Origin of the sequence: Nitratireductor sp. L15S-10, from assembly GCF_045011005.1 — a bacterium.
Lineage (GTDB): Bacteria > Pseudomonadota > Alphaproteobacteria > Rhizobiales > Rhizobiaceae > Nitratireductor.
The window spans coordinates 2,357,137-2,582,948 of record NZ_CP120674.1 but is presented as its reverse complement, the minus strand read 5'-3'; the positions used below and the strand labels follow the sequence as shown (position 1 = coordinate 2,582,948).

Genomic DNA, 225,812 nt, shown 5'->3' with positions numbered 1-225,812 from the left:
CGATAAATGTTCTGCACGTTCACATCGAAATTCAGCTCGCCGCCAGCAACGGCTTCATCCGGCGTGTAGGAATAATCGAAGCTGGGCAAAACCCAGGGCTGCTTGTCGTTCCGCGCATTGATCGAGCCGTCGAGAACGTTTTCCTGAACGTCGAAATGAAAGGCTCTCAGATCGAAGAAGTTCCGGTCGTCGAGACCAGTCAGATAAAGTTGCGATGTCTGCACCGTGTCTGAGAAGCCATCGATGCCATAGGTGCGCGAAAAATTCTTGTCGGTCTGCGCCAGCACATCCCAGCCGAAGGTCCAGCGAGGATTGATACGGAACTGGCCCTTCGAACCGATCATGCCACGACCGGTTTCACTCCTGTTGACCGTGCTCGCATCCCAGGCTTCCGGATCCTGTTGTTTGATGCCGGCGATCTTGATGCTGTATTGGCCATTGTCGAAACGCTGGCGCCATTCGGCCTCACCGAGAAAACCCTGCTTGGTATAGTAGGTGCCTGTTACGGTCAGGTCGTAGGTCGGTGAAAATGCGAAGTAATAGGGGACGCTGATGCCAACCCCCATCTCTTCCTTGTAGGAGGCGCCGGGAATGAGAAAGCCGGACTTTCTCTTCACGGTCGGATCGGCGACCTCGAAGAAGGGCAGGTAGGCGATCGGCATGCCGAAGAACTCGAATCGGGAGCCTTCGAATCGAACCGTTTTCGTTTCTCCGTTCCAGATGATCTTCTGAGCCTTGATCTGCCAGATCGGGGGCTTGCCGGGCTTCTCCCGGCATGGCTCACAAGCGGTGTAGACACCATTGTTAAACGTCGTCAGTTGTCCGCCGGAACGCTCCGCGCTTTCAGCGGCGAAATAGGTCTTGTCGACGGTCTCGATCCGCAAAGCGTTGACAAAGCCGTCACGGAAGTCGTCGGTGACATCGATCTCGTCGGCAAAGATGCGGTTGCCGTCTTCTTCGATGATCTGCACGCGTCCGCGGGCCACAACGCGCGATGTCCTGCGATCATAGATGACGCGGTCCGCGACTAGGCTGTTGCCGGCATACTCGATCTGCACACCGCCCGCAGCCGTGATTGTGTTGAGATCGTTGTCGTAAATCAGGTTGTCCGCCGTCAGGAGCATCTGCGCACCCTGCGGCAAGTCGGAAACGTCCAGGCCGCCCGTCTGCGCAAGGGCAGGGGCCTGTGGAAGCAATGTATAGGTGCACAAGGTTGCCAACGCGGTTGCGCCCATCAAATGCGCTAACCGTGTGGACATGCCGGCTCTCTTTGCCGCAACCCCCACTAACCGTCCTCCTTGTACAATAGGAAAGTCACCCCGTAGAACATCGCCACGACCACAGGCGTCCATGCAGCCACAACCGGAGGAACGACTCCAGCACTGCCGAACGCCTTGACCAGGACCGAAACCACATAAAGCAGAAACCCGGCGAGGATTCCACCCAGAATTACCGTTGCTGACTGTCCCATTCTGGTAAATCTCATCGATACCGTAGCGGCAATCAGAGTCATGGCGACCAGCAGCAGGGGCAACACCACAAGTGAATGAAAATGCGTAGCAAACGCGTTTGCTTTAAGCCCGAAGGAACGAGCAACTTCAATCTTTCCGGGCAGTGCATAGATTGACGTTGCTTCAGGGCGGGCGAGCTGCTCGCCAACGAACTCAGGCTGAAGATTGGTTTCGATCTGGATGTTTTCGATTTTCTCTGCCGCAGCAGTGCCGCGTCGACGTGCCACGCCCTGCAGGTCCCAGTAGCCGTCGCGGAGGAACGCTCGCGCGGCATCGAGACGTTCGAAGATACGGCCTTCGGCATCGATTCGGAAAAATGTCGGACGCACCAGAACCTGACCGCCGTTCAAAACGGCACTCGAACCGATGATGGTTTCCTCGCCGCCCGAGCGCTGCTTGATCCATTGCTCGGCCTCCGAATTGGTGCTGCTCTTGGCGCCGCGTACCTGGGCTTCTACGCTCTGCGCCTGGGCGAATCCATTGGCAGCAAGAGGATTGAGCGCAGCCACCGCAACCACTCCGAACAGGAACGAGCCGAACGCGATCGGTATCAGAAACTGCCACGCCGAGACACCGGCTGCGCGGGCCACGACGAGTTCATATTTGCGGTTCAGGCTGATCAGCGTCGCCATCGCGGCGATGAGCCCGATAAACGGAATAGCCTGCAACAGGATGATTGGTGTCTGCAGAGCGGCAAGCGAGAAGGCCCATTGCGCCGTGTAGCCAGGCAATCCGGCCGAGCGGCTCGACACCTCCGCGAACGTCACGATGAAGATCAGCAGGCCGATGCCGAAGAAGTTCCATGCAGCAATCGAGGCGTAACGGCGGAAAAAATACCCGCCCAGCGTCAGGCCGATCATCCGCGCCTCCCGGCTGGTGTCCGCCTGTTTGCGAGCCTGACGCGCCAATGCGTCATGCTCTCGGTCAGTCGTTGCATGCGTGCGTTCAGCTTTTCAACCCAGTGCGTTGGCAATTCCATCACGCGATTGGTGAGGATGAACACCGCACATAGTCCAATCATCAAAAGAGGAGCGGCATAAAGAACGAAGGAGAAGAATGGTGAGCTTTCGGCTTCCGTACCCGAATAAAACCCGACCCATCGTATGATCAGCGAGATCGCCATTGTGGTGACGATGGGGTGGAGACGTGCTTCACGAAAAGACCGCGCATCGCCTGCAACGGCAAGTGCGACCATTGCGAAAACAAGCGGATATAGCCATTCGGAAAGGCGCATATGCAGCTCGGCACGGATGATCTGGGGCGATTTTTTGTAGAAGGTGTCGTTTACATCCGGGTTCAAAAGAAATGCGAGTGACCGATCCTTCGGATGCAGTGTCGGTTCTCCTCCGCCTCCGCTGGTGAACTGCGAAAGGTCGAACGCATATGAATCGAAGCGGATCGTCGAGACGTCGCCGTTCACCGATTGTCGCTGCACCATCCCGTCTTGCATTACCAGGATTGAGCCACCTTCGCGCTCCACTGCCGCGCCGGTTCGCGCGTGATAGACGAGCTTGGTGTTCTCATCGCGCGAATCGGCCACGAAAATGCCGCCCAGAAGCCCGTTGGGGAGACGCTCTGAGACCTGTACGAAAAGCCCGTCATCCACCTTCTGGAAGGATCCCTCCTGAAGCACGGTCGTTATCAGATCCGCGCGGGCGTTGGCCAACACGGACCGGAAAGCCTGGCGCGAGGCAGGTTCCAGCGTGTTGTTGATCAGGAAGGAAGCAATGCTGGCGCCTATGGCGATGATCAGAACCGGGCGGATGATGGTGGCGCGGGGGGCACCCGAGGCATTGATGACCACAAGCTCGGAATCCGAGTTCATCGTCGCCAGCGTCTGAGCGACAGCGATGCCGAGCGCAAAGGGGATCACGATGGGGATGACGGACGGCAGAACGAGGGCCGCCACGAAGAAGAAAGTACCAGCGGATTGCCCGCTATCGGTCACGAGGTCGATCCGGTTGAGGACCTGCGTCGTCCACACCAGTGCGAGCACCCACAGCAACGCCGCCGCGAAAAGCGCGAAGGTGCGACGCATGATGTAAAGTTCGATCACCCGCATGGATATCGACAATCCGTTTCGTTGGAACAGCCCTTTAAAGGCGCGCGCGAACCTAACGGTCCTGACACGCGCGCACAATGCGCAACTGCCGGCTTTGAAGGGCGGCCCACCATTTCTTGTCCCATGGGTGACTTTGGGTGGGATTGGTTAGAAAATGCGAAACAAACGCGGTTAACAGCTTGCTTACGGGTTGATAACTGACCCGCGCAGGTTGCACGCATCGGTGAAAAATCGGAACGCCCCTGCGTGCGGGCCTTGCCAATTTGCATAAAACCTCCAAGATCGCCGGCGCCTTCTATCGACCAATCACGGAAATCTGGGAAATATCATGACCGACAGACCGAGCGTCTCCTTCGCCAAATTTGCAATGCCCGGGAAGGGTACCGTCATCGTTCTGGCGAACGAAGGTGGCGGTCTGGGAGAAAAAGCAAAGGCCTGTGACCCCGAGGGTGTGCTTGCCCGAGCCTTTGAGGTTTCGGGATTTTCGGGAAAACTGGCGAAGAGCGTTGAGGTACTGGCACCCGCCGGGTCGCAGCTCGATCGGCTCACGGCCATCGGTGTCGGCAAACCCGAAGAGCTTGCCGAGGAAGCGCTTCTTAAAATCGGCGGCGCGGCTTTGGCCGCCGGGAAATCCGCTTCAGAGATTACCCTCGTGGCGGAGGTCGATGGCGCCGAAATCGATGCGGCGGCGGTCGCCAGTCTGGCGCTTGGCATGCTGCTGCGCGCCTACAGTTTCGACAAGTATAAGACCACGAGCCGCGACAATGGAAACGATAAACCCGCCAAGAAGCTGAAGATTGTCATCCAGTGCGCCGATCCGTCCGCAGCGAAAAAGGCTTTTGTGCGCGCCGAGGCTGTCGCCAATGGCGTTGTGCTCGCCCGTGACCTTGTGAATGAACCGGCCAATGTTCTCGGACCGGTCGAGTTTGCCGCAAAGGCGAAGGAGCTGGAAAAGCTTGGCGCCAAGGTCGAGATTCTGACCGAGAAGGAAATGAAGAAGCTTGGCATGGGCGCGCTGCTCGGCGTTGCACAGGGGTCTGTCCGGCCGCCACGCCTGGCAATCATTGCATGGAATGGCGGCAAGGCGAAGGAGAAGCCTGTCGCTTTCGTCGGCAAGGGCGTGGTGTTCGACACAGGCGGCATCTCCATAAAGCCGGCCGGAGGAATGGAAGACATGAAGGGCGACATGGGCGGTGCCGCTGCCGTCATGGGCGTCATGCATGCGCTCGCTGCCCGCAAGGCCAGGGTCAATGCTGTCGGCCTGATCGGTCTCGTCGAGAACATGCCTGACGGCAATGCCCAGCGCCCGGGCGACATCGTCACATCCATGTCCGGCCAGACCATTGAGGTCATCAACACCGATGCGGAAGGGCGGCTCGTGCTGGCCGATGTGCTCTGGTATTGCAACGATCGCTTCAAGCCGCAGTTCATGGTCGATCTCGCGACGCTTACCGGTGCGGTCATGGTGGCGCTGGGCCATCATCGGGCGGGCCTGTTTTCCAACGACGACACGCTGGCCGGGCGGTTGTTTTCGGCGGGCGAGGCCACCGGAGAGAAGGTCTGGCGCCTTCCCCTTGGCGAAGATTATGACAAGCAGATCGATTCGAAGAATGCGGACATGAAAAACTCCGCTGGCCGCATGGCTGGGTCCATCACTGCAGCACAGTTCCTTAAGCGTTTCGTCAAGGAGGGAGCCTGGGCGCATCTCGATGTTGCAGGCACAGCGATGGGCGCGCCCCTCGACGAGATCAACCGGTCCTGGGGTTCGGGTTTCGGTGTGCGTCTGCTCGACCGCCTTGTAGCGGATCACTATGAATAGGCCGATGGACGTTCTTTTCTACCACTTGACAGAATCGACCCTGGAGGAAGCGTTGCCGTCCCTGGTCGAGAAAAGCCTCGAACGGGGCTGGAAAGTGGTGATCCAGACGGGCACCCGCGAGCGTTGCGACGCACTCGACAACTGGTTGTGGACGTGGCGCGAGGAGGCCTTCCTCGCCCACGGCACCGATCGGGACGCGCATGCAGAGCACCAACCGGTGCTCTTGACCGATGCAGAAATCAATCCGAATGGCGCTCAGATCCGCTTTTTCGTGGATGGAGCCGATCCGACCGGGGTGAAAGGATATGAGCGCGCTGTCGTGATGTTCGACGGTCACGACGCCGCTCAGCTCGACGCTGCGCGCGGATACTGGAAAGCCCTCAAATCTGCCGGCCATGCCGTCACCTATTGGCAGCAGGGTCCGGATAGACGCTGGCAGAAGAAGGCCTAGACGGCCGATTCGCTTTCGGCCCGTAAAGCACCTTGCCTTGCAGGAGCCCTCATCCTGATCTCGTCGAAGGGCGATTGCGCCTGGCGCCGTCAGAGCGCCGAAAACGCTAGCCGATTTCCGCCAGAACCGCTTCGATTTCACCCAGATGCGTGATTTTGCGGAAACGCGGTTCAGTGTGCGGTTCATCCGCATGTTCGTGCGCCCAGGTCAGATCATGCGGCACGAACACGCCCCAGGCCCCAGCCTCGATTGCCGGGATCACGTCGGACTTGAGCGAATTTCCGATCATAGCAGCATGCTCAGGCCCATCCCCGTGTGTCGCGAATATGCGCTGATAGGTGGCCTGTGATTTGTCGCTGACAATTTCGACGGCATCGAAGTAATCACCAAGGCCCGATGCTGCCAGCTTGCGTTCCTGGTCGAACAGGTCACCCTTGGTAATCAGCACCAGCCGATGACGCCCGGCAAGCGTCTCCAGGGCCTCGCGCGCGTAGGGCAGGGTTTCCACCGGATGGTCCAGCATCTCCCGGCCTGCATCGAGAATGTCACGGATCGTCGCCGCTGGCACTTGTCCGTCCGTCACCTCGATGGCGGTCTCGATCATGGAAAGGGTGAAGCCCTTGATGCCGAACCCGTATTTTCCCAGATTCCGTTTCTCGGCCTGCAGAAGGCGCTCTGTCAGGTGCCCGGCCTCTGCAAAATCCGCAAGAAACTCCGCAAAGCGCGTCTCCGTCAGGCGATAGAAGCGTTCATTGTGCCAAAGCGTGTCATCGGCGTCGAAGCCAATGGTGAGGGGCCGTTTCACGAAGCCATCCCTTCCTCATAATCGCTGGAAAGCGTGAGCCAGCGGTCTTCGTGCTTTGCCAGCATGGCGGCAAGATCGGAACGTTCCTTGGCTAGTTCCGAGACCTTTTTCGGCTCCTTGTCGTAGAGGCTCGCATCGGCGAGCCGCGCCTCGATGGCGTCGATCCGTTTGCGGGTTCTGTCAATCAGCCCTTCGGTGGCCTTGATTTCCTTGGCAAGTGGTTCGAGAGCTGCGCGCTTGCGCGCCGCCTCCCTGCGCTTGTCCGCCTTGGAAGCCTTGTCTGTTTCCCGCTTTTCCCGGTTGCGGCTTGCCCCGCCCGTCATGCGGGCGCGGTAATCGTCCATATCACCGTCATAGGAGGAAACGGTCCCATCGCCGACAATCCACAGGCGGTCTGCCGTCGCCTCGATCAGGTGTCGATCATGGCTGATGAGGATCACCGCTCCGTCGAACATGTTGAGCGCCTCGACAAGCGCTTCTCGGCTATCGATGTCGAGATGGTTGGTGGGCTCATCGAGGATAAGCAGGTGCGGAGCCTCGAACGTGGCAAGGCCCATCAGAAGCCGCGCCTTCTCGCCGCCCGACAGGTCGCGGGCGGGTGTCGACATTTTTTCGGTGGTCAGGCCGAACTGCGCCACCCGTGCCCGCACTTTCGCCTCCGGAGCATCGGGCATCAGCCGCCGCAAATGCTGATAGGCGTCTTCGTCGGGCCGCAGATCATCAAGCTGATGCTGGGCAAAAATGGACACCTTCAGACCGGGTGCGACCGTCTTGGTGCCCTTTTCCAGCGTCAGCCTGTCGGCGATCAGTTTCGCGAAAGTCGACTTGCCGTTGCCGTTCGCGCCAAGAAGCGCGATGCGGTCGTCATTGTCGATGCGCAATGTCAGTCCGCGCAGAACGGGTTTGCCCGGCGTGTATCCGACAGCGCCGCCATCAAGCGCGATGATGGGGGAGGCGACCGCTTTTTCAGGATTGGGAAAGCGGAACGGCAAAACCGTCTCGTTCACGACTGCGGCCATGGGCGACATGCGTTCCAGCGCTTTCAGCCGCGATTGCGCCTGGCGCGCCTTTGAAGCCTTGTAACGAAAGCGGTCGACGAAGGACTGCATGTGCTTGCGCTGGGCTTCCTGCTTGACGCGCATCTTTTCCTGAAGCTCGGCCTTTTCGGCATATTGACGGGCAAACTGGTCATAGCCCCCGCGCCAGAAGGTCAGTTTCTTGCGCTCAAGATGCACGATTGACGATACGGCCCGGTTCAGAAGGTCGCGGTCATGGCTGATGAGAAGAACCGTGTGCGGGTAGCGAGACAGGTAGTTTTCAAGCCAGAGCGTGCCTTCGAGATCCAGATAGTTCGTCGGTTCGTCAAGCAGCAGCAGATCGGGCTGGGTGAAGAGCACCGACGCAAGCGCCACGCGCATGCGCCAGCCACCGGAAAACGACGATGCGGGACGCTTCTGCGCATCCGCGTCGAAACCAAGGCCGGACAGGATTGATGCCGCGCGTGCCTCCGCAGAGTGTGCATCGATATCGGTCAGTCGCGTCTGGATTTCGGCGATGCGATGCGCGTCGGTGGCCGTGTTGGCCTCCGTGAGGAGTGCTTCGCGCTCCGTGTCCGCCCTCAAAACGATATCGATCAACGGCTCGTCCGTGCCAGGCGCTTCCTGTGCAACCTGACCGATCCTGGTCCCTTTGGGCACGCTTACCGTCCCACTTTCGGATACAAGATCTCCGGTGATCGCGCGAAAGAGGGTTGTCTTGCCGGTGCCGTTCCGGCCAACAAGGCCTGCCTTCGTTCCGGCTGGAAGGGTAAGCGAAGCCTGGTCGATGAGGAGCCGGCCTGCAATGCGCAGCGATAAGTTTGAAATGGTCAACATGACGGCGTTTTGACGGGTCGTCGTCAGCCTTGCAAGCCACGACTGTCGAACCAGAAGCCGCGGGCTGACAGAAAATGGCGGGTGTTGCCAAAAGCAGACAGGTGTGGCCCAGACAAAGTGGGCCACACCCGGTTCATGAAACGGCGTTCAACGTGCGGCCGCTTGGCGCAGAAGTTTGCACAGCTGCACGAGATCGTATTCCCATGCGTTTGGATTGCGCAGGATGTTGACGCAGCGTTTGCGGTAAATTGCGATCTGCTGATCGCTCATGCCGCTGATAGCCCGGTGCCCCAGGCTGCCGCCGCCACCGATACCCCCACCGCCATTGCCAGGTCCCCCAACGCCGGGACCACCAGTGCCGGGACCGCCGGTTCCTGGGCTGTCATCTGCGCCCAGCCGGAGCCTCAGACGGGTCCCGAGACCGCCGTTACCGACATTCGCGTTGACGCCTGCGTTTAAACCGCTGTCGCCGCCGATGGACGCCGTGGTGTTGGAACCGAAGAGGCTCCCGCCGCCGCCTCCAACCGTTGTGTTGCTCCGTGCGCCAACCGCTCCACCGACATTCGCGTCTGCATTGATGCCGGCAACGCTGCCGCCTCCGACCGAAGCACCCACATTGGCGGATGTTGATCCCAGACCTGCATTGACGTCGGCCGATACGCCGTTGCTGGTGCCGACCGACGCGGAAACGCCGCCCACACTGGCACTGACACCGCCGCGGTCATTTCCGCCGATGCTGACGCCGCCAAGGTCGATTGCCGCTGCGGGCATTGACATGCTGAGCACAACAACCCCACACGCCAGGTTGGCGAGTACTGTTCTATACTTCCTGCTCATCATCGTCCTCCTTAGTTGGGTCGAAGTAAGTTTCGACAATAAGGAGGGTAGGGCAGCTATGGATTATTAAATACCCGCATTTACGATAGAGTTTATTCAAGTAAATAAAAATAAAAAAATTGTAATAAAATTCAATTTACATGATTTATTGTTGGTTGAAATATGTATATATCAATTCAACCAAAACGTGATCCTTGTTTTGTTCTCTGGAAGTATATCAGATCGATAGAAGGTGCGTCTATCCCGAGGATCGACAGAGCCGCGTGGGCGTGCCCGCGATGGTGTGTTTGATGGTTGAAGAAGTGACTCAGTGCGGGCGCAAGGCGTTGTGAAACCGTTCGCACGTCGGTGACGGTGACATAGGTGAAGCGGCCGGAGAAAGCTTCTTCATCGAGATTCTCTATCCAGTTTAAAATACGCTTGTCCTCGTTTTCTCGTGCGATGCGCAGAGCCGGAAGTGCCGGATGCAGGATCGTGTCCAGCCGGGCTGGGGCCGCGCCTTCTCCCGTAAATCGCTTCATCCAGATGAGATCGGCCACAAGAATGTGATTGAGTGTGCCCATCAGCGATTCGAAGAAGATGCCCACGTTCCGGTTGAGCGCGTCCGCATCGAGGACCTGTGCAGCCTCATAAATTTTCGCATTGGCCCACGAGTTGTAGGAGGCGAACATCTCAAAATGCTGTTTCATCGTCTTTGTCCGAGGTCTGGAGCAGAAAATCCTGCGTTTGGAACATTGTTTTGAACAGTGGATATGCAATCGTGAGCAATCTCTCAGGTCTCATCCGGAATAGAAAGGACCAGGCGTGACGATTGTATTGTACGATCTCGTGGGCGCGGATGAAGCCCGCCCTTTCAGTCCGCATTGCTGGAAAGTTGCCTTTGCGCTCGCCCACAAGGGGCTTGAGTTTAAGTCGATGCCGGTTCGCTTTACGGATATCGGAGAGATTGAGGCTGGTAGCTTCAAGACCGTTCCGGTCATTCGGGACCGCGGCAGAACATGTGCCGATTCTTTCCAGATCGCACTTTACCTGGAAGAAACCTATTCCGACCGCTCCTCGCTCTTCGAAGGCGAGGGGGGCAAGGCTCTCTCGCGTTTCATCGAGAAATGGGCGCAGGCCACTCTCATAGGCTATATCGGCCCTTCTTTGCTTCTTGAAATCCACGCTGCACTCGACCTTGCCGACCAGGTGTATTTCCGCAGCAGCCGCGAACAACGGTTCGGGCGCACGCTGGAGGAGGCGGCAAGGGGGCGGGAAGATCGTCTTGAGGGATTTCGTGCGAGCCTGCTGCCACTACGTCTAATGCTTTCCGAGCAGCCGTTCATCGGCGGGCAAAGGCCTCTTTTTGCCGACTATATCGTGGCGGGCATTTTCCAGTGGGCGCGCGTTATTTCTCCGTTCCCGCTTCTGGCCGTGGATGACCCGGTAACCACTTGGTTCGAGCGCTGCCTGGACCTTCACGACGGGATTGCTCGGCGCATCCCGGCGGCCTCCTGAAGGGAAGGGCCTTCCCATGTGCCTTCGAGACCGCTATAGAGCGCGCCATCTCCAAGAATGAGCCGACGCTCAAACTCCAGACAATCGAAGGACCGACCATGGCGATCGAACGCACATTTTCCATGATCAAGCCGGATGCCACCAAGCGCAATCTGACCGGCGCCATCACCAAGAAGCTCGAAGATGCCGGCCTGCGTGTCGTGGCTTCGAAACGCGTGTGGATGAGCCGCCGTCAGGCCGAGGGTTTTTATGCGGTCCACAAGGAGCGGCCGTTCTTCGACGAACTGTGTGAGTTCATGTCCTCCGGCCCGACCGTCGTTCAGGTTCTCGAGGGTGAGAACGCCATCCTGAAGAACCGTGAGATTATGGGCGCAACCAATCCGGCCGAAGCCGCCGAGGGCACGATCCGCAAGGAATTCGCCACGTCGATCGGTGAGAACTCTGTTCACGGTTCCGATGCGCCTGAAACCGCAGCCGAAGAGATCCGCTACTGGTTCTCCGACACCGAAATCGTCGGCTGACTGACGAGCGTTCATCAAGCGCTGTTCTTTGAAACCGGGGTTCAGCCCCGGTTTTTTTATGCGCCCTGGCGCGAGTTCGGAAATTTGAGGATGGAAGCGGGATTGCGCTCCAGCACATAGTTGGCGAAGTCGCCTCCCGTCATGGCGCGGCCATAGAGCCAGCCCTGGAAATACATGCAGCCTGATGATTTCAGCAGAACTTCCTGCTGCTGGGTCTGCACGTGTTCTGCGACGGCAGAAAGACCAAGCGTGGAGGCCATGTCCAGCATGGTTTGGACCAGCGCACGATTGCTTTCGCTGCTCTCGATATCGGTAATGAAGCTTCCATCGATCTTCAGTTCGTCAAAAGGCAGTTTTTTCAGATAGGCTATGGAGGAATAACCCGTTCCGAAATCGTCGAGCGAAAGCCGCACACCCAGCGCCTTTAGCTCATGCATGCGCCGGGTGATCTGCATCTGATCGCTGGTCAGAACACGTTCTGTCATCTCCAGTGTCAGACGCTGGGGATCGAGGCCGTGCGTATTGAGCCTGTCGTGCAGGAAGTCGAGAAAATCCGGATCGCGCAGCGATTTGAGGCTGATGTTCACGGCCATCCGCAATCCCGCAAGGCGCGGGTTGTCTTTCCATTGGGCAAGGGTGCGCACGCTGGTGTCGATCACACCGCGCCCCAGGAGTTCCGCAAGCCCGTGCTGTTCGGCCAGCCCCACGAAGTCGCTTGGCGAAAGCGCGCCGTGCTCCGCGTGGTTCCACCGCAGCAGCGCCTCTGCTCCCACCACATGGCCGGCGGCATTCACCTGGGGTTGGTAGTGCAGCTCCAGATTGTTATCCACCAGCGCGCTACGCATATCGTTGAGCAGTCGAAAACGCTTGCGCTCCTTCCGCAGCACTTTCGGATCGAACAGGGCGACGTTATTCCGGCCCAGGCTCTTCGCCTGATACATCGCCATGTCGGCATTCTTCATCAGCACTTCAGGGCCCTTCTCGCTGCCGTCGAACACGAGAACGCCGACGCTTGCCGACGTGTGATGGATCATGTGCCCCAGAACGAATTCCTGCCGCAGGGCAGCAAGAACCCGGTTGGCGGCCACGATTGCGTTGCGCGTAGCCGTCGCAGCCGTGGTGTCATTCAGGGAAAGAACGATCACAAACTCGTCACCGCCGATCCTGCCCACCGCGTCCTGCGGCCCAACGGCAGCCTGAAGGCGATCGGCCACCTGCTTGAGAAAGACGTCACCGACATCATGGCCCATTGTGTCATTAAGGGTCTTGAAGTTGTCGAGATCGATGAAGAGAATCGCCCCGCGATGCCCGCTTCGTTTGCATAACGCCATTTGACGGCCCACCTGATCGAAGAGCCGCCGGCGGTTGGGAAGCCGGGTCAATGGATCGTAGAACGCCAGGCGTTCGATCTCCATTTCATTCTTCTTGCGCGGGGAAATATCGGAAAGGTAGCCGTGCCAGACAATACCCTCTTTTGTGGTTTCAGGCATTGCCGCGACACGCAGCCATTTCTCCGCTCCATCCACCGCATGAATGCGAAATTCACATTCCCAGGGTTGAAGCTTGAGGCCTGAATCCCTCAGCGTTTCAAGGTAGTTTGCGCGGTCATCATTGTGGACCATGTGGAGAACGGTGTTCGGGTTCTCCGGCACTGTGCGGTCGTCATAGCCGAGCAAATGGCGGAAGCCTTTTGAGACGTAGAGAACGGAGAACTCGCCATTGTCACGCCGCAGTAACTGGAAAAGCCCTCCGGGCAGTTGCGATGTCAGCTTCTCGAACATGTCCTGAAGTTTCAGGCGCTTCATCGTTTCGGTGATTTCGCGAACAGAGCCTTCATAATAGAGCGGCTTGCCGGTTCGGCGGTCGCGCACCAGGCGTGCCGATTCGCTGATCCAGATACGTTCCCGCGTCTTGTGACGATGTACTTCCGAGATGAAATTCTCGACCTTGCCGTTGGCCTCTAGCTCCGCTCGGAACGCATCGCGTCGGGTGGGGTCCACATACCATTCCTTGGCAATGTCCTTGACCCCCGCAAGGAGTGCTGCCTCGCTCTCGTAACCGTTAAGACGCACAAGTGCAGGATTTGCGCTCAACTGCCGTCCGTCGGGCGAAGACCGGTAGATGCCTTCGGAAAGGTTGTCGATGAGTTCTTGATGGTTTTTCTGATCGTCCCGCGCGTCGCGATAGCGCCGGCTGACACGGGCCAGTTGATATCCAAGCCCCAGGCACCCCGCAAGGCCTGCAGCTGCGATCAACCATGCGGGGCTCGTTCCCGCAATCAGCATCGTCTGGAAAGATTCCGACATTGCGCTCCCCGGCGTTACCTGGAGGAAGCTATAACCCTGAATGGTTTGTCGAAACGTCTAGTCTTGAGAGAAATGAACGCTATCGTTAGCAAGGCGTAAAGGCATCTGGTTTCAACGCTCCCAGCGTTTCATATCGTCCAGGTCTGCATCCTTCGCTTCCACCCAGCCTGCCCCGGTGCCTCCTCTGACATGCTCTTTCTTCCAGAAGGGCGCACGGGACTTGAGAAAATCCATGAGGAAGTCGGCGGCTTCGAACGCTGCACGCCTGTGGGACGAGGCAGCCACCACGAGCACGATATTATCGCCGGGCACGATCTTTCCGAAACGGTGGATAACCGTCAGACCCGTAAGTGGCCAGCGCCCCGCTGCCTCACTGGCAATCCGGGCGATCTCCGCCTCTGCCATGCCGGGGTAATGTTCGAGTTCAAGTGCCTCAAGCATCCCGTTCTCGTCTCTGCAGAGACCCGTGAAGCTCACGACAGCACCAACATCGCGTCGCCCGGCGGTGAGCCGCCGGGCTTCTGTGGCGAGGTCGAAATCATCTGCCTGTACACGTACCAGGGGTTCACACGTTGGCACCATTTTCACCCTCCGGTCATCGGCGGGAACAGCGCAATCTCACCATTGGCGGGCAGGGGCGCGGAATGGTCCGCATGCTCCTGGTTGATGGCGACACGGATGATGTCCTGCCGTTCCAGGGCGGCCCCGTAGTTTTCTCCCCGCCCTTTCAGCCAGTTGAGCAGGTCCGCAACCGTGTTCACGTCCGCAGGCAGGTCCACCGTCTCGTCAGGCAGACCGATGCGCTCGCGCACCCATGCAAAATAAACCAGCTTCATCGTCACTCCTCCACGATGTGCTTCAGCCCGGCGCGGAAATAGTCATAGCCCGTATAAAGGGTCACGATGGCAGAAATCCAAAGGAGCGCGATGCCGAGTTGGGTCGTGTAGGGCAGAACCTTGTCCCCGGCGGGACCGGCGAGCAAAAACCCGATGGCAACCATCTGGATCGTGGTTTTCCATTTGGCCAGTTGCGTGACAGGAACGCTGACTTTCAGGGCTGCCAGATACTCCCGAAGGCCAGAAACCAGAATTTCTCGGCAGAGGATGATGATCGCTGCCCACAGGGTCCACCCGGCGATGGTGCGGTCGGTGTCGGCTGCAAGAAGCAGAAGGCACGTGGAAACGAGCAGCTTGTCGGCAATGGGATCGAGCATTTTGCCGATGTTGGAGGTCTGCTTCCAGATACGGGCAAGATAGCCGTCCAGGTAATCTGTGATGCTTGCCGCGATGAAAAGCGCGAGCGCTGACCAACGGGCGAAATCACTCGACTGGAGTCTGCCCTCCAGAAAAAAACACAGGACAATCGCTGGCACCGCGAGAATTCTGCCGTAAGTCAGAAGGTTGGGGATGTTGAATGCCGGTGTGCTACGTCTGGCCATGAAGCGCAATCCTGCTCCGGTCTGCCGCGGGGCCTCTGGGCGCCCCAGTCTGTTGAAGTCGGCCCACCCGTCTGTACGCGCCGGGGGCCAATCACCTCCTGTCAAATCAGAACGAGGCGCATACGGCAAGCGCCAACCTCATGGGGCGCGACGAAACAACGCCGGTTCAGCCGTTTTCGTGAAAATGATTGTAGATTAGTCGGGCGATGGCCTCGGAGATGCCATCCACTGCCGTCAGATCTTCGATGGCGGCGCGGCTCACGGCTTTCGCGGTCCCGAAATGATGCAGGAGCGCGCGCTTGCGGCCGGGGCCTATGCCGCCAATCTCGTCCAGCGGATTTTTGACCATTTCCTTCTTTCGCCGCGCGCGGTGCGAGCCGATGGCGAACCGGTGGGCTTCATCACGCAGCCGCTGGATGAAATAGAGGACCGGGTCGCGAACCGGTAGGCTGAAAGGGTTCCTGCCTGCCATGAAGAACCGCTCCCGCCCGGCGTCGCGGTCGACGCCCTTGGCCACGCCGATGGCGGTAACCAGGCCCGCGATCCCGAGTTCCTCCAGCACTTGCGTGACCGCCGCCAACTGGCCCTGACCGCCGTCAATAAGAAGAACATCGGGCCAGGCGGGCAACTCGCCTGCCTCTTCTTGGTCGGTGTCGGGATCAGACGGCGCTGCCGACCCTGGTAGCCCGTTCTCCTTGATCAACCGAGAAAACCGCCGTTGCATCACCTCGCGCATCATGCCGTAATCATCGCCCGGCGTGATATCCGTCGAGCGGATGTTGAACTTCCTATACTGGTTTTTTGCAAAGCCTTCGGCGCCGGCAACGATCATGCCGCCCACCGCGTTAGTGCCCATGATATGTGAATTGTCATAAACCTCGATGCGCCGTGGTGCGCTTTCAAGGCCGAACGTCTCTGCAAAGCCTTCCATGAGCCGCGCCTGCGACGATGTCTCGGCCAGCCGCCGCCCTAGCGCTTCGCGGGCGTTCTGCAACGCGTGGTCGGTCAGGTCCTTCTTTTCACCCCTTTGCGGGCACGAAACCTGCACCTTCCTGCCTGCGCGTGTCGAAAGCGCATCGGCCAGAAGTTCCTGGTCCTCGATCTCGCGCGACAGGAGAACCATGCGGGGGCAGGGTTTGTCGTCGTAGAATTGAGCGAGGAATGCGCCGAGCACTTCTTCTGCCTCAAGGCTCGCGTCGGCCTTCGGGAAATAGGCGCGGTTGCCCCAGTTCTGACCGGTGCGGAAGAAGAAAACCTGAATGCAGTTTTGCCCGCCCTCCTGGTGAATGGCGAACACGTCCGCTTCTTCCACACCTTGCGGATTAATGCCCTGATGGCTCTGTACATGGCTCAGGGCAGAAAGCCTGTCGCGGTAGATTGCCGCGCGCTCGAAATCGAGCGCCTCGGACGCCTCCTGCATGGACTGGGCGATTTCCGCTTTCACCTTGCTGGAGCGGCCCGAAAGAAAAGCCTTCGCTTCTGAGACGAGCTCTGCGTAGCCCTCTTCGCTGATCTCGCCTGTGCAAGGTCCCGAGCAACGTTTGATCTGGAACAGAAGGCAGGGGCGGGTGCGGCTCTCAAAGACCGAATCGGTGCAGGTACGCAAAAGAAATGCGCGCTGCAGGGAATTGATCGTGCGCCCGACGGCCCCCGCCGAGGCGAACGGACCGAAATAATCGCCCTTCTTTGATCGCGCTCCACGATGCTTGAAAATCCCTGGTGCCGGATGGTCGCCGGTCAGGAGAATATAGGGAAACGACTTGTCATCGCGCAAAAGCACGTTGAAGCGCGGCCGCAACCGCTTGATGAGGTTGGCTTCAAGAAGCAGCGCTTCGGTTTCCGTCCGCGTGACCACGAATTCCATGGACGCGGTCTCTCTGACCATGCGACCGATACGGTTCGTGTGGCCGCGGCCCTGCGCGTAATTGGTGACGCGCTTCTTGAGGCTGCGCGCCTTGCCGACATAGAGCACGTCACCCCCGGTGTTCATCATGCGATAGACGCCCGGGGCGTTGGGCAGACGTTTCACGGCTGACTGGATGACCTCGATCCCGACAACACCGTCAGTCGTTTCACCGCTGTCCCACTCGAGCGCCAGGTTCGCCGGCTCTTTTAACGTGACTATGGTGCTCACTCGGGGATCCCCGCAACGTCGGGGGTCTCCCACGCAAGATGCTGCCCCCCGTCAAGCGCGATCATCTGGCCGGTTATCGAGCGTGTCTCCCAAAGATATCGGATGGTGCGCCCAAAATCAGCGAGGTCGGGGCCGCGCTCGAGAATAAGCGCGTCCGTCTGACGGTCGAAATCCGCCTGCTGCTGGCGCTGGTTGGGTAGGGTGGGGCCAGGTCCTATGGCGTTGACGCGTATGTTCGGGCCGAGCGCCTGCGCCATGGTTCGTGTGGCGGTCCAGAGTGCTGATTTTGAGAGCGTATAGCTGAAGAAACGTGGATTGAGACGCCACACACGTTGATCGATCATGTTGACGATCAACGCTTCCTGATCGTCCTTGAGCGCTCCTGCAAGGGCTTGCGCGAGCAGAGCCGGCGCTTTCACATGCAGGTCGAAGTGCGCATCCCAGCTTTCATCTGTAAAGTCGGTAATTCCGTCATCTTCAAACACCGAGGCGTTGTTGACGAGAATGGTTGGCACGCCCAGCGCTCGACGCGTCTGGCCGATCAGGTCGCGGGTGGCCGCGCCATCCTGCAGGTCAGCCTGCACCACATGGGCTTCCCCGCCTGTCCTGACGATCTCATCGGCCAGGTTCTCGGCTGCTTCGCGGGACTGGCTGCAGTGAATGGCAACGGCAAATCCGTGCCCAGCAAGGTCGCGCGCAATGGCTGCGCCGATGCGTTTCGCACCTCCGGTGATCAGTACCGTTGCCCTCGATTGAGCCATGTCTTTCCCGTAATTTCTCACCCCGGAACGCCTTCGTTTGCCCGGGAACGTTTCTCACCAGTCCATGTAAGCTGAAAATCGATCGGGTCCAACCCTTTCACATTCGCTGCGAAAACGCTCCTGACGCATCTTGAGAAAAAATCTATTGCGTATCCATATTGTTTAGAAGAATAGGTTTATAGATTTTCCAAATTTCACAATTTTGACAAATAAATCTGAGGAACTATATTTGTATTATTTGATATAGGTGAGTAATGTTATATAAAAAATCTATCTTGACTTCCTTTTCTGTATTGCTGGCAACTGGCGGAGCTTTTGCAGCGGACCCAACCTTGAATGATGTCTCTCGCAGCGCACCGGTCTTGGCACCCGCGCCAATGAAAGATTGGGGAGGGGGCTATCTCGGAGCAATGGTCGGACGCGGGTTTTCTGGGAAAGCCAAGGATGGCGAGAAAGCCCTGACGCCAAGCGGCTTCATTGGATCAGGGTTTGCCGGCTACAACTTTCAGAATGGTTCAATGGTCTACGGCGGTGAAACCGACATTGGCTTCAATGGTATGAAAGCTGAGAACTATGGGGTCACCCTTAAAGCTGGCGCCGAGGGATCTCTGAGAGCGCGCCTCGGCTATGCCATCACGGATAATCTCTTGCTCTACACTACTGCAGGTGCGGCAGTCGCTCGTGTGCAGCTTTCGCAAGGTAGCAAGAAAGATACTCAGACCCTCGTCGGATGGACCGCGGGAGTTGGTGCTGACGCGATGCTGACCGATACGGTATTTGCGCGTACGGAGTATCGCTACACCCAGTTTGGAAAGAAAGACTTCGAACTGGAGAGTGGAACTGGACCAATGAGCTGGGGCTCCCATCGCATAGGCCTGGGTGTCGGCGTCAAATTCTGATATCGAATAGCCTGGGTTGCCAATAGCGGGGCCGGCCAGTTCGGCCCCGCTTGTGCGATTAGAAAACCGTGACGATGTAACCGGCAAACCCCGCCAGCATTGCGCTGCCCATGAGCTTGCCTGACGCGATGCGCAGGAAGCCGAGAAGTGCCAGCACACAGGCAGCGGCGAGCATTACCCACATATCGATCGACACGATGCGCGGATCTACAGCGATCGGCGTAATGAGCGCCGTCAGGCCCATGATGCAGGCGATGTTGAAGATGTTCGATCCCACGATATTGCCCAGCGCAACGGTGGAGTGACGTTTCAGTGCAGCCGCCAGGCTCGTGGCAAGCTCGGGAAGCGAGGTGCCTATGGCGACGATCGTCAGGCCGATCACGGCGTCGCTCACGCCAAAACTTTCAGCGATCCTCACAGCGCCGGCTACTGTCAATTGGGCCGCTATGGGCAGACCGATTACACCAGCCACCAGATAGGCGGTCACCCGTTTGCGATCGTGCGGCGCCTCGCCGATCTCGTCGTGAAAGTCGTGGTCTGCAGATGCTTTGCCGTTCACAGCATCGCGCGCCTGCCAGGCGATGAAGGCGCAAAGGCCTGCGAAAAGCAGTGCACCTTCAAGACGCGAGATGACACCGCCCGTGAGCATCCACATGAAAATGACGGTGGTCAGTAGCATCGCCACCAGGTTGCGCCTCAGGCCCTTCCCGTCTGAGACGATGGGATAAATGATCGCGGGAAGGCCGAGCACCAGAAGAATGTTGGCAATGTTGGAGCCGACCACATTGCCCACCGCGAGGCCCGGCGCATCCGAGAGTGCTGCCTGTATGGAGGTGAAGAGTTCTGGTGCAGAAGTGCCGAAGGCGACCACGGTCAAGCCGATGACTAGAGGAGATATGCCAAGATTCTCAGCCAGCCCCACAGCGCCTTTGACGAATATGTCGCCGGCCAGCATCAGAAGAACGACACCGGCCGCAAGTAGAAGCAGGCTGAAGAGCATGAGGAACCTCGTGAGAATCAGAACAGCCGTCGGAATATAGGAACTAGCGCGCAGGACCCCAAGGTGCAGTTCAGGGGATGTTGCCCATTTGCAACGTCAATTTTCCGCCTTATTGGCGCCGCTGAAAGACCCATTTTTCGGGCACGTTCAGCCTCATTTCGCGCCCAGATAGGGCTCATGCGAGATCGGCCCGCTTCCTCCCAGGATAACCGGTCTCGCCAGCGTGGAGCGTTTGAAGGGCATGATGCCAAGAGGGGCGCCCACAGCTATGAAAATGCTAGTGGCTTAAGGAGTATGGACCATGAAAGCCCATAAGAACGTAATTCTTTCCGCGGCCGCAGCCGTTGGTTTTGTTGCAGCGGCTGGTGCCGCACAGGCTGCGGATGCAGTCATGGAGCAGCCGCCTGCACCGCCTGCCGCGCCGGTGATCTCCACCCCGATCAATGATTGGGAAGGTGGCTATGCCGGTATCGCGCTTGGCTATGGTTTCTCCGGTGAGACCGCAGCCAATCAGCCGGTTGCCGGCAACGACATCGACACTGACGGCTTTGTCGGAAACGGCTTCGCCGGCTGGAACTTCCAGTCCGGCAGCTTCGTCTACGGTGTTGAAGGCGATGTGGGCTACAACGGCATGGAAGGCACCAATGCCGGTGTCGAATCCAAGCATGGCGTCGACGGCACGCTGCGCGCTCGTCTGGGTGTCGCCGCGACCGACAACATCCTGATCTACGGTACGGCCGGTGGCGCTGCACAGCGTCTGAAGATCACGGATGCAGCCGGGTCCGACACCAACACCATGCTCGGCTGGACGGCTGGTGCCGGCGTCGATGCGAAGCTGACCGACAAGGTCTTCGGCCGCGTCGAATACCGTTACACCAAGTTCGGTGACGAAGCGTTCAACACCGGCAGTGGTGCGCAGGAAGTCAGCGACAGCTCCAACAAGGTCATGTTCGGCCTTGGTATGCAGTTCTGATCCAAGCGACAGACTGAAATGGAAAAGCCGGGCCCCGTGTCCGGCTTTTTCTTTATCCGCCCCGCGCCGGTGGCATCAGAACCCGCTCGCGCCGGCAGTCCTTTCGGTCCACGGCTTCACAGGACCGGAACTCCAGGTCCCTGGTCATGCAGATGCGCACTTCGCGCAGATAGCGCTTGTCGCAGGTGACGGCGATGGCGTCTTTCTTCAGGCCGGGATTGGCTTCAAGGAAGGCCTCTTCCACACGTTTTGGCGAAACCATCTCCGGTTTTGCAAGCCGGCGGAACTCGGGGGGTGTTTCCACACGCTCCCGCGCTTTGCGGGAGAGGGCGAAATAGTCCTCCTGCGCAAACCCCGTACACATGCCGTGCTTGCGCCATTGATGGCCCATCAGGCCTGCCGACGGCATGATGTCTCGATACTGATCAACCAGCGCATTCGGAACACGCTGCGGGCGCTTGGATTGGCAATATTCCGGGTAGCTTCTCTCATATTGCGGCCAGAGCCCGTGGACCACAAAGGCATAGGGCCGCTCGCGTCCGCATTGCTGCCGGTTGGCCTCCGCGCCCTCGGCGGCGCAGTAGCTGGGCGACCAGCTTAGCGACAGCACATAGAAATCGAACGCACCCGCCGGCGCACCGCGCTCGCCGGCAATCGCCGGGGCAGGGAATGTCACAAGACATGCCAGAAGGGCGGCGGAAAGCCGCTTTGCGATACGCATGGTCCGCCCCGCAATCGCGTCGTCTATCGCAGCACGCGGCAGTGGCCGTCATAGACGTTCCAGCGGTCGAAGCCGGAAACGCAGAACTCGACATTGTTGCCGACACCGGCAAAGCCCTGGCCATATTCGATCAGATACCAGATCGTCCGGTCGCGCCCATCGGAGAGGCGCGCCGTGGCGCGGCAATAACGCCGCTCGATCGGGCTGTCATAGGAGGACGGGCTGTAGCGTGTCTGGTAGGAACCGTAGAAATCGACGATGTCGACGTCCGGCAGGTTCGGCACATGGGTAACCTGATAGCGGAAGCGCTTCTGAATAGTCGAGTGAACACGCGTATCCGCGCAGACATCGCCTGCCGCGCCGTATACGCCGACCGGATCGGCTGCTTTCGCCTGCATCGGCACAAATGCTGCTGCGATGGTTGCGGCGAGGCCGGCTGCGAGAGCCCTTAAGCGCGCCATAGGTCTGTCTCCCGGATTGTTGCGGTGCGGTCGGTTGAAGTTTTGCGCCAGTGCGCGGTTTGGGTCAAGCATGGTCGCGCTATTCTGTCGTAAGCCTTTCGAGTGCCCAGCGGCCCTTGCCCTCTTCGCCCAGAATGTCTGCAAGCGCCGGAAGCAGCGTCTCCATCTCCTCACGCAGCACGAAAGGTGGATTGATCACGATCATGCCGGTCCCGTCGAGGCGCGGTTCATCGGAGGGCGGGCGCAACTCGAGACGGATGTCGATCACATCGGCAATACCGCTTTCGGTAAGGCGTATGCGGAAAGCCTGAACCGCGTCATGGTTCTTGATGGGGTACCAGACCGCATAGATGCCGCCCGGCCAGCGCCGGTGTGCCTTTTCGAGTTTCGTGACAATTCGCCCGAACTCGTCCTCCTCCTCGAAGGGCGGGTCGATCAGCACCATTCCACGCTTTTCTTTCGGCGGCAGATGCGCGCCCAGCGCCAGCCAGCCATCAAGTTCGATCACCCGTGTCTGGAAATCGCCGGCAAAAACGTCCTTCAGCCGCGCAGCATCCTGTGGGTGCAGTTCGATGGCGGTCAGACGATCCTGTTTGCGCAGAAGATGGCGCACGAGGCGCGGCGAGCCGGGATAGTGCAGGATACCCGCACCCTGATTCTCCTTATGAACCGCTTCCAGCAAGGGATTCAAAAGCTTCGATGTTTTCTCATTGAGGGAAGCCTCGACCAGTCGGCCGATCCCGTCGCGCCATTCGCCGGTTTTCTGCGCCTCTTCCGAACTCAGGTCGTAGAGGCCGATACCCGCATGCGTGTCGATGACACGGAAAGCCTTGTCCTTGCGCTTCAGATATTCGACGATGCGGGCCAGGATGGCGTGCTTGACCACATCGGCGAAGTTTCCGGCATGATAGGCGTGGCGATAGTTCATGTTTCCAACTTCAGTGAGGCCTGCGCGTGATTTTCTGTTCATTGGCTCTACGCGTCCGTACAGAAAATCGCTAGTGTTCCTGCCATGAACACACACGCAAACATCCATATCGGCCATTCGGCCTGTCCGCATGACTGCCCGTCGACCTGTGCGCTTGATGTCGAGGTGAAGGACGGGCGCATTGGCCGCGTCCATGGAGCCAGGGACAACAGTTACACCGCCGGCGTGATCTGCGCCAAGGTTGCCCGCTATGCCGAACGCATTCACCATCCCGACCGTCTGCTGAAGCCGCTGGTCCGTTCCGGCGCGAAAGGTGAGGGGCAGTGGAAGGAGGCGAGCTGGGAGGCCGCGCTCGACCGTGTTGCCGAAGCTTTCCTGAAGGCGGAGGAAAAACACGGGAGCGAGACGGTCTGGCCCTATTACTATGCTGGCACGATGGGACTTGTGCAGCGCGATTCCATAGACCGCCTGCGGCACGCCAAACGCTATTCCGGCTTTTTCGGCACGGTCTGCACCAATGCTGCCTGGACCGGCTTTGTCATGGGAACCGGCGATCTGCGCGGGCCCGACCCACGTGAGATGGCGAAGTCCGACTGCGTGGTGATCTGGGGCACCAACGCAGTTGCGACCCAGGTCAATGTGATGACGCATGCGATCAAGGCGCGCAAGGAGCGCGGTGCGAAGATCATTGTCATCGACGTCTACGACAATGCTACCATGAAACAGGCCGATCTCGGCCTTGTCTTGAAGCCGGGCACGGATGCTGCCCTTGCCTGCGCGGTCATGCATGTTCTTTTCCGCGATGGTTTGGCTGACTGGGCATTTCTTGACAAATACACCGACGATCCCAGGGGGCTCGAAGCGCATCTGAAGACGCGCACGCCCGAATGGGCCTCTTCCATCACGGGGCTTTCGGTCGACGAAATCGAGACATTTGCAAAGCTGGTCGGTGAGACCAAGCGCACTTTCTTCCGGCTGGGCTACGGATTTACGCGCAATCGCAATGGCGTCGTGAACATGCATGCCGCCCTTTCCATCGCTGCAGTCACCGGCTGCTGGCAATATGAGGGTGGAGGTGCGTTTCATTCCAATTCCGGTATCTTCCGCCTCGACAAGTCGCAGATCGAGGGCAGTGCGCTGCGCGATCCTTCGATCCGATCGCTCGATCAGGCCCAGATCGGGCGCATACTGACCAATGATGCTGAGGCACTGCATGGGGGGGCACCCGTCACCGCACTTTTGATCCAGAACACCAATCCGGCCAACATCGCTCCGGAACAGCGGCTGGTGAAAAAGGGCTTTCTGCGCGAGGACCTTTTCACCTGCGTGCACGAGCAGTTCATGACCGACACGGCGAAGCTTGCCGATGTGGTTCTGCCGGCGACGATGTTCCTCGAGCATGACGATATTTATCGCGGCGGCGGTCACCAGCACATCATTCTCGGCCCCAAGCTCGTGGATGCGCCCGGGGAGGCACGCGAAAACCTGTTCGTGATCGAGGAGCTTGCGAAACGTCTTGGTGTCGCTGACCAGCCGGGCTTCGGGCTTACGGCCCGCGAGCATGTCGAGTTCATGCTGGAGAAGCGCGGGCTCGGCACGTTCGAAAGCTTCAGGGCCGATCGCTGGGCCGATGTGCAGCCGGATTTCGACACCGCTCATTTCGTCAAGGGATTCGGTCATCCCGACGGCAAATACCGGTTCCGGCCAGACTGGACCGGAACGCCAGCGCCAAACCGTCCGCCGCCCTCCATCGGCTTGCAGGGACCGCACACACGCATGCCGGAGTTCCCCGACCACATGGACTTCATCGAGGTTGCGGATCCGGACCATCCGTATCGGCTGGCGACCTCGCCGGCACGCACCTTCCTGAATTCGAGTTTCACCGAAACACCTGGGTCGGTGAAGCGGGAAGGGCGGCCCGAACTGTTGCTGCATCCCGACGATGCGGCAGAGCTGGGACTTCAAAACGGCGATCGCGTTGAAATCGGCAATCAGCGTGGCGAGGTGATCCTGCACGTAAAGCTCTTCGACGGTGTGCGACGAGGCGTGGTGATTGCCGAGGGCATCTGGCCGAACAGCGCGCATGAGCGCGGCGAGGGCATCAATGTATTGACTGGCGCCGATTCCATCGCGCCATATGGCGGCGCGGCGTTCCACGATACGAAGGTGTGGGTGCGGGCTGTGTGAGGACCAGGCCGTGCGCTCGCGCATTCTGCTAATGGGTTCCGAATAGCCTGCGGCTTCCGGGATGACGGGGCATTGCAAGACAGGCTCCTTCGTTGCCGCGCGGGGTTTTCCGCCGGGGTTTGCCATCAGTTCGGGAAACGGGGCGCGTTTTTCGTGCCTCTCTGTTTGGAAATAAGTGGCGCGAAAAGCGCGCCCCGCCGGCCGCTGTCCCGTCTGCCGACCGGTCACTCGGGCGATCTGTGCCCTAGCGGCTTTTCCGCAACCGGTCTGAAACCGGCCGCCGGCCTTTCGCGGGCCCTCACAGGCCTCGGGTCACCGAACCCGAGGGGGAGGCTGCCGTCACCCCTCCTGATCCCCGGCTCCGGACCCGGTTCCCGACAGGGGCGATGGGTGGGAGTGTAGTGGAGGTTTTGGGGTGGGGGAGAAAAGAGCGAATAGGGAGTGGCGAATAGCGAGTAGGGAACGCGCTTCGTCGACGTCGTCATCCCATGGCCTGACCATGGGATCCATGCCGTTGCGGTGGTGACGGGGTGCGGGTGAGAAAAATAGCGTGTCGCCTTGAAGGGCCGAAGTTTATCCCCGGCGTCCCGGCATGGGTCCTCGGATCAGGTCCGAGGATGACGAAGGTGTGGAGAAGGGGGCTCTTTCCCTCAACCGCGTCGTTCGCCGGGAGAAACAATCGCGATGTCCCGGTGTTCGTCCTCGACGCCGGAGAATACGGCAACACCATCGGACATGCGTACGCGACCTTCCGCGAGAAGGCGGAGCGCCAGGGGGTAGAGCCGATGCTCGACCTTGAGAACCCGCTCGCCAAGCGTCTCTTCCGTATCGTCGGTGAGAACGGGAACGGCGGCCTGGGCGATGATCGGGCCCTCATCCATCTCAGGCGTGACGAAATGAACCGTGCATCCGTGGACGCGCACGCCGGTTGCAAGTGCGCGGGCATGCGTATCAAGCCCGCGAAAGCTGGGCAGGAGGGCAGGGTGGATGTTGATCATACGCCCCTTCCATTTCTGCACGAAATCCGGGGTCAGAAGGCGCATGTATCCAGCCAGGCAAACGATTTCCGCCTTGAACTCGGTCAGAGCCTTGTGGATGGCGGCGTCATGCGCCTCGCGCCCATCATAATCGCGCGATGACACCACTCTTGTGGGGATGCTGTGCGTGGCGGCAATCTCGAGACCGCGGGCGTCGGCGCGGTTGGAGACCACACCGACTATCTCGGCTGGAAACGACGGGTCGATGGCGGCCGCGATGAGGGCCGCCATGTTGGACCCGCGGCCGGAAATAAGGACCGCTACCCTTTTGCGTGTCCGGCGCGTCATAGGGCGAGAGAACCGCGATAGGTGACGCCGGCGGCCTGGCGCGGGACGATCTGGCCAAGCATGGTGACATGCTCGCCCGCCTGCTGGAGGAGTGCCGCGATCTGTGCCGCCTCATCGGCGGCAACCGCCACAACCATGCCGATGCCGCAATTGAAGGTAGAGAGCATTTCGCTCTCGGCAACACCGCCGGTTCTGGCAAGCCAGGAAAAGACCGCCGGCACATCGATTGCGTCGAGGTCGATCTCGGCGGCCAGATGATCGGGCAGCACGCGCGGCAGGTTTTCGGGAAAGCCGCCGCCGGTGATGTGGGCGAGCGCCTTGATGCCCCAGGCGGCCTTGAGCGTTTCAAGGATCGGTTTGACGTAGATGCGGGTGGGCTCAAGCAGCGCTTCGCCCATCGTCTTGCCCGGCGCGAAAGGAGCCTTGTCGTCCCAGCCCAAACCGGCATCGGAAACGATGCGGCGCACCAGCGAAAAACCGTTGGAATGAACACCGGAGGAGGCGAGGCCCAGAAGAACGTCGCCCTCGTCAACGTCGCCTGTGGGCAGAAGACGTTCACGCTCTGCCGCGCCCACGGCGAAGCCCGCCAGGTCGTAATCCTCGCCGTGATACATGCCCGGCATTTCCGCCGTCTCGCCGCCGATCAGCGCGCATCCGGCCTGCCGGCAGCCCTCGGCAATGCCCGAAACGATGGCCGCACCCTGGTCGGGATCGAGCCTGCCGGTGGCAAAATAGTCGAGGAAGAAGAGCGGCTCGGCACCCTGAACGACAAGATCGTTGACGCACATGGCAACGAGGTCGATGCCGACCGTGTCGTGTCGGTTCGCGTCGATGGCGATCTTGAGCTTGGTGCCGACGCCATCATTGGCGGCCACGAGGATGGGGTCGGTGAAGCCTGCCGCCTTCAGGTCGAACAGGCCGCCGAAGCCGCCGATCTCGCTGTCGGCGCCGGGCCGGCGCGTGGCGCGCACCATGGGCTTGATTTTTTCCACCATCCGGCTGCCGGCATCGATGTCGACGCCCGCATCGGCATAGGTGAGGCCATTTTTGCTGTCCTGAGCCATTTCGTTCTCGCCGCCGCGTTTTTTTCGGCTTCTGACATGAAGGGGGCGCTTCTGCAAGGCGGGAGATATTAATAGGCTGGCCTATTGAAAGCGTGTCCTTACCCTACAATGTGTGAAAGCCTGCGATAAGTGTGACCCGAAACTGCCTTTGATCGCAACGAAAAGGGCCAGGCAGCGGGCGGCGAGGGTGGAGATTTTTCATTGACGGTACCCAACATCATCACGTTGATGCGCTTCTTTCTTGTTCCGGGCGTGGTGTTCGCTCTCCTTAAGGGGGAATATGGCTGGGCGTTTGCCGGTTTTCTGGCGGCAGGCATCTCTGACGGGGTGGATGGTTTTATCGCGCGGCATTTCGACCAGCGTACCGAGCTTGGTGCCTATCTGGACCCGATCGCCGACAAGCTGCTCCTTGTCAGTGTTTTCGTTGTGTTCGGCTATATGATGGAGTTGCCGCTCTGGCTGGTGATTGCTGTCGTTTCGCGCGATGCGTTGATCGTCGGTGGCGTGCTGCTCGCCAATGTCATGGGGCACCCGGTGGCAATGAAACCGCTGTTCGTTTCAAAGGCGAACACGCTGGCGCAGATATTGCTGGCGCTGCTGGTTCTGGCGGAGCTCGCATTCGGATACAGTTCGGGCGCGGTGAGGATCGCGCTCATCGTGGCAACCGGGCTCTTGACCGTAGCTTCCGGAGCGGCCTATCTCGTCGCCTGGATCAAGCATATGGGTGGTTATGCGGAAAGTGACGCCGAAGGACGCTGAAAACGGGGCCGGGCCGGTGATCGCCCGCCCGACGCTGGCGCGCCATGTCGCCTTCTGGGGGCTGGCGGGGCTGGGGCTCGTCCTGTTTCTTTATGTTTTCAGTTCCATCCTGCTGCCGTTCCTCGCGGGCATGGTGCTCGCGTATTTTCTTGACCCAGTCGCCGACCGGCTGGAGGCGATGGGGCTGTCGCGTATCGCTGCGACGGTGCTTATCCTGATTGCATTTGTGGTGGCGCTCGTGCTCGGCCTGATGATCGTGCTGCCGGTGCTGGGCACTCAGCTGGCCGATTTCGCAAGCCGCTTGCCCGAATATCTGACGCGGTTGCAGGAACTGGCGAACCAGCTCGAGCCGGCATGGCTCGACAATTTCATCAATGGTGAGACCGACGCGGTGCGCGAGAATCTGAGCTCGATTCTTGCGCAGGGCTCGAGTTTTCTGGGCACGCTCTTCAAATCGGTCTGGAGTTCGGGCGTGGCGATCGTCAACGTGGCGAGCCTTTTCGTCGTCACGCCGGTGGTCGCGTTTTACATGCTCCTCGACTGGGACCACATGGTCGAGAAGGTGGACAGCTGGGTGCCGCGCGACCATGTGGAGACGGTGCGCCAGATCGCGCGCGACATCAATGTCGCAACGGCGGGCTTCGTGCGCGGGCAGGGCACGCTGTGTCTCATTCTCGGCATTTTCTATGCCGTTGGCCTGTCGCTGGTGGGGCTCAATTTCGGACTGTTGATCGGGCTTTTTGCGGGGCTGATCAGCTTTGTTCCGTATGTGGGTTCGCTGATCGGCTTCGGCCTGTCGATCGGCATCGCGCTGGTGCAGTTCTGGCCCGAATGGTGGTGGGTTCTGGCGGTGGGGGCGATCTTCTTCTCCGGTCAGTTTCTCGAAGGCAACATTCTGCAGCCGAAACTCGTCGGCAAGAGCGTGGGCCTTCATCCGGTGTGGCTGATGTTCGCGCTGTTCGCGTTCGGCTATCTGTTCGGCTTTGCAGGCCTTCTCATCGCGGTGCCGGCAGCGGCGGCCGTTGCCGTTCTGGTGCGTTTCGCCATCAACCAGTATCTCGCTTCGCCGCTCTACAGCGGACACGAAGACGCGCCGGCCAAAACGCCGAAATCCCGGGGCTGAAGCCATGTCATCGCGCCAGCTGCCCTTTGATCTGGCTCCCTCGGAAGCGTTGAGTCGCGACGATCTGGTGGTGACGCCCGCCAACGCGCGTGCGGCCGCCCTGATCGAGAACTGGCCTTCATGGCCGGCACCGGTGGTGATCCTCGCCGGCCCCGCAGGCAGCGGCAAAACGCACCTCGCGGCCATCTGGCGGGAAGAAACGGATGCCGTGACGGTGCCGCGCGAAGGGATCGACGCCGAGGCCATGGAGCAGGCGGGTTTGCGCCCGGTCCTGATCGACAATGTGGATGGCGGCCCGGTGGACGAGAACGGCCTTTTCCATCTGATCAATGCGGCGCGCTCGGGGGGGCAGGCGATGCTTCTCACCGCGCGCAGCTTCCCGAGCGCCTGGGGTGTGAAACTTCCCGATCTCCTGTCGCGGCTCAAGGCTGCCGCGATGGTGGAAATCGATGAGCCAGACGACATGCTCCTTGCCGGCGTGATCACGAAACTTTTCGCCGACCGGCAGGTCGATGTCGAACCGCATGTGGTGCAGTTTCTGGTGCGCCGCATCGAACGCTCTCTTTCAAGCGCCATCCGGGCAGTGGACGCCATCGACCGCGCGGCCCTCGAACGAAAGACCAGAATCACCCGCCCGCTCGCCGCCGAGATGGTGGCTGCTTTGGAAGCGGGTGAGAGGATGTTCGAAGGCTAGACCCTTGTTCGAAACGCCAAGGCGGTGTGCGCCTTGGGGGAACCATTTTCGCCGATCAAAGTTTTGCTCTCCACAGATCAGACAAGTGACAAAGGAGTGCATGATGACTGATGAGCGCAAGGATCGCACCACGGTGGTGACCTCAGGTGGCGGCGGGGGTGCCGGCTGGTTCATAGCCGGCGGGCTCGTCGTTGCTCTCGCTCTGGGAGGGTTCCTGCTTTTCGGCGGTGCACTGGGCGGCGGCGACGGTGGTGTGAACATCGATGTTCCGGAAAAAGTCACCATCGAAACACCCAAGCCATCCGAATAACCACTTTCATCGCCCGGCTTTGCCGGGCGATGTTGTACTTGTTGCCGCACTTCATGCGGAAATCATCGATTTGGGCTTGCGCGGAAAATTCTGAGACTATAGGGGTTCATTCGCTCGGAGCGTAGCGCAGCCTGGTAGCGCATCTGGTTTGGGACCAGAGGGTCGCAGGTTCGAATCCTGCCGCTCCGACCACCTTTTCGCATTTGTGCGGATGTCAGGTGGTGCCACCTGACTGAAAAATGCTCTGGAACGAGGTTTACGACGTGTCTGCGCGCATTTTCAGCCCGGCCAAGACGGCCATGCAGTCCGGCAAGGCCAAGACCGGCCTTTGGGTGCTGGAGTTCGATCCCGAAATACCGCGCAAGATCGATCCTCTCATGGGATACACCACGTCTTCCGACATGAAGAGCCAGGTTCGCCTGACTTTTGAGAGCAGGCAAGAGGCTATCGCCTACGCCGAACGGAACGGAATTCCCTTCCGTGTGGAAGAACCTCACAAGCCCAAGCGGCGTCAGGTTTCCTATGCGGACAATTTCCGCTATGACCGCAAGACCCCGTGGACACACTGAATGAGCTCCACACGTCGGTCCCGTAGCTCAGTTGGATAGAGCACCGGCCTTCTAAGCCGATGGTCGCAGGTTCGAATCCTGCCGGGATCGCCAACGATTTCAGGGTCCATTCTTGTCACATGGTTTACATTTGATACCGGAGAGATGGTTTACACTTTCTCCGGAGCGAATGGGTTTGATGCTGGTTCGACACGATCCTCCTTATTGTCGAAGAAACCCAGATCATAGTCGAGGAATGAGACGAGCCAAATTCCGTCATCGACTTCGCGCAGTCCCAGGATTTGGCCTGCGAAGACCTGGCTGAGATTGATTTTTCGTTTTCCGATGCAGATTCTGCCGCATCGTGTGACACGCACGGTGCGGTCATGGAGCGGGTAGTCCGGTTCGTCGTAGCCTCGAAGTTGCTCGCTTCCCGACATTATCCGTGGATTGGTGCGGCTCAGATCTTAGCCGCTTCGTCTGAAACCTGACGCTTGATCCATTGCCGGAAAACCCTGAAGGCCGGGCGGTTCTTGTTGTCGGCCCAGCACAGGTAATAGTGTCGCATGGCTCGAGTGCTCGACCGTTTCTCGCTGAACAGTTTCACAAGACGCCCTGAAGCCAGATAAGGCGCGGCATAAACATGTGGCAGCCACGCCACGCCATAACCGTCGAGTGCCGCTACGAGCGTGAGGGCGCTCGGCAGGCGCGTAACGCGTGTGTGAGTTTCGTATGCTACGCCATGATCACTGAACCAGCGGGCCATTTCCGTGTCCCTGTCCTCATCCAGCATCCAGGGCAGTCGCGTGAGGTCTGCGGGCGAATCGATGGCAACGTTCTCGACAACCGAAGGCGCCGCCACGACCACGTCCCAGCCCTCCAGCAGTTTCTCGCTGTTAATCCCCGGCCAGTTTCCGTCGCCATGCCGCACGGCAGCATCAAAATCACCCGCTACAAGATCGTGTACGGCGGCGTCGGTGTTGATACGCAAGTCGATTTCCGGGTGGCGCTGGAGGAAGGCTCCAAGCCGAGGGAGCAACCAATGTTGCGCGAAATGCGGCGTTACCGTGATGTTCAAGATGTTGTCGTCACGCCGAAAACGCTCGACATCACCGGCAATGTTTCGAAAGTTTTGAAGTAGGGTTTCGGCCAATCCGGTGGCCTCCGGCAACATCATCAGCCGATGTCCGGAACGGGCAAACAATTTCCGCTGCAGGCGGTCTTCCAGGTTACGCAGATGCTGACTGACGGCCCCATGAGTCACGTTCAGCGCACGTGCTGCGCCTCCGACGGAACCTGAGTTGTGAAACGCCGCCAAGACCCTCAAGGAGTTCAATGGCAGCCAGCCAATATCGATCTCTCTCATAATGTTAGAAAAACTAACATTCAGGAAGATTTTCTGACAAGGAAAAATTCCAATTATATAATACTTTAGCGCCATCGCACAGCAATGAGGATAGAGTGATGGCTGACCATTTTTCTAACATGAGAGGCAATAGAGAGTCGTTACGCCCGGCGAGATCCTCCGGCATCGATGATGAGATGCTTCATCAGATCCGGCAGCAAGGTCGGATCGAAAGGGCAAGGATCGTACGCCAATGGTTTTCTGCGTTCCGGCGTATATTTGCGTCGGTTCGTTCTGCGGGATGCCGCTTGTCGATCGGCAGATGATCCCCGTCTGTTCTGGCCGCTCACTCCATTTGGGAAATCCGCGCCTTCGGATCAGAGCAACGTCTGGCCCTGTTTGGTATCATTCTAGCTCGATCAGAACCTTGATCAGCTCTGCCTGACGTGTGACACCGGTTTTCCCAAAAATGCTTGTCAGGTGTGTCCGCGCGGTGTTGATGGATATCCCACACCGCCTGGCAGCGGCGGCGCGGCCATCTCCCTTGCGCATCTCCAGCGCAAGCCTGGCCTCGGCGGGAGTAAGACCGAAGCGCTTCTGAAGCACCACCAGGCACTGATCGCGGTCCAGTTCCGGATTGCTGATTTGGATGAGAGCCGAGGGCACTGGCGCGCCGGGAGCCGTGCTGGCGATGCGAATGGGGCGGATCTCCACTGAATACGGCATCGCATCCGGTTTTGGCATCACCGCGATCCGCCGGGCATGAGGTGCGGAAACGCTGGTTGCAGAACAGGTGGATAGGGCGGCTTGCAGGGCAGCATGGGAGCGTTCTTCGGCGAAGCGCAGTCGGCCCTTGATGACGGAAATCCCTCTGCCCTCTGAAAACAGGCGCTCTGCCCCCGAATCTGCAAAAAGCACGCGCCGCTCACGATCTATGATAGCCGTGCTGGTCGCGGAGGGACCGTGTTTGCCGGTATTCAGAAGCGAGGTTTCAAAGGCAGCCCTCTGTAGGTTTCGTGCAAGGCCGACGGCACGCACCAGGTGCGGAATGAAGTATGAGAAGCGTTTGACCGTGTCGGCTCCGATGCGATCCCGTCGGGCCGGTGCCTGCAGGACGATACTGGAAAAGCCTCCCCGGTCGGTCGATAGATTGGTCGCCAGCCGCTCGGCACCAAGACCGGAATGGCGCCAGTAGTCATTGTAAAACCGGCTGCAGAAGAATTTTTCACGACCGGTGTCCGCAAGGCTCGTGATCCGTCCCACCGGCATGGATGCTGTCGTTGCCGCGGTTGGATCATGCGCCCACCATTTTTCCGCGTATTGCGAAACCACATAAGGATCGGCGCGCGGTGTGATCACCGATGAAAAGTGGATGCTCGGGTCTGTCACGACCAGCGCGGCGTTCTCAACCCCGCAATAGTCTGCGAGGCTGCACAAAAGCTGCGGCCAGATCCCTGTGTCGAAGACAGCATCATATATCTGCCCGACAAGGTTGGATGCCTTGTCCATTGTGGTCGCTCCTGCATCAGCATGCAGCGGACGTCACGCTGCCCTGCTGGCTGACCGTTCCGCTCTGCCCGTGAATACGATGAAAACAAATAGACCCATGGCCAGAATGGTGACCAGAGACCCGGCGATGGCCAGCCCCTCTGTGACGCCTTTGAGCGCAAGCACGATGCCAGGCACAATCATCCACAGGCCGAGCGAGGCCATCGCGAAATGGAGCCCTGCGAGCCTGCCTTCGGCCGCCTGAGGAACGTTGTGATAATAAAGCCCGCTCATGCCCAGCGTCACCCAGCCGATGAGGTTCAGATGAGCATGGGCGGAAGCCAGTGAATGATCCTGCGAAGAAGCCATATGTATGCCGAATGCCATGCCGGCCAGCGCATAGAGGCTGGCGCTCAGGAAAAAAAGAAAAGCTATACCGCGCATCATGTTATCTCCCATTGATGTGTTTGCGCTGCGGAAAGGCGGGCGGCGTTGGTTGTCGAGGCCGTCTCATGCGAGCCCCAGGTCCCGATCGCTTGCTGCCTGCTCATATTTGCTGGCCGGCGGCCAGGGCCGGTCTCGCCAGTGCGGATGAGCCGTGAAACTGGAGATGGATCGGCCGGGAGGCAGGGCGCCATTGCCCAGCCCGAGCGCATAATCGTAGTAGAGCTTGATGATCTCCTCGCGGCTTACCTGCTGCGCGGCGGGATGAGCGAGACAGGCGTCGCGCCAGCGTGAGACGCGGGCAAAGCCAGGTTCATCCGGCAATGCGAAGTCCTCGTAGTAGTCCAGAAACCAGAAACGCGCGAAGATCGGGGTGAACACCACTTCGGCCAGACCGAACTTGTCGAACAGAAACCCGTCAGCCTGATCCGCCTCAGATCCGTACGCGAGCAGGAAGTCGTTGAGATCCCTATAGAGATCGAGCAGCTGTTTGTGCTTGCCATCACGCGCGTCGCGATCCTGGTTCATAACCAGCCTGTAGCCCGCCGTGATAAAGGGGCCTTCCTTCGCGATCAGCATGCGTTCGATGGCATGCTCGAAAGGATCGATACGCCGCACTGGCGGCCCCGCGGTAATCTCTTCGAGATAATCGAGGATCACCAGACTTTCCTTGAGAATGCCTCCCTGTGGCGTTTCAAGAACCGGTAGTGCGGTGGTGCCGCGTGTTTTCTCAAGTAACTCCGGATCGCGCGGCCGGGTGATATCGACGACCTGGAACTCGACAGCCTCGATCTGTCCCTTCAGGGCCAGCAGGATTTCCAGCCGCTGCGAGAAAGGGCAGGCCGGGATGTGGTAGACAATCGGTCTTTCATTCTGTCGGGATGACATGAGCTACTCCACACCGAGAGGCGGGCCGGTGAACCGCATGTTGTGGCGCAACGCCGCTTCATTGATCCGCTCCATGTCGTCGGGAATGCGGAACTGTTCCCTTACCATCTCGACAAAGAAGTTCTCGAACCCGCCGGGGGTGAAGATCACCAGATGGCGGCTCGGTTCGCCGGCCGAGGCGCGAAAGGTATGTTCGCGGCCACGCGGAATAAAGACACTTTCCCCGGGCTCGCAGGTGAAGCTCTTCCCCTCGAGCCAGAAATCGCATGAACCCTCGATGAGCACGAAGGTCTCGTCCTCCGCCTCGTGCACATGGCGGGGTGGGCCGAACCCGGCCGGAGACCAGCTGTCGACGATCGACATGGCACCGCCCGTCTCGGTCGGGGAGAGTATGGTCTTGTAGCGAACCCCGTTCCACGTGAAGACGCCGGGGCCGGTCAGTGCATCAGGCATCGTTTCCTCCATGAACCCAGGTCAAGGAAACGAAAGCGCTCTCGTCATTGCATTGTGTAGCAGGGTGGAATTAATCTGAAAAATCGTTTGATTGGATAGAGTCTATCGACAAAATGAATTTTGCGACATTCGACCTCAATCTTCTGCGTGTTCTCGACGCCTTGTTGAGAGAAGGCTCCACGGTGAAGGCAGGGGAGAGGCTGGGTATGTCGCAATCAGCGGTGTCGGGCGCGCTTGGCCGGCTCCGCCATGCGCTGAATGACCAGCTGTTCGTGCGCCATGGCCAGGGTTTGCGGCCCACCGATTATGCGGTCTCCCTGTCTCTGCCGCTCAATGCGGAGCTTGCCCGTCTGGAAGCGCTATTGGCACCGCCGGCATTCGATCCGGCCGCCAGCACGATGAGTTTCAAGCTGGCTGGGGCAGATTTTTTTGCCGAGATGCTGATGCCCGAGCTTGCCCAGAAGCTACGGGTCGCAGCACCCCGGATGCGCATGCAGCTGATTGACCTGGTGCCGAACAGCTACCTGGATTCGCTGGAGCGCTATGAGGCCGACATGGCGCTCATGCCGGATCTGGATTTTCCCGAATGGACGGATCGTCGTCCGCTCTTCCACTCCAGCTATACGGTCATCGCAGCGGCTGACAACCCGGTACTGGCCCGGGCAGGCGTGCAGCCTGGAGAAGTGCTCGACATGGACTTGTTTTGCGAACTGGGACACCTTCTGTTTTCGCCCGAAGGCAAACACGCGGCCGCGGGCGATGCGGCACTGGCGCGTGTGGGACGCAGCCGCAGAGTTGTCATGACCATGCCGGTCTTCTCGGGCATTTGCCGTGTGGTGGGCGAAAGCGAGTTGATCTCGCTGATCCCGCACCGGCTGGCCGAAAGGCTTGCCCCATCGCAGAATCTGACGCTCTACAAACCGCCAATGCCCATCGACCCAGTCCTGATTGTGGGCGTGTGGCACAAGCGGACGACGGACAATCCGGCTCATCGCTGGATGCGAGGGCTGATCGCAGACATTCTGACGCCGCTTAATGAGGGCGAGCGCCCGGTGCCTGTTTGAACGGGCGCCCATCTGATGTGGCGCCTCACACAAACGTCGCATGACCGGATGGTTTCCCCGGCCTAAGATCCTTTGCAGATGAAGTAATGAGCTTGAAAGACGGTGTTTGTGCACCGCGGTTGGGGAGCGATGGATCTTTTCACCAAATTTGAGGGACGCATTTCGCGCCGGCGTTTCTGGCTTGGATTTGTCGGCATTGCGGCGATGGCGATGATCGCCGGTCTTGGTATTATGTTTCTTCTGCCCGAAGGGACTGTTCTGGTTCTGGGGCAGGTGCTGTTGTCAGGCGCCATCGTCTACATGTGGTCGGCAGTGGTGGTGAAGCGGCTGCATGATCGCGGAAAGCCCGCTTTGCCATGGGTCGTCATCTTCATGGCCCCCGGCGTGATCATGCAGGTGATGAGCATTCTCAAGATCGGCTATTCTGCGGTGGAACTGGGGGGCACCAGCGTCATGGTACCGGGAGTTGCGGCCATGGCTGTGATGTGGGCCGCCATGGCGGTTGCGCTTTGGATGATCGTCGAACTGGGGTTTCTCAAGGGGACGCAGGGGGGCAATACCTATGGTCCTGACCCGCTCCGCACAATGCACGAAGCTCAGGCGACCTGAGCCGGGAAAGCGCTTTGACGCACTAGAGGCATCACCCAATGATACACACCGCCCTGATCCGGTTGAACATGACGCAGCTCTATCTGCTGCGAACCGGACCGGACGGAAAGCGTGAAGCGTCGTGGCGGGTCTGGGTTCTCATCTTTCTGGCTCCTGTGCTGTTTCTGGGAGCTGCCGCCTCGATCGCATGGGAAACCCGCAGCTTTCTGCACAGTGCGGAACGCACCATGGGGGAGGTCGTTCATGTCTATGCCTGGGACGGTTGGAATCCTTGGGATGGCGTGACGACGGACTACAGCCCGGTTTTTCGATACCGCTTTACAGATGGTGAGATGACTCAGGCCAGCACCGGTCAATCTTCCCCCAACTGGAATTTTCCAGTTGGTTCGCGGCACGAAATATTCTTTACACCGGACCGCAAGCGGGATGTGCGTCAGAACAATTTCGAACAGCTTTGGGCTGTGCCTGCGGTGATTGCGGCTATGGGACTTGTGCTGCTGGTGCCGGCGTTCATTGCGACGTTCCTTGTCCTGCGATGGTTGAGAGCGCCCCCGAGGGTGGCTCATGGTTGAGGCGACGCCCCCGGAACGAAACGGCTCGGCTGTCGGACCATGGCGGCGTCTTGCCGAAACCGCCGTTCTGCTGGCTCCCTTTGCTGCTGCGTTGCTTTACGGGTTCTGGAGCTTCACGTCGTCCGACCGCCACTATGGCGCGCTCGACAGGTCCGGTGTCGAGACAATGGCCACCATCCTTGACAAGCGCGTGGTGCGCCACGGTACGGATCGCCCGAGATATCGCTATGAGATGACGATCGGTTTCACCGTGGGCGAAACCATGCGCCGGGGTACTGTTCAGGTTTCCTCCGGCTTTTACGAGCGCCATGAACCCCCTCAGCGCGTCCCGATCCGATATCTGCCAACAGACCCGCAGATCCGGTCGATTGACCCGGCCATGCACGGCAAGTCCATGCGGAATGCTATGACCATAGTTTTGCTGCTTCTGTTCATCGGCCTTGTTAACCTGGGCATGGCACGCAAGGCCAGGTACGGTCGAACGTCTGTGAAGAGGGCAGGGCGATGACGATTTATGGCGTCCCAATTGCTGATGTCGCATGGACAACCTGGTGGATGCTGGGCTCTGCGGCGATCACATTCATCGGATTTATCGGCTGGAAGATCAGCTCTTTCTTCACCGGAGCGAAGGCCATGATAGAGCAGGATGCGGCAGGTCCCCGATACAGCTGGCTGCGTGCAAGGATATTGCCCGGCTATCTCGCCAATCAGCCTTTCAAGAGCAGCGTTTTATCGCGCCAGTTGCAGGGCGGGGTGAGCAGGTTCTTCTTTTACCTCCTCCTTGCCGGACTGGCCGGTCAGGTTGGTTTCTGGCTCTTCGCCATCAGTTTCATGCAGCAATAGGAGCTTCGTCATGCGCCGCATCCTCATCGGCCTTCTTGTGATTTTTCCGCTCGCCACCCCGGTGCAGGCCGGCTGCAAAGAAGATATCCAGGCCATGCTCGCTGCCGGTGAGAAATGGGAGAATTACCGCATTGAAACCCGGACTCTCATGGGCGGTGTGACCGTACAGCACACGCAGCAATGGTTTCGAGATTACAGTCATTTTCATCAGGCTGTACGCGAGACCGGCGTCCATTGGCTGGTGCTGGGGTCTGAGGAATACACCTCCCGCGACGGCGAGACGTGGCAACGCTCTCAGATGCGCAAGGAAAACTGGCTTGAGGAAACGCTGGCGCGCAATGCAATCCTCCGGGAAACCATCCGTGAGACTTCCTGCGACACGGAGACGATCGACGGCATCTCCCTTGTGCGATTTTCGCACACGCAGGAGACGATGGAACCTGTGAGGTCCGTTTCGCATGTGACCACCCTGCTTGATCCCAAAACCATGCGCCCGGTCGAGCGGCACATGAAAACCATGACGCCGGCGCAATCCATCCAGCAAGGGGACACGCGTGCCGAGATCATGGAATCCCGGATCGAGATGATGGTCGATTACTTCTGGGACGAACCCATCACCCTGCCAGCCCCCTGATGCCCGCAAAGGGTGGCGATAATCTACCCGCGATCGCACAAACGTCGCATGCCGCCTCAAGCCTCCACGCGTAAAAACGTCAGACTCGCGACAGTTGATTTCAAAACTGTTTCGGGCAGCGCGAGGTTTTTTCAAGGGGAATGCGACGTGCAGGAAATGTCCAACCACGGTGAGTTGAGAGAGCGCAGACAGGTTCGCCGAACTGTACAAGCTTCGTTCATGGCGCTGATGACGTCGACCACGCTACCCGTGTCGGCACTGGCGCAGGCGGTTATCGACGGAGGAGCCACGGAAACTGTTTTCGGAACGGGCGGGGGAACCCAGCCAAACACATGGAACATCGGCGATACACTGACCGTGGGAAATCTCGGTCTCGGAACCCTGATCATCTCCGACGGAGGTGTTGTCAGCAACACGCTGGGGATACTCGGCGCAACGCCGACGGGGAACGGCAAAACCGTCATCACGGGCGCCACCTCGCAATGGCTGAACAGCTCGACGCTTTATGTGGGTTCGCAAGGGGTGGGCACACTCAACATAACGGATGCGACGGTAGAGGCCGCCGCCATTCTGATCGCGCAGGGCAACGACACGCAGGGTACGGTCAGCCTGATCGGTCCTACAGCCCAACTGAACGCCAACAGTGCCAACATGATTGTCGGCTTTTCCGGCCTAGGCACTCTTGAAGCCAGTACCGGCGCCTCTGTCTTTGCCGGCGCTGATCTCCTGATAGGCTATTCGGCCGGCGGCGGGGGCAGCTTCGCCACTTTCGATAATGCCACGTTGACGGTGACCGACGATACGAGAGTGGGGCGCATTGAATCCGGTGCGCTCAATATCCAGAATGGTGCGACATTTCTCTCCAACGGATTTGTCACGATTGGTGAAGGGGGTGGATCGGGAACTTTGACTGTCTCGGGAGCCAGCTCGAACTGGACTTTGGGTGCAGACACCTATGTCGGCACGGGCGGTATCGGCCAGATCACTCTCTCAGACGGTGCGGCGGTTCTTGGAAACCATAGCAATCTGTATCTCGGGTCTCACGATAGTTTGGGGCTGGGCACCCTGATAATCGACAATGCAGGCTGGACAGACGCGGGCGAGATCACTCTGGGGGCAGATGTCGGTGCCAGCGGTACACTCACCCTGTCGTCAGGAGGCACGCTCTCGTCTTCCGATTATCTGTTTATCGGCGATCTGGGTGATGGCACCACGCTTGTCACCGGTGCCGGCTCGCAGCTCACGACAGATCTCGGCGTTTATCTGGGCAATTCCGATGGGGGCACCGGCCTGCTGACCATCGCCGATGGCGGCGAGGTGAGCACCACCGATGTCAAGGTTGGCGCGCGACAGGACACGGTCGGAACAGTGAGTGTTTCTGGCCCGGATTCGGAGCTGAATGCCGATGGCGAATTGATCGTTGGGGATGAAGGCAGAGGCGCACTTGCCATCACCGGCGGAAAAGTCTCGGCCACCTCAACCATCACGCTTGGCTATGCGCCCATGGGCGAGGGGGCGGTTCTGGTCAGCGGTCCGGATGCCGGTTTGGCTGGCGACCACCTTTTCGTCGCGGAAGAGGGCGCCGGCACGCTGACAATCGCGGCAGACGGAACGGTGACCGTCGCCAACAGAGCCTATCTGGGCTTCAACGCGACCTCTGAGGGAACTCTCAATATAGGCGCTGCCGCCGGGGAGGCTGCAGTTGCACCCGGTAATCTTGATGCCCCGGAATTGTGGTTCGGTGACCACGAGGATGCGAAACTGTTCTTCAATCACACTGGGAGCGCCCACGAATTTGCAGTCGACATGATCGGTGAAGGCCGGCTCTACCAGCTTGCAGGAGAAACCGTGTTGACGGGAGATTCTTCGGGCTTTACCGGCGTTTCGCAGGTCTCCGGAGGCGCGCTTTTGGTCAATGGGAGCCTTGGCGGCAACGTGGTTTCTCTCAATGGAGGCATCGTCGGCGGGACAGGGACATTGACGGGGCTCGCTATAACGGCATCGGGCGGACGGCTAGCGCCGGGCAACTCGATCGGGACCTTGAGTGCGGCCAGTGTCCTCTTCGATCCAGGTTCGGTCTATGAGGTCGAGCTTGCGGACGGCGGTTTCACTGCCGGTACGCACAACGACCATTTGGACGCCGCCGGCTCGGTCACGATCAATGGAGGTATGGTGCATGTCACACCGGAGAACGGGATCGATGACGGGTCGACCTATACGCCCGGAACCTACACCATAATCTCGGCTGGCAGCTTGAGCGGTTCATTCGATACGTCCCGCCCAACCGATGACTATGTGTTTCTTGATTTCACGCTCGAGTACGACGCAACCAATGTCTATCTGCATTCAGAGCAGGCTGTGTTTTTCTCCGATATCGCCAGCACACCCAATCAGCTGGCTGTAGCAGGACCTCTCGAGGCTCTGGGCCGGGGCAATGCCCTCTACGATGCGTTGCTCGGTAATTCCGGCAGTGAGGACGATGCCCGGGCAGCATTCGACGATCTCACAGGCGAGATCCACAGCTCCATGAAAACAGCGCTTCTGGAAGACAGCCGTTTCCCGCGAGAAGGGGCGATGAACCGGCTTCGGGACACGCTGGGAGGGATTGGTGCCGATGGAAATGCCGGTGCGGCTGCCGAAGCAGACTATTCGATGTTTGAAAGCCCGGGTCTGTGGGCGCGTGGCTTCGGCGCCTGGGGACAATGGGATGGCGACGGGAATGCCGCCACGCTGGACCGCAGCATTGGCGGTTTGTTGGTGGGGGGTGATGCAGCGTTCCTGGACGCTTATCTGCTTGGTGTCTTCGGTGGCGTTTCCCGTTCTCGCTACGGAGTTGACATGCGCTCGTCATCCAGCACCGCTGACGGCTATACACTTGGCATTTATGGTGGCGGACACTGGGGCGGGTTCAGTCTGCAAGGGGGCGTTTCTCATGGCTGGCACAGGCTGGAAACCAGCCGCGCGGTGGCGTTCACCGGCTTCTCGGATCAGGTGTCGGCCAGCTACAATGCACGGACGCTGCAAGCCTGGGGTGAAGCAGCCTATCACGTTGACGCTGGTGGCGCCCGGCTGGAACCCTTCGCCAACCTTGCTCATGTGCGACACTCCACCGATGGTTTCTCCGAGAGGGGAGGCTCTGCCGCTTTGAGCGTGACAGCTGGTTCGGACACGGCCACCTTGACGACGCTTGGTCTGCGCGCTGAAACTGACATTGGATGGGGCGGCAGATGGGGCGGCATGAATGCTTCCCTAAGCGGAGCGGTCGCCTGGCGACACGCCTTCGGTGAGACGCCGACCTCTCAGGTCTCGTTCGCCGCCGGCGGGGAGGGCGTTCCGATAGCCGGAGTGCCACTGGCGCGCGACGTGCTGGTTCTGGATGCCGGCCTGGAGATGACGCTTGGCAGCGCCGCCACGCTGGACTTTTCGTATGGCGGGCTGTTTGGTTCCGGAGTGGATGATCACTCAGGCACCGTCACATTGAACGTCCGGTTCTGAGGTGGCGATAAATCCGATCCGGCGATTAGAGCGGTTCACCGTTTCACGGAAACGCTGTTCGGCACTACCTATCAGTTTTTCCGCATTTGTGCTGACGTCAGGTGTTTCCACCTGATTGCAAAACGCTCTAGCGAGTGCCCTTCAGCCCTGCGTAGGTAGTGATCCGGACATGGCACCCGGTGCGAAGAACGCGCATCTGGCGAGAAATCCCAGACACCCGTTGTTGCCGCCAGTGCACGCGATTGCGAATGAAGCAGTGATCGAGCTTTCAAGCCAGCGTCAAAAGGCGATTCTGTACTTCAGACCGGCACCGTATTTTTCGTAGTCTCCCGAGCCCAGACCGTCATAGTCGAAGTCGAGCGCCAGTTTCCCGCCATTCTCGAACAGATAATCAACGCCGATCCTGAAGCCCAGTCGTGCGCCATCCGTTGCGGAGGTTACCGATGCTGCTTCCCCGCTGCCCGATGTGCTGGCAAATGTGAGGGGTACGCCACCCCGCAATGTCAACGCGCCGAAGGGAACGTCGATCGGCATCGAGGCGTCAAGGCTCAATTCGAGCGAGTTCATGGTGATCGACTGGTCGGGAATGACGTTGCCCAGACTGTCCGTATAGGAGCGCTGCCGGTCAAAAAGATGAACGGCGTCAAGGCTGGGTGTCAAGGTGATCAGACCGAGCGATATGTCGCCTGCCACCGTGACGCGGAAGAGTCCACGCTGCGTTCTGACGGTATCCGTATAGGTCCCGAAAGGTGCGTGACTGTTCCGGCTCTGGCCGAGCAATGCCTGCGCACTGAAATAGAGCGGATGCCCGGGCAATCGGCCAACCAGATAGGGACCGGCCAGCCAGCCCGTGCCGGAAATGGAAGTATCCTCGTTTTCATGCGCCAGATGATCGACCTGAACCATAGCGCCGGCCGCAAGATGTGGCGTCAGCTCGAAATGGGTCCCGGTGCTCAGATGCACATACCGGTTCGTGGTACCTGAATTCTTCGACCAGGACGCCGACAATTCAGCCCAAATAGGATCTGTTGGTCGCGTGGCGAAGGTGAGGTTTCCGTCTTCGGATGTCGCCTGAGCACTAAGAGAGCCACTGCCATTCCCGCGATAAAGCGCGATGAGGTCCGGCTGACCGCTGATCAGTTGTGTGGCGCGCGCCTGCATGAAACGCGCCATCTGCTGCTGCGTTTCCCGCACAGTGGCATTAGAAACCACAACCGTTCCCGAAGCCAGGTTTGTGTTCCCGGCGGCATCGCTTGCAACGCCCGACGGCACCGACACCGACAGATCCCCTTGTCCCGAAGCGACTATGGTTGCGTGATACAGGGTGGCTGCTCCGCTCAGCGAACGGACGTGCCCGTTCAACACCGCGATGTCTGCACTGGAAAACCCGAAAACCGGCTCGGAGAAGAGGATTTCCACGACGACACTCTCGCCCGCCACGACTTGCGTGTCCGGTCCGGTCACGGAAACGCTGGGGCGCGTTGTATCGCCATTTGCAGCAACGGTTATCTCGACCTGATCCGTTGCCGAAGCAAAGCCGTCATTCACCTCCAGATCGAAGGTCAGAACGACATCGGGGGCACCGGTAGCGAGCGTTGGAGCGTTGAATGTGGGGGAGACGCTGGCCGCGCCGGTAAGCGTTACCGCGGGCCCACCCGTCTGTGTCCATGCATAGCTGAGAGGTTGTCCCGCATCATTGGATGAGGACCCTGATCCGTCCAGTGTGACGGACGCTGCCGAGACAACCGCCTGGTCAGCGCCTGCATCAGCCGTCGGAGGCGTATTGCCCGGCGCAGTAACGGTAATTCCCACACTGTCTGTCGCGGTCGCGAAGCCATCGTCAACTTCAAGTTCGAAGACCAGAACTTCGTCCGCATCGCCAATGGAAAGGGCGGGGGCCGTGAAGGATGGCGAAACACTCGTCGCGTCTGTCAGCGCGACCGGCGGGCCGCTGGTCTGTACCCAGCTGTAGGTCAGCGGCTGCCCCACGTCATTCGCAGAAGACGATGTGCCGTCCAGTATAACGGACGCCCCGGAAGCAACTGTCTCGTCAGAACCGGCATTCGCGGTCGGCGGTGTGTTGCCGGGTGCCGAAACCGTGATCGTAACCGAATCAACTGCTCCCGAAAAACCGTCATTCACAGTGAGATCAAACACCAGAACTTCATCAGCAGCGCCAATGGCAAGGTTCGGAGCCAGGAAGGATGGTGATGCAGTTGTCGCCCCCGTCAACGTCACCGATTGACCGCTGGTCTGGGTCCAGGAATAGGTCAATGCCTGCCCGCCATCATTGGCGGAGGAACCCGATCCGTCCAGTGAGACAGACGCGCCAGAAGCAACTGTCTGGTCGCTACCGGCATCGGCCGTGGCGGGGGTGTTGGGTGGTGCGGTCACGGTGATGGTCACGTAATCAGTGTCCAATGAAAAACCGTCATCGACCAAAAGCTCGAAAACGAGAACCGCGTTGGCATCACCGATCGTCAGCGTTGGGGCCGTGAACGTCGGCGTGGCTGTGCTGGCCCCGGTCAAGGTCACCGATGGGCCGCTGGTCTGAGTCCAGGAATAGGTCAGTGTCTGCCCGCTATCATTGGCTGAGGATCCTGAGCCGTCGAGTGTAACCGGATTGCTGGAGCCAACCGTCTGGCTCGCCCCTGCATCTGCAGTGGCAGGAGTATTGCCGGGGGCACGAACCGTCACGGACACTGAATCCGACGCATTCGCGATGCTGTCATCAACGGTAAGCTGAAAGACGAGAACCTCGTCGGCATCGCCAATCGCCAGCGTGGGGGCCGTGAAGGACGGGGTGGCAGTCGATGCGCCTGTCAGGGTGACAGTCGGGCCACTCGTCTGGGTCCAGGCGTAGGTCAGGCTTTGCCCACTGTCCGGGTCGGAGGAACCCGTTCCGTCCAGTGAGACCGACGCACCGGAGGCTACGGCCTGATCCGTGCCGGCATCTGCCGTTGGCGTTGTGTTGCCGGGAGCCGTCACCGTGACGGTGATTGAATCCGTAGCTCCTGCCACGCCGTCATTCACGGTGAGGTCGAAGGTCAGAACTTCATTCGCAGCGCCGATAGCGAGCGTCGGGGCGGTGAAGGAAGGCGTGGCTGTCGAGCCACCGCTCAAAGTCACCGATTGACCGCTGGTCTGCGTCCAGGAGTAGGTAAGTGTTTGACCGCTGTCATTGGCTGATGAGCCGGTCCCGTCCAGCGAGACTGGCGCACCGGAGGCAACGGTCTGATCCGAGCCTGCGTCCGCCGTCGGCGGCGTGTTTGGCGGAGCTTCGACAGTGATGGAAACGGAATCTGTCGCCGTCTCCATGCCGTCATTCACCTCAAGTTCAAAGACGAGCACGGCGTCCGGCGCCCCGGGGGTGAGTGCCGGCGCGGTGAACGACGGGGTAGCGGTTGTCGCGTTCGTCAGCGTCACTGCCGGCCCGCTCGTCTGGCTCCATGCGTAAGTCAGGGTCTGGCCGCCATCATTGGCGGACGATGCCGAACCATTGAGCGAAACCCCATCCGCGGAGGTGACTGTCTGGTCAGGCCCGGCATTCGCGGTCGGTGGGGTGTTGGGAGGCGGTGTAACGGTAATGGTCACAGTATCCGATGCCGCTTCCATGCCATCATTGACCGTCAGCTGGAAGATCAGGATCGCATTCGCTGCACCTGGCGCAAGTGTTGGAGAGGTGAAGGACGGTGTCGCCGTCGAGGCCCCCGACAGGGCGACTGCAGGTCCGCTGGTCTGGTTCCATGCGTAGGTCAGGGTCTGGCCGCCATCATTTGCTGACGAGGCGGATCCGTTGAGCGAAACCGCACCCCCGGAGGTGACCGTCTGGTCAGACCCTGCATTCGCGGTTGGCGGGGTGTTGGGAGGCGGTGCAACGGTAACGGTCACGGTATCGGTGGCCGTTTGCGACCCATCATTGACGGTAAGCTGGAATACCAGCGTCGCATTCGACGCTCCCGGAGAGAGCGTCGGAGCGGTGAAAGACGGAGTGGCGGTGGATGCCCCTGACAGGGTCACAGCAGGACCGCTGACCCTGCTCCACGAATAGGACAATGTCTGCCCGCTATCATTGGTAGAAGATGCCGCGCCATTCAGTGCGACTGCCGCACCGGAGTTTACCGTCTGATTGGAGCCCGCATTGGCGGTAGGCGCTGTGTTGGTCGTGTCTCCGGAAATGGTGAAAGTGAAGGGGTCTTCATCTGCATCATTGTTTCGAAGCGTCATTGTGGCAACTCTCGAACCCGGTGCTCCCACCGGAGAGAAGCGAACGGTGAAGGTGCCCGAACCGCCAGGCGCGATCGATGATGGAGGAGGGGATGTGATGGTGAATTGCGAGGCATTTGCCCCGGAGAGGCTGGCGCTGGATACGGTCAAGGTGCCCGTGCCGACATTCCGGATGCCGAAAACCCGGTTGATCGGATAAGAGCTTGCGGAAATGGTTGAGCCAAAATGGGTCCAGTTTGCCGTGTCGGTGGACGTTGTGCCATCCGTAATCGGTTGTGCATTGCCGGTGATCTCGATCTCGGGCTTGGCTACGCAATCAGGATCGCTCGCCATGTCGATGAAGGTATAGCCGCGGGTTCCGCTGGCTGGACCGACCCGATCAGCTGCATTGACTGGGCTGCGCGCGTCAGACCAGACGGACCCGTCATCCCAGTTATCCCGCAGTCCCAGATAGACATTGCTGGTTCCTGTAATGAGAAATTGATCAAGGACCTCGACGATGTCGCGCTGCGTGGGCAACTGTCCAGTAGGCGCATTCCCATAGGCTGGAACGGTGGAGCGGGTATTACTGGAGGCCTCATCCCACACAATAAGCTGGAGGTATCTGCCAGGTGTGGCATCGGTATTGTAGGCCGTCCAGTCGACGACAATTTCTGTGGTCGTGGCATTGGCGTAGGGCCCTGCAATACATTTTCCATCCTGCCCGTTGAAAGAGAGCGACACTGACGGGTTGGTCCAATTGGCGTTGGCATGTTGGATGCCGGACATGAGTGCCGCGCCTGTCAGAGCGGCGGCCGCAACGCCGCGAGCCACTCTGGGGAGCGTGTCGCTACACGTTCCGAAAATCTTCCTGAACGCCCCTTTGAAAAACGGATCTCTCGACAACGGCATTTCCCCCACGCAACACCTGACCGCCCGAGACCTTGCTCACCCTGCTGGTGGGCCCTGATGAAGAACATCGATTTTCGGGCATGATCACATCAGATACGAAGAGTCCTGCCAGTGATTCCAGCTACCAATTCTGACCAATTCTGACCAATTCTTGCGGCGGGCGATTCCGTTAATAAAACCCCCACAAAAAACTTCCTTAAGGGCGGTGTTGTTCTGAAAGAATCTTGCGATAGCCGGCAAAATGGGCCAACACGTCTGCATGCTGGATTTGAAGACGCTATTGCTGCTCGAAGTCTGCACGACTGCCTTGCAGGCCTTTGCATGGCTTCTGGTATGGCGGTCCTGGCGTTATCTTTACGAACTGAAGCTTATCGCCGCTGGTTTCAGCGCCATTGCGTTGGGCTTGTTTCTCCTGATGCTGCGTGGGCCTGATCCCCATCCGCTGCATCTTTTCGTCGACAACATGACTATCAAGCTCGGATTGGTTTTACTGGCAGACGGTATGGCGAGGTTCCTCGGCCATCCGGGGTGTCTCAGGGTCGGGCTGGTCATTCTTGCGGTGCATACGGCGCTCTGGTGTCTCGCCATGGCGCTGGCTCCGCACGACCTGTCTTTGCGTATTCATGCCTCCACGGCATTTACCCTTGCCATGATGGGGATGATGATTCGGATCCTCTATGTCGATAGGGGACAGCCCGCATTCCTGCGCTGGATCACGATTGCGCTTCTGGCGGAGTATATCGGTGCCAGTTTGCTCCAGAGTGCGCTTGCATTCTGGTCCCCGCATCTGGTTGCCAGCGCGCCGATCGTGAGCAACATCAACAGCTGGTACTTCTTTCAGGGGCATCTGTTCATGGTGGGGCTGTTCATCTGCATGCTCTTCATGGTCGGGATGCGGCTGTCCATCGACCTGCGCGACAGGAACGCGGCGCTTGCGGAGGAAGTGACTGAACGGCGACGCCTGGAAAGTGAGCTCTCTGCCAGTCTTGATGAGGAAAAGGCCGCCCGTGAAGAACAGCGCCAGTTCATGCATATGGTGAGCCATGAGTTTCGCACGCCTCTGGCTGCCATACGCTACGCCACAGAGATGCTCGGCGTCATGATCCAGAAGCCACCGGACGCGGTTGCAAAGCGTTTGACTGGCATCGATGCGTCCGTTTCTCGCATGACCCAGCTCATTGACCGCTTTCTGTCTACCGAGCAGCAGGTGGGAAGCACGCTCAAAGTCGAGAAGCTCAACCCATTACAGCTGACACGGGAAATCCAGCAGTACTTTGGGCATATCGGTCAGAATCAAAGGCTGCAGATGAGACCACTCGTCGATGTCCCTGATTACTGGGGTGATGTGGAGATGTTGCGGACCGTCATCGTCAATCTGATTGACAATGCACTAAAATATTCACGGTCCGACAGGCCGGTTGAAGTGGCGTTTTCCAGACGGAACAATCTTCTTGTCGTGGAGGTGGCAGATCGCGGGATAGGCATACCGGATGGAGAGCTCAGCCATGTGGGGCGGCGGTTTTTCAGGGCCTCAAACACCCGAAGAACGGCCGGCAGCGGCCTGGGTCTTTACACGTGCAGAAAATTGATCGGATATCATCGGGGGGCGTTGGATCTGCGGCCGCGCCGTGGGGGAGGAACCATCGCGACCATACGCCTGCCGATCCCCGGTCTGGAACCTAATACACCTGAAAACGAAACTGCCGTGGGGGAGACAGAAAGGGCATGAACCGAATTCTTGTGGTCGAAGATGACGATTCGCTGCGCGGTGATCTGGTAGACTATTTATGCCTTCAGGGTTTCGACGCGACCGGTATCGGCACCGCGGGCGAGCTTGCGGACGCATTGCGAGGGGGCAGCTTGCCCGATCTTGTCATTCTCGACATTGCGCTTCCCGATGGCGACGGCTATTGCCTGGCAAAGGACATCCGCTCAAAGCTGAACTGCGGGATCATCATGCTGACGGCGCATGGGGATACCGAGAGCCGTGTGCGTGGCTTTGAAAGTGGCGCCGATATCTATCTGGTCAAGCATACGGCACTGCGGGAGATCGCGGCGGCGGTCCACAGCCTGTTGCGGCGGCTGCCGCAGGAGCGGACTTCCAGGGAGGCATCGCAAGAATGGGTTCTCGATGCGGTGGGCTGGGTCTTGCAGGCTCCGGACGGACAGGCAATCAAGTTAACCGCGACCGAAAAGACTTTCGTTGAAGCCTTGATGGGGAACGCGGGCAAACCGTGCTCCAGGGAAGAGCTGGCCCGCGTCTTGTCCCGGCGGCAAACCACCTTCGAAAACCGCCATCTCGACGCCGTTGCCAGCCGTTTACGACGGAAAATATCCACTCATACCAACACTGACGCGCCAATAAAGTCTGTATACGGGATTGGCTATTCCTTCAGCGCGATCGGCACGATTGGCAACAGAAGGTCCGAGTGAACGCAAACGGGGTACCTTCCGGGCCTGGGAACGGGTCTGGCCTGGTGGGGAGAGCTGAATGCCACGGCGCTTCGCTTTGAGAGCAGCACAGGCTGGCTGCAAGGCTTCTCACCATCCGCGTTTGACCAATCGCGCAATCATGAAGCTCAGCAGGCCTTCGCGATCGGATTTCCCGAACGATCAACCCTCTGCGGGTGAAGCGGGACAACAGTTATTTGGATGAAAGGCTCAGCATTCCAGATCGCTTCACCGTTTCACGGAAACGCTGCTCCGTTCTATCTATCAGTTTTTCCGCATTGTTGCGCACGTCAGGTAATTCCACCTGACTGCAAAATGCTCTAATGGACTGCATTCCTGGGGACGTTACATTGGCTTGTCTTCAAAGGCGCTGCAGATCCTTGGGGAAGGGGAGGCTAGGCAGCTCTGGTCCTACAGAGTTGGAGGCGGATTTTCAGGATCTATCCCACTGTTCGCCGCTCTGAGTGTGGTTTTGGCTCGAAGAAGAGCGGCAGGTTCTGAACGGCCAGAACCGCAGAATGTCTCAGCCCGGTCTTCCAGCCCGGTGCAACGCCGCTCATTCTATCGGAACGCTGAAACAGCCTAAGTCTATGATGAGCTTATCGAGAGATAGGTGACACTTCATACCGGACACATGGTTTACACATCTCGCATTTGGGGGAACCCGAATGCCCTGGAAAGAGTGTAAGCCAATGGACGAACGTCTCAGATTCATCGCTCGTCTGCTTGAAGGAGAGCAGATGGCGCCTCTTTGCCGGGAGTTCGGCATATCACGGGTCACCGGCTACAGGATTTTCGAGCGCTACAAGGAGTGTGGCCTTGACGGGTTGAACGACCGCTCACGGCGACCCTATCGCCAGGCCAACAGGCTTCCCGTCCAGATCGAGCGCTGCATCCTGGGTCTGAAGCGCGAACATTCATCCTGGGGGGCGCCAAAGATCCGCGACAAGCTGATCCGGCAATATCCGATGATCAAGCCCCCCGCCATCAGCACGGTGCATGCGGTGCTCGACCGGCACGGCCTGGTCACGCGCCGCAGACGGCGCCGTTACAAGGCCCGGGGGACTGCTCTCCGCAGCGCAGTTCAGGCGAACGGCCTTTGGTGCGCCGACTACAAGGGAGAGTTCAGGCTCGGCAACCGGCAATATTGTTACCCCCTGACCATCACCGATTATCATTCGCGCTATCTGCTGGCCTGCGAAGGCTTGACCTCGACGAAGTCGGACTTCGCCTTCTCCGTTTTCGAGCGGGTTTTCTGGGATTTCGGAGTGCCAGGCGCAATCCGTACCGATAACGGCACACCCTTCGCCAGCCCGCATGCGCTGTTCGGATTGAGCAGGCTGTCTGTGTGGTGGCTGCGTCTGGGTATCACAATCGAACGCATCAAACCCGGTCATCCGCAAGAGAACGGGCGCCACGAGCGCATGCATCTCACCCTCAAGAAGGAAGCCGCAAAGCCGGCCGCCTTCAACTTCCTGCAGCAGCAGGAGCGCTTCGATCGCTTCATCGAGGTTTACAACAATGAAAGGCCCCATCAGGGGCTGGGCGGTGCCTATCCGGGCGAACTCTATACACCGTCACCCCGCGCCTATCGGCCGCCCGACGAACCGGACTACCCGCTTCATGACCGCACCGTGCGTGTCACACGATGCGGTAGAATCTGCATCGGAAAACGAAAAATCAACCTCAGCCAGGTCTTCGCAGGCCAAATCCTGGGACTGCGCGAAGTCGATGATGGAATTTGGCTCGTCTCATTCCTCGACTATGATCTGGGTTTCTTCGACAATAAGGAGGATCGTGTCGAACCGGCATCAAACCCATTCGCTCCGGAGAAAGTGTAAACCATCTCTCCGGTATCAAATGTAAACCATGTGACAAGAATGGACCTGAAAAGATTGGCGCACCCGACAGGATTCGAACCTGTGACCTCTGCCTTCGGAGGGCAGCGCTCTATCCAGCTGAGCTACGGGTGCTGGCCGATCTGCGCTGGATACGAAGCATCAGCGCGCCGCTTTCATAGCCGAAGCATCCGCCTGCATCAACGATGAAATGCATGTCCCGACATTCCGATTGAAAAGCCGGGGCGACCGATAGCTGTCCGCCTGGACATCGAGCAGGAACTTTTGCTTTTGCCGCTGTCCCAAAGCGCTAGCGCTCGGTCTGTTCCATCATCATGAAGTCAACCAGCCGGTCGGGATCGCAGATGTGGCGGCGCATTTCTGTGGCCGCGCGCGCGCCCTCGCCAGCCTCAATGGCTTCCAGGATCATCGCATGTTCGTTATGCGACTGTCTCATGCGGTCGAGACGACGCAGAAGCCAGCGACGATAGGGGGCGAGCTTGGTACGAAGCCCCTCCAACTGCTCCATCAGATAAGGATTGCCCGCACCGCGATAGATTGCCTGGTGGAACTGGAAGTTCAACCGGTCAAAGCCGTTGCGGTCGCCGGCATCGACGATAGCTGCTGTTTCTTCATGTATGGAGCGTAGCTGCTCGATCTGTTGCTGGTTCATGCGCCGCGCCGCGCATTCGACAGCAAAGGACTCAAGCCCCGAAAGAACCTCGAACATCTGCGCCAGATTTTGCGCGGTAAGGGAGCGCACGATGGCGCTGCGGCGCGGTCGAAGCTCGATCAGGCGCTCCACGCCGAGCCTGCGCAGCGCTTCGCGGATCGGCGTGCGCGATACGCCGAAACGCTCCGCAAGCCGGCGCTCGTCCAGCTCGTCGCCCGGCCTGATCACACCGTCGATGATTTCCTGTTCAAGTTGCCGCGCCAGCCCTTCGGCCAGCGGCTTGTCGTCGGAAACAGTCTTGCGCCTTGCTGTCACCTTGCACCCGCATCCATACCCAGTTTCGAATTTCTTGACCGTTCTTCCGGCTATTGACAAGCCGGTTCGCCACAAACTACGGTTTGGTATACCAGATTTAATATTTGGTGTTCAAATGGGAACGAGAGCCGGGCAACCGGCGGGAGGAAATTGATGTACAGATTCATGGCAGCGGCGCTTGCCTGCGCTGCTTCGGTAATCGCCGTGGAAGCGGCGTCGGCCGAAACCGTTCTGCGGCTCAGCCATTCCTACACCGACGGCGACACACGCGATCTGTGGGCTGACCGGATCTCGGAGATCGTAGCCCAAAAGACCGGCGGAGAGGTGAAGGTGGAGGTCTATCCCAACCAGCAACTCGGCAAGGCGCGGGCGCAGGCCGACTTTGTGGCGCGAGATCGGATCGACATGGCGATCTACCCGCTGCCCTGGCTCTCGGGAAAGGTGCCGATGGCGGAGATCGGCGCGCTTCCGGGGCTCGTCGCATCCCCGCAGGACGGATTGGTGTGGCGTGAGCGGGCGATCTGGCCGATGCTCGAGGAGGCGGTGTCGGAAGCAGGCCTGGTTTTTGCCGGTGGCGGCTGGGCGATGGGCACGATCGGGAACAAGGGCGAGGCAATCGTGCTGCCGGAGGACCTGAAGGGTCACAAGATGAGAGGGCTTGGCAAGGCCACCGAGATCATGATGAACGGCTATGGCGCGACGATCACATCGCTGCCCGCGTCGGAAATCTACCAGTCGCTGCAGACCGGCGTTCTGAGCGGCGTGCTGACGATCTATGCGTCCTTCGAGGGATACAATCTGCAGGAGGTGGTCGATCACCTGATGGTCGGTCCAGGCTTCGTGGGCGCCATGCATTCGGTTCTCCTGTCGCCCGGTGTGGAGGAAAAGATCGGCGAGGCGCATTACGCGGCTCTTCTGGAAGCCATTGCCGAATCTGAAGCCTGGTTCGCAGAACAGACAGTCAAGGACAACAAGCGGATATCCGATGCCTTCCGGGAGGCCGGCGTCAGCGTGCATGAGCTCACCGAAGAGCAGGTTGCACAGTGGCATGATGCGGCGCGCGAGCACGCCTGGGCCTATTTCCGGGAAAGTGTCCCCAATGGTGATGCCGTTCTGAAAGCGGTGGACCAGCCGCGCCAATGAATGCGCTCAACGAAGCAAAGTCAGATCATGGCGGAGCGCCCGAAGGGGCGCCCGCAGAGCAGTCACCGCTTCTGAAGGTGCTTTTCAGAGTGCGAGCGGTGCTGCAGCGTGTGTCGGCCGCCGCAGCCATGGTGTCGGCGGTCGGCGTCGTGGTGGCATCCGCCGTCATCACCTGGGCTGTGTTCGCGCGGGGCCTTCTCGGTGTCAATACGATATGGGAACTGGAATTCAGCGTCTACCTTCTGATCTTTGCCGCCTTCCTCTCGGCCGCCTTTACGGACCGCAGCGGCGGCCAGATCAGCGTCCAGATTCTCGCCGGATATCTGAAGGGGCGCGCCGGGCAGGTACACACCGCCAGCCTTGAATTCCTCGCGCTGTGCCTCTTCGTGCTCGTGACCTATTCCGGCTGGAACATGTTTCTTCATTCCTGGGAGACCGGCTGGCGTTCGGAGACCCTGTGGGGTCCACCGCTTTGGGTGCCGCATCTCGCGATCCCGCTTGGTGGAACACTTCTGGTCGCGTCGCTCGCGGTTGATCTGACGATCCGGCTGTGCGGTGGCCGGCTCGAACAGCCGCAGGGAGGGCATCACTGATGGATCCGGTCACGCTTGCCTTCGTTTCGGTTGGCATTCTTCTCCTTTTCATCCTGGCGGGGCTTCCCATCGGCTATGCGCTGCTTGGCGCGATGGTGGCCTCATCCGTTCTGGTCGGTGAGCCGGGTGAACTGCTTTACATCGCGGAAACGGCTTTCCAGTCGCTCGATTCCATCGAGCTGGTCGCGCTGCCGATGTTCATCTTCATGGGCGCGGTGGTGGCGGTCAGTCCAGCCGGCTCAGACATCTATTCCGCGCTGAGCAGACTCCTGCCCGTGCCCGGCGGGCTCGGCATGTCGACCATTGCCGGCTGCGCAATGTTCTCGGCCATCTCCGGGTCCTCGCCGGCCACGGTGGCGGCGATGGGCTCTTCAGGCGTGCCGGAAATGCTCGCGCGTCGATATCCGCCAGGGCTTGCCTGTGGCATCGTTGTCGGTGGTGGAACGCTGGGTATTCTCATACCGCCCTCCATAGTGCTTCTGCTCTATGGCGTGGTGACGAAAACCTCCATTGGCCAGCTCTTTCTTGCCGGCATTCTGCCGGGGCTGATGCTGGTGGTGCTGTTTTCGCTCTACACCTGGTTCGTCATGTGGCGACACCTGGCGAAACTGACGCCCGAACAGCGCGCGGAATTTGAAGAACTGGGCGCCGCGCGCGCCGCCAGCGGCCAGAGCGGCAGTTTTGGACGGGTTTTACCCTTCTTCGCTCTGATGGCCGGCATCATGCTGGCGCTCTATGGCGGCTGGGCAACGCCTTCCGAAATCGCCGCTGTCGGTGCGACGGCCTCCATCCTTCTGGTGCTGGTGATCTACCGCATCACAAGCTGGTCCGTGTGGCGCGAGCTTTTGCTCAAGACGGTACAGGACACGTCGATGATTCTCATCATCGCCGCCTTCGCCTACACCTTTTCGCAGTTTCTCGCCTTCCACAATGTCGTGTCCGCCATCACCAGCCTGCTGGTCGATGCATTCGACAATCGCTGGCTGACGCTGTTCGCCCTTTGGTTGGTGATGCTGGTTCTGGGCTGCTTCCTGCCGCCTTTTGCCATCGTCGTGATCGTGGCACCCATGTTCCTCCCCTTTGTGCTCAGCGCCGGTTTCGACCCGGTCTGGTTCGGCGTCTTTGTGACCCTGAACATGGAGATGGGCTGCATCACGCCGCCTCTGGGCATCAACCTTTTCGTGGTCAAGGCCATAGCCAGAAAGGTTGACATGCGGGAGATCATGATGGGTTCGCTGCCGTTCCTGGCGATCCTGGGCATTGGAACGCTGCTGATTACCCTGTTTCCCGAGATTGTTCTTTTCCTACCTTCGCAGATGATGAGATAACCATGTTGCAGTCGCCTTCGGCACAAGCGCGCGCCATCACGCGCATTCAGAGCTACGCTCTCAACATTCCAGCCGAGATCACGGCGGCGGGCGTCACCCGCAGTCTCGATCTATCCGCCGTGGTTTGCACGGTGGAGACCGCCGATGGTCATGTGGGACATGGCTTTACGGCCATCACCGAAGAACGCACCGTTGCCGAAGCCATCCGCGAGGTGGCAGCACCCGCGCTGGAGGGCATGGACCCACTGGCCACGGAAGCGATCTGGGAAAAGCTCTTCTGGCTAATGAGCCCGCGCGGGCAGACGGGTTATGCCTTGCATGCAATCTCCGCAGTCGACACTGCGCTGTGGGACCTGAAAGGAAAGATCCTCGGCCAGCCGGTGTGGCGGCTTCTGGGTGGCGCGCGCCGGGAAGTGCCGGTTTACGTCACCTGCGGCTTCAATTTTCTGACCATCGATCAACTTGTGCAGTCAGCGCGTGGCTGGGTGGATGCCGGGTTCAACCGCCTCAAGATGACCGTGGCGCCAGAGGCCACCCGCCGTCGCGATGTGATCAACGTTGCTGAAATGATTGCGGAGGATGCGCGTCGGGTGGCTGCGGTGCGCGAGGCGGTTGGGCCGGACGTGCAGCTCTTCATCGATGCAAACTGCAATCTCGATCCTCACAGCGCGTTCAAACTGGCGCAGGCGGTGGCGCCCTACAGGGTCGATTTCTTCGAGGAGCCGCTTCTGAAAAACGATACCGGCTGGCTGGCGGATCTGCGCCAGCGCTGTCCCGTGCCGCTCGCGGGCGGACAGAACGAGGGGCTTGCCTATCGCTTTCGCGACCTGCTGGTGGAGAAATGCGTCGACGTTTTGCAGCCCAACGTTGTGATTGGAGGCGGTTTTACCCAAGCGCAGAAGATCGCGGCGATGGCAGACGCCTTTGCAACGCCGATTGCCAACGGCGGTGGCTGGCCTTTCCACAATGCGCATCTGCATGCCGGCGTGTCGAATGGCGGACTGGTCGAGTATCACGTGCCAGCAGTCAATGTGTGCGAGAAGATCTTCACCGGCCTGCAAAAGCCGGAACGCGGGAAGATGAGCCTTTCAGAACGCCCCGGCCTCGGATTCGATCTGAACATGGATGCGGTCAGCGCGTTTTCCGCGCGTCCTTCCGCTGCTGGTCATGGCAAGGGGTGAGGGTATGGGCGACAAACCGGTAATCGGCATGATCGTTCCACCGGCGGCGGGCGCTGTCCCGCCGGAACCTCGGGCGCTTTATGCGGCGCGGGCTGAATTCATCGCGGAGGGACTGGCCCTGAAGGCGCTTTCGCCGGAAGGTTATGACGCGGTGATCGAACGGGTGGAGGAGCTTTCCATGCGTCTCGCAAAGCGGGGCGCGCAGGCGATTTCTTTGATGGGGACATCGCTGAGTTTCTATCGTGGCGCTGCGTTCAACGCAGAACTCATTGCGACAATGGAAAAAGCCTCGCGGCTGCCCGCTACCACGATGAGCGACAGCGTCCTGGAAGCTCTGGCAGCGCTTGGTGTGCGCCGGCTGGCGGTGGCCACGGCCTATCGCAGTGTCGTCAATGACCGCCTGAAGACGTATCTGGAGAACGCCGGTTTCGAGGTGAAGGTCCTGCGCTCGCTCGACATCGAGGATGTGGATGCGATTGCGACTGTGACCAGCGAAACACTGATCGATCTGGGCGTGGGAACCTGCCGCGCCGCGAAGGATGTGGAGGCGCTCTTCATTTCATGCGGCGGTTTGCAGACGCTTCCGGTGACGGAAACCATCGAGCAGCAATGCGGTCTGCCGGTTGTTTCGAGCGCTCTGGCAGGGGCATGGGGCGCAATGGGGCTTCTGGGGCTTGACCGGCGTGCCGATGGGGCAGGCCGCTTGTTTCAGATTTAGCTTGTCACCGAAATAAAAACCACCTGCGAGGCGCTGACCCCGCCGGTGGTTTTTCCGGGGAAACATGGTCCCTGGAGCGCATTCAGCGCGCCGCTTTAACGGCCGAAACGATTGCCCGCATGAACGATGAGATGTCCGGCTTTGCGTTTTCCGACACTTCGTTCTGGGGCACCTCTCGAAGTTCTCGGGCCTTCATGATCACGCGGGGAGGGCGCCTGGAAGAGAGGAGCTAGGTGCTGCCGGAGCGGGCACCCTTGCCGAGATCCCTGCGCGCGCGCTCTTCCTTGTCCAGCTTCTCGAAACTCTCGATGACATCGTCTGCCTCCTGTTTGACGTCCGGAACGGCATGGCGCTGATTGCGGACCTTCGCCTGGTCGTCGCCCTGCAGCTGATTATTGCCCATCCGGTCGGCGGCGAGATCGCTGCTCTGGATGTCCGATGCGCGATCTTTTTTCTGCCGGTCGCTCATGCCAGTGCTCCTTTCGGGGTCTGTTCAACATCTGTGGTCTGAACGGAGGACGGGAGGTTTCCGTTCCATCGCCGGGCGTCACGGCTCTCCGGAACGAAGAGAGCGGACGGGCGTTGGCCGCCAATGCAGGACACAATTGTTGAAGCGATCTGGAGCTGGCTGCAAAACAACCATGGTGCCGTCAGTGCGCTGGCAAGTCTCGCCACACTGGTGGTATGGACGCTCTATTTTCAGATGCTGCTGATGAACTACCGGCGCACGCTTCGTCCCAAAATCCTGATCAATCGGGGCGCTGGTCATCGCCTGCAGGCGCATTGCCTGATTGCGAACATGAGCGCCGAGCCCATTTATATCGAAGCTGTGTTGCTGGAGGTAGGCAATCTTGCCGACGGCGAGAAAGCAGTGGCACGCAATCGGTATTCACTAAGCGACCTCGATCTCGACATCCTGAATGGCAGCGACCGCAATCCGCAATGGTTTCAGGGGCCGCTCGATAGCAGCGAATGGCTTGATATCGGCACATTTCAGCAATTGATCGACAAGGTGCTCGAGCAGAACCGCACGGCTGAGGGCGCCTGGCCGGTTGATCGGAAACCGGCCCTTGAGAGGTTGCGCGAACTGACTGTCATCGTGGTGGCCACCTACCGTGCCCAGGACCTTCTGGTGGCTGCGCGCCGCAGTTTCGATGTAGAGCAGGACACCATCGGAAAACGGCTGATGCCGCGCCATTTTACGGCCGAACAGATCAGGTCCCGCAGCGACCGGCGAGCGCTTGAAAGGATCATGAGAGAAGGCAGATAGAGGCCTGGCTCATTGCCCGGGTGCGGCGCACACCCCGATCAGACAAGAAGCGGTTGAAGCACGCGCCGCGGAGCAATGAGCCCTGCCGTCAGGCCTTTGCGGTGGCGACAAGAGCTGCGGCAAGATCGGCCTTCAGATCCTCAACATCTTCCAAGCCGACTTGCAGTCGGATCACCGGGCCTTCTTCGGGCGGCTTGGCGATCGTGCGGTCGTTGAGCTGCACGTGCACTGCAAGGCTCTCGTAACCTCCCCATGAATAGCCGAGGCCGAAATATTTCAATGTGTCGAGAAACGCGTGAGCCTGCTTTTCGCCGCCTCCATCAAGGACGATGGAGAACAGTCCGCTGGAACCGGTAAAGTCGCGCTTCCAGATCGCGTGGCCGGGATGTGATTCGAGAGCAGGGTGGAGAACGCGGGCAACGCCCTTCTGCCCCTCCAGCCAGCGCGCGAGCGCCAGTGCGCTCTGCTGGTGGCGTTCGAGTCGCACGCCCATGGTGCGCAAGCCACGCAGCACCTGGTAGACATCGTCCGGTGCAGCACAGATGCCGAGTGCCCCGTGGGCGTCGAGCAGGCGCTCGAAGCACGCTTCATTGGCCGAAACTGTTCCCAGAAGAACATCTGAATGGCCGCCAGGGTATTTGGTGGCCGCCTGAATGGAAATATCGACCCCGTGGTCGAGCGGGCGGAAGAAGAGTGGTGTCGCCCAGGTGTTGTCCATCATCACGATGGCGCCACCCCGGTGGGCGATGTCGACAATGGCCGGGATGTCCTGCATTTCGAACGTTCCGGAGCCCGGAGCCTCCGTAAGGACCACTTTGGTATTGGGTTGCATCAGTGTGGCGATGTCTTTGTCGGCAGCCGGGTCGTAATAGGTCACTTCGACGCCAAGCCGGGTAAGCATGGTATCTGCGAAATGGCGTGTCGGATGATAGACCGAATCGACGATCAGGATGTGGTCGCCGGACGACAGGAAAGCGAGCAGCGGAACGGTGACAGCGGCTAGCCCCGAAGGCACGATAATGGTGCCGGCAGCCCCTTCCAGCTCGTTCATGGCGGCTGCCAGCGCGTCGGTGGTGGGGGTGCCGCGGGTGCCGTATGTATATTTCTGGTTGCGTGAGGCCATGGTCCCGGCATCGGGAAACAGCACGGTTGAAGCGTGAACCACCGGCGGGTTGACGAAACCGTGAAAGTCGCGCGGGTTGTTGCCCATATGGGCAAGTCGCGTGTTGTCTCCGACTTTAGTCTTATTCATTTCGTTCATGGAACCTGTCGCTTGATTGACTGCGGACGCGCCCTGGATTGTGAGCGGAAGGAAAACCCTCAAAACCGGGCGTTTGAGATGCCGGATGGAACGCCATTGTCGGCGACCCGTCAACCGGGGAGGAGCTGCGCGCGTGCCTCTGGAGCAAGGGTCTTTGGCTCTTGACCCAAACAGATTTATGGCATTCGATGGGACCAGTGCGTGGGAGAGGAAGTGCGTGTCCGCCCTCTTTGGGCCGGCGCTCCGATTGGGGTGTACGGGACATTCGCCTGCTTCCGCACTGAAAATGTCAGGGGATAAGCCCGAACACAGAAAAAAGGGTTCGTAATCATGAAAAATATTGTCAAAGCGTTGCTCGGCTCGGCCGCGATCGCGATGATGGCAGCACCGGCTTCCGCGGCCACGCTGGACGATGTCAAGGCGAAAGGCCACGTCCAGTGCGGCGTCAACACCGGTCTGATCGGTTTCAGCGCACCGGACGACCAGGGCAACTGGAAAGGCCTCGACGTGGATTTCTGCCGCGCCGTGGCTGCCGCAATCTTTGACGATCCCGAAGCAGTGGAGTTCACGCCACTGTCGGCGAAAGACCGTTTCACGGCGCTTCAATCGGGCGAGGTGGACGTGCTTTCGCGCAACACCACCTGGACGATCAGCCGCGACACCGCGCTTGGCCTCAACTTTGCTGGCGTCACCTACTATGACGGCCAGGGCTTCATGATCAATGCAAAGAAGCTTGAGGGCATCAACTCAGCACTTCAGCTTTCAGGCGCCGCGGTCTGCGTGCAGGCCGGCACGACGACGGAATTGAACCTTGCCGACTACTTCAAGGCAAACAACATGGAGTACAGCCCAGTTGTTTTCGAGAAGTTCGAAGAGGTGAATGCGGCCTATGATGCAGGGCGCTGCGACGTCTACACGACCGATCAGTCCGGTCTTTATGCCGTCCGCTTAAACCTCACCAATCCGGATGATCACATCGTTCTGCCCGAAATCATCTCCAAGGAACCCCTTGGGCCAGCAGTGCGCCACGGCGATGACCAGTGGCTGGATATCGTGAAATGGGTCTATTACGCGCTCGTCAATGCAGAAGAGCTGGGCATCAGCCAGGCCAACCTCGAAGAGAAGATGAACTCGGACAACCCCGAGGTGCGTCGTCTTCTTGGCACCGAGGAAGGCAGCAAGCTTGGTACCGATCTTGGTCTGACCAACGATTTCGCCGTTCGTGCGATCAAGCATGTGGGCAATTATGGCGAAATCTTTGAGCGCAATGTGGGTGCAGAGAGCCCGCTGAAGATCTCGCGCGGGATCAACGCCCTTTGGACGAAGGGTGGCCTTCAGTACGGTATGCCGATCCGCTGATCGGATCCCGTCAAACTAATGCGTGAGAGGCGGTTCGCGCCGCCTTTCACCATTCCTGGTGAGGATAGCCATGGCCACCCCGCAATCAACTGTGGAGGGCGCGGCGCCTCGTGTGCCGCTCTTCTATGATCCGCGCGTTCGAGGAATTGCCTATCAAGTCCTGGTATTTGCCGGCCTGATTGCCCTGATCTACTGGATCATCGGCAACACGACGGCAAATCTACAACGTGCCAACATCGCATCCGGGTTCGATTTCCTGCAAGGACGTGCCGGCTTCGACATTGGTGACAGCCTTGTCGAATTTTCTTCCGATTCCACTTATGGGCGCGCACTCTTCGTCGGGTTCCTGAACACGCTTCGCGTGGCGATCGTCGGTATCATCACTGCCACGATCATCGGGTTCATCATCGGTATCGGCCGCCTGTCGAAGAACTGGCTGATCAATCGCATCTGTCTCGTCTATGTCGAGGTTTTTCGCAACATTCCGCCGCTTCTGGTGATCTTCTTCTGGTATTTCGGTGTCCTCTCCGTGTTGCCGCTGCCGCGTGAGAGCATCGACCTCCCGTTCGGATCCTACCTCAACAGCCGTGGGCTCTATTTTCCCCGCTTCCTGTGGGGTGAGGGGGCCTGGCTTGTACTCGTCGGACTTGTGCTTGGCATCGTCTTCACCTTCTTCGTGCGCCGCTGGGCGCATCGCAGACAGATGGCGACGGGCGAGCAGTTCCCGGTGTTCTGGACCAGCGTGGCGTTGATTGGCGGCTTGCCCCTTCTGGCATTTGTCGTCACCGGCCTGCCGCTGAGTTTCGAGTTTCCGGAACTGTCGACCTTCAACCTGCGTGGCGGCATTCAGGTGCGTCCGGAATTTCTGGCACTATATCTGGCCCTGTCGTTCTATACGGCTGCCTTCATCGCCGAGATCGTCCGCGCCGGGGTGCTTGGCGTCAGCCATGGCCAGAGTGAGGCCGCTCAGGCACTGGGCCTGCGCTCGAGCCAGTCGATGCGGCTGGTGATCATACCGCAGGCATTGCGGATCATTATCCCGCCGCTGACCAGCCAGTATTTGAACCTGACCAAGAACTCTTCGCTGGCGGTGGCAATCGGCTATCCCGATCTCGTTGCCACAGGCGGGACAACGCTCAACCAGACAGGTCAGGCCATTGAAGTGGTCGCTATCTGGCTGGTCGTCTATCTCGGTCTCAGTCTCGGAACGGCCGGTTTGATGAACTGGTACAACGCGCGAATGGCGCTGGTGGAGCGATAGGATGCAAGAACACGATCTTTCCTTCGTCCGCGCCGAGATGGTGGCCAATCAGGCGCCACCCGTCTCGGACCATGGGCCCGTTTCATGGTTGCGCAAGAACCTGTTTGCCAACGTGACGGACACGATTTTCACAATTCTTGGCATTGCTCTGATCGTGATGATCGTGCCGCCGGTAATCCAGTGGGCGTTCATTGATGCCCAATGGACCGGGGCGGACCGCTCCGTCTGTGCCACCGTGGTGCAGGGTGGCACGCAGCCGGAAGGCTGGTCCGGAGCATGCTGGGCCTTTGTGGATGCGAAATTCCAGCAATTCATGTTCGGGCGCTATCCCGTCGATGAACGCTGGCGCGTATATCTGACTGGCTTTCTGTTCGTGGCGCTTCTGACTCCGCTCCTGATTCCCGGCGTTCCGCGCAAAGGGCTCAACGCCATCCTTCTGTTCGTCGTATTTCCGATTGTCGGCTTTGTCCTTCTGTCGGGAGGCGTGTTCGGGCTTCGACCGGTGCCGACCCCGCTCTGGGGCGGTCTGCTGGTGACGCTCGTGCTTGCATATGTGGGCATCGCGGTCTCGTTCCCGCTTGGCATTCTTCTGGCGCTCGGTCGCCGGTCGCAAATGCCGGTGGTGAAGCTCGTCTGCATTGTCTTCATTGAGACAATTCGCGGCGTGCCGCTGATCACCATCCTGTTCATGGCGAGCGTCATGCTGCCGCTCTTCCTGCCGCCGGGAACATCGTTCGACAAGCTTCTGCGGGCGCTGGTCGGCGTGGCGCTGTTTGCCTCGGCCTATATGGCGGAAGTCATCCGCGGCGGTCTGCAGGCGATTCCGAAAGGGCAGTACGAGGGCGCCGATGCGCTGGGTCTGAGCTTCTGGAAGAAGATGAACCTTGTCGTTCTTCCTCAGGCGATCAAGCTGGTCATTCCCGGCATCGTCAACACCTTCATCGGCCTCTTCAAGGACACGAGCCTTGTCTACATCATTGGCATGTTCGACCTTCTGGGGGCAGTGCGACAGAACTTTGCGGACGCGAACTGGGCATCGCCCCAGACACCGATCACCGGTCTCGTGTTTGCCGGTTTCGTATTCTGGCTGTTCTGCTTCGGCATGTCGCGCTATTCAATTTTCATGGAACGCCGGCTCGATACCGGCCACAAACGCTAGGCCGAGAGCCAAGGGGAAACTAAAATGGCAAAGGAAAACGCCGTCCGGGCCGAAGAGCTCCACGCCGACCGAAGCAAGATGCAGATCTCCGACACAGACGTCGCGATCGACATCGTCGGCATGCACAAATGGTATGGTGACTTTCACGTGTTGAAGGACATCAATCTCAGGGTGATGCGTGGCGAGCGCATTGTGGTGTGCGGGCCTTCCGGCTCGGGAAAATCCACCATGATCCGGTGCATCAACCGGCTTGAGGAACACCAGAAGGGCAAGATCGTCGTAGACGGCATTGAACTCACCAACGATCTGAAGAAGATCGACGAGGTGCGGCGTGAAGTCGGAATGGTGTTCCAGCACTTCAACCTCTTTCCGCATCTGACCATTCTGGAAAACTGCACGCTGGCCCCGATCTGGGTGCGCAAGACGCCCAAGAAGGAAGCCGAGGCGACCGCGATGCACTTTCTGGAGCGCGTGAAGATCCCGGAACAGGCCAACAAATACCCCGGCCAGCTTTCGGGCGGTCAGCAGCAGCGTGTGGCGATTGCCCGCGCCCTGTGCATGAACCCGCGCATTATGCTGTTCGATGAGCCGACCTCTGCGCTCGATCCGGAAATGATCAAGGAGGTGCTCGACACCATGGTCGACCTTGCCGAAGAGGGTATGACCATGATCTGTGTCACCCACGAAATGGGCTTTGCCCGCCAGGTGGCCAACCGTGTGATCTTCATGGACCAGGGCCAGATCGTGGAGCAGAACACACCGGAAGCCTTCTTCGATAATCCGCAGCACGAACGCACCAAGCTGTTCCTGTCGCAGATCCTGCACTGATCTCCCGGCACGAACCGAAACACCAGCGCCGCGTCTCCCTGTGGAGGCGCGGCGTTTCTCATTTCTGATACAGGTAGGTGGTGCCGGGGGTTCAGAAGTGCTCGGGAGCTTCTGCGTCGAAACCGTATAGCCAGTCTAAATCAGCCATGAGAGCGTTATCGCCGCGCCCTCTCAGAACCATGTCGCGCGCAAGCGCGACCGCGCCGCGTGCATGCCATGTGAAGCGATTGAAGGCGCCGCGACGGGCAACGCGGATCACCCGGGGCTTGCGCGCCGCTTCATAGGTGGCGAGGGCAGAGGCCGGTTCGCCGGCAGCACCGACCAAAAGCCTGGCAAGCACGACCGCGTCCTCGATAGCCATCCCGGCACCCTGAGCGGCAAAGGGAGGGACTGCATGGGCTGCATCGCCGATGAGCGCCACCCCCTGCGGACTGGTCCACGCGTCTGCGGGGTTGACTGCATGAACCGGCCAGACCGTCCATGAGGCGCTCTCTGATCCTGCGAGCCGGCCGAGGGCCGGATTGACCCGGGCGAGGGTCTTTTTAAGAGGGGTATCATCGACGTCCTGCGCCCAGGCATTGAGCGGTACTTCGCCGGGCAAAATGACGACCAGATTGATCGCACGCCCACCGCTGATCGGGTAGGCGACGAGGTGAAACGCCGGATCCAGGAAGGCTATCACCCTGTCAGCGACAAGAGCATCGCCCAGTGCTGCCCGCGCCTCTGCTACTGGCAACGTCGCACGCCAGGCAATGTATCCGGTGAAGCGGCTGCGCACGGAGGAGCGGACAAGACGTCGGGAATGTGACCACACGCCGTCGGCGGCGATCAGAAGCGGTGTGTGAACGTCCTCAATGGCGTCGTCTCGCCGGATGTGCAACCGCACACCGCCATCCTTTAGAAGCTCTGATTTCTCGACCAATGCTCCGGTGACGACCTTAATCGACGCTTCGCTTCGCGCCCGCTCAAGAAGCGCGCTTTGCAGATCCGCGCGGTGTGCAACCAGATAAGGTGCATTCCAGCGTGTTTCGCCCGCATCCCCCAGACGAACTTGGGCAAGGGGAGACAGGTTGCCAGCCCTCATCAGGGTCACCGCCTGCGGGCGCACGGCCCGATCTCCAAGGACGTCAAGCACGCCGAGGCGGGCCAGAAGGCGCGTCGCATTGGGAGAAAGCTGAAGACCCGCGCCGACCTCAGTCAGATCAGGCGCGCGCTCGTAGATGCGCACCGGCAATCCTTGCCGTGCCATGGCGAGCGCAGCCGTCAGGCCGGCAATGCCTGCGCCGGCAATAATTGCTGCTGGGGCGTCCGTCATCGGCCTGTTGGCTACTCAGGCCGCTTCCTCGAACTGGCAACCTTCGGGCTTGGTCTCGGCGGGTTTCAGCGCCGGGTTGTATCGGTAGAGCGTCGAGCAATAGGGGCAGACCCGTTCGTTCTCGTCGCCCATGTCGATGAACACATGCGGATGATCGAAGGGCGGATTGGCGCCGACGCACATGAATTCCTTCACGCCGATTTCGATTACTTCGTGTCCGCTGGTGTTCTGAAAATGGGGAATGGCAGATCCGGCCATCATCGTCTCCCGCTTGGAATGCGTTGGAAGTTGCCTGCGTTTGTAGCATAAACTGCATCTTTGCAAGCCTATGATATGAAACTGTCGCAAAACCATGTCACCAGATAAACTGGCGGCAAGCGAACTGTGTCGTGTGACTGGAAAAGCGTGAGTGAGATTATGAATGAACTGAAGCCGGTTCGGAATGAGTTTTCTCTGGAGACAGGCGCTGCCGATGAAATCGCCGGCGCCAGCCCGGACCGTTTCGTCAACCGTGAATTCTCCTGGCTCCAGTTCAACAGGCGGGTTCTGGATGAGGCTCAGAACGAGAGCCACCCGCTTCTGGAGCGTCTGCGGTTCCTGTCGATCTCGGCCGATAATCTGGACGAGTTCTTCATGGTGCGTGTTGCAGGTCTCGCCGGACAGGTACGCGAGCACATCGCCACGCGCAGCGCAGACGGCCGCACGCCCGAAGAGCAGCTTGAACATGTGTTGCGCGAGGTGGCGCGGCTACAGATCGATCAGCATGACAGCCTCAATGCGCTTCTGGCGCTCCTGGGCAGGGAAGGCATTGAGCTCGTTCGTGCCGACGCCTTGAATCAATCTGACATGAAATGGCTGGAAGACCATTTCATGGAAGCGATTTTTCCGGTTCTAACTCCGCTGTCCATCGACCCGGCGCACCCGTTTCCATTTATTCCAAATCTTGGCTTTTCCATCGCGCTCGAACTGCAACACGAAGGCGAGCTGGAACCGATGACCGCGCTTTTGCGTCTGCCCGTGGCGCTTAAGCGGTTCATCCAGTTGCCCGACCGCAGCGGCACGGTCCGTTTCATTACGCTCGAAGATGTCGTCAGCCTGTTCATCGGAAAGCTTTTCCCGCGCTACCAGGTGATTGGCTCCGGCACATTCCGCATCATCCGCGACAGCGATATCGAGGTTGAGGAAGAGGCCGAGGATCTGGTACGCCTTTTCGAATCGGCCCTGAAGCGCCGTCGCCGCGGCTCGGTGATCCGCATCGAGTTCGACAATGAGATGCCAAAAGGCTTACGGGATTTTGTCGCGAGCGAATTGGGTGTCGCGGAAAACCGCATCACTGTTCTGGAACGGCCATTGGCCATCAACCAGATTTCCGAGATTGTGAAGGTGCCGCGGGAGGACCTTCTGTTCCAGCCTTACAATCCGCGCTTTCCCGAACGCATCCGCGAGCATAATGGCGATTGTTTCGCAGCCATCCGCGAGAAGGATTTGATTGTCCACCACCCCTATGAATCGTTCGACGTGGTGGTGCAGTTCCTGCGCCAGGCCTCGCAGGATCCGGAAGTGGTCGCGATCAAGCAGACACTCTACCGAACCTCGAATGACAGCCCGATCGTGCGGGCCCTGATCGAGGCATCCGAGGCGGGCAAATCCGTTACGGCGCTGGTGGAACTGAAAGCGCGCTTCGACGAGGAAGCGAACATCCGCTGGGCGCGCGACCTGGAAAGGGCAGGCGTGCAGGTCGTGTTCGGCTTCATTGAATTGAAGACGCATGCGAAAATGTCGCTCGTGGTACGCCGCGAGGAAGGCAAGCTGCGCAACTACTGTCATCTGGGCACGGGCAATTATCACCCGATTACTGCGCGGATTTACACCGACCTGTCCTACTTCACGGACGATCCGCAGATCGCACGTGATGTGGCGCAGGTGTTCAACTTTATCACCGGCTATGCCGAGCCCGATGGCGAAATGCGAATAGCCGTATCGCCTTTCTCGCTGCGCAACCGGCTGCTCGATCATATTCGCGCGGAGATCGAGCATGTTAAGGCGGGACGGCCGGGCCAGATCTGGATGAAGATGAATTCACTGGTGGACCCGCTCGTCATCGACGCGCTCTATGAGGCAGGGCAGGCGGGTGTCGAGATCGATCTGGTGGTGCGCGGCATCTGTTGTCTGCGTCCGCAGGTGCCGGGCCTTTCCGAGCGCATCCGGGTGAAATCCATCGTTGGCCGCTTTTTGGAACACAGCCGGATCTACTGTTTCGGCAACGGACACGGCCTGCCGTCCGACGAGGCGGTGGTTTATATTTCGTCGGCCGATATCATGCCACGCAACCTCGATCGGCGCGTGGAAACCATGGTGCCGATCACCAACCCCACGGTGCATGAACAGGTTCTCGGGCAAATTATGCTCGGAAACATCATGGACAACCAGCAAAGCTTTGAAGTATTGCCCGATGGCACCTCTCGGCGCATTATGCCTGAAGAGGGAGAAGAACCGTTCAACGCTCAGGAATATTTCATGACGAATCCGAGCCTATCCGGTCGCGGCAATGCCTTGAAGTCTCATGCGCCGAAGCGGATCGCCGCTTTCAAAAAGCGCAAGAAGGTAGATGCCGAAGCCGTTTCACCAACGGACTAACGGACATATCTTTTGGGCATAGCTGAATCTCAGGGCCGGCTTCAGGACCGGCGTCCCGTTTCGGTCATCGATATCGGGTCAAACTCGATTCGCCTCGTGATCTACGAGGGGGTCGCGCGCTCCCCGAGTGTGTTGTTCAACGAAAAAATGCTGGCCGGCCTCGGCAAGAGTATCGTCACGACGGGCGAACTGGACCCTGAAGGCGTGACGCGGGCGGTCGAAGAGTTCCGCCGCTTCCGCGCGCTGTCCGAGCAGGCCGGCGCGCAATCCCTGCACGTGCTTGCGACCGCTGCGGCACGCGAGGCGAAGAACGGCCCGGACTTCATCCACCGGGCAGAAGACATTCTGGGCACGAACATTCGTGTGCTCTCCGGCCGCGAGGAGGCGAAATACTCCGCCTTCGGCATCATGTCGGGCTTTCACAAGCCGAACGGCATTGTCGGCGACCTTGGCGGCGGCAGTCTCGAACTCGTTGAGGTTGAAGGCTACGAGATGGGCGACGGCATTACCCTGCCACTCGGCGGCTTGCGGCTTAAAGAGATGGCGAAAAACTCCGTAACCAGGGCCGGGCGCATCGCTCGAGATGAACTGGCCCGCGCCCCGTGGATGAAGGACGGAGCCGGGCGCCCCTTCTACTGCGTCGGCGGCACATGGCGAAACCTCGCCCGCCTGCACATGCTTGAAACCGGCTATCCACTCGAGGTGATGCACCATTACGAGATGGACATCGAGCAGTCGATGGATTTTCTGAAACGCGTCGCCGGCGGTGTCGACCGTTTCGCCGGTATCAGCCACATCTCCAAGAACCGCCGTACGCTTCTGCCCTATGGTGCGACGGTGCTGCAGGAAATCATCAGGGCATCAAACCCGTCCAAGATTGTCTTCTCGGCGCTCGGCGTGCGTGAAGGCTATCTCTACTCGCTGCTGGAGGAAGAAGATCGCAGGCGGGATCCGCTGCTTTCGGCCGCTCAGGAACTCGCCGTGCTGCGGTCACGTTCGGTGACTCACGCGCGTGAACTGGCTGAGTGGAGTGGACCGGCGCTGGAGGCACTTGGCATCGAAGAGACGGAGGAGGAGGCGCGCTATCGCGAGGCGGCGTGTCTTCTGGCCGACATTGGCTGGCGCGCGCACCCGGAATACCGGGGCACCCAGTCGCTCAACATTATCGCTCATGGCTCCTTCATCGGCATTGACCACCCGGGCCGGGCCTTCATCGCGCTTGCCAACCTGTTTCGGCATGAAGGGCTCTTCAATGATGCCCTGTCGCCGCGTATGCGCCAGCTGGCGACACCCCGTTACGTCGAGAGAGCACGGATACTGGGAGGTCTTCTGCGAGTGGTCTATCTGCTGACGGCTTCGATGCCGGGCATCATACCCAAGCTCAAGTGGGAAAAGCGGGAAGACGGCGCCATAGTGCTTCTCATTCCCAAATCACATGAAGCCTTGATGGGAGAACGCCCTGTTGGCCGAATGGCACATCTGGCCAAAGTCACGGGACTGAATTTGGCACTCGAAGTGGCGAAAGAATAGGCTGGGGTAGCGCTGACAGCCCCTTTCTCCTCCGTGATCCGGGAGAAAGGGCATTGATGTCAGAACAGCATCATCCGGCGATGATCGATTGGAAGAAAAAGGCTGTGGAATCCAGTTCTGCTGCTATTCCGCAGCCTCGCTATGGGCATCGGCAGGCTCGAAGATCTCGATCTTCCGATTGTTGAAACGCAGCGCAAGCTCGCCCTGCACCAGTTTCATCGCTTCCTTGCCGAAGACCTCGCGCCGCCAGCCTGACATGGCCGGAACATCAGCATCCGCGCCTTCGGCGGCGATACGGTCGATATCGTCGCTGGAGGCAAGCATTTTCGGCGCCACACCCTGCTTGTCGGCTACGAGCTTCAGCAACACTTTGAGAAGTTCGGCCGCAGCGGCTGCTCCCTCGGGGGCCTGGGGTGGACGGGGCAGGCGCGGCAGATCCTCTTTCGGAATCGCCATCGCCTTGGCGACGGCACCGAGAAGCCCCGCCGCTGCACTGGATCGTTCCCAGCCTTTCGGAATCGTGCGAAGCCGCCCCAGCGCCTCGCTGTCGCGCGGATGCTGCTGTGCCACTTCGTAGATTGCGTCGTCCTTGATGACGCGCCCACGCGGCACATTGCGCTCGCGCGCCTCACGCTCGCGCCAGGCCGCGACGTGCTGGAGTATGGCGAGGTCGATGGGTTTCTTGACGCGAAGCTTGAGCCTCTTCCATGCATCATCGGGATGCGGGTCATAGGTTTCGCGTGCTGTCAGCACCGCCATTTCCTCGTTGAGCCAATGCGCTCGACCCTCACGCTCCAGCTCGGTCTTGAGGTGCTGGTAAACATCGATGAGATGCGTCACGTCGGCGAGCGCGTAGCTTAGCTGCTTGTCGGAGAGAGGACGGCGGCGCCAGTCGGTGAACCGTGATGATTTGTCGATGCGTGCGCCTGTAATCTTCGCGACGAGCTGATCGTAGGAGACACTATCGCCGAAACCGCAGACGGAGGCGGCCACCTGCGTGTCGAAAAGAGGAGTGGGGATCAATTTCCCGAGATTGTAGACGATCTCGACATCCTGACGCGCCGCGTGGAACACTTTCACGATGTTCTCGTTGGCCATGAGCGCAAAGAACGGTGTGAGGTCGATCCCATCGGCGAGCGGATCGATGAGCGCGGTCGCACCCGGCGCTGCCATCTGGATCAGGCAGAGCTCCGGCCAGAAGGTCGATTCGCGGATAAACTCAGTATCGACGGTGACGAAATCGGATTTTTCGAAGACGTGAATCGCCGCTTCGAGGTCTTTTTGCTTGGTGATCAGATCCATTCTGTTTCTTTAGGTCATGCTGGCGAAAAAGGAAAGAATCCGCTTGCCGCGATTAAAGGTCGTCGATGGATCGCTGATTGCGGCTGCGCCGTGCCATCCGGACGAAAACAGGCGAAGTTCGCAACAGCGCCGCAAAGCGCCGCCGCCTCGCTGCCGGAACGGATGGGCGCACGCTCATCCGGTAGAAGGTCACGCCGATCAGCACCGCATAGACAATGGACGTGTAGGAGAAGAGCGCGTGTGGGCCAAAACGCTGCATCAGAAGTGAGGCCAGCAGAGGTCCGACCATGGCGCCGAGCGAATAAAAAAACAGCAGGCCGGCGGCGAGCTGCACGAACTGATCCTTCTGGGCATGATCGTTGGCGTGAGCCACGGACAATGAATAGAGCGACATGGCAAAAGCGCCAAACAGGAAGACAAGGAGCATGTTCGCGTTGGGGCTGTCGCTTGCAAACCAGACGATGATCAGCGCGGAGACAAGTGCACCGATGGTGGTGCAGAGAAGGACGACGCGACGGTCGTGACGATCGGAGAGCGCCCCCAGAGGATATTGCATCACCGCCCCGCCAATAATGCCCGCGCTCATGAAGGTGGCGATCTCCGAAACGCTGAAGCCGATGGACTGGCCGTAGATCGGCCCGACAATGCGGAAGGCACTGTTGGTGAGGCCGACTGCCAAACAGCCGAAGGCGGCCAGCGGCGAGATGCGCCATACGGCGGCCAGGTCGAGGCGCAGCTCGGCCGGCGGTTTCGGATTCGAGCGGTCGGCCATGGAGACCGGTACCAGAGACAAGGTGATCATCATGGCCATGACGGCGAAGGTGACGAAGCCTTCGATGCCGAGTGCTGGCAGCATGTATTGCGAGCCGGTGACAGCGGCGATGTCGATGATGCGGTAGATGGCCAGAACGCGGGCGCGGTTGGTGTTTTGCGCAGCCGAGTTGAGCCAGCTTTCGATGGTGGTGAAGAGGCTGGAAAAGCAGATACCGGAAAGGAAACGCACGGCGATCCAGGCCAGCGGATCGACGAAGAGCACGAGGAGCAGCGCGCCGGCGGCTCCCAGTGCCGCAAGTGCCGCAAAAGCCCGGATATGGCCCACCGCGCGCAAAAGACGCGGTACGTAGAGACAGCCGATCAGGAAACCGGCGAAATACGCACTGCCCATGAGGCCGATAGTGGTTTCGGAAAAACCCTCCGCCGCGCCGCGAAGTGCGATCAGCGTGCCCTGAAGCCCGTTACCGGCCAAAAGGATACCAGCGGCAATGAGAAGAGGGATCAGCGGGCGAAGGCTGGACATGGTGGGAGGCCCGTGCTGGGAGGCGCGGCAGGTCGCACCGTTCAACAACGAGCTATAGGATGCCCTGTACCAATTCTCTTGGGCCAGCAGGCCGGGGCGATGGTCCCAGTCGAGCGGATGCCAGCCGACGGAATGATCGAAAGCGTGGCCAGGGTGCCGGCAGAATTGAATGCCTTCAACGTCTGCCGGCGTGAAGCTAGCGGCCGTATCGTTCGATCACCTCATGCAACGCCACATGTCCGAGACACGCACCAGAACCGGCGACGCTTTCGCCGCTTTCGAGCGCCAATGCATAGGCAATGGCCGGGTCCGCCTCGATGCGTCGGCGTATATCGAAAAGCTTCGGCCAACGTTCCGGGGAAGCAACCTCGTGGAAATCAAGCCAACGTGCCACGCCGATGAGAAGAGCGTCCGCGAGAGTGGGGCTCTCGCCAACGAGATACGGCCCGTCTCCCGCCATGGCCTCAAGTTTATCGTGACGCTCGATGACTGCTTCGCGGCCAAAGGCGCGCAGCACCTCCTTCTTCTGCGCGTCAAGGGTATCGTCTTCCAGAGCCACCCAAAGAGGGCCGAATGCCGAGGTGAAGCCCGTGTTGATAAAGGCCATGAGCTGATGCATCCGGTCAGCTTCGGCTGAGCGGGGCGCAAAACTGATGCGCCGCTCATCATCCCGCGCTTCCAGCCACGCGGCAATGGCCATGGTTTCAGTCAGCGGCTCCCCCACATCGGTGATGAGCACGGGGGTTTCATGCCGGGCGTTGAGGCGCGCATAGGAAGGCTCGCGCATCTCACCAAGCATATCCACCCGGCAAAGCCGGTAGGATTTGCCAAGCCATTCCAGCCCGGCCACAAGCCCCATGGAGCTTCCCGCCGGGAAGCCATAGACAAGAATCGGTTCCATTTATCGTTCTCCGTGATTTCTCGGTGATCACGCTGCGCAGCGAGGCTGGAACCTAGCGGCTTGTGCCCCCATGTAAATTACGCACTTTTTTGTAACCCTGGACTGGACCCTCGCCATGAAAGATCTGGTTTCGCGCTGTCCCATCGAAGAGGTGATGCGCGTGTTGAGCGGCCGATGGCCGACGCTGCTCATCTATTACTTGAAGGAGGGCACGAAGCGCTTCAGCGAGTTGCAGCGTGATAACCCGACCGTGTCCCACCGGATGCTTTCGCTGGAGTTGCGCAAGCTCGAACAGGCCGGCATCGTTGAGCGCACGGTGTTCGACGGCTATCCGCTGCGAGTCGAGTACGATTTGACGAGGGCGGGGCTCGATCTCGTACCGTTGATCGATGCGCTCGGTGACTGGTGGACTGAAACTGACACCGCCCGTGTCATCGTGTCGAATGAAAAGGCCTGATACCGAGGTGGTGGGGGGCGCGCTGCGGCCCGGCACCTTGACAAATCAGGCCTCCCATGCGCTTTTCCCGCCGACCTTCCGGGACGGTTTCGCCTTGTTCCGGGCACGAATTTCAGAACACGGATGATATGACCATGCATCGCTACCGCAGCCATTCCTGCGCCGAACTCAGAAAATCCGATGTGGGCGCGAATGTGCGCCTGTCCGGCTGGGTGCATCGCGTGCGCGACCATGGCGGCCTCCTGTTCATCGACCTGCGCGATCATCACGGCGTGACGCAGATCGTCGCCGATCCCGATTCTCCCTCGTTCAAGACCGCGGAGACTGTCCGCGGCGAATGGGTGATCCGTGTCGATGGCGAGGTAAAGGCGCGCACCGACGAGACGATCAACAAGAACCTGCCCACGGGCGAGGTCGAGATTTTCGCCCGCGAGATCGAAGTGCTGTCCGAGGCGAAGGAGCTTCCGCTGCCGGTGTTCGGCGAGCCGGACTATCCTGAAGACATCCGCCTCAAATACCGGTTCCTCGATCTGCGCCGCGACACGTTGCACAAGAACATCGTTCAGCGCACGAAGATCATCGCCGAGATGCGCCGCGCCATGGGTGAGGCGGGCTTCACTGAATATTCGACGCCAATCCTCACTGCTTCCTCGCCCGAAGGTGCGCGCGACTTTCTGGTGCCGTCACGTCTTCATGAAGGCAAGTTCTACGCACTGCCGCAGGCACCGCAGATCTACAAGCAGCTGATCATGGTGTCGGGCTTCGACCGCTATTTCCAGATCGCGCCCTGCTTCCGCGACGAGGACCCGCGCGCAGACCGCCTTCCGGGCGAGTTCTACCAGCTTGACCTCGAGATGAGCTTCGTCGAGCAGGAAGACGTGTTCCAGACCATGGAACCGGTGATGCGCGGCATCTTTGAGAAGTTTGCCAACGGCAAGCCGGTGACGGACGTCTTTCCGCGCATTCCCTATGACGAGGCGATGCGCAAATACGGTTCCGACAAGCCGGATCTCAGAAACCCGATCGAAATGGAAGATGTCTCCGAGCATTTCCGCGGCTCGGGCTTCAAGGTTTTCGCCAACATTCTCGCCAATGACGAGAAAGCCGAAGTGTGGGCCATTCCGGCCAAGACGGGTGGCTCCAGAGCCTTTTGCGACCGCATGAACTCCTGGGCGCAGGGTGAGGGGCAGCCGGGGCTCGGCTACATCTTCTGGCGCAAGGAAGGCGAAAGCCTTGAGGGCGCCGGCCCGATTGCCAAGAATATCGGTCCCGAGCGCACCGAGGCGATCCGCACCCAGCTTGGCCTTGAAGACGGCGACGCCTGCTTCTTCGCTGCAGGCGACCCGAAGAAATTCGCCGCCTTTGCCGGCGCTGCCCGCACACGAGCGGGCGAAGAACTCGATCTGATTGATCGCGATCAGTTCAAGCTCGCCTGGATCGTCGATTTCCCCTTCTACGAGTGGAACGAGGACGAAAAGAAAATCGACTTCGGCCACAACCCCTTCACCATGCCGCAGGGCGGTCTGGAGGGGCTGGAGGGCGAGGATCCGCTGTCGCTGAAAGCCTACCAGTACGATCTCGTTTGCAACGGCTTCGAGATCGCATCCGGCGGCATCCGCAATCATCTTCCTGAGGTGATGGTCAAGGCTTTCGAGAAAGTCGGCTTTACGCAAAAGGACGTTGAAGAACGTTTCGGCGGTCTCTACCGCGCATTCCAGTATGGCGCACCGCCCCATGGCGGCATGGCGGCCGGTATCGACCGCATTGTCATGCTGCTTCTTGGCGCAAAGAACCTGCGTGAGATCACTATGTTCCCGATGAACCAGCAGGCACAGGATCTTCTGATGGGCGCGCCTTCGGAAGCGAGCGCCGCACAGCTTCGTGAATTGAACCTGCGTCTGGCGCCGGTCAAGAAGGATTGAATGAGCGAATAGCGAGTAGCGAATAGCTGTTCGTAAAATAAAAGGGGTTGCAGGCCTTACACGGCTTGCACCCCCTTTTTCGCTATTCGCTATTCGCTATTCGCTATTCGCTATTCGCTATTCGCTATTCGCTATTCACCACTCACTCATTCGCCGTAATCGAAAGCCCCACCTGCTTGGCCAGCGCTTCAGGTGAACCCATGGCAGTACCCATCAGAACGGCGAACGGAATCCCTTCTTCCGGCGCAACGCTGATCGTGATGTTGCGCGGATTGTCGAGATAGGTGGTAACGGCCTTTGAGAGGCGCTGTGTCAGGTCCGGACCGAGATACTGACCGGCCATGAGAGGCACGATGGCTTTGGCCTGATTGGCGACGTCTTCCGGCTTGACCCCTTGCTGTTCCGCCGCATAGGCGAGCACCTTTCCAGTCAGTGACGCATCCGAAAAGCGGATCGAGGCGCCATGCAGGCTGAGCTGCTGCATGAGGCCGAGCATGGCAAGGCCCTGCGCCTGCTTCTGCTGTTCGGTGCCGCTATCCATCTTGTTCTGCATATCCTGCAGGGTGCGGATGAACTCCGGCGTGTAGCCGCTGATGTCCGCCGTGATCGCCAGTGTTCCGGCATTCTCGACCTTGACGTCGTAGCGCGTGATCTTCATGCGACCGTCGGCCAGAGCCCAGCTACCGGCCATATCAACGCTGCCAGCAAGCTCCTCATAGCCATATTCGCCCAGTTTGCTGCGCGCATCGCCGTTGTCGGTAAGCGTTGCGACATCCAGCCAGAAATTCTCGACGGCTCCGACAAAAGACATTGCCTCGGAGCCGTCACCAAGCGTGGTGTTGGCGTGAAGCGATTCGAGGGTAAAGACGGGCGTTTCTTCTTTCCCCACACGTGCGCTGTCGAGCGCGAAGCGGCGATATTGCATCAGGCCGCCATAGGGCGCGTTTTCGCCCTCTTTAGGCAGAATGAGCCCTTCGACGGAAAGGCCGCTCAATGCGATATCGAAGCCTTCCTCCGACTGTTCGAAACTGTCGACCGCGATTCGGCCGATCTCGTAGACGTTGTCGGTTTCGGTAACGTCCTCCAGGAGAAAATCACCGAGCTCGACCTTCGCCTCGACGTCCAAAAGGCCGAGAGATGCATTTTCCAGAACGATCGAATCGCCATCCTGGCGGACGCCGCTCCATTCCGCCGTCAGCCCCTGATCTCCAAGCAGGGTCTTGTAGCGGGCGGCGACCTCTTCCGCCTCCCAGGCCCAGGCGGAGTGCAGCGCCGTTGCCGAGAGAAGCGCAGCGAGCGAAAGAGACTTCAGCTTGGTCATGTGGCTGAGCATGGGAATTTCCTTGAAATTGCGTAAGGTAACAGTCACCCAACAGGTTCGTTGGCTGAAAATGCGATCTGAGGATGACCTGAGGGCATTCCTGTGTCAATTTTACGGGTCTTCGAATGGTTTAAGCACCACCAAGGAATCTCCGGGAGAGGCAGAGAATGAGGGCATTGGGGCAACTGGGGGCAGGGCTTTTCCTGACGATGTTGTTTTCGCTGGCCGCACAGGCCGTAGAGCTCCACGAAGGCATCACCTACCGTCAGGGACTGAAACTCGACATTCATGCGCCAGACCGTCCTGGCCGCACGGCGCAGGCCGGTGTCGTTCGTATGAACCTTTTCTCCTTCGGTCAACGCAAGGCGCCCGTGGTGATCTACGCCCATGGCGGTGGCTGGGTGAAGGGCTCGCGCAAGAAGGTCTATTCGCTTCCCGAATGGCTTACCTCGCGCGGTTACCTGCTTGTGGCAATCGACTATCGCAAGGTTCCGCAGACGACGATTGACGGCCAGGTGAACGATCTTTCGGCGGCGATCGCCTGGGTGCGCTCCAACATTTCGCGTTATGGCGGAGATCCCTCACGCATCGTGCTCATGGGGCATTCTGCCGGGGCGCATCTGGTCGCCATGGCGGCCGCCCGCAACGTTGCGGGCTCTATCCGCGGGGTCATACCCAACGACGTGCAGGCCTATGACATGGTTGCCTACGCGGGTATGCGTGGTTCGCTCGGCTATCCCTACATCAATGCGTTTGGCTCCGATCCCAACGACTGGGTGCGCTGGTCGCCCGTCACCTATGCCCGGCGCGGCTCCGGCTTCCCGCCGCATCTCTTCCTGCATTCGGGCTCCAACGGCGCGCGCCGCAAGGCGCTGACCAATGGTTATTCCAATCTCCTGAGGGCGCGTGGAGCGCGTTCAGCCGTGTTCGACGGTGGTCGCTACACCCACGGCTCGATCGCGCGCAAGCTGGGTGAACCAGGCGATCCCGCGACATTGACCATCGAGCGGTTCCTGGCGCAGGTGACGCGGTGAGGGAACAGAGCGAGTAGCGAATAGGGAATAGCGAATAGGGAAAAAGGGCTGGACACCTGCGTCGCCTGAGGCAATCCATACTCGCTACTCGCTACTCGCTACTCGCTACTCCCCCCCTTGCCGCGAATCACCCTCTGGTCTAACCCGAACCCATGGGAAAAGATTTGCTTCCGCCCGGTGGCGACGGCGGTGATGCCGTCGAGCCGGTTGATCTGAAAAAGGCGCTTGAAGAGCGCTATCTCGCCTATGCGCTGTCGACGATCATGCATCGCGCTTTGCCGGATGTGCGTGACGGGCTGAAGCCGGTGCATCGGCGCATTGTCCACACGATGCGGCTCCTTCGTCTCAGCCCCGACCAGGGCTTTGCCAAATGCGCCCGCATCGTCGGCGACGTGATGGGCAAGTTCCACCCGCATGGCGACCAGTCGATATATGACGCTCTGGTGCGTCTGGCGCAGCCCTTTGCCATGCGCTATCCGCTGGTCGACGGGCAGGGCAATTTCGGCAATATCGATGGCGATAACGCTGCCGCCATGCGCTACACCGAAGCGCGCATGACCGAGGTCGCCTCGGAAATCCTGACCGGCATCACCGAGGATGCGGTTGATTTTCGCCTGACCTACAATGAGGAAGACGAGGAGCCCACGGTTCTCCCCGGCGCGTTCCCGAACCTTCTGTGCAACGGTTCGTCGGGGATTGCCGTGGGCATGGCCACCTCGATCCCGCCGCACAACGCGGCCGAGGTTTGCGATGCGGCGCTTGCCGTCATCGACGATCCGGAAATCGATCCGGACCGCCTTCTCGAGTTCGTCAAGGGGCCGGATTTCCCGACCGGCGGCATCATCGTCGAGGATCAGGCCTCGATCCGCGAGGCCTATTCGACCGGTCGCGGCGGTTTCCGCGTACGGGCGCGCTGGCACAAGGAGGATCAGGGGCGCGGCATGTGGACGGCCGTGGTCACCGAGATCCCCTATGGCGTGCAGAAATCGCGGCTGATCGAGAAGATCGCCGAACTGATCATCTCGCGCCGGCTGCCGCTCCTGGAAGACATTCGCGACGAGAGCGCGGAAGACATCCGCATCGTCCTGGTTCCCAGGAGCCGCACCGTTGCTCCGGAACTCCTGATGGAATCGGTTTTCAAGCTGACCGATCTGGAAAGCCGCTTCCCGCTCAACATGAACGTGCTTTCGCGCGGCAAGGTGCCGGGCGTGCTCTCGCTCAAACAGGTGTTGCGCGAATGGCTCGACCATCGCCGTGAGGTGCTTCTGCGCCGTTCGCGCCACAGGCTCGCCGAAATCGAGAAGCGGCTGGAAATTCTGGCCGGCTATCTGGTCGCCTATCTCAACATTGACGAGGTCATCCGCATCATCCGCGAGGAGGATGAGCCCAAGAAGGTGATGATCGCGCGCTTCGAATTGACCGACACGCAGGCCGAGGCGATCCTCAACATGCGCCTGCGCGCCCTGCGCAAGCTTGAGGAATTCGAGATCCGCAAGGAGTTCGAGAAGCTTTCCGAAGAGAAGGAAGGCATCGAGGCGCTGCTTGCCTCTACCGCACGCCAGTGGAAGACGGTGCGCTGGGAAGTGGCCAAAGTGCGCCAGACCTTCGATCCGGAGAAGAACCCGGCTCTCGGCAAGCGCCGCACCACCTTTGCTGAAGCGCCGGAGCACGATCTGGAAGAGGTGCACGAGGCGCTGATCGAGCGCGAGCCGATCACGGTGGTACTCTCCGAAAAAGGCTGGCTGCGCGCCATGAAGGGGCATCTGGCGGATTTCTCGTCTCTGTCCTTCAAGGAAGGCGACAGCCTCAAGATCGCTTTCCATGCACAGACGACCGACAAGATCCTGCTCTTCACGACGGGCGGCAAGGTGTTCACCATCGGCGCCGATCGTCTGCCTGGCGGTCGCGGCCATGGCGAGCCGGTGCGCATCATGGTCGACATGGACAATGATCAGGCCATCGTGACAGCCTTTGCGCATGATCCGGAGCGAAAGCTTCTGGTTGTCTCGCATCTGGGCAACGGCTTCGTCGTGGCCGAGAAGGAGATCGTGGCCAACACCCGCAAGGGCAAGCAGGTGATGAATGTAAAGACCCCGGACGAGGCCAAGCTCTGCCTGCCGGTTTCGGGCGACCATGTGGCGGTCGTCGGCCAGAACCGCAAGCTGCTTGTCTTCCCGCTCGCCGAAGTGCCGGAGATGACGCGCGGCAAGGGGGTGCGCCTGCAGCGCTACAAGGATGGCGGGGTCTCCGACATCAAGACCTTCGCCATGGAAGAGGGACTTTCCTGGAAGGATTCGGCTGACCGGACTTTCGTCAAGACGCGGGAGGAACTCACCGAATGGATGGGCAACCGTGCCGCCGCCGGCCGCATGGCACCGAAAGGGTTTCCGCGCACCGGCAAATTCGGATGAGGATCGCCAGCCGGGTCTGAAGGAGATCGTGCAGACAGAGGAGAGGCAACAATGCTGCACCGGATGAAAGGAATGAAACCCGCTGTGGCCGCTTTGGCGCTGGTCGGGTTTTTGGAGCTCGCGCAGCCTGCTGTATCGAAAGACAGCCTGCTTGAGGAAGCCGTCTCCTTTTCCGGACAGGTTCTTTATCTGCAGACGGATGTGCCCGGGCTCATCATCGGTGCCGTGCGGGATGGTGAAACAGCTGTTTTTGGATTCGGCGAAACCGCAAAGGGCAATGGCAAGACGCCAGATGGCGACACGCTGATGCGGGTCGGCTCGATCAGCAAGGTGTTCACCGGCGCGGTTCTTGCAAGCCTCGTGGCCGACGGGACGGTCAATTTTACCGATCGCCTGCAGGATCGGCTGGGCTGGGACGTGGAGATCCCCGTTCTCGATGACAAACCCATTCGCCTGATCGATCTGGCAACGCATACTTCGGGTCTGCCGCGCGAGGTGGATGTGGAGCGCGGGCCGGCCGATGACCCGTTCTCGACGGTGACGAAGGAAGCCTATTCGAAGGCGCTTTCGGAAGGCGTGCAGCTTTTCCCCGCCGGAACGGGCGGGCTCTATTCCAATTTCGGGTTTGACATGCTGGCCGTCGCTCTCGGCTCCGCCGCCGGAAAGCCCTATGCCGAGCTGCTTTCCGAGCGTGTGCTGGAGCCACTGGGGCTGAAAGACACCACGCTTGCACCCGGTGAGGCTGATCGCGATCGCCTGATGCAGGGGCACAATTTCGACGGTTCACCCTTGCCGGATGTTCCCAACACGCCGGTCATGGCCGGGGCCAGCGGTCTCTACACGACCACAAACGACATGCTGAAATGGCTCAAGTGGCATCTCGATCAATTCTCGTCGGACATGGCCGAGATGCGGATGCTCAACCATGCCTCCTATGTCCAGCGCGACGCGCTCGATCCGACCTACGGTTTTGATGAATCCGGCCATATGGATGCGATGGGGCTTGGCTGGGTGGTGATGCAGCCGGAAGGTGATCGCCCGCTTATCCTGCAGAAGGCTGGCGGACGGCAGGGCATGTTTGTCTATCACGCCTTTGCCCCCACGCGTGGTGTGGGCGTGTTCGTCGCCATAAACGAGTTCGATTTCTCCGCTTCCATGCTGATGGCCGAAGTGGTGAACGACCTCATCGCCGATCTCGCACCGCGCTGATTTGCGCTGCGGTGTGGATGCCTGTTTCCGCGCCGTGCGTCCCTCATCCTGAGCTTGTCGAAGGACGCACTCCCTCTCAGCGCACCTGGCCCCTCACATTCCCGATTGTGGAAAAGCGCTTCTTGTGAGCGGCAGGCTAAGGCGATTGGCACTATCTTCGCCTCACCAATCGATTCAGGGAATTCCATGTCCGCAGACCCCAAACGCATTGCCGCCCTCATCGCCGCCGAAATCAGCGCCCGCCCGGAGCAGGCGGAAGCCGCCATCGGGCTTCTGGATGAAGGGGCAACCGTTCCGTTCATCGCGCGCTACCGCAAGGAGGTGACGGGCGGACTCGACGACACGCAATTGCGTACGCTCTCCGAGCGGCTTTCCTATCTGCGCGAGCTCGACCAGCGGCGTGATACGATCCTCGGTTCGATCCGCGAGCAGGGCAAGTTGACGCCGGAGCTGGAGACGAAGATCGCTACCGCAGCGACAAAAGCCGAGCTTGAAGACATCTACCTGCCCTACAAACCCAAGCGGCGCACCAAGGCGCAGATTGCGCGCGAGCGCGGGCTGGGACCGCTCGCCGAAGCCATCTTGGCGGATCGCTCGAAAGTGCCGGCAGACCTTGCGAAGGATTATCTGGGCGAAGAGGTGCCGGATGAAAAGGCCGCGCTTGAGGGCGCGCGCGACATACTGGCCGAGCAATTTGCTGAAAATGCCGACCTGGTCGGGCAGTTGCGCAATCACATGAAGGAACGTGCGGTGCTGCGCGCCCGCGTGGTCGAGGGCAAGGAAGAGGCGGGCGCGAAATTTTCCGACTATTTCGACCATTCAGAGCGCTGGGCCGGTGTGCCGAGCCACCGTGCGCTCGCCATGCTGCGCGGCCGCAATGAGGACGTGCTGGCGCTCGATCTGGAAGTGGATAACGACGACACCAGTCCGCTGAAACCGGCCGTGCGCATGATCGCGGCAGCCTATGAGATTGGCGGCACTCTGCCTGGCGACCAGTGGCTGATGGAGGTCGCCGGCTGGACATGGCGTGTCAAACTTTTCCTGCATCTGAGCCTCGATCTGATGCGTGATCTGCGCGAGCGGGCCGAGGAAGAGGCGATTAACGTTTTTGCCCGCAATCTGAAGGATCTGCTTCTGGCCGCTCCTGCGGGAACGCGCGCAACGATGGGGCTTGATCCGGGCATCCGCACCGGCGTCAAGGTTGCGGTGGTAGATGGAACCGGAAAACTGCTGGATACCGAAACGGTCTATCCCTTCCCGCCTCGCAATGATCTGCGCGGCAGCCAGGCGGCACTTTCCGCGCTTATTCGAAAACATGGTGTGGAACTCATCGCCATCGGCAATGGCACGGCGAGCCGCGAGACTGAAAAGATGGTAGCCGACATGCTCTCCGACATGCCCGCGCCCAAACCGCTCAAGGTGGTGGTGTCGGAGGCCGGCGCGTCGGTTTATTCGGCATCGCCCACGGCGGCAGCCGAATTCCCCGATCTCGATGTGTCGCTGCGTGGGGCGGTTTCCATCGCGCGACGGCTGCAGGACCCGTTGGCCGAACTGGTGAAAATCGAACCCAAATCCATCGGTGTCGGCCAGTATCAGCACGACGTCGACCAGTATCGTCTCGCCAGGGCGTTGGATGCGGTGGTTGAAGACGCGGTGAACGCGGTGGGTGTCGATCTCAACACGGCATCGAAATCGCTTCTCGCCCGCGTCTCGGGCCTTGGAGAATCGATCGCAGAGGCGATTGTCGCCCATCGCAACGCTCATGGCGCTTTCTCAAGCCGCACGCAGCTGCTGGAGGTGGCGCGGCTTGGTCAGCGCACCTTCGAGCAGTGCGCCGGCTTCCTGCGCATCCAGAACGGCACGGAGCCGCTGGATGCCTCCTCTGTCCACCCGGAAGCCTATGGCGTGGCGCGCAAGATCGTGGCTTCCTGCGGGCGCGACGTGCGTTCGCTGATGGGCGATGCCGGGGCGCTGAAGGCCCTCGATCCGCGCGTATTCGTGGATGAGCGTTTCGGCCTGCCGACGGTACGCGACATCATCGCCGAACTAGAGAAACCGGGTCGCGACCCGCGCCCGGCTTTCCGCACGGCGACGTTTGCTGAAGGTATCGACGACATCAAGGATCTGAAACCCGGCATGAGTCTTGAAGGCACGGTGACCAATGTCGCCGCCTTCGGCGCCTTCGTCGATATCGGCGTCCATCAGGACGGTCTCGTCCATGTTTCGCAGCTTGCCGACCGTTTCGTGAAGGACGCCCATGAGGTGGTGAAGGCGGGCGATGTGGTGAAGGTGCGGGTGCTTGAGGTGGATATCAAGCGCAAGCGCATCAGCCTTTCCATGCGCAGGGATGCCGGCGGAACCACCGGGGCAGGGGCCGGCGGTGGAACCGGCGCTGGTCGTCCGCGCGATCAGGGCAAATCTGCCCGTGGCGGGATGCCACGCAATGGCGGCGGAAAGCCGGGCGGGCGCGGCAGCAGTGAGCCGCAGGGCGCGCTTGCGGCTGCGTTGGCTCAGGCCATGAAGAAAAAATAGCGGGTGTCTGTCACTGCGCTCTCGCGGCTCACCCTACAGTGGGTGGCGCATCACGCCTTGCGCCAGTCGCCGCTTGCGGCCTGAATGCAGCTGCCACAGCGAGTGGGCGATCAGTGTCACGATCAGGATAGTACCGCCGATGAGGGTGGCGCTGCTTGGCACCTCTGAGAAGACGAGCCAGACCCAGACTGGCGCCAGCACTGTCTCCAGAAGGTAGAACATCGCCACTTCGGGTCCGGAAATGTACTTTGGGCCATTGGACAGGCAAAAGAAGGAAATCGGCATGATCACCGCTCCATTGAGGATGATCCACCAGGGAGCCTCGATGCGGTAGCCGGTTTGGACGGTCATGACCACCGCGACGATGAAGGGTAGTGCCACGGCCACGAGCGCGGCAAACCCCATGTCGCGCCCGCTGCCGCGCGTGATGGTGATGGCCGTTGCAAGAAGGAATGCGGCACCGAGCGCCATCACATCGCCAAACAGATTGCCGGCCCCGATGCCACCGCCCACGATGATCAGGACACCGATCAGCATGGCCCCCATGGCCATCAGCGTGACCGGTTTCGGCCTCTCCTTCAGAAACAGCCATGAAAGAAGCGCGGCAAACATCGAGTTGAAGGCGAGGATGAACACAAGGTTGGCGGTCGACGTGTTGTAGACGGCGGTGATGAAGCAGAGCGCGGAGAGTGCGTAGAGACAGGCGACCACCAGCCCGACCCGGCCGGGAACGAGAGGCGGGACATTTCTGGAGAATGCGCGCCAGATCAACCACACGATAAGGGCCACCGTCACGGTCAGGCCGCTACGGACCATCAGGATCGGCCAGGGATCGCCGTCGGCGAGCCGTATCAGCGGAATATCGATGGTGAGCGCCATGCCGCCAAAAGCTGTCAGTGCGAGCCCCTTGGCATGCGAGGAGGAAGCGGGAGGAGTGGACATGTAAGACCCTTCCGGGGGAGGCATGGCAGATGCAGAAAGGTTTTTAACATCGACGGTCAGTCGACGCGTTCCCATCCCTGCGGGCCCAGATGTTCCTGAGGCTTGAAACGCACCTTATAAGCCATTTTGCGCGAGCCATTGACCCAGTATCCGAGATAGACATGCGGCAGCCCGGCGGCGACCGCACGATTGATGTGGTCGAGGATCATGAAGGTGCCGAGCGAGCGATCGGTGAGCTCGGGATTGAAGAAGGAGTACACCATCGACAGTCCGTCGCCCATCGTGTCGGTCAGCGCCACGGCCATCAGTTCGCCCTCGCCCCTGCCGGTGATAAAACTGTCGGGACCGCGGCGGCGATACTCGATCACCTGGGTACTCACATGCGTGTCTTCGACCATCATTGCGTAGTCGAGCACGGTCATGTCTGACATGCCGCCCTTTTTGTGCCGGGCGTCGAGATAGGAACGGAACAGGGTGTATTGTTCGGTTGACGGTTCGGCATCACGGGCGGTGCCGATGAGATCGGCATTCTGCTTGAGAATGCGCTTCATGTTTTTCGTTGGCTGGAATTCCTGCGCGAGGATGCGGACGGAAACGCAGGCGCGACAGGTCTCACAGGCCGGGCGATAGGCGATGTTCTGTGAGCGGCGGAAGCCGCCCTGGGTCAGCAAATCGTTCAGTTCGGGTGCCTTGTCCCCCACCAGATGGGTGAACACCTTCCGTTCGAACTGCCCTTCCAGATAAGGGCAGGGTGAAGGCGCGGTCAGGAAGAACTGCGGCGATTGGGCGGGTTGCTGAGTCATGTCGGTAGGGCGTCACTCCTGGTCCTAAAGCCCATAATACCATGGCCCGACAAACGAAAACGTCAACCAAATTATCGCCACCAGCGGCATGCCGGCCTTGATGAAATCGCGGAAAGAATAGTGGCCGGGGCCCATGACCATCAGGTTTGTCTGGTAGCCGATCGGCGTTGCGAAAGAGCAGTTTGCGGCAAAAATGGTTGCCGCGATGAAGGCTTCCGGAGGTGCGCCGATGGCGGCAGAAATTCCGAGCGCTATGGGTGTGAAAAGCACGGCTGTTGCATTGTTGGAAAGAAAATTGGTCAGAATGGCGACCACTGCAAAATAGCCTGAAAGAATGATTGCGGGCGCTTGCCCTTCAAGCGCGGCAACGGCCGCATCGGCAATGAGTTGCGCGCCACCTGTCCGCTCCAGCGCCGTCGCTGCAGCAATAGCCGAGCCCACGAGCAGGAAGATTTGCCGATCAAAGGCACGGCCAGCCTGGGCGAGTGTCAGGCAGCCCGTGGCGATCATGGCAAAGGCGCCGGCAATGGCGGTGGCGACAATCGGCGCAATGTCAAGCGCTGCCGTGACGACGATGCCAGCGAAAATCACGAAAGCGATCCAGGCTTTGCGGCGCTGGGGGACGGGCTCGGCAGACCATTCCAGGACAAGAAGATCATGGCTTTCGCGCAGATCCTCGAACGCGCGATCGGTGCCGCCGACAAGGATCGTGTCACCGGGTTCGAGCCGGATGTCGGAGACCGGAGTGCGGCCCATCCGGCTTTTGCGCTGTACACCCAGCATGTGGACACTGTGCTCGGTCTCGATCCCGGCATTGCGGATCGTGCGTCCGGCGTGGCGAGAGCCAGGCGGAATGACGGCTTCGGCGATGTGGTAGTCGGGGCCTACCGTCGCTGAGTCCGATTCGGCAATGTGCCCGGCCGCGCCATGCGAAAGCGCCTGCGTGAAGGCGCGTCGGGTGGCTGTCACCATAAGGCGGTCCCCCTCCGACAGCACCACATTCTCGAAAGGAGGATGAAAGCTCATTCCGCGCCGAACGATGAGGCGGGGAGTAAGATCGCCGAGCCCCTGGAACAGGCCGGCTTTGGATTCCTTGCCGATGAACGGATGACCCGGCACCACGCGAATTTCGCCGATGAACTGGGTTCCGGACTGCATCTGCCGAAAGGTCTTTTCGCTGCTCGAATCCCGCAGGATTCGTGGCATGACGAAAAAGACGTAGAGCGCCCCCGTGGCCGCCAGAAGCAGGCCGGGCATTGTGATGTCGAAGAAGCCGATCGAAATGCCGGCCTTGCCCGCGACGCCGGCCACGAGCAGGTTGGTGGATGATCCGATCAGCGTGGTCATGCCCCCTAGAATGGTCATGAACGACAAGGGCATCAGCGCCTTTGAAACCGGGAAATTGCGTTGTGCGGCAAAAACGATGAGCACCGGAATGAAGATGACGACCACAGGGGTGTTGTTCAAGATCGCGCTCAGCATCGCCGCCGTGAGGAGCGTTATGATGATGGTTCGCGTGCTCGAGCTACCCGCTGACTTCGCCAATATGCGGGCTGGTTTGTCGAGTGCATCAGTGGCAAACAGCCCCTGTCCGACGATTAGCAGCGCCAGAACCGTCGCGAGCGCAGGGTTGGCGAAACCGGACAGAAGTTCATCGGGCGGCAACGCGCCGGACGCCCCTTCATAGGGGATGAACGCAAAGAGTGCCAGAAAGGCGACCAGACTGCCGAGCGCGACGCTCTCCAGTGTGAAGCGTTCGCTGACATAGGCGGCGACGGTTGCGAGAATGATCGCATAGGTCGCCCAGAGATGAAAATCGGCCATTCAGGTCCCGCTGCTTGACGCTGTCAGCGCAGGCGATGATTTGCGCCTGCGATCCGTTGAGGAGAATAAGCACGGGCAGGCGCGCCGCAAGCATGGATTTGTCCCATGCTGTGAAAAGCCGGACAAATGAGGGGAGTAGACCGCATCGGTTGAGAAAGATTTTTGCTTGCCGTCGGCTGATGGTCAAGTTTCAGGGCTTTGCGCCGGGTATCAGGTTTTCGGGCGAGCCGAGGATAACAATGTCGAGCAACCGGTCATGAAGGGTTTGCCTGTTGGCCAGAACGAAAGGCGCAAACAGGATGAGCGGTGTGAAAACCGTCGCGGTCGCCAGAAACAATAGAAAATGGGCGATCCCATACCGGGCCGTAATCTTCGTATTGTCGAGGCGCTCAAGACGCAGCCCAAGAACGCGCATCCCGAGAGTCGCCTGGCGACGTCCTCCCAAGGTGATGCCGATATAGAGCAGGACTATGGCCAGCGTCGCCACAGAGGCAATCGCTGCGGCCATCGTATAGAAGGCGTTGACGGATTGTTCGGAAAATCCATGCGTCGTAAGGCCCTGCGTTCCGCCGACCCCGGTCAGATACTCCATCAACAACGTCGCACCGACAGCGAGAGCGAAAGCCAAAGCGACATAAAGAGCATAATCGATGAACAGCGCGAGAACGCGGCGGAGGTGCAGCCAGCTTCCCTGGCGAATGTGAATTTCCGTTCTGCGGCTCTCAGAAGTGGTCTCCCACCGGCGGGCGTCGTCAAAAGTATCAGTCATCGAAATACTCACTGTATCGAATATGCCCCCGTAGAGGAATCAATATACAGCGGCGCCCACAGCGTATAAATCTAAAGTATATGGTTGCGTTAATAATACAACTTTTAGGGGTATTTAGCTCGAGCGAACGACAACGGTTCCCAACAGAAGGTCGTGCACGGTGCGTTTGTGATCCAGAAAAAGGCTCGCAAGGAGAATGAGAGGGGTCAGGATCGCATTGCCCGCCCAGAAAAGGACCGTATGAACCACAGCCAGAAGTGAATCGACTCGCCCGCCGTCAAGGCGCGCAAGCCGAATGTCCATGAACTGCATGCCAAGCGTCGCCTGTCGGCGGCCTCCCAAAGTCAACGCTACATAGAGAAGGGCGGTCAGGGGCGCGAGAATGCCGAACAGAAGCCAGCCGAGACCCAGGGTCAGGATGCCGAGAAGAGCGACGATGATCGCGACCGGAATCATCATCAGCCCTATCAGCAGGTAATCTATGAAAAACGCTGCGATACGGCGCGTACGAACGCCGCGATAAAGATATCCATCATCCTGTGCCGTATTCAGGATTTCGCCATCAAGGGGCCGGGCTGTCATGAACAATGCCTTTCGGTTGGTTCACCGCACAGATGGGTAACCCTGTCGGCGCTTCAAGCTCTCGGGCGTGAAATCAGAGCAATTCCGCCATTTCGGGTGCAAAATAGGTGAGAATCCCGTCGCAACCGGCGCGTTTAAAGGCAAGAAGGCTCTCGATCATGGCCTTCTCACCGTCGATCCACCCGTTGGCCGCCGCAGCCTTGATCATCGCAAACTCGCCGGACACCTGGTAGGCGAAGGTCGGAACGGCAAATGTGTCTTTCAGCCGGCGGGCGATGTCGAGATAGGGAAGCCCGGGCTTCACCATCAACATGTCCGCTCCTTCCAGAAGATCCTGCTCGGCTTCCCGGATGGCCTCGTCGCTGTTGGCGGGATCGATATAGTAGGTCTTCTTGTCGCCCTTCAGAAGACTGCCCGTACCAATCGCTTCGCGGTAAGGGCCATAGAAGGCAGAGGCAAATTTTGTTGCATAGGACATGATGGCGACATCCTGGAAGCCATTCTGATCGAGTGCGTCACGGATCGCACCGATGCGGCCGTCCATCATGTCGGAGGGCGCGATGATGTCGGCGCCTGCCGCAGCCTGTCCGACGGCCGCCATCGCAATGAGGGCGACTGTTTCGTCATTGACGATCTCGCCATCGCGCAGGATCCCGTCATGGCCGTGGCTGGTAAACGGATCGAGTGCCACATCGGTTATCACGCCGATCTCCGGCACCGCCTCCTTGATCGCGCGGGTGGCCCGGTTGATCAGATTGTCCGGGTCGAGGCTATGGGAGCCTGTTTCATCCCTGCGCCCGGGGTCGATATTGGGGAAGGTGGCAATGGCGGGTATGCCCAGTTTCGCTGCCCGCTCCGCCTGTCTTACCGCATGATCGACCGTGTGCCGCATGACACCGGGCATTGCCTCGAGTGGCTCCTGCCGGTTGTCACCCTCCATCAGGAACAGCGGCCAGATAAGATCGTCGACCGTCAGATGGGTCTCGCGCACAAGACGGCGCGACCAGTCGGCCTTGCGGGTGCGTCGCAGTCGTCGACCGCCCGTGATCTCGTCGACGGTACGGCGGGTGCCCAGACTGTTGATGGTGCAGGAAAACTTGTTCACGGCTTCGACTCCAGTGTGGCGTCTCTCTATCATGCAGGTGAAACCGGTCCAAGTCCGCGTCCGGTGTCCTGTGGTCGCATCCGCTTATAGCATTGACGGCCCGGGTAGCGGCGAATAATCACCTTAAAGGGTTTGCTGCTTTTGCAACGATTGGGGGTTCCGGTGAAGGTCGATTTCGGTGGCGCTGGAGATATCCTGTTCGAACAGGTCGGGCGTGCCGGGCTCGTAACGCTTTCCCGGCCGACCTCCTTGAATGCCATCAATCACGGCATGGTCAGCGCGCTTGCTCGGGCACTTTCGGCCTGGGAGGCCGACAGAGCAGTCGAGCGCGTCATCATTCGCGGGGAGGGACGGGCCTTCTCTGCAGGCGGCGACATCCTGGATGTCTACCGCGCCGGGCTCGAAGGCAAGGCCAGTCCAGACTTCTTCGCGGACGAGTACCGGCTCAACGCCGCGATTGCCCGTTTTCCAAAACCCTATATCGCGTTGATTGACGGTATCGTCATGGGCGGAGGTGTCGGCGTCTCCTTCCATGGTTCCCATCGCGTGATGACTGAAAATGCGATTTTTGCGATGCCCGAAGTGGGGATCGGTTTCTTCCCCGACGTCGGTGGCAGTCACCTTTTGTCGCGTTTGCCTGGCGAGCTGGGCATGTATCTGGCCCTGACCGGCAGTCGCATTCGCCGTGGCGACGCCTGTGCCGCGGGGCTGGCCACACATTCGGTGGATGCAGAAAATTTGCCGGCTCTCACCGAGGCATTGTGCGAAACCGACGATGTGGATGGAACGCTCTCCGTGTTCAGCGGCGAGGCCGAGTCGGAGTTGAACGAGGCAATCATACACGCGATTGCGCGCCACTTCTCCTTCGGAAGCCTTGCTGAAATCCTGGAATCGCTGTCCGGTGATCAGGATGAATGGGCACGCGAAACCTTGGCAACAATCAAAAAGCGCTCGCCCACCAGCCTTTGCGTCGCATTCCGCCAGGTGCGGGCTGGTGCAATGCTGGAAATGGACGAGTGCATGAAGATGGAGTTCCGCATCCTCAACCGGATGCTCACCGGGCACGACTTCTACGAGGGCATTCGTGCCGTGCTGGTAGAAAAGGGCAGCACGCCGCGCTGGCAACCGGAAACGCTGAGCGAGGTCAGTGAAGAACGCATCAACGCGTATTTCGCGCCATTGCCCGACGGGGAGCTGAGTTTGTGAACGGCGAGACCCTTTCCGGCCTAACGTCCACCAGACCGTCGCAGCTCGACAGTTTTTATTCCGGCTTCCATCGAGCGATCGCGCTCGCCTGCCTGATCATGGGGCTGTTTTATTGGGTCCGGCTTCTGGGCTTCTATCCAGGGCTGATGTGGCGGTTTGATCTGATGCCGGTCCACTGGCAGGTCGCCAGTGTCATTCTGGCCGTTATCTATCCCTTTGCTTCGGTCGGTCTGTGGCTGATCGCTCCGTGGGGCGCAGTCATCTGGTTTCTGTGCGCTGCCGCTGAGGTGATGATGTACGGCCCGTTATCGGATCTCTTCGGGGACAATTATCCGCTGATCGGCTTCCACCTTCTGGTGGCCGCCAGCTACGGTGCGTTGCGTTTTGTCCGCTATCGCAGCAGACGCAAAGCCATGCAGTAGCCCGGCTGCTTCCCATCCCGGGTCAACGCCTCTCTCAATCTTTCATCGAATGTCCACAGCCCGGTTTACCGGCTGTTAGCTGTGTTTGCAGGGGCGGCTTTTGTAAGGCGTTGTTAAGGCTAGTGTTTAAGTCGAATTTTAGAAGCATTCGATAGGGTCAGGCCAAGGTGAGACAAAAAACAAAAATCACCGGCGTCAAACGAGAGGCTTTAGTTATGAATACTTCGCGACCCGCGGCGAAACCTGCCGCTACGAATGACGAACGCAAAGATGCACTGCGTTCTCTTTATCTTGAATCTCTCCAGCTCGTGGAGCGACTGCACCGCCGTCTGCTCGACGTGATCAAGGACGAGTTCGAGCGCAACGGACGCAGCGATATCAATGCCATCCAGGCATTGCTGCTCTTCAATATCGGTGACACGGAACTGACGGCTGGCGAGCTGCGCTCGCGCGGCTACTACCTCGGCTCCAACGTCTCCTACAACCTCAAGAAGCTGGTTGATCTCGGCTTCGTGAACCACCAGCGCTCGCGCGTCGACCGTCGTTCGGTGCGCATCAGCCTGACGCCCAAGGGTGTGCAGGTCGCCAAGGTGGTCGAGGGGCTTTACAACCGTCATATCGGCTCCATTGAGCAGGTGGGCGGGATCAGCCCTGACGAGTTCAGCCAGATGAACCGCGCCCTTCAGCGGCTGGATCGCTTCTGGAACGACTCGATCGCATACCGCATGTAGTCTCATCTTGATCACCTGGCTGCGCGCCGGTGTGCAGCCAGTGAAGGCCGGCGTGGCGGGACGCCGGCTTTCACGCGTTTGTTATCGTGCTTAAAGTGACGCGTGGTCACGTTAAGGTCATAATCCGGTGGAATGCAGCCTTGTGAAGACCGCACGGCGCGTCAGCGCCAGTTTCTAAGTAGGGTTCGCGGATTCTTAACGCAGTCGAGGCATGTATAGCTGCAGGACTGCATGCAGCACCCGGAAAAGGGGCTGACAAGCCAAGAGAGCACGGATACGCGTATGAAGACGAACCGCCGCCTATTTTTAACCGGTGCCGGCGCAGCCGCAACGGCAGCGATGACCGGAGCCGCCAGTGCCCAGGACCTGATCGAAGCGATCATTCGTTCGCCCCGGCGCGGCGCCTGGAACGATCAGTTTGACGCGCGGGCAAGCAGCGGCGGCAAGGTGGCGTCCAACCTTCCGATCTTCAGCCAGGAAACGGTGTCCTATGTCGAGCGCGCGATCATGGAGTATTCCAGTATCGTTTCGCAGGGCGGCTGGCCTCGCGTGCCGGATGACAAGAAACTGGAGCTGGGCGTGGTCGATCCCAATGTGGAGATCCTGCGCCGCCGGCTGATGATCTCGGGCGATCTTTCGGAGCGCGCGGGCATGTCGCAGTCGTTCGATTCCTACGTGGATGCGGCGGTGAAGCGTTTTCAGGCACGGCACGGCCTGCCTGCCGACGGTGTGACGGGGCGGCACACGTTTGCAGCCCTTAATGTCCCCGCAGCCATTCGGCTCGGCCAACTGGAGACCAACCTGGTTCGGCTTCGCTCCATGTCCGGTTTCCTTGGTGACCGCTATGTGGTGGTGAACATCCCTGCTGCTGAAATCGAGGCGGTGGACAATGGCCGCGTAATGCTGCGTCATACGGCGATTGTCGGCAAGATCGACCGCCAGACGCCGATCCTGAATTCCAAGATCAATGAAATCATCATCAATCCTTACTGGAATGCGCCCGTTTCGATCGTCCGCAAGGACATCATCCCGCTGATGCGCAAGAACCCGAACTATCTGACGGACAACAATATCCGCCTGATCGCGCCCGATGGCAGCGAGGTGGATCCGTTGACGGTGGACTGGTCGACGGACGACGCTGCAAAATACCGCTTCCGCCAGGATCCGGGCCGGATCAACGCGATGGCGTCGATCAAGATCAATTTTCCAAACCCGCACGCCGTCTACATGCACGACACGCCGCAGCAGGGGCTGTTTCGCGATCTCGACCGGTTTTATTCATCGGGCTGCGTGCGCGTTCAGAACGTGCGCGACCTCGTCACCTGGCTTCTGCGTGAGACCGATGGCTGGGACCGCCGGCGCATTGAGCAGACGATCCAGAACGACGAGGATGTCCGGGTTTCGCTCAACAATCCTGTTCCTGTGTATTTCACTTATATCTCCGCCTGGTCGACGGGCGACGGTGCCGTGCACCTGCGCGACGACATTTATGGACGGGACGGGGCGAGCGAATTGCAGATTTCGACTGCGCTCTGACCGACGCAGCCATGATGAATTGCCGCAGCCGCCCGGAAACGGGCGGCTGTTGCGTTTGCGGAGCATAAATTTTCGCCGGCAGGCGTGGTGAGGTCGGGGGAAAAGTGCTAGATGCGCCACTTCCGCATTTGATCCATCATCGAAGGGGACACACCGCCATGGCAATTGCGACCGCCGCCGCTTCCAGCGAGACCGACGCATTCTTCACCCGACCGCTCGAAGACAGCGACCAGGACATTTTCTCCGCAATCCGTCAGGAACTTGGCCGCCAGCGTCACGAGATCGAGCTGATCGCCTCGGAAAACATCGTCTCGCGCGCCGTGATGGAAGCGCAGGGCACGGTCCTGACCAACAAATACGCGGAAGGTTATCCGGGCAAGCGGTATTATGGCGGTTGTCAGTATGTCGATATCGTCGAGGAACTGGCCATCGAGCGCGCCAAAAAGCTGTTCGGCTGCGGGTTCGCCAATGTGCAGCCCAATTCCGGTTCGCAGATGAACCAGGCCGTGTTCCTGGCGCTCCTGCAGCCGGGCGACAGTTTCATGGGCCTCGACCTGAATTCTGGCGGACACCTGACCCATGGCTCGCCGGTCAACATGTCCGGCAAGTGGTTCAACCCCATCTCCTACGGTGTGCGCAAGGACGATCACCTGCTCGACATGGACGAGGTGGAGCGGCTGGCCAAGGAACACAGGCCGAAGCTGATTCTGGCCGGCGGCACCGCCTATTCGCGGGTGTGGGACTGGAAGCGTTTCCGCGAGATTGCCGACGAGATCGGCGCTTACCTGATGGTCGACATGGCCCATATCGCCGGCCTCGTTGCCGGTGGCCAGCACCCGTCGCCAGTGCCGCATGCCCATGTGGTCACCACCACGACGCACAAATCACTGCGTGGCCCACGCGGCGGCATGATCCTCACCAATGACGAAGCATTGGCGAAAAAATTCAATTCGGCCGTGTTCCCGGGCCTGCAGGGCGGCCCGCTGATGCATGTGATTGCCGCCAAGGCGGTTGCGCTGGGCGAGGCGCTCAAGCCGGATTTCAAGACTTATGCGCGCGATGTGGTGGCGAATGCCCGTGCTCTGGCCGAGAGCCTTAAGGAAACCGGTCTCGATATCGTGTCGGGCGGCACCGACAACCACCTGATGCTCGTGGACCTGCGCCCCAAGAACGCAACGGGCAAGCGCGCCGAGGCCGCTCTTGGCCGCGCCAACATCACCTGCAACAAGAACGGCATCCCCTTCGATCCCGAAAAGCCCTTCGTGACATCGGGCATCCGTCTAGGCACGCCGGCTGGCACCACGCGCGGGTTCGGCACGGCGGAGTTCCGCGAGATCGGCCAGCTGATCGCCGAGGTGCTCGACGGTCTTAAGGCAGCGAACTCTGACGAGGGCAACGCCAAGGTCGAACAGGCTGTGAAGGACAAGGTGATCGCACTCACCGAGCGCTTCCCGCTTTACCCCTATCTGGGGTAAGCAGTCACGAATGGATTCGTGAACAAGGGCCCGATATGCGCTGTCCGTACTGTCAGTCGGAAGACACACAGGTAAAGGATTCCCGCCCCGCCGAAGACGGGGCGGCGATCCGGCGACGGCGCGCCTGTCCCGATTGCGGCGGGCGTTTCACCACATTCGAGCGCATTCAGCTGCGCGATCTGGTGGTGGTCAAGCGGTCGGGCCGCAAGGTGCCGTTCGACCGCGACAAGCTGATGCGTTCCTTCGATATCGCACTTAGAAAGCGCAATGTGGAGCCAGAGCGCGTGGAACGCGCGGTCACCGGCATCGTGCGCCAGCTCGAAAGCTCGGGCGAGACGGAAGTCCCTTCCGACGACATCGGCCTGCTTGTCATCGATGCGTTGAAGGCGCTGGATGACGTGGCCTATGTGCGCTTTGCCTCGGTCTATCGCAATTTTCGCGAAGCCAAGGATTTTCAGGACGTTCTGGGTGAACTGAAAGGCAAAGAGGACTGAGGATGGAAAGCGCGCCGGCCAGCGAGCTCGACCGGCGGTTCATGGCCGCTGCGATCCGGCTGTCGCGCCGCAATCTCGGCCTGACCGGCACCAATCCCTCTGTTGGAACGCTGATCGTGCGCGATGGACGCATCGTGGGCAGTGGCATCACCGCCATTGGCGGGCGCCCGCATGCCGAGCCGCAGGCACTGGCAGAAGCGGGCGAGGCGGCGCGTGGGGCAACAGCCTATGTGACGCTCGAACCCTGCGCGCATCACGGTCGCACCCCCCCCTGCGCCAATGCGCTTGTCTCCGCCGGCATCGCCCGTGTGGTGGGAGCGGCGAGCGATCCCGACCTGCGCGTCAGCGGCAGGGGCTACGCCATCCTGCGCGAAGCGGGCATTGAGGTGGTGGAAGGGGTGCTGGCAGAAGACGCCACGGACATGTTGCGCGGCTATCTCACTCGCTCCATGAAGAAACGTCCGGAAGTGACTCTCAAGCTTGCCATATCTGCCGATGGGATGATCGGCCGGAAAGGGGAGGGACAGGTTGCAATCACCGGCCCCGTATCACGCAGGCAGGCGCACATGATGCGGGCGGAGAGCGACGCTATCCTCGTCGGCATCGGTACGGTGTTGGCGGACGATCCGTCGCTGACCTGCCGGCTGCCGGGGCTTGAACACCGCTCACCGCTCCGCGTCGTGCTCGACCGGCGGATGAAGCTCCCGGTGCAGTCCGTTCTGGCACAGTCTGCACGCGATGTGCCAGTTCTGATCACGGCGGCGGAAAACTGTCAGCCGGAAAGCAGAAAGGCCCTGGCCGAGGCCGGCGTCGACTTTCTCGGCGTCGAACTCCATGACGGCGAGATCGCATTGCCGGAATTTCTGGAGGATCTGGCAGCGCGGGGTATTCTGACCCTCATGGTGGAGGGTGGGGCCTTCACTGCCCGGATGTTCATCGAGGAAGGGGTGGTCGACCGACTCGCACTCTTTGTTGGGCCATCGGAAATCGGCCCTGGCGGGATTGCCGCACCGATCGATTGCGACCATATCCCGGAAGGTTTTCACCTGCTGCGCGAAGCGCGGTTTGGCGATGATATGTATCTGGAATATGTGAGAGGCGACTGATGTTCACCGGCATTGTCACGGACATAGGTGTGGTGCAGTCCGTCACCCCGCGCGACGAAGGGGTGCTGCTGCGCATCGAGACCCACTACGATCCGGAGACCATTGACATTGGCGCTTCCATAGCCTGCGCAGGTGTGTGCCTCACCGTGGTGAAACTGCCAGAAGCGGGCGCGAACACGCGCTGGTTCGAGGTGGAGGCGTGGGAAGAGGCGCTGCGGCTGACCACGGCTTCGCGTTGGCAGCCAGGATATAGAATCAATCTGGAACGTGCGCTCAAGGTTGGCGACGAGCTAGGTGGACATATCGTCTCGGGCCATGTGGACGGAATGGCTGAAATTGTCGAGCGCAGGGATGAGGGCGAGGCCGTTCGCTTCGTGCTTGAAGCGCCGAAGGAACTCGCCAAATTCATCGCGCCCAAGGGCTCTGTGGCGCTGGATGGCGCGTCTTTGACCGTCAACCGCGTGGAGGGCGCGCGTTTCGACGTCCTGCTCATTCATCATTCGCTTTCCGTCACCACCTGGGGAGAGCGAAAGGTGGGCGACCGGGTCAATATCGAGGTCGATACGATGGCCCGTTACGCCGCACGTCTTGCGGACGCGGCCAAAGAGGCTTAAGGCAGCGCTCTCATTCTAGAGTTTTAGCCGTGTGGAGAATGTCCATGGCCGATGCGCGCCCCCTGAGGCTGCTGATCGTCGAAGCCCGTTTCTATGACCATTTGGCCGATGGCCTTCTTGAAGGTGCAAAGGCAGCATTGGATGCCGCCGGTGCATCCTATGACGTGGTGACCGTTCCCGGTGCGCTTGAAGTGCCTGCCGCGATCGCCTTTGCAGCGTCCGGAAACGGCGGCGGGCTTTATCATGGCTATGTGGCTCTTGGCTGTGTCATTCGTGGCGAGACCTATCATTTCGATGTTGTCGCGAATGAATCGAGCCGCGCCCTCATGGATCTGGCCGTGCAGAAGAATCTCGCCATTGGCAATGGTATTCTGACTGTCGAGAACGAGGCGCAGGCGCTCGCCCGTATCGAGAAAAGTGAAGGAACCAGCGGCGAGAGCATGGGCAAGGGATATTTTGCCGCCGAGGCAGCACTGACGATGATTGCGCTCAAACAGCGCATGGGAGCTTGATGTGACCGAACCGACCGCAGACGGCTTTCGCCCGGCCAACAAACGGGGTTCAGCCCGCCTTGCAGCCGTTCAGGCGCTTTATCAGATGGACGTTGCAGGCACCGGCCTGCTTGAGACCACCGCAGAGTACGAGCTTTTCCGCCTTGGCAAGGAGATCGACGGCGAGCTTTACCGCGATGCCGATCCGCAATGGTTCCGCGCCATTCTGTCGGGCGTTGTCGAAGACCAGAAGACGATCGATCCGGTGATCCGCAAGGCACTGACGGAGGACTGGCCGCTCTCGCGTCTCGATTCGACGCTGCGCGCCATCCTGCGCGCCGGCGTCTACGAGCTGACCAGACGCAAGGATGTGCCGGTGGCCGTAATTGTTTCTGAATATGTGGACATCGCCAAGGCGTTCTACACCGAGGACGAGCCGAAGCTCGTCAATGCCGTGCTCGACCGGGTCGCCCGGCGTAGCCGCAATGAGGGCAGGGGGAAAGATCCGGAATGACCGGCACGCGCGATGACCTGTACCGCGAGGCAAAACGCACCGCGCTGATCCTTGCTTCCGCACAGGCCATCGTTGGATCCGCCGCCCCGATCGCCATCTCCATGGGCGGTCTCGCCGGATTTTATCTGCTCGGCAGCGACAAATCGCTCGCAACGGCTCCCGTAACGGGTTTCAATGTCGGTATCGCGCTCGGCGCACTTCCCGCTGCCGCCCTGATGCGCGCCGTCGGCCGCCGCAACGGCTTCATGGCTGGCGGTCTCGTGACGGCGAGCGGCGGTTTCGTTGCTGCGACGGCTCTTTTCCAGAGCAGCTTCTGGCTGTTCGCCTTCGGACTCCTGCTGACCGGAATCGGAAACGCGTTTCTGCAGCAATATCGTTTTGCGGCGGCCGACAATGCGCCCTCTGACTTCAAGCCCAAAGCCATATCCTGGGTGCTGGGCGGCGGCGTCTTCGCCGCGATCATTGGCCCGCAAACCGTGATCTACACGCGTGACCTGTTTGCACCGATACAGTTTGCCGGCGCCTTCGCAGCACTTGTGTTCCTTGGCCTTCTGGGATCTTTGATCCTGTCTTTTCTTCGCCTGCCCAAGGAAGCTCCTTCCGCAGTGCTTGATGATCACGAGCCGGCCCGCCCGCTGGTCCGGATCCTGTTGCAACCACGTTTTCTGGTCTCGCTTTTCTGCGGCATCGCGTCCTATGCGCTGATGAGCTTCGTCATGACAGGCGCGCCGCTGGCCATGGTGGGCTGCGGTTTCACGCCGGACGAGGCGACGCTCGGCATTTCCTGGCACGTGATGGCGATGTTCGCGCCGAGTTTCGTCACAGGCCGGCTGATTGCCCGCTTCGGCAAGGAAACCATTGTGGCCACAGGACTGCTGACCCTCATTGCCTGCGCCATTGTGGCGTTATCGGGCATCGAGCTTTGGCAGTTTTGGACAGCGCTGATCCTGCTCGGGATCGGCTGGAATTTTGGCTTCATCGGCGCGACCGCGATGGTAGCCGAATGCTACCGGCCATCGGAGAAGAACAGCGTTCAGGGCGTGCACGACTTCCTGCTCTTCTCGACCACGGCGTTTGCCTCGCTGATGTCAGGGCAGATCTACAATGCCTTTGGCTGGAACATGCTCGCATGGATCGTGATTCCCGTCGCCGGTTCGTGCCTTCTTGCGCTTGGCGCCATGGCGGTCACCCGCCGCAGACGCCAACCCGCCTGATCCCGCAACGCCAGACGGCACAAGGCCTTCAGGCGCATTCCGGAGACTTCTGCGACAAATTATCCCAGCACTAGCTTGACGTGTCCGCGCGCCTTCGCCCAAGCTGCGCGCATTGGGCCGGGAGGGGCGCAAATGCCGCCGGCCTTTTCAGCGTGACCCGGGAGGGGGTTCCAGCCGAGGGTCGAAATCAAGGGATAGATTGGCAATGAACATGCTTTACGTGGTCATCGCCTGCGGTGTGCTTTCCATACTCTATGCCATCTGGGCAACCCGGTCGGTGCTGGCCGCCGATCAGGGCAATGCACGCATGCAGGAAATCGCCGGCGCAATCCGGGAGGGCGCGCAGGCCTATTTGACAAGGCAGTACACCACGGTCGCCATTGTCGGCGTTGTGGTTTTCATTCTCGCGTGGTGGCTTCTCACCGGCGTGGCGGCCATCGGCTTCCTCATCGGTGCGGTGCTTTCAGCCTCCGCAGGTTTCATTGGCATGCACGTTTCGGTGCGTGCCAATGTACGCACGGCGCAGGCAGCCTCTAACAGCCTGGCTGCCGGTCTGGACATCGCATTCAAGTCCGGTGCGATCACCGGGCTTCTGGTGGCGGGGCTCGCGCTGTTGGGCGTATCAGTCTATTTCTGGGTTCTCACTGGGCCGCTTGGCCATGCGCCGACGGACCGTATTGTCATCGACGCACTGGTGGCGCTCGGTTTCGGCGCCTCGCTCATCTCCATCTTCGCGCGCCTCGGCGGCGGCATTTTCACCAAGGGTGCGGATGTCGGCGGCGATCTGGTGGGCAAGGTGGAGGCTGGCATCCCCGAGGATGATCCGCGCAACCCGGCCACGATTGCGGACAATGTGGGCGACAATGTCGGCGACTGTGCAGGCATGGCTGCCGACCTGTTCGAGACCTATGTGGTGACGGTTGTGGCCACCATGGTGCTCGCCTCGATCTTCTTCACCGGCGAGGTGGCACTGACACTCATGCTTTTCCCGCTGGTTATCGGTGGTGCCTGTGTGGTGACTTCGATCATCGGCACATTCTTCGTCAAGCTTGGCTCCAACAACTCGATCATGGGCGCGCTCTATAAAGGCTTCTGGGCCACCGCCGCGCTCTCGGTCGTCGCGCTCGGTGGCATTGTCTGGGGGTGGCTGGGCGGTTCCACGTCCTTCTCGGCCAGCAATGGAAGCACCTTCACGGGTACGTCCCTTTTCTGGTGCGGCGTTGTGGGACTGGGCGTTACAGGCCTCATCATCTGGATTACCGAATATTATACCGGTGTCGGCTACCGGCCGGTGCGTTCCATCAGCCAGGCTTCGGTGACCGGACACGGCACCAATGTCATCCAGGGACTGGCGGTTTCGCTTGAGGCCACAGCACTTCCCGCCATCGTCATCATCGCCGGCATCATCCTGTCATTCAACCTGGCGGGGCTGTTCGGCATCGCCATAGCGGTGACGACCATGCTGGCACTCGCCGGTATGGTGGTGGCACTTGATGCGTTCGGTCCGGTGACGGACAATGCAGGCGGCATCGCCGAAATGTCTGACCTGCCGGCAGAGGTGCGCCAGACGACCGACGCGCTCGATGCGGTCGGCAACACCACCAAGGCAGTGACCAAGGGCTATGCCATCGGTTCCGCCGGGCTGGGCGCGCTGGTTCTGTTCGCCGCTTATACCGAAGACCTGAAATACTTTGCCGCGAATGCGGAGCCGGGTACTTTCTTTGAGGGCGTAAGCGTCGATTTCTCGCTCTCCAACCCCTATGTGGTGGTCGGCCTTCTCTTTGGCGGGCTTCTGCCGTTCCTTTTTGGCGGGCTCTCCATGACTGCAGTCGGCCGCGCGGGCGGTGCCATCGTACAGGAGGTGCGCCGGCAGTTCCGCGAGAAGCCGGGCATCATGGAGGGCAAGGAAAAGCCGGATTACGGTGCGGCGGTCGACCTTCTGACAAAGGCCGCGATCAAGGAAATGATCGTTCCTTCGCTCCTGCCGGTGCTCTCGCCGCTCGTTGCGTTCGCGGTTGTCTATGCCATCGCCGGCAAGAGCGAGGCCTTCTCCGCGCTCGGCGCGATGCTTCTGGGCGTCATCGTCACGGGGCTGTTCGTGGCAATCTCGATGACCGCCGGCGGCGGCGCCTGGGACAATGCCAAGAAATCCTTCGAGGACGGTTTCGTTGATGCCGACGGCATCAAGCACGAAAAGGGTTCGGAGGCCCACAAGGCGTCGGTGACGGGCGATACCGTGGGTGACCCTTACAAGGACACGGCCGGACCGGCAGTGAACCCGATGATCAAAATCACCAACATCATCGCACTGTTGCTTTTGGCCGTTCTGGCTCACTGACAGGCAGGCAAGACCTGCATTCGTGACAAAGAAAAAACCCGCGAGCGTCGCTCGCGGGTTTTTGTTGTTGCCTGAGATTGGCGATCGGTCAGCCGCCGCCGAAGAGGCCTGACGGAGGGCCGCCCTTCGAGGCGCCGGCAAGAATCTGGCCGATAAAGGTCTGTTCCTTGCCGCCAGTCGGCGTGGTGCGTGAAATGAAATCGAACACCTTGCCGTCTTCCATCCCGTAATGGGCGATCTTCGAGACGCGCTCATCGTCACCGAAATAAACAGCGAGAACCTGCTGCTCGACAAGGCGCGGACGCATGAAAGCTGCCCCACGCACCCGTTTCTGCGAAATGTAGTAGAAGGCTTCATCGTCGAAGGTTGCCGTTGTGGACGGCGAACCGAGCGCGAGAAGCACCTGCTCGCGGCTGGAGCCGACGGGAACCAGCTCCAACGCCTGCTCGTCGATGACATAACCCTGCGTAAGGGTTTCGCGCGCATCCAGCGTGTTGGCGACATTGCAGCCGGACAATGCAGCCGCAGCGCCGGCAAGACCGGCGGCCAAAATTGTGCGTCCGACAGGATAAATGTTGATTTTCTTCACCTGCAACGACATCTCCATAGCGTCCCCGGCGCGAAGGCTTTCGAGTGAAAGCCCTTGTCCCCGCCGGCAAAACGGGTAAACCAGCTTAAGCGCCGATGCAACCTGATCCTGTCCCAAACCAGCCCCGAGGGAGGGCATTTCTCATGTTCCAGAAGCTGTTTGGCTTTGGGCAGCGTTCGCGCCGTACGGTCATCGACGGCTTGTATGAACGAATCGTGGCGGCCTCGCGGCAGCCAGTCTTTTATGCACGCTGGGAGGTGCCCGACACGCCGCTCGGCCGCTTCGAGATGATCGCGCTTCATATGATTCTGTTTCTGCGCCGGGTACGAAACGAGGAGGGGGCGGCTGTTCGGGATGTTGCGCAGGAGGTCACGGACGTTTTTTTCGCGGACGTGGAGCACGCGATTCGCGAACTGGGGATCGGAGATTTGGGGGTCCCCAAGCGGATCAAAAAACTGGCACGCATGTTTTATGGCCGCGCCGCCGCCTATGGCGAAGCGATTGACGCCGGCGACGTGGAAACGCTGGCAGCTGCCCTGCGCCGCAATATCCGCCCCGACGCCGAGAATTGGTCGGGTGCCGAACCGCTTGCTCTATATGCGTTTGAAGCTGCGGCCCTGCTTGAAGACCTGAAGGTGGAACGCCTGACCGCCGCCGACATTTCATTCCCTGATGCAGAAAGGGAGCGCTGAGCCATGATCGACAGGAACGCGACCGATAAGAAGAAAAGGGCGCCGGTCTCACACGAGGTGAATGTTCATCGCCTTGCCCGAAAGGGGATGGCGGTTTTGATCAAGGCTGACGAGAGTGAACGCAAGTCCCTTGCCGACGAGCATGATCTTCTTTCTGTCGAGCGTTTCACAGCGGACCTCACCGTGCGGCCGTGGAAAGCCGATGGCGTGCGCATCACCGGCACGGTGGAGGCGGACATAACCCAGGCCTGCGTGGTGACACTCGAACCCGTTTCAAGCCATATCAAGGAAGACGTGTCCGCGACGCTCGTACCAGAGGGATCGCGGCTGGCGCGCAATGAAATTGACGGTGGAGAGTTCGTACTTGACGCGGAAGGTCCGGACATGCCCGACACCTTTCACGGCAGCATTATTGACGTTGGTGCGCTTGTAGAAGAATTCTTCACACTCGGCATCGACCCCTATCCGCGCAAAGCCGGGGCTGTTATGGAAGCCGGGCAGCCTGAGGACGAAGCGCCAAAAGAGCCCGGTCCGCTGTATGAAGGGCTGCGAAAGCTTGGACAAAAGTCCTGAATTGCATGTTGAAGGCGCGAAACGAGGTTGTGCCTCCGGTCAAAAACGCTATTTTCGCCGCACATTTGAGCCGATACCGGCGCCCGATCAACCATTGAGGCACATCACGCGTGGTACGCATTTCGATTGACGCTATGGGTGGGGATCATGGTCCCGAGGTCACGCTGCGTGGCCTGACCAAGGTTATCGAACGACGTCCCGACGCCCGCTTTCTCATTTATGGCCGCGAGGATGTTGTCCTGCCGATCCTTGATGGCTTACCCGCCCTCAGGGACGTTAGCGACTTCACGCATTGCGAGGTAGCGGTGCGGATGGACGACAAGCCGAGCCAGGCCCTGCGGCAGGGGCGCTGGAAATCCTCCATGTGGAAGGCCATCGAAGCGGTCAAAAACGGCGAGGCGGACGCCTGTGTTTCTGCCGGCAACACCGGCGCGCTGATGGCCATGTCGAAGTTCTGTCTGCGCACCATGGCCGATATCGAACGCCCGGCAATTGCCGCGATCTGGCCGACCATGCGCAGCGAAAGCATTGTGTTGGATGTTGGCGCAACCATTGGCGCTGATGCTCAGCAGCTGGTCGACTTCGCCATCCTTGGTGCCGCCATGGCCAACGCGCTTTTCGATCTCGATCGGCCCACGGTCGGCCTCCTGAATGTGGGGGTTGAAGAGATCAAGGGCCAGGAAGAAGTCAAAGAGGCCGGGCGCATGCTGCGCGAGGCCGCGCTCAACACGATGCGCTATGAGGGCTTCGTGGAGGGTGACGATATTGGCAAGGGCACTGTCGATGTGGTCGTTTCGGAAGGCTTCGCCGGCAACATCGCGTTGAAGACAGCCGAAGGCACAGCGCGACAGATTGCCGGGTATCTCCGCGAGGCTATGGGACGCACGCTGATGGCGCGCATAGGCTATCTTTTCGCGCGTGGCGCCTTCCAGCGTCTAGGCGAGAAGATGGACGTTCGCAAGGTGAATGGTGGCGTCTTCCTGGGCCTCAACGGGATCGTCGTCAAAAGCCATGGCGGGGCGGATGCTGAAGGGTTTGCGGCAGCCGTCGAGCTTGGATATGAAATGGCGCGCAGTCATCTGCTCGACAGGACTCGCGCCACCCTGGACCTCTATCACGCCCGCAAGCCGCAAGTGGCTGCCGGCGCTGCAGCCGTGAATGAATAGGACGCTGTGATGACTAGATCCGTCGTGCGTGGCATTGGCTCTGCTCTGCCACGCCGCATCATGAAGAATGCTGAATTTGAAAAACTCGTGGATACGTCTGACGAGTGGATCGTCCAGCGGACCGGCATCCGCCAGCGTCACATCGCCTCGGAAGACGAGACGACGGCATCGCTGGGAGAGGCGGCTGCGCGCGCGGCTCTCGATAGCGCGGGATTGACGCCAGCCGACATCGACATGATCATTCTGGCGACCTCGACGCCCAACAACACCTTCCCGGCGACCGCCGTGGAAATCCAGGAGCGGCTTGGCATGCCAGGCGGCTTTGCCTTCGACATGCAGGCCGTTTGCAGCGGCTTCGTCTATGCCATCACCACAGCAGATCTCTATATTCGTGGCGGTCAGGCAAAGCGGATGCTGGTGATCGGTTCGGAAACGTTTTCGCGCATTCTCGACTGGAATGACCGCACAACCTGTGTCCTGTTCGGAGATGGAGCGGGCGCGGTGGTTCTGGAGGCCGAGGACGGAGAAGCCGCACTTGCCCAGCGCGGTATCATCGCTTCATCCCTGCGTTCCGACGGCAGCCAGCGTGACAAGCTCTATGTGGATGGCGGACCATCGACCACCTGCACGGTTGGTCACCTGCGCATGCAGGGAAGGGAAGTCTTCAAACACGCTGTCGGCATGATCACTGACGTGATCGAGGATGTCTTTGCCAAGGCTGGCATTACAGCCGACGACATCGACTGGTTCGTTCCGCACCAGGCCAATCGGCGGATCATTGACGCATCGGCCAGGAAGCTTGGCATAGCTGAGGAGAAGGTTGTGGTGACCGTGGATCTGCATGGCAACACTTCTGCAGCCTCTGTCCCGCTGGCGCTTTCTGTGGCCGTCGAGCGCGGCCAGATCAAGAAAGGCGATCTCGTTCTTCTAGAGGCGATGGGCGGTGGTTTCACATGGGGCGCGGTGCTGGTGCGCTGGTAGCGGACGTAAATCACGTGTATCGTCCTTGACCGTTGCGAAGCAATTTTTGTAACGTCAGCGCCACGTATTGAAATCACAAGCATTTTCAAGATCTGGATGGGTAGCCCTATGGGGGGAAAGACACTGACGCGTGCCGAGCTGGCAGAGGCCGTCTATCGGAAGGTCGGACTGTCGCGAACCGAATCCGCTCAGCTTGTCGAAATGGTTCTTCAGGAAGTCTGCGACGCGGTGGTGCGTGGTGAGACGGTGAAGCTTTCCTCTTTCGCCACCTTTCAGGTGCGCGACAAGAACGAGCGCATCGGCCGCAATCCCAAGACCGGCGAAGAAGTGCCGATCTCTCCGCGGCGAGTGATGACCTTCAAAGCCTCGAACGTGCTCAAGGAGCGTATTCTGAAGGCGCATCAGGCAAGGCGCATGCGCAAGAGCGCCTGACACGCGCTTTTGGAAACGGCACCACTCTCATTTTTCCCTGGTCGGGAAGTGGTTTACACTCTCGAATCGGTTGGGTGTTCTGAAGCTGCAAAAGCGGTGGATGGAATGCCCGGTTTGCAGGGCAGGTGGCTTGGCGCGCCGGCCTTCAGGAGATTGCGAGATCATGGACAAGAGCCCCGACGCTTTCCGCACCATCAGCGAAGCGGCTGAAGAGCTGGACCTGCCGCAGCACGTTCTGCGCTTCTGGGAAACGCGGTTTTCACAGATCAAGCCACTAAAGCGGGGCGGCGGCCGCCGCTATTACCGTCCGCAGGATATCGACCTGATCAAGGGCATTCGTCACATGCTCTATGACCAGGGATACACCATTAAAGGCGTGCAAAAGCTTTTGCGCGAAAACGGCAACCAGTTTGTCGTCGCCATCGGTCGTGGCGATGTGGCAGCCGTCGAAGCGATCGCCCAGAGCCATCAGGCCGAAGCCGAGAAAGCCGCTTCTGAAGAGGAAGTTCTGGTGGGCACGCCGAAGGCCAAGCCGAGCAAGCGCTTCTTCGGCTTGGGCCGCGGCGAACAGGATGGGCCTGTCACTGCGGATGCGGCGAGCCTTTCGCGTGACAATCGTGCGCTTCTGCAGGAGGCGTTGTTCGACCTGCTGGAATGCAAGCGCCTGCTCGATCAGGTGCGATAGACGCTTTTCCGCCTTCCCCGAGAGGGCGTTGAAGAAAGTTGGCGCTGCGGACGGCTTTTTGCCTTCGAACGGTTTTTAGGCCTTGCGCGTGGGGAGAGGAAACTATATCCCTTGCGCCGGTTCGGAGCGTAGCGCAGCCCGGTAGCGCACTTGACTGGGGGTCAAGGGGTCGTGGGTTCGAATCCCGCCGCTCCGACCATTTTTCCTCTAAATTTTGGCGTATCGAGGCCTCTTTTGTCTGACGCCCTGACTTGCTGGTTTTGAAAATTCCGGCTGGCTTGCAAGCAACGTCCACTGACTGGCCGCGTTTCGAAGCCACACCTATCCTGCTCGTGTTTCCTTCGTACGCCAGATCCCGAATGCATGTTTTGTGTTAGGCTTTGCCAGTAGACACCACTGCTGGAGCTGATTTCGATGAGAAAAACATCCCTTCCGCAGTTTCTTCGGAGCGCATGCCTGTCAGCGATCTGGTCGTTGGGCGCATTGTCTGCCGCATCAGCCGAGCCAGAGCGCATCACCTTTGCACACAAAAACTGGTCGGACCTTCGGGGCATACTCAATGTCTTCGAAACGCTCAGGTCGGCCTGCCTTACCCAACCGGTCACGCAGGAACTTCCCGCGCAACTGTTGCCCGAGGGATACCAGATTGTCTCATCTGACCTTTACGCCCTCGGCTTTGAGGCTGGCTCGAAGCCGAAAGCGGTGGTGCTTTCCAAGAATGGGGAGGAGGCAAGGGATCTCGCCGAGGGAGAGCCCTACGTGGAACTGACATTCGCCACTGATGCAACACCGAGCGGCGGTTGCCGTGTAACGTGGAGCAGGGACTGGGATTACTCCGAGGGTGTGAACGGCGTAATGAATAGCATGGCCGTTCTGTTCGATCCCTGGTTCTCGTATTCGCTCAGGGCCGTGCGTGCGTCACGGCCAGACGAAGGGTTCACGCCGCAGGATCAATATAGCCAGGTCAGTGAATGGGCGGCGCCATGCTTTGATGGTCAATGGTGTCGGGTGGGCGCTATTCTTGAGTTGAGGCGGGATAAAGGCGTTCGCCTCACCATAACGCGAGGCGAAGAGCCGGTGGGCGCACGGAATGACAACTAGGTCGAGAGCGCGGTGTGGAGGTTTATGCAGCCATTCTGACGCCGGCTCCGCCTCATCCTAAAGGCGCCGTGCCATCCACTTCTGCTCCAGCGCGATCATGCCCCATAGAAGGCCGAGGAGGAGGTAGAAATGGCGCCAGTGATCGGTGTCGATGACGGTGCCGAGGGCCACATGTCCAACGAAGACGATGTAGACGCAGATCAGATATGGCTGCCAGGGGCGGCGGCGGAACAGAATGCGGAAGCCTGCTGTCACCGTCCACAAAATCAGCGTCAGGTAAGCAGCGAAACCTAGCCATGAATAATCGAGCAATGCCTTGAGCCAGATATTGTGCGTGTCCTCACCGAGAATCTGGCCGAATTGCAAAGGCCCAATTCCAAAAGGGTGCTCGGTCGCCCATCCGAAACCAATCCCGAACCGGGCAAAGCGGCCAAGGCGGGCGCTGTCATAATCCTGCACGAGCTGAGCGCGTTGGGTGAAGAGCTCCGAGACCGCCGGAATCTGAAGTGCGAGAATGAGGGCAAGTGCGATGCCGGCGGCCGCAAGCAGCGCCGTAACGGCAATACGCAGCCGCGCGCTGGCTGTACCGGCATTGAGAAAGACAGCGAGAACGAGAAGGCTTGCCGTCATGAGAAGAAGGCCCCACGCGCCCCGCGAAAATGAGAAGAAGATACCACCCGTGATGATGAGCAAAAGCGGAGCGGACAGAAGAGCAATGCGTGGCCGCGCGGTCAGGATCAGGTAAAGCAGATAGATCGCTGGCAGTGTGAGAAAAGGGCCGAAGACGTTCGGATCTTCGAACACACCGGCTGCCCGCCCGAACTTGGTAAACATCTCGGCGCCGGGAAACGCGTTGAAATAGCCCAGAATGCCGAACAGCGCGGTGGCCGCGGCAGCCGCCACCCAGGCACGGAAAACAACAGAAAGCAGCTCGGACTCCGCCTCGATGATCGCGGCGAAGAATACGGATGTGAGAGCGAGGAAGAGCGACACCGCGATGTAAAGCGGGATCGTGCCGAGATCTGCAAGTTGGGACAGTGAAATAAGACCGCCGATATTGAAAGCGACGAGCAGCGCCAGAAGCGGCGCGGTCCGTCGCGATATCCGCAGGCCTGCGAGCGCCCAGATTGCGATCAGGCCCACCATGTAGAGCTCATAGGGGGCTGGTTCGCGAATAACGAAACCCGACAGGAAAACCCCAAAGCCGATCGCTGCCAGCTTCGCGAGCGAAACCAGCTTGGCGTCGATGGCGGCGCGGGCAAGCCCGGGCGGCTCTCTATCGTAGGTGAGCAGGCTCAATAGGCGTTTTCCGTATTGAACAGGCTGATTGGCGTCAGGAACAGGATCTTGAGGTCGAGCCAGAGCGACCAGTTTTCGATGTAATAGAGATCGTACTCCGTGCGTTTGCGGATTTTCTCGTCCGAATCAACCTCGCCGCGCCAGCCATTGATCTGCGCCCAGCCGGTGACACCGGGTTTCACTTTGTGACGGGCGAAGTAGCCATCGACGACTTCTTCATAAAGCCGATTGTGTGCCTGGGCGGCCACCGCATGCGGCCGCGGCCCCACCAGGGAAAGGCTGCCAAAAAGCGCGTTGAAGAACTGAGGCAGCTCATCGATGGATGTCTTGCGGATAAAGCGGCCGACACGGGTGACCCGTGGGTCGTTCTTGGTCACGGCATTTCTTGCCGTCGGGTCGCACTGATCCACATACATGGAGCGAAACTTCAGCACCTCAATGGACTCGTTGTTGAAGCCGTGGCGCTTTTGCCTGAACAGCACAGGCCCCTTGCTGTCGAGCTTTATTGCGATGGCCGTGGCGATCATGATTGGAGAGAAAACGAGAATTCCGAGCAGGCTGAAGAAGATGTCGAACCCTCTTTTGGCGACCGAATCCCAGTCGTTGATGGGACGGTCGAAAATATCCAGCATCGGCACCGAGCCGATATATGAGTAGGCACGCGGGCGGAACCGCAGATGGTTTGCATGAGCCGAGAGACGGATGTCGACCGGCAGCACCCAGAGTTTTGAAAGAAGCGACAGCACACGCTTCTCTGCCGAGATTGGCAACGCGACAATCAGCATGTCGATCCTGGCGATGCGGGTGAACTCCACCAGTTCGGTGATGGTGCCGAGCTTCGGATAGCCGGCAACAACGGGCGGTGAGCGCAGATCGTCGCGATCATCGAACAGTCCGCAGATGCGTATGTCGTTATAGGGTTGCTGCTCGATGGAGCGAATGAGTTGCTCGGCGTTGGCACCCCCACCCACGATAACCGCGCGGCGTTCGATCGTGCCGTTGCGCGCCCAGCGGCGCAGGAGCTGCGACATGGTAATGCGCAACACCAGAAGCGTCATGAACCCGCAGACAAACCAGGACCCGAGCCAGAAGCGCGAAAAGCTGTCGGAAATTTTCAGGAAGAAACCCGTCAGAGCCAGCGCCGCGAATGTCGCCATCCAGGCGATGAACACTCGCCCCATTGCGCCGGTTGGGTTGCGCAGCGCGCGCATCTGGTAGCAGCTGGTGAATTCGCACAGCACCACCATGAGAAGGGAGCCGCCGCCGATTACGGTCATATAGTGCCAAAAAAGCACTGGCGAGAAGCCTACGTAAATCGCGTAGAGAACAAAGCCGGTCGCGAGCAACATCACGAGCTCGACCAGGCGCATTACACCCAGAACCATGACTGGCGACATGGTCTCGCGCTTGTATTGTTGTGCGACCTGCCAAGCTATGGGGTTGAGCTTGCTCTGCTCCTCGCCGGCCTTCAGCATGCCCGATTGTTTCGGCGCCTTCGATACCTGAAGCCGTTTCGGGTCAATCTGATTCATGAACTGGCAATGCCCCCTGAGGTTTGCGACCGTACGATAGGTGCCAGGGGCTAAAATTCTGTTTCAGGCACAGACTTGCTAAAACTGCTCGTATTTGTGCTTAACGTTTGGTGTCCAGGCTGGCCCGGTATGCCGTCTCAATGGTGGCGGCCATGACGTCCGCACCGAAGCGCATCCGCAGATCGGCCGTTCCCGGCATCAGGGCATGGAAAGCCGCTTCGTCATCAAGCGCCAGTTGCATCTTGCCGGCTATGGCGTCGGCGTCAGGTCGGGTTAGGGCAGGGGAATCCTCGCCGAAGATTTCGGGAATTCCGCCAACAGCACTGGCGATCAGGGTGCGACCGGCCGCCAGTGCCTCCAGCACGATATAGGGCATGGCTTCGGCGCGCGAGGGCACCACCATGATCCGGGCCAGTGAAAACGCATTGCGCGCGGGCATGGCCGGAAGGAAGCGAATACGTTCGCCGAAACCGAGTTCCTGCGCCTGATGTCTGTAACGATCGAGATCGTCGCCGTCTCCGACCATGACGGCAGTCAGCCTGCGGTCGATTAACCGCTGCGTCAGTGACAGCGCATCAATGAAAAGGTCTGGGCCCTTCAGATCGCGCATCATGCCGATGTAGAGGAAATCGGCCGCTTGCGAGAGGGTTTCAACGGGGTCGAACTCATCTGCAGTCAGCCCGTTATAGACCAGTGTGCTGGGTGCGCGGGGAATTCCGACCTTCTGTTCAAACGTACGCCGTTCGTAATCGGACACGAACAGGATGTGATCGGTCAGGCGATCCATCATGCGTTCGATTGAAAAGAAGAAGCGTCCGGTAGCGGTCTGCGCTGCATAATGCAGGCTCCCTCCGTGTGGCGAATAGATCCGTGCGGGCCTCTGGCCCGACATCCGCATCAAGGTACCGAACACCCGTGCGTATACCCCGCCCTTGGCTCCATGTCCGTGCAGCACGTCGGGACGCATCTCGCGCACGACGCCATAGGCACGCCGCGCGGCGGTGAGATCGCCCAGTCCGATATGGCGCTGCATGGGGGTGCGCTTCACCCCAAGGGAAAGCCGCGGCTCCAGATCAGCGATAAGGCTTGCTTCATAGCTTCCGCCGGTGGTGGAATCGCAGATAATACCGACCTCGTGCCCGGCAGCGCGCTGAGCATCGCAAAGGTCACGGACATGGCGAAAGATTCCGCCGACCGGAGAGCGGAAACAGTGTACGATCCTCAGTCTCTCGCGAGAGGGCACGGCCTCGACCCCTGTTGGCGGATACGCTTCAGAACAGGCGTTCGCGGACATAGACAGTGTCACCAGGAAGAAGCGGATCTGAGGTGACGACACGTCCGGTCAACACCTTGCCGTTGATGTCGCGGGTGATGTCGACATTGCTCTGATTGGCGCGGGGGCTGAAACCACCGGCGGCGGCAACAGCCTTTTGAACTGTCATGCCAGGAACATAGGAATACTGCCCGGGAGACCCGACTTCGCCCATCACGAAAACGGGGCGATAACGGTCAATTTCGACCGTCACATCCGGATCACGCAGATAGCCCTGCCTGAGCTTGCCGGCGATCGACTGCTCAATCTGTTTTAAGGTCCTGCCCCGGGCAGGTACCGAACCGATCAGCGGAAATGCGATGTAACCAGCCTGGTCGACGCTGTAGGTGTTGGTGAGGTTGTCCTGATCAAAAACGGTGACGCGAAGCGAGTCTCCGGCGTCCAGAACATATGGCTGGTAAAGCGCTTCGTGGAAGGCCGCCGGTGCCGGGCGATACCCCGAACAGCCCGCAGCAAGAACGAGTGCTGCCAGCACGGGCAGGAGTTTGGCTGTTTTCATCATGACCGACTGCAAACCTCTGACGTCATCAAGTCCCGCCCTTGATCCGTAAGCGAAATCGCCACCAGAGCAGGCACCATGCTCGTTTTATCCATCCGTTAGGGTTAATGTCGGGTAAAGCTGCGCCTTATACCCCCATAACGCGCATGCGTTTGCCCTTGAACGGCTGACGCGCAGCTTTAACCGGCTGGTTACTATGCCCGTTTACCTTGGCGGCAAGCAGATTGGGAGCCAACTGGATGAACAGCGATCAGATCGCGCATGGTGACGTGGATGTGGACCTGAGCCGGCTTTTTGCCGGTGTCCGGCGCAAATGGCCACGCATTCTCTTCGCCGCGCTTGTCATCACCGGACTGGTTTTTGCCGTTACCTATACCGTCACACCGCAGTACCGCGCCCAGACGCGGCTTCTGATTGAGACCCGCGAATCCGTATACACGCGCCCGCAGGGCGTGAACGATGGAGACCGGCCAATTCTTGACGGGGAGGGCGTGGCAAGCCAGGTGGAACTCATCACCTCCACCGAAATCCTCACCAGCGTCGCCGAGCAATACAATCTTGCCAATCGCGGCGAGTTTGAAGGCGGCGGGGGTTCCTTTCTGTCCGGCTTGCTCGTGATGGCGGGCATCAAGAGCGCTCCGGTCGAAGGAACACAGGAAGAAAAGGTTCTACGCGCGTTCCGCGAGCGCCTCACCGTCTACCGGGTCGAGAACTCACGCGTCATTGTTATCGAGTTTTCTTCTGAGGATCCCAAGCTTGCGGCTGAAATTCCGAACGCTGTGGCAGACGCCTACGTCGCGATGCAGAGCGAAGCGAAGCTTCAGTCGAACACCAGTGCGACCCAGTGGCTGGAACCGGAAATCCAGGATCTGCGCGAGCGCGTGAAAGAAGCCGAAGCCCGTGTCGCAGAGTACCGGGCGCAGTCCGATCTCCTGCTCGGTCAGAACAACACCGTGCTGGCCACGCAGCAGCTTGCTGAACTGTCTAGCGAGCTGTCTCGCACCCGCGCCAATCGTTCCGCGGCGACAGCGCAGGCAGATTCCGTGCGCAGCGCACTGGAAAGTGGCGCTCCCGTAGAAACCCTGCCTGAAGTCATGGCATCGCCGCTTATTCAGCGCTTGCGTGAACGTCAGGTGGAACTCAACGCGCAAATCGCCGACCTTTCCACGACGTTGCTTGGCAATCATCCACGCATTCGCGCCCTGCGTTCGCAACTCGCCGATTTCGACGCACAGATCAGGAGCGAGGCCAACAAGGTGCTGGCTGGTTTCGAGGCCGAAGCCGCAACGGCGCAACGGCGCGAGGAAGAACTGACGGCCGAACTCAATCGTCTGAAGGCAGCGTCTGCTGTTGCCGAAGAAGAACAGGTGGAACTTCGCGCACTGGAGCGGGAAGCCACGGCGCAGCGCGAACTGCTCGAATCCTATCTGACACGCTATCGTGAGGCGGCGTCTCGCAGCGACCGCAATTACCTGCCCGCGGATGTCCGGATCTTTTCGCGTGCCATCACGCCAAGCGAGCCATATTTCCCGAAAATCATGCCGATCACGGTTGCCGCCTTTGTCGCCTCGCTGCTGATCATGGCCATCATCACATTGCTGCAGGAGCTGTTTAGTGGTCGCGCCATGCGCCCGACCGCCGGTGTTGCTGCTCCGGTGCCTGCGACCGCACGAATGCCGCGTGCTGAGCCATTGGTCGAGGTCGATATGCCAAAGCCGCAGGCTCCGAAAGCGCCACCTGCCAGAAAAGTGGTTTCCGCTCCCCTCCCAGAACCGGAAGAGCAGCATGAGCGGAAGCGCGTGGCACGCTACGGTGAGATCGACATCGAACAGGCATCCGAAAGACTGGTGACCGGCGGCGCAACGCGCGCATTGTTTATCTCTCCCGAAGGCGATGAGGCTGCCGCGGCATCGGTTTTGGTCGCGCGGGATGTGGCCGATTCCGGCCTGCGCGTTCTGCTTCTCGATCTCACTGCTTCGGGCGCGGCCTCTTTGCCGATGCTTGAAAGTGTCGCCTATGCCGGGATCACCAACCTTCTCGCTTCCGAATCGCAATTTGCCGACGTGATCCATACGGATCTCTTTTCGGAGTGCCATATCATTCCCGTCGGCACGGCTGACCCGCAGCGCGCCATGCGCGCGGCGGACCGGTTGCCCATCATCATGGAATCATTGTCGGCCGCCTACGATGTCGTCATCGTCGAATGCGGGCCGACGGATGCGCAGGCGATCCGTCGTCTGCTCTCGTCCGATACGGAAGTGCTTGTCAGCATGATCGACCCGGACGAAGGTGAACTCGTTCTGGAGATGCTGGACGAACTCCGCGACAGCGGCGTCGACGCGCCAATCCTGGTTTCACCTGCCGGCTACAGCATGCCCCCTGCGCCTCCCGGGCGCGACGCGGCCTGATCCTCTCGGCGAGGCTCAGCGATGTGCTGAGCCAAGCTGGCGCCGCAGTGCCTTCGCCAGCCGCCAGAGCCTGGGATTGTTGTTGATCAGATGCTTGGCGCGCGCGGCAGCGGACAGTCCGGAGGCCAGGACGCGGCCCTTCCCGGTAAGCGGAACGAATGTGTCGAACTGGATGGTTTCCAGATCGCACCACAGACGTTTGTAGTACTCGTCGCCAACGCTGAAATCATAGATTTTCAGCCCTTCCGAACACGCTTCCTGAATGTTCTCATAGAAGAGGAAACGGCCGGGGCTGGCATCGGTCAGTTCATCGTCCGCGATTGAACTGAACTCGCAGACTAGGCGATCGCCCGTGCGGCTTGAGCCTGTTACGGCACGGAGCTTTCCGGCCACTTCAAGCCCGTGAAGCACGAAGCGCGGATCTTGCGTCTCAGCCGCATCACCAAACAGTGTGCGAAACGCGTTTTTCACCGCGTCAGGTGCAAAAACATTCTGAATGCCCATCTGGGCGAAGCGGTGCGCCTTCATGTCAAAGAAGGCGTTAAGCATCACTTCAGCTTCGGCGCGTGAACGGGCGAGACGGCGCTCCACCTTACCGGCAGCCTCCAGTTTACGTGCCTGAGAGCGATGCTGCTTTCGCTTCCGCTTGCCACTGGAACGCGCGAGCACCGCATCAAAGCCCCCGTCCAGATTGACCGCAAGCGAGACATTGGGACTGTCGCTATGCGGCCAGCCCAGCAGGGGATTGTCCTGACCGGCGCACTCACGCAGTTGTCGTTCGAGAACCAGAACGTCGATCTCCGGCCGGGCTTGCCGGATGCCATCGCGCAGCGCGGTGAGATGTGTTTTGGGAAAACCGTCGCAAAGCCGAACGTGAAGGGCGGGAAAATTACCGTTGGCGTGACGGTCGCCTATGAAACGGGCGATGCGAAAGCGGCCCTTCTGAACGACCTCGAGCGCAAGGCTCAGCAAGTGTCCCTGCCCGTCGCAAAGGCGCACGATGATTGAAGGATGAGGCGTGTGTCTGGTCCACGCTGACACCCAGTCGGGGCTTTGGGCGGGCATGAAGCAGGCCTCGGCGCAGTCCTCGCGGTAGCGCCGCAGAACCGCAGCGCTGGCATCGCACACTTCAACGCTGAGACCATTCCCGCCTTTCATGCCGGCGGGAGGAACACGCTCTGGCTGCCTGGCAAACGTCATCTTCCATCGCTGTTATCGAAGCCGCCTTTCCGGCAGCGCCGTTTCTGTGTAGCGATAAAAGGTGAAGGAATAATCGACGGTTCAGGCGTCGCGCTCGGGCTTGCCGATCATCCAGCGGATGATGAACATGGCCGGGATGATCCAGAGCAGTCCGGTCAGGAAGAAATAGGCAAGGTGGATCAATGGGCCTGACTGAGCCAACTGAGCGACAGCAATCGCGGTCGATAAGATGGCGTAAATGGCTACAAGCGCGACGAGCGCGACCATGCCAATGAATTTTCGCAGACGTACGGGCATGACAAACACCTTTTGCTCGTCTCATAGAGCGCGGGAAGAGGGGATGCAATCACGCAACTGACGTGGCGCGACGGCTTGTCGCGCAAAGGGTGGTTCGACTTGCAAGTCAGAGGGCTTTGGTTCACCAACGGTCAACTTCCAAAATGACGATGGCTGACGCTGTGGATATGACCGCTTCCAGTGCTGCAAGGGCAGATGTCTCGCAGGAGACTCTTTTGCGCAACCGCAAATTCGTGCGCTTCTGGCTTTATTTTGTGCTTTTGACGCTGTTCGCCCTGGTAATCGTCGGCGGAGCGACCCGGCTGACGGAATCGGGCCTCTCCATCACGGAGTGGAAACCGATTCATGGTGTCATCCCGCCACTGAGCGAGGCCGAATGGCAGGAGGAACTGGAGAAATACCGCCAGATTCCTGAATACCAGCAGGTCAACAAGGGCATGAGCCTCGATGATTTCAAGACCATCTTCTGGTGGGAGTGGGCGCATCGGCTGCTAGCGCGCGGTGTTGGTTTCGTTTTTGCGCTGCCGTTGGCCTTTTTCTGGTTGACTGGGCGGCTCGAAAACAGCCTGAAGCCGAAGCTTCTTGGCATTCTGGCGCTGGGTGGCCTGCAGGGTGCGGTCGGCTGGTGGATGGTCGCCTCCGGCCTGGTGGACCGGGTCGATGTGAGCCAGTACAGGCTTGCCACGCACCTCACCATCGCCTGCCTCATCTTCGCCGCTACGGCGCTGGTCGCTCGTGGCCTTGCGCCGCACTCCACCGGCAGGGCGGAGGAAGGTGTGCGCCGCTTCGCCGGCTGGATGGTGATCGCGGTGCTGTTCCAGATTTACCTAGGCGGTCTTGTCGCCGGTCTGCGCGCCGGAATGACCTACAACACCTGGCCGCTGATGGACGGCGCGCTGGTGCCGGGCGGACTGTTTGCGCAGACGCCGGCCTGGATCAATTTCTTCGAGAACCCGAAAATGGTGCAATTTGTACACAGGCTCGGCGCCTATGCGCTTCTGGTCCTCGCGCTCTGGCAGATCGTGTTCGTGATCCGGCGGGAACCGGGGACGCCACATGCACGCCGCACCATCCTCTTTGGGATTCTGGTGTTGGCGCAGGCCGCCATCGGCATCATGACCCTTATCATGGTCGTGCCCATCGACGTGGCGCTCACGCATCAGGGGGTGGCGCTTGTCGTGCTTTTCTTCGCCTGCGCTCACTGGCGCGCGACCAAGGGGCCTTATCCTCTCCCTGAACCGTCACACCGCAAACGTGACGAGGACGAGGTCTACGCCGCCGTATAATTTCAGATAAACGACCAAATAAAAAAGGCGCGTCTGTCGGGGCGCGCCTTCATTCTTGCCATGAGCAGAAGCTCAAAGTCCTTTTAACATCAGATCCATGTTCTGCACCGCTGCACCTGAAGCGCCCTTGCCGAGATTGTCATAGACGGCAATGAGCAGCGCCTGCGCTCGGGCGTCGTTGGCAAAGACGTGCAGCGTCATCGTGTTGGTGTCGTTGTGGGTCTCGGGGTCGATATCCGCCGTGCGTTCGATTGCGGCGAGTGGGGCGACCTTCACTACACCGCCCTCAATCGCGCCGTAATGGTCGGCGAGTACAGCATGGAGTTCCGCGGCTGAAGGAACCCGGTCGAGATGCCCAAGCTGCAGGGGGAGGGCGGTCAGCATGCCCTGGGCGAAATTGCCCACCGCCGGCTGCATCAGCGGCGTGCCTGCAAGCCCCGCATAGGTCTGGAGTTCGGGCAGGTGTTTGTGGTTGAGTGTGAGCGCATAAGGCATGAATTTCGGTGCTTCGGCGCCCTTCGCCTCATAGTCCTCGATCATGCTGCGGCCGCCACCCGAATAGCCCGAGATGCCGTTGACGGTGACGGGCAGATCGGCGGGCAGAAGGCCTGCACCGATGAGCGGTCGTAGAAACGCGATGGAGCCCTGCGGCCAGCAACCGGGATTGGCAACCCGTTTCGCGTCGCGGATCGCAGCGCCCTGCGCCCTGTCCATCTCCGCAAAGCCATAAGTCCAGCCCTCCGCGACGCGATGAGCCGTGGAGGCATCAATGACGCGGGTTGCGTCATTCTCGATCAGCGAGACGCTTTCACGCGCGGCGTCGTCCGGCAGGCATAAAATCGCGATGTCGGCCCTGTTGAGGAACTCCGCACGCGCCGCAGGATCCTTGCGCTTCTCGGCGGAGATGGAGATCACCTCGATGTCGCGGCGCTCGGCCAGACGCGTCCTGATCTGCAGGCCGGTGGTGCCGTGTTCGCCGTCGATGAAGATTTTCGCCGTCATGATGTCAGTCCTGGAAAAGAGTCTTGTTTCAACTGGTTGCGCACGCGTTTGGAATCAATCCTTAAAGCGCTTGAATCGATGCTTCAGCTCTTATCGTCGCCTTCTCACTGCGAGAAGGCCGAGATAGTGCATGGCGATGGTCGCGCCGGCGATTGCCGTTACATCGGCATGATCGTAGGCAGGGGCAATTTCGACAATGTCCGCACCGACCATGTTGAGCGCGCCGAGCTGGCGCAAAACCGAGAGCATTTTCGCACTGGACGGGCCGCCGGCCACGGGGGTTCCGGTGCCTGGCGCATAGGCGGGATCAAGGCAGTCGATGTCGAAGGTAATATAGGCGGGGCGGGTGCCCACACGCGCAAGAATAGCTTCGGCGATCTCCGCGGCCTTCATCTCTTCCACATCATAGCCATGCAGGATCGCAATGCCGCAATCTTCAGGCGCGTGCGTGCGGATGCCGACCTGAATGGAAGCAGCCGGATCGATGACGCCATCCCGCACCGCACGCCCGACGAAGGAGCCATGGTCGATCCGCTTGCCGTCATCGTGCCACGTGTCCTGATGGGCATCGAACTGGACGAGCGCGAGCGGGCCGTGCTTTGCCGCATGGGCTTTCAGCAGCGGCCAAGTGACGAAATGATCGCCGCCAAGCGACAGTAGAAAGGCGCCGGCCTTTAGTATCTTCGTCGCTTCGCGCTCGATGGTCGCCGGTGTCTTCTGATGATTGCCGTAATCGAGCAGGCAGTCGCCATAATCAATGACGGACATTTCTGCGAACAGCTCCGCGCCAAACGGATATTGAGGGTCATTGTCGAAGATCGCCGAGGCACGGCGGATCGCCTGTGGACCGAAACGCGCGCCCGGTCGATTGGAGACGGCTGCGTCGAACGGGATGCCCCAGACCACAACGTCGGCGCCCTTCAGTGATTTGGTGAACTTGCGGCGCATGAAGGAGAGCGCTCCCGCATAGGTGGGGTCGCTGGCCGCACTGGTGAGGGTGCGGGCGGTGAATGCGTGGTCGATGGAATTCGACGGCATGGCGCTTCTCCTGTGATGATCCAGATGGGTAGGGTGAAGCCAAAACCCGCGCAAGAAAAAAGCGGACCCGAAGGCCCGCTTTTTCGTATCCGGCAGTTCTGGAAGCTTAGCGCTTGGAGAACTGGAACGAGCGGCGAGCCTTTGCCCGGCCATACTTCTTGCGCTCGACCACGCGGCTGTCGCGGGTCAGGAAGCCACCCTTCTTGAGGACGCCGCGCAGCTCTGGTTCGTAATGGGTCAGAGCCTTGGAGATGCCGTGACGGACGGCACCGGCCTGACCGGACAGGCCTCCACCGACGACGGTGGCGACGATGTCATACTGGCCGTTGCGGTCGGCAGCGACGATCGGCTGCTGTAGGATCATCTGCAGAACCGGGCGTGCGAAATATGCCTGGAACTCCTTGCCGTTGACGGTGATCTTGCCGGAGCCCGGCTTGACCCACACGCGGGCAATGGCGTTCTTGCGCTTGCCGGTGGCGTAAGCGCGGCCCTGGGCGTCCAGCTTCTGCACATGCACCGGAGCTTCCTGCTCGGCGGTCTGCGCAGCGGTTGCCGCACCCAGCTCTTCGAGGGAATTGATTTCGGCCATTACTGGGCCCTCACATTCTTCTTGCTCATGGCGGCGACGTCGAGCGTCTCCGGGTTCTGGGCGGCGTGCGGATGCTCGGCGCCGGCGTAGACGCGCAGATTCTTCATCTGGCGGCGACCAAGCGGACCGCGCGGGATCATGCGCTCAACGGCCTTCTCAAGCAGACGCTCGGGGAACCGCCCCTCGAGCAGCTGGCGCGCGGTGCGCTCCTTGATGCCGCCGGGGTGACCCGTGTGCCAGTAGTATTTCTTGTCGGTGTATTTCTTGCCGGTCAGCACAACCTTGTCGGCATTGATGATGATGACATTGTCGCCATCGTCCACATGCGGGGTGAAGGTGGGCTTGTGCTTGCCGCGGAGACGGTTTGCAACGATAGAAGCGAGACGGCCGACGACAACGCCTTCGGCGTCGATCAGGATCCACTTCTTCGTCACTTCCGCAGGCTTCTGCGAAAAGGTTTTCATGGGTCTTTTTCCACTTTCATGAACCCGGCCGAAAGGCTGGGCGTTTCTTGTTGCTTGTGTTTGACATTGTCGAAACCCGGCAGGCTCAGGCAATGCAAACCAATGCAGCACGACAGTTAAGGTGCAGCGCTGGTTATCTATAGGGGGGTGGGATGGACGTCAAGTGCAATATTTTGGGCGGCGTCATGAAAACATCAATAAAAACAAGAGGTTGAAATTACGGTATCCAGATACCGCCATAAATCAGCGCTGCTTACCGCATTTCTGAGGCAGAACGGGTCATTCGGCGGGCGGGATGGAGTAGGTTCCGGTGGCGTGAGCGACGGTTCCGCCTGTATCGCCGGCCACCAGTTCGGCCTCGAAAACCATCAGCCGGCGACCGAGTTTCAGAATGCGGCAATGGCCGTCCACCGTGCCGGGGCCGGCCTTGCGCATGAAGTTTATGTTGAGATTGGTGGTCACGGCGAGCGCCTTGCGGCCGATATGGGAGAGCGCACACACATAGCCGCCGATATCGGCCAGCGCAAAGAGAGACGGACCGGAAACCGTGTCGCCGGGACGCAGATGCCGGAACCCGGCCTCAAGCCGCACCGTACAGCCACCCGGAGAGACGTTAAGCGCGCGATAGTCGGGAACCTCACCGCTGCAGGCCTGTGGAAACACTTCGCGCAGATATGAATTGACTTCTTCGGCGTTCATCACCGGTTGGAACCTTTGTCCACCGCTGCGTGCATCCATCAACCTTGTCCTCCCCATTTTGCCTGACTGGCGCTTTGCGAAGGCGCCCAATCGATGAGAGAATTGCCGGATTGCCGGATCAACACAAGCGGCACTAAGGTGGCAACGCATCACACGCAGGGAGGAAGACCATGGCCGAAGCGGCTGCAGATCAGGAGAGGATACAGGCACCCGTCGCTGTGAGCGAGGCCGATGGCATCCTGCGGCTGACGCTTGCCAGCCCGCCGGCCAATGCGCTGTCCATTGCCATGATGGAGGCGCTGAAAGGCGCTCTCGAGCGCGCCCGCGACGACGAAGCGGTGCGTGTCATCATTCTCCGCTCCGAAGGCAGGGTGTTTTGTGCCGGCCATGATCTGAAGGAGTTGACGGCGCACCGTGCTGACGCGGACCGGGGCAGGGGGTTCTTCGAAAAGACCATGCTTCTGTGCGCCAGCCTGATGCAGACCATCGTGCGCCACCCCAAGCCGGTGATTGCCGAGGTGAGCGGGGTCGCCACCGCTGCCGGCTGCCAGCTTGTCGCCTCCTGTGACCTTGCGGTTGCGAGCGATACGGCGCGGTTTGCAACGCCGGGTGTCAATATCGGCCTGTTCTGTTCGACGCCCATGGTGGCTCTGTCGCGCAATATTTCGCGCAAGCACGCCATGGAAATGCTGCTTACGGGAGAGATGATCGACGCGCAGACGGCCCGTTCGTTCGGTCTGGTCAATCGTGTGGTGCCGCAGGATGTCTTGAATCAGACCGCGATGAATTTCGCACAAACCATTGCTTCCAAATCACCTTTGACGCTCAAGATCGGTAAGGAAGCGTTCTACTCACAGGCCGAGATGGAACTTTCGCAGGCCTATGACTACACGGTGCGGGTGATGGTGGAGAACATGATGGCGCGAGATGCGGAAGAAGGTATTGGCGCCTTTATCGAAAAACGCGCGCCGCAATGGCAGGGCAAATAGAAGAGCCTGCCGATAACGGCAGGCAGTCTGTATTTTGCGGCTGCCCCGGTTTTCGTCAGTCATCCGTCCAGCAGATGTGCACGGGGCACGCATCCGTATCGAAAGCGGGGACGCGCCGAACCTTCAACGTGTTGAATGCGGCCGGACACTCCTCGAGATTTGCCACGAACCGATCATAACGCTGAATGGGACCGCCGTTTCTGGACGGGTAGCGCAAAATGATTGAACCGTGTTTTCTAATGGACGCCTGGATTTGCTGACAGGTCAGTCCTGCGGCCCATGTACTTTGGTTGGGGAACAGCAGGACCGTACCCAGGATTGTGACCAAAAGCTTGTGCATGGCTTCCCTTTCCGAACATCGTTGCAAGTCACGCCATCTCCGGAGAAAAATGGCGCACCGGCGAGGTGCGGCGGGAAGTAATGCCTGAGGCTAGTTCAGGGAAAAAGTTGATATAAGCATAAATGAATAAAGGATTTTTTCTGTTTTTAAGTATATCATTCCGGCTGGTATCAGCGACCGGAATGGAGCCCTGATCTGTCCTGTAAGGCGGCAGGAAAAATCAGTGGGATTTAAACCAGGGACGTTGGAAAAGCCGCTCCCTGATTTCCGGTTTGCAGCGTAGCACCGGGCAGGATTCGCGGTCTGCCGCAGGAATGGTAGCGCGGGCACCGATATGGCCAACGGGGCAAAGCCGCTCATGCGACACATAGCGATCATAGCGCGGGAGACTGGGGTTGTTGCGCGACTGATAACGCATGATGGCAGCACCCTCCGCCGCGATCCGCGCTTGCACCTCGGCGCAGCTCATGGCAGTTGACGTGTAACGGGATATTGCCTCTGCCGGGCTGGCGATGAGCGTCGCTCCGATGGCGAGTATTGCGTATCTCAACATGTTCGACCCCTGGTTTACTGCGGGCTGGAATAAGCAGAACCTTATCATGAAGCTTGTTTGCGCCGAGAATGCGGTCGGCCGGGGTTTCAAGATCGGGCTGGCCCGACGGGTGCCATTCGCGGCAAGCCGAGGAGAAGAACAACACCGACAAAGCGAATCTCCGGGAGCGACGATGAACCACGACAAATATGACGATGCCTACATCTCCGGTATTCTGAATGCGGTAAAGACGGTCGCCATCGTCGGCGCATCTGCCAATGAGGTGCGACCGAGCTTCTTCGTCACCAAATATCTGATCGACAAGGGCTATTCGGTGTTTCCCGTCAATCCCGGGCAGGCAGGCAGGGAGATTGCCGGACGACCGGTCGTTGCCCGTCTCGCCGATTTGTCGGAACCGGTGGACATGGTCGACATCTTCCGCCCTTCGGCCGCCATCCCCGGCGTGACGGATGAGATACTGGCAATGGACCCGCTCCCCAAGGTGGTCTGGATGCAGCTTACGGTGCGTGACGATGCTTCCGCCGGGAGGTTGGAGGAAAAGGGGATCCAGGTGGTGATGGATCGCTGCCCGAAGATCGAGTATGCCCGGCTCTCCCGCGAGATTGGCTGGAACGGTGTGAACAGCCGGGTCATTTCCTCGAAAAAGCCCATCATGCGCAAAGGTTTTCAGAGTTTCGGCATACGTCAACGCTGATTTTCCAAAGAACGCCAGCCCACAGGGACAAAACGCCTTTTCCTGCGACGGCGCCCTCTGTATTGATGCCCCGAACGAATATCTGTTTTTTTGGAGGAATAGTCATGAGTGAGCGTACGCCCGGTTTCGACACGCTGGCAGTGCATGCAGGGGCTCAGCCCGATCCGGCGACAGGCGCGCGCGCCACGCCGATCTACCAGACCACCTCCTATGTCTTCGACGATGCGGACCATGCCGCCTCTCTGTTTGGCCTCAAGGCCTTCGGCAATATCTACACCCGCATCATGAACCCGACGCAGGCTGTTCTCGAAGAGCGCGTCGCGGCTCTGGAAGGCGGCACGGCGGCGCTCGCCACGGCGTCGGGTCACGCAGCACAGCTCCTCACTTTCCACACGATCATGAAGCCCGGCGCGAACTTCATCGCTGCCAGGAAACTTTACGGCGGGTCGATCAACCAGTTCGGCCATGCTTTCAAGAACTTTGACTGGCATGTGCGCTGGGCCGATCCGGAAGACCTCGACAGTTTTGAAAGCCAGATCGATGACAATACGCAGGCGATCTTCGTCGAAAGCCTCGCCAATCCCGGCGGCACCTTTGTGGATCTGGAGAAGATCGGCAATGTCGCCCGCAAGCATGGCCTGCCGTTCATCGTCGACAACACCATGGCCTCACCCTATCTGTTGCGCCCCATTGAGCACGGCGCCGATGTTGTTTTGCACTCGCTGACCAAGTTCATGGGCGGCCACGGCAATTCCGTGGGCGGTGTTCTGGTCGACGGTGGTACGTTCGACTGGTCGAAGTCGGGTAAGTATCCAATGCTTTCCGAGCCGCGCCCCGAATATGGCGGCATGGTATTGCATGAGACCTTTGGCAATTTCGCGTTCGCGATTGCCGCCCGCGTCTTGGGACTGCGTGATTTCGGCCCGGCGATCTCGCCCTTCAACGCGTTCCAGATTCTGACCGGCATCGAGACGCTCGCCCTTCGCATGCAACGTCACAGCGACAATGCGCTCAAGGTCGCCGAGTGGTTGAAGGGCCACGACAAGGTGTCCTGGGTTTCCTATCCGGGCCTGCCCGATGATCCCAATCATGGCCTCATGAAGAAATACTCCCCCAAGGGCGCGGGTGCGGTCTTCACCTTTGGCCTGAAGGACGGCTTCGATGCGGGTGTGAAGGTGGTGGAGAGCGTGGAGCTATTCTCGCATCTGGCCAATATCGGCGACACGAAATCCCTGATCATTCACCCGGCGTCCACCACGCATCGCCAGCTTTCCGATGAGCAAAAGGCTGCAGCTGGTGCAGGCGTCGATGTGATCCGCCTGTCGATCGGTATCGAGGATGTGGAAGACATCATCGCCGATCTGGAGCAGGCGCTGGCCCAGATCTGAACCAGATACGCTTGCTTGGCTTTTTATGCGGCGCGGGCTCTTTGGCCCGTGCCGTTTCCATTTCGCGCGAGACCGAGCCTCGTCAAGAGCCAGTATGCCAGCGGCAGTCCAGCCGCTCAAGCCCATGAAAATGTTAGGTGTCGCCATAGGTCGGTGGCGCCTTCAGAGCGAGCGGGGGCAGGCGTTCGAACAGAACTTTCAATCCCACCTGCATTTCCAGTCGCGCCAGTGGCGCACCTATACAAAAATGGATGCCGGCACCGAACGAGACGTTTTTTTGATCTCCACGTCCAGGCCGGAAGTTGCGCGGATGATCGAAGGCGCGCGGGTCGCTATTGGCCGCACCCAGCATCAGCCCCAAGGTTTCGCCGGGCTTCAGGGTGAGGCCAGCCGTGACCTCAACGGTCTCGTAGGCGTAGCGTGTGAACATGTGCAGCGGCGGATCGTAGCGCAGGCATTCCTCGACCGTGGCCGCCGTCTCTGCCTCGGAGGCGAAGAAGCGGCGCGGGTCGCCGCCCTGCGCAAGAATGGTGGATATGGCATTGCCGAGCTGGTGCACGGTCGCTTCGTGTCCCGCATTCAGGAGCAGGATCGCAGACGAAGCTAGTTCATCTTCGGAAAGCTGCTCACCATCTTCTTTCGCGGAGATCAGAAGGCTTAGCAGATCATCGCCGGGAGAGGCACGCCGCTTCACGGCATAGGCACGGATGAAGGCGGAGAAGTCGCGTGCGGCCGCGTCGGCGCGGCGCTGGGTTTTCTCATCCGAGCCATGCATATACATGGCCACCATACGGTGCGACCACTCGACCAGTTGCGGCCCCATTTCGCCCGGAACGCCAAGCATTTCCGTGATGATGACCAGCGGTATGGGCGTTGCGTAGGCGGCAAGGAGCTCCGCCTCGCCATCCCGCTCGAAGCCGGTGATGAGTTCATGGCAAAGTGCTTCGACGCGCGGGCGCAGGCGCTCCACCTGACGCGAAACGAAGGCGCGGTTGACGAGTTTTCTGAGCCGCGTATGGACTGGCGGTTCCAGCTCCAGCATGGAGTTCGCCTCGACCGCGTCGAAATGGGCAAGATGTGTTCGGGACGCAGGGTCCGGCTTGCGCCCGTCGGGCTGCTGGCGCCCGAGGCGCCGGTCGCGCAGCGCGCGATTGACGCCGTCATGATCGATCAGGCACCAGAAGCCGTAATTTTCCCAGAAGAAGGCCGGTCCCTGCGCGTGGAGGAACGCGTAGGCGTCATAAGGATTGCAAACGAATTCCGGCTGGTGCGGGTCGAGCTGGACGGATTTTCGATCAGCGTCGAACTGGAGATAGGCAGGCTTGGAGTGCATGTTGCTGGCAATCCGGCTTCCAGGACAGACGATGCCATGTGGCACCAATCGCCATTCATAACGGGCGAATCGGCAGCAGACGAGCATCTTGATACGCGCTTGCTCTTGCGTCAGGGGAAGGGGGCATCCTATTTATCCCCTTGAACCAAACGATTCTGCCGCTTTTGCGCGCGCCGGATTTGCGGCGTGCGACTTCCAACCGAAAGGTATATTCATGCCGAATCCCGTCGATACCGCCATGAATCTGGTGCCCATGGTCGTCGAGCAGACGAACCGGGGTGAACGGGCTTACGACATCTTCTCGCGCCTTCTCAAAGAGCGCATCATCTTTATCACCGGCCCGATCGAGGATGGCATGGCCTCGCTCGTGTGTGCGCAGCTTCTTTTTCTTGAGGCCGACAATCCCAAGAAAGAGATCGCGCTCTACATCAATTCGCCGGGCGGTGTGGTGACCTCGGGCATGGCCATCTACGATACCATGCAGTTCATCCAGCCTCCGGTCTCCACCCTGTGTATCGGCCAGGCCGCGTCCATGGGATCGCTGCTTCTGTGCGCCGGTCACAAGGATATGCGTTTTGCTACGCCCAACGCACGCATCATGGTGCATCAGCCCTCCGGGGGGTTTCAGGGGCAGGCGTCCGATATCGAGCGCCACGCGCAGGACATCATCAAGCTGAAGCGTCGCCTGAACGAGGTCTATGTCCAGCATACCGGCCAGGACTACGAGACGATTGAAAAGACGCTCGACCGTGACCACTTCATGACCTCGGACGAGGCGCAGGAGTTCGGCCTGATCGACAAGGTGATCAGTTCGCGCGAAGCGGTCGAGAAAGCGCCCGGATCCTGAGGTCCGTTCAGGCATTCATTAACGCAGGGCCCGGCAAGGCGCCGGGTGAGGCGCGATTCGGTGCGCATTTGCGGCCGATTGCGTCAATTCTGTCACATTTTTGTGTTTGCAGCCGGTGTGTGAACGCCTACGTTAAACCTATATTGAGTTTCCAGAGCCAAGGTCTGGTCAGGGGCTCGGTATGGTTGCCGCGTTTTCGGATTTGTGGTTCGTTTCGAAGACAGAGCGTGGACCACCTGGAGGTTATCCCATCTTCAGGGTCCATGACCGCCCGGCAGGTACGGGGCGACATGCCGGTGGGTAGTGAAAGGACGTAAGACATGAGCAAGGCCAGCAACGGCAGCGGGGACTCCAAGAACACGCTGTACTGCTCCTTCTGCGGCAAGAGCCAGCACGAAGTCCGCAAACTGATTGCGGGACCGACTGTCTTCATCTGCGACGAGTGCGTCGAACTGTGCATGGACATCATCCGCGAGGAAAACAAATCCTCGATGGTGAAGTCGCGCGAGGGCGTGCCCACACCGCAGGAGATCATCGAAGTGCTTGACGATTATGTGATCGGCCAGGGCCACGCCAAGCGCGTGCTTTCCGTGGCGGTCCACAATCACTACAAGCGCCTTGCCCACGCATCCAAGAACGCTGATGTGGAGTTGGCCAAGTCGAATATCCTGCTGATTGGTCCGACGGGCTGCGGCAAGACATTGCTGGCGCAGACACTCGCCCGCATCATCGACGTGCCCTTCACCATGGCCGATGCGACGACGCTCACCGAAGCCGGCTATGTGGGCGAAGATGTCGAGAACATCATTCTCAAGCTGCTGCAGTCGGCCGATTACAATGTCGAGCGCGCGCAGCGTGGCATTGTCTATATCGATGAGATCGACAAGATTTCTCGCAAGTCCGACAATCCTTCGATCACGCGTGACGTGTCAGGCGAGGGCGTGCAGCAGGCATTGCTGAAGATCATGGAAGGCACGGTTGCTTCCGTTCCGCCCCAGGGCGGTCGCAAGCACCCCCAGCAGGAGTTCCTGCAGGTGGACACGGCCAACATACTCTTCATCTGCGGTGGCGCATTTGCTGGCCTTGACAGGATCATCTCCGACCGTGGCCGCAAGACATCCATCGGCTTTGGCGCGACGGTGGCCTCGCCGGAGGATCGTCGAACGGGCGAGCTTTTCCGCCAGGTGGAGCCGGAAGACCTTTTGAAATTCGGTCTTATCCCCGAATTCGTTGGACGTCTCCCGGTTTTGGCGACGCTTGAAGACCTGGACGAGGCTGCTCTCGTGCAGATCCTGAGCGAGCCCAAAAACGCTCTGGTCAAGCAGTATCAGCGCCTGTTCGACATGGAGAATGTGGAACTGACCTTCCATGAAAACGCGCTTGCTGCGATCGCTCGCAAGGCTATCGAGCGCAAGACGGGCGCACGCGGTCTGCGTTCTATCATGGAAGCGATTCTCCTCGACACCATGTTTGAGCTGCCCGCGCTGGAGGGGGTCCAGGAGGTCGTCATCTCCGACGAGGTTGTCGCCGGCAATGCCCGCCCGCTCTATATTTACGCAGAGCGCGAGCAGGAAAAGGGTAACGCCAGCGCCTGACGAAACGTCCGCGTCTGGAAGTTTGAGTGTTTGCGTCACCGGAGTCCTGCTTCGGTGACGTTCGCGTTTTTGCAGCGTCGATGTACCCCAAAACCACCGAATCGGGACGGTCAGAGGTTGCAGGCTGTGTGTCCGGTCCATGCATCCTGCCTAGGCCCTTGATCTTCTCGGTTCATGTCTCCAACTAAGGGAGGAGTAATGGTGGGGTGGTTTCCACACGGACATCGCGCAAAGATGCGGTTGCTTCTGGTGGATAACGCTCTGGCCGGATAGACTGAAACCCGTGGCCGGCTCTCGAGCGGTCGCGGTTTGAAAAGGCTGAAACATGACTGATACCCCCAAGACCGCTGGTGGCACCGCATTTCCCGTATTGCCCCTGCGCGATATCGTGGTGTTCCCGCATATGATCGTCCCGCTCTTCGTCGGCCGCGACAAGTCGATCAAGGCGCTGGAAGAAGTGATGGGCGCCGAGCGTCAGATCCTGCTGGCAACGCAGATGAACGCTGCGGACGACGACCCGGATCCGAGTGGCATTTACGACGTCGGTACGCTTGCCAATGTGCTGCAGCTCCTGAAGTTGCCGGACGGAACGGTAAAGGTGCTGGTCGAGGGAACATCGCGTGCCCGCATTTCGCAGTTCACCGACCGTGAGGAATTCCATGAAGCGACCGCGGATCTGCTCCCGGAGCCGGAAGAGGACCAGGTCGAGATCGAGGCGCTGGCACGTTCGGTCGTTTCCGATTTTGAGAATTACGTAAAGCTCAACAAGAAGATCTCGCCCGAAGTGGTGGGGGCCGCGACCCAGATCGAGGATTACTCGAAGCTGGCCGATACGGTTGCCTCACATCTGGCGATCAAGATTCCCGAGAAGCAGGAAATGCTGGCCACGCTCTCCGTTCGCGAGCGGCTCGAAAAGGCCATGGGCTTCATGGAAGCCGAGATTTCCGTGCTGCAGGTGGAAAAGCGTATCCGTTCGCGCGTCAAGCGTCAGATGGAGAAGACCCAGCGCGAGTACTATCTGAATGAGCAGATGAAGGCCATTCAGAAGGAGCTCGGCGAGGGCGAGGACGGCCGCAACGAGGCTGCCGAACTGGAAGAGCGCATCAACAAGACCAAGCTCTCCAAGGAAGCGCGCGAGAAGGCCGAGGCCGAGCTGAAGAAGCTCAAGACCATGTCGCCCATGTCGGCCGAAGCCACGGTGGTTCGCAACTATCTCGACTGGCTGCTTTCCATACCGTGGAGGAAGCCAAGCAAAATCAAGAACGATCTCGAATTTGCGGAGAATGTGCTCGACACCGATCATTTCGGTCTTGAGAAAGTCAAGGAGCGCATCGTCGAGTACCTGGCAGTCCAGAGCCGTCAGAAGAAGCTCAAGGGGCCGATCCTGTGCCTCGTCGGCCCGCCCGGCGTCGGCAAGACATCGCTCGCCAAGTCCATCGCCAAGGCTACGGGACGTGAATATGTCCGCATGGCGCTCGGCGGTGTGCGTGATGAGGCTGAAATCCGCGGGCACCGTCGCACCTACATCGGCTCGATGCCCGGCAAGGTCGTCCAGTCGATGAAGAAGGCGAAAAAGTCCAACCCGCTCTTCCTGCTCGATGAGATCGACAAGATGGGCATGGATTTCCGTGGTGATCCCTCTTCGGCGCTGCTTGAGGTTCTCGACCCGGAGCAGAATTCGACTTTCATGGACCACTATCTCGAGGTGGAATACGACCTGTCGAGCGTGATGTTTGTCACCACGGCCAACACGCTGAACATTCCGCCAGCGCTGATGGACCGCATGGAGATCATCCGCATCGCCGGCTACACCGAAGACGAGAAGGTGGAGATCGCCAAGCGGCACCTCCTGCCCAAGGCCGTGCGTGAGCATGCTCTGGAGGCGCATGAGTTCTCCGTGACCGATGGCGCGCTCCAGCAGATCATCCGCACCTACACACGTGAGGCGGGTGTTCGCAATCTCGAGCGTGAACTGATGAAGCTCGCCCGCAAGGCGGTGACGGAAATCCTGCGCAACGCGAAGAAGGACGGCGGCAAGGACAAGGTCGAAGTGACCGAGGACAACCTGTCGGATTATCTGGGCGTGCAGCGTTATCGCTTCGGTCAGGCCGAGGGTGAGGACCAGGTTGGTGTCGTGACGGGTCTCGCGTGGACGGAAGTTGGCGGCGAGTTGCTCACCATTGAAGGCGTCATGATGCCCGGCAAGGGCAAGATGACCGTTACCGGCAATCTGCGCGACGTGATGAAGGAATCGATCTCCGCTGCGGCATCCTATGTCCGCTCGCGCGCCGTCGATTTCGGCATCGAGCCGCCGGTCTTCGACAAGAAGGACATCCACGTGCACGTGCCGGAAGGCGCTACCCCCAAGGATGGTCCGTCTGCGGGCGTTGCGATGGCCACATCCATCGTGTCCATCATGACCGGCATTCCGGTGCGCAAGGACATCGCCATGACCGGCGAGATCACACTGCGTGGCCGTGTGCTTCCAATCGGTGGCCTGAAGGAAAAGCTTCTTGCTGCTTTGCGCGGTGGGATCAAGAAGGTGCTCATTCCTGAAGAGAACGCCAAGGATCTGGCAGACATTCCCGAGAACGTGAAGAACGGCCTCGAGATTGTTCCCGTAAGCCGCGTCGGCGAGGTGCTGGAACATGCGCTTACCCGCATGCCCGAGCCGATCGAATGGGTGGAGCCCGTCGAGCCGGCCGGAAAGGTCGCTGCAGGCGGGACCGAAGGGCAAACAATCGCCCATTGATTCCGTTTCGCCGCACCGGTTGAGCAAAGGCGCGTAACCGGTGCGGTGCAAGGGATTGAGGCATTTCCACGCCGTATTTTCGGCAGAATCATCAGAAGCCGGGCATTTTGCCCGGCTTTTCTGTCGAAAACCGCAGAAAACGTGGGTTTTAGAGCGCCTGAAAGCATTTCGTGCTTGGTGGCGGCAATTGTTCTCCCTAGACTGCCTCGAGCCGAGTGAGTCGCATCACTTGGTCCTTATCAGGAAGGGGTAATTACATGAACAAGAACGAGCTCGTATCCGCAGTCGCAGAAGAGGCAGGCCTCTCCAAAGGCGACGCCCAGTCCGCGGTCGATGCGGTTTTCTCCGTGATCGAAGGCGAACTCAAAAAGGGTGGGGACGTGCGCCTCGTCGGCTTCGGCAACTTCTCCGTCTCGCGGCGTGAAGCCTCAACGGGCCGCAACCCGCAGACCGGTGCTACGGTTCAGATCCCGGCTCGCAACGTGCCGAAGTTCTCGGCCGGCAAGGGCCTCAAGGACGCGGTCAACAGCTGATCGCGCCCTCAAGGGAATGCAAGAAAAGCCGGGTTCCAGCCCGGCTTTTCTTTTGTCTCAAACACGAGAGCGACGCTGGCGTCATTCTCTGTCCGGCACCCTTGCGGAGGTGGCCTACCCCGCCTGTCTGGAGCGCGTCTTGCATGCCTCAAGGGACATATGAAGAAGCGGATAGGGGCGACCTGCGCCATCCCTCGGCGAGCGCGCCTTCACCTCGAAGCCCATCTTTCGATAGAAGCCAAGTGCCAGCTCATTCTGCTCGTTGACATCCAGGGTAATGTGTCTGCCGGCGACCTCGCGCGCATGTGCGATTAAGCGCGCACCAAGACCTGTGCCGCGCGAATCCGGATCCACGAACAGACTGTCAATATGCCCTTCGCAGAGTCCCATGAAGGCGAGGGGCGAATCCTCTTCATCGACTGCGACCCACAGGTCCGCACCCGGAAGATAGGTTCCGGCCACGTCGGCCTCGATCGCGCGGAAGTCTGATTCAGAGAGGAAGTCATGCGTCGCGCGGACAGACCGCCGCCAGATCTCGATAAGGTCGACGAGGTCGTCTTTTCGGGATTTGCGAATCTCGGACACGCATCTACTCCAGGGGAGAGGGGGGACAAGTGAGTGGCACGGCAACGTGCCGGGGCGAAGAAGTCGCAACATTCGCGGAATGAGGAGGGAATGGTGGGCGATGACAGGCTCGAACTGCCGACATCTTCGGTGTAAACGAAGCGCTCTACCAACTGAGCTAATCGCCCATTCCAAGCGGATCGTTTAGGGGGTTCGCGCTCGGATCGCAAGCAAAAAACACCTTCTCCAACGCATATTGAACCAACATCAAGAAAGTTTCACAAACTGCAGATTGGCTGCTTGACACCACATCAAGAACCCCCTAATTCAGCGCTCATCGACGCGTTGCTGCTTCGGCACAGCGCCTCAAGCGCGGGTGTAGCTCAGTTGGTTAGAGTGCCGGCCTGTCACGCCGGAGGTCGCGGGTTCGAGCCCCGTCACTCGCGCCACTTCCCATAAATCCGGAGAAGTGGCGCCGGGGGATAATTGCCCCAGAACATCCGTTTCCAGTTCCAGACTACCTTTAATATTGAGCCGCATGCGTATCGATTGCGCGGCAAGCGGTACGGCCGATACGGCTTGTCCGACCCGCCTGTTGCGGCAAGGCATGTGCCTGCCCGGCAGCCCCATCGGAACGGCCAGTGGCGCCGTCATCGGATCGTTGCTGTGCGGAATGGGTCCACGGCCTGTGGCTCGCCCGTTCGTTCCGCCACGTCCAGAAGATAGACGAACATGATCACGGCGGCGGCTGCCGGTGAAAGCAAAAGCGCAACGCGCAACAGACACGAGAACAGCTTTGTCAGGCTCATGACAATGAGTGTAATGATCGAACTTTAATGCTCTCTGCACGGAAGCGTTAACCATCGCTCATGAGGTGCCGAAAACTGCCGTTCGGCTGCTTCTCTTAACCTGAGAGATATCATTGGGCACTAAGCTGCTGCCTCAATGTGTGGGGGCCTTTAGCCGTGCTGACGAATATTGAAGCCCGCAAGGAAACGCGCAGAGGATCTGTCCTTGAGACCGTCCAGGCTGCATTTCTGCTCGGCGTGGTGATTTTCGGTACTTGCCTTTTTGGCATTTACACGCGCCCGCTCGATTTTCTGGCGAACGTCTGGCCCGCCAACGCCGTAATGCTCGGCCTGCTTCTGCGGTTTCCCAAAACCGCAACCCCGCTGGGTTGGCTGGGAGCGACGGCGGGCTTCATCGCTGCTGATCTGATGACCGGCTCGCCCCTGGACAAGGCGTTGATACTGACAGGTGCCAATCTCGCCGGTATCGGCGGGGCTTACACGGTTCTGCGAATGTATTCCCGCGAGGCGATCCAGCTTCAGACGCCGGAGTCTGTTCCGCAACTGATTTCTGCTATCGGGTTTGGGGCGTGCCTGGCCGGCTTTGTGGGGGCGGTCGCCAATCCTGTGCTGTTTGGCGGCAGTGCTGTTGGGGGGTGGACCTTCTGGTTCGTCACCGAATTTGCGAACTACGTCGCCATCCTCCCGGTCATTCTGACCGCTCGCCTGTTTTCATTCCCGCGCGGTGTGTCGACGAAGCGGCTGGCCTATCTCGGCCTACCGGTACTTTCTCTGGTTCTCAGTTGTTTTGCCAGTTTCCAGATTGGTGGTCCCGGCGCCGTCGCATTTCCCGTGCCGGCCCTCCTGTGGGCCGCGATTGTCTATCCGCGCTTCGTGACAGTCCTTTTGACATCGGTGTTCAGCTTTTGGAGCCTGATCGCGCTCTCGACCAATCTGTTCGACCGCGTGGTTGGTGTGTCGGAGGAAGGAGCGCTTGTATCGATGCGGCTCGGTGTCAGTCTGATCACCCTGGCGCCTCTGATGCTCGCCAGCGCTATGGCAAAGCAAAAAGATCTGATTGCACAATTATCCCATCTCGCGCGCCACGATCCCCTGTCCAGCCTCCTCAATCGGCGCTCGTTCGGCGAAGAGGCGCAGAAGCTTGCCCGGTACTGCGCCAAACAATGCCATCCATATTCGGCGCTGATGCTGGATATCGATCACTTCAAGTCGATCAACGACCGTTTCGGCCACGCAACCGGTGACCAGGTAATTTCGATCGCGGCGGCAAAGATCTCGGCGTGCCTGCGCTCTGGCGATATTATCGGCCGGGTAGGGGGCGAGGAATTTGCCATCCTTCTTCCCAAATGTACTCGTGAACAGGCGCTTGAAGTTGCTGAGCGGATACGACGCGCTTTTGCGCAGGGGCATGTGACGCCAGACGGCGGGATCCCCATCAGTGTAACCGTGAGCGTTGGATTGGCGTCGTCGGACGATGGTTCGGCTGATGTCGAAACTCTTATGGAAGAGGCCGACAAGGCACTTTATCGCGCCAAACATCTGGGGCGCAACCGTTCCGAGATACATGATCAGGAGCCAGGCTGGAGGTCCGCGTAAATCTTGTCCCTGGCCTGATCGTACAGGCGCAGCCGACGGATAGTGACGACTTTCCTCACAGAAGCTCTTGCATTGCATGCCACGCAACACCATCTCCTGGCGAGCGGTGGTTGAACCGGCGTGGGACGTCCTGCAAGATATGTGGTGAGGTTCCCCGGAAGATCACTGTATTCGATCCGAACGACCCCGTGGTGACCGTGAAGGTACCGGCACCCGGTGGCTCTCGGGAACGAAGGAAGCGGGCCGGGGCCCGCTTTTTTGCTTTTCAAAGCACGTCAGATCATGCAGGCGGAGGCTACAGGCCGAGCAGGGCCTTTGCTTCCTCAAGGCTCGACATGGATGCGTCGTGATCGCCGGCCTTGTGCTGTTCCTCGCCCATTGTCCGCAGTTCCTTGACACGAGCCGTATCGCTCTCTGACAGCGAGGCTGTCTGCATCGCCTGATCGATTTCGCTCATCAGGCTGGGGCATGCATGCGCAAAAGCCGCTGCCGGCCATAGGCCGATCAGCGCAGCAAGAAGTGCATAGGGTTTCATGATATCCTCCATGTCGCCACACGCTTGAAGCTTCAAGTGCGGCGAGACCAGCGATCTTACACCCATTCTGCTCCTGGTACCAATCGGAGATGTGATTGCTGCTGTGGGTGCCGGGCGACCCGTGCATCGGGAGGAAAAAAGCCCCGCAATCTGGATCGCGGGGCAGGCGGCAACTCATTGTGCCTGGGAGCTACTGCACGAGCACCGGGCGTTTGCAGCTGACGCCGGTGACCCTTACATCGGCTTCGCCGATCTTCACACCAGCCAGCGCAAGCACATTGTAAAGGAGTTCGTCGATCGGTTCCGAGAGGCTTGAGAGGAGCGCCTTGACGGTGCCCTTCACAAGCGTGGTGTTGAGGAGCGTTCCGCCGAGAAGCGACCCGCCCGGAACTTCTACGTCGAGATGGAGGTTTTCGAGCAGTGAACTGGTTGTCGAGCCCAGAATGTCCCGTGTTGATACGCTCCTGATGCGTCCTTGCCGGATATCCGAACTTGAGAAGCGCAGCCGTGTCGGTTGCATGTTCTGCGTTTCAACATGCGCCTTGCCGTTGACCGATACGCTCAAGATGCCTCCAACGTCGATCATCCTGGCGGGACTGACCCGAGCCTGATCCGAAAATGTCGACAAAGTACGGTCATCAACTTCACCGAGCGCGATCTCCAACACTCCCGGCATCGCGTCAACAGAGACACTGCCCTTGTTTGGCTGCGAGGGGCTGCATTGGATATCGGCGATGCGTGCCTCGGCATGCGCCACTTCCACATAGAGCGGAATCCGTAGCTTCGTTTTCAGGACCACCAGGTCGATACCGACTTCAAACGAGACCTTCAGGCGCGTTTGTGCCGTTCGTACGGCTGTGCCGATGGGCGCCAGCGCATGGCTGGGCGTTCCGGCGGGTGGTTCACCGATTGCAAGCTTGACCGAAAGATTGGTGAGCGGAGAGAGATTTAAGCCGGCATCGACTGCAACCTGATTGTCACCATTGGCAAGTGCGGCAGCCATGGTAATCATTTCAAGCGCTGCAATCCTCATCTCCCAGGGAGCAGTGGTGGCTATGCTCAGCGCGCCAATTGCATCGAGGTTCAGAAGCTGCTCCAGCCTGATGGTATTGCTGTTCTTCGCGGTTGCCGTCTCGAGTGTCCTGAGGACACTCTGAACCGTTGGCGGCACGCCGCTCGTCAAGCGCATGGTTGACAGCAATTCAGGCAGGGTAAGGTCGGTTTCGAGTATCTGGCTGTATGTCAGGCCGGTCAGATCCAGGCGTGTTGCCAGAGTCTGCATGAAGGAAAGGATATCGATGTCGGCGTCGAGCAATCCCTCATAGTCCATCACTTTCAGCGAGATCGTCGTGCCGAGCAGACCGCCAAGCAGGCCGTTCAATAGACCTTCGTTGAGGCTTGCAAGACGGGATCCGACCGAGAAACCCGCGAGCTTTTCTGCTGATGCGGTACCGACCGCAGACAATTCCGGCGGGTCGGCGAATATCGCACCGAAATACAGGTCACCGCGTTTTCTGATCGTCACTCTTGCGGCGTCAGGCGACGTTTCCATCTCCACAAAGCGTAGACTGGTGGCAATGGAGGGGTCGGGATAGTAGCGTCCGCGCACCAGGCGCGCGATGCCGTGTTTTTCCTGCTCTATATACTCATCGGCGGACAGGTAGCGACCATCGAGCAGAAGTCCCTCGTCGGTCTCGAGAGCGATCTCCTGGTTATTGAGAGAGAAAAACTGGGCGACGGCTTTCTCAGCCCTGGCTATATCAGCAGCTGCAACGATCGAAGCGAGGTCGGCTGTCTTCTGAAGCTTGCGGTCTTGCAGGGTGAGATTGCCATAGTCGACCCCCAGTGCCACACAGCCAATCATGATGGGGACAAACAGGGCGAACAGTGTTGCGACATTTCCGCGGCGATCGTTGGCGAACCTGCTGATGTGTGAAAAGCGGGTTCTGGGCATGTCACAGCCCTCCTAACCGGATCGTCGAGTACCCCACAATTTCCTTGTCGGGCATCACGTAGGAATAGAGCGACCAGATCGGCAGGTCGCTGGCATCGTATTTGACGGAAACGGTAAACTGGTTGGGGTTACCGGCATCGTCCGCGACCTGGATGTCGAACTTTTTCGTGTCGATGAATGGATGATCGGTCATCGACCGTTGGATGAAATCACGCGCCAGCGTTTGCCTCTCCATCTGAGAGAGCCCCGCGACTGCAGCACGGGCGGCATCAGCGCTGACCTGCTGTACGGAATGAGCGGCGCTTAGATAGATCCCGTAAGCAATCATCGAAAAAACGGTGAGAAAGAACACCGGCGCAATAATGGCGAATTCAAGCGCTGCTGTGCCGTCTGATCGGTGGAAAAATTTTACGAAATATCTTTTGTCCATTTCCAGTACTCCCAAGCCCGAGAACAGGATTGATGAGCAGAAATAAACAAAGATTAAACACGAGATCCTTGTTTTATTACTAGAGATTGTACCTGCCAGGTTGTGGATTTTTTAAAAGCAACCGCTGAGTTGTGCGGACATTTTTTCTTCAAGGCAACTCTGGGTTACACAATTTTGATTTGTATTTTTGTACTATTTCGAAAAGTTCGGGTTTTGTGGGATTTTTTTGAGTGCGCCTGGATCGGGAATATCACCTTGAGATTGCAAAATTCAGATAGCAGTTTCGCGCAAGCAGTTTCGATCTGACAAAAAGAAGACATCATTCTCAAAAAGCAGAGGTTGTAAAAAAAAATCGAAAAGTTTTGTAAATGTGAGAGTAAATCCCGAAATGGTTGCAAAAAGCACCAGGGAGGCGGAAGGATTGGTGGTTGACGATGGGTCAAGCGCCGCATCCTCATTTGATAGGACCCAATTGCTGCGCCAGATTTCCGCGAGGCATGACGAGAACCGAATCCAGGTCGAGCCAATGCGCGAGACGCTCAAGCTCCCGGCGCAGCGCTTCCGCCGTGTGGGCGGGGGCCTTGGGCTCTGCATGGCTCGACTGAACGAGCAGAACCCGTTCTTTCCGATCCGCCTTGAGATCCACACGCGCCGCGATGCGATCCCCCAGAAGAAAAGGCAGAACGTAATAGCCATGCTCGCGCCTGTGAGCGGGAGTATAGATTTCGATCCGATAGCGAAAGCCGAAGATGCGTTCGGCCCGGTCGCGCTCCCAGACGACCGGATCGAAGGGTGCGAGCAGCGCGGCCCGATCGATGCGCCGCGGCAGCTGCGCGTCCTTGTGAAGGTATGCAGCATGGCGCCAGCCGCGGATCTCCACGGGATACAAGACACCATCCTCGACGAGCTCGGCGACACGCGCCTTGGATACATCGGGTTTCAGTCGAAAATAGTCCCTGATGTCCGGCTCGCTGGCAACGCCGAGCGCGCGCGCCGCTATGTTGACCAGAGCACGCTGTGCGTCATCTTCTCGTGGAGTGGGGGCATCGAAAACATAGCGCGGCAACACACGCTCGGGGAGATCGTAGAGACGCTCAAAGCTTGGTCGGCGGGAATGGGTGGTGATACGACCGCACCAGAAAAGCCACTCGAGCGCTTTTTTGGTTTCGCTCCAGCCCCACCAGCCGCCGCTTCCGCTTTCCCCATCAAGTTCGGAAGCAGCCAGCGGTCCTCGGCTCTCCACCTCTTTGTATAGACGTTCGACGAGCTCTCTTTTCTCGCGAGCGAAATGGACGAGCCCCTTGTAGACGCCTTCACCGCGCCGCGCGCGCTCCATTCGCCAGCGCAGAAAGGGCTGAAGTTCAACCGGCAGGAGCGAGGCCTCATGGGCCCAGTATTCAAACAGCATGCGCGGTTTTTTCGCGTGGGCTCTCTGCAGAACCTCCACCGGATAGGGTCCCAGACGTGCATAAAGCGGCATGAGGTGTGCGCGGGCTACCACATTGACCGAGTCGATCTGTAGCAAACCGGTGCGGGCCAGCGTACGCCGAATATGATGACGGGTAATGGGCCCCCGGGGGCGTGATGTGGAAAATCCCTGGGCGCCGAGGGCAATTCGCCGCACCTCTGCCGGTGTGAGTCGCTCTCTTCGCATATGCCTGCGTTCTTCCCCGCCATTCGCTTTGTAACAGACCTAACCAGTCGGCCAGGCGGATGCCACCCGATTGTTCCAAAGCAGCGGAGTCTCCTGACAGAAAGGAGAGGGCGCTTTACAGGCGGATTTTGTGCGTTATCTGCGCTGTGGCGGAACGCCGGAAGGGGCGCTGTTTGTGAACAACGGCGGATATGCGTGCGACAATGCCGCAATCTGGCCAAGGTTTGACTTGCGTCGCCAAGCGCCCTGCGCTAACCCTCGCCGCGTTGCAACATGAGCCTAGCCTTGCTGCCTTGGCCGTAGGCGCAAAATCCCGGTCTCGGGCCTCGATACGCAGCCTCGCCCGCGGCGGGCAACGGAAAGTCGGACCATGAATGAGCTTCTGAGTTCATACCTACCTATCGTTATTTTCATCGGCGTCGCGCTCGTCGTCGCGCTTGCGCTGGTGGTTGCGCCATTCCTGGTGGCCTATCGCAATCCGGATCCGGAGAAGCTCTCCGCATATGAATGCGGCTTCAACGCATTCGACGATGCGCGCATGAAGTTCGATGTGCGCTTCTATCTTGTGGCGATTCTGTTCATCATCTTCGATCTGGAAGTGGCTTTCCTCTTCCCGTGGGCTGTGGCGTTTGGCGATATCGGCTGGCTCGGTTTCTGGTCTATGATGGTGTTCCTCGGCATTCTCACCATCGGCTTCATCTACGAATGGAAGAAGGGAGCGCTGGAATGGGACTGAACAACGGCACGCTCGTAGCGCCCCGGCCCAAGGGCCTGATCGACCCGAACACTGGCAATCCGGTCGGTTCGGATGATCCGTTTTATACGGGTCTCAACAACGAACTTTCCGACAAGGGCTTTCTTGTCACGTCTTCGGAGGCGTTGATCACCTGGGCGCGTACCGGCTCGCTCATGTGGATGACCTTCGGTCTGGCATGCTGCGCCGTGGAGATGATGCACATCTCCATGCCGCGCTACGATGCAGAGCGTTTTGGCATCGCGCCGCGTGCGTCACCGCGCCAGTCCGACGTGATGATCGTCGCCGGCACGCTGACCAACAAGATGGCGCCGGCCCTGCGCAAGGTCTATGACCAGATGCCTGAGCCGCGCTACGTCATTTCCATGGGCTCATGCGCCAATGGCGGCGGCTATTATCACTATTCCTATTCGGTGGTGCGCGGCTGCGATCGCGTCGTGCCTGTCGACATCTATGTGCCCGGCTGCCCGCCCACGGCGGAAGCGCTGCTTTACGGCATTCTTCTTCTGCAGAAGAAGATCCGTCGCACCGGCACGATCGAACGTTAGAGGCGGATATGAGCGAAGCGCTGAAGGACCTGGCGGCCTACGTCACGGAAAAACTCGACGCGCAGATTCAGGATGCGGTCGTTGCCTATGGCGAACTGACCTTCCTGGTCGAGCCGGGCGACATCGTGGATGTGCTCAATTTTCTGAAGAACGATGTGCAATGCCAGTTCTTCGCTTTCATCGACATTTCGGGAGCGGACTACCCCTCGCGGCAAAAGCGTTTCGAGGTGGTGTACCATCTTCTGTCGCCGCGCCAGAACCAGCGCGTCCGGGTAAAGCTGTCGACGGATGAGGACACACCCGTGCCTTCGGCCATCGAAGTGTTTCCCGCGGCTAATTGGTTCGAGCGCGAAATCTATGACATGTACGGTGTCCTTTTCACAGGCCACCCGGATCTGCGGCGCATCCTCACCGACTACGGTTTCGAGGGCCACCCGCTGCGCAAGGACTTCCCTCTGACCGGCTTTGTCGAGGTTCGCTACGACGACAATCTGAAGCGTGTCGTCTACGAACCCGTCGAGCTGCGGCAGGAATTCCGCAATTTCGATTTCCTTTCGCCATGGGAGGGGACGGATTACGTTCTGCCCGGCGATGAGAAGGCGAAAGAGTGAAGGAAAGCGAATAGGGAGTAGCGAATAGCGAATAGAGAGGCTCGGTTGACGATCAACTCGTACAGGGACCTTCTGATATGGAAAGCAGCGATGGATCTGGCTACGGACTGCTATCGTGCAACCCGCGACTTTCCAAACACAGAGATTTACGGTCTTACGAGTCAGATACGCCGCGCGGCCGGTTCAGTACCGGCGAACATTGCTGAAGGGCATGGGCGCGAACTTACCGGAGCCTTTATTCAGTTTCTGCGCGTTGCGCAGGGTTCGCTGAAGGAATTAGAGACGCATCTGATGTTGGCGTCGCGTTTGAATTTGTTGGAAGAAGGCAGGCTGCAGGAACTGCTCCAGGCGGCTGAAGAGATTGGAAAGATGATCAGATCAATGATCCGGCGACTACAGGAAAAATCGGCATGACGGGATCGCTTTCTATTCGCTATTCGCTATTCGCTATTCGCTCTGGCCACGAAGGGGCCATGCGTCATGACTGAACACTCCGTCCGCAACTTCAACATCAACTTCGGCCCGCAGCATCCGGCGGCGCACGGCGTTCTGCGCCTTGTGCTTGAGCTCGACGGTGAGGTGGTCGAGCGTGTCGATCCGCATATCGGGCTTTTGCATCGCGGCACCGAAAAGCTGATCGAGCACAAGACCTATCTGCAGGCCGTGCCTTATTTCGACCGGCTCGACTATGTCGCGCCCATGAACCAGGAACACGCCTTTGCGCTGGCCGTGGAGCGTCTGATCGGCATTGACGTTCCGATCCGCGGTCAGCTCATCCGCGTGCTCTTCTCCGAGATCGGCCGCATTCTGAACCATCTTCTGAACATCACCACGCAGGCGCTGGACGTGGGCGCGCTCACCCCGCCGCTGTGGGGCTTTGAAGAGCGCGAAAAGCTGATGGTGTTTTATGAGCGGGCCTGCGGCGCGCGCATGCACGCGGCCTATTTCCGCCCCGGCGGCGTTCATCAGGACATTCCCGATCAGCTCGTCGAGGACATCGGCAACTGGATCGAGCCGTTCCACAAGACGGTGGACGATCTCGACAATCTTTTGACCGGCAACCGCATCTTCAAGCAGCGCAATGTCGATATTGGCGTCGTGACGCTGGAAGACGCATGGGCCTGGGGCTTCTCGGGCGTCATGGTGCGCGGTTCGGGTGCGGCATGGGATCTGCGCAAGAGCCAGCCCTATGAATGCTACCCGGAGATGGATTTCGACATCCCGGTCGGCAAGAATGGCGACTGCTATGATCGCTATCTCATCCGTATGGAAGAGATGCGCCAGTCGGCGAAGATCATGCGCCAGTGCGTTGATCGGCTGCTCGGCAAGGAGCGTGTCGGCCCGGTTTCCAACACCGACGGCAAGATCGTCCCGCCCAAGCGCGGCGAGATGAAGCGGTCGATGGAAGCGCTGATCCATCACTTCAAGCTCTACACCGAAGGCTACCACGTTCCCGAAGGCGAGGTGTATGCCTGCGTGGAAGCGCCCAAGGGCGAGTTCGGCGTCTATCTGGTCTCCGACGGGACCAACAAGCCTTATCGCTGCAAGCTGCGCGCCCCGGGCTTTGCTCATCTCCAGGCCATGGATTTCCTGTGTCGCGGCCATCTTTTGGCCGACGTCGCCGCCGTGCTTGGCTCCCTCGACATCGTGTTTGGTGAGGTAGACAGATAAATGTCAGTCCGCCGTCTCGCAGACGAAGCCGTCCAGCCGCAGAGCTTCGCTTTTTCCCGTGCCATGAACGGGGAGGTGAAGCGCTGGCTGGGCAAATATCCGAAAGACCGCAAGCAGTCGGCGGTGATCCCGCTTCTGATGCTGGCGCAGGAGCAGGAAGGCTGGGTCACGCGCGCGGCCATTGAGCATGTGGCAGAAATGCTGGACATGCCGCTTATCCGCGTTCTGGAAGTGGCGACCTTCTACACCCAGTTTCAGCTCGCGCCCGTCGGCACCCGCGCCCACATTCAGGTGTGTGGCACCACACCCTGCATGCTGCGTGGCTCCGGCGAACTGATCGAACTGTGCAAGAAGAAGATCAATCCGGAACCCTTCCACCCCAATGCCGACGGCACGCTGTCGTGGGAAGAGGTGGAGTGTCAGGGCGCCTGCGTGAACGCGCCGATGGTCATGATCTTCAAGGACACCTATGAAGACTTGACGCCCGAGCGCCTCGAAGAAATCATCGATGCATTCGAGGCCGGCAAGGGCGACACGATCAAGCCCGGTCCGCAGATCGACCGCATCTATTCGGCTCCTGCCAGTGGCCTCACGGCGCTGACCGACGAAAAGGCCGTCACCGGCAAGACGAAGGGCAAGCCCGGCAGCCGGAAAAAGGCTTCCGCAGGCACCGAGGTGCCGCCGTCCCGCGCGGCCAAACCCGACACGTCTGCCACCGAAACCGATCCGGCGATCAAGTCGCCGTCACCGGTCAAGGCGGACAATGGCAAGACATCGGCAGCCGCCGCTGTTTCTGCCAAGGCTGCTCCGAAGAAAAAGCCTGGCACCTCGCCCAAATCCGCCACCTCGTCCAAAGCGTCTGCGGCCGCAAAACCGGCAAAACCGGCCAAGCCCGCGCTTGAAGACAAGAACCGTCCGGTCGGCATCGCCCGTCCGGCAGAACCTGACGACCTCAAGATGATTTCTGGCATTGGCCCGAAGATCGAGGGCATTCTGCACGATCTCGGCATATTCACCTTCGAGCAGGTTTCGAAGTGGAAGAAGGCCGAGCGCGAATGGGTCGATGGTTATCTGAGCTTTCATGGCCGCATCGAGCGCGAGGACTGGGTCAAACAGGCCAAGGCGCTCGCCAAAGGCGGCGAAGCCGAATACATCAAAGTTTTCGGCAAGAAGCCGAGGTGAGGGACTGAGTCATGCTCCAGGATAAAGACCGCATCTTCACCAATATCTACGGCCAGTTCGACCGTTCCCTGAAGGGCGCGCAGTCGCGCGGTCTGTGGGACAACACGAAGGGCCTGATCGACAAGGGCCGCGACTGGATCATCAACGAGATGAAGGCGTCGGGCCTGCGCGGGCGCGGCGGCGCCGGCTTCCCGACCGGTCTCAAATGGTCGTTCATGCCGAAAGAGCCGGGCGACCGCCCGCATTATCTCGTCGTCAATGCCGACGAATCGGAGCCCGGCACCTGCAAAGACCGCGATATCATGCGCCACGACCCGCACACGCTGGTCGAGGGATGCCTGATCGCCGGCTTCGCCATGGGCGCGCACACCGCCTATATCTACGTGCGCGGCGAGTTCATCCGCGAGCGCGAGGCGCTCGAGCGTGCGATTGCCGAGTGTTACGAGGCGGGCCTTCTCGGCAAAAACAACAAATGCGGCTGGGACATGGACGTTTTCGTCCATCACGGCGCCGGCGCTTATATCTGCGGTGAGGAAACGGCACTTCTCGAAAGCCTTGAAGGCAAGAAGGGCCAGCCTCGCCTGAAGCCGCCATTCCCCGCGAATGTCGGCCTCTATGGTTGCCCGACCACTGTGAACAACGTCGAATCCATCGCCGTTGCGCCAACCATTCTTCGCCGCGGCGCATCATGGTTCTCCTCCTTCGGGCGCGAGAACAACAAGGGCACGAAGCTTTTTTGCATCTCCGGCCACGTGGAAAACCCGTGCACGGTAGAAGAGGAGATGTCGATCCCGTTCCGCGAGCTGATCGAGCGCCATTGCGGCGGCGTCCGTGGCGGCTGGGACAATCTTCTGGCGGTCATTCCGGGCGGCTCTTCGGTGCCATTGGTGCCGGCCAGTGAGATCATCGATACGCCGATGGACTTCGACAGCCTGCGCGAACTGAAGTCCGGTCTCGGCACCGCCGCCGTGATCGTGATGGACAAGTCCACCGACATCGTGAAGGCGATTGCGCGGCTCTCCTACTTCTATAAGCACGAGAGCTGCGGCCAGTGCACGCCATGCCGCGAAGGCACCGGCTGGATGTGGCGCGTGATGGAGCGGCTGGTAGTTGGTCAGGCTCAGAAGCACGAAATCGACATGCTGCTCGATGTGACGAAACAGGTGGAAGGCCACACGATCTGTGCCTTGGGTGATGCGGCTGCGTGGCCCATCCAGGGCTTGGTGCGTCATTTCCGCCCGGAAATCGAGCGGCGCATCGACGAGTTCACCCGCAATGCGCATCAGGCCCGGCCGGCGCTGGTGGCGGCGGAATAAAAGTGAAGGTTTGCTCCGGAAGGGGCGAGAGGTAAGCGGACAGCGACCATGGCAAAATTGAAAGTCGACGGCACGGAGATCGAGGTACCCGATCACTACACGCTGCTGCAGGCCGCCGAGGAGGCGGGCGCGGAGGTGCCGCGCTTCTGTTTCCATGAGCGTCTGTCGATCGCAGGCAATTGCCGCATGTGTCTGGTGGAAGTGAAGGGCGGACCGCCCAAGCCGGCCGCCTCCTGCGCCATGGGCGTGCGCGATCTGCGTCCCGGACCCAATGGCGAGGCACCGGAAATCTTCACCAACACGCCGATGGTCAAGAAGGCCCGCGAAGGCGTGATGGAGTTCCTGCTCATCAACCATCCGCTCGACTGCCCGATCTGCGATCAGGGCGGCGAATGCGACCTGCAGGATCAGGCCATGGCCTTCGGCGTGGATTCGTCCCGCTACAGGGAAAACAAGCGCGCCGTCGAAGACAAATATATCGGCCCGCTCGTCAAGACGATCATGACGCGCTGCATCCACTGCACGCGCTGCGTCCGCTTCACCACCGAGGTGGCGGGCATCTCCGAGCTTGGCCTGATCGGCCGTGGCGAGGATGCCGAGATCACCACCTATCTCGAAGAGGCGATGACGTCCGAGCTTCAGGGCAATGTGATCGACCTGTGCCCGGTCGGCGCGCTGACCTCGCGCCCCTATGCGTTCCAGGCACGTCCGTGGGAGCTCAGCAAGACCCAGTCCATCGACGTGATGGATGCGGTTGGTTCGGCTATCCGCGTCGATACGCGTGGACGCGAAGTCATGCGCATCCTGCCGCGCATCAACGAGGCGGTGAACGAGGAATGGATTTCCGACAAATCCCGCTTCGTCTGGGATGGCCTCAGAACCCAGCGTCTCGACCGCCCTTATGTGCGCAAGGGCAAGCGGCTGCAGCCGGCCACCTGGCCCGAGGCGTTCGATGCCATCGCCAAGGCCATATCGAAGGCTCAGCCGGAAAAGATCGGCGCCATCGCCGGCGATCTGGCCGCCGTCGAGGAAATGTATGCGCTGAAATCGCTGATGCAGTCGCTGGGTTCGGCGAATTATGATTGCCGTCAGGACGGTGCCGCACTCGACCCGGCGCTTGGCCGTGCGGGCTACATTTTCAACCCGACCATCGAGGGCATCGAGGACGCCGACGCGCTTTTGATCATCGGCGCCAATCCGCGCTTCGAGGCGTCGGTTCTCAACGCCCGCATCCGCAAGCGCTGGCGCATGGGCGATTTCCCCATCGGCGTGATCGGCGAGATGGGCGATCTGCGCTACGATTACGATATGCTCGGCACCGGTGCCGAGACGCTCAAGGAACTTGCCGAAGGCAAGGGCAAATTCGCTTCGGTTTTGAAGAAGGCCAAGCGGCCGATGATCATCGTGGGGCAGGGCGCGCTTGCCCGCTCCGATGGTGCGGCGATCCTTGGCCTTGCGGCAAAGCTGGCCGGCTCGGTCAAGGCAGTGTCTGCCGAATGGAACGGTTTTGCCGTGCTGCATACGGCGGCGTCCCGCGTCGGCGGTCTCGATCTCGGCTTCGTGCCAGGGAAGGGCGGCAAGGATATGAAGGGCATGATGGGCGCGATGGATGTGCTCTTCCTGCTCGGTGCCGACGAGATCGACATGAACGCGATCGGTGGGGCTTTCACCGTCTATATCGGCACCCATGGCGATGCCGGTGCGCATCGCGCCGATGTCATCCTGCCGGCTGCGACCTATACGGAGAAGTCCGGCACCTATGTGAACACCGAGGGGCGGGTGCAGATGACCAACCGCGCCGGTTTCGCGCCGGGCGAAGCCAAGGAAGACTGGGCGATCCTGCGGGCATTGTCCGATGTGCTCGGCCACAGGCTGCCGTTCGATTCGCTGGCCGCCCTGCGCGCAGCCCTTTATGCTGAATTCCCGCATTTCGCGGCCATCGACACGGTTACGCCTGCCGATGCAGGCGATGTCGAAAAGCTTGCGAAGCTTGGCGGGCGGCTTACCAAGGCACCCTTCACCTCGCCGGTGAAGGATTTCTATCTCACCAACCCGATCGCCCGTGCCTCGGCCGTGATGGCCGAATGTTCGGCGCTGGCGCGCGGCGACGTAAAACAGGCGGCCGAGTAGAGACGAATGGATACCTTCTTTTCAACCTACGTCCTTCCGGGGCTTCTGATCCTTCTGCAGTCGGTGGCGATGATCGTCATCCTCCTGATCTTCGTCGCCTATATCCTTTACGCCGACCGCAAGATATGGGCCGCCGTGCAGCGCCGCCGTGGTCCGAACGTGGTCGGCCCGTGGGGGCTGTTCCAGGCGTTTGCCGACCTTTTCAAGTTCGTCTTCAAGGAGCCGGTGATCCCATCGGGCGCCAACAAGGGCGTATTCCTGCTGGCGCCGGTCGTTGCCTCGGTTCTGGCGATTGCCGCATGGGCGGTGATCCCGGTCAATGAAGGCTGGGCCATTGCCAATGTGAACATCGGCATTCTCTACGTTTTCGCCATCGCTTCGCTGGAAGTCTATGGCGTGATCATGGGCGGCTGGGCCTCCAACTCGAAATATCCATTCCTCGGCGCGCTGCGTTCGGCGGCACAGATGGTCTCTTATGAGGTCTCCATCGGCTTTGTCATCGTCACCGTCCTGCTCACGGTAGGCTCGCTGAACCTGACCGACATCGTGCTCGCCCAGGGCGACGGTCTTGGCACCATGCTTGGACTGCCCAACACGTTCCTAGACTGGAACTGGCTGGCGCTGTTCCCCATGTTCATCGTGTTCTTCATCTCGGCGCTGGCCGAGACGAACCGCCCGCCCTTCGATCTGGTGGAAGCTGAATCCGAGCTCGTGGCCGGTCACATGATCGAGTATTCCTCGACGCCGTTCCTGCTCTTCTTCCTCGGCGAGTATGTGGCCATCGTCCTGATGTGTGCGCTCACCACCATCCTGTTCCTGGGTGGCTGGCTGCCGCCGCTCGACGTGGCGCCCTTCACCTGGGTGCCGGGCGTGATCTGGTTCGTGTTGAAGATGTGCATGGTCTTCTTCATGTTCGCGCTGGTGAAGGCTTTCGTGCCGCGCTACCGCTACGATCAGTTGATGCGCCTTGGCTGGAAAGTGTTCCTGCCGCTGTCGCTCTTCATGGTCGTTGCCACCGCGGCCTTCCTGAAAATCACGGGGATGGCATGACCATGAGAGTTTCCATCCCTGAAACACGCTTCGGAGAAAATCGATGAGTGCGCTTGCACAGGCAGCCAAGTCGCTGCTTCTCAAAGAGTTCGTCGGGGCTGTCATCCTGTCCATGCGGCAGTTCTTTGCGCCGAAATACACGCTGAACTACCCGCATGAAAAAGGCCCGGTCAGCCCGCGCTTTCGTGGCGAGCACGCATTGCGCCGCTATCCCAATGGCGAAGAGCGCTGCATTGCCTGCAAGCTGTGCGAGGCGATCTGCCCGGCCCAGGCCATAACCATCGAGGCGGGTCCCCGCCGCAATGACGGCACGCGCCGCACGGTGCGCTACGACATCGACATGGTGAAGTGCATCTATTGCGGTTTTTGTCAGGAAGCCTGCCCGGTGGACGCTATCGTCGAGGGGCCGAACTTCGAATTCGCGACGGAAACGCGCGAGGAACTCTATTACGACAAGGACAGGCTGCTTGCCAATGGCGATCGCTGGGAGCGGGAACTGGCGCGCAACATTGCGCTGGATGCACCATACCGGTGACGGTTTGACCTGTGGACGGGGGCAGGGCGCCCGTCTAAACGAAGCATCGTGAATGCCCGGCGCGCCGGGTTTATTGAAAAGCCGTGGCGTTTTGTTGCGGCAGGCTAGGTACCGAGGGAACCATGCTGACAGGACTTGAGGCGATTTTCTTTTATCTGTTCGCCTTTCTCACCGTGGCGGCGGCCTTCATGGTCATCGCTGCACGCAATCCCGTGCATTCGGTGCTCTTTCTGATCGTCGCGTTCTTCAACTCGGCCGGTCTCTTCCTTCTGACAGGCGCGGAGTTCCTCGCCTTCATCATGCTTGTCGTCTATGTGGGCGCGGTCGCCGTGCTCTTCCTGTTCGTCGTCATGATGCTGGATGTGGATTTCGCCGAACTGAAGCGCGGAGCGCTGCAATATGCGCCGGTGGGTGCACTGGTGGGTATCATCCTTGCCGCGGAGCTTGTCATCGTGCTGGGGGGCTATGCCTTCGCGCCCGAGCTTTCGGGCGAGGTTGCGCAGCCAACGCCGCCGATCGATGTGCGCCACAACACGGCAGCCCTCGGCGACATTCTCTACACGGATTACATTCATTTCTTCCAGATCGCCGGCATGGTGCTCCTGGTTGCCATGATCGGCGCCATCGTGCTGACGCTGCGCCACAAGGAAAACGTCAAGCGGCAGAACATTTCTGCCCAGGTGGCGCGCACGCCTGAAACGGCGATCGAGATCAAGAAAGTCGAAACGGGCGAGGGACTCTGATCATGCTGGAAATCGGCATCGCACATTATCTGACCGTCTCGGCCATCCTGTTCACGCTCGGCGTGTTCGGCATCTTCCTGAACCGGAAGAACGTCATCATCATCCTGATGTCGGTCGAGCTGATCCTGCTTGCGGTCAATCTGAACTTCGTCGCCTTCTCCTCGGTTCTGGGAGATCTCGTAGGACAGGTTTTCGCGCTATTCGTTCTCACCGTCGCGGCGGCGGAAGCCGCGATCGGTCTTGCCATTCTCGTCGTCTTCTTCCGCAACCGCGGCACCATCGCCGTCGAAGACATCAACATGATGAAGGGCTGAGCATACGGCCATGTATCAAGCGATCGTATTTCTCCCGCTTATCGGCTTTCTGATTGCCGGGCTGTTCGGCCGCTCCATCGGCGCGAAGGGGTCCGAGCTGATCACCAGCGGCCTGATGGTTATTGTCGCGCTTCTGTCCTGGGTGGCCTTCTTTTCGGTCGCCATGGGCAGCGGCGAGGCATTCACCGTACCGCTCCTTTCCTTCATCACGTCGGGTAATCTGGATGTGTCGTGGGCGATCCGCGTCGACACGCTGACCGTCGTCATGCTGATCGTGGTGAACACGGTCTCGGCGCTGGTTCACATCTATTCGATCGGCTACATGCACCACGATCCGCATCGGCCGCGCTTCTTCGCCTATCTGTCGCTCTTCACCTTCGCCATGCTCATGCTGGTGACATCGGACAATCTGGTCCAGATGTTCTTCGGCTGGGAAGGCGTGGGTCTGGCCTCCTATCTCCTGATCGGCTTCTGGTTCAAGAAACCCTCGGCCAATGCCGCAGCCATGAAGGCATTCATCGTCAACCGCGTCGGCGATTTCGGCTTTTTGCTCGGCATTTTCGGCGTCTACATGCTGTTCGGTTCGGTGAACTTCAGCACGATCTTCGCCAATGCGGCCACCTATCTGCCCGCCGAAGGCGCAGAGGCTGGCGAGCCGGTCCTGACCTTCCTCGGCTACGCGCTGGACAAGGGCGGCGCGCTGACGGCGATCTGTCTGCTTCTGTTCATGGGCGCCATGGGCAAGTCGGCACAGGTGCCGCTGCACACATGGCTGCCGGACGCCATGGAAGGCCCGACCCCGGTCTCCGCACTCATCCACGCCGCCACCATGGTGACGGCCGGTGTCTTCATGGTCGCGCGTCTGTCGCCGATCTTCGAACTGTCGCACACGGCTCTCACCGTCGTGACCTTCGTCGGCGCGTTCACGGCCTTCTTCGCCGCGACCGTGGGCCTCGTGCAGAACGACATCAAGCGCGTCATCGCCTATTCGACCTGTTCGCAGCTCGGCTACATGTTCGTGGCCCTTGGCACCGGCTTTTACAGCGCGGCCATCTTCCACCTGTTCACGCACGCCTTCTTCAAGGCACTCCTGTTCCTTGGGTCCGGTTCGGTTATCCATGCCGTTTCCGACGAGCAGGACATGCGCAAGATGGGCGGTCTCAGGAAGCTTATCCCCCAGACCTACTGGATGATGATCATCGGCACGATCGCGCTTACGGGCGTGGGCATCCCGTTGACGGTCATCGGCACGGCCGGTTTCTTCTCCAAGGATGCGATCATCGAAGGCGCATTCGCGGCAGAGAACTACTTCGCCATGTTCTCCTTCATCCTGCTCACCGTGGCCGCCGTCTTCACGAGCTTCTATTCGTGGCGCCTTATCTTCATGACCTTCCACGGCAAGCCGCGCGCGTCTGCCGATGTGATGCACCATGTGCATGAATCGCCGCTGGTCATGCTCGTGCCGCTGTTCATCCTGGCTGTTGGCGCACTCTTCGCCGGCGTTGCCTTCAAGGAGTTCTTCGTCGGCCATGAGTATGAGCATTTCTGGAAGGGCGCGCTCTTCACGCTGCCGGACAACCACATGCTGGAAGAGTTCCATCATGTGCCCGTCTGGGTGAAGCTTGCCCCGTTCGTCGCCATGCTTCTCGGCCTCTATGTCGCCTGGGTCTACTACATCCGGTCGCCAGAGCGCCCCAAGCGGCTTGCACAGCAGTTCAGCGGGCTTTACGCCTTCCTGCTCAACAAATGGTATTTCGACGAGCTCTACGACTTCCTGTTCGTCCGTCCGGCCAAGCGCCTCGGCCATTTCCTCTGGAAAAAGGGCGACGGCATGGTCATCGACGGTCTCGGCCCGGATGGCATTTCGGCCCGTGTGGTCGATGTGACCAACCGGATCGTCAAGCTGCAGAGCGGCTATCTCTATCACTACGCCTTCGCCATGCTCATCGGCGTTGCTGCCCTCGTTACCTGGATGATGCTTGGAGGCACGTTCTAAGCCATGACCGACTGGCCAATTCTTTCCACGGTCACCTTCCTGCCGCTGGTGGGTGCGCTTCTCATCCTCCTGATCCGGGAGGACGGTGCCGGTGCGCGCCGCAACATTCGCAATGTCGCGCTTTTGACGACGGTCTTCACCTTCGTCCTGTCGCTGTTCATCTGGATCGGCTTCGATGCGTCGACGCCCGGTTTCCAGATGGTCGAAAAGCGCGAATGGCTGGGCTCCGGCATTTCCTATCACATGGGTGTCGACGGCATCTCCATGCTGTTCGTCATCCTGACCACCTTCCTCATGCCGCTATGCGTTCTGGCAAGCTGGGAGGCGGTGGAGCACCGCGTCAAGGAATACATGATCGCGTTTCTGATACTGGAAACGCTCATGATCGGCGTGTTCTGCGCGCTCGACATCGTGCTTTTCTACGTGTTCTTCGAGGCGGGCCTCATTCCGATGTTCATCATCATCGGCGTCTGGGGCGGCAAGCGGCGCGTCTATGCGAGCTTCAAGTTCTTCCTCTACACGCTGCTCGGCTCGGTTCTCATGCTGCTCGCCATGATGGCGATGTACTGGCAGGCCGGAACAACGGATATCCCTACGCTTCTGACCCACGTCTTCCCGGAGGGCATGCAATACTGGCTATGGGTGGCCTTCTTCGCCTCCTTCGCCGTGAAAATGCCCATGTGGCCGGTTCACACTTGGTTGCCCGACGCGCACGTGGAGGCGCCGACGGCCGGCTCGGTCATCCTGGCGGGTATCCTGCTGAAGATGGGCGGCTATGGCTTCCTGCGTTTCTCGCTTCCCATGTTCCCGGTCGCTTCCATCGATCTGGCGCCGCTGGTCTTCACCCTGTCGGTCATTGCCATCATCTACACCTCTCTGGTGGCGCTGATGCAGGAGGACATCAAGAAGCTGATCGCTTATTCCTCGGTCGCCCATATGGGCTTCGTCACCATGGGCATTTTCGCGATCAACGAGCAGGGCGTGCAGGGCGCGATCTTCCAGATGCTCTCGCACGGTCTCGTCTCGGGTGCGCTCTTCCTGTGTGTCGGCGTCATCTATGACCGCATGCACACACGCGAGATCGCGGCCTATGGCGGTCTGGTCAACAACATGCCCAAATACGCCACCGTGTTCATGATCTTCACCATGGCGAATGTGGGCCTGCCCGGCACCAGCGGCTTCGTCGGCGAGTTCCTGACGCTTCTGTCGGTGTTCAAGGTCAACACGTGGGTCGCGCTCTTCGCCACCACCGGTGTCATCCTGTCGGCAGGCTATGCGCTCTGGCTCTATCGCCGGGTGATTTTCGGCTCGCTGACCAAGGAAAGCCTCAAGGGCATGCTCGACCTCTCCGCACGCGAGAAGCTGATCCTCTACCCGCTGGTGGTTCTGGTCATCTTCTTCGGTGTCTACCCGGCACCGATCCTCGATGCGACGGCGGTTTCGGTCGAAGCACTTGTGAACAATGTCTCCCTGTCGGCCGACATGGCACGGGAAGCGGCAACGGCTGCCGCGCAGTAAACGGATTGAAAGCGAATGACGCCTGATCTGACGATAAGCCTGATCCTTGCAACGCCGGAGCTGATCCTGGCGGTGGGCGCTATGGCGCTCCTGATGGTCGGTGTCTTTTCCGGCCCCCGTGCCAATTCCACCGTCACCGGTCTTGCGGTTGCGCTTCTGGTCGCCGTGATCGCGCTGATGGTGATCTTCCCGGCCGATGGCCGCGCCTTCGGCGGCGCGTTCGTAAGCGATGCGTTCGCGCGCTTCATGAAGATCCTGACGCTGGTCGGCTCCGTCGTGACGCTTGTCATGTCTGTCGGTTTTGCCAAGGCGGAGAAGTTCGACAAGTTCGAGTTCCCGGTTCTCATCATGCTGGCCACGCTCGGCATGATGCTGATGATCTCGGCCAATGACATGATCGCGCTCTATCTCGGCATCGAGCTGCAGTCGCTTGCACTCTATGTCGTTGCCGCCATCAACCGCGACAGTGCACGCTCCACCGAAGCAGGCCTGAAATACTTTGTTCTGGGCGCGCTCTCTTCGGGCATGATGCTTTACGGCATTTCGCTGGTCTACGGCTACACGGGCAACACCGGCTTCGACGTCATCGCCGCAACGCTGACGGGTGCAGAGCGTCAGCTCGGACTCGTCTTCGGTCTGGTCTTCGTGCTTGCCGGTCTCGCCTTCAAGATTTCGGCAGTTCCGTTCCACATGTGGACGCCGGACGTCTATGAAGGCGCGCCGACGCCGGTGACAGCCTTCTTTGCTGCCGCGCCCAAGATGGCCGCCATGGCGCTTCTGGTGCGTGTCACCATGGGGGCATTCGAGCCGATCGCCAGCGACTGGCAGCAGATCATCGTCTTCATCGCGATTGCCTCCATGATCCTTGGTGCTTTCGCGGCCATCGGCCAGCGCAACATCAAGCGCCTCATGGCCTATTCCTCCATCGGCCATGTGGGCTACGCCCTTGTCGGGCTTGCCGCAAACTCCGAGGCTGGCGTGAAGGGCGTGGCAATCTACATGCTCATCTATCTGGCCATGACGCTCGGCACGTTTGCCGTGATCCTGGCCATGCGCCGCAATGACGGCAATGTCGAGCAGATCGACGATCTGGCCGGCCTCTCGTCGACCAATCCGATGATGGCCACGATCATGACCATTCTCATGTTCTCTCTGGCTGGCATTCCGCCGCTCGCCGGCTTCTGGGGAAAATGGTACGTGTTCCTCGCCGCCATCGACGCAAAACTCTATGCACTCGCGGTCATCGGCGTGGTCAGCTCTGTAGTCGGCGCGTTTTACTATCTGCGCGTAATCAAGATCATGTGGTTCGACGAATCGGCGGGCGGCTTCCAGCCCATGGCGGGCGAATTGCGCTTCGTGATGCTCCTGTCGGGCGCCTTCGTGCTGCTCTATGTTCTGATCGGTGGCCCTGTCGGGCGTTTCGCCGAGGCTGCCGCAAAGACCTTCTTCTAGGCCATGGCCTTTCGTCTGGCGCCTTCGGCGGAAACGGCCGGCTATCGGCTGGAAGCCCATGAGAGCGTCGGGTCCACCAATGCGCTGGCGCTGGATCATGCGCGCGCCGGCGATCAGGGCAACCTCTGGGTTGTCGCGTCCAGACAGGAGAGCGGGCGTGGAAGGCGCGGACGGGAATGGGCAACACCTCCCGGCAACCTTGCCGCCACGCTTTTGAATGTCGGTCATTTCGAGCCGGCCACGGCGGCCACGCTCGGCTTCGTTGCAGGGCTGGCCCTGTCCGATGCGCTTCTGGCAGTCGTGCCAGAAAAGCGCATCGCGGTTGCTGCCGATGGTGGCGACATGCCGGGTGGACGCTTTGCTCTCAAATGGCCAAATGACGTTCTGGCCGACGGTGCGAAGCTTTCCGGCATTCTGCTGGAATCGACCATTCTGCCCGATGGGCGGTTCGCCATTGCGGTGGGCATCGGCGTGAATGTCATCTCTCATCCGGACAACACGCCCTATCCTGCAACCTCGCTCAGGGCGTTGGGGTTTGGCGGTGATGCGGGCGATCTGTTCCTTGCGCTTTCGGACGCCTGGGTCGATAACAGTCGCCTTTGGAATGGCGGTCGCGGGCTCGATGCCATTCGCAGCCGCTGGCTGAAAAGAGCGGCGGGCCTCGGCTCGCCCGTGTCGATCCGTGTCGAAGGGCGCGTGGCGCGCGGCACATTCGAAACCATCGACGAAGCCTGTCGCTTCGTCATCCGCGAGCCGGACGGTTCATTGTTGAGAATTGCAGCAGGCGACGTCCATTTTGGCGCGGTCGCCTCTGTGCAGGCAGATTAAGAGAAGGGGACCCATGGCGCGTTCCAGCACAAAAAAGCCGGCCAAGAGCGGCGATCTGAAAAATTCCGAGCTGGTTTTCTGCCCGCTTGGCGGTGTCGGCGAGATCGGCATGAATTTCGGGCTCTATGGGTTTGGGCCCGCCGCCAAACGCGAATGGATCGTTGTTGATTGCGGTGTCACCTTTCCGGGGCCGGAGCTTCCCGGCGTCGATCTGGTTTTGCCCGACATCAGCTTCATCCGTGGCGAGGTCGATCGGCTGCGTGGCATCGTGATCACCCACGCGCATGAAGACCACTACGGTGCCGTGCTCGATCTTTGGCCGCTGCTCAAGTCCGATGTCTGGATGACGCCTTTTGCCGCCGGACTTCTGGAAGCCAAGCGCCAGTCCGAATCCGGGGCACCCGATGTGCCGGTGAAGATATTCAGGGCCGGCGAAACATTCGAGATCGGTCCGTTCAGCATCGAGGCCATTGCCGTCGCGCACTCCATCCCCGAGCCGGTTTCGCTGGCCATCACCACGCCGCTCGGCAGGGTGGTGCATACGGGCGACTGGAAGATCGATCCGGCGCCCGCCATCGGTCCCAAGACCGACGAGTCACGCTTCCGCGCTATCGGCGATGAAGGCGTTCTGGCGCTCGTCTGCGATTCCACCAACGCCATGCGCGAAGGCGAATCGCCCACCGAACAGGCCGTTGGCGAAGGGCTGAAGGAAGTGATCGAGGCGGCGTCCGGCCGTGTCGTCGTCACCACCTTCTCTTCGAATGTCGGGCGCATCCGCTCTATCGCGGAGGCCGCGCGCGATGCCGGTCGCCAGCTTCTCGTGCTCGGCCGTTCCATGAAACGCGTTATCGATGTGGCCACGGAACTTGGCTATCTCGATGGTCTCCCCGAATATCTGGATGAAGACGAATTCCAGCATGTGCCCCGCGACAAGGTTGTGGTTCTGTGCACCGGAAGCCAGGGCGAGAGCCGCGCCGCGCTCGCCAAGCTCGCCCGCGACGAGATGCGCAATGTCGCGCTCACGGCGGGCGATACGGTGGTCTATTCCTCGCGCCTCATCCCCGGCAACGAGAAGGCGGTTCTGGAGACCAAGAACCGTCTGATCGAGATGGGCATTGAGATCATCGAGGATGACGACGCATTGGTCCACGTGTCCGGTCATCCGCGTCGGAGCGAATTGAAGCGCATGTATTCCTGGGTGCGTCCGCAGATCCTCGTGCCGGTGCATGGCGAGGCCGCGCATCTGGTAGCGCAGGGCTCGCTCGGCGCGATGGAAGGCATTCCCGAGGTCACGCAGGTGCGCAATGGCGACATGCTGCGCCTTGCTCCCGGACCGGCCGAAATCATCGGCGAGGTCCAGCATGGGCGTTTCTTCAAGGATGGCCGGCTTCTGGGCGACGATGAAGAGATGGGCATCCGCGATCGCCGCAAACTTTCCTATGCCGGCCATGTCGTGCTCAATGTCGTGCTTGATGAACGCTTCAATCTCGATGGCGACCCCGATATCGTCGCCATCGGTGTGGCCGAGCGTGATGCGCGGGGAGAGCTTCTCGAGGACATCATGCTGGACGCAGCATCCGGTGCTTTGCGCAGCATTCCGCGCAACCGCCGCAAGGATCTCGACCTGGTGTCGGAATCAGTCCGCCGTGCGGTGCGCAATGCGGCAAATGCCGCATGGGGCAAAAAGCCCATTGTGACGGTCTTCGTCACGCAATAAGCAAAGGGGTGGGGTGCCAGTCACCTCACCGCATTGCAGGAGATGTCAGCCGATGCTTGGAAAGCTCAATCACGTGGCAATCGCCGTGCCTGATCTTGAGAAGGCGTCGGCCCTTTATCGCGATACGCTGGGCGCGAAGGTTTCCGTACCGCAGGCCTTGCCCGAGCACGGTGTCACGGTGGTCTTCATTGAACTCGACAATACGAAGGTCGAACTGCTTGAACCACTCGGTGAAGGGTCGCCCATTGCCGGGTTCCTTTCAAAGAATCCAGACGGCGGCATGCATCACATTTGCTACGAGGTGGCTGACATCTCAGCCGCGCGCGACCGGCTGAAAGCGGATGGCGCGCGCATTCTTGGAGACGGACAGCCGAAGATCGGTGCCCATGGCAAGCCAGTCCTCTTTCTTCACCCCAAGGACTTTACTGGCACCCTTGTCGAACTCGAACAGGTCTGAGGTTCACCAATGGGCTGGGTTTCTCTTCTCGCCGTATTTTTCATTGTCTGGTGGACCGTGCTTTTCATCGCACTGCCGTTCGGCCTGCGCACACAGGAAGAAGACGGTGAGGTGACACTCGGCACCACCGAAAGCGCGCCGCGCGGGCCGCATATGCTGCGGGCACTCATCCGCACAACGATCATCGCGCTGCTCATTTGCGGCCTTCTGGTTCTGATGACCCGCGGTCTGGGATACTCGTTTGACGACATCCCAAGGGTCGTGCCCAGGTTCGACTGAACCGATAGCTTACGGTCTCAAAAACCGTTTCGCACGCACCCGAAATCTTCGATCATGAACGGTGCCGGGCATGAGGGTGTCCGGGCCCTGGACATCGGTCGGGGCAGGGCGGCTTCTCCCAAAAAAAATGCAAGGCCCAAAGGCCTTGCTAACTCAACGCGTCCGATCCTTTGCCGTATCATCGTCGGCGGCTGCGAGTTACCGCGCCTGGACCGCATCCTCCCAAGACTTTGACCGCGTAATGAGGATGAATTTCAGCTCCACCCTCTTATTATGGGAGGGCACCATAGAGCAAGTTGAGACGAAATGTCACGAGGAAAATTGCCTTTGAAATGCTTTGTTATCAAATTGCTCTGCGGTGGCGGTTTTGAAGAACGGAGCACGGGGCGGCCATATGGCTTCGGCTTTTCATTCTGTTGCGAAATGGTTAAGACACCGGCCTTGAACCGTTTGTCATTTTGATTCCGAACAGGCTCTGCCGAGCCGCTTCCATGGATACGTATATGCGACTGTCGCGCTACTTTCTGCCGATCCTGAAAGAAACCCCTCGTGAGGCTGAAATCGTCTCTCACCGTCTGATGCTGCGTGCCGGTATGATCCGTCAGCAGGGCGCCGGGAGCTTTTCCTGGCTGCCGCTGGGTAAGCGCGTTCTCGACAAGGTCAATCAGATCATCCGCGAAGAGCAGAACCGGGCAGGGGCCCAGGAAATCCTGATGCCCACCATCCAGTCGGCCGATCTGTGGATGGAGAGCGGGCGCTATGACGATTACGGCAAGGAGATGCTGCGCATCACCGACCGGCACGAGCGCAAGATGCTCTATGGCCCAACCAATGAAGAGATGGTGACGGACATCTTCCGTTCCTACGTCAAATCCTACAAGGATCTGCCGCTCAATCTCTATCACATCCAGTGGAAGTTTCGCGATGAGGTGCGCCCGCGCTTCGGCGTTATGCGTTCGCGCGAGTTTTTGATGAAGGATGCCTATTCCTTCGATCTCGACTTCGAGGGCGCGAAGGCCGCTTACAACCGCATGTTCGTTGCCTATCTGCGCACATTTGCACGGATGGGCCTGCAGGCGATCCCGATGCGCGCCGACACCGGACCTATCGGCGGCGATCTCAGCCACGAATTCATCATCCTCGCCTCCACCGGCGAGAGCGAGGTGTTCTGCCGCAAGAAGTTCCTCGATCTGCAAGTGCCGGGCGCTGATGTCGATTTCAGCAATGATGCGGAGATTGCCGACATCGTGACCACCTGGACAACGCCCTATGCGGCAACCGACGAGATGCATGACGAAGCTGCATGGAACGCTATTCCCGATGAGGAGAAAGTTTCTGCGCGCGGTATCGAAGTCGGTCATATTTTCCACTTCGGCACCAAGTATTCCAAGCCGATGAACGCGACCGTCACCGGTCCTGACGGCAAGGAGCATCATGTGTCCATGGGATCCTACGGTATTGGCCCAAGCCGCCTGCTGGCGGCCATCATTGAAGCCAGCCACGACGAGAACGGCATCATCTGGCCGGAGAGCGTCGCGCCTTTCGATGTGGGCCTGATCAACATGAAGGTGGGTGACGAAGCCTGCGACCGCATCTGCGAAGAGCTTTACGGAAAGCTGCAGGCTGCGGGCAGGGATGTGCTTTATGACGATACGGACCAGCGCGCCGGCGGCAAGTTTGCCACCGCGGACCTGATTGGTCTTCCCTGGCAATTGGTGGTCGGCCCGCGGGGTGTCGCCAATGGCGAGGTGGAGCTCAAGAACCGGGCCTCCGGAGAGCGGGTTTCCCTGTCGGTCGAAGATGCGCTCAACCGTCTCGCTCAGGGCGTCGCATGAGGCGATGCCGCGATTTTCGTTTGCGCAAGAGCCTTTGAGGTCGAGCCATGAGTGAAGCCGCCACCAGCGGAGAAGCCACGCAGAGCGCCCCGGGGAAACCTCTCGGCGCCGGACCGTTCTCCCGTTTCGAGCGGCTGATCGCCTGGCGCTACCTTCGCTCTCGCCGGAAAGAGACGGTCATCTCGGTGATCGCCTCCATTTCATTCATTGGCATCATGCTGGGCGTGGCGACGCTGATTGTCGTGATGGCGGTGATGAATGGTTTTCGCGCCGAATTGCTTACCCGTATTCTTGGCGTCAACGGTCATCTCATCGTGCAGCCCATCGATATGCCGATGGATGATTATGAGGGTGTGGCCAGTCGCATTGAGGGCGTCGAGGGCGTTCGCATCGCCATGCCGATGGTGCAGGGGCAGGTGCTTGTTTCCGGCCGCAGCGGAGCGGGAACGGGGGCCGTGGTGCGCGGCGTGCGCGCAGACGATCTGTCTCGTCTCGAACTGGTTTCCGATAACATCAAGGAAGGCTCTCTTGTCGGCTTTGCTGCAGGTGAGGGGCTCGCTGTCGGTTCTCGCATGGCGCAGAATCTGGGTCTTACGGTTGGCGATTCCGTTACGCTGGTTGCCCCTGATGGCGACATTACGCCCTTCGGGACAACACCACGCGTGAAGACCTACCCGATCTCAGCCACATTCGAGATCGGCATGTCGGAATACGATTCTTCCATCATCTACATGCCGCTCCAGGAGGCGCAGCTCTATTTCAATGCGGAGGGGCTGGTGCAGTCGATCGAGCTTTTCGTCGACAATCCCGATGCCGTGGACGTCCTGCGCCCCAGGGTGGAAGAGGCCGCTCAGCGTCCCATCCTTCTCTCCGACTGGCGCCAGCGCAACAGCACCTTCTTCTCCGCGCTCGAAGTGGAGCGCAACGTCATGTTCATGATCCTGACGATGATCGTTCTTGTCGCCGCACTCAACATCATTTCCGGTCTTGTGATGCTGGTGAAGGACAAGGGGCACGACATCGCTATTCTGCGCACCATGGGAGCGACGAGTGGGGCCATCATGCGCATCTTCTTGATGACGGGCGCGGCGATCGGCGTTGCCGGCACGCTTGCCGGTGTCATTCTCGGTGTCGTCATCTGCTGGAACGTCGAGTCCATTCGCCAGTTCTTCTCCTGGCTTTCAGGCACCACGATCTTTGATCCCGAACTCTATTTCCTGAGCCAGTTGCCGGCCAAGATGGAAGCGGGCGAAACAGTTGCGGTCATTATCATGGCTCTCGTTCTGTCCTTCGTGGCAACGCTCTTTCCTGCCTGGCGGGCCTCCCGGCTCGATCCGGTCGATGCTCTGAGGTATGACTGATGGCGGCACCCATTCTGGAACTGAAGGGCATAGAGCGCAGCTACCGCGAGGGCGAGGGCAGGCTCACCATCCTCCGGGATGCCGCATTTTCCCTGAACCCGGGCGAGATGGTGGCGCTGGTTGCCCCGTCAGGAGCTGGCAAGTCGACATTGCTGCATCTGGCAGGACTCCTTGAGGCACCGGACTCCGGTGAGGTGATTGTCGGAGGTCAGGCGTGCGGTCGGCTCGCGGATGATGCGCGCACTGCGATCCGGCGTAACGAGATCGGCTTCGTCTACCAGTTTCATCATCTGCTGCCGGAGTTCTCCGCGGAAGAGAACGTCATGATCCCGCAGATGATCACCGGCATGGCACCGGCAGAGGCGAAGGAGCGTGCGGGACAGCTTCTTGATTACCTGCGTGTTGGCCACCGGGCGAGCCACAGGCCGGCCGAGCTGTCGGGTGGCGAGCAGCAAAGGGTGGCCATCGCCCGGGCTGTCGCCAACGCCCCGCGTATTCTTCTCGCGGATGAGCCGACCGGCAATCTCGACCCCAAGACGGCAGGCTATGTGTTCGACGCGCTGGAGGCGCTCGTGCGTCAGTCCGGCCTTGCAGCCCTGATCGCCACTCACAATCATGAACTGGCCGCGCGGATGGACCGCGTCGTCACGCTGAGCGGCGGCAAGGTTGTCGCCTGGACCGGGTAACGCATCAGCAGCGTCCCTGCGTGTCGATAGCCTCCGGACGACCGAGGGGCTTCTGAACGTTTGTTTGCGAATTAACCCTACGTAAACCCTGATTGCCAGGCCCGGAAGAGGCGCCTTCTATCGCACTTGACGATGGAACAAAAATAGAACATAAAGGGATTATAAAGTGATCAGGAGGGATAAATGACCGATCTTGTCCAGGATGTCGTCTCGCTCGTTGCCGTCAGTTCCTTTATCATGATGGCTGCTGTGGTGATCGGCGCCATTTGATGCTTGCCGGTGCCGTGCGTGTGATGTCAGGCACCGCCCGAATGTGAAAGAGGCGGGAAGGCCCGCCTCTCTGTCTGTGCTGTGTTGCTTCCCATGAAGCCGTGCCATGCAGAAACCTGCAGCTGTCATTTCTGAACTACGCTGTTGACTAGTCGCCAATAGCCACGCCTTCGCGGCGCGGGTCGGCAGCCCCTTCCAGACCTTCCGGAGTGAGCGTGATGCCGTGCAGGCCGGAGTTGAGGTCGCCGATGGATGTCTTGAAGCCAAGCGCGTCGAGATCGTTCTGCATCTCCTCGGCTTTGGTGCCGGCTTCCAGCGTGTAGGTGCCGAAACGATTTGTCAGATGCGGCAGGTCGATGGCCTGTTGCATGTTCATGCCCCAGTCTGTCAGTGCGATGATCGCGTTCGCGACATAGGGTATGATGTTGCTACCGCCAGGCGAGCCAAGCGCGTGGAGCGGTTTTCCGTCCTTCAGAACGATCGTCGGCGACATGGAGGAGCGCGGACGCTTGCCTGGTTCGACCCGGTTGGCCACAGCCTCGCCATCGGCTTCAGGCGCAAACGAGAAATCCGTGAGCTGATTGTTGAGGATGAAACCGGCCGCCAACTGGCGTGAGCCGAAAGCGCTTTCCACCGATGTCGTCATTGAGGCGATGTTGCCCGCCTTGTCGACAATAACGAAATGTGACGTCGAGGGCTGCTCGAGACTCATGCCGTCGATGCGCAATTCGGCTTTATCCCATGGCGGATCTCCAGCCTTCACGTCATCCGCGCCAAGGGCGGTGGGACGGCGGATCAGTGCCGCACGCGCTTTCAGATATTCCTGGTCGAGAAGACCCTTCGGCATATTGACGAAATCGCTGTCGGCCATGTAGCGGCCCCGGTCGGCGAAGGCGAGCCGCGTTGCGTCACCAATGATGCGCCAGCTTTCGGGGTCCTCGGGGCCGAGACTGCCCAGGTCGAATGTGCCAACCATACCGAGGATCTGCCCGACGGTCAGCGCGCCGGAGGAGGGGGGACCCATTCCGCAAACCTCAAATTCGCGGTAGGGAGCGCATACCGCGTCACGCTCCTTCACCTCGTACCCCGCCAGATCCTCAAGTGTCAGAAGGCCGGGATTGTCTTTATGTGCCTTGACCGCCGCCACGATCTGCTGAGCGACCGGTCCCTTGTAGAAGCCGTCTGCTCCATACTCGGCAATTCGTTTCAGTGTTGCGGCATAGTCCGGATTTTTCAGGATCGATCCGACCGCGACTGCCTCGCCATCCTTGTCATAAAAATAGGCGCGGGCGGCAGGTTGCGTGTCGAGCCGGCCCTTGTCTTCCTCGATGAGAGCGTGAAGCCGGGGCGAGACAGTAAAACCCGCTTCCGCCAGCCGGATGGCCGGTTCAAGAAGCTTTGGCCACTCAAGCTTTCCGGCACGTTTGTGGATGGTTTCCATCAGGCGCACCACGCCCGGTGCACCGACCGAGCGTCCGCCGACCACGGCATCGAAGAAGGCAAGCGGTTCGCCCTGCTTGTCGAGGAACAGCTCTGGTGTTGCCGCGGCGGGCGCGGTTTCCCGTCCATCGAAGGTTGTGACCTTGCCGGTTTCAGCGTCATACCAGACAAGGAATGCTCCGCCGCCAATGCCCGATGATTGCGGCTCTACCAGACCGAGCACCGTCTGCACGGCGACGAGTGCATCGGCAGCACTTCCGCCGTTGCGGAGAATGTCGAGACCCGCCTCCGCCGCAAGCGGATTGGCGGCCGCCACCATCTGTTCTTTTGCGTGAACCGTCGTTTTGGATGTAAGCCCGCTTGCGCTCTCGGGTGCGTGGGCATCGGTCGCCTGTTGGGCAATCGCTGCAGGACTGGTCATGGAGAGGGAAATGAGGGCAATGGCCCCAAGGGCATGTGATAATCGCATCGTGGCGCTCCTCCGTCAGAGCGCCGCGCATCCCGAACCGGATCGCCGAAACGCTCTCAAGCCTTGCGTGACGCGACTGCCAGCCATTTGCGATCGCGCCATCGCTTATTCATGCCGGACCTGTCCCGGGCGTCAACGGCTTTCCGCAGGGCCGAACACCTCGGCAAAAGCGGCTTTGAGCGCGAGGTCGAGATCCTCCATCGTCACCGGCAGACCAAGATCGACCAGGCTGGTGACACCATAACCGCTTATACCGCAGGGTACGATGCCGCCGAAATGAGCCAGATCCGGCTCGACGTTGATCGAGATGCCGTGAAAGCTGACCCAGCGCCGCAGGCGAATCCCGATGGCGGCAATCTTGTCTTCGGCGGGCAGGCTCCCGGGCAGGGGCGGCTTGTCCGGCCGTACCACCCAGACACCGACACGATCCTCGCGCCGCTCGCCCTTGATGTTGAACCGTTCCAGCGTAGCGATAATCCAGGCTTCCAGGGCAGCGATGAAGGCGCGCACATCCTCGCGGCGGGTCTTCAGGTCAAGCATCACATAGGCGACCCTCTGGCCCGGCCCATGATAGGTGTATTCGCCGCCGCGGCCCGTCTTGTAGACCGGGAAGCGGCCTTTCTCGAGCAGGTCGGCGCTATTGGCGCTTGTACCGGCTGTGTAGAGCGGTGGGTGCTCCACCAGCCATACGAGCTCAGAGGCTTTCCCTTCGCGAATCAGGCCGGCTCGCTCTTCCATAAAGGCGACGGCCTGTTCGTAATCGGTCAAGCCCGGTTCGGTTCGCCATTCCACGGGCGCACCCGCCACGCGCGGCAGGAATTCCGTGTCGATCTGGCCGCGTTCGCTCATCGCATCATCCCGTCAGGTACTGAAACTGCCCGACACATATGGAGACAAACCGGTTACGGGTCCAGTGCACGGCGGTCATGTGGGTTCAGATGATTTTTTTCGTCTTTTTGAAGAAGGGCGCTTGTTTACCGAAATCCGATTTGCTACATGCCCGTTGCCGGTGTGAACCGGCCTCCAGCTGCGTGCGGTCGTGGCGGAATTGGTAGACGCGCAGCGTTGAGGTCGCTGTGGGGCAACCCGTGGAAGTTCGAGTCTTCTCGACCGCACCAAGCTCGCTCTGGAATAGTCAATTTTACTGGCCTTCCGGCGTCTGCGTCTGGCCTCAGCGCTTTTTGAGGCCTTGTGCCTGCCCTGATTTCCCAAATAGACTGATGAACATTGCGCCTTTGGTTGGTGTTGCCTGCCATCTGACATTCCGCTTGCAAGGCCCCAGCCGAGACACCGCTTCTGTAAGAAGAAGATGACGGAATGTGCGTCTCGGCGCCTGTGAATGTATAACGATGACGCCCAGATAAAATTCGACGGCCCGGACTTAGTTCCGATCCACCATTCGATAGGGCAAGTTCAGCGGATTGCCGAAATCCCACTCCTTCTGAGCTTTTGGCGACGCCTCAAAGGATGCCACTGTGGCCCGAATCATTTCACGCTGTCGCGCGTGTGGAAAGAGTGTCAGGAAATATTCCGCTGCTTCTTTGATATCGGAGACAGACATTTCCTGAGCGTAGCCTGCCTGAACTTCCCGTTTCGAAGGAACGATTTTTGTCCCAAATATCACGGAATGCTCTTGGCAGTAGGAGAGAAATTCAAAGTATTTTCGTAGCTTATACATGCTATGCAAAAGCCATGGATCTTTAAAGAAGAGGAAATCTTGCTGGATAACAAGAGATTTTGGTTTTAATTTTGTGAAAAAATTACTAAGTATATGATCATTTATATATCTGCTTTTTGAAAGATCAACAAAAAGCAAGGATATTTCATCGCCTAGCCATTCTTCATTGAGTATATCTCCCTGATTTACGGTCAGGAAATCGGAGAATTCGGACGTGAAGTGGCGGAAGGCGGGGAGGCAATCGTCTGGACGCGCGGCATCTACAGGGAAGTCCGGAAAGAACCGCTTGCGCAAATTCTCTCCTGCGTGAAACATATCGTAGGAGTGAATTTTGTCGGTCCTGCCAGATCGGCGCAGGCCGACAGCTAGACTCACTGTGGAGCCTCCAAGAAAGCAACCGAGATCTACTATCGGACCGGGGGGTGCGTTTTCTGCTGCCCAGCTCAGCATTCGCATCTCTTCGCGTGTTAACATTGTAGGGTAGCTCCGGAACCAGTTCGGTTCATTGGCCCACCAGGAGTTCCATGGCATTTCGCGAACGGTTTGCCAGAGTTTTGGGGTCTCCCTCACACGCCACAACATCTTTCTCCTCCATATGTGATTTCAATTCGGGCGAAACCGGTACCCAGAAATTTCAGCCTGAAAAGTCGAATAATTCAGTCCCTGCAGAAAGGTCATTCCAACCGCTTCGTCCCAGTGCGTGTCAAGCGAAACGTTACCGGGCAGAGTGTGGGAGCAAGCCTTTTGGGCGAAGAGAACAACACTCACCCATCGGCAACCTAGGGTAGCTGTCTGGGAATGCATTGGGGATTGGTGCGATAACGTAATCAGCGTGAGTGCTGGTTTTTCACCCGATCGATCGCTGCCCGTGCACGCGCTTTCAAAAATCGCGGAAGCACCAAAGCCGTGTCACTTCTCAATCGCGGGGACGGTGCCTCTGTCAGGTGGCTCTTCGAGAGACTGACCTGTCGAGCTTCGATCGTAGGCTTGGTCGAAGTGAACTGTGTCAGGTTCGATAATGAACGAATAATGCTTGAAGGCGAAGCAAAGGGAACCACGGCGTTTGAGAACACGCCACTCCGGCGCGGTTCCCCTGGCTGTGATGACAGACCGTGCATTCCAGCAATCCTTGCCGAACTTAACCTGTGTTAATTCACGTGGTTTGTATGCGTGCTAACGAGGGGCGTCCCGACCGTTGGGGGCGATGGGTGGGGCGCTTTCGCTCTCGATCATCGATTGAGCGAACAAGGAATCTTCTTCGATTTGCGTCGAGGAAGATTTTTTGTTTGGGCTCCACATTCGTCCCGAGAGCCGCAGGCCCCTGCCGTTTGCACCCCTGCCGATCCGGGGGAACGCTGTCGGGCAAAAGGCATCCGCACGCTGGCCGTTATACGGCTTTGGGTTATACGGCTTTGGGGTGTCCGTTAAGATACACGCGGCTGATCATGCGGGCCAGAAATTCCACCATGGCGGTGGACAGCACCACAAAGGAGATTATGAGAGCGAGCGCATCTAGAAATTCCAGAAACATATCAACCGTTTCTTGCCACGATTCGTCATCAGGGTAATCCCCCGACGCGAAAATCGATGCATCACGATTTCTTTGCGCTCTTAAGAATTGCCCTCCGCGCATCCTGTGTCTGATCAGAACTGTCGCAGCAATTCGCCAAAACCGGAGAGGCGATCCTCGACGCCTGCAAGCCGCAGGCAGTTCCACATCATGGCTTGATTGCTGACGATCACGGGCTTTCCTGTTTTCTTTTCAAGCGTCTCGACGATCTCCAGCGACCGCAACGCGCTGCAGCTTATCAGCAGTGCTTCTGCATCCGGCGTGTCGAGACTGGCGCCGAACTCGAGAAGATAGTCAGGTGTGACCCGAACCATTTCGCGGTCGTAGTCAAGGCCGAGGCCTGCGTAGGCCGTGATCTCGAAACCCGCTTTATCTTGCAGATAGCCAACGACGGTATCGGTTAGTTCATGAGCATACGGAGTGCCCACTGCAATGCGGCGCACCTGCAGGGCCCCAAGCGCCTTTGTCACGCTGCCCATCAGTGAAGTGGCGCAGGCAGTGGGCGCACCCTTGCTGAGTTCCGCGCAGACACGGGTTTCACCCACCGCGACGGTGCCTGAGGTGCAGGCAAGGCAAACAACGTCGAGATTGTCATCTGGCAAGATGCGGCCTGCTGTTTCGGCAAGGCTTTCGGTAAGCTGCGCAAGTGTGCCGGTAGAGATTTCATGCGGCATCCGTGCTCTGGAGAAGTAGACGCCGACGCCTGGCGGGGCCATGCGTACCATGTCCTCTTCCACCAGTTGATCGTTCGGCAGAAGGACAAAGCCGATCTTGGCGCGTTCATTGCGGCCTGCATCGAACCGCACGGGTGTTTTCACCTGCCGCTTGCGGCTCTGAAGCGGGGAGTTTTCTGGTTTGTCGAGCATTTGACACTGTTCTTCCGCGTTCTCGTCGCCGACCGAGGATCGGGCCTTTCACGCCTGTCACGCCACCGTACAATCGACGCGGCTGCGTCGTTTTCGGGGCAGGAACGCATTTTGAGGCATCCTGATCGGTGACACAGGCATACACCTGTTCTCGCGCCTTCCCAAATCGCGAAGGCGGCGCGCACGCAAGCCTCCTGGAAGATTGCGGGGCGGGAAGTGGATCAATCCGTTGCCGTGGCGCACCACGCGGCGCGACGCATGCGTGCGAGCGTGGCAATGTCGAGCTTTTCAGTCTTGATGGATGCGATCGCGATTTCGATGAGCGCGAGGTGAACCTGTTGGTGGCTCCACCCGCGCTCCCGTGCGGACGTCACAATGCGCCTTAGTGCCGGCTCTATCGCGTCTCGGCAGGTCTGCGCCTCGACGACAAAGTCGACCGGTGCGCAGGTCTCAAATGCGAGCGACATGCTTTCCCCCCGGGAACTGTCGTTAAGTTCAGATCGATAGGCAAGTTGATTGTGCTGGTGGGATACCACAACCCGGCCAATGGGACGAGTACGCTGATTGAGGTAGTCCCAGTTGCTGTAGGCGAGCGTTAGGAAAGTGTTAAAGCCGTCAGGTTGCCGGAACCCAGACAGGGTGAAGACAAGATTGATCCACTCCTGCCCCAGAGCACCAGTCTGCTTGTGGACGTGTGTTTCTTTGGGTGTGCTGCTTTTGATTGTGGGCTATTCTGCCGCATGGGCCGAGAGGCCGGAAAGTGCATTAGCGAAAAGCGAGGGTGCGACAGTGACATTCATCGAGAGCTTATTCGGCGTTATCGGAGACTTAACCTGGGGGTGGTCCCTGATCCCCATCCTTGTCGTCTTAGGTATATTCATCACCGCGTTGACCGGGTTTGTTCAACTTCAGTTCTTCAGGCGCATGTTCCGCGTCCTCTCTTCCAAAAATCAAAGCGGAGACCCCAATGCGATCTCCGCGCGAGCGGCGCTTCTCGTTTCCGTTGGCGGGCGGGTCGGTGGCGGCAATATCGCGGGCGTGGCCGTGGCCATCACGCTCGGTGGGCCAGGTGCGGTGTTCTGGATGTGGGCGATTGCTCTGGTGGGCATGGCGACCAGTCTGATCGAATGCTCCCTGGCGCAGCTCTACAAGCGCCGCGAACCGGACGGCACGTTTCGCGGCGGTCCGGCCCGGTCCATCATTCATGGTCTCGGTGAGGAATATAAGTGGCTCGCAGTGCTTTATGCGATCTGTCTGATCGCGGCATTCGCCATAGGATTCAATGCATTCCAGGGAAACACCGTCGCAGGCGCGGCGCAGGAAAGCCTGGGGATCGACCGGATGTGGTCGGGCATCCTTCTGACCGTGATCGCCGGCTTCATTGTCTTCGGCGGTATCCGCCGCATTGCCAGGGCCGCCGACGTGGTGGTTCCCGTCATGGCGATCGCCTATCTGCTGATGGCGGTGATTATTATCCTTTTAAACATCACCGAACTACCCGGTGTTCTCTACTCCATCGTCATGAATGCGTTCGGTCTGGAACAGGCTGTCGGTGGCGGCATGGGCGCCGCGCTTGCACAGGGTCTGCGGCGCGGTCTCTTCTCCAATGAGGCTGGTCTTGGTTCGGCGCCAAACGTGGCGGCTACGGCGGATGTGCGCCATCCGATCAGTCAGGGCATCACCCAGTCGTTCTCCGTATTCATCGACACAATGGTAATCTGCAGCTGCACCGCCTTCGTCATTTTATTGGGCGATGTATACACGCCGGGTTCTGAGGCTATTGACGGTGTTGTCCTCACTCAGCAATCGCTTGTTTCTCACCTTGGCGAATGGACCCAGTACTTCCTGACCTTCATCCTTCTGCTTTTTGCCTTCAGCTCGATCATCTACAATTACTATCTGGGAGAGAACGCGCTGACGGTGATCAGCGAACACCCCGCGGCCATCAACGCATTACGCTTGATCGTGATGGGGATCGTTTTTCTGGGCGCGGTGGCGCCCGGCGCGACCGCGGTGTTCTTCTTCTCTGACCCGATGATGGGCATCCTGGCGCTCGTCAATCTCATCGCCATCATGATGCTTCTGCCCACAGGCCTGAGGATACTGAAAGACTTCAGAGAGCAGCTGAAGGCAGGTGTCGAGCGACCGGTTCTCGACCCCGAGAAATTCCCGGATCTGGATATCGACCGCACCGCCTGGACAGGAAAGGTGAGTGCCGAAGCCGCCTGACCGCCATGTGAGGCCCGATTGGTCGAAGGGGCAGGGCAACCTGCCCCTTTTTCACATTCCCGGCTTCAGAAGCCCAGCAGAATGGCTGCCGCGATTGACATCGCCACGGCCAACGCCGTGAGGCCGACAAACACCCGCGCCTTATCGAGGAACATCGCATACCCCGCTCCCCATGCCGAGGTGCCTGCTCCGAGCGCGAAGAAGAACGCATCCCGCTCTCCGAAAGAGAGCGCAGCAGCCATCAGGCCGCCGATCACGATGGCTCCGAACGTTACGATGGTTGCAGCAGCATAGGCGTCGTAGCGGTCGTTCATTCTTCGTCCCTCTAAAATGCACTTGATGGCGTCATGGACGCCCACCCGCAGGCTTACCACTAGCAGGTCATTTCGTCGAAAGAAACGCTTCTTGCGGACGGACCCCCGCAAGCCGCCAGGCTGGGGATCAGCTATATTGAATGCTGAATTAATTTTCACTGACTGTTGCGATTCGAAATAACGCGCGTTATGTCAGTGCCCATGTATGGTATTTTCACATGACGCCCTAGGCAGAATGAAGTCTCGAACGGCGACTACAGAATGCAGGCGTGTGTGAAATATTTTACAGGTGTCCGACCTGTATTTCATTTTCCATAAAATAATCAGCCAAGAGGAATCATGAAACCCAAGCTACGGGTCGAGAATGTTTATAAGATATTTGGAGATCATCCAGAACAGGCGCTCGAAGGTCTGAAGCAGAATAAGACCAAGATCGAGATTTTTGAGGAAACAGGGCAGACCGTCGGCGTTCAGGACGTCAGTTTTGATGTCCGCGAAGGCGAGATTTTCGTGGTTATGGGCCTTTCGGGCTCCGGGAAGTCCACGCTTGTCAGAACCCTGAATGGCTTGATCCCTCCCACCTATGGTAAAATCCTGATTGACGAAGACGATGTGGCGAGCTGCTCTGCCGAGCGCCTGCGCAAGGTGCGGCGTGAGAAGATCACCATGGTGTTCCAGCATTTCGCACTCTTTCCCCACAAGACCGTCGCCGAGAACGCCGCCTATGGTCTGAAAATCAAGGGAGAGGGAGCCACACCACGCCGCGCAAAGGCTCTGGCCGCGCTGGAACAGGTCGGTCTTGCTGCTTATGCCGACAGCTACCCGGACGAACTGTCCGGTGGTATGCAACAGCGCGTGGGTCTTGCCCGTGGGCTTGCCACCGATCCGCAAATTCTCCTGATGGATGAGCCTTTCGGCGCGCTCGATCCTCTTATCCGCCGCGAAATGCAGGAGGAACTTCTTCATCTTCAGAAGAAGCTCAAGAAGACCATCATCTTCATCACCCACGATCTCAATGAGGCGCTGCTGCTGGGCGACAAGATCGCCATCATGAAGGACGGCCGCTTTGTTCAGGTCGGCACGGCGCAGGAGATCGTCGACAATCCAGCCGACGACTATGTCGCCGCCTTCGTCGGAGATATTGACCGCGGCCGTGTTTTCGATGCCGCGCATGTCGCCGAACGCCCGATCACCGTTGAGCTGGGTGAAAAGAACGCAGCGGAAAAGGCGCTCGACCTTATGGAGGAGCACAATCGCAACGCCCTCTACGTCGTCGAGGACGACCGGATCGCCGGTCTTGTCACCTATCAGGAACTGGCGGTCGCTGCCCGGGAAGAAGGCCGCACGGACCTTTCGGAAGTGCTCGTGACGGAAGTCCCCACGGTTTCGCGCGATACGCCGCTCAACGAGCTTTATGGTGCTGCAAGCGCCGGTTATCCCATAGCCGTTGCCGATAAGCGTGGCCGTCTTGCCGGGGTCATCGAACCGCAGGCGGTGTTTTCTCAGCTTTCAGGCGAGGAAAGCGAGGAGGTGGTCTCCACCACGGATGAAGCCGACGCCGGCGCCGCACAGAAAGGAGAACGCCAATGATCAGCCCTGCCGATCTCGTTCAGATACCGCTCGACGACTGGGTCAACAGTTTCGTTCGTGACTTTCTGGTACCGAATTTCCGCCCCTTCTTCCGCGCTATGCAGACACCGATCACGGCTGTTCTCGGCTGGCTTGATGCATTCTTTCACTGGCTGCCCATGCTGGTGTTCACAGCAGGCCTCACGCTGATAGCCTGGCGTACGGCGGGCCGCGGGGTTGCCATTTTCACGCTTGTTGCCCTCGCCTTCATAGACATGATCGGCCTCTGGTCGGAGACCATGACCACCCTGTCCATGATCATCACCTCGGTGCTGTTCTGCGCCATGATCGGCATCCCACTCGGCATCTGGAGTGCCCGCAGCGACCGTGTGCTCTTCGTTGTACGGCCGATTCTGGACATCATGCAGACGATCCCGTCCTTCGTTTATCTGGTGCCTATCGTGATGCTGTTCGGTGTAGGCATGGTGCCGGGCATCATCGCCACGATCATCTTTGCTCTTCCGCCGATCATTCGCCTCACCAATCTGGGAATCCGCAATGTGCGCGGCGATCTGATCGAAGCGGCGGAGGCCTTCGGCTCCACGCGCTGGCAGATGTTGTGGGAGGTGCAGTTTCCACTGGCACTACGCACCATCATGGCGGGTCTCAACCAGACCCTGATGCTGGCTCTGTCGATGGTGGTCATTGCAGCACTGATCGGCGCTGGCGGGCTCGGCCTTACAGTCTATACCGGCCTCGGTCGCCTCAATGTGGGGGCAGCGACCGCAGGCGGCATCGGCATCGTGCTTCTGGCGATTATCCTTGATCGCATCACCCAATCGCTCGGCGAAAAGAAAGCCGTGCACACGCCTTCGCTCTGGCAGACCCTGCGCTCAGTGTTTGCGCTCGGTAAGCCGGGTGACGAAGAAAAAGCGGGCAAGGCCGCATAGGGCACCGCCCGTCTCGCGGAGCGCGATCTGGCGTTCCGCATTCACGGCAGCGGCTCTGCCCTGCCACAATTGTCGAACACGAATTTATGGAGACTGCTTGTTATGACTGGTCTTAAGAGAAGCATTCCCGCAATCGCAGCCCTGGCGCTGCTTGGCTCCATCGCCATGCCGGCGATGGCGCAGGACGGCCCCGGTGCCGGTAAAACGATCAAGATGGCGCAGGCCACCTGGGACACAGGCTGGTTCCACGCTGAAATCTACAAGCAGATGTTTGAAGAGCTCGGCTACACGGTCGAAGGTCCGACCACGCTCGATAATCCGCCTTTCTATCAGGCGGTCGGGTATGGCGATGTCGACCTTTGGGTGAACGGCTGGTTCCCGATTCACGACACCTATCGTCCGGCTTTCGAGGCCACGGCGGAGATCGTCGGCGCGGTTGCGACCGGCGGCGCGCTTCAGGGCTACCTCATCGACAAGGCGTCGGCTGAGAAGTTCGAGATCAAGTCGCTTGACGACTTCAAGCGGGACGAGGTGAAGGAAGCCTTTGACCGTGATGGAGATGGCAAGGCGGATCTCGTGGCTTGCCCGCCCGGCTGGGGCTGTGAGGTGGCGATCGAGGATCACCTGACAAAATACGAGCTCAAGGATCACATCAACGAGATCAAGGCGAGCTACTCTGCCTCCATGGCGGATGCCGTCGCGGCCTATGAGAGCGGCGAACCCATCCTCTTCTACACCTGGACCCCCAACTGGACGGTCAACGAGCTGAAGATCGGCGAGGATGTTGTCTGGATTCAGGTTCCGGAAGAGGCCACGGAGGAGAATGCCGCAGCCGGGATCGATGGCTGTGTTGCCGATCCTTGCGTCATGGGCTTTGAGGCCAATGACATCGTGCCGGTTGCCAATTCCGGGTTCCTCGAGGAAAACCCGGCTGTTGCAACGCTGCTCAAGTCGGCTTCGATCCCGCTCGAGGACATTTTTGCCCAGAACGCGGCGATGAACGATGGCGCTGACAAGCCGGAAGACATCAAGAAGCAGGCTTCTGACTGGATTTCCGATAACCGCGATACCGTTGACGGTTGGCTCGATGCGGCCCGCAAGGCAGCCGAATAAATCCGATTGCCTTCAGGGCCTCATTGCTTGAGGTTTTCCAGCACATTTGGACCGCGTGCCTCGTCTGGCGCGCGGTCTTTTTTGGTGTGATGACGAGCGGTGCCGCCATGGGCGTTTACTGAAGCCGGGCTGGCGATGTGTAGATCGGCACATTGAGATCAAGCGGGCCGGGCGTCGTCAGACGCGGGATGTCCCGCTGACTGCGCATCCATTCCTGGTGCTGGTCTTCCAGCATATCGCGGCTGCGTTCCAGTTCACGCTGGATCCGAACCTGCCGCGCCTGTGCCGCTTCACTCTCGGGCCCGTCGTCCGCGCGCGCCAGAGTGCTCGTCAGCATTGCCGCTGCGAAGGCTGCCAGGACCATGCGATTGAAATGGACTTTCATGGTGCTCATTCAGGTCGCTCTGGAGCGCCCGGACAGGGGCGCATCCCTTCCTAGTTCAGGGTGAGAATTGCTCCGTTCAGCAAACCGGCGAACAAGACCCACGCCGCATAGGGCAGGAACATAAGGGCCGAAGGCCGGTCGACACGCCAGCTCGCGATGATAAAGCCGATAACCGTGGCCGCAAGAAGCAGGATGATCACGAGCGCGGGGCCGATCATGTGGAGCGAAAAGAAAGTGGGTGACCAGGCGAAGTTGAGAACAAGCTGCATCCACCACAGGTGCATTGCATTGCTCCGGCGTTCGCGCAGCCATATGCGTGCCCCGGCCACGGCAATCAGCACATAAAGCACAGCCCATACTGGGCCGAATATCCAGTTTGGCGGATTGAACACCGGTTTTTCAAGCCCCTCATACCAGGTTCCGGGTGCAGTCAGATATCCGACGGCAAGGCCGCCACCGACCACGAGAACAAGGAAAAAGGGGAGGGTGCGAAGAAGCGGCATCGTTTTGTTCCATTTGGTGGCTCGGATCGGCAAAACCTGCTCGGGCTGGAACCAGCTTATGCCGCAACGCATTAACGTTCGAGGGGGAGATGTGTTCCTGCCGCGCGGGAAGGCCCGGCCACAGCCAAAAATCTACGGCGGAAAGCATGGTGCCCCGGTTGCCGTGTGGCACACGCATCTGTATTGCCGAAAGAAGACTGCGCCCATTCGCAGAGCCCACATCCCACCAGGGAGGTCCATTTGAGCGAACCCGAAGGACTGAACGAAGACGCCGGCGCCGAAGGCGCGGAGGCAATGGGCATCTATGATGCGGATGGTGTGGTGGCAGCACCCTTTCTGGCCCATATCGGTGCAGCGATTGCCGACCGGGACACCATTACCCTCCGTCAGGAGATCGGTGCGCTTCATCAGTCCGAAGTCGGCGATCTTCTCGAAGCTCTTCTTCCCGACCAGCGCCTCGCGCTTGTCGTGCTTATGGGAGATGATTTCGATTACACCGCGCTGACCGAGGTGGACGAGGCAATCCGTCTCGAAATTCTGGAAAACCTGCCCAATCAACAAGTGGCGCGCGCCGTTGAGCAGCTGGATTCGGACGACGCCGTTTATATTCTGGAGGACCTCGACCAGCAGGACCAGGATGAGATTCTGGCCGAGCTTCCCTTCACGGAGCGCGTGCGCCTGCGCCGTTCCCTGGGCTACCCGGAGGAGACCGCCGGCCGGCGCATGCAGACGGAGTTTGTCGCTGTGCCGCCGTTCTGGACCGTTGGCCAGACCATCGATTATATGCGGGAGGAGCAGAACCTCCCGGAAAGCTTCGCGCAGATTTTTGTCATCGATCCCACATTCCGGCTCGTGGGCGCGGTCGACCTCGATCGCATCCTGCGCACGAAACGTGGCGTGAAAATCGAGGATATAATGCGCGAGACGCGCCACGCCATCCCGGCCACGATGGACCAGGAAGAAGCGGCGCAGATCTTTGAGAAATACGATCTCCTGTCGGCTGCGGTTGTTGACGAGAACGAACGCCTGGTCGGTGTGCTCACTATTGACGACGTGGTCGACGTTATCCAGCAGGAAGCGGAGGAAGACCTTTTGCGCCTCGGCGGCGTCGGCGACGAAGAGCTTTCCGACCGTGTCTGGACCGCTGCGCGCTCACGCGTACCCTGGCTTATGGTCAATCTGATCACCGCATTCCTGGCAGCTTCCGTAATCGGCCTCTTCGATGACACGATCGAGAAAGTCGTCGCGCTCGCGATCCTGATGCCGATCGTCGCTGGCATGGGTGGGAATGCCGGGTCACAAACCATGACCGTCACGGTGCGCGCGCTCGCCACCCGCGACATCGACATTTACAATGCCGGCCGCATCATCCGTCGTGAAATGGGGGTCGGCCTCCTGAACGGTGTCGTTTTCGCAACGCTGATCGGCGTGGTCGCGGCCGCTTGGTTCCAGGACTACAATCTGGGCGGCATCATTGCTGCGGCGATGATAATCAACATGTTCGTCGCTGCCCTTGGCGGCATCCTCATTCCGCTCCTGCTTGATCGCGTTGGCGCTGACCCGGCGGTGGCATCGGCGGTTTTCGTCACCGCAGTCACTGATGTGGTCGGCTTCCTCGCTTTCCTCGGCCTCGCCACCTGGTGGTTTGGGATATAGTTCATTAGTTCAGGCGGGCAGGGGCGTTGCCGAGCGGCGCGCGCGGTAGAGAATGAAAATGGCGATGGCCATATTGCCGAGGTTCCAGGCGATCCCGTTAAGGAAAGCGGCCTGATAAGAGCCTGTCAGGTCATAAATCCAGCCCGACATCCATCCCCCAAGTGCCATGCCTATAATGGTGGCCATGATCACGACGCCCATGCGCTGACCCGCTTCACGCGCCGGCAGATACTCACGCACGATGATCGCGTAGCTGGGCACGATGCCACCTTGCGACAGACCGAAGATGAACGAAACCATGTAAAGCGAGGCGAGCCCGTTGAAGGGAATGTAGAGGAACAGCGAGAGGCATTGCAGAACCGACCCGATCAACAGTGTCGGCACACCGCCGATACGGTCGGCGAGCAGACCTGAGACCAGTCTGCTGGCGATGCCCGCGCCCAGCATGAGAGACAGCATCTCCGCGCCGCGCGCGATATCGAAGCCCAGGTCGATGCAATAGGCGACGATGTGAACCTGCGGCATCGACATGGCGACGCAACAGCCCAGCCCGGCAAGCACCAGAAGCGTTTGCAGCATTCGGGGTGAAAGGTCGATCGGTTTTCGTCCACCGGGACGCCGTAAATGGGCGGCTGCGATGTCGTCAGCCTGATTCACATCGGGTCTGGCCCGCATGAGCATGGCCAGCGGCACGATACTGGCGATGCAAAAAATGCCGATGCCAAGAAAGGTCACCCGCCAGCTTGTGTGTTCCAGCGCAAATTTGATGACGGTCGGCCAAAGCACGCCCGAAAGATAATTGCCGCAGGCCACTGCCGCCACGGCGATTCCTCGCCGCTTTTCGAACCAGTGGGAGATGTCGGCCAGAAGCGGGCCAAAACAGGCCGATCCACCAAGCCCGATCAGCCCCTGCAGAATGACGAACTGCCAGAGTGCGGTTGTGAAGCTGGAGGCGACAAAGCCTGCGCCAAGCACGGCCCCCGCGATGGCCACGGGCAGCGCCACACCAATTCGATCTGCAAACCGCCCGATGAGCACGTTGCCGAGTGCAAAGCCGATCATCGAGCTCGTATAGGGCAGGGAGGCGGCCGCCCGATCGACACCAAACTCTGCCTGGATGGGTGGCAGAACGACCACGAACGCCCACAGCCCCACCGTGCCGAATGTGCCCAGAAGCAATGCAATCGTCATACGGAACCAGGCATAGGAACCGTCGATCATCGCATCGCTGGCGCTATGGGCGTGGCGCTGTTGCAAGCTGGTTGATCCTTGTCCGAGAGCATTCTGCCCGCGCCTGCTCAATCTGCGCGAACTGGCCTGCTTTCATAGCTCAGCGATAAAATGTGCCGTAGGGCCACGCCCGCTTCGGCGTCTGTCCATACGAACGATGGGGCGGCTCACTGTCTGGTTTCCCACACTATATGCGCAAGCCGGCTGTCCCATCCGCTCCCGAAATTGTATTCATCGGTTCCGCCAACGGACTCGTCCGCCGCGTTATCCGGCCTCAATTGTCCGCCTTGGCGAACCGGCAGCCGGTGCGCGTCGATGTATCGAGCGCGCTCTTTCCCGGGGTTCCCACACATAAGGTTCAGGAAATTGACTTTTACGTAAGAACCGTGCGACTTTGTTTTTCCTCGCTAAACAAATGCTCCAGTTTGGAGATAAAGCGGGGCGGGCATCGGCAGGTTACAGCCTGCCGCATCATCCGGAAAAAGAATAATGCGGCACTCACCATTGGGGCAACGTCCGGCATGGGCGTCAGGGGAGCCGTCATAAAAGGGCAGGGCGCAATGCGCGATTACTACTCCATCACCGAGCTGACGCGTGAGTTCGGGATTTCCACACGGACGCTGCGCTTTTACGAGGATGAAGGGTTGATCAAGCCCGTTCGCCGCGGTCGCACGCGGCTTTACCGGCCGTCCGACCGGCACCTCGTGCGGCAGATTTTGCGAGGACGCAGTATTGGTTTTTCGATTGCCGAGATTCGCGAGATCATAGAGGTTTACAAGGCGCCACCTGGAGAGATCGGGCAGCTGAAGCTCATGCTCGCCCGGATTTCTGAAAAGCAGCAGGATTTGCGCCAGAAGCGCCGGGATCTCGAAGACACACTTGAAGAATTGGCGCGCGCGGAAGAAGCCTGCGTGGAGCGCCTGGCGGAACTTGGTGTGACAACCTGATTGTGATGCGACCGCTTAGAACCAGCGGCGTACACGTTTCTGATAATCCCGATATTTTTTGCCAAATCGCACTGCGAGATGGCGCTCTTCAGGCTCGATCGCGAGCTTTTGCGTCAGGAAGCAGGCGATGGCGAGAAGCAGGAGAAACCATGGATTGCCCGATACCAGGGCGATCCCTGCAAGAAGCATTGAATTGCCGAGATAGATAGGATTTCGGCTGATCGCGAATGGCCCGCTCGTGACCAGTGCATCTGCGCCGCGCGTGGGCAGGATGGCCGTTCCCGCCCTGCGGAGCGTCCGCATGGCCTGCACGTCGAGTATCACGAATCCGACGATGAGCAGGCAGCCTATGGCAAAAAGTATGTCTGCAAGCGGCGGGCCGAACCATCCCGGCGGATAGAACACGCCCAGCGTTGCGGCGATGGCAATTGCCGCCAGATAGATGACAGGTGGCCATGGAAATCGAGCCGGTTGCCGTTCAGGGTCGTTCATTCGTAAGGTCCCGCTGCGTGAAATCGCTCCCCGCTTCTGCACGCATAGTGCATTCGGTTGCGATTTGGCTCAAGCGGCTTTGCATCTCTTTTCCCGGCTTGCCCGACATGACCAGGTCAAGACGATTCTCGGTTTCCAGTGTGTTGGTGAAGCACGCGCAATAGGTTGCACAAAAGCCTGCATCGCGCGCTTCCCCGCATTGGCGCGTACATTCTTGTGTAAAGCGGATATCGGCAGGCACGACTGCCGGCGGCCAGACCTGGGCCAACACCCAGACGCATGCAATGAGAACTGGCTGGTGGAGAAGATAGAAGGCGAGGCTATGGCGACCCGCAAAGGCGACGGGGGCCAGCCAGTTCCCCGGCTTCAGAAGGGCAATCGCGTGAAGAAAACCTGTCTCTTTTGCAATGCGGGCGGCGGCGATGCCGGCAATGACGGCTCCGAACCAGGGAACCAGCGGGACATAGTCATTTGACGGGGGACGAAACGTGGAAAGTCCGACCCACCAAAGAGCCGGTGTATCGAACAATGGCGCGCTAAACACATGCGGTGCAGCGAAAAACCCGGCGGCGAGCCCCAAAAGAAGCCAGGCCGGAAAGCTCAGAAAGGCGAGACCTAGCAGGCTTGCCACCGCAATGTGATGCAGGATCCCGAAAAAGATAAAGCCCTGCGGCAGAGCGAACCAGGTCGCGACCGAGATTGCGGTCGCAGCCACGGTGATCATGGCCAGGCGTTTCAGGAAGCCCGCCCAGCGGATACGTTTCTGATGAGCTAAAAACAGGCTGGCGCCAACCAGAAACAGGAAGGAGGATGCGATGGCACGTGCAAAAAGACGCCATCCACCGGAGATCGTGGTGCCAGCGTCCATATAGCCGAAGAACTCAAGGTCCCAGCTGAAATGATAGACTGCCATGGCGATGAGTGCGCCGCCGCGCGCGATATCAATGGCTTCGATGCGTGATTTGCCGGCCGCTTGGTGCCGCATCGTGTAATCGCCCCGGTATAATCATTGTTTTATGTTGTGATTATATTAGTCGGCGCTAAAAGTGGCCGAAAGACGGAGAGGTTTTCAATGCAGACAGTTGAGACGAACGGTGCATCCATCCCGGTCCTGGGAATGGGAACCTGGACTTTGAAGGGGCAGGCCTGCACGGAGCTCGTTTCGCATGCGTTGAAGGTTGGATACCGCCATATCGATACCGCTGCCGCCTATGACAACGAGGAAGCCGTTGGCCAGGGCATTCGTGCCTCGGGAGTGAAGCGGGACGATGTTTTCCTGACCACCAAGGTCTGGTGGACCGACATCGCGGCTGGTGACCTTGAGCGTTCCGCAGAGGCGAGCTTGTCGCGGCTGGGCTTTGACCATGTCGACCTTCTGTTGATCCACTGGCCGAACCCGGATGTAGACCTCACTGAAAGCATGAAGGCCCTGAACCGCGTGAGGGCGAGCGGAGCCGCGCGCCATATTGGCGTGTCCAACTTTCCGACAGATCTTCTGGCCGAGGCGGTTCGCCTTTCCGAAGCCCCCCTCGTTGCAAATCAGGTTGAGTATCATCCTTTTTTGAAGCAGGACCGGGTATATGCCGCGTGCCGCGACGCAGGTATGGCAATGGTCTCCTATTGCCCACTGGCGCGGGGCGGTGATCTGTTCTCGCAACCGGAGGTGGCAGGTCCGGCTGAACGCTATGGCAAGACACCGGCGCAGATCGTGTTGCGCTGGCATGTGCAGCAGGAAGGCGTGATCGCCATTCCACGGACCAGCAATCCAGCGCGTTTGGCCGAGAACGCAGACATATTCGATTTTTCGCTAGGTGCTGAGGAAATGCGCTCTATCTCCGCCTTGCAGCACCGAGGGGTTCGCATCTGCGACTACGACTTCTCGCCCGTGTGGGACCCGGTTTGAACCTCTCGGGACGCAGCAGGTTAACCCTGCGTTAGCTGATGTAAAATAGGGTACTCACGGTTGTCATCGGCTCCACTCTTGCGTGGTGTCTGACGGTCATGCCTTTGGGGGAAGGTGGACGGCGCATGTTGCAGACTTCAGGCGCCCCGGAGAAGGGGCCCACCGACATTGCCGGCATGATTGCAGGCTCCATGCGCCGCATGGGGGTGACCGGTCTGCCGCGCAATTACGAGATTTTTTACGAGGTCTTTACCGGTTCGAACCGCGATCTTGTGCGCGATTTCGAAGCGTTGAACGGCCGCCCGACCCAGGAAGCCCTGGACAAGCTGGCTCTCAAATACTTCACGCAGAACAACCGGCAAGCCATCGTCGAGGATGCGCAGGAGCAGATCGCCACGCGAGCGCAGGAAATTCTGTCGCTGCTTGGCCGCGAGCGCAGTTCGCTGGAAAAGTTCGGTGTGATCCTTGATCAGACCTCCAACGGGCTCAACGGCCGCAGCGCCATTACCCACGATCTCATGCGCAAGATCGTGGGCATCATGGCTGCTGCCACGGAGACGACGATCGCCCAGGGGCGTCAGATCACGCAGGCCATGGAAGAAAAATCCAGCGAGCTTGAAGCAATGCGCACGCAGCTCCAGAGGTACAAACGCCTTGCCGATACCGATCCCTTGACGAGGATCTGGAACCGCCGGGCCTTTGACAAGCGCATGGCCGGCATCTTCGACGAACAGCGCTCTGTCATGTTCAACGCGCTGATCCTTGCAGATATCGACGGTTTCAAGGCGATCAACGATCAATACGGTCATCCCGTTGGCGACAAGATCCTGCAGGGCGTCGCCCAGATTCTCAAGACCCAGTGCGTAGACGACTGTTTTGTCGCGAGAACGGGTGGAGAGGAGTTCGCCATCATCGTGGAAGGTCTCACTGAGGAGGCGACCGTGAAACTTGCGGAAACGATGCGCCTCGCCGTCGAAAAGGCCGAATTCGTTGTAGGATCCGGCGCTCGCAAGTGCGGGCCCATTCGTATATCGCTTGGCGTATGCATGGCAACCGATGCTGCCAATGCCGATGAACTCTACGCCAAGACGGACCAGGCGCTTTATGCGTCCAAGGTGGACGGGCGCAACCGCGTTACCCTGTTCTCCAGCATTCCCAGGGGCAAGTTCATGAAGAACTGGCTGCTCTACAGAAACGATTGATGCACACGTCCGCGACGGGATGCATTTTTCTAAACTTCGCATATAGTTTGACGAAAACCGCGCCGAATTTCGCCCGATTTGTGATACACGGGGGCTTAAGGGGCGATTTGCGCGCGATTCCAGTCGCAGATATTGAAAAGTGAGGATACGGACTATGTTGAAGAAATCCATCGCGGTTGCGCTCGTGGCAGGCTTTTCTGCCGGCTGCGTGACCAGCACGGATCCCTACACCGGTCAGCAGAAGATCTCCAACACGGCCGGCGGGGCTGCGCTTGGTGCGCTGGCGGGTGCAGGCGTTGGACTTCTGGCCGGTGGCGATGATCGTCGCAACGCGCTGATCGGCGCAGGCATCGGCGCACTGGCCGGTGGCGCGGTCGGCTCCTACATGGACCAGCAGGAAGCGCAGTTGCGTGGCCAGTTGCAGGGTACCGGCGTGAGTGTCACCCGCCAGGGCGACTACATCATCCTCAACATGCCTTCCAACATCACCTTCGCAACCGACTCGGCCAACATTCAGCCGGCCTTCTATTCCACCCTGAATTCCGTCGCTCTGGTTCTTCAGAAATACAATCGCACGCTGGTGGACGTCTTTGGTCATACCGACTCCACGGGCGATGCAAATTACAATCTGGAGCTCTCACAGCGCCGCGCCGGGGCCGTTGCCAATTACCTTATTGGTCAAGGCGCGAGCAGCCAGCGTTTTGCGATTATCGGCCAGGGCGAGGCTCAGCCGATTGCCTCCAACGCGACGCCGGAAGGCCGCGCACAGAACCGCCGCGTGGAGATTCGCCTGTCGCCGCTCACCGGCGCCTGATCCCTCACGCTATATGCAAGACAGAAAAGCCGCCGGCACCAGCTAGCGGCTTTTCCGTTTTGGGAAATGCTATCCGGCGGCCATCGCCGTGGCGATGCGCGCCGCGAGCCGCGCATTGTTTTTTACCAACGCAATATTGGTAACGAGGCTCGCGCCGCCCGTCAGTTCCAGAATCCGGGCCAGAAGGAATGGCGTCACATCCTTGCCCGATATACCTTTTTCGTTCGCTTCGCGCTGTGCCGTCAGAATATGACCGGACATCACATCGGCAGCGATCTCGTCTTCCGCGGCAACCGGATTGGCGATCAGCATGCCGCCGTCGATCCCGAGCGCCGCGCGGGTCGCCTGAAAACGCGCGATGGCTTCGGCCGTGTCGAGGCGTAGCGGTGCGGGATAGGGGGATTGGCGCGACCAGAAGGCTGGCATTGTGTCGGTACCAAAGGCGATTACGGGAACGCCCCGGGTTTCCAGCACTTCCAGCGTCTTCTCGGTATCCAGTATCGCCTTCGGCCCTGCAGAGACGACGATAACGGGTGTCCGAGACAATTCGTCGAGATCGGCCGAAATGTCGAAGCTCGTCTCAGCTCCCTTGTGAACACCGCCGATGCCGCCCGTGGCGAAAACATGTATGCCAGCCATGTGCGCGGCGATCATTGTCGCGGCCACGGTCGTGCCGCCGCTTTTCCCCTCGGCAATGGCAAAGGCCAGATCTGCGCGCGACAGCTTCATCGGATCCGTCGCCTGCGCCAGGGCTTCGCGTTCCTGATCCGACAGACCAATCTTCAGCCGTCCGTCGACCACTGCAATGGTGGCGGGGACGGCGCCTTCCTCGCGGATCAGTGCCTCCACGTCTCCGGCCATCTCGTTGTTGCGCGGCCAGGGCATGCCATGGGTGATGATGGTGCTCTCCAGTGCCACCACCGGCTTGCCTTCGGCAAGGGCTTCGGCGACCGGCGCATGGACATCGATAATGTTGTTGGAACGCACGGGAAAACTCCTTTATCAGACAGGTCGCGGGGCGGGCACCCGCGCGAGCGCCGCATCGAAGGCGCTATTATCGAATTCGGGCGCTGCCGAGGCGGAGCCAACAGCAAGTCCAGAGGCGGCCACGCCTTCGCGCGCGGCCTCCTGAATGGACAGGCCACGGATCAGGGCTGCAACGGTTGCACCAGCCAGCGCGTCGCCGGCGCCGGTCACATCTACGAGGGCATCCAACCGTGGCGGTTCGATCTGCCACTGGTTTTCGGGCGTGAATACCGTCACGGCGGCGCTGCCCTCGGTGATGACGGCGGCGCGCAGGCCGAGATCACGCAGCGCTTGCACCGCCAGCGGGATCGAAGCTGCGGACTGAAGCCCGGCAAGACTGCGCGCCTCACGCGCATTCATGAAAAGCACGGAGAGTCCGGAAAAAACGGGTATCAGCCGCCTGGCCTTTGCTGGTGAGACGGCGATCGCGTAAAGAGGCGCGGCTCCGCGGATAGATGCGAGCTGCGCCAGTGCCTCCGGGGGCAGGTTGGCATCGCAGAGTATGGCATCGGACCCAGCCGCAGCGTCCCGCGTTTTCGAGCGGCTCATCTGCTTGGCGAACGCAACATCATAAAGTGCCATATCCGCAAGACCGGTGATAAGCTCGCCGTCATGATCAAGAATAGCAGTGTAGCTTGGTGTCACCCGGTCGAGAAAGGTCGCCGAGAGATCTTCGATACCGGCTTCCTCCACCGCGCGCGCCACGGCTTCGCCCGCTGCATCCCCGCCTCGCAGTGAAAGGAGCGATACGGACACACCGCGCCGGGTAGCCATGCACGCAGCATTGAAAATTCCTCCGCCGACCTCTTCGCGCATGCGTCCGGGGTTGGAAGTGGCGGGAATGTGTGCCGCATCGAGACGTCCGCGACGGTCCATATGGGCGCCGCCGACAGCAAAGAGTCGAGGTGGGCTGGTCACGTTCATCGGGCCGCTTCCCGAATCGCCTGGCGCGGTGATATCCCCCCGCTCTCTGCCCGGGCATCTGAGCCCCGAGAGCGGGCACAGATTGTGAATTCAGGCGTACAAAAATAGAACAAAATGCATTTATGCTGTTTTTTCAATGCTCTACTGCCTATTGCAAAAATAGAACAAAAAGGGTACAGATGGCTATCGCGGATTTGGCGGAACCGCCTCCATTGACCTCGAAGGGGTGTTGTATCATGGCTCAGAATTCATTGCGGCTTGTAGAGGATAATTCGGTGGACAAAACCAAGGCTCTGGATGCAGCGCTATCGCAGATCGAACGTGCCTTCGGCAAGGGATCGATCATGCGGCTTGGCGCCAATGATCAGGTGGTCGAGATCGAGACCATCTCCACCGGGTCGCTGGGCCTCGATATTGCCCTGGGCATCGGCGGACTGCCGCGCGGCCGCATTGTCGAGATTTACGGTCCTGAAAGCTCAGGCAAGACGACCTTGGCGCTTCACACGGTTGCCGAGGCCCAGAAGAAGGGCGGGATTTGCGGCTTCATCGATGCCGAGCATGCACTCGATCCTGTCTATGCCCGCAAGCTGGGCGTCGATCTCGAGAATCTCCTGATCTCTCAGCCCGACACGGGTGAGCAGGCGCTTGAGATCTGCGACACACTCGTGCGCTCCGGTGCGCTGGATGTGATTGTGGTCGATTCGGTTGCCGCGCTTACGCCGCGCGCCGAAATCGAAGGTGAGATGGGCGATTCCCTGCCGGGCATGCAGGCCCGTCTCATGAGCCAGGCGCTGCGCAAACTTACCGCCTCCATCTCCCGGTCGAAGACCATGGTGATCTTCATCAATCAGATCCGCATGAAGATCGGTGTGATGTTCGGTTCTCCCGAGACGACCACGGGCGGCAATGCGCTAAAATTCTATTCCTCGGTGCGCCTCGACATTCGTCGTATCGGTTCCGTCAAGGATCGTGACGAAACGGTGGGCAACCAGACCCGCATCAAGGTCGTGAAGAACAAGATGGCGCCGCCCTTCAAGCAGGTTGAGTTCGACATCATGTATGGTGAGGGCGTGTCCAAGACGGGCGAACTGATCGATCTCGGCGTGAAGGCCGGCATCGTTGAAAAATCAGGTGCCTGGTTTTCCTACAACTCCCAGCGTCTGGGGCAGGGGCGCGAGAACGCCAAGCAGTTCCTGCGCGACAATCCCGAGGCAGCGCAGGAGATCGAACTGGCGTTGCGTCAGAATGCAGGCCTGATTGCCGAGAAATTCCTCGATGATACGGGGCCGGGCGACCAGGATGGTGGGGACGCTGAGGACGCTCAGGACGCTCAGGAATAGGGCCCTCACTCTCGCGGGTTCGGTCAGCGCCGGGGAGCCGGTCTGATCCAATCCGGTGACATCAGAACACCGCCAGCTGCTGGCGGTGTTTTTTTATGCCGGCTTAACCTGCCTGTATGATCGTATCCTGACGGGATTTCTGGACAGGCCCGGACGCTGACGTTAAAAGGCGGGCTTCTGTTCCCCGCTTGTCTGGGCGGGCTTCTCGCAAAGGCTGAATCATGAGTGGCGTCAACGACATCCGGTCGACCTTTCTCGACTATTTTAAGAAAAACGGACATGAGATCGTGGCCTCTGGCCCGCTCGTGCCGCGCAATGACCCGACCCTTATGTTCACCAATGCCGGCATGGTCCCCTTCAAGAACGTCTTCACCGGCCTGGAGACGAGACCCTATGATCGGGCGGTAACGGCGCAGAAATGCGTGCGCGCCGGCGGCAAGCACAATGATCTCGACAATGTTGGCTACACGGCCCGTCATCATACCTTCTTCGAGATGATGGGCAATTTCTCCTTTGGCGACTACTTCAAGGACCGCGCCATCGAGCTTGCGTGGAACCTCGTGACGAAAGAGTTTGGGCTGGATCCCAAACGTCTCCTGGTCACGGTGTACCATACGGATGATGAGGCGGCGGGCTTCTGGAAGAAAATTGCCGGCCTGCCCGACGACCGCATCATCCGCATCGCCACGAATGACAATTTCTGGGCCATGGGCGACACCGGCCCCTGTGGCCCTTGTTCGGAAATCTTCTATGATCACGGCGATCATATTCCCGGCGGCCCTCCCGGAAGTCCTGACGAAGATGGCGACCGCTTCATCGAGATCTGGAATCTCGTCTTCATGCAGTTCGAGCAGCTCACGCCGGACGAGCGGGTAAACCTGCCGCGCCCCTCCATCGACACCGGCATGGGGCTGGAGCGCGTGGCGGCTGTTCTCCAGGGTGTTCACGACAATTACGACATTGACCTTTTCCGCGCGCTCATCCACGCCTCCGAGGAGGCAACCGGCGTACGGGCCGAGGGCGCTCAGCATGCAAGCCACAAGGTCATTGCGGATCATCTGCGCGCGTCGAGCTTCCTGATTGCCGATGGCGTTCTGCCGTCCAATGAGGGGCGCGGCTACGTGCTGCGTCGCATCATGCGCCGCGCCATGCGTCACGCGCAGCTTCTGGGGGCGAAAGATCCGCTGATGTGGCGCCTGGTACCCGCGCTCGTGCGTGAGATGGGCCGCGCCTATCCCGAACTCGTGCGCGGTGAGGCGCTCATCACCGAGACGCTGAAGCTTGAGGAAACCCGTTTCCGCAAGACGCTGGCGCGCGGCCTGACGCTCCTGTCCGACGCCACCAGCGAGATGGGAGAGGGCGACCTTCTCGACGGCGAAACCGCGTTCAGGCTGTACGACACCTATGGCTTCCCGCTCGACCTGACGCAGGATGCACTGCGCCAGCGCGGCATCCATGTGGATCTCGGCGGCTTCAATGACGCAATGGAACGTCAAAAGGCCGAGGCGCGGGCGAACTGGGCAGGCTCCGGCGAAGCGGCCACCGAGGCCGTCTGGTTCGCGGTCAAGGACAGGACAGGCGGCAGCGATTTTCTCGGCTATGAGACCGAGGACGCCGAAGGCGTGGTGTCAGCTCTGGTGCTCGACGGCGCCATGGTTGACGAGGCCGCTGAGGGCGACGAGGTGGCTATCGTCACCAATCAGACCCCGTTCTATGGCGAATCCGGCGGTCAGGTGGGCGATACCGGCCTTATCTCGGGAGAAGGCTTTTCAATTGTCGTTACCGACACCCAGAAGAAGGGCGACGGGCTTCTCGTTCATTTTGGCCGTGTCGAGAGCGGCAGGGTCAGGAACGGCGACGTGGTCGCGTTGAAGGTTGATCACGCGCGTCGCACGCGCATCCGTGCCAACCACTCCGCCACGCACCTCCTGCACGAAGCGTTGCGTGAAGTGCTTGGCACCCATGTGGCGCAGAAGGGCTCGCTCGTTGCACCGGAACGCCTGCGCTTCGACTTCTCGCATCCAAAACCCATATCGGACGATGAACTCGCTCGTGTGGAGGATATGGCCAATTCCATCGTTTTGCAGAATGCACCTGTCGAGACGCACCTGATGGCTGTCGACGACGCGATCGAAGCTGGCGCCATGGCGCTGTTCGGTGAAAAATACGGCGACGAGGTGCGCGTTGTGTCCATGGGTACCGCGCGCGAGGGCGACAGGGCCGGCAAGACCTACTCGCTGGAGCTTTGCGGAGGCACGCATGTGAAGGCCACGGGCGACATCGGCCTGATCCGTATCGTGTCCGAAGGTGCCGTCGCCTCGGGCGTGCGCCGCATCGAAGCTTTGACGGCTGATGCCGCACGACATTATCTCGGCCAGCAGGAGCAGCAGTTGAAACTTGCTGCCGGCGCATTGAAGGTCGCGCCCGCTGATGTGGCCACGCGCCTGGAGACTGTCCTTGAGGAACGCCGCAGACTTGAGCGCGAACTCTCGGAAGCGCGCCGCAAGCTTGCCTTGGGCGGGGGCGGGGCCGCTGAGGGCGGCAGGGAAACCGTCGCTGGCGTGGGTTTCATGGGCCGCGTGGTCGAGGGCATTTCGCCAAAAGATCTGAAGCCGCTTGCCGATGATGGCAAGGCCTCGCTTGGCTCTGGCGTCACCGTGTTCGTCGGGACCTCGGAAGAAGGCAAGGCCAGCGTCGTGGTTGGCGTGACGAAAGATCTGATCGAGCGCTTCAGCGCGGTCGATCTTGTCCGTGTTGCCTCCGCCGCCATCGGCGGCAAGGGCGGCGGTGGCCGCCCCGACATGGCACAGGCCGGGGGCCCGGATGGTTCCAGAGCGGCCGAGGCCATCGCCGCCGTCAAGGCCGCGATGGAAGGCTGAGCGCAACGCCCGGGACGGAAGATCGACTATGCGCGGGCTCATAGAGGCCCGCGTTTTTTCCTGCCAAACGAAAAAGCCGCGGTCGAAACCGCGGCCTGATCATCTGCTATGCGTAAGGAGTGGGGCTTATCCCATTGCCTTCTGCAGGTTTTCGTCGATCTTGTCGAGGAAACCGGTGGTGGAAAGCCACGGCTGATCGGGGCCGATGAGCAGTGCCAGATCCTTGGTCATGTGGCCGGATTCCACCGTGTCGATACAGACCTGTTCCAGCGTCTGGGCAAAGTTCGCCAGTTCCTTGTTGTTGTCCAGCTTGGCGCGGTGGGCGAGGCCACGGGTCCAGGCGAAGATCGAGGCGATGGAGTTGGTCGAGGTTTCCTCGCCCTTCTGGTGCTGGCGGTAGTGGCGTGTCACCGTGCCGTGTGCGGCTTCCGCTTCCACGGTCTTGCCATCCGGCGTCATCAGCACCGAGGTCATCAGGCCAAGCGAGCCAAAACCCTGCGCCACCGTGTCGGACTGCACGTCGCCGTCATAGTTCTTACAGGCCCAGACATAACCGCCCGACCATTTGAGCGCCGAGGCGACCATGTCGTCGATCAGACGGTGCTCATAGGTGATCTTGGCTTCCTTGAACTTTTGCTCGAATTCGGTCTCGTAGATCTCCTGGAAGATGTCTTTGAAGCGCCCGTCATAGGCTTTCATGATCGTGTTCTTGGTGGAGAGGTAGCACGGCACCTTGCGCATCAGCGCGTAGTTCATCGAAGCGCGGGCGAAATCGCGGATGGAATCGTCGAGATTGTACATGGCCATGGCCACGCCGGAGGAGGGGGCGTCGAACACTTCGTGCTCGATGGTCTCGCCATCCTCGCCGACGAACTTGATCGTGAGCTTGCCCTTGCCAGGGAATTTGAAGTCGGTGGCGCGGTACTGGTCACCAAAGGCGTGGCGGCCCACGATGATCGGCTGCGTCCAGCCGGGAACCAGGCGCGGAACGTTTTTCATGATGATCGGCTCGCGGAAGATCACGCCGCCGAGAATATTGCGGATCGTGCCGTTGGGGGAGCGATACATGCGCTTCAGGCCGAATTCCTCGACGCGCGCCTCATCCGGCGTGATGGTGGCGCATTTCACGCCAACGCCATATTTTTTGATCGCTTCGGCAGCATCGACGGTGATCTGGTCGTCGGTCGCGTCACGCGCCTCGATGCCGAGATCGTAATACTTCAGATCGATGTCGAGATAGGGGTGGATCAGCTTTTCCTTGATGAACTGCCAGATGATCCGTGTCATCTCATCGCCGTCGAGCTCGACGACCGGATTGTCCACCTTGATCTTACCCATGAAAAAGCTCCGCAATTGTGGTTTGAAAGGCGCAGAGAGGAACTCCCCCCGCGAAAGGTCGGCTGCCCTATAGCATTCCTGATGAGAACCGCAAAGAAGCCACCCGGCATTTTGTCGCTTGACACCGTGTAGATACACTATACTGTCCGCCCGATGGATTATGTGGCCGATGATTGCCTTTTGATGAACACTGTGATGGCGGCGCGCTCGATGACGCGCCGCTATGATGAACAGTTACGTCCTTTCGGCGTTTCGGTGGTGCAATTCGCCATCCTCGCCACCCTTGCAAGGCAGTTTGACGAACCCGTCAGCCGCACCGCGGAGCGGGTGGCGACCGATCGCACCACGCTTCTGCGCAATCTGGAACTTCTATTGAAGAAGGGTCTTGTTCGCGCTGTTCCCGCGACCAGGGGCAATGGACGCCGTTTCCTTCTGAGCGAACAGGGCCGCAGGCTGGTTACCGAGATCACCCCCCATTGGCAAATGGCACAGGCGGAGCTGCGTGAGCTACTCGCCGGTCACGACCATCAGGACATGCTCGTCGCGCTTAAAAAACTGACATCGGGCTAAGCCGCGTGAGGCAAGGCACGATATTTTTCCGCAATAAAAAGTGTAGATACACTGGTGTAATTACACGAATTATGGAATGCGAAAGCTAAAGAGGAAAAAATGCAATGGTCCACAAAGACCCGGTAGTGGTGACGGGGATGGGGGTGGTCAGCCCTTTGGGTGTCGGTGTTGAAACCAATTGGCGTCGCCTCCTTGAGGGGCGCAGCGGCATCGTTACCAATGATCGATTTGATGTTTCCGGCTTCTCCTGCACCATTGCTGGCCTTGTTCCGCCCAAGGAGACGGACATTCATGGATTTGACCCGCGCGAGTGGGTTGACGCCAGGGACATCAGGAAAATGGACCGCTTCATCCAATATGGCCTGGCGGCAACCGCCGAAGCGTTGGCGCAGGCCGTCTGGATGCCGGAGGATGAAGGCGCGCGCGCCAGAACCGCTATCATCATCGGCACGGGTGTCGGCGGTTCACCACTGATGGCGGAAGCGGTGAAGACGATTCTGACCCGGGGGCCGCGTCGCCTGTCGCCATTCACGGTCCCGGCCTTTCTGGCCAATCTCGCCGCCGGCTGGGTATCGATCCGCTACGGTTTCACTGGTCCCATCGGTGCGCCGGTCACCGCCTGCGCCGCGGCCGGGCAGGCCATTGGCGACGGCTTGCGGCTGATTTTGACAGGCGAGGCGGATGTGGTGGTGTGCGGCGGCGCGGAAGGGTCGGTAGACCCGATTTCCATAGGCGGTTTCGCCGCCTCCCGGGCTCTGTGCACCGCCTTCAACCATGCGCCGGAAGAGGCCTCACGTCCCTTTGACAGGGACCGCGCCGGCTTCGTTCTGGCCGAGGGCTCCGGCATTCTCGTTATCGAGCGGCTAAGTCATGCGCGCGCCCGTGGGGCAACGCCGCTGGCGGTTCTGGCCGGCTATGGCACCACTGCGGATGCCTATCATCTGACGGCCGGGCATCCTGACGGGCGCAGCGCGGCCGCGGCGATGCGCCAGGCGTTGTCCATGGCCGGCCTGGCCGCCGAAGACATCGATCACATCAACGCCCACAGCACCTCGACCGAGGTCGGCGATGCGGCGGAACTCGCGGCGATCAGCAGCGTCTTCGCAAGTCGGGAGAAGGCGCTCGCCATCGCCGCCACCAAGTCGTCCACCGGGCACCTTCTTGGTGCGGCGGGGGCGATCGAGGCGATCTTTTCGGTGATGGCACTGCGCGAAGGGGTGGTGCCCGCAACGCTGAACCTGAAAAACCCCGATGAAGCAGCGTCCCGTTTCGATATGGTGGCCGGAAAACCCAGCCACCGGAAACTCCGTCATGTTCTGTCGAACGCCTTCGGCTTCGGCGGCGTCAACGCATCGCTCATATTCAGTCAGATCCCATAGTCGGGCTGCCATCCGGTATCTGAAATGCGCTTCCCACCATTGTCCTGCCGCGCAGGTGTGCTTCCTCGAGCGCCAGCACGGAGACTGCGTCCAGCGACCGGATGGAGACCGTCCGGCCACCGGTTATGTCGCCTGTGAGCTGCAGGGCAAGGAAGCGCCCGCAGCATACGCCCAAGAAGGAGGTGAAACTATCGAGATCGTGGCCTTCATCCGGGAACTCCTGGTAAAGCCAGTCCAGAAGACCGCTGACGGTCAATCCAGCGCGCACCGATATTCTCCAGAACGCGCCAGAAAAAAACGCTCCAGCCGAACGCTGGTGGCCACGCCATCCAGCGATAAGCAGCGGGTTTCATTTTCCCAAAGTGCCAGGTCGAAACCGGTAAACAGGTGGCACATGGTGTCTGCGCCTACGGAACCACATGCGGTCCGTTCCACACCGCGATGTGACGAAAGGTGAGACTTTGGTCCCAGGCGTGGTATCTGCGGGTGAATTCGGTCTGTTTCTGGTGCAAATTCACTCAAAACCTTCTGTTTGGACTGTGTTGTGAGACCTGTCACCGACGCCACACCCCTGATCGCCGCCAACGCGGTGGCTTTCGATACCGAGACCACCGGGCTTGATGTTAAGGAAGCGCGTATCCTGCAGCTCGGCGGCATGGCGCTGGTGGACGGAGAGTTGCGGCCGGACGATACGTTTGAGACACTCGTTGACCCGGGCGTCCCCATCCCGCCGCGTTCCACCACCATTCATGGCATTACCGGGCAGATGCTGCGCACGGCACCCGATTTTGCCGAGGCATGGCCGCGCTTTGAGGCGTATCGGGGCGGTCGCCTTCTCGTTGGTTATGCGCTTGGCTTCGATCTGGCCGTTCTCGAGCGCGAGGCGCACAGGGCCGGTCTGCTCTGGCAGGCTCCAAGAACGCTCTGTGTGCGCATGCTTGCCGGTCTTGTCAATTCACACCTGCCCGATGCGTCCCTGGAGGCGATCGCCGCCTGGCTGGAGGTGGATACGTCCGGGCGCCACCGAGCGACCGCAGATGCGCGCATTGCGGGAGAAATCTTCATCGCGCTTGCGCCGCATCTCGCAGAACGCGGCATTCGCACGGTCGCCGAGGCCGAGCGCGCCTCAAGCCTGCGCTCACAGGCCCTGCGCCAGCAGGCGGAAGCTGGGTGGAGCGAACCCTTTCTGCGCCGCAGCGGCGCCGCTCGACATGCGCTTGAAGCCATCGATCCCTACGCTTTCCGCCATCGTGTACTGGAAGCGGCGACCCGTGAGCCCGTCGTGGCGCGTGACGACGTCACGGTGTTGGACGCTGCTCGCCTCATGGCAGAGCGCTGCATCAGTTCGCTTCTTCTTGCGGCGGATGGACGAGCGGCCGGCCACGTCGCCGACTATGCCATCGTTACCGAGCGGGATGTCCTGCGGGCAATTGCCGCCGGGGGCCGCGACACACTGGCCAAACCTGTGTCGGTCATTGCTTCAAAGCCGGTGATCTCGGTGGAGGACGATGCATTTTTCTATAAGGCACTGGGCCTGATGAGCCGAAAGAGAATTCGGCATCTGGCGGTTTCGGATGACAGCGGAAACCTTGCCGGCGTGCTCTCTTCGCGTGATTTTCTGAAGTTCCGGGCAGGAGCCGCTGTCGATCTCCAGGCACGTATCGAAAATGCGCGAACATCCGCCGATCTCGCCGGCGCATGGTCGCGTACCGCCGTCATAGCTTCAGCGCTTCTCGACGAAGAGACCGACACGCGCGTTATCGCCGAAATCATTTCCGGTATTCTGTGTTCCATCACCGCGAGCGCCTGCCATATGGCGCTGTGTGAAATGGAAGCAGAGGGGCGGGGCGCTCCACCGGTACCGTTCGCCGTGATGGTTCTGGGATCGGGTGGGCGCGGTGAAAGCCTGCTGGCTGCCGATCAGGACAATGCCATAATCTTTTCAAAGGGTGCACCCGATGGACCCGAAGACAGCTGGTTTGCTGCTTTTGCGGAAAAGTTCACCGACCATCTGCACACGGCAGCAATTCCTCTTTGCAAGGGCGGCGTGATGGCGCGCAATCCCGCCTGGCGCGGGTCAGCGGAAACCTGGCGCGAACGTATAGGTGGGTGGGTGTCAAAGGCGAGACCGCAGGACCTCCTCAATGTCGACATTTTCTACGATCTTCGGGCGGTTTACGGCGAAGAACGGCTGGTCACCGAGCTTGCGGCCCATGTATGGAAAAAGGGGGCGGAACGTGTTGAATTCGCCAAGCTCCTGGGTGAAAGCGTGCGCAATGTCGCCAATCCCTTCACGATTTTTGGTGGGTTTCGGCAGGACAATGGACGTTTGGATCTGAAACTCCACGGTCTGTTTCCGATCTCGGCACTCGCCCGCGCGCTCGCAATTCGCCATCATCTGCCGCATGCCTCCACACGCGCCCGGCTGGAAGCACTCGCCGATCTGCCTGCAATGCCACGCAGCGATCTGCTCGCGCTGCGCGATGCACATCGCTTCCTCCTGGCGCGTGTGCTGGAGCAGCAGGTGGAAGATATCGCTGCCGGCATACCGCTCTCCAACCGGATCGCTGTCGACCGGCTCGCTCCGTCGCGGCAGAAAACGCTGAAAGACGCGCTGAAGGCGGTCGCGATCATTCCCGAACTTGTCCGCAGCGCCATGTTCGCAAACTGATCATTGCGTGCTTTACCGCAGCGCATGAAGCGGGTAACAGCAGCCCATCATGGCAGGAACAGACAAACAGCAAAACATGCTCGCAGAAGGCCCCGCAATCATTCTGGTGGAGCCGCAGCTGGGTGAAAACATCGGCATGGTCGCGCGCGCCATGGCCAATTTCGGTCTGGCGGAGCTTCGCCTCGTCAGCCCGCGCGATGGCTGGCCGAACGAGAAGGCGCGTGCGGCGGCAAGCCGCGCCGACCATGTGATCGATGCGGCCACGGTCTTTGAGACCCCGGCGGAAGCGGTGGCGGATCTGAACTTCGTCCTGGCCACCACCGCGCGCCCGCGCGACAATTTCAAACCCGTGCGCGGCCCGGTCGAAGCCGCCGCCGATCTGCGAAACCGCTTTGCCGGTGGCCAGAAGACCGGCATCCTTTTCGGGCGGGAGCGCTGGGGTCTGACCAATGAGGAAGTGGCGCTTGCCGACGAGATCGTCACCTTTCCGGTCAATCCGGCTTTTGCCTCCCTGAACATCGCCCAGGCGGTTCTGCTCATGTCCTATGAGTGGATCAAGACAGGCGATCAGGCCGTCCGGCCGCCCGACATTGCACTCGCACCCGCCGAGAAACTGCATATTGAAAGTCTCATGAGCTATCTCGACAAAGTGCTGGACGAGCGCGGCTATTTCAGAACCGAGGACAAAAAGCCGAAGATGATGGACAATTTGCGGGCGTTGTTCACTCGTCCCGGCTTCACCGTGGAAGAGCTGGCAGTGCTGCGCGGCGTGTTGAGTTCGCTGGAGAAGTTTTCGCCGAAAAACCCGCGCGGCTCAGGCGCGCCTGACCGGGGATGACCATGGAAACCCGGCCGATCCTTTTCTTCGATTCGGGCATTGGCGGCCTTTCCGTGGTCAAGGAAGCGCGCATTCTTCTGCCGGGCCGGCCCTATGTCTATGTGGCCGATGATGCAGCCTTCCCTTATGGCGCATGGGAGGAGGGCGCGCTCCTCGAGCGTATGGTCGCGCTGTTTGAGGAACTCCTCGAGACGTATCGGCCAGCCATGTCGGTGATCGCCTGCAATACCGCGTCGACGCTCGCCATCCACCGATTGCGCGAGGTGTTCCCCGGTCAAACCTTTGTGGGTACGGTTCCCGCGATCAAGCCGGCAGCGGAGCGCACGAGATCAGGGCTGGTGTCCGTGCTTGCAACGCCCGGCACCGTGAGGCGGCAATACACCCGCGACCTGATCCGCGACTATGCGGCCAAGTGCCATGTCCGGCTGGTGGGCAGCGAAAACCTGGCAGCTCTCGCCGAGCAGTATATGCGCGAAGGCTATGTGGATGAGGCGGCCGTCGAGCGGGAAATCGCCCCCTGTTTCGTCGAGCAGGACGGAAAGCGCACCGACATCGTGGTGCTGGCCTGCACGCACTACCCGTTTCTGGTGAACCGCATGCGCAAGACCGCGCCATGGCCCGTGGACTGGATCGATACATCCGAGGCGATTGCTAGGCGCGCCCTCACGCTGGCGGCTGATTTGCCTGTGCCTGCTGGTGCGGGGGGGCAGGACATCGCTCATTTTACCTCCGGCGCCCCGGTGGAGGGCTATCGCCGTCTTGTTACCGGGTTCGGCTTCAGGGCACGCTGATCCGGCATCTGTTCTTGTCGACCATTGTCGCGGCCCATCTCTTCGTCGCGCAAGGCTTGGAGAATCCAGTCCCGGAAAGCCCGGATTTTTGGAGCGTTGCGACGTCCCTCCGGATAGACAAGCCAATATCCGAGACCATCGGATTCCGTGCGTTCGAAGGGCCTTAGCAGCAGCCCTGCTTCCAGTTCCGTCCGGTACAGCGCAGGTGTGAGCATCGCCACCCCGCGCCCGGCGATAGCCGCCCGTGCCAGCATGCTCTGCCCTCCGAGTTTCGCCATAGGGGGGCGGTCGTCACTGTCGATCTTGATATCGACGGCGCTGAACCAGATCGTCCACCATGGATCTCCGAGGTCGAGCAGCGGTAACTTCAAAAGATCCTCAGGCGTCGAGATGCCGCCAACGGTGTCGGCAAGCCTTGGGCTCAGCATCGGAGTGAAGTCGGCTTCGATGAGCAGGTGACGCTCCAGCCCGGGCCAGGGGCCGTGCCCGCCGCGAATGGCGATGTCGACATCCTCGGTGTTGAAAGCGGCTAGCCGTTGCGTTGTTTCGAGCCGCACCGACAATGTCGGATGCAGCGTCTGAAAGGCATCGATGTTCTCCACAAGCCAGTTGGTGGCAAAGGTCTGCGCGGTGCTGATGGTGAATGTGCCTTCCATCATGCCGCGGGCGTCAGCATAGGCTGCAGAAAGCCGTTCAAACGCGTCGCTCACGGCCGGCGCAAGCCGCTGGCCGGTTTCGGTCAGCGTAACCTGTCTCGGCCGGCGCACGAAAAGGGGCGTGCCGATCCGGTCTTCCAGGATCCTGATCTGATAGCTGACGGCGGCCTGGGTCATGCCCAGCTCCTCGCCGGCCTTGGTGAAGCTGCCATGGCGTGATGCTGCCTCGAAGGCGCGAACCGCCGCCAGTGGCGGAAGGAGTGCACCGGACATGGATAAATTCTCCTTATGGTACCCGGTGATCATTCGATTGGAATCTGCACTTTAGAAGAGCGAAATTCAGGCGCGAAATCAACTCAGCTTTTCCTTGAGGCAACTGGAAAATTACAATGGAACAAGTTTTCCTTCATGGCTCCGGCGCGCGCGCATCGCTCTGGCATTCGTTTTTGAAATGGGCGAGAGTAGCGGGTGCGCACGGAAAGCGTCGGCGGCGCACCATCGATCCGCGGGATGTTCCCGAACTTGTGCACCACGATGTTGGTTTGACGGATGTTCGCCCCCTGCGTCCCAAATGCTATCTGGATTAGGGTTCCGGTTGACATTTGGCCCGGTCTCCAATAATCACCCGCACAAGCGCGATGGCTTTCCGGCTGCCGCGCTTTTTAACGTGTCCCGTGGACAAGCCGCATCAGCGTGCGTGGTCTGTCCTGTCAGGTTTCGAAAACGGAAGCCAGAGGAGGGCGCGTTTCCTTCGTCCGGAGTGTTTTGCTCCGGGGTTTTTGATGTGAAAGGGAATGCGATGAGCAAGCGCCATTCAGCAAAGTACAAACTTGATCGCCGTCTTGGCGAGAATATTTGGGGTCGCCCGAAATCCCCGGTCAACCGCCGTGAATATGGGCCCGGCCAGCACGGTCAGCGCCGCAAGGGCAAGCTCTCGGACTTCGGTCTGCAGCTGCGCGCCAAGCAGAAGCTGAAAGGTCACTACGGCGACATTTCGGAAAAGCAGTTCCGCAAGACCTATGACGAGGCCAACCGTCGCAAGGGCGACACCAACGAGAACCTGATCGGTCTCCTGGAGTCCCGCCTCGACGCCATCGTCTACCGCGCCAAATTCGTTCCCACGATTTTCGCTGCGCGTCAGTTCGTGAACCACGGCCACATTCTGGTCAATGGCCGCCGCGTCAACATCCCGTCCTACCGCTGCAAGGCCGGTGACGTGATCGAGGTCAAGGAAAAGTCCAAGCAGCTCGCCATCGTTCTGGAAGCCACGCAGCTCGCCGAGCGCGATGTTCCGGATTATGTCGAGGTCGACCACAACAAGATGGTCGCCACCTATCTGCGCATGCCCGCGATTTCCGACGTGCCGTATGCGGTGCATATGGAGCCGAACCTGGTTGTCGAGTACTACTCGCGCTGATACGTTTCGGCGGGTAATTCGGAAGGGGGGCGTCCTGCCATTGGCCGGACGCCTTCTTTTTTGTCTTCAGAGATTTATCGGGGTAATGCCATGAAAGGACTGGCCGGGGCGTCCAGTGTGCGAATGGGCTTGTTGCTGGCCTTCTTCGTCGCGTTGTGGACGGTTTATGCCAGCCTGACCCAGCTCAATCTCGATGGCTTTGGCGACATGCTGGAGAACTATTCCTGGGGCATCGCCTGGGAGCTGGGATATTACAAGCACCCACCGCTGTTTGCCTGGATCACGGCGGCATGGTTTGCCGTGTTTCCCAATGTCGACTGGGCCTACTATCTCCTGTCGGCGGTCAATGGCGCAGCGCTCATGTTTGCAAGTTGGCGGATCGCCACGCGGTTTCTCGATCCATGGCGCGCGTTTCTGGCCACGGCACTTTTCTTCTTTCTGCCGCCGGTTACATTTCTCGCGATCAAGTACAACGCCAACTCGGCCATGCTTCCCTTCTGGGCCGCGACCGTGTGGTTCTACCTGCGCTTTCTGGAAAAGCAACGCTTCGCAGACGCCGTGATTTTGGGCGTCTTGGCTGCCGCTTCCATGCTGATCAAGTACTTTTCGGCCGCACTTCTGGGTGCCATCTGCCTTCATGTGCTGTTTGATCGCGAGGCGCGGACGCTGTTGTTGAAGCCCGGTGTCTGGGTGGCGAGCCTTGTTTTCCTGGCGCTGATGACACCGCATCTTCTGTGGCTGGCCGGGAACGATTTTCTGCCGTTGACCTATGTCTCTGAACAGGGGGATGGCTCACCCTGGATCGGTCTCACCTCCGCCCCGCGTTTCCTCGCGGCCCTATTGGCCTATCTGCTTCCAGCCGTTCTTGTCTTGTTGATTGCCATCCGGCGCAACGGGCGCGGTCCCTGGTTTGAGGCTGGACCATTCCTTGGGTTGCGCAGCACGCTGGCCGGGCGCGCGCTCTTGTGGGCCGGCTTCGGGTCCCTCGCGCTTACACTTCTGCTTGGTATCGTATTCACCGTGCAATTCAGTTCGGTGTGGGCGCTGCCGCTGTACTTCTCGGCGCCCACCTTTCTGCTGTTGATCGTCAAGGCTGGACGTCTGGAGGTGCAGAAGCCCGCCATTCCTGCGATCGTGATGATTTATGGCGCCTGTCTTCTCGCCTTGACGCCGATAATCTATGCCGAGGAAGCGAAAAACACCTCGCACTACAACAATGTGCCGGTTCGCACTCTCGCAGGTCAGATTGAGAGTGCGTGGTATGCGCGGTACGACACGCCGCTCACCTATGTGGCCGGCGACAAGATACTGGCCAGCGGAATGACCTTCTATACGGCCTCTCGCCCCTATTCCATGCAGGCGAACTCCTATGCGCTAACGCCCTGGATCACCCCAGAGAGTGTCGCTCAGAAAGGAATGCTGATTGCCTGCTTCGAAGGCCAGAAAGGGTGTCTGAACAAGGCGGTCGAGCTGTCGAGTGGCGGGCGCGATACGCAGGATGTGACGGTGTCCGGATTCGGCGGAGAGAGAAGCTGGACGGTGCGGATATTCTTCGTCCCACCGGCCGGAAGCGATCTTTGAGCCGTTTTTCCCAAAATGTCTCGGTTTGCCGGAATTCGAGCTAAAACCCGCCCGTTTCGTCTGAAAGTGAATCAAATTACCCGATTTTCGATCGACCAGCGGGCGGCGAAAAAATTGAGGATCGCGCCGACGACAATGCCGATGAGTTTGGCCGCGAACAGGCCCGTAAACGGTGGCAGGAGATAAACGGCGAGTGTCGACGATCCAAGTGAGATGATGCTGCCGCTGATGGCGAATTTCGCAAAAGCCCTGTGAAGGTTGAATCGTTCAGCACGCTCGAATGTCCAGCGCGAATTGACCGCGAAGGAAAAGATCACGGCAACGGCCCAGCCGAGAAAATTGGCGGCAAGTGCCGGAAGTCCGAGAGCGACAAGGGCGGTGAAACTCGCAAGATCGATCGCCGTGTTCAAAAGGCCGACAATGGCGAAACGGCCGAACTTCGTGGAGACCGGGTGGTCATCTCGCTCGATCATCGCCGCTCGCGCCTCAGGGACAGGCCCGCTCCGGCAAGGCGCAATGGGAAGGCGTCCGAGGCGAGTGCATCCCGTTCCTCGTTGCGGGCGTCGGTGAACACGTCACGGTCGCGAAGGATCTCATCGACCGTGCCGGGATGACACATGACAACGGCGCCATCAGGTGCCCGGTCGATGAAGAGGTCGAGCGCGCGAGCAAAAGCACCGGCTCTGCGCCAGTCGTAAAAGCCGCAGAGCGGTCCCTCGACGTTAAAACCATGGCGCCGCATCTCGGCGTCGAAGTCGCGTGCAAGCAGGCGCGCCACAACGATTTTGCCCCTCACCAGAGCGGGGGCCGCGCGCAGTGTCGGTGCACCACGCAACCATGGGCGCTTGTCACTCGGAACATCGGCAAACTGCCTGATCAACCACTGCCGCACGGGCGGAAGGAAATGGACATGCTGATGGCCGTCGATGAAATCGGGGTCGCGCCCGAATGCCTCACGAAAGCGTGCGAGCTGAGCATCGGCTTCGGACATGATGGCGTCCGCTTCAGTTTTTGCAAGAAGCCGCTTGAGGTCCGGCATGGTCCGGCCCGTGGAGAGGGCAGGGAAATCTGTGAGGGTGAGATGCATGCCGACCGCGAACGGACCACCGATCGTGGCAAGGGCGCTGGCCTCGCTCGGCCAGTCGTCGAAGAGGGTCATGCAGCCGGTGCCGCTCAGGCGTTCGCCTTCCAGTAGCGCACGTATGGTGTCGCTGACGCCCGGCGAAAAGCCGTAGTCATCCGCGATCAGCCAGATCGAGCGGGCGCCGGGCTCAGCCATGGGTTGCCTTGCGCGGCTTGCGCTCTTTCGTGGCCGAGGGTGCAGAGGTCTCGGAGCCCGTGATGGACTTCACGATGTAATTCGGCCTGTTCTTCGCCTCACTCAACGCGGACCAGACATACTCGCCCACAAGGCCCGTCAGAGCCAGGTTGAGACCGCCCAGAACCAGTACCGCCACGATCAGACTGGGATAGCCGGGAACGGAGACACCGGTGAACAGAACCTCCAGAAGGATCTTGATGCCGTAGAGAAAGCCGAGCACCGCAACACCGGTGCCGAACAGCGAGACCATGCGCAAGGGCACAACGGAGAACGAGGTGAACCCTTCCAGAGAAAAGGCGATCAAACGACGCCGCGACCACTTGCTTTCGCCACCTTGCCGTTCGGCCGGTTTGTAGAGGATGCGTTCCTGCTTGAAGCCGGTCCAGGCGTAAAGCCCCTTGTTGAAGCGGCGCTGATCACGCAACTGGCGCAGTGCCGCGGCAAAGCGGCTCGTCATGACACGGAAATCGCCGGCATTGGCCGGGATCTCGTAACGCTGACCCATATTGATCAGCCAGTAGAAACCATTGGCAAGGTATCGCCCCAGCGTGCGGCTCTCGGCACGGTCTGCGCGAACTGCATAGACCATGTCGAGGTCTGGATCGGCAGTGATGCGACCGATCATGTCGAGAGCGACGTCCACCGTATGCTGTAGGTCGGCATCCATGAGGAGGACGTAATCTCCCTCGGAATGATCAAGGCCGGCAAGGATGGCCGTTTCCTTGCCGAAATTGCGCGCAAGCGTGATGAGCGACCAGCGGCCGGTCATGTGCTCGCCATAGAGCGCGCCCCCTTCATCCGTGCTTCCGTCATCGATAAAGATGAAATGCGTGTCGAGGTCGAAGCGCTGCTTGACCTGTACGGCAAGCTCGCCTGCCAGGGCGCTGAACCCGGCAACGCTCTCCCGTTCGTTGAGGAAAGGAACCAGAATGTCGAGCCGCTGGGCCACGCGCGCAATCTCCATCAAACGATGTTCTGCCAACAGAAAGTTGAAAATGCCTATTCGTTAAGTCGCCTTGCCGCAAGGCTTCTGATAGGAAGACGCGAAATCATATGTACCGACAGAGGCGTGTCCATGCATACCACTTTGGCGCAATCGAAAGAACCGATCGATATGACGGACACAGAGGCGGATGAGGCGCAAGACACACCACCGTTCATGTACGGCATGCCGTCTTCGGTGGAGTTCAACAAGCTGCGCAAGCGTCTGTTGCGCCAGACACGTCAGGCGATCGAAGATTTCGCCATGGTGAAACCCGGTGAGCGCTGGCTGGTAGCACTTTCAGGAGGAAAGGATTCCTACGGTCTTCTGGCGGTGCTGATGGATCTTCAATGGCGTGGCCTTCTGCCGGTTGAGCTTCTCGCCTGCAATCTGGATCAGGGACAGCCGAATTTTCCAAAACACATTCTGCCGGAGTATCTCGACAGTATCGGTGTCGCACACCGGATCGAATACCAGGACACCTATTCGGTGGTGACGGAGAAACTTCCCGAATCAAGCACTTATTGCTCGCTTTGTTCACGGCTTCGGCGTGGGCATCTCTACCGGATTGCGCGGGAGGAGGGCTGCTCTTCACTCGTGCTTGGCCATCACCGCGAGGACATTCTCGAAACCTTTTTCATGAACCTGTTTCATGGCGGACGTCTTGCGGCGATGCCGCCCAAGCTTTTGAACGACGAGGGTGACGTGATGGTGCTTCGCCCGCTCAGCTATTGCGCGGAAACGGATCTGGCGAAATTCGCCGAAGCGATGAAGTTTCCCATCATTCCCTGCGACCTTTGCGGCAGTCAGGACGGCCTTCAGCGCAACGCCATGAAGGCGATGTTGACGGATATCGAAAATCGCATGCCCGGTCGCAAGGACACGATGATCCGGGCGCTGACCAATGCACGCCCGTCTCACCTGCTCGATCGGAAACTGTTCGACTTCGCGGGGCTTACACGGGCGGGTTGACCGCGTGGAACATGCGGCCCCGTTCGCCGATGAGAACAAGGACGATGGCCACCGCACCGGTGAGAAAATAACCGGCGGCCAGAGGCACGGTGGAACCATCGAAGGACTGGCCGACCAGAGCGCCGATCAGACCTCCACCAAGCGTGGTGAGGAACCCCTGCGTCGCTGCCGCTGTGCCGGCCACATGGCCCAGAGGTTCCATGGCGATAGAATTGAAGTTCGCACCGACCCAGCCAAACTGAAACATGGCGACAGAGAACAACACGAAGAATAGTGCAAACGGCATATAGCCGACCATGGCAAGCACCAGCCAGAGGAAGCTGACGAGCGTGAACCCGACAAGCGCCGTATGGGAGAGGCGGCGCATGCCGATCCGCCCTACCAGCCGCGAATTGGTGAAGGACGAAACAGCCATGAGGCCGGCGCCGATGGCGAACAGGATCGGAAACCAGTCGGCCAGGTTGAATGTGTCGGTATAGATCTGCTGTGCTGAACTGATGAACCCGAAAAGCGCGCCGAAGATGCTGGTCGTCGCGAGCGTGTAGCAAAGAGCGATTCGGTTGGTCAGGACGTAGGCGAACCCCTTTGTCACTGACGAGAAGGTTAGCTCGCGCCGGTTCTCCGGAGCGAGTGTCTCTGGAAGCCGGAGCGCGGCCCATGTGCCGAAGATGACGGCCAGAACAGCCATGGCGAGAAAGATCTCGGACCAGTCGCCAAAGATCATGATGATCTGTCCGATGCTCGGAGCGATGACCGGAATAACCATGAAGACCATCATGACCATGGAAAGGACTTCAGCCATCTGGCGGCCGCCGAAGACGTCGCGAATTGCGGAGACGGCGATGACACGCGTCGTGGCTGCCCCGATGCCCTGGAGGAAGCGCAGAACGAGAATGAAAGCGAAACTGGGTGAAATCGCCGCGATCAACGCTGCGGACACATAGAGGACGAGACCGAAGAACAATGGCGCGCGGCGACCGAAGCGGTCGGAGAGCGGACCGAAAACGAGCTGGCCGCCGCCAAGACCGGCGATATAGGCGGTCACGATGTACTGGCGAGCATTCTCGTCATCCACGCCAAGTTCGGCGCCGATCTGCTGAAGGGCCGGCAGCATGATGTCGATGGCAAGCGCATTGAGCGACATGAGCGCTGCGGCAAGTGCAATGAATTCCGCCCGGCCCAGAGATTTCCGCGGTTGCAGGGCTTCATTTGAAACGGACTTGTTCATATCACTCTCCAATGATCAACAGGCATGCGCAATCAACCCTGCTGGCGGCTCAAACAGGCCACGATTATGCAGGCAGACGCCGTGATCCCATCCGCAGCGAGAAAACGCGCTCCGGGCCACAACAAGCGCCGGCAATGAAACGGGAAACCAGTCACCGACGCGAAAAAATGCGCTGGCGAACGCCAACGCATCTGAAAAAACAAGCGCCCGACGGGGGCGCTAATCCGGTATTGAAATCAGGCGGCGCCTTTGGCTGCCACACCCTTTTCATTCAGGAAAGCCTGCAGCTCGCCTGCCTGGAACATTTCCCGGATGATGTCGCAACCGCCCACGAATTCGCCCTTCACGTAGAGTTGCGGAATGGTGGGCCAGTTGGAGTAGTCCTTGATGCCCTGACGCAGTTCGTCGGAGGTCAGAACGTTGACGCCCTTATAGTCGACGTCGAGGTAGTCGAGGATCTGAACCACCTGGCCTGAAAAGCCGCACTGCGGAAAGCCGGGTGTACCCTTCATGAAAAGCACAACGTCGCTGCTTTTGACTTCATTATCGATGAATTCGTTGATGCCGGTCATCGCAAATCCTCATCTGACCGGGGTAAAGGCCCGGCGTTTCACTTGTAAACCGTTATGTATTGCACCATCCATTGTGGTGCAACGCCAGCGGATAAAAACTTTTTTCTCGCTCAATCCGGGGCACTGGTTTGCAAGGCGAGTGCATGAAGAGCTCCGCCCATATTGCCCTTCAGGGCATTGTAGACCATCTGATGCTGCTGCACGCGGGACTTGCCTCTGAAGCTCTCCGCCACCACTTCCGCTGCGTAGTGGTCCCCGTCTCCTGCCAAATCGCGGATCGTGACCTGAGCGTCAGGGATGCCTTCCTTGATCAGGCGTTCAATGTCGGCGGCGTTCATGGCCATGGATGCAGTGCCTCCTGAAATGTTCTCAATCGAGATATGGCGTCTGGCGCCGACAAGGTCAATCGAGCGGGACGAATTGCCAGGACTGGGCCACAGATTTGCAGAAGGGGGCTGCGGCAAGTTCCGTTGAAGCGTCCACCCGATCAGACGCATGAGGATGCGCCGCCGAACGGGCGGTTTTTCAAAGGAACAGACATGACAGTAGCGAGCAAGGAACAGGTCGTAAGAGATGTCATCGACGCATATGTGGATGCCATGAACCGCGGTGACATCGAGCGTTTGAGACAGATCTTCGCCCCTGACTGCGAAATTCAGGGTGTAACCGGAACGGGGGCCTTCGAGTTTGCCGCCTCCATCTGGCGGCAGCTTCATGGGTCACTCAACATGAAACTGGTGATTGAGGATTGCGTGGTGGAGAAGGACCGGGCTGCCGTCCGTTTTCGCGAAACGGGACGCTGGACCGCGCCGTTCCTCGATTTCGACGCCCCTACGGGCAACAGCTATGAACTGGTGGCCATGGAATGGTTCGAGATCGGGAACAATCAGGTCCAGAAGCGCTGGGGTGCGCGCGACGCGGCTGCGCAAGCGCGTCAGCTGGGGTTTCCCGTTGCGGCGGGGCCTGTAAAATCCAAGGAAGGGGCTGCCTGATCAAGGGCTTTCTCCGGTTCGGAAAACTGGCGGCGCATCGCGCGGAGACGAAGCGTCGCCACCTTGCGAAAGGCTTCAATGTGGCGAACATGCCGGTTTCGTTCATGGCACAACATCCAGATCGGCGCAGCGACATTGCAGGCGGATACAGGCAGAGGCACGAGGGTCTCGTCCCGGGCCGCCAGCCAGACCGGCAGAGGCGCGGCTGCAAGCCCGGCCCTGACCAGCGCAATCAGGGCTTCCGGACTGTCGCAGCGATAGGCAGGCGGGTGTGAGGAAAGCAGCTCGGAAAGGCGTTGCAGGGGGAGAATACGGGCGAGTGCTCCTTCCCCGACAGCCAGTGGGCAGGCGATGAGCGCTTCGGGCGAAGCCGGGATGCCATGGGTCTTCACGAAATCGCGGCTTGCATAAAGTGTCCAGTGGCTGATCCCTACACGTGACCGGATGATCTCCGGGTTCTGGGGCAATGTGCCAAGACGCAAGGCCAGGTCGGCTTCCCCGTGAACGAGGTCGGAGGCATTGTTGCTGGTATCGATCTCGACCGTCATCTCAGACACCTCGTGCCTGTAGTGCGCCAGAAGGTCTGGCAGGAGATGGGCGGCAAGCAGTGAGGTGGTTGAAACCCTCAAAACCTGACGCGAATGACGGGCATGGGCGCTGGCGAGATCGGAAAGCCGGGAGGCTCTCTCTTCGATCCGCTCGGCGAGAGGCAGAAGGTCCATTGCCAGTTTCGTAGGCCGAAAACCTTCCGGCATTCGCTCGAACAACGGGGTGGAGAGGGCGTGCTCCAGAGCATCAAGCCGGCGTGCGACCGTGGTCTGGCTGACGCCCAGCGATCGGGCGGCGGCAGCGGTGGACCCGGCACGTATCACAGCCAGGAGATACTTCAGATCGTTCCAGTCGTACATCGGCGCGCCTCCGGCCGAACTTTGCCTGAATCTAGCAGGAGCGGAGACGCGCTGACAGACTCTTGTCAGGCCCCGTCCATGAAGTGTGGGAACCAGGCCTCGTGCGCCTCTTTCAGGGTTGTGACCGCGACAGGTGACGCTTCACCCAGCGTGAGCGCATCGCCACCGGTCCTGCCGATGACCACGGCCGCAACGCCCGCCGTTCTGGCGGCTGACAGGACCTCGTCGACGTTTGCGGTCGTCGCGACATACCGACCCTGATCCTCGCCGAAAAAGGCGGCAATCGGATTTTCGGGCGTTTCGATGGTGGCGCCGATGCCAGAGGCGATGGCCATCTCTGCCAGCGCAACGGCAAGACCACCATCCGAACAGTCGTGGGTGGCGGTCAACGCGCCGGAACGGATGAGGCCGCGCACGAGATCGCCGGTACGCTTCTCGTGGACGAGGTCGACCGGGGGAGGCGGGCCTTCGGCACGACCATGAATATCACGCAGATAGACCGACTGGCCAAGATGCGAGCCCCAGCCTTCCGGCGCGCCGATGAGAACGATCGCTTCGCCTTTCGCGGAGAAGGCGGCGCGGCTTGCCTTTTGCCAGTCCGGGATAAGGCCGACGCCCGCAATGGTCGGGGTCGGTGGGATCGCCTCGCCGAGTGTTTCGTTGTAGAGCGAGACATTGCCCGACACGATCGGGAAGCCAAGCGCGGTGCAGGCCTCGCCGATGCCCTTGATGGCGTGGACGAGCTGGCCCATGATCTCCGGCTTTTCGGGATTGCCGAAATTGAGATTGTCGGTGGAGGCGAGCGGTTCGGCACCGGTGGCGGTGATGTTGCGCCAGCACTCGGCCACGGCCTGCTTGCCGCCTTCGTAAGGGTCGGCCTCGCAATAGCGCGGTGTGACATCAGACGAGAAGGCGAGGGCCTTTTTCTCCTGTCCGTCCACGCGGACAACGCCGGCATCCCCACCGGGGAGGTGCAGCGAATTGCCCTGAATGAGCGTGTCATACTGTTCCCACACCCAGCGCCGGGAGGAGAGATCGGGCGAATTGAGAAGCTTGAGCAGGCTTTCTGCGATGTCGGCTACCGGCACCGGCCCTGCGAGCGGTGCTTTCGGCTTCGGCTCGACCCACGGGCGGTCATATTCGGGTGCCTCGTCGCCAAGCTCCTTGATGGGGAGATTGGCCACTTCCTCGCCCTGATGCATGATGCGGAAACGCAGATCATCGGTCGTCTTGCCGACAATGGCGAAATCCAGCCCCCATTTGCGGAAGATGGCCTCGGCCTCGTCGCGTTTTTCGGGCTGGAGCACCATGAGCATGCGCTCCTGGCTTTCCGAGAGCATCATTTCGTAGGCGCTCATGCGTTCTTCGCGCACGGGAACCCTGTCGAGGTCGAGCTCGATGCCGAGATCGCCTTTCGCACCCATCTCCACGGCCGAGCAGGTTAGCCCCGCTGCGCCCATGTCCTGAATGGCGATGACGGCGCCGGTGGCCATTAGTTCGAGGCAGGCTTCGAGCAGGCATTTTTCGGTGAAAGGATCGCCGACCTGAACGGTGGGCCGTTTTTCGTCGATGCCCTCATCGAACTCGGCAGAGGCCATCGTCGCCCCGCCGACGCCATCACGTCCTGTCTTGGCGCCGAGATAGACGACGGGCAGGCCAACACCTTCAGCCTTCGAGTAGAAGATCGCGTTGGTTTCGGCGATTCCGGCTGCAAAGGCATTGACCAGAATGTTGCCATTGTAGCGGGCATCGAAATTGACCTCGCCACCGACCGTGGGAACGCCGAAGGAATTGCCGTAGCCGCCAATGCCCGAAACCACACCGGCCACAAGATGCTTCGTCTTGGGATGATCGGGTGCACCGAAGCGCAGCGCATTCATGGCCGCGACCGGGCGCGCGCCCATGGTGAAGACATCGCGCAGAATGCCGCCGACGCCGGTGGCCGCGCCCTGATAGGGCTCGATATAGGAGGGGTGGTTGTGGCTCTCCATCTTGAAGACCACGCACTGGCCGTCTCCGATATCGACCACGCCGGCATTTTCGCCAGGGCCCTGAATGACCTGCGGGCCCGAAGTGGGGAGCGTGCGCAGCCATTTTTTCGAGCTCTTGTAGGAACAGTGTTCGTTCCACATGGCGGAGAAAATGCCGAGCTCCGTGAAGCTCGGTTCACGACCGATCAGATCGAGGATGCGCTGATACTCGTCGGGCTTCAAGCCGTGGGCGGCGATGAGATCTTCGGTGATGGGGATGTGATTGGGAATGGTCATGTGGTCGGCATGGTCCCTGCAAAGGGTTGCTTTAGCTGTCTGAGGCTATCTGGGGCCTGCGTTACAGTATTGTGCCGGGATAATCCACTTCCCTTTGCCGGTTTTCATCAACCGTAATTGTCAAACCCGCTGATCGGATTGTCGAGAAGGCTTCTGAGCTTCCTCAGCCCCCTTGTCACGGTCTCCCGGCTCTCGGGTACGGTGAAGGCAATGCGGACACGGTGCAGGGGGCTGCCGGCCCGCCCCACCTTGAACTCGTCTTCGTCATCAACCAGGACATCCTCCTCCATTGCCGCCTGTTTGAAGGTGCTCGACAGCCATGGCTCGGGCAGTCTCAGCCACACAAATGGCGCATCCGGATGAGAAGTGAAGTCCTTTCCTGCAAAGACGGAGGCGGCAATTGCCTCTCGGGCCGCAATCTCCGCACGCACGCGGGCGTGAATGCTTCGGGCTTCTCCCGAAAGCACGAGCTGGGCTGCGAGTTCGGCAAGCAGAAAAGGTATGCCGCCGGTGATCATTTTGTGCGCAGTAAGCACACGCGAGACATAGGGCAGGGGGCTGGCGATCCAGCCGCCGCGCACGCCCGCAGCAATGGACTTGGACAGGCTCCCCACATGAAACGTGCGCTCCGGCGCCAGGGAAGCGAAAAGAGGCGGCGACTTGTCGAGAAGCGCGCCGTAAATATTGTCCTCGATCAGCCAGACATTGTGCGTCCTGGCGATATCCACAATGGCCTGCCGGCGCGCTTCGGGCATGATCGACAGTGTTGGATTGTGTAGCGAAGGAACCAGAAACACCAGACGGGGGTGTTGCTGGGCGCAAACCCGCTCGAAATCCTCTGGCACCATGCCCTCCTCGTCGATGGCGACCGAAAGCAGACGGCGGCCTATCACCGTGGCGCTGCGGGCGACATGCGAATAGGTGTATTCCTCGAAGGCGATCCGGTCACCCGGCACGGTCATGGCTGCAATGGTTGCCAGAATGCCGGCATGTCCGCCGAGCGTGGGGACAATGGTTTCCGGCTGCGGGTTCCAATCGCCGCGCGCAAGCCACTGGCTGCCGGCTTCAAGCCAGCGCGTGGGGAGTGTACGCGTGTAGCTGGCCACATCCGCCGGATAATCGCGGGCGATCCGTTCTGCAATCCTCGTCAGGACCTCAGCCTGGCCAACATTGGGCGCGGCAGTGGAATCCATGCGGGTCTTCCCCGGCTCTGGCAGTGGGCTGCGTGTTCCGCCGAATGGCTGTGCCTGCACGCCATCCGGACGGACGGTGCGTATGCGCTCAAGCACATAGGTGCCGCGACCGACCTCTCCTGAAACCAGCCCGCGCTGGCGAACCAGAGAATAGGCCCGGCTTACCGTGCCAATCGTAACGCCAACGTCATAAGCAAGATTGCGCTGTGGCGGCAGCTTGGTTCCGGGCGTGAGCGTACCATTCTCGATATCGCGTTCGATCTGGTCTGCGAGACGCACATAAAGCGGGCCGGATCCGCGCTGAAGGTTTGGGAGCCAATTTGTCATGGTGACAATTATCTATATTGCACCCATATTGGAGTCAATGCATAGGTTCAATCGCTCCATTCCAGTAGAAGGAGTGATGCAATGGATGCAATCAAAACAATTGATCAGGGATGCAGGTCGGAGGCGCCGGAGCCAGCGAAGAAGTCATTCAGACCTGGTCTGCGCTCCGCTGTAGCACGGATTGAAGCCCTGTTTGACAAGCGCCGCAGCAGGCTGGCTCTGCTCGACCTCACGGACGAACAATTGCGCGATATAGGTGTCTCGCGAGAAGAGGCCCGTCGGGAAGGTCTCCGGTCGTTCTGGGAATGATCAGGCTGGTTTCGACATCGCCATAACGATGGGCGCAGTCAATCCATTGGCTCAGGCTCTTGCCCAGAGCATTTCGCAGCCGGGAGTTTGTGAGGTTTGGGCGCGCTGGCCTGCTTCTATACGGAGGCGTTGGCGCGAGAGGGCTTTCCGCTTGCGATAAGGCGGTCCGCCAGCATTGCAATACGCCCAAGGAAGGCAAAAGTGACCAGAATGGCGGCTAGATAAAAGAGCACACTGGGCCATCCATTCAACCGTGCATCCAGAAAGTAATAGGGTACTTCCCCCGCGATCGGAGCGCGAACCAGGACATAGGTGACATAGAGAAGCGGATAGGCGAGCCAAAGGGGGAGGTGGCGCCAGGAAAGGCTGCCATCCGTACCGGCCACCAGCCACCAGATGAGATAGAGCACCGGCGCGACGTAGTGAAGCGCGACATCGCACACAAGGAAAAGGCCCTCTGGCTGCCAGATCCCGGACAGAAGCTGCCAATAGACGATACCGACCAGAAGGATCGATACCGCGACTCCGGCGCGAACCCAGGCCTGCGTGAAGAAGCGCGGTACGCCCGACAAGGCAGCCAGGTGGACGAGAACCACCAGAACATTTGTCAGAATGGTGAAATACGAAAAGTAGTGGAAGACCGACCCGACGAGACTGCGCCCTGCTTCCATGGAAGCAGGGATGGTCAGAGCGAATTGCACGACAAGCGCAAGCAAGCCGACTACGAAGCCGGCGATGTTCAGGATTTTCGTCATGCGGGTTCCCCTGGGCCGTTTGCGAGCGCTTGCATTAGTATGAGAATCTAAATTTAAAGTTTAAGTCTAAAGCATCAGCGCGAGAATCCACAGGGGTTCCTTACAAATCGCTGGCTGGACGCAAGCGCGACCAGAGCACCTGCATCGTCCAATACGGTCACCGTAGCGAGCCCATCGTCAAACTGCAAACGTCATCAAAACGGCGTTCGAAACTCAATTGCGTGGTTTTCCTGGCTCAGCAACCGGTTGTTCCGCCCGACCAGCGCATGATATCGGCGTTGATCCGGGCGCCGGTCTGCGTCGACGCCAGCGGTCCATAGGTCGAAATTGTCGTCGGGGATCCGGAAGCTTCAATGACCAGCAAGGGCAGCCCCTGCTGGTTCTTGCTGCGCATGATCAACAGCCGCGGTCGCCCCACCCGGGTATCCAGCTCCGGAATCATGTGGAGATTACGGAAGCGACGATCCCCGGAGCGCATCCAGCATTTTGCGCCATTGCTGTTGATCTTCTGAAGAGCGGCTACGGGAGTGGAGGCATCGACCTCGAGATTGAGTGCGCCACCCATAGGTTCGGTCTGGCATGCCGACAGAAGAAGCAGCGCTGTCATCAGTGCCGCACAGGTGGCACGACGTACCGGGTTTTGCGGATCTGAACCGGAATGTCCGGCGCGACCCATCAGGCGGCCTTTCCAAGGACGCTGGCGAAGAGCGCGCGGCCGTCATCGCCACCATGGGCGGCTTCGATCAGGTTTTCGGGGTGAGGCATCATGCCAAGCACATTGCCGCTGTCGCTGACAATGCCGGCAATGTCGTTCACCGAGCCGTTGGGATTGGTGCCCTCGGCGTAACGGAAGGCAACCTGGCCTTCGTCCTCGATCCGCTTCAGCGTCTCGGCGTCCGCGAAATAGTTTCCATCGTGGTGGGCGACCGGGCAGCGGATGATCTGGCCCTGCTGATAACCTCGCGTGAAGGGCGTGCTGGCGTTGGTGACTTCGAGCTTCACCTCGCGGCACACGAACTTCAACGAGGCGTTGCGCATCAGTGCGCCGGGCAGGAGGCCCATTTCGACGAGAACCTGAAAACCATTGCACACACCCATGACGAGCACGCCCTTGCGGGCCTTCTCGGCCACGGCCTGCATGACCGGCATGCGGGCGGCGATTGCGCCACAGCGCAGATAGTCGCCATAGGAGAAGCCGCCCGGAATGACCACGAGGTCGACATCTGGAAGCTCGGTCTCCGTCTGCCAGACGGTGATCGGCGCCTTTCCGGAAATCTTGGTAAGCGCGGCGATCATGTCGCGATCGCGATTGAGGCCGGGAAGCTGGATGATGGCTGATTTCATGGGGTCTGATCGCTTGGGCTGGGATCGTATGGTTTCTGCGGGCCTTCGGGCATTTCACGGAGTTCGAGGCGGCGTTCTATGCTGTCGTCATGGCGTTCGAGCATACCGTGGATATTGCGGGTGTCCTGCTGGATCGCAATCATATGCCCCTGGATGGAGACCAGCTCCTGACGGATCTCCGATTGAACGGCTTCGAATTTGTCCAGGCGACTATGCGTGCTCTTGAGAGCCTCATAAAGCAGCGCATTGGTGACGTCGCCCATGACGGTCTTTCTTCACAACCTCAGGTAACTGAGACAGTGTAGTCCTCAATCACGGTGTTCGCCAGAAGCTTTTCGCACATGGCGCTGAGGTCGCTCTCGGCCTTGGCCTTGTCGGAACCCTCAAGCTCCAGATCAAAGACCTTGCCCTGGCGCACCGAGCCGACACCGGGGAAACCAAGCGCATCGAGTGCGCCTTCAATGGCTTTTCCCTGGGGGTCCAGAACGCCGTTCTTCAACGTCACGGTGACGCGGGCCTTGATCACTTTGATACTCCCTGAATTTCCTGCCACGCCTAATGGCGTGTCTTGTTGTCTTTGGAGGATACGAGGACAGGGCCGTTGCCGCGCGGCGGCTCGTTCTCGTTCATGATGCCGAGACGACGGGCCACTTCCTGATAGGCTTCCACGAGCCCGCCCATATCGCGACGGAAACGGTCCTTGTCCATCTTGTCCTGCGTGGTGGTGTCCCACAGGCGACAGGAATCGGGAGAGATTTCGTCGGCCACGATGACGCGCATCATCTCGTTTTCCCACAGACGCCCGCATTCCATCTTGAAGTCGACGAGCTGGATGCCGACTCCGAGGAAAAGGCCAGTGAGGAAATCATTGACGCGAATGGCGAGCGCCATCATGTCGTCGATTTCCTGAGGACTTGCCCAGCCGAACGCGGTGATGTGCTCTTCAGAGACCATTGGATCGTCCAGCGCATCGGCCTTGTAGTAGAACTCGATGATCGAACGGGGCAGAACGGTGCCTTCTTCGATGCCCAGCCGCTTGGCGAGCGAGCCGGCAGCGACATTGCGCACAACGATCTCGAGCGGAATGATCTCCACTTCCTTGATCAGCTGCTCACGCATGTTGAGCCGGCGAATGAAGTGAGTCGGGATGCCGATCCGGTTCAGATGCTCGAAAATATACTCCGAGATCCGGTTGTTGAGCACGCCCTTGCCATCGACAATCTCGTGCTTCTTCTTGTTGAAGGCTGTGGCGTCGTCCTTGAAGAACTGGATCAAGGTGCCGGGCTCGGGGCCTTCATAAAGAATTTTGGCCTTGCCCTCATAAATGCGGCGACGACGGTTCATGGCTTTTCCTGGTCCGTTGCCTAGACAGGGAAACTTCGCGCGGAAGTTCCGCAATGCGGCAGTTTCATGGATGCATCGTTTCACGCGGTCTCTAGCGCAAACCCACTCATACCACAATTGCCATTTGTGATAGCCAACGAGTTTGTGCCCCACCGGCAAAGAACGGATGCGCCAAACGAGCGTATTGACCCGGGACGGGGCTTCTGGTTTCTGCTTCCCAATCAGATGTTTCCGCATCGCCAGACGATGCCCGAGCCGGAGGATTTGCGAAATGGCCAATATGAAAGACCGTGAAGACGCGTTCGAGAACAAGTTCGTTCACGACGAGACCCAGAAATTCAAGGCCATGGCGCGCCGCAACAAGTTGCTCGGCCTGTGGGCGGCCGATCTCCTGGGCAAAAGCGGTGACGATGCCGAAGCGTACGCACGCGAAGTCGTGAATGCCGATTTCGAGGAAGCCGGCGATGACGACGTGTTCCGCAAGGTGCGCAAGGATTTCGATGCGGCAGGCGTTCAGCAGTCGGATCACCAGATTCGCCGCACGATGGACGAATTGCTCGCCACGGCGATCGAGCAGGTCAAGAACAGCGAGTAGGCCCGTGTCAACACCGTCACTGGCCGCCCGGCTTGAAGCAGGCGAGAGCGTTTTCTCCGCCTGGTCTTCCATTCCCGATTCGCAGACTGTCGAGCTCCTTGCTGGCCTCGACTTCGGTGCCGTCACGCTCGATATGCAGCATGGCGGGCATCATGAAGACAGCGTGCTGCGCGGAATTGGCGCCATCCGGCTGAATGACAGACATCCTCTGGTGCGTATCCCGGTAGGGCGTTTCGACATGGCAAGCCGTGCGCTCGACATGGGCGCGGAGGCGGTGATCGCGCCGATGGTAAACTCGGTCGACGATGCTCGTGCATTCGCAGCGGCGATGAAATATCCGCCCGTCGGGCTCCGATCCTGGGGGCCTAGTTTCGCAATGCCCCGTGAAGGCGCGTCTGACGGTCAGGCCTGGCTTGAGACGGCCAATGCGGGCACGGTCGCCTTCGCCATGATCGAGACCCGGCAAGCGCTTGCCGCGCTTGACGACATTCTTGAAGTGGAGGGTATTGACGGTGTTCTGGTTGGCCCGTCGGATTTCTCCATCGCCTGGACGAACGGCAGGACGGTTGATCCGGCTCTTGAAGAGATGATGCCCGCGATTGCGTCCATTGCTCAAAAGGCCCGGGCTCTCGGTAAACACGCAGCCATTTACGTGGTCGATCCGCGCCTTGTCGGGCGTTTCTACGCCATGGGTTTCAGATTGTTCGCCATGGGATCGGAAGCGGCGTATATGGCTCAGGGCGCGCCGGCCATGCTTCAGGCCGCCCGCGATTCCGTTCAAAACTGAAGGCGTTCAGAGCTGCTGCAGGAATTTGGCGAAGGTCATGGAGCCTTCCGGCCACGGGCCAAATCCCGATTCGGCGTTGATATGGCCGGATTCCCCTGCATCCAGAAAAAGCGACCCCCACGCCGCGGCAATATCCTCTGCGACGTCAAACGCGCAGAAATGGTCGTTTCGGCTGGCGATGGTGATGGACGGGAAGGGTAGCGGGTCGCGCGGATAGGGGCCGAACGTCATCAGGTGTTTCGGCCTGATCCTGCTGTTGGCCACGTCCGGCGGTGCTACAAAGAACGCGCCGGCGACGGGTTTTGTAAATTCAGGAATTGCCTGCACGGCGGTGGCGACACCCAGCGAATGTGCGACCAGAACAACCGGCTTCTCCGCTTCATTGACGGCTTTTGCGACTTTGGCGACCCAGTCTTCGCGCACTGGTTTCGACCAGGCTTCCTGTTCGACACGTCGCGCCGTGGACAGGCGGGATTGCCACCGCGTCTGCCAGTGATCGGGTCCCGAATTGGTGTAACCGGGGATGATGAGGATGTCTGCATCGGAAGCTTTCATGGCCGGCCATGTAGCCATCGTAACGGTTGCATGCAAGCGTTCGCCAATTGGAAGCACGATTTTGAATTGTCTCGAACGATAATTCATAATTGGTGTTGAAATTGTGAACGAAGTGTTCTCCCGACACATGCTTGTGCGCCCGGGTATGACACGCCAGTTTCAGGGAAACGCGAGGTGGCCCGCCGAAACGGCCGGCTGCCGCATTATTGGAGATATAGCCATGGACGGGTTTCCCTTCGCTGCAACCACCCCGGTGAGCATCGGTCGCGTGGGCCTGAGAGCACGCGATGCGCGGGCATTGGCCGCATTCTATGCCGATATCCTGGGCTTTCAGGAAATGGAAAGCAACGATGGCGCGATTGCGCTGGGGGCGGGTGGTCGCACGCTGCTGGAGATCGCCGAGGACCGCTTTGCCGAACCGGACAACCCGCGTGAGGCCGGGCTCTTTCACACGGCATTCCTGCTACCCGACCGCACCGATCTGGCGCGCTGGGCGCTTTTTGCGCGTGACCGGAACATGCAGATCGAAGGGGCTTCAGACCATCTGGTGAGCGAAGCCCTCTATCTTTCGGACCCTGAAGGCAACGGTATCGAGATTTATGCCGACCGCGACCCCGAAAGCTGGACAAAAAACGAAGACGGCATTGCAATGGCAACGGAACGGCTCGATTTTTCCAGCCTGCTGTCCACGCTGCCCGCGGGGGATGAAGGCTGGCAGGGCGCGCCGGAGAACACCGTCATCGGCCATGTGCATCTGCGCGTGGGCGACCCGAAGACGGCGGAGGCCTGGTGGCACGAGGCACAGGGCTTTGAGACGATGACCCGCTACGGATCGCAGGCCGTGTTTCTGGCAACAGGTGGCTACCACCACCATATCGGCGCGAACAGCTGGCGCAGCGCCGGGGCAGGAAAACGCAATCCCCACCGCGCAGGACTTTCCTGGCTGGAACTGAAGAGCAGGACTGCGACGGCGGGCATGGAGTTTGCGGATCCCTGGGGCACGGTGATCCGCGTTTCACCGGCGAGCTGATCGAGCTCCCAGCGTCCCACACAGTAAAGCGCCGGCGTATCGGGTGACGCGCCGGCGTTCTTGCGTTCAGGGCGGAAAGATCAGCTTTCGCCGAAAACCCGCTCGAAGATCGTGTTCACATGTTTGGTGTGGTAGCCGAGGTCGAATTTCTCGCGGATGTCTTCTTCCGAGAGTGCGGCGCGAACGTCCTTGTCGCCCAGAAGTTCCTCAAGGAAATCGGCGCCTTCTTCCCAGACTTTCATGGCGTTGCGCTGCACCAGCCGATAGGCATCCTCGCGCGACACACCTGCCTGGGTGAGCGCCAGAAGCACACGCTGCGAATGGACAAGGCCACGGAACTTGTTGAGGTTTTTCTCCATCGCTTCGGGATAGACCACCAGCTTTTCCATCATGCCGGTGAGACGCATCAGCGCGAAATCGAGCGTGACGGTGGCGTCCGGGCCGATCATGCGCTCCACCGAGGAGTGCGAGATGTCGCGCTCGTGCCAGAGTGCCACGTTTTCCATGGCGGGCATGGCATAGGCGCGCACCATGCGGGCAAGACCGGTCAGGTTTTCCGAGAGCACAGGGTTGCGCTTGTGCGGCATGGCTGACGAGCCCTTCTGGCCCGGCGAGAAATACTCCTCCGCTTCCAGCACCTCGGTGCGCTGCAGATGCCGGACCTCGACCGAAAGACGCTCGATCGAAGAGGCAATCACCGCGAGGGTGGCAAAATACATGGCGTGACGGTCGCGCGGGATAACCTGTGTGGAGACGGGCTCCGGCTTCAGGCCCATTTTCTCTGCCACATGTGCCTCGACGCTCGGGTCGATGTTGGCGAAAGTGCCGACGGCGCCGGAAATGGCGCAGGTGGCAATCTCCTCACGCGCATTGACGAGGCGGGTGCGGCAACGCTCGAACTCGGCATAGGCCTGCGCCAGTTTGACGCCGAATGTGGTCGGCTCGGCATGGATGCCGTGGCTGCGGCCGATGGTAACGGTATCCTTGTGTTCGAAGGCGCGTTTCTTCAAAGCCGCGAGCAATTTGTCGAGATCGTCGAGCAGGATGTCGGTGGCGCGCACGAGCTGGACGCTAAGACAGGTGTCGAGCACGTCGGAAGAGGTCATGCCCTGATGCACGAAGCGGGCCTCGGGCCCGACAATCTCCGCCAGATGTGTCAGGAAGGCGATGACGTCGTGCTTCGTCTCGCGCTCGATCTCGTCGATCCGGTCGATGTCGAATGTGGCGTTGCCGGCCTTGTCCCAGATGGTCCTGGCAGCCTCTTTCGGGACAATGCCGAGTTCAGCCATCGCGTCTGCGGCATGGGCCTCGATTTCGAACCAGATGCGGAACTTGGTCTCGGGCGACCAGATGGCGGCCATTTCCGGCCGCGAATAGCGCGGGATCATGCGTGCCTTGCCTTCCATGAAAGTGGGGTCGGCGCCTGACTAGCAGAGCTGCGCGATTTCCTCAACGCGGCTTGGCGGCATAGAGGTAGGAGAGGGCAAAAAGTGCAGCCAATCCCCAGGGAAAATAGACGCGAAGCCCTATGACGGCAAATTGATAGACAGCACCCGCAGTGGTGAAAACGAAATGAAGTATCCACCGGATCGAAAAGGGATCACCGTGCCACTGAGCGTAATAGGCACGATACTGCAACGCGTACAGCGCTGCTGTGATGCAGATGGTGGCGGCCGCGAAGGAGACAAACGCGGCAGCGAAGCGAGTTTCCGGTTCGGATCTGCGTGCAAGAAGCGCCTGAAAAGTGTGGCCGAGAGGAAAAGCGAGAGCCGCACCAAGCGCAAAGATGAAGGTCAGCGCCGTCACTTGCGGCAATGTCTGCCATCCGCGTGACCACAGGAACACGAGCATGTTGACGCCCATGAGCACGCCCCAGACGAGTGCGCCCTTCAATGCCAGTATCGGCGACGGCAGCGCCTGCCGGAGTCTGACCAGACACCGCCTCACGGAGAAACCAGGCTTTCGTCGCCGCCGAACATCAGCGTCTAAAGCCGACCGGTAACGGCGATAAATCGATGGTCAGGCCCTTCAAAGCCCACTTTGCGCATGGCAATCATCACTGCGAAGACCGGTGTGCCACCGTCCGGATAGAAGGTCTGGATGCCGCTGATTGCATAACCGAGAGGGCAACCGCGGCTCTGTGGGATCGCACTGTCTTCATGCACAAGCACGGTTTCAGCCCCGGCCTCTGTGGCAATGCGGGTGAGGCGGAAGCCGGCCGGTTCGCCAAAACCATAACATTCTGCTCCGTCCGGCATGGGCAGTTCAGCCAGGCGGAATTCAAGAGGGCTGTCGATGGCGGGAAAAACCGGACGCGGATTGACGGCCATCCGGAAAGGATCTGCGGATTGCTCCGTCACGGCGTTCCAACCCGCAGTGAAACCACGATTTTCAGCAAGTATGGTGTCGGCAATGACGGATTGAGCCTGCGTTCTTGCCAGAGCGCGTGCATCGGAAATGCCAGCACCATCCTGCTCAAGGGTCACGCGGATGGGTGTGCCGGGGAGGAAACTGTCATTGGCGGTGTCGATGTAATAGCGATTTGCGTAGGGGAAGCCGGATCCGTCCTGAATGCCGAATTCCTCGAAGGCGAATGTGGCACCGTCCGCTGAAAAGCCGAGGACCTCGACCGAGGCCGTATCTCCCGCATGAGCCGAAGATGAGGTGGCAAGAAGTGTGGCGGCGCACAGTGCCATGAGAAAGTGCTTCATGATGAAATTCCTTTCGGCTGAATGCTGGTCTCACTGCCCTACGACAGATTTTTCCGCCCAAGTGGGAAATATATCACTTTTGTCCGGTTTCGCCGCGAAAACGCCCCTGGCAATGGCTCGTGCCATAGTTGCGGCGGCAGCGGCGTTGAGATCGATCACGGCTTCAAGGTCAAGGGGCGTTTCGCTGCGGCCGGTCGATAGCGCAAAGACAAGGTCACCGTCGACCGGTGTGTGCGCCGGCCAGATGGCGCGCGCGAAACCGTCATGAGCAGCGATGGCGAGACGTTTTGCGGCAGGTTTGTCGAGCTTTGCATCGGTGGCGATGACTGCAATGGTTGTATTGCCGCGCGCCGCCGTGCGCATCTTGGTGGTGACGGCGGAAGCATCCGCCGGCATTGGATGAGGCAGGCCGAGACCGCCAAACTCGTCATCGAGTTCAAAGGGGGCGGCCCAGAAGTGCGGTGTGTCGCCCACGGTGACGGAGCCCACCGCATTCACGGCAACGAGCGCACCGACAGTGATGCCATTTTCAAGCAAGGTGGAAGCAGAGCCGAGGCCGCCTTTAAGCGTGGCCGTGGTTGCGCCGGTGCCAGCACCAGCCGTGCCAATCTCGAAATCCCGTGATGCGGCCATGGCGGCCGAAAAGCCGAAATCCCGGTAGGGGGAGAAACGACCCCAGTCCTTGTCGCCACCATTCGGCAGGTCGAAGAGGATGGCGCCGGGCACGATGGGCACGCGAAAACCCAGAATTTCAAAACCCCGGCCCATCTCGCGCAGCGCCGCCTGAACGCCTGCCGCCGCATCGATGCCGAAGGCCGAACCGCCCGACAGTGTGATGGCGTCCACCCCGTCGACCAGGTTATGCGGCTCCAGCGCATCGGTTTCGCGTGTCCCCGGTGCGCCGCCAAGAACCTGAACACCTGCCGTCGCAGGTGTTTCGCACAAAATTGTCGTGACACCGGATTTGACGCGCTGGTCGGTGTGATTGCCGACCGTGAGCCCCGCCACATCGGTGATCAGGTTGCGGGGCCCCTTGCGCCACATCACTCAACCTCCTCAAACGTCTGCCCGTCAAAGAGGAACAGCCGGTAAAGGGGTTGCTCCAGATCGCCCTTCTCATCGAAGGAATAAGGTCCGAGCGCTGTCTGGAACGTGCCGGACTGGAGTGCCTGGACGATGGGGCCGGACCCGGCACGAAGCGCGGCGACGGCAAGTTCGGTGGCTGCAAAGGCAGGCAAAACGTATCCGTCGGGAACGATGCCTGCATCATCGAGGGCGCTTCTGGCGGTCTCGGTGGCAATATCGGCCCACCGCGGCAGACCAATCATCAGCGTTCCCTCCGCAAGCGGTATGGCGCTTTCCTCCGCGCGCAACGCTTCGCCGCCGGCAATGACCAGATCGTACTCCATGCCCGCTGCGTCGCGAGCCAGAATGGCAATATCGCTGCGATCACCACCCACGAATACATGGGTCGCGCCCGAGCGTTTCAGGCGGCCGGCCAGTGCGATCTGGTTGTCGAGCTGCGGGCGGAACGTATCGAGGAAGACGGGCTTGAGTTCCTGCAGCTCGGCAGTGGCGCGCAGGTTTTCCGCCAGTTCGCGCCCATAGATCGTCCCATCGTCCACAATGGCAAAGAAGGCATCACGCCAGCGGGGCAGGAGTAGGCGAGCTACAGCATCGCGCTCCGCATCAGCTCGCGGTGCCGTACGAAAAATCGGCCAGCCTGTGCGCTCGCGCTGATCGGTCAGGGCTGAGGTGCGCACCCCGGGCGTTATGACGGGAATGCCGGCTTCCGCCAGGAGAGGGAGAGCTGCGTCGATGGC

The 225,812-nt window shown here is 59.9% G+C and carries 213 protein-coding genes and 7 tRNA genes (2 of these 220 only partly in view); 120 read left to right on the top strand and 100 right to left on the bottom strand.

Annotation, left to right across the window (positions count from 1 at the left end; all coding sequences use genetic code 11):
- The 3 genes in view from P2W41_RS12365 to P2W41_RS12355 are tightly spaced (at most 26 nt apart) and all read right to left on the bottom strand, a layout consistent with a single transcriptional unit that may run on beyond the window.
- A protein-coding gene (locus P2W41_RS12365; RefSeq protein WP_404933285.1) for an LPS-assembly protein LptD crosses the window boundary here: on the bottom strand, positions 1-1,259 show its 5' portion. 1,111 nt of this gene lie to the left of the window's left edge; the window shows 1,259 of its 2,370 coding nt (coding positions 1-1,259); its start codon is at positions 1,257-1,259; its stop codon lies off the left edge, out of view.
- 26 nt (positions 1,260-1,285) lie between these two features.
- The gene (gene lptG / locus P2W41_RS12360) at positions 1,286-2,371 is read right to left on the bottom strand and encodes an LPS export ABC transporter permease LptG (protein ID WP_292894373.1); all 1,086 of its coding nucleotides are present in this window, start codon (positions 2,369-2,371) and stop codon (positions 1,286-1,288) included.
- Positions 2,368-3,573, bottom strand: coding sequence for an LptF/LptG family permease (locus P2W41_RS12355; RefSeq protein ID WP_292894376.1), 1,206 nt, complete (start codon positions 3,571-3,573; stop codon positions 2,368-2,370). Before P2W41_RS12355 ends, lptG begins: the two co-directional genes overlap by 4 nt.
- Positions 3,574-3,901: 328 nt before the next feature.
- Between P2W41_RS12355 and P2W41_RS12350 the strand changes: the two genes are divergently transcribed.
- Both P2W41_RS12350 and P2W41_RS12345 read left to right on the top strand, forming a co-directional pair.
- A complete protein-coding gene (locus P2W41_RS12350; RefSeq protein ID WP_404933284.1) occupies positions 3,902-5,392 on the top strand; it encodes a leucyl aminopeptidase in 1,491 nt (496 codons plus the stop codon).
- A gap of 4 nt (positions 5,393-5,396) precedes the next feature.
- A complete protein-coding gene (locus P2W41_RS12345) occupies positions 5,397-5,843 on the top strand; it encodes a DNA polymerase III subunit chi (protein ID WP_292894381.1) in 447 nt (148 codons plus the stop codon).
- 106 nt (positions 5,844-5,949) lie between these two features.
- On the opposite strand, the gene P2W41_RS12340 is transcribed toward P2W41_RS12345, so the two are convergent.
- The 4 genes from P2W41_RS12340 to P2W41_RS12325 all read right to left on the bottom strand — a co-directional run bounded on the left by P2W41_RS12340 (position 5,950) and on the right by P2W41_RS12325 (position 10,048).
- A complete protein-coding gene (locus tag P2W41_RS12340) occupies positions 5,950-6,648 on the bottom strand; it encodes an HAD family hydrolase (protein WP_404933283.1) in 699 nt (232 codons plus the stop codon).
- Positions 6,645-8,522: an ABC-F family ATP-binding cassette domain-containing protein gene (locus P2W41_RS12335; RefSeq protein WP_292894387.1), complete on the bottom strand. Its 1,878-nt coding sequence runs from the start codon at positions 8,520-8,522 to the stop codon at positions 6,645-6,647. The genes P2W41_RS12340 and P2W41_RS12335 overlap by 4 nt, the downstream gene beginning before the upstream one ends.
- A 147-nt stretch (positions 8,523-8,669) precedes the next feature.
- Positions 8,670-9,359, bottom strand: coding sequence for a hypothetical protein (locus P2W41_RS12330; protein WP_404933282.1), 690 nt, complete (start codon positions 9,357-9,359; stop codon positions 8,670-8,672).
- A gap of 176 nt (positions 9,360-9,535) precedes the next feature.
- Positions 9,536-10,048, bottom strand: a complete 513-nt coding sequence (locus tag P2W41_RS12325; RefSeq protein WP_404933281.1) for a DinB family protein — start codon at positions 10,046-10,048, stop codon at positions 9,536-9,538.
- A 115-nt stretch (positions 10,049-10,163) separates the two neighbouring features.
- Between P2W41_RS12325 and P2W41_RS12320 the strand changes: the two genes are divergently transcribed.
- Complete coding sequence (locus tag P2W41_RS12320) at positions 10,164-10,856, top strand: glutathione S-transferase family protein (protein WP_404933280.1); 693 nt, start codon at positions 10,164-10,166, stop codon at positions 10,854-10,856.
- A gap of 98 nt (positions 10,857-10,954) precedes the next feature.
- On the top strand, positions 10,955-11,377 hold the full coding sequence (gene ndk, locus P2W41_RS12315) for a nucleoside-diphosphate kinase (RefSeq protein WP_292894398.1): 423 nt from the start codon (positions 10,955-10,957) through the stop codon (positions 11,375-11,377).
- A 56-nt stretch (positions 11,378-11,433) separates the two neighbouring features.
- Here ndk and P2W41_RS12310 read toward each other — a convergent pair whose 3' ends face one another.
- The 6 genes from P2W41_RS12310 to P2W41_RS12285 form a co-directional block, all read right to left on the bottom strand.
- Positions 11,434-13,683 (bottom strand): bifunctional diguanylate cyclase/phosphodiesterase, encoded by a 2,250-nt coding sequence (locus tag P2W41_RS12310; RefSeq protein WP_292894400.1) that lies wholly within the window; start codon positions 13,681-13,683, stop codon positions 11,434-11,436.
- A 111-nt stretch (positions 13,684-13,794) separates the two neighbouring features.
- The gene (locus P2W41_RS12305; protein ID WP_404933279.1) at positions 13,795-14,265 is read right to left on the bottom strand and encodes a molybdenum cofactor biosynthesis protein MoaE; all 471 of its coding nucleotides are present in this window, start codon (positions 14,263-14,265) and stop codon (positions 13,795-13,797) included.
- Between the two features lie 2 nt (positions 14,266-14,267).
- Positions 14,268-14,519 (bottom strand): molybdopterin converting factor subunit 1, encoded by a 252-nt coding sequence (moaD, locus tag P2W41_RS12300; protein ID WP_292894403.1) that lies wholly within the window; start codon positions 14,517-14,519, stop codon positions 14,268-14,270.
- A gap of 2 nt (positions 14,520-14,521) precedes the next feature.
- A complete protein-coding gene (gene pgsA, locus P2W41_RS12295; RefSeq protein WP_229447334.1) occupies positions 14,522-15,121 on the bottom strand; it encodes a CDP-diacylglycerol--glycerol-3-phosphate 3-phosphatidyltransferase in 600 nt (199 codons plus the stop codon).
- 166 nt (positions 15,122-15,287) lie between these two features.
- Positions 15,288-17,219 carry an excinuclease ABC subunit UvrC gene (uvrC, locus tag P2W41_RS12290; protein ID WP_404934976.1) on the bottom strand — a complete coding sequence of 644 codons (1,932 nt, stop codon included), beginning with the start codon at positions 17,217-17,219 and terminating at the stop codon, positions 15,288-15,290.
- A gap of 32 nt (positions 17,220-17,251) precedes the next feature.
- A complete protein-coding gene (locus P2W41_RS12285) occupies positions 17,252-18,016 on the bottom strand; it encodes an SDR family oxidoreductase (protein WP_292894410.1) in 765 nt (254 codons plus the stop codon).
- Between the two features lie 275 nt (positions 18,017-18,291).
- On the opposite strand from P2W41_RS12285, the gene P2W41_RS12280 reads away from it, so the two are divergent.
- On the top strand, positions 18,292-18,915 hold the full coding sequence (locus tag P2W41_RS12280) for an outer membrane protein (RefSeq protein ID WP_404933278.1): 624 nt from the start codon (positions 18,292-18,294) through the stop codon (positions 18,913-18,915).
- Positions 18,916-18,973: 58 nt separating this feature from the next.
- Here the strand turns inward: P2W41_RS12280 and P2W41_RS12275 are convergent, their stop codons facing one another.
- On the bottom strand, positions 18,974-19,915 hold the full coding sequence (locus tag P2W41_RS12275; RefSeq protein WP_292894416.1) for a calcium/sodium antiporter: 942 nt from the start codon (positions 19,913-19,915) through the stop codon (positions 18,974-18,976).
- Positions 19,916-20,216: 301 nt separating this feature from the next.
- On the opposite strand from P2W41_RS12275, the gene P2W41_RS12270 reads away from it, so the two are divergent.
- The gene (locus P2W41_RS12270) at positions 20,217-20,888 is read left to right on the top strand and encodes an outer membrane protein (protein ID WP_292894418.1); all 672 of its coding nucleotides are present in this window, start codon (positions 20,217-20,219) and stop codon (positions 20,886-20,888) included.
- Positions 20,889-20,940: 52 nt separating this feature from the next.
- Here P2W41_RS12270 and P2W41_RS12265 read toward each other — a convergent pair whose 3' ends face one another.
- From P2W41_RS12265 to P2W41_RS12255, 3 genes are all read right to left on the bottom strand, one after another.
- Positions 20,941-21,609, bottom strand: a complete 669-nt coding sequence (locus P2W41_RS12265; protein ID WP_404933277.1) for a ribonuclease T2 family protein — start codon at positions 21,607-21,609, stop codon at positions 20,941-20,943.
- A gap of 23 nt (positions 21,610-21,632) precedes the next feature.
- The gene (locus P2W41_RS12260; RefSeq protein ID WP_404933276.1) at positions 21,633-22,070 is read right to left on the bottom strand and encodes a hypothetical protein; all 438 of its coding nucleotides are present in this window, start codon (positions 22,068-22,070) and stop codon (positions 21,633-21,635) included.
- Between the two features lie 79 nt (positions 22,071-22,149).
- A complete protein-coding gene (locus P2W41_RS12255) occupies positions 22,150-22,998 on the bottom strand; it encodes a 23S rRNA (adenine(2030)-N(6))-methyltransferase RlmJ (protein ID WP_404933275.1) in 849 nt (282 codons plus the stop codon).
- An 84-nt stretch (positions 22,999-23,082) separates the two neighbouring features.
- Here P2W41_RS12255 and P2W41_RS12250 point away from each other — a divergent pair, with 84 nt between their 5' ends.
- Positions 23,083-25,185 (top strand): molybdopterin-dependent oxidoreductase, encoded by a 2,103-nt coding sequence (locus P2W41_RS12250; protein WP_404933274.1) that lies wholly within the window; start codon positions 23,083-23,085, stop codon positions 25,183-25,185.
- Positions 25,186-25,835: 650 nt separating this feature from the next.
- Here the strand turns inward: P2W41_RS12250 and purN are convergent.
- Together purN and purM are read right to left on the bottom strand one after the other, a co-directional pair.
- Complete coding sequence (purN, locus tag P2W41_RS12245; RefSeq protein ID WP_292894433.1) at positions 25,836-26,510, bottom strand: phosphoribosylglycinamide formyltransferase; 675 nt, start codon at positions 26,508-26,510, stop codon at positions 25,836-25,838.
- Complete coding sequence (gene purM, locus P2W41_RS12240; protein WP_292894436.1) at positions 26,507-27,574, bottom strand: phosphoribosylformylglycinamidine cyclo-ligase; 1,068 nt, start codon at positions 27,572-27,574, stop codon at positions 26,507-26,509. The genes purN and purM overlap by 4 nt, the downstream gene beginning before the upstream one ends.
- Before the next feature lie 201 nt (positions 27,575-27,775).
- Between purM and P2W41_RS12235 the strand changes: the two genes are divergently transcribed.
- The 7 genes from P2W41_RS12235 to P2W41_RS12205 all read left to right on the top strand — a co-directional run bounded on the left by P2W41_RS12235 (position 27,776) and on the right by P2W41_RS12205 (position 31,122).
- On the top strand, positions 27,776-28,333 hold the full coding sequence (locus P2W41_RS12235; protein WP_404933273.1) for a CDP-alcohol phosphatidyltransferase family protein: 558 nt from the start codon (positions 27,776-27,778) through the stop codon (positions 28,331-28,333).
- On the top strand, positions 28,305-29,456 hold the full coding sequence (locus P2W41_RS12230) for an AI-2E family transporter (RefSeq protein WP_404933272.1): 1,152 nt from the start codon (positions 28,305-28,307) through the stop codon (positions 29,454-29,456). Before P2W41_RS12235 ends, P2W41_RS12230 begins: the two co-directional genes overlap by 29 nt.
- 4 nt (positions 29,457-29,460) lie before the next feature.
- Complete coding sequence (gene hdaA / locus P2W41_RS12225) at positions 29,461-30,150, top strand: DnaA regulatory inactivator HdaA (RefSeq protein WP_292894445.1); 690 nt, start codon at positions 29,461-29,463, stop codon at positions 30,148-30,150.
- A 103-nt stretch (positions 30,151-30,253) separates the two neighbouring features.
- On the top strand, positions 30,254-30,460 hold the full coding sequence (locus P2W41_RS12220; protein ID WP_404933271.1) for a hypothetical protein: 207 nt from the start codon (positions 30,254-30,256) through the stop codon (positions 30,458-30,460).
- 115 nt (positions 30,461-30,575) lie between these two features.
- Positions 30,576-30,652: transfer RNA gene (locus P2W41_RS12215), tRNA-Pro, on the top strand.
- A gap of 71 nt (positions 30,653-30,723) precedes the next feature.
- On the top strand, positions 30,724-31,029 hold the full coding sequence (locus P2W41_RS12210) for an ETC complex I subunit (protein WP_292900108.1): 306 nt from the start codon (positions 30,724-30,726) through the stop codon (positions 31,027-31,029).
- A 16-nt stretch (positions 31,030-31,045) separates the two neighbouring features.
- Positions 31,046-31,122 (top strand) — tRNA-Arg (locus tag P2W41_RS12205).
- Between the two features lie 346 nt (positions 31,123-31,468).
- Here P2W41_RS12205 and P2W41_RS12200 read toward each other — a convergent pair.
- The 5 genes from P2W41_RS12200 to P2W41_RS12180 form a co-directional block, all read right to left on the bottom strand.
- On the bottom strand, positions 31,469-32,449 hold the full coding sequence (locus P2W41_RS12200; protein WP_404933270.1) for a LysR substrate-binding domain-containing protein: 981 nt from the start codon (positions 32,447-32,449) through the stop codon (positions 31,469-31,471).
- A gap of 309 nt (positions 32,450-32,758) precedes the next feature.
- The gene (locus P2W41_RS12195; RefSeq protein ID WP_404933269.1) at positions 32,759-33,862 is read right to left on the bottom strand and encodes a helix-turn-helix transcriptional regulator; all 1,104 of its coding nucleotides are present in this window, start codon (positions 33,860-33,862) and stop codon (positions 32,759-32,761) included.
- A gap of 33 nt (positions 33,863-33,895) precedes the next feature.
- The gene (locus tag P2W41_RS12190; protein ID WP_366931258.1) at positions 33,896-34,288 is read right to left on the bottom strand and encodes a hypothetical protein; all 393 of its coding nucleotides are present in this window, start codon (positions 34,286-34,288) and stop codon (positions 33,896-33,898) included.
- Positions 34,289-34,351: 63 nt separating this feature from the next.
- The gene (locus P2W41_RS12185; RefSeq protein ID WP_292894457.1) at positions 34,352-35,173 is read right to left on the bottom strand and encodes a glutathione S-transferase family protein; all 822 of its coding nucleotides are present in this window, start codon (positions 35,171-35,173) and stop codon (positions 34,352-34,354) included.
- A gap of 3 nt (positions 35,174-35,176) precedes the next feature.
- Entirely contained in the window at positions 35,177-35,626 is a 450-nt protein-coding gene (locus P2W41_RS12180; protein WP_292894460.1) for a cupin domain-containing protein, read from the bottom strand.
- Positions 35,627-35,739: 113 nt separating this feature from the next.
- Between P2W41_RS12180 and P2W41_RS12175 the strand changes: the two genes are divergently transcribed.
- The 7 genes from P2W41_RS12175 (at position 35,740) to P2W41_RS12145 (ending at position 42,843) form a co-directional block, all read left to right on the top strand.
- A complete protein-coding gene (locus P2W41_RS12175) occupies positions 35,740-36,690 on the top strand; it encodes a LysR family transcriptional regulator (RefSeq protein ID WP_292894463.1) in 951 nt (316 codons plus the stop codon).
- Between the two features lie 129 nt (positions 36,691-36,819).
- Complete coding sequence (locus P2W41_RS12170) at positions 36,820-37,299, top strand: DUF805 domain-containing protein (RefSeq protein ID WP_404933268.1); 480 nt, start codon at positions 36,820-36,822, stop codon at positions 37,297-37,299.
- 38 nt (positions 37,300-37,337) lie between these two features.
- Positions 37,338-37,871 carry a DUF3592 domain-containing protein gene (locus P2W41_RS12165; protein WP_404933267.1) on the top strand — a complete coding sequence of 178 codons (534 nt, stop codon included), beginning with the start codon at positions 37,338-37,340 and terminating at the stop codon, positions 37,869-37,871.
- Positions 37,864-38,379, top strand: coding sequence for a DUF3592 domain-containing protein (locus P2W41_RS12160; protein WP_292894469.1), 516 nt, complete (start codon positions 37,864-37,866; stop codon positions 38,377-38,379). Before P2W41_RS12165 ends, P2W41_RS12160 begins: the two co-directional genes overlap by 8 nt.
- Positions 38,376-38,714, top strand: coding sequence for a hypothetical protein (locus tag P2W41_RS12155; RefSeq protein ID WP_292894472.1), 339 nt, complete (start codon positions 38,376-38,378; stop codon positions 38,712-38,714). Before P2W41_RS12160 ends, P2W41_RS12155 begins: the two co-directional genes overlap by 4 nt.
- 10 nt (positions 38,715-38,724) lie before the next feature.
- Entirely contained in the window at positions 38,725-39,348 is a 624-nt protein-coding gene (locus P2W41_RS12150; protein ID WP_404933266.1) for a hypothetical protein, read from the top strand.
- A gap of 219 nt (positions 39,349-39,567) precedes the next feature.
- Positions 39,568-42,843, top strand: a complete 3,276-nt coding sequence (locus P2W41_RS12145) for an autotransporter domain-containing protein (RefSeq protein ID WP_404933265.1) — start codon at positions 39,568-39,570, stop codon at positions 42,841-42,843.
- A 279-nt stretch (positions 42,844-43,122) separates the two neighbouring features.
- Here P2W41_RS12145 and P2W41_RS12140 read toward each other — a convergent pair whose 3' ends face one another.
- Positions 43,123-47,838, bottom strand: coding sequence for a PKD domain-containing protein (locus P2W41_RS12140; RefSeq protein WP_404933264.1), 4,716 nt, complete (start codon positions 47,836-47,838; stop codon positions 43,123-43,125).
- Between the two features lie 382 nt (positions 47,839-48,220).
- On the opposite strand from P2W41_RS12140, the gene P2W41_RS12135 reads away from it, so the two are divergent.
- The 3 genes from P2W41_RS12135 to P2W41_RS12125 all read left to right on the top strand — a co-directional run bounded on the left by P2W41_RS12135 (position 48,221) and on the right by P2W41_RS12125 (position 52,253).
- A complete protein-coding gene (locus P2W41_RS12135) occupies positions 48,221-49,690 on the top strand; it encodes a sensor histidine kinase (RefSeq protein ID WP_404933263.1) in 1,470 nt (489 codons plus the stop codon).
- 11 nt (positions 49,691-49,701) lie between these two features.
- Positions 49,702-50,394, top strand: a complete 693-nt coding sequence (locus tag P2W41_RS12130; RefSeq protein WP_292894482.1) for a response regulator transcription factor — start codon at positions 49,702-49,704, stop codon at positions 50,392-50,394.
- Positions 50,395-51,080: 686 nt separating this feature from the next.
- Complete coding sequence (locus P2W41_RS12125; RefSeq protein ID WP_404933262.1) at positions 51,081-52,253, top strand: IS481 family transposase; 1,173 nt, start codon at positions 51,081-51,083, stop codon at positions 52,251-52,253.
- Positions 52,254-52,308: 55 nt separating this feature from the next.
- On the opposite strand, the gene P2W41_RS12120 is transcribed toward P2W41_RS12125, so the two are convergent.
- A tRNA-Arg gene (locus P2W41_RS12120) sits at positions 52,309-52,385 on the bottom strand.
- 175 nt (positions 52,386-52,560) lie between these two features.
- Positions 52,561-53,238 carry a GntR family transcriptional regulator gene (locus P2W41_RS12115; protein ID WP_292894735.1) on the bottom strand — a complete coding sequence of 226 codons (678 nt, stop codon included), beginning with the start codon at positions 53,236-53,238 and terminating at the stop codon, positions 52,561-52,563.
- Positions 53,239-53,391: 153 nt separating this feature from the next.
- Between P2W41_RS12115 and dctP the strand changes: the two genes are divergently transcribed.
- The 5 genes from dctP to P2W41_RS12090 are packed head-to-tail and all read left to right on the top strand — an operon-like array spanning position 53,392 to position 58,201.
- A complete protein-coding gene (dctP, locus tag P2W41_RS12110; protein WP_404933261.1) occupies positions 53,392-54,381 on the top strand; it encodes a TRAP transporter substrate-binding protein DctP in 990 nt (329 codons plus the stop codon).
- Complete coding sequence (locus P2W41_RS12105; RefSeq protein WP_292894741.1) at positions 54,378-54,974, top strand: TRAP transporter small permease; 597 nt, start codon at positions 54,378-54,380, stop codon at positions 54,972-54,974. Before dctP ends, P2W41_RS12105 begins: the two co-directional genes overlap by 4 nt.
- Entirely contained in the window at positions 54,974-56,302 is a 1,329-nt protein-coding gene (locus P2W41_RS12100; protein ID WP_292894744.1) for a TRAP transporter large permease, read from the top strand. Before P2W41_RS12105 ends, P2W41_RS12100 begins: the two co-directional genes overlap by 1 nt.
- A 2-nt stretch (positions 56,303-56,304) precedes the next feature.
- Positions 56,305-57,483, top strand: a complete 1,179-nt coding sequence (locus P2W41_RS12095) for a mandelate racemase/muconate lactonizing enzyme family protein (RefSeq protein ID WP_292894747.1) — start codon at positions 56,305-56,307, stop codon at positions 57,481-57,483.
- A gap of 4 nt (positions 57,484-57,487) precedes the next feature.
- Positions 57,488-58,201: an aspartate/glutamate racemase family protein gene (locus P2W41_RS12090; RefSeq protein WP_292894750.1), complete on the top strand. Its 714-nt coding sequence runs from the start codon at positions 57,488-57,490 to the stop codon at positions 58,199-58,201.
- 229 nt (positions 58,202-58,430) lie between these two features.
- On the opposite strand, the gene P2W41_RS12085 is transcribed toward P2W41_RS12090, so the two are convergent.
- Positions 58,431-58,670 carry a hypothetical protein gene (locus tag P2W41_RS12085; protein ID WP_292894753.1) on the bottom strand — a complete coding sequence of 80 codons (240 nt, stop codon included), beginning with the start codon at positions 58,668-58,670 and terminating at the stop codon, positions 58,431-58,433.
- A 123-nt stretch (positions 58,671-58,793) separates the two neighbouring features.
- Between P2W41_RS12085 and P2W41_RS12080 the strand changes: the two genes are divergently transcribed.
- Positions 58,794-59,471, top strand: coding sequence for a hypothetical protein (locus P2W41_RS12080; protein ID WP_404933260.1), 678 nt, complete (start codon positions 58,794-58,796; stop codon positions 59,469-59,471).
- An 88-nt stretch (positions 59,472-59,559) separates the two neighbouring features.
- On the opposite strand, the gene P2W41_RS12075 is transcribed toward P2W41_RS12080, so the two are convergent.
- A complete protein-coding gene (locus tag P2W41_RS12075) occupies positions 59,560-60,732 on the bottom strand; it encodes a cystathionine beta-lyase (RefSeq protein ID WP_404933259.1) in 1,173 nt (390 codons plus the stop codon).
- A 330-nt stretch (positions 60,733-61,062) separates the two neighbouring features.
- On the opposite strand from P2W41_RS12075, the gene P2W41_RS12070 reads away from it, so the two are divergent.
- From P2W41_RS12070 to P2W41_RS12055, 4 genes are all read left to right on the top strand, one after another.
- Positions 61,063-62,091 carry an amino acid ABC transporter substrate-binding protein gene (locus P2W41_RS12070; RefSeq protein ID WP_292894761.1) on the top strand — a complete coding sequence of 343 codons (1,029 nt, stop codon included), beginning with the start codon at positions 61,063-61,065 and terminating at the stop codon, positions 62,089-62,091.
- Between the two features lie 70 nt (positions 62,092-62,161).
- On the top strand, positions 62,162-63,352 hold the full coding sequence (locus P2W41_RS12065) for an amino acid ABC transporter permease (protein ID WP_292894763.1): 1,191 nt from the start codon (positions 62,162-62,164) through the stop codon (positions 63,350-63,352).
- Between the two features lies 1 nt (position 63,353).
- Positions 63,354-64,511 (top strand): amino acid ABC transporter permease, encoded by a 1,158-nt coding sequence (locus P2W41_RS12060; RefSeq protein WP_404933258.1) that lies wholly within the window; start codon positions 63,354-63,356, stop codon positions 64,509-64,511.
- Positions 64,512-64,535: 24 nt separating this feature from the next.
- Complete coding sequence (locus P2W41_RS12055; protein ID WP_292894769.1) at positions 64,536-65,339, top strand: amino acid ABC transporter ATP-binding protein; 804 nt, start codon at positions 64,536-64,538, stop codon at positions 65,337-65,339.
- A 91-nt stretch (positions 65,340-65,430) separates the two neighbouring features.
- Here the strand turns inward: P2W41_RS12055 and P2W41_RS12050 are convergent, their stop codons facing one another.
- Both P2W41_RS12050 and P2W41_RS12045 read right to left on the bottom strand, forming a co-directional pair.
- Positions 65,431-66,654: an FAD-dependent monooxygenase gene (locus tag P2W41_RS12050; RefSeq protein WP_404933257.1), complete on the bottom strand. Its 1,224-nt coding sequence runs from the start codon at positions 66,652-66,654 to the stop codon at positions 65,431-65,433.
- Between the two features lie 15 nt (positions 66,655-66,669).
- Positions 66,670-66,912: a zinc-finger domain-containing protein gene (locus P2W41_RS12045; protein WP_292900122.1), complete on the bottom strand. Its 243-nt coding sequence runs from the start codon at positions 66,910-66,912 to the stop codon at positions 66,670-66,672.
- Positions 66,913-67,071: 159 nt separating this feature from the next.
- On the opposite strand from P2W41_RS12045, the gene P2W41_RS12040 reads away from it, so the two are divergent.
- Together P2W41_RS12040 and ppx are read left to right on the top strand one after the other, a co-directional pair.
- The gene (locus tag P2W41_RS12040) at positions 67,072-69,291 is read left to right on the top strand and encodes an RNA degradosome polyphosphate kinase (RefSeq protein ID WP_292894775.1); all 2,220 of its coding nucleotides are present in this window, start codon (positions 67,072-67,074) and stop codon (positions 69,289-69,291) included.
- A 12-nt stretch (positions 69,292-69,303) separates the two neighbouring features.
- The gene (gene ppx, locus P2W41_RS12035; protein ID WP_404933256.1) at positions 69,304-70,821 is read left to right on the top strand and encodes an exopolyphosphatase; all 1,518 of its coding nucleotides are present in this window, start codon (positions 69,304-69,306) and stop codon (positions 70,819-70,821) included.
- Positions 70,822-70,944: 123 nt separating this feature from the next.
- Here ppx and rnd read toward each other — a convergent pair whose 3' ends face one another.
- The 3 genes from rnd to P2W41_RS12020 all read right to left on the bottom strand — a co-directional run bounded on the left by rnd (position 70,945) and on the right by P2W41_RS12020 (position 74,321).
- Positions 70,945-72,123, bottom strand: a complete 1,179-nt coding sequence (gene rnd, locus P2W41_RS12030) for a ribonuclease D (protein WP_292894781.1) — start codon at positions 72,121-72,123, stop codon at positions 70,945-70,947.
- Between the two features lie 52 nt (positions 72,124-72,175).
- Positions 72,176-73,420 (bottom strand): MFS transporter, encoded by a 1,245-nt coding sequence (locus tag P2W41_RS12025; RefSeq protein ID WP_404933255.1) that lies wholly within the window; start codon positions 73,418-73,420, stop codon positions 72,176-72,178.
- A gap of 196 nt (positions 73,421-73,616) precedes the next feature.
- Complete coding sequence (locus P2W41_RS12020; RefSeq protein WP_404933254.1) at positions 73,617-74,321, bottom strand: glutathione S-transferase family protein; 705 nt, start codon at positions 74,319-74,321, stop codon at positions 73,617-73,619.
- A 115-nt stretch (positions 74,322-74,436) separates the two neighbouring features.
- On the opposite strand from P2W41_RS12020, the gene P2W41_RS12015 reads away from it, so the two are divergent.
- On the top strand, positions 74,437-74,778 hold the full coding sequence (locus tag P2W41_RS12015; RefSeq protein ID WP_292894790.1) for a helix-turn-helix domain-containing protein: 342 nt from the start codon (positions 74,437-74,439) through the stop codon (positions 74,776-74,778).
- 134 nt (positions 74,779-74,912) lie between these two features.
- Entirely contained in the window at positions 74,913-76,700 is a 1,788-nt protein-coding gene (gene aspS / locus P2W41_RS12010; protein ID WP_404934975.1) for an aspartate--tRNA ligase, read from the top strand.
- A 142-nt stretch (positions 76,701-76,842) separates the two neighbouring features.
- On the opposite strand, the gene P2W41_RS12005 is transcribed toward aspS, so the two are convergent.
- A complete protein-coding gene (locus P2W41_RS12005) occupies positions 76,843-78,021 on the bottom strand; it encodes a hypothetical protein (RefSeq protein ID WP_404933253.1) in 1,179 nt (392 codons plus the stop codon).
- A gap of 167 nt (positions 78,022-78,188) precedes the next feature.
- Here P2W41_RS12005 and P2W41_RS12000 point away from each other — a divergent pair, with 167 nt between their 5' ends.
- From P2W41_RS12000 to P2W41_RS11985, 4 genes are all read left to right on the top strand, one after another.
- Entirely contained in the window at positions 78,189-79,055 is an 867-nt protein-coding gene (locus tag P2W41_RS12000; RefSeq protein WP_292894796.1) for an alpha/beta hydrolase, read from the top strand.
- Positions 79,056-79,207: 152 nt separating this feature from the next.
- Positions 79,208-81,466, top strand: coding sequence for a DNA topoisomerase IV subunit A (gene parC, locus P2W41_RS11995; protein WP_292894799.1), 2,259 nt, complete (start codon positions 79,208-79,210; stop codon positions 81,464-81,466).
- A gap of 72 nt (positions 81,467-81,538) precedes the next feature.
- Positions 81,539-82,675, top strand: a complete 1,137-nt coding sequence (ampH, locus tag P2W41_RS11990) for a D-alanyl-D-alanine-carboxypeptidase/endopeptidase AmpH (protein ID WP_404933252.1) — start codon at positions 81,539-81,541, stop codon at positions 82,673-82,675.
- 186 nt (positions 82,676-82,861) lie between these two features.
- Positions 82,862-85,207, top strand: a complete 2,346-nt coding sequence (locus tag P2W41_RS11985; RefSeq protein ID WP_404933251.1) for a Tex family protein — start codon at positions 82,862-82,864, stop codon at positions 85,205-85,207.
- Positions 85,208-85,240: 33 nt separating this feature from the next.
- Here the strand turns inward: P2W41_RS11985 and P2W41_RS11980 are convergent, their stop codons facing one another.
- The 6 genes from P2W41_RS11980 to hemB all read right to left on the bottom strand — a co-directional run bounded on the left by P2W41_RS11980 (position 85,241) and on the right by hemB (position 91,232).
- Positions 85,241-86,149 carry a DMT family transporter gene (locus tag P2W41_RS11980; RefSeq protein WP_404933250.1) on the bottom strand — a complete coding sequence of 303 codons (909 nt, stop codon included), beginning with the start codon at positions 86,147-86,149 and terminating at the stop codon, positions 85,241-85,243.
- A gap of 56 nt (positions 86,150-86,205) precedes the next feature.
- A complete protein-coding gene (locus P2W41_RS11975) occupies positions 86,206-86,952 on the bottom strand; it encodes an arginyltransferase (RefSeq protein WP_292894810.1) in 747 nt (248 codons plus the stop codon).
- Positions 86,953-86,976: 24 nt separating this feature from the next.
- Entirely contained in the window at positions 86,977-88,776 is a 1,800-nt protein-coding gene (locus P2W41_RS11970) for an SLC13 family permease (protein ID WP_292894813.1), read from the bottom strand.
- Between the two features lie 190 nt (positions 88,777-88,966).
- Positions 88,967-89,545 (bottom strand): RDD family protein, encoded by a 579-nt coding sequence (locus tag P2W41_RS11965; RefSeq protein ID WP_292894816.1) that lies wholly within the window; start codon positions 89,543-89,545, stop codon positions 88,967-88,969.
- 114 nt (positions 89,546-89,659) lie between these two features.
- Complete coding sequence (locus tag P2W41_RS11960) at positions 89,660-90,127, bottom strand: RDD family protein (protein WP_292894819.1); 468 nt, start codon at positions 90,125-90,127, stop codon at positions 89,660-89,662.
- Between the two features lie 73 nt (positions 90,128-90,200).
- On the bottom strand, positions 90,201-91,232 hold the full coding sequence (gene hemB, locus P2W41_RS11955; RefSeq protein ID WP_292894821.1) for a porphobilinogen synthase: 1,032 nt from the start codon (positions 91,230-91,232) through the stop codon (positions 90,201-90,203).
- A 162-nt stretch (positions 91,233-91,394) separates the two neighbouring features.
- Between hemB and P2W41_RS11950 the strand changes: the two genes are divergently transcribed.
- From P2W41_RS11950 to P2W41_RS11895, 12 genes are all read left to right on the top strand, one after another.
- A complete protein-coding gene (locus tag P2W41_RS11950; RefSeq protein ID WP_404933249.1) occupies positions 91,395-92,438 on the top strand; it encodes an enoyl-CoA hydratase/isomerase family protein in 1,044 nt (347 codons plus the stop codon).
- Positions 92,435-92,860 (top strand): DUF6163 family protein, encoded by a 426-nt coding sequence (locus P2W41_RS11945; protein WP_404933248.1) that lies wholly within the window; start codon positions 92,435-92,437, stop codon positions 92,858-92,860. The genes P2W41_RS11950 and P2W41_RS11945 overlap by 4 nt, the downstream gene beginning before the upstream one ends.
- 215 nt (positions 92,861-93,075) lie before the next feature.
- Complete coding sequence (gene ldtR / locus P2W41_RS11940) at positions 93,076-93,591, top strand: transcriptional regulator LdtR (RefSeq protein WP_292894830.1); 516 nt, start codon at positions 93,076-93,078, stop codon at positions 93,589-93,591.
- A 282-nt stretch (positions 93,592-93,873) separates the two neighbouring features.
- Positions 93,874-95,127, top strand: coding sequence for a murein L,D-transpeptidase (locus tag P2W41_RS11935; protein ID WP_404933247.1), 1,254 nt, complete (start codon positions 93,874-93,876; stop codon positions 95,125-95,127).
- A gap of 158 nt (positions 95,128-95,285) precedes the next feature.
- A complete protein-coding gene (gene glyA / locus P2W41_RS11930; RefSeq protein WP_292894835.1) occupies positions 95,286-96,602 on the top strand; it encodes a serine hydroxymethyltransferase in 1,317 nt (438 codons plus the stop codon).
- A 35-nt stretch (positions 96,603-96,637) separates the two neighbouring features.
- The gene (gene nrdR, locus P2W41_RS11925) at positions 96,638-97,096 is read left to right on the top strand and encodes a transcriptional regulator NrdR (protein WP_292894838.1); all 459 of its coding nucleotides are present in this window, start codon (positions 96,638-96,640) and stop codon (positions 97,094-97,096) included.
- A 2-nt stretch (positions 97,097-97,098) separates the two neighbouring features.
- The gene (gene ribD / locus P2W41_RS11920) at positions 97,099-98,202 is read left to right on the top strand and encodes a bifunctional diaminohydroxyphosphoribosylaminopyrimidine deaminase/5-amino-6-(5-phosphoribosylamino)uracil reductase RibD (protein ID WP_404933246.1); all 1,104 of its coding nucleotides are present in this window, start codon (positions 97,099-97,101) and stop codon (positions 98,200-98,202) included.
- Positions 98,202-98,816 carry a riboflavin synthase gene (locus P2W41_RS11915; protein ID WP_404933245.1) on the top strand — a complete coding sequence of 205 codons (615 nt, stop codon included), beginning with the start codon at positions 98,202-98,204 and terminating at the stop codon, positions 98,814-98,816. Before ribD ends, P2W41_RS11915 begins: the two co-directional genes overlap by 1 nt.
- Before the next feature lie 44 nt (positions 98,817-98,860).
- A complete protein-coding gene (ribH, locus tag P2W41_RS11910) occupies positions 98,861-99,328 on the top strand; it encodes a 6,7-dimethyl-8-ribityllumazine synthase (protein WP_292894845.1) in 468 nt (155 codons plus the stop codon).
- An 85-nt stretch (positions 99,329-99,413) separates the two neighbouring features.
- Positions 99,414-99,821, top strand: a complete 408-nt coding sequence (gene nusB / locus P2W41_RS11905; protein ID WP_374730086.1) for a transcription antitermination factor NusB — start codon at positions 99,414-99,416, stop codon at positions 99,819-99,821.
- Positions 99,818-101,035 (top strand): MFS transporter, encoded by a 1,218-nt coding sequence (locus P2W41_RS11900; protein ID WP_404933244.1) that lies wholly within the window; start codon positions 99,818-99,820, stop codon positions 101,033-101,035. The genes nusB and P2W41_RS11900 overlap by 4 nt, the downstream gene beginning before the upstream one ends.
- 205 nt (positions 101,036-101,240) lie before the next feature.
- On the top strand, positions 101,241-103,373 hold the full coding sequence (locus P2W41_RS11895) for a sodium-translocating pyrophosphatase (RefSeq protein WP_404933243.1): 2,133 nt from the start codon (positions 101,241-101,243) through the stop codon (positions 103,371-103,373).
- 88 nt (positions 103,374-103,461) lie between these two features.
- Here P2W41_RS11895 and P2W41_RS11890 read toward each other — a convergent pair whose 3' ends face one another.
- Positions 103,462-103,980 carry an outer membrane protein assembly factor BamE gene (locus P2W41_RS11890; RefSeq protein ID WP_292894863.1) on the bottom strand — a complete coding sequence of 173 codons (519 nt, stop codon included), beginning with the start codon at positions 103,978-103,980 and terminating at the stop codon, positions 103,462-103,464.
- 125 nt (positions 103,981-104,105) lie between these two features.
- Here P2W41_RS11890 and P2W41_RS11885 point away from each other — a divergent pair, with 125 nt between their 5' ends.
- The 8 genes from P2W41_RS11885 to P2W41_RS11850 all read left to right on the top strand — a co-directional run bounded on the left by P2W41_RS11885 (position 104,106) and on the right by P2W41_RS11850 (position 109,592).
- On the top strand, positions 104,106-104,654 hold the full coding sequence (locus tag P2W41_RS11885; protein ID WP_404933242.1) for a ubiquinol-cytochrome C chaperone family protein: 549 nt from the start codon (positions 104,106-104,108) through the stop codon (positions 104,652-104,654).
- Positions 104,655-104,657: 3 nt separating this feature from the next.
- Entirely contained in the window at positions 104,658-105,227 is a 570-nt protein-coding gene (locus tag P2W41_RS11880) for a DUF177 domain-containing protein (RefSeq protein WP_292894869.1), read from the top strand.
- Positions 105,228-105,337: 110 nt separating this feature from the next.
- Complete coding sequence (gene plsX / locus P2W41_RS11875) at positions 105,338-106,393, top strand: phosphate acyltransferase PlsX (protein WP_292894872.1); 1,056 nt, start codon at positions 105,338-105,340, stop codon at positions 106,391-106,393.
- Between the two features lie 9 nt (positions 106,394-106,402).
- Positions 106,403-107,374: a beta-ketoacyl-ACP synthase III gene (locus tag P2W41_RS11870; RefSeq protein WP_292894875.1), complete on the top strand. Its 972-nt coding sequence runs from the start codon at positions 106,403-106,405 to the stop codon at positions 107,372-107,374.
- 108 nt (positions 107,375-107,482) lie between these two features.
- Positions 107,483-107,806: an integration host factor subunit alpha gene (locus P2W41_RS11865; RefSeq protein WP_292894877.1), complete on the top strand. Its 324-nt coding sequence runs from the start codon at positions 107,483-107,485 to the stop codon at positions 107,804-107,806.
- Between the two features lie 163 nt (positions 107,807-107,969).
- A complete protein-coding gene (locus tag P2W41_RS11860; RefSeq protein ID WP_292894880.1) occupies positions 107,970-108,491 on the top strand; it encodes a MerR family transcriptional regulator in 522 nt (173 codons plus the stop codon).
- A 122-nt stretch (positions 108,492-108,613) separates the two neighbouring features.
- Positions 108,614-108,690: transfer RNA gene (locus tag P2W41_RS11855), tRNA-Pro, on the top strand.
- A gap of 215 nt (positions 108,691-108,905) precedes the next feature.
- Entirely contained in the window at positions 108,906-109,592 is a 687-nt protein-coding gene (locus tag P2W41_RS11850; protein ID WP_404933241.1) for a hypothetical protein, read from the top strand.
- Positions 109,593-109,649: 57 nt separating this feature from the next.
- Here P2W41_RS11850 and P2W41_RS11845 read toward each other — a convergent pair whose 3' ends face one another.
- The 4 genes from P2W41_RS11845 to P2W41_RS11830 all read right to left on the bottom strand — a co-directional run bounded on the left by P2W41_RS11845 (position 109,650) and on the right by P2W41_RS11830 (position 114,258).
- Positions 109,650-110,891 carry an O-antigen ligase gene (locus P2W41_RS11845; protein WP_292894886.1) on the bottom strand — a complete coding sequence of 414 codons (1,242 nt, stop codon included), beginning with the start codon at positions 110,889-110,891 and terminating at the stop codon, positions 109,650-109,652.
- Positions 110,888-112,366, bottom strand: a complete 1,479-nt coding sequence (locus P2W41_RS11840) for an undecaprenyl-phosphate glucose phosphotransferase (RefSeq protein ID WP_292900124.1) — start codon at positions 112,364-112,366, stop codon at positions 110,888-110,890. Before P2W41_RS11840 ends, P2W41_RS11845 begins: the two co-directional genes overlap by 4 nt.
- Before the next feature lie 157 nt (positions 112,367-112,523).
- Complete coding sequence (locus P2W41_RS11835) at positions 112,524-113,717, bottom strand: glycosyltransferase family 4 protein (RefSeq protein WP_404933240.1); 1,194 nt, start codon at positions 113,715-113,717, stop codon at positions 112,524-112,526.
- Positions 113,695-114,258, bottom strand: coding sequence for a polysaccharide biosynthesis/export family protein (locus tag P2W41_RS11830; RefSeq protein ID WP_292894890.1), 564 nt, complete (start codon positions 114,256-114,258; stop codon positions 113,695-113,697). Before P2W41_RS11830 ends, P2W41_RS11835 begins: the two co-directional genes overlap by 23 nt.
- Before the next feature lie 236 nt (positions 114,259-114,494).
- Between P2W41_RS11830 and P2W41_RS11825 the strand changes: the two genes are divergently transcribed.
- Positions 114,495-116,663 carry a GumC family protein gene (locus P2W41_RS11825; RefSeq protein ID WP_292894893.1) on the top strand — a complete coding sequence of 723 codons (2,169 nt, stop codon included), beginning with the start codon at positions 114,495-114,497 and terminating at the stop codon, positions 116,661-116,663.
- A 15-nt stretch (positions 116,664-116,678) separates the two neighbouring features.
- Here P2W41_RS11825 and P2W41_RS11820 read toward each other — a convergent pair whose 3' ends face one another.
- Both P2W41_RS11820 and P2W41_RS11815 read right to left on the bottom strand, forming a co-directional pair.
- Positions 116,679-117,863 (bottom strand): GNAT family N-acetyltransferase, encoded by a 1,185-nt coding sequence (locus P2W41_RS11820; RefSeq protein ID WP_292894895.1) that lies wholly within the window; start codon positions 117,861-117,863, stop codon positions 116,679-116,681.
- Positions 117,864-117,944: 81 nt separating this feature from the next.
- Positions 117,945-118,160 carry a DUF2842 domain-containing protein gene (locus P2W41_RS11815; protein ID WP_292894898.1) on the bottom strand — a complete coding sequence of 72 codons (216 nt, stop codon included), beginning with the start codon at positions 118,158-118,160 and terminating at the stop codon, positions 117,945-117,947.
- A 167-nt stretch (positions 118,161-118,327) separates the two neighbouring features.
- Here P2W41_RS11815 and P2W41_RS11810 point away from each other — a divergent pair, with 167 nt between their 5' ends.
- Positions 118,328-119,446 carry a COX15/CtaA family protein gene (locus tag P2W41_RS11810; RefSeq protein WP_404934974.1) on the top strand — a complete coding sequence of 373 codons (1,119 nt, stop codon included), beginning with the start codon at positions 118,328-118,330 and terminating at the stop codon, positions 119,444-119,446.
- A gap of 72 nt (positions 119,447-119,518) precedes the next feature.
- Here the strand turns inward: P2W41_RS11810 and argC are convergent, their stop codons facing one another.
- The 5 genes from argC to P2W41_RS11785 all read right to left on the bottom strand — a co-directional run bounded on the left by argC (position 119,519) and on the right by P2W41_RS11785 (position 123,238).
- Entirely contained in the window at positions 119,519-120,448 is a 930-nt protein-coding gene (argC, locus tag P2W41_RS11805) for an N-acetyl-gamma-glutamyl-phosphate reductase (RefSeq protein WP_404933239.1), read from the bottom strand.
- A gap of 90 nt (positions 120,449-120,538) precedes the next feature.
- The gene (gene speB / locus P2W41_RS11800; RefSeq protein ID WP_404933238.1) at positions 120,539-121,486 is read right to left on the bottom strand and encodes an agmatinase; all 948 of its coding nucleotides are present in this window, start codon (positions 121,484-121,486) and stop codon (positions 120,539-120,541) included.
- Between the two features lie 106 nt (positions 121,487-121,592).
- On the bottom strand, positions 121,593-122,075 hold the full coding sequence (rpsI, locus tag P2W41_RS11795; protein WP_292894906.1) for a 30S ribosomal protein S9: 483 nt from the start codon (positions 122,073-122,075) through the stop codon (positions 121,593-121,595).
- A complete protein-coding gene (gene rplM, locus P2W41_RS11790; protein ID WP_007007923.1) occupies positions 122,075-122,539 on the bottom strand; it encodes a 50S ribosomal protein L13 in 465 nt (154 codons plus the stop codon). Before rplM ends, rpsI begins: the two co-directional genes overlap by 1 nt.
- Before the next feature lie 279 nt (positions 122,540-122,818).
- Positions 122,819-123,238 carry a PaaI family thioesterase gene (locus P2W41_RS11785; RefSeq protein ID WP_404933237.1) on the bottom strand — a complete coding sequence of 140 codons (420 nt, stop codon included), beginning with the start codon at positions 123,236-123,238 and terminating at the stop codon, positions 122,819-122,821.
- Between the two features lie 170 nt (positions 123,239-123,408).
- Here P2W41_RS11785 and P2W41_RS11780 point away from each other — a divergent pair, with 170 nt between their 5' ends.
- Positions 123,409-124,227, top strand: a complete 819-nt coding sequence (locus P2W41_RS11780) for an enoyl-CoA hydratase (protein ID WP_292894920.1) — start codon at positions 123,409-123,411, stop codon at positions 124,225-124,227.
- A gap of 560 nt (positions 124,228-124,787) precedes the next feature.
- Here the strand turns inward: P2W41_RS11780 and P2W41_RS11775 are convergent.
- Positions 124,788-125,120, bottom strand: a complete 333-nt coding sequence (locus P2W41_RS11775) for a hypothetical protein (protein ID WP_292894923.1) — start codon at positions 125,118-125,120, stop codon at positions 124,788-124,790.
- A 172-nt stretch (positions 125,121-125,292) separates the two neighbouring features.
- On the opposite strand from P2W41_RS11775, the gene P2W41_RS11770 reads away from it, so the two are divergent.
- Together P2W41_RS11770 and P2W41_RS11765 are read left to right on the top strand one after the other, a co-directional pair.
- The gene (locus P2W41_RS11770; RefSeq protein WP_292894925.1) at positions 125,293-125,814 is read left to right on the top strand and encodes a CoA-binding protein; all 522 of its coding nucleotides are present in this window, start codon (positions 125,293-125,295) and stop codon (positions 125,812-125,814) included.
- A 104-nt stretch (positions 125,815-125,918) separates the two neighbouring features.
- Positions 125,919-127,202 carry an O-acetylhomoserine aminocarboxypropyltransferase gene (locus P2W41_RS11765; RefSeq protein ID WP_292894928.1) on the top strand — a complete coding sequence of 428 codons (1,284 nt, stop codon included), beginning with the start codon at positions 125,919-125,921 and terminating at the stop codon, positions 127,200-127,202.
- Between the two features lie 133 nt (positions 127,203-127,335).
- Here the strand turns inward: P2W41_RS11765 and P2W41_RS11760 are convergent, their stop codons facing one another.
- Entirely contained in the window at positions 127,336-128,535 is a 1,200-nt protein-coding gene (locus P2W41_RS11760) for a cytochrome P450 (RefSeq protein WP_404933236.1), read from the bottom strand.
- 214 nt (positions 128,536-128,749) lie between these two features.
- On the opposite strand from P2W41_RS11760, the gene P2W41_RS11755 reads away from it, so the two are divergent.
- The 4 genes from P2W41_RS11755 (at position 128,750) to hupB (ending at position 134,262) form a co-directional block, all read left to right on the top strand.
- Positions 128,750-129,382, top strand: coding sequence for an ATP-dependent Clp protease proteolytic subunit (locus P2W41_RS11755; RefSeq protein ID WP_292894934.1), 633 nt, complete (start codon positions 128,750-128,752; stop codon positions 129,380-129,382).
- A 320-nt stretch (positions 129,383-129,702) separates the two neighbouring features.
- Positions 129,703-130,977 (top strand): ATP-dependent Clp protease ATP-binding subunit ClpX, encoded by a 1,275-nt coding sequence (clpX, locus tag P2W41_RS11750; protein ID WP_292894937.1) that lies wholly within the window; start codon positions 129,703-129,705, stop codon positions 130,975-130,977.
- A 325-nt stretch (positions 130,978-131,302) separates the two neighbouring features.
- A complete protein-coding gene (lon, locus tag P2W41_RS11745) occupies positions 131,303-133,729 on the top strand; it encodes an endopeptidase La (protein WP_292894940.1) in 2,427 nt (808 codons plus the stop codon).
- Between the two features lie 257 nt (positions 133,730-133,986).
- Positions 133,987-134,262, top strand: coding sequence for a DNA-binding protein HupB (hupB, locus tag P2W41_RS11740; protein ID WP_223020414.1), 276 nt, complete (start codon positions 133,987-133,989; stop codon positions 134,260-134,262).
- Between the two features lie 114 nt (positions 134,263-134,376).
- Here hupB and P2W41_RS11735 read toward each other — a convergent pair whose 3' ends face one another.
- Both P2W41_RS11735 and P2W41_RS11730 read right to left on the bottom strand, forming a co-directional pair.
- Positions 134,377-134,847 (bottom strand): acetyltransferase, encoded by a 471-nt coding sequence (locus P2W41_RS11735; protein ID WP_292894946.1) that lies wholly within the window; start codon positions 134,845-134,847, stop codon positions 134,377-134,379.
- A 91-nt stretch (positions 134,848-134,938) separates the two neighbouring features.
- Positions 134,939-135,014 (bottom strand) — tRNA-Val (locus tag P2W41_RS11730).
- A gap of 184 nt (positions 135,015-135,198) precedes the next feature.
- Here P2W41_RS11730 and P2W41_RS11725 point away from each other — a divergent pair.
- Positions 135,199-135,275, top strand: a tRNA-Asp gene (locus P2W41_RS11725).
- Positions 135,276-135,476: 201 nt separating this feature from the next.
- On the opposite strand, the gene P2W41_RS11720 is transcribed toward P2W41_RS11725, so the two are convergent.
- A complete protein-coding gene (locus P2W41_RS11720) occupies positions 135,477-135,635 on the bottom strand; it encodes a hypothetical protein (RefSeq protein ID WP_292894949.1) in 159 nt (52 codons plus the stop codon).
- Positions 135,636-135,791: 156 nt separating this feature from the next.
- On the opposite strand from P2W41_RS11720, the gene P2W41_RS11715 reads away from it, so the two are divergent.
- The gene (locus tag P2W41_RS11715) at positions 135,792-137,231 is read left to right on the top strand and encodes a diguanylate cyclase (protein ID WP_404933235.1); all 1,440 of its coding nucleotides are present in this window, start codon (positions 135,792-135,794) and stop codon (positions 137,229-137,231) included.
- 295 nt (positions 137,232-137,526) lie between these two features.
- On the opposite strand, the gene P2W41_RS11710 is transcribed toward P2W41_RS11715, so the two are convergent.
- The 4 genes from P2W41_RS11710 to P2W41_RS11695 all read right to left on the bottom strand — a co-directional run bounded on the left by P2W41_RS11710 (position 137,527) and on the right by P2W41_RS11695 (position 141,804).
- Positions 137,527-137,766, bottom strand: coding sequence for a hypothetical protein (locus P2W41_RS11710; protein ID WP_292894955.1), 240 nt, complete (start codon positions 137,764-137,766; stop codon positions 137,527-137,529).
- 190 nt (positions 137,767-137,956) lie between these two features.
- Complete coding sequence (locus P2W41_RS11705; RefSeq protein WP_404933234.1) at positions 137,957-139,720, bottom strand: pilus assembly protein TadG-related protein; 1,764 nt, start codon at positions 139,718-139,720, stop codon at positions 137,957-137,959.
- A gap of 1 nt (position 139,721) precedes the next feature.
- The gene (locus tag P2W41_RS11700) at positions 139,722-140,150 is read right to left on the bottom strand and encodes a TadE/TadG family type IV pilus assembly protein (protein WP_404933233.1); all 429 of its coding nucleotides are present in this window, start codon (positions 140,148-140,150) and stop codon (positions 139,722-139,724) included.
- Positions 140,151-140,604: 454 nt separating this feature from the next.
- Positions 140,605-141,804 carry a winged helix-turn-helix domain-containing protein gene (locus P2W41_RS11695; protein WP_404933232.1) on the bottom strand — a complete coding sequence of 400 codons (1,200 nt, stop codon included), beginning with the start codon at positions 141,802-141,804 and terminating at the stop codon, positions 140,605-140,607.
- 370 nt (positions 141,805-142,174) lie between these two features.
- Here P2W41_RS11695 and P2W41_RS11690 point away from each other — a divergent pair, with 370 nt between their 5' ends.
- The 22 genes from P2W41_RS11690 to P2W41_RS11585 all read left to right on the top strand — a co-directional run bounded on the left by P2W41_RS11690 (position 142,175) and on the right by P2W41_RS11585 (position 164,787).
- Positions 142,175-142,540, top strand: coding sequence for an NADH-quinone oxidoreductase subunit A (locus tag P2W41_RS11690; protein WP_007007904.1), 366 nt, complete (start codon positions 142,175-142,177; stop codon positions 142,538-142,540).
- Positions 142,531-143,106, top strand: coding sequence for a NuoB/complex I 20 kDa subunit family protein (locus P2W41_RS11685; protein ID WP_404933231.1), 576 nt, complete (start codon positions 142,531-142,533; stop codon positions 143,104-143,106). The genes P2W41_RS11690 and P2W41_RS11685 overlap by 10 nt, the downstream gene beginning before the upstream one ends.
- A gap of 8 nt (positions 143,107-143,114) precedes the next feature.
- Complete coding sequence (locus P2W41_RS11680; RefSeq protein WP_292894971.1) at positions 143,115-143,717, top strand: NADH-quinone oxidoreductase subunit C; 603 nt, start codon at positions 143,115-143,117, stop codon at positions 143,715-143,717.
- Positions 143,718-143,762: 45 nt separating this feature from the next.
- Positions 143,763-144,131, top strand: a complete 369-nt coding sequence (locus tag P2W41_RS11675; protein WP_404933230.1) for a four helix bundle protein — start codon at positions 143,763-143,765, stop codon at positions 144,129-144,131.
- Between the two features lie 66 nt (positions 144,132-144,197).
- A complete protein-coding gene (locus P2W41_RS11670; protein WP_404933229.1) occupies positions 144,198-145,388 on the top strand; it encodes an NADH-quinone oxidoreductase subunit D in 1,191 nt (396 codons plus the stop codon).
- Positions 145,389-146,570: an NADH-quinone oxidoreductase subunit E gene (locus tag P2W41_RS11665; RefSeq protein ID WP_404933228.1), complete on the top strand. Its 1,182-nt coding sequence runs from the start codon at positions 145,389-145,391 to the stop codon at positions 146,568-146,570.
- 11 nt (positions 146,571-146,581) lie between these two features.
- Positions 146,582-147,886 (top strand): NADH-quinone oxidoreductase subunit NuoF, encoded by a 1,305-nt coding sequence (gene nuoF, locus P2W41_RS11660; RefSeq protein WP_404933227.1) that lies wholly within the window; start codon positions 146,582-146,584, stop codon positions 147,884-147,886.
- A 48-nt stretch (positions 147,887-147,934) separates the two neighbouring features.
- Positions 147,935-150,016, top strand: a complete 2,082-nt coding sequence (nuoG, locus tag P2W41_RS11655) for an NADH-quinone oxidoreductase subunit NuoG (RefSeq protein WP_404933226.1) — start codon at positions 147,935-147,937, stop codon at positions 150,014-150,016.
- A 6-nt stretch (positions 150,017-150,022) separates the two neighbouring features.
- Positions 150,023-151,066, top strand: coding sequence for an NADH-quinone oxidoreductase subunit NuoH (gene nuoH, locus P2W41_RS11650; RefSeq protein ID WP_404933225.1), 1,044 nt, complete (start codon positions 150,023-150,025; stop codon positions 151,064-151,066).
- Positions 151,067-151,109: 43 nt separating this feature from the next.
- Entirely contained in the window at positions 151,110-151,601 is a 492-nt protein-coding gene (gene nuoI / locus P2W41_RS11645) for an NADH-quinone oxidoreductase subunit NuoI (protein WP_404933224.1), read from the top strand.
- A 122-nt stretch (positions 151,602-151,723) separates the two neighbouring features.
- Positions 151,724-152,344, top strand: coding sequence for an NADH-quinone oxidoreductase subunit J (locus P2W41_RS11640; RefSeq protein WP_404933223.1), 621 nt, complete (start codon positions 151,724-151,726; stop codon positions 152,342-152,344).
- A 5-nt stretch (positions 152,345-152,349) separates the two neighbouring features.
- The gene (gene nuoK / locus P2W41_RS11635; protein ID WP_025030250.1) at positions 152,350-152,658 is read left to right on the top strand and encodes an NADH-quinone oxidoreductase subunit NuoK; all 309 of its coding nucleotides are present in this window, start codon (positions 152,350-152,352) and stop codon (positions 152,656-152,658) included.
- A 10-nt stretch (positions 152,659-152,668) separates the two neighbouring features.
- Positions 152,669-154,654 (top strand): NADH-quinone oxidoreductase subunit L, encoded by a 1,986-nt coding sequence (gene nuoL / locus P2W41_RS11630; RefSeq protein WP_404933222.1) that lies wholly within the window; start codon positions 152,669-152,671, stop codon positions 154,652-154,654.
- A gap of 3 nt (positions 154,655-154,657) precedes the next feature.
- Positions 154,658-156,172, top strand: a complete 1,515-nt coding sequence (locus P2W41_RS11625; RefSeq protein ID WP_404933221.1) for an NADH-quinone oxidoreductase subunit M — start codon at positions 154,658-154,660, stop codon at positions 156,170-156,172.
- 15 nt (positions 156,173-156,187) lie between these two features.
- Positions 156,188-157,624, top strand: coding sequence for an NADH-quinone oxidoreductase subunit NuoN (nuoN, locus tag P2W41_RS11620; protein ID WP_336065267.1), 1,437 nt, complete (start codon positions 156,188-156,190; stop codon positions 157,622-157,624).
- Positions 157,625-157,627: 3 nt separating this feature from the next.
- Positions 157,628-158,452, top strand: coding sequence for a biotin--[acetyl-CoA-carboxylase] ligase (locus P2W41_RS11615; protein ID WP_404933220.1), 825 nt, complete (start codon positions 157,628-157,630; stop codon positions 158,450-158,452).
- A 13-nt stretch (positions 158,453-158,465) separates the two neighbouring features.
- A complete protein-coding gene (locus tag P2W41_RS11610) occupies positions 158,466-160,169 on the top strand; it encodes a ribonuclease J (RefSeq protein ID WP_404933219.1) in 1,704 nt (567 codons plus the stop codon).
- A 52-nt stretch (positions 160,170-160,221) separates the two neighbouring features.
- A complete protein-coding gene (gene mce, locus P2W41_RS11605; RefSeq protein ID WP_292895009.1) occupies positions 160,222-160,626 on the top strand; it encodes a methylmalonyl-CoA epimerase in 405 nt (134 codons plus the stop codon).
- A 9-nt stretch (positions 160,627-160,635) separates the two neighbouring features.
- Positions 160,636-160,905: a DUF1467 family protein gene (locus P2W41_RS11600; RefSeq protein ID WP_292895012.1), complete on the top strand. Its 270-nt coding sequence runs from the start codon at positions 160,636-160,638 to the stop codon at positions 160,903-160,905.
- 503 nt (positions 160,906-161,408) lie between these two features.
- Complete coding sequence (gene proS / locus P2W41_RS11595; protein ID WP_292895015.1) at positions 161,409-162,740, top strand: proline--tRNA ligase; 1,332 nt, start codon at positions 161,409-161,411, stop codon at positions 162,738-162,740.
- A gap of 47 nt (positions 162,741-162,787) precedes the next feature.
- Positions 162,788-164,101 (top strand): lipoprotein-releasing ABC transporter permease subunit, encoded by a 1,314-nt coding sequence (locus P2W41_RS11590; protein ID WP_292895018.1) that lies wholly within the window; start codon positions 162,788-162,790, stop codon positions 164,099-164,101.
- Positions 164,101-164,787, top strand: coding sequence for an ABC transporter ATP-binding protein (locus P2W41_RS11585; RefSeq protein ID WP_404933218.1), 687 nt, complete (start codon positions 164,101-164,103; stop codon positions 164,785-164,787). Before P2W41_RS11590 ends, P2W41_RS11585 begins: the two co-directional genes overlap by 1 nt.
- 418 nt (positions 164,788-165,205) lie before the next feature.
- On the opposite strand, the gene ggt is transcribed toward P2W41_RS11585, so the two are convergent.
- A complete protein-coding gene (ggt, locus tag P2W41_RS11580) occupies positions 165,206-166,966 on the bottom strand; it encodes a gamma-glutamyltransferase (protein WP_404933217.1) in 1,761 nt (586 codons plus the stop codon).
- 132 nt (positions 166,967-167,098) lie between these two features.
- Positions 167,099-167,815 carry a lipoyl(octanoyl) transferase LipB gene (lipB, locus tag P2W41_RS11575; protein WP_404933216.1) on the bottom strand — a complete coding sequence of 239 codons (717 nt, stop codon included), beginning with the start codon at positions 167,813-167,815 and terminating at the stop codon, positions 167,099-167,101.
- Between the two features lie 184 nt (positions 167,816-167,999).
- Between lipB and P2W41_RS11570 the strand changes: the two genes are divergently transcribed.
- Positions 168,000-168,084: transfer RNA gene (locus tag P2W41_RS11570), tRNA-Leu, on the top strand.
- A gap of 263 nt (positions 168,085-168,347) precedes the next feature.
- On the opposite strand, the gene P2W41_RS11565 is transcribed toward P2W41_RS11570, so the two are convergent.
- The 4 genes from P2W41_RS11565 to P2W41_RS11550 form a co-directional block, all read right to left on the bottom strand.
- Entirely contained in the window at positions 168,348-169,118 is a 771-nt protein-coding gene (locus tag P2W41_RS11565; RefSeq protein WP_404933215.1) for a class I SAM-dependent methyltransferase, read from the bottom strand.
- 928 nt (positions 169,119-170,046) lie between these two features.
- Positions 170,047-170,175: a hypothetical protein gene (locus P2W41_RS11560; protein WP_292895033.1), complete on the bottom strand. Its 129-nt coding sequence runs from the start codon at positions 170,173-170,175 to the stop codon at positions 170,047-170,049.
- Positions 170,176-170,288: 113 nt separating this feature from the next.
- Positions 170,289-171,080 (bottom strand): arylmalonate decarboxylase, encoded by a 792-nt coding sequence (locus P2W41_RS11555; protein WP_292895036.1) that lies wholly within the window; start codon positions 171,078-171,080, stop codon positions 170,289-170,291.
- Between the two features lie 221 nt (positions 171,081-171,301).
- Positions 171,302-171,547 (bottom strand): hypothetical protein, encoded by a 246-nt coding sequence (locus tag P2W41_RS11550; protein ID WP_292895039.1) that lies wholly within the window; start codon positions 171,545-171,547, stop codon positions 171,302-171,304.
- Positions 171,548-171,869: 322 nt separating this feature from the next.
- Between P2W41_RS11550 and P2W41_RS11545 the strand changes: the two genes are divergently transcribed.
- The gene (locus tag P2W41_RS11545) at positions 171,870-173,309 is read left to right on the top strand and encodes a sodium:alanine symporter family protein (RefSeq protein ID WP_292895042.1); all 1,440 of its coding nucleotides are present in this window, start codon (positions 171,870-171,872) and stop codon (positions 173,307-173,309) included.
- Between the two features lie 65 nt (positions 173,310-173,374).
- Here the strand turns inward: P2W41_RS11545 and P2W41_RS11540 are convergent, their stop codons facing one another.
- Complete coding sequence (locus P2W41_RS11540) at positions 173,375-173,623, bottom strand: hypothetical protein (protein ID WP_229447108.1); 249 nt, start codon at positions 173,621-173,623, stop codon at positions 173,375-173,377.
- 339 nt (positions 173,624-173,962) lie between these two features.
- Here P2W41_RS11540 and P2W41_RS11535 point away from each other — a divergent pair, with 339 nt between their 5' ends.
- The 3 genes from P2W41_RS11535 (at position 173,963) to proX (ending at position 177,255) form a co-directional block, all read left to right on the top strand.
- Positions 173,963-175,213, top strand: a complete 1,251-nt coding sequence (locus P2W41_RS11535) for a glycine betaine/L-proline ABC transporter ATP-binding protein (RefSeq protein WP_292895049.1) — start codon at positions 173,963-173,965, stop codon at positions 175,211-175,213.
- Positions 175,210-176,142: an ABC transporter permease gene (locus tag P2W41_RS11530; protein ID WP_404933214.1), complete on the top strand. Its 933-nt coding sequence runs from the start codon at positions 175,210-175,212 to the stop codon at positions 176,140-176,142. The genes P2W41_RS11535 and P2W41_RS11530 overlap by 4 nt, the downstream gene beginning before the upstream one ends.
- A gap of 102 nt (positions 176,143-176,244) precedes the next feature.
- A complete protein-coding gene (gene proX, locus P2W41_RS11525; RefSeq protein ID WP_292895055.1) occupies positions 176,245-177,255 on the top strand; it encodes a glycine betaine/L-proline ABC transporter substrate-binding protein ProX in 1,011 nt (336 codons plus the stop codon).
- A 115-nt stretch (positions 177,256-177,370) separates the two neighbouring features.
- Here the strand turns inward: proX and P2W41_RS11520 are convergent, their stop codons facing one another.
- Both P2W41_RS11520 and P2W41_RS11515 read right to left on the bottom strand, forming a co-directional pair.
- Complete coding sequence (locus tag P2W41_RS11520; RefSeq protein WP_404933213.1) at positions 177,371-177,649, bottom strand: hypothetical protein; 279 nt, start codon at positions 177,647-177,649, stop codon at positions 177,371-177,373.
- A 41-nt stretch (positions 177,650-177,690) separates the two neighbouring features.
- Entirely contained in the window at positions 177,691-178,143 is a 453-nt protein-coding gene (locus P2W41_RS11515; protein ID WP_404933212.1) for a TspO/MBR family protein, read from the bottom strand.
- 240 nt (positions 178,144-178,383) lie between these two features.
- Here P2W41_RS11515 and mgtE point away from each other — a divergent pair, with 240 nt between their 5' ends.
- Positions 178,384-179,799, top strand: coding sequence for a magnesium transporter (gene mgtE / locus P2W41_RS11510; RefSeq protein WP_404933211.1), 1,416 nt, complete (start codon positions 178,384-178,386; stop codon positions 179,797-179,799).
- Between the two features lie 9 nt (positions 179,800-179,808).
- On the opposite strand, the gene P2W41_RS11505 is transcribed toward mgtE, so the two are convergent.
- Positions 179,809-181,020 carry an MFS transporter gene (locus tag P2W41_RS11505; protein WP_292900128.1) on the bottom strand — a complete coding sequence of 404 codons (1,212 nt, stop codon included), beginning with the start codon at positions 181,018-181,020 and terminating at the stop codon, positions 179,809-179,811.
- 569 nt (positions 181,021-181,589) lie between these two features.
- Here P2W41_RS11505 and P2W41_RS11500 point away from each other — a divergent pair.
- Positions 181,590-181,976 carry a MerR family DNA-binding transcriptional regulator gene (locus P2W41_RS11500; RefSeq protein ID WP_223022609.1) on the top strand — a complete coding sequence of 129 codons (387 nt, stop codon included), beginning with the start codon at positions 181,590-181,592 and terminating at the stop codon, positions 181,974-181,976.
- Positions 181,977-181,991: 15 nt separating this feature from the next.
- On the opposite strand, the gene P2W41_RS11495 is transcribed toward P2W41_RS11500, so the two are convergent.
- Both P2W41_RS11495 and P2W41_RS11490 read right to left on the bottom strand, forming a co-directional pair.
- Entirely contained in the window at positions 181,992-182,468 is a 477-nt protein-coding gene (locus P2W41_RS11495) for a methyltransferase family protein (RefSeq protein WP_404933210.1), read from the bottom strand.
- Positions 182,455-183,453, bottom strand: coding sequence for a DUF1624 domain-containing protein (locus tag P2W41_RS11490; RefSeq protein ID WP_404933209.1), 999 nt, complete (start codon positions 183,451-183,453; stop codon positions 182,455-182,457). Before P2W41_RS11490 ends, P2W41_RS11495 begins: the two co-directional genes overlap by 14 nt.
- Positions 183,454-183,540: 87 nt before the next feature.
- Between P2W41_RS11490 and P2W41_RS11485 the strand changes: the two genes are divergently transcribed.
- The 3 genes from P2W41_RS11485 to P2W41_RS11475 all read left to right on the top strand — a co-directional run bounded on the left by P2W41_RS11485 (position 183,541) and on the right by P2W41_RS11475 (position 186,387).
- Complete coding sequence (locus tag P2W41_RS11485) at positions 183,541-184,371, top strand: aldo/keto reductase (protein WP_404933208.1); 831 nt, start codon at positions 183,541-183,543, stop codon at positions 184,369-184,371.
- 125 nt (positions 184,372-184,496) lie between these two features.
- Positions 184,497-185,573, top strand: a complete 1,077-nt coding sequence (locus tag P2W41_RS11480; protein WP_292895069.1) for a GGDEF domain-containing protein — start codon at positions 184,497-184,499, stop codon at positions 185,571-185,573.
- 154 nt (positions 185,574-185,727) lie between these two features.
- A complete protein-coding gene (locus P2W41_RS11475) occupies positions 185,728-186,387 on the top strand; it encodes an OmpA family protein (RefSeq protein ID WP_007009806.1) in 660 nt (219 codons plus the stop codon).
- Positions 186,388-186,456: 69 nt separating this feature from the next.
- On the opposite strand, the gene P2W41_RS11470 is transcribed toward P2W41_RS11475, so the two are convergent.
- Positions 186,457-187,374, bottom strand: coding sequence for a pseudouridine-5'-phosphate glycosidase (locus P2W41_RS11470; protein ID WP_292895079.1), 918 nt, complete (start codon positions 187,372-187,374; stop codon positions 186,457-186,459).
- Between the two features lie 15 nt (positions 187,375-187,389).
- The gene (locus P2W41_RS11465) at positions 187,390-188,337 is read right to left on the bottom strand and encodes a carbohydrate kinase family protein (RefSeq protein WP_404933207.1); all 948 of its coding nucleotides are present in this window, start codon (positions 188,335-188,337) and stop codon (positions 187,390-187,392) included.
- A gap of 236 nt (positions 188,338-188,573) precedes the next feature.
- On the opposite strand from P2W41_RS11465, the gene recA reads away from it, so the two are divergent.
- Positions 188,574-189,677 carry a recombinase RecA gene (gene recA, locus P2W41_RS11460; RefSeq protein WP_292895085.1) on the top strand — a complete coding sequence of 368 codons (1,104 nt, stop codon included), beginning with the start codon at positions 188,574-188,576 and terminating at the stop codon, positions 189,675-189,677.
- A gap of 221 nt (positions 189,678-189,898) precedes the next feature.
- A complete protein-coding gene (alaS, locus tag P2W41_RS11455) occupies positions 189,899-192,556 on the top strand; it encodes an alanine--tRNA ligase (RefSeq protein ID WP_404933206.1) in 2,658 nt (885 codons plus the stop codon).
- Positions 192,557-192,682: 126 nt separating this feature from the next.
- Here alaS and P2W41_RS11450 read toward each other — a convergent pair whose 3' ends face one another.
- Positions 192,683-193,894: an NADP-dependent isocitrate dehydrogenase gene (locus tag P2W41_RS11450; protein ID WP_404933205.1), complete on the bottom strand. Its 1,212-nt coding sequence runs from the start codon at positions 193,892-193,894 to the stop codon at positions 192,683-192,685.
- A gap of 183 nt (positions 193,895-194,077) precedes the next feature.
- On the opposite strand from P2W41_RS11450, the gene P2W41_RS11445 reads away from it, so the two are divergent.
- Positions 194,078-194,464, top strand: coding sequence for a MarR family winged helix-turn-helix transcriptional regulator (locus P2W41_RS11445; protein ID WP_292895094.1), 387 nt, complete (start codon positions 194,078-194,080; stop codon positions 194,462-194,464).
- A 104-nt stretch (positions 194,465-194,568) separates the two neighbouring features.
- The gene (gene fabF / locus P2W41_RS11440; protein WP_404933204.1) at positions 194,569-195,843 is read left to right on the top strand and encodes a beta-ketoacyl-ACP synthase II; all 1,275 of its coding nucleotides are present in this window, start codon (positions 194,569-194,571) and stop codon (positions 195,841-195,843) included.
- Here fabF and P2W41_RS11435 read toward each other — a convergent pair.
- Complete coding sequence (locus P2W41_RS11435; protein WP_292895121.1) at positions 195,827-196,111, bottom strand: hypothetical protein; 285 nt, start codon at positions 196,109-196,111, stop codon at positions 195,827-195,829. The genes fabF and P2W41_RS11435 overlap by 17 nt on opposite strands.
- A gap of 276 nt (positions 196,112-196,387) precedes the next feature.
- Here P2W41_RS11435 and P2W41_RS11430 point away from each other — a divergent pair, with 276 nt between their 5' ends.
- The 3 genes from P2W41_RS11430 to murI are packed head-to-tail and all read left to right on the top strand — an operon-like array spanning position 196,388 to position 200,143.
- On the top strand, positions 196,388-198,514 hold the full coding sequence (locus P2W41_RS11430; RefSeq protein WP_404933203.1) for a DUF294 nucleotidyltransferase-like domain-containing protein: 2,127 nt from the start codon (positions 196,388-196,390) through the stop codon (positions 198,512-198,514).
- 49 nt (positions 198,515-198,563) lie between these two features.
- Complete coding sequence (locus tag P2W41_RS11425) at positions 198,564-199,352, top strand: RNA methyltransferase (protein ID WP_404933202.1); 789 nt, start codon at positions 198,564-198,566, stop codon at positions 199,350-199,352.
- A gap of 2 nt (positions 199,353-199,354) precedes the next feature.
- Positions 199,355-200,143, top strand: coding sequence for a glutamate racemase (gene murI, locus P2W41_RS11420; RefSeq protein ID WP_292895130.1), 789 nt, complete (start codon positions 199,355-199,357; stop codon positions 200,141-200,143).
- Here murI and P2W41_RS11415 read toward each other — a convergent pair.
- Complete coding sequence (locus tag P2W41_RS11415; RefSeq protein ID WP_292895132.1) at positions 200,101-201,072, bottom strand: LysR substrate-binding domain-containing protein; 972 nt, start codon at positions 201,070-201,072, stop codon at positions 200,101-200,103. The genes murI and P2W41_RS11415 overlap by 43 nt on opposite strands.
- Positions 201,073-201,598: 526 nt before the next feature.
- Here P2W41_RS11415 and rpsD point away from each other — a divergent pair.
- Positions 201,599-202,216, top strand: coding sequence for a 30S ribosomal protein S4 (rpsD, locus tag P2W41_RS11410; protein WP_292895135.1), 618 nt, complete (start codon positions 201,599-201,601; stop codon positions 202,214-202,216).
- 90 nt (positions 202,217-202,306) lie between these two features.
- On the top strand, positions 202,307-203,797 hold the full coding sequence (locus tag P2W41_RS11405; RefSeq protein WP_292895137.1) for a glycosyltransferase family 39 protein: 1,491 nt from the start codon (positions 202,307-202,309) through the stop codon (positions 203,795-203,797).
- Between the two features lie 71 nt (positions 203,798-203,868).
- Here the strand turns inward: P2W41_RS11405 and P2W41_RS11400 are convergent, their stop codons facing one another.
- From P2W41_RS11400 to P2W41_RS11390, 3 genes are read right to left on the bottom strand one after another with little or no spacing between them, the layout of a single operon-like run.
- Positions 203,869-204,270 carry a GtrA family protein gene (locus P2W41_RS11400; RefSeq protein WP_292895140.1) on the bottom strand — a complete coding sequence of 134 codons (402 nt, stop codon included), beginning with the start codon at positions 204,268-204,270 and terminating at the stop codon, positions 203,869-203,871.
- Positions 204,267-205,076, bottom strand: a complete 810-nt coding sequence (locus P2W41_RS11395; RefSeq protein WP_404933201.1) for a ChbG/HpnK family deacetylase — start codon at positions 205,074-205,076, stop codon at positions 204,267-204,269. The genes P2W41_RS11400 and P2W41_RS11395 overlap by 4 nt, the downstream gene beginning before the upstream one ends.
- Positions 205,069-206,082 carry a glycosyltransferase family 2 protein gene (locus P2W41_RS11390; protein WP_404933200.1) on the bottom strand — a complete coding sequence of 338 codons (1,014 nt, stop codon included), beginning with the start codon at positions 206,080-206,082 and terminating at the stop codon, positions 205,069-205,071. Before P2W41_RS11390 ends, P2W41_RS11395 begins: the two co-directional genes overlap by 8 nt.
- Positions 206,083-206,232: 150 nt before the next feature.
- On the opposite strand from P2W41_RS11390, the gene ttcA reads away from it, so the two are divergent.
- A complete protein-coding gene (ttcA, locus tag P2W41_RS11385) occupies positions 206,233-207,072 on the top strand; it encodes a tRNA 2-thiocytidine(32) synthetase TtcA (protein ID WP_292895148.1) in 840 nt (279 codons plus the stop codon).
- Here the strand turns inward: ttcA and P2W41_RS11380 are convergent.
- From P2W41_RS11380 to P2W41_RS11370, 3 genes are all read right to left on the bottom strand, one after another.
- Positions 207,056-208,300: a multidrug effflux MFS transporter gene (locus P2W41_RS11380; protein WP_292895151.1), complete on the bottom strand. Its 1,245-nt coding sequence runs from the start codon at positions 208,298-208,300 to the stop codon at positions 207,056-207,058. The genes ttcA and P2W41_RS11380 overlap by 17 nt on opposite strands.
- 236 nt (positions 208,301-208,536) lie before the next feature.
- Positions 208,537-208,872: a Grx4 family monothiol glutaredoxin gene (gene grxD / locus P2W41_RS11375; protein WP_229447083.1), complete on the bottom strand. Its 336-nt coding sequence runs from the start codon at positions 208,870-208,872 to the stop codon at positions 208,537-208,539.
- Positions 208,873-208,982: 110 nt separating this feature from the next.
- The gene (locus P2W41_RS11370; protein ID WP_025031168.1) at positions 208,983-209,216 is read right to left on the bottom strand and encodes a BolA family protein; all 234 of its coding nucleotides are present in this window, start codon (positions 209,214-209,216) and stop codon (positions 208,983-208,985) included.
- A 195-nt stretch (positions 209,217-209,411) separates the two neighbouring features.
- On the opposite strand from P2W41_RS11370, the gene P2W41_RS11365 reads away from it, so the two are divergent.
- A complete protein-coding gene (locus P2W41_RS11365) occupies positions 209,412-209,864 on the top strand; it encodes an ester cyclase (RefSeq protein ID WP_404933199.1) in 453 nt (150 codons plus the stop codon).
- On the opposite strand, the gene P2W41_RS11360 is transcribed toward P2W41_RS11365, so the two are convergent.
- The 3 genes from P2W41_RS11360 to P2W41_RS11350 form a co-directional block, all read right to left on the bottom strand.
- Positions 209,807-210,772, bottom strand: coding sequence for a LysR family transcriptional regulator (locus tag P2W41_RS11360; protein ID WP_404933198.1), 966 nt, complete (start codon positions 210,770-210,772; stop codon positions 209,807-209,809). The genes P2W41_RS11365 and P2W41_RS11360 overlap by 58 nt on opposite strands.
- A 65-nt stretch (positions 210,773-210,837) precedes the next feature.
- The gene (gene purL / locus P2W41_RS11355) at positions 210,838-213,039 is read right to left on the bottom strand and encodes a phosphoribosylformylglycinamidine synthase subunit PurL (protein ID WP_404933197.1); all 2,202 of its coding nucleotides are present in this window, start codon (positions 213,037-213,039) and stop codon (positions 210,838-210,840) included.
- A gap of 107 nt (positions 213,040-213,146) precedes the next feature.
- Positions 213,147-214,559, bottom strand: coding sequence for a PLP-dependent aminotransferase family protein (locus P2W41_RS11350; RefSeq protein WP_404933196.1), 1,413 nt, complete (start codon positions 214,557-214,559; stop codon positions 213,147-213,149).
- Positions 214,560-214,640: 81 nt separating this feature from the next.
- Here P2W41_RS11350 and P2W41_RS11345 point away from each other — a divergent pair, with 81 nt between their 5' ends.
- On the top strand, positions 214,641-214,868 hold the full coding sequence (locus P2W41_RS11345) for a DUF1127 domain-containing protein (RefSeq protein WP_404933195.1): 228 nt from the start codon (positions 214,641-214,643) through the stop codon (positions 214,866-214,868).
- 116 nt (positions 214,869-214,984) lie between these two features.
- On the opposite strand, the gene P2W41_RS11340 is transcribed toward P2W41_RS11345, so the two are convergent.
- The 6 genes from P2W41_RS11340 to purC all read right to left on the bottom strand — a co-directional run bounded on the left by P2W41_RS11340 (position 214,985) and on the right by purC (position 218,311).
- The gene (locus P2W41_RS11340) at positions 214,985-215,623 is read right to left on the bottom strand and encodes a Pr6Pr family membrane protein (protein WP_404933194.1); all 639 of its coding nucleotides are present in this window, start codon (positions 215,621-215,623) and stop codon (positions 214,985-214,987) included.
- Positions 215,624-215,858: 235 nt separating this feature from the next.
- The gene (locus tag P2W41_RS11335; RefSeq protein ID WP_404933193.1) at positions 215,859-216,188 is read right to left on the bottom strand and encodes a hypothetical protein; all 330 of its coding nucleotides are present in this window, start codon (positions 216,186-216,188) and stop codon (positions 215,859-215,861) included.
- Between the two features lie 110 nt (positions 216,189-216,298).
- Positions 216,299-216,967 carry a phosphoribosylformylglycinamidine synthase subunit PurQ gene (gene purQ / locus P2W41_RS11330; protein ID WP_292895179.1) on the bottom strand — a complete coding sequence of 223 codons (669 nt, stop codon included), beginning with the start codon at positions 216,965-216,967 and terminating at the stop codon, positions 216,299-216,301.
- Positions 216,964-217,230, bottom strand: a complete 267-nt coding sequence (locus tag P2W41_RS11325; protein WP_404933192.1) for a hypothetical protein — start codon at positions 217,228-217,230, stop codon at positions 216,964-216,966. The genes purQ and P2W41_RS11325 overlap by 4 nt, the downstream gene beginning before the upstream one ends.
- A gap of 20 nt (positions 217,231-217,250) precedes the next feature.
- Entirely contained in the window at positions 217,251-217,493 is a 243-nt protein-coding gene (gene purS / locus P2W41_RS11320; RefSeq protein ID WP_292895185.1) for a phosphoribosylformylglycinamidine synthase subunit PurS, read from the bottom strand.
- A 29-nt stretch (positions 217,494-217,522) separates the two neighbouring features.
- On the bottom strand, positions 217,523-218,311 hold the full coding sequence (purC, locus tag P2W41_RS11315) for a phosphoribosylaminoimidazolesuccinocarboxamide synthase (protein WP_223020479.1): 789 nt from the start codon (positions 218,309-218,311) through the stop codon (positions 217,523-217,525).
- 271 nt (positions 218,312-218,582) lie between these two features.
- Between purC and P2W41_RS11310 the strand changes: the two genes are divergently transcribed.
- Together P2W41_RS11310 and P2W41_RS11305 are read left to right on the top strand one after the other, a co-directional pair.
- The gene (locus P2W41_RS11310; protein WP_292895191.1) at positions 218,583-218,906 is read left to right on the top strand and encodes a DUF1476 domain-containing protein; all 324 of its coding nucleotides are present in this window, start codon (positions 218,583-218,585) and stop codon (positions 218,904-218,906) included.
- A gap of 4 nt (positions 218,907-218,910) precedes the next feature.
- Positions 218,911-219,693, top strand: a complete 783-nt coding sequence (locus P2W41_RS11305; RefSeq protein ID WP_292895194.1) for an HpcH/HpaI aldolase/citrate lyase family protein — start codon at positions 218,911-218,913, stop codon at positions 219,691-219,693.
- 6 nt (positions 219,694-219,699) lie between these two features.
- Here the strand turns inward: P2W41_RS11305 and P2W41_RS11300 are convergent, their stop codons facing one another.
- Complete coding sequence (locus P2W41_RS11300; RefSeq protein WP_404934973.1) at positions 219,700-220,248, bottom strand: RBBP9/YdeN family alpha/beta hydrolase; 549 nt, start codon at positions 220,246-220,248, stop codon at positions 219,700-219,702.
- A 220-nt stretch (positions 220,249-220,468) separates the two neighbouring features.
- Here P2W41_RS11300 and P2W41_RS11295 point away from each other — a divergent pair, with 220 nt between their 5' ends.
- Entirely contained in the window at positions 220,469-221,278 is an 810-nt protein-coding gene (locus P2W41_RS11295) for a VOC family protein (RefSeq protein WP_404933191.1), read from the top strand.
- An 80-nt stretch (positions 221,279-221,358) separates the two neighbouring features.
- On the opposite strand, the gene purB is transcribed toward P2W41_RS11295, so the two are convergent.
- From purB to P2W41_RS11270, 5 genes are all read right to left on the bottom strand, one after another.
- Positions 221,359-222,666 carry an adenylosuccinate lyase gene (gene purB / locus P2W41_RS11290; RefSeq protein ID WP_292900131.1) on the bottom strand — a complete coding sequence of 436 codons (1,308 nt, stop codon included), beginning with the start codon at positions 222,664-222,666 and terminating at the stop codon, positions 221,359-221,361.
- 61 nt (positions 222,667-222,727) lie between these two features.
- Positions 222,728-223,225 (bottom strand): hypothetical protein, encoded by a 498-nt coding sequence (locus P2W41_RS11285; protein WP_292895200.1) that lies wholly within the window; start codon positions 223,223-223,225, stop codon positions 222,728-222,730.
- Between the two features lie 38 nt (positions 223,226-223,263).
- A complete protein-coding gene (locus tag P2W41_RS11280) occupies positions 223,264-223,989 on the bottom strand; it encodes a DUF2259 domain-containing protein (RefSeq protein ID WP_404933190.1) in 726 nt (241 codons plus the stop codon).
- A gap of 30 nt (positions 223,990-224,019) precedes the next feature.
- Positions 224,020-225,033, bottom strand: coding sequence for a P1 family peptidase (locus P2W41_RS11275; RefSeq protein ID WP_292895206.1), 1,014 nt, complete (start codon positions 225,031-225,033; stop codon positions 224,020-224,022).
- Positions 225,033-225,812 carry the 3' portion of a branched-chain amino acid ABC transporter substrate-binding protein gene (locus tag P2W41_RS11270; RefSeq protein WP_404933189.1) on the bottom strand. It continues 279 nt past the right edge of the window, so only the last 780 of its 1,059 coding nucleotides appear in the window; its start codon lies off the right edge, out of view; its stop codon occupies positions 225,033-225,035. Before P2W41_RS11270 ends, P2W41_RS11275 begins: the two co-directional genes overlap by 1 nt.

What these genes read in the sequence shown, in the direction of transcription:
- lptG (WP_292894373.1), bottom strand. Translation starts at nt 2,371, where the DNA reads ATGATCGGCCTGACGCTGGGCGGGTATTTTTTCCGCCGTTACGCCTCG.
- P2W41_RS12355 (WP_292894376.1), bottom strand. Translation starts at nt 3,573, where the DNA reads ATGCGGGTGATCGAACTTTACATCATGCGTCGCACCTTCGCGCTTTTC.
- P2W41_RS12350 (WP_404933284.1), top strand. Translation starts at nt 3,902, where the DNA reads ATGACCGACAGACCGAGCGTCTCCTTCGCCAAATTTGCAATGCCCGGG.
- P2W41_RS12345 (WP_292894381.1), top strand. Translation starts at nt 5,397, where the DNA reads ATGGACGTTCTTTTCTACCACTTGACAGAATCGACCCTGGAGGAAGCG.
- P2W41_RS12335 (WP_292894387.1), bottom strand. Translation starts at nt 8,522, where the DNA reads ATGTTGACCATTTCAAACTTATCGCTGCGCATTGCAGGCCGGCTCCTC.
- P2W41_RS12330 (WP_404933282.1), bottom strand. Translation starts at nt 9,359, where the DNA reads ATGAGCAGGAAGTATAGAACAGTACTCGCCAACCTGGCGTGTGGGGTT.
- P2W41_RS12325 (WP_404933281.1), bottom strand. Translation starts at nt 10,048, where the DNA reads ATGAAACAGCATTTTGAGATGTTCGCCTCCTACAACTCGTGGGCCAAT.
- ndk (WP_292894398.1), top strand. Translation starts at nt 10,955, where the DNA reads ATGGCGATCGAACGCACATTTTCCATGATCAAGCCGGATGCCACCAAG.
- P2W41_RS12310 (WP_292894400.1), bottom strand. Translation starts at nt 13,683, where the DNA reads ATGTCGGAATCTTTCCAGACGATGCTGATTGCGGGAACGAGCCCCGCA.
- P2W41_RS12305 (WP_404933279.1), bottom strand. Translation starts at nt 14,265, where the DNA reads ATGGTGCCAACGTGTGAACCCCTGGTACGTGTACAGGCAGATGATTTC.
- moaD (WP_292894403.1), bottom strand. Translation starts at nt 14,519, where the DNA reads ATGAAGCTGGTTTATTTTGCATGGGTGCGCGAGCGCATCGGTCTGCCT.
- pgsA (WP_229447334.1), bottom strand. Translation starts at nt 15,121, where the DNA reads ATGGCCAGACGTAGCACACCGGCATTCAACATCCCCAACCTTCTGACT.
- P2W41_RS12285 (WP_292894410.1), bottom strand. Translation starts at nt 18,016, where the DNA reads ATGGCTCAATCGAGGGCAACGGTACTGATCACCGGAGGTGCGAAACGC.
- P2W41_RS12275 (WP_292894416.1), bottom strand. Translation starts at nt 19,915, where the DNA reads ATGCTCTTCAGCCTGCTTCTACTTGCGGCCGGTGTCGTTCTTCTGATG.
- P2W41_RS12270 (WP_292894418.1), top strand. Translation starts at nt 20,217, where the DNA reads ATGAAAGCCCATAAGAACGTAATTCTTTCCGCGGCCGCAGCCGTTGGT.
- P2W41_RS12265 (WP_404933277.1), bottom strand. Translation starts at nt 21,609, where the DNA reads ATGCGTATCGCAAAGCGGCTTTCCGCCGCCCTTCTGGCATGTCTTGTG.
- P2W41_RS12260 (WP_404933276.1), bottom strand. Translation starts at nt 22,070, where the DNA reads ATGGCGCGCTTAAGGGCTCTCGCAGCCGGCCTCGCCGCAACCATCGCA.
- P2W41_RS12255 (WP_404933275.1), bottom strand. Translation starts at nt 22,998, where the DNA reads ATGAACTATCGCCACGCCTATCATGCCGGAAACTTCGCCGATGTGGTC.
- P2W41_RS12250 (WP_404933274.1), top strand. Translation starts at nt 23,083, where the DNA reads ATGAACACACACGCAAACATCCATATCGGCCATTCGGCCTGTCCGCAT.
- purN (WP_292894433.1), bottom strand. Translation starts at nt 26,510, where the DNA reads ATGACGCGCCGGACACGCAAAAGGGTAGCGGTCCTTATTTCCGGCCGC.
- purM (WP_292894436.1), bottom strand. Translation starts at nt 27,574, where the DNA reads ATGGCTCAGGACAGCAAAAATGGCCTCACCTATGCCGATGCGGGCGTC.
- P2W41_RS12230 (WP_404933272.1), top strand. Translation starts at nt 28,305, where the DNA reads ATGCGGAAAGTGACGCCGAAGGACGCTGAAAACGGGGCCGGGCCGGTG.
- hdaA (WP_292894445.1), top strand. Translation starts at nt 29,461, where the DNA reads ATGTCATCGCGCCAGCTGCCCTTTGATCTGGCTCCCTCGGAAGCGTTG.
- P2W41_RS12220 (WP_404933271.1), top strand. Translation starts at nt 30,254, where the DNA reads ATGACTGATGAGCGCAAGGATCGCACCACGGTGGTGACCTCAGGTGGC.
- P2W41_RS12200 (WP_404933270.1), bottom strand. Translation starts at nt 32,449, where the DNA reads ATGGCGCTAAAGTATTATATAATTGGAATTTTTCCTTGTCAGAAAATC.
- P2W41_RS12195 (WP_404933269.1), bottom strand. Translation starts at nt 33,862, where the DNA reads ATGGACAAGGCATCCAACCTTGTCGGGCAGATATATGATGCTGTCTTC.
- P2W41_RS12190 (WP_366931258.1), bottom strand. Translation starts at nt 34,288, where the DNA reads ATGATGCGCGGTATAGCTTTTCTTTTTTTCCTGAGCGCCAGCCTCTAT.
- P2W41_RS12185 (WP_292894457.1), bottom strand. Translation starts at nt 35,173, where the DNA reads ATGTCATCCCGACAGAATGAAAGACCGATTGTCTACCACATCCCGGCC.
- P2W41_RS12180 (WP_292894460.1), bottom strand. Translation starts at nt 35,626, where the DNA reads ATGCCTGATGCACTGACCGGCCCCGGCGTCTTCACGTGGAACGGGGTT.
- P2W41_RS12175 (WP_292894463.1), top strand. Translation starts at nt 35,740, where the DNA reads ATGAATTTTGCGACATTCGACCTCAATCTTCTGCGTGTTCTCGACGCC.
- P2W41_RS12170 (WP_404933268.1), top strand. Translation starts at nt 36,820, where the DNA reads ATGGATCTTTTCACCAAATTTGAGGGACGCATTTCGCGCCGGCGTTTC.
- P2W41_RS12165 (WP_404933267.1), top strand. Translation starts at nt 37,338, where the DNA reads ATGATACACACCGCCCTGATCCGGTTGAACATGACGCAGCTCTATCTG.
- P2W41_RS12160 (WP_292894469.1), top strand. Translation starts at nt 37,864, where the DNA reads ATGGTTGAGGCGACGCCCCCGGAACGAAACGGCTCGGCTGTCGGACCA.
- P2W41_RS12155 (WP_292894472.1), top strand. Translation starts at nt 38,376, where the DNA reads ATGACGATTTATGGCGTCCCAATTGCTGATGTCGCATGGACAACCTGG.
- P2W41_RS12150 (WP_404933266.1), top strand. Translation starts at nt 38,725, where the DNA reads ATGCGCCGCATCCTCATCGGCCTTCTTGTGATTTTTCCGCTCGCCACC.
- P2W41_RS12145 (WP_404933265.1), top strand. Translation starts at nt 39,568, where the DNA reads ATGGCGCTGATGACGTCGACCACGCTACCCGTGTCGGCACTGGCGCAG.
- P2W41_RS12140 (WP_404933264.1), bottom strand. Translation starts at nt 47,838, where the DNA reads ATGTCCGGCATCCAACATGCCAACGCCAATTGGACCAACCCGTCAGTG.
- P2W41_RS12135 (WP_404933263.1), top strand. Translation starts at nt 48,221, where the DNA reads ATGCTGGATTTGAAGACGCTATTGCTGCTCGAAGTCTGCACGACTGCC.
- P2W41_RS12125 (WP_404933262.1), top strand. Translation starts at nt 51,081, where the DNA reads ATGCCCTGGAAAGAGTGTAAGCCAATGGACGAACGTCTCAGATTCATC.
- dctP (WP_404933261.1), top strand. Translation starts at nt 53,392, where the DNA reads ATGTACAGATTCATGGCAGCGGCGCTTGCCTGCGCTGCTTCGGTAATC.
- P2W41_RS12105 (WP_292894741.1), top strand. Translation starts at nt 54,378, where the DNA reads ATGAATGCGCTCAACGAAGCAAAGTCAGATCATGGCGGAGCGCCCGAA.
- P2W41_RS12100 (WP_292894744.1), top strand. Translation starts at nt 54,974, where the DNA reads ATGGATCCGGTCACGCTTGCCTTCGTTTCGGTTGGCATTCTTCTCCTT.
- P2W41_RS12095 (WP_292894747.1), top strand. Translation starts at nt 56,305, where the DNA reads ATGTTGCAGTCGCCTTCGGCACAAGCGCGCGCCATCACGCGCATTCAG.
- P2W41_RS12090 (WP_292894750.1), top strand. Translation starts at nt 57,488, where the DNA reads ATGGGCGACAAACCGGTAATCGGCATGATCGTTCCACCGGCGGCGGGC.
- P2W41_RS12085 (WP_292894753.1), bottom strand. Translation starts at nt 58,670, where the DNA reads ATGAGCGACCGGCAGAAAAAAGATCGCGCATCGGACATCCAGAGCAGC.
- P2W41_RS12080 (WP_404933260.1), top strand. Translation starts at nt 58,794, where the DNA reads ATGCAGGACACAATTGTTGAAGCGATCTGGAGCTGGCTGCAAAACAAC.
- P2W41_RS12075 (WP_404933259.1), bottom strand. Translation starts at nt 60,732, where the DNA reads ATGAACGAAATGAATAAGACTAAAGTCGGAGACAACACGCGACTTGCC.
- P2W41_RS12070 (WP_292894761.1), top strand. Translation starts at nt 61,063, where the DNA reads ATGAAAAATATTGTCAAAGCGTTGCTCGGCTCGGCCGCGATCGCGATG.
- P2W41_RS12065 (WP_292894763.1), top strand. Translation starts at nt 62,162, where the DNA reads ATGGCCACCCCGCAATCAACTGTGGAGGGCGCGGCGCCTCGTGTGCCG.
- P2W41_RS12060 (WP_404933258.1), top strand. Translation starts at nt 63,354, where the DNA reads ATGCAAGAACACGATCTTTCCTTCGTCCGCGCCGAGATGGTGGCCAAT.
- P2W41_RS12055 (WP_292894769.1), top strand. Translation starts at nt 64,536, where the DNA reads ATGGCAAAGGAAAACGCCGTCCGGGCCGAAGAGCTCCACGCCGACCGA.
- P2W41_RS12050 (WP_404933257.1), bottom strand. Translation starts at nt 66,654, where the DNA reads ATGACGGACGCCCCAGCAGCAATTATTGCCGGCGCAGGCATTGCCGGC.
- P2W41_RS12045 (WP_292900122.1), bottom strand. Translation starts at nt 66,912, where the DNA reads ATGGCCGGATCTGCCATTCCCCATTTTCAGAACACCAGCGGACACGAA.
- P2W41_RS12040 (WP_292894775.1), top strand. Translation starts at nt 67,072, where the DNA reads ATGAATGAACTGAAGCCGGTTCGGAATGAGTTTTCTCTGGAGACAGGC.
- rnd (WP_292894781.1), bottom strand. Translation starts at nt 72,123, where the DNA reads ATGGATCTGATCACCAAGCAAAAAGACCTCGAAGCGGCGATTCACGTC.
- P2W41_RS12025 (WP_404933255.1), bottom strand. Translation starts at nt 73,420, where the DNA reads ATGTCCAGCCTTCGCCCGCTGATCCCTCTTCTCATTGCCGCTGGTATC.
- P2W41_RS12020 (WP_404933254.1), bottom strand. Translation starts at nt 74,321, where the DNA reads ATGGAACCGATTCTTGTCTATGGCTTCCCGGCGGGAAGCTCCATGGGG.
- P2W41_RS12015 (WP_292894790.1), top strand. Translation starts at nt 74,437, where the DNA reads ATGAAAGATCTGGTTTCGCGCTGTCCCATCGAAGAGGTGATGCGCGTG.
- aspS (WP_404934975.1), top strand. Translation starts at nt 74,913, where the DNA reads ATGCATCGCTACCGCAGCCATTCCTGCGCCGAACTCAGAAAATCCGAT.
- P2W41_RS12005 (WP_404933253.1), bottom strand. Translation starts at nt 78,021, where the DNA reads ATGACCAAGCTGAAGTCTCTTTCGCTCGCTGCGCTTCTCTCGGCAACG.
- P2W41_RS12000 (WP_292894796.1), top strand. Translation starts at nt 78,189, where the DNA reads ATGAGGGCATTGGGGCAACTGGGGGCAGGGCTTTTCCTGACGATGTTG.
- parC (WP_292894799.1), top strand. Translation starts at nt 79,208, where the DNA reads ATGGGAAAAGATTTGCTTCCGCCCGGTGGCGACGGCGGTGATGCCGTC.
- ampH (WP_404933252.1), top strand. Translation starts at nt 81,539, where the DNA reads ATGAAACCCGCTGTGGCCGCTTTGGCGCTGGTCGGGTTTTTGGAGCTC.
- P2W41_RS11985 (WP_404933251.1), top strand. Translation starts at nt 82,862, where the DNA reads ATGTCCGCAGACCCCAAACGCATTGCCGCCCTCATCGCCGCCGAAATC.
- P2W41_RS11980 (WP_404933250.1), bottom strand. Translation starts at nt 86,149, where the DNA reads ATGTCCACTCCTCCCGCTTCCTCCTCGCATGCCAAGGGGCTCGCACTG.
- P2W41_RS11975 (WP_292894810.1), bottom strand. Translation starts at nt 86,952, where the DNA reads ATGACTCAGCAACCCGCCCAATCGCCGCAGTTCTTCCTGACCGCGCCT.
- P2W41_RS11970 (WP_292894813.1), bottom strand. Translation starts at nt 88,776, where the DNA reads ATGGCCGATTTTCATCTCTGGGCGACCTATGCGATCATTCTCGCAACC.
- P2W41_RS11965 (WP_292894816.1), bottom strand. Translation starts at nt 89,545, where the DNA reads ATGACTGATACTTTTGACGACGCCCGCCGGTGGGAGACCACTTCTGAG.
- P2W41_RS11960 (WP_292894819.1), bottom strand. Translation starts at nt 90,127, where the DNA reads ATGACAGCCCGGCCCCTTGATGGCGAAATCCTGAATACGGCACAGGAT.
- ldtR (WP_292894830.1), top strand. Translation starts at nt 93,076, where the DNA reads ATGAATACTTCGCGACCCGCGGCGAAACCTGCCGCTACGAATGACGAA.
- P2W41_RS11935 (WP_404933247.1), top strand. Translation starts at nt 93,874, where the DNA reads ATGAAGACGAACCGCCGCCTATTTTTAACCGGTGCCGGCGCAGCCGCA.
- glyA (WP_292894835.1), top strand. Translation starts at nt 95,286, where the DNA reads ATGGCAATTGCGACCGCCGCCGCTTCCAGCGAGACCGACGCATTCTTC.
- nrdR (WP_292894838.1), top strand. Translation starts at nt 96,638, where the DNA reads ATGCGCTGTCCGTACTGTCAGTCGGAAGACACACAGGTAAAGGATTCC.
- ribD (WP_404933246.1), top strand. Translation starts at nt 97,099, where the DNA reads ATGGAAAGCGCGCCGGCCAGCGAGCTCGACCGGCGGTTCATGGCCGCT.
- P2W41_RS11915 (WP_404933245.1), top strand. Translation starts at nt 98,202, where the DNA reads ATGTTCACCGGCATTGTCACGGACATAGGTGTGGTGCAGTCCGTCACC.
- ribH (WP_292894845.1), top strand. Translation starts at nt 98,861, where the DNA reads ATGGCCGATGCGCGCCCCCTGAGGCTGCTGATCGTCGAAGCCCGTTTC.
- nusB (WP_374730086.1), top strand. Translation starts at nt 99,414, where the DNA reads ATGGACGTTGCAGGCACCGGCCTGCTTGAGACCACCGCAGAGTACGAG.
- P2W41_RS11900 (WP_404933244.1), top strand. Translation starts at nt 99,818, where the DNA reads ATGACCGGCACGCGCGATGACCTGTACCGCGAGGCAAAACGCACCGCG.
- P2W41_RS11895 (WP_404933243.1), top strand. Translation starts at nt 101,241, where the DNA reads ATGAACATGCTTTACGTGGTCATCGCCTGCGGTGTGCTTTCCATACTC.
- P2W41_RS11890 (WP_292894863.1), bottom strand. Translation starts at nt 103,980, where the DNA reads ATGGAGATGTCGTTGCAGGTGAAGAAAATCAACATTTATCCTGTCGGA.
- P2W41_RS11885 (WP_404933242.1), top strand. Translation starts at nt 104,106, where the DNA reads ATGTTCCAGAAGCTGTTTGGCTTTGGGCAGCGTTCGCGCCGTACGGTC.
- P2W41_RS11880 (WP_292894869.1), top strand. Translation starts at nt 104,658, where the DNA reads ATGATCGACAGGAACGCGACCGATAAGAAGAAAAGGGCGCCGGTCTCA.
- P2W41_RS11870 (WP_292894875.1), top strand. Translation starts at nt 106,403, where the DNA reads ATGACTAGATCCGTCGTGCGTGGCATTGGCTCTGCTCTGCCACGCCGC.
- P2W41_RS11865 (WP_292894877.1), top strand. Translation starts at nt 107,483, where the DNA reads ATGGGGGGAAAGACACTGACGCGTGCCGAGCTGGCAGAGGCCGTCTAT.
- P2W41_RS11860 (WP_292894880.1), top strand. Translation starts at nt 107,970, where the DNA reads ATGGACAAGAGCCCCGACGCTTTCCGCACCATCAGCGAAGCGGCTGAA.
- P2W41_RS11850 (WP_404933241.1), top strand. Translation starts at nt 108,906, where the DNA reads ATGAGAAAAACATCCCTTCCGCAGTTTCTTCGGAGCGCATGCCTGTCA.
- P2W41_RS11840 (WP_292900124.1), bottom strand. Translation starts at nt 112,366, where the DNA reads ATGCTGAAGGCCGGCGAGGAGCAGAGCAAGCTCAACCCCATAGCTTGG.
- P2W41_RS11835 (WP_404933240.1), bottom strand. Translation starts at nt 113,717, where the DNA reads ATGTCCGCGAACGCCTGTTCTGAAGCGTATCCGCCAACAGGGGTCGAG.
- P2W41_RS11830 (WP_292894890.1), bottom strand. Translation starts at nt 114,258, where the DNA reads ATGATGAAAACAGCCAAACTCCTGCCCGTGCTGGCAGCACTCGTTCTT.
- P2W41_RS11825 (WP_292894893.1), top strand. Translation starts at nt 114,495, where the DNA reads ATGAACAGCGATCAGATCGCGCATGGTGACGTGGATGTGGACCTGAGC.
- P2W41_RS11820 (WP_292894895.1), bottom strand. Translation starts at nt 117,863, where the DNA reads ATGACGTTTGCCAGGCAGCCAGAGCGTGTTCCTCCCGCCGGCATGAAA.
- P2W41_RS11815 (WP_292894898.1), bottom strand. Translation starts at nt 118,160, where the DNA reads ATGCCCGTACGTCTGCGAAAATTCATTGGCATGGTCGCGCTCGTCGCG.
- P2W41_RS11810 (WP_404934974.1), top strand. Translation starts at nt 118,328, where the DNA reads ATGACCGCTTCCAGTGCTGCAAGGGCAGATGTCTCGCAGGAGACTCTT.
- argC (WP_404933239.1), bottom strand. Translation starts at nt 120,448, where the DNA reads ATGACGGCGAAAATCTTCATCGACGGCGAACACGGCACCACCGGCCTG.
- speB (WP_404933238.1), bottom strand. Translation starts at nt 121,486, where the DNA reads ATGCCGTCGAATTCCATCGACCACGCATTCACCGCCCGCACCCTCACC.
- rpsI (WP_292894906.1), bottom strand. Translation starts at nt 122,075, where the DNA reads ATGGCCGAAATCAATTCCCTCGAAGAGCTGGGTGCGGCAACCGCTGCG.
- rplM (WP_007007923.1), bottom strand. Translation starts at nt 122,539, where the DNA reads ATGAAAACCTTTTCGCAGAAGCCTGCGGAAGTGACGAAGAAGTGGATC.
- P2W41_RS11785 (WP_404933237.1), bottom strand. Translation starts at nt 123,238, where the DNA reads ATGAACGCCGAAGAAGTCAATTCATATCTGCGCGAAGTGTTTCCACAG.
- P2W41_RS11780 (WP_292894920.1), top strand. Translation starts at nt 123,409, where the DNA reads ATGGCCGAAGCGGCTGCAGATCAGGAGAGGATACAGGCACCCGTCGCT.
- P2W41_RS11775 (WP_292894923.1), bottom strand. Translation starts at nt 125,120, where the DNA reads ATGTTGAGATACGCAATACTCGCCATCGGAGCGACGCTCATCGCCAGC.
- P2W41_RS11770 (WP_292894925.1), top strand. Translation starts at nt 125,293, where the DNA reads ATGAACCACGACAAATATGACGATGCCTACATCTCCGGTATTCTGAAT.
- P2W41_RS11765 (WP_292894928.1), top strand. Translation starts at nt 125,919, where the DNA reads ATGAGTGAGCGTACGCCCGGTTTCGACACGCTGGCAGTGCATGCAGGG.
- P2W41_RS11760 (WP_404933236.1), bottom strand. Translation starts at nt 128,535, where the DNA reads ATGCACTCCAAGCCTGCCTATCTCCAGTTCGACGCTGATCGAAAATCC.
- P2W41_RS11755 (WP_292894934.1), top strand. Translation starts at nt 128,750, where the DNA reads ATGCCGAATCCCGTCGATACCGCCATGAATCTGGTGCCCATGGTCGTC.
- clpX (WP_292894937.1), top strand. Translation starts at nt 129,703, where the DNA reads ATGAGCAAGGCCAGCAACGGCAGCGGGGACTCCAAGAACACGCTGTAC.
- lon (WP_292894940.1), top strand. Translation starts at nt 131,303, where the DNA reads ATGACTGATACCCCCAAGACCGCTGGTGGCACCGCATTTCCCGTATTG.
- hupB (WP_223020414.1), top strand. Translation starts at nt 133,987, where the DNA reads ATGAACAAGAACGAGCTCGTATCCGCAGTCGCAGAAGAGGCAGGCCTC.
- P2W41_RS11720 (WP_292894949.1), bottom strand. Translation starts at nt 135,635, where the DNA reads ATGAGCCTGACAAAGCTGTTCTCGTGTCTGTTGCGCGTTGCGCTTTTG.
- P2W41_RS11710 (WP_292894955.1), bottom strand. Translation starts at nt 137,766, where the DNA reads ATGAAACCCTATGCACTTCTTGCTGCGCTGATCGGCCTATGGCCGGCA.
- P2W41_RS11705 (WP_404933234.1), bottom strand. Translation starts at nt 139,720, where the DNA reads ATGCCCAGAACCCGCTTTTCACACATCAGCAGGTTCGCCAACGATCGC.
- P2W41_RS11700 (WP_404933233.1), bottom strand. Translation starts at nt 140,150, where the DNA reads ATGGACAAAAGATATTTCGTAAAATTTTTCCACCGATCAGACGGCACA.
- P2W41_RS11695 (WP_404933232.1), bottom strand. Translation starts at nt 141,804, where the DNA reads ATGCGAAGAGAGCGACTCACACCGGCAGAGGTGCGGCGAATTGCCCTC.
- P2W41_RS11690 (WP_007007904.1), top strand. Translation starts at nt 142,175, where the DNA reads ATGAATGAGCTTCTGAGTTCATACCTACCTATCGTTATTTTCATCGGC.
- P2W41_RS11685 (WP_404933231.1), top strand. Translation starts at nt 142,531, where the DNA reads ATGGGACTGAACAACGGCACGCTCGTAGCGCCCCGGCCCAAGGGCCTG.
- P2W41_RS11680 (WP_292894971.1), top strand. Translation starts at nt 143,115, where the DNA reads ATGAGCGAAGCGCTGAAGGACCTGGCGGCCTACGTCACGGAAAAACTC.
- P2W41_RS11670 (WP_404933229.1), top strand. Translation starts at nt 144,198, where the DNA reads ATGACTGAACACTCCGTCCGCAACTTCAACATCAACTTCGGCCCGCAG.
- P2W41_RS11665 (WP_404933228.1), top strand. Translation starts at nt 145,389, where the DNA reads ATGTCAGTCCGCCGTCTCGCAGACGAAGCCGTCCAGCCGCAGAGCTTC.
- nuoF (WP_404933227.1), top strand. Translation starts at nt 146,582, where the DNA reads ATGCTCCAGGATAAAGACCGCATCTTCACCAATATCTACGGCCAGTTC.
- nuoG (WP_404933226.1), top strand. Translation starts at nt 147,935, where the DNA reads ATGGCAAAATTGAAAGTCGACGGCACGGAGATCGAGGTACCCGATCAC.
- nuoH (WP_404933225.1), top strand. Translation starts at nt 150,023, where the DNA reads ATGGATACCTTCTTTTCAACCTACGTCCTTCCGGGGCTTCTGATCCTT.
- nuoI (WP_404933224.1), top strand. Translation starts at nt 151,110, where the DNA reads ATGAGTGCGCTTGCACAGGCAGCCAAGTCGCTGCTTCTCAAAGAGTTC.
- P2W41_RS11640 (WP_404933223.1), top strand. Translation starts at nt 151,724, where the DNA reads ATGCTGACAGGACTTGAGGCGATTTTCTTTTATCTGTTCGCCTTTCTC.
- nuoL (WP_404933222.1), top strand. Translation starts at nt 152,669, where the DNA reads ATGTATCAAGCGATCGTATTTCTCCCGCTTATCGGCTTTCTGATTGCC.
- P2W41_RS11625 (WP_404933221.1), top strand. Translation starts at nt 154,658, where the DNA reads ATGACCGACTGGCCAATTCTTTCCACGGTCACCTTCCTGCCGCTGGTG.
- nuoN (WP_336065267.1), top strand. Translation starts at nt 156,188, where the DNA reads ATGACGCCTGATCTGACGATAAGCCTGATCCTTGCAACGCCGGAGCTG.
- P2W41_RS11615 (WP_404933220.1), top strand. Translation starts at nt 157,628, where the DNA reads ATGGCCTTTCGTCTGGCGCCTTCGGCGGAAACGGCCGGCTATCGGCTG.
- P2W41_RS11610 (WP_404933219.1), top strand. Translation starts at nt 158,466, where the DNA reads ATGGCGCGTTCCAGCACAAAAAAGCCGGCCAAGAGCGGCGATCTGAAA.
- mce (WP_292895009.1), top strand. Translation starts at nt 160,222, where the DNA reads ATGCTTGGAAAGCTCAATCACGTGGCAATCGCCGTGCCTGATCTTGAG.
- P2W41_RS11600 (WP_292895012.1), top strand. Translation starts at nt 160,636, where the DNA reads ATGGGCTGGGTTTCTCTTCTCGCCGTATTTTTCATTGTCTGGTGGACC.
- proS (WP_292895015.1), top strand. Translation starts at nt 161,409, where the DNA reads ATGCGACTGTCGCGCTACTTTCTGCCGATCCTGAAAGAAACCCCTCGT.
- P2W41_RS11590 (WP_292895018.1), top strand. Translation starts at nt 162,788, where the DNA reads ATGAGTGAAGCCGCCACCAGCGGAGAAGCCACGCAGAGCGCCCCGGGG.
- P2W41_RS11585 (WP_404933218.1), top strand. Translation starts at nt 164,101, where the DNA reads ATGGCGGCACCCATTCTGGAACTGAAGGGCATAGAGCGCAGCTACCGC.
- ggt (WP_404933217.1), bottom strand. Translation starts at nt 166,966, where the DNA reads ATGCGATTATCACATGCCCTTGGGGCCATTGCCCTCATTTCCCTCTCC.
- lipB (WP_404933216.1), bottom strand. Translation starts at nt 167,815, where the DNA reads ATGAGCGAACGCGGCCAGATCGACACGGAATTCCTGCCGCGCGTGGCG.
- P2W41_RS11565 (WP_404933215.1), bottom strand. Translation starts at nt 169,118, where the DNA reads ATGTTAACACGCGAAGAGATGCGAATGCTGAGCTGGGCAGCAGAAAAC.
- P2W41_RS11560 (WP_292895033.1), bottom strand. Translation starts at nt 170,175, where the DNA reads ATGTTTCTGGAATTTCTAGATGCGCTCGCTCTCATAATCTCCTTTGTG.
- P2W41_RS11555 (WP_292895036.1), bottom strand. Translation starts at nt 171,080, where the DNA reads ATGCTCGACAAACCAGAAAACTCCCCGCTTCAGAGCCGCAAGCGGCAG.
- P2W41_RS11550 (WP_292895039.1), bottom strand. Translation starts at nt 171,547, where the DNA reads ATGTCGCTCGCATTTGAGACCTGCGCACCGGTCGACTTTGTCGTCGAG.
- P2W41_RS11540 (WP_229447108.1), bottom strand. Translation starts at nt 173,623, where the DNA reads ATGAACGACCGCTACGACGCCTATGCTGCTGCAACCATCGTAACGTTC.
- P2W41_RS11535 (WP_292895049.1), top strand. Translation starts at nt 173,963, where the DNA reads ATGAAACCCAAGCTACGGGTCGAGAATGTTTATAAGATATTTGGAGAT.
- P2W41_RS11530 (WP_404933214.1), top strand. Translation starts at nt 175,210, where the DNA reads ATGATCAGCCCTGCCGATCTCGTTCAGATACCGCTCGACGACTGGGTC.
- proX (WP_292895055.1), top strand. Translation starts at nt 176,245, where the DNA reads ATGACTGGTCTTAAGAGAAGCATTCCCGCAATCGCAGCCCTGGCGCTG.
- P2W41_RS11520 (WP_404933213.1), bottom strand. Translation starts at nt 177,649, where the DNA reads ATGAGCACCATGAAAGTCCATTTCAATCGCATGGTCCTGGCAGCCTTC.
- P2W41_RS11515 (WP_404933212.1), bottom strand. Translation starts at nt 178,143, where the DNA reads ATGCCGCTTCTTCGCACCCTCCCCTTTTTCCTTGTTCTCGTGGTCGGT.
- P2W41_RS11505 (WP_292900128.1), bottom strand. Translation starts at nt 181,020, where the DNA reads ATGATCGACGGTTCCTATGCCTGGTTCCGTATGACGATTGCATTGCTT.
- P2W41_RS11500 (WP_223022609.1), top strand. Translation starts at nt 181,590, where the DNA reads ATGCGCGATTACTACTCCATCACCGAGCTGACGCGTGAGTTCGGGATT.
- P2W41_RS11495 (WP_404933210.1), bottom strand. Translation starts at nt 182,468, where the DNA reads ATGAACGACCCTGAACGGCAACCGGCTCGATTTCCATGGCCACCTGTC.
- P2W41_RS11490 (WP_404933209.1), bottom strand. Translation starts at nt 183,453, where the DNA reads ATGCGGCACCAAGCGGCCGGCAAATCACGCATCGAAGCCATTGATATC.
- P2W41_RS11485 (WP_404933208.1), top strand. Translation starts at nt 183,541, where the DNA reads ATGCAGACAGTTGAGACGAACGGTGCATCCATCCCGGTCCTGGGAATG.
- P2W41_RS11480 (WP_292895069.1), top strand. Translation starts at nt 184,497, where the DNA reads ATGTTGCAGACTTCAGGCGCCCCGGAGAAGGGGCCCACCGACATTGCC.
- P2W41_RS11475 (WP_007009806.1), top strand. Translation starts at nt 185,728, where the DNA reads ATGTTGAAGAAATCCATCGCGGTTGCGCTCGTGGCAGGCTTTTCTGCC.
- P2W41_RS11465 (WP_404933207.1), bottom strand. Translation starts at nt 188,337, where the DNA reads ATGAACGTGACCAGCCCACCTCGACTCTTTGCTGTCGGCGGCGCCCAT.
- recA (WP_292895085.1), top strand. Translation starts at nt 188,574, where the DNA reads ATGGCTCAGAATTCATTGCGGCTTGTAGAGGATAATTCGGTGGACAAA.
- alaS (WP_404933206.1), top strand. Translation starts at nt 189,899, where the DNA reads ATGAGTGGCGTCAACGACATCCGGTCGACCTTTCTCGACTATTTTAAG.
- P2W41_RS11450 (WP_404933205.1), bottom strand. Translation starts at nt 193,894, where the DNA reads ATGGGTAAGATCAAGGTGGACAATCCGGTCGTCGAGCTCGACGGCGAT.
- P2W41_RS11445 (WP_292895094.1), top strand. Translation starts at nt 194,078, where the DNA reads ATGAACACTGTGATGGCGGCGCGCTCGATGACGCGCCGCTATGATGAA.
- fabF (WP_404933204.1), top strand. Translation starts at nt 194,569, where the DNA reads ATGGTCCACAAAGACCCGGTAGTGGTGACGGGGATGGGGGTGGTCAGC.
- P2W41_RS11425 (WP_404933202.1), top strand. Translation starts at nt 198,564, where the DNA reads ATGGCAGGAACAGACAAACAGCAAAACATGCTCGCAGAAGGCCCCGCA.
- murI (WP_292895130.1), top strand. Translation starts at nt 199,355, where the DNA reads ATGGAAACCCGGCCGATCCTTTTCTTCGATTCGGGCATTGGCGGCCTT.
- P2W41_RS11415 (WP_292895132.1), bottom strand. Translation starts at nt 201,072, where the DNA reads ATGTCCGGTGCACTCCTTCCGCCACTGGCGGCGGTTCGCGCCTTCGAG.
- rpsD (WP_292895135.1), top strand. Translation starts at nt 201,599, where the DNA reads ATGAGCAAGCGCCATTCAGCAAAGTACAAACTTGATCGCCGTCTTGGC.
- P2W41_RS11405 (WP_292895137.1), top strand. Translation starts at nt 202,307, where the DNA reads ATGAAAGGACTGGCCGGGGCGTCCAGTGTGCGAATGGGCTTGTTGCTG.
- P2W41_RS11400 (WP_292895140.1), bottom strand. Translation starts at nt 204,270, where the DNA reads ATGATCGAGCGAGATGACCACCCGGTCTCCACGAAGTTCGGCCGTTTC.
- P2W41_RS11395 (WP_404933201.1), bottom strand. Translation starts at nt 205,076, where the DNA reads ATGGCTGAGCCCGGCGCCCGCTCGATCTGGCTGATCGCGGATGACTAC.
- P2W41_RS11390 (WP_404933200.1), bottom strand. Translation starts at nt 206,082, where the DNA reads ATGGAGATTGCGCGCGTGGCCCAGCGGCTCGACATTCTGGTTCCTTTC.
- ttcA (WP_292895148.1), top strand. Translation starts at nt 206,233, where the DNA reads ATGACGGACACAGAGGCGGATGAGGCGCAAGACACACCACCGTTCATG.
- P2W41_RS11380 (WP_292895151.1), bottom strand. Translation starts at nt 208,300, where the DNA reads ATGAACAAGTCCGTTTCAAATGAAGCCCTGCAACCGCGGAAATCTCTG.
- grxD (WP_229447083.1), bottom strand. Translation starts at nt 208,872, where the DNA reads ATGACCGGCATCAACGAATTCATCGATAATGAAGTCAAAAGCAGCGAC.
- P2W41_RS11370 (WP_025031168.1), bottom strand. Translation starts at nt 209,216, where the DNA reads ATGGCCATGAACGCCGCCGACATTGAACGCCTGATCAAGGAAGGCATC.
- P2W41_RS11365 (WP_404933199.1), top strand. Translation starts at nt 209,412, where the DNA reads ATGACAGTAGCGAGCAAGGAACAGGTCGTAAGAGATGTCATCGACGCA.
- P2W41_RS11360 (WP_404933198.1), bottom strand. Translation starts at nt 210,772, where the DNA reads ATGTACGACTGGAACGATCTGAAGTATCTCCTGGCTGTGATACGTGCC.
- purL (WP_404933197.1), bottom strand. Translation starts at nt 213,039, where the DNA reads ATGACCATTCCCAATCACATCCCCATCACCGAAGATCTCATCGCCGCC.
- P2W41_RS11350 (WP_404933196.1), bottom strand. Translation starts at nt 214,559, where the DNA reads ATGACAAATTGGCTCCCAAACCTTCAGCGCGGATCCGGCCCGCTTTAT.
- P2W41_RS11345 (WP_404933195.1), top strand. Translation starts at nt 214,641, where the DNA reads ATGGATGCAATCAAAACAATTGATCAGGGATGCAGGTCGGAGGCGCCG.
- P2W41_RS11340 (WP_404933194.1), bottom strand. Translation starts at nt 215,623, where the DNA reads ATGACGAAAATCCTGAACATCGCCGGCTTCGTAGTCGGCTTGCTTGCG.
- P2W41_RS11335 (WP_404933193.1), bottom strand. Translation starts at nt 216,188, where the DNA reads ATGGGTGGCGCACTCAATCTCGAGGTCGATGCCTCCACTCCCGTAGCC.
- purQ (WP_292895179.1), bottom strand. Translation starts at nt 216,967, where the DNA reads ATGAAATCAGCCATCATCCAGCTTCCCGGCCTCAATCGCGATCGCGAC.
- P2W41_RS11325 (WP_404933192.1), bottom strand. Translation starts at nt 217,230, where the DNA reads ATGGGCGACGTCACCAATGCGCTGCTTTATGAGGCTCTCAAGAGCACG.
- purC (WP_223020479.1), bottom strand. Translation starts at nt 218,311, where the DNA reads ATGAACCGTCGTCGCCGCATTTATGAGGGCAAGGCCAAAATTCTTTAT.
- P2W41_RS11310 (WP_292895191.1), top strand. Translation starts at nt 218,583, where the DNA reads ATGGCCAATATGAAAGACCGTGAAGACGCGTTCGAGAACAAGTTCGTT.
- P2W41_RS11300 (WP_404934973.1), bottom strand. Translation starts at nt 220,248, where the DNA reads ATGAAAGCTTCCGATGCAGACATCCTCATCATCCCCGGTTACACCAAT.
- P2W41_RS11295 (WP_404933191.1), top strand. Translation starts at nt 220,469, where the DNA reads ATGGACGGGTTTCCCTTCGCTGCAACCACCCCGGTGAGCATCGGTCGC.
- purB (WP_292900131.1), bottom strand. Translation starts at nt 222,666, where the DNA reads ATGATCCCGCGCTATTCGCGGCCGGAAATGGCCGCCATCTGGTCGCCC.
- P2W41_RS11280 (WP_404933190.1), bottom strand. Translation starts at nt 223,989, where the DNA reads ATGAAGCACTTTCTCATGGCACTGTGCGCCGCCACACTTCTTGCCACC.
- P2W41_RS11275 (WP_292895206.1), bottom strand. Translation starts at nt 225,033, where the DNA reads ATGTGGCGCAAGGGGCCCCGCAACCTGATCACCGATGTGGCGGGGCTC.